Consider the following 226,639-nt stretch of genomic DNA (forward strand, 5'->3'; position numbering starts at 1 on the left):
CGCCGGGTCTCCTCGGCCACCGCCACACCCAGCACGGCGGCCTTGACGAACCGCTCGGACTCGACGATGTCGCCGTCCATGCCACCTCCACAGTCGGACATGTGTTCGATCCGAGAAGAAGCTACGGCACCGCACCGACAAAAACCGGCCGCCACGATCCACCCGCTCCGGCGGCCGGCCCCGCCCCGGCAGCCGATCCCGCCCCGCGACGAGCTCAGGCCGGCAACGGGATCAACCCCGCGCCGTGGAGCCGGCGGGTGGCCGGACCGACTGCTCGGACAACGAACCAGGCCACCCCCACACGGGACCAACATGGAACCCACACGGGACCCACCGGTGTCACCGACCCCGCACCCCGCGAGCCCCTGTTTCCGGAAGCACCGCGGACCTCTGCTTCCGGAAGACCGCGGACCTCTGCTTCCGGAAGCACCGGGCCCTGTTTCCGGAAGAACCGCAGGCCCTGTTTCCGAAACACCGCAGGCCCCTGCTCCCGGAAACACGACAGGGCCCGGTGCTCCAGCGGGGAGCTCCGGGCCCTGGTGCGGTGACTACCTCGGTGACGACTTCGGGTGGCTACTTCTTGGCCTTGTCCGCGCTCGACTCGGTGGACAGCGCGGCGACGAAGGCCTCCTGCGGCACCTCGACCCTGCCCACCATCTTCATGCGCTTCTTTCCTTCCTTCTGCTTCTCCAGCAGCTTGCGCTTACGCGAGATGTCACCGCCGTAGCACTTGGCGAGGACGTCCTTCCTGATCGCCCTGATGTTCTCGCGGGCGATCACGCGCGCGCCGATGGCCGCCTGGATCGGCACCTCGAACTGCTGCCGTGGGATCAGCTCGCGCAGCTTCTTGGCCATGTCGACGCCGTAGCCGTACGCCTTGTCCTTGTGGACGATCGCGCTGAAGGCGTCGACCGGCTCGCCCTGCAGCAAGATGTCGACCTTGACCAGGTCGGCCTCCTGCTCGCCGGCGGGCTCGTAGTCGAGCGAGGCGTAGCCGCGGGTACGCGACTTGAGCTGGTCGAAGAAGTCGAAGATGATCTCGCCGAGCGGAAGCGTGTAGCGGATCTCGACGCGGTCTTCCGACAGGTAGTCCATGCCCTGGAGCTGGCCGCGCCTGCCCTGGCAGATCTCCATGATCGCGCCGATGAACTCGGCGGGCGCCAGGATCGTGGACTTGGTGACCGGCTCGAAGACCTGCGCGATCTTGCCGCCGGTCGGGAACTCCGACGGGTTGGTGACCGTGATCTCCTTGCCGTCCTCCATGACGACCCGGTAGACCACGTTCGGCGCGGTGGAGATCAGCGACAGGCCGAACTCCCGCTCCAGCCGCTCGCGGATGATCTCCATGTGCAGCAGGCCGAGGAAGCCCACGCGGAAGCCGAAGCCGAGCGCGGCGGAGGTCTCCGGCTCGTAGACCAGGGAGGCGTCGTTGAGCTGCAGCTTGTCGAGCGCCTCGCGCAGCTCGGGATACTCGTCGCCGTCGATGGGGTAGAGCCCGGAGAACACCATCGGCCTGGGGTGGTCGTAGCCCGCCAGCATCTCGGTGGCACCACGCGCGGCCGAGGTGACGGTGTCGCCGACCCGCGACTGGCGCACGTCCTTCACGCCGGTGATGAGGTAGCCGACCTCGCCGACGCCCAGCCCCTTCTCGGCCACCTTCGGCTCGGGCGAGATCACCCCGATCTCGAGCGTCTCGTGGGTGGCCTGCGTGGACATCATGGTGATGCGCTCGCGCTTGCCCAGGTGGCCGTCGACGACCCGGACGTAGGTGACGACGCCCCTGTAGGTGTCGTAGACCGAGTCGAAAATCAGCGCGCGCGCCGCCGCGTCGGCGTCGCCCACGGGGGCCGGAACGGTCTCCACGACGTGGTCGAGCAGCTCCTTCACCCCGATGCCTGTCTTGCCCGAGACCCTCAGCACGTCGGAGGGGTCGCAGCCGATGAGCCCCGCGAGCTCCTCGGCGAACTTCTCCGGCTGCGCGGCGGGCAGGTCGATCTTGTTGAGCACCGGGATGATGTGCAGATCGTTGTTCATGGCCAGGTAGAGGTTGGCCAGCGTCTGCGCCTCGATGCCCTGTGCGGCGTCGACCAGGAGGATCGCGCCCTCGCACGCCTGCAGCGACCGCGAGACCTCGTAGGTGAAGTCGACGTGGCCCGGCGTGTCGATCATGTTGAGGACGTGGCCGTTCCACGGCAGCCGCACGGCCTGCGACTTGATCGTGATGCCGCGTTCGCGCTCGATGTCCATCCTGTCGAGGTACTGGGCGCGCATCGAGCGATCGTCGACCACGCCGGTGATCTGCAGCATCCGGTCGGCAAGCGTCGACTTGCCATGGTCGATGTGCGCGATGATGCAGAAGTTGCGGATCAACGCGGGGTCGGTCTGGCCAGGCTGATTGCGCACCGAAGTCCGTTTCGACAAGGGTTGAGGTCAAGCGTCTTTCATGGTGACATGCCCGGGTGGTTGCCCGAACCGTCATCCGCCACGGTCTGCGCGTACTGGCGCTGGCCCTGGCCGTCTTGGTCGCGCTCGCCGCCCTCCTGGCGACGGCACTTCGGCTCCAGTTTACCGGGGCACCGGAGGCCTGGGCGAAGAGCACGGGCAACGATGCGCTGTGGCTCGGGCACGCGTGGGTCGACGGCCGCCGCACGGAGCGCGACGTGGAGGCGATGGCGGCACGGCTGCGCGGCACCGGCATCAGGGACGTCTACGTTCATTCCGGCCCCTTCGAATGGGATGGCAGCCTTAACCCCGCCAAGCACCCCAATGCCGGAAATTTTCTGAAGTGGTGGCGGAAACATCTGCCTGATGTGCGGGTCTCGGCCTGGCTGGGGCAGGCCGTCAAGAACGGCCTCGACCTCGACGACCCCGCCGCCCGTGCCCGCGTCCTGGCGGGGGCGCAGCACATCATGGACCTCGGGTTCGACGGCATCCACTACAACTTCGAGCCGATCGGCGACGGCGACACCGACTTCCTCGACCTGCTGGACCGCACCAGGCCGCTGACCAGGCTGCTGTCGGTCTCGACGCCCCAGATCGAGCCCTATCCGCTCATGCGGCCGGCGACCCGGGCGATCCTCGGCCACGACAAGTACTGGTCGCAGGGCTACTACCAGGAGGTCGCCGGCCGTACGGACCAGGTGGCGATCATGACCTACGACTCCGGCCTTCCGCTGCAGTGGCTGTACGGCGGGTACGTCGTCCGGCAGGCGGGTCTCGCGCTCGACCTCACCCCCGCCGCCACGTCGATACTCGTCGGCGCGCCCGCCTACCACGACCACGGCGTGCCGTACGGCGACGCGGCGGAGAGCGTGGCACTCGCGGGCGAGGCGGCCCGCTTGGCGTTGTCGTCGTACGGCAGGCGGGAGGGCTTCGGGCTGGCGCTGTACGTTGACTTCGCGGCGACGGAGCAGGACTGGAAGGAGTACGCCGACCACTGGGCCCGGCCGACGCCCTCGCCGGGAGAGAACGGCGAGGTGGGCGCGCCGGGAGGCCGTGAGGAGTGAGGTCCTGTGAGTCAGCCCGTATGCTGGTGAGGCGCAGGTCGTCGATTTGAGCGGCGACCTGAATTATTGGTAACCTGTTCAACTGCGTGTGGCGCGCCCTCTCATCGAGCCCGCGCGCCCCATCCGATTCCTGACCTTCACCGAGGCTTCTTCGTGGCGAACATCAAGTCCCAGATCAAGCGCAACAAGCAGAACGAGAAGGCTCGTCTGCGCAACAAGGCTGTCAAGTCTTCCCTGAAGACGGCGATCCGCAAGTTCCGCGAGGCCGCCGAGCAGGGCAACGTCGACGAGGCCGTGGTGCTGCAGCGCGCCGCCGCCCGCCAGCTCGACAAGGCCGCCAGCAAGGGCGTCATCCACAAGAACCAGGCCGCCAACCGCAAGTCGGCGATCGCTCAGCGCGCCGCCGCGCTGCAGGCTGCCAAGTAGTCGCAGACGCTCCAGCGACGCCGCACTCCGGATGACGGGGTGCGGCGTTTTCGTGTGCCCGCGACCTGCCGCGGGCCCGCATACCCCCGGCCTGCCGCACGCCGGTGACCGCAGCTGCCGTAGGCCCCGCGCGCCTGCGGCCTGCCGCACGCGGGTGGCCCCGCGCCTGTACGCCTGCGGCGTCCCCCATGCCAGGAAATATCCGGACCGCATGGAGAATGTGTCACAGTTCGGACATCACCCCGGCGTTTCAGCTGTGTCACCATTGAGAAGATCCACTTGCCGTGACCCATGACCATCCCCGAGGGTTCAACAGAGCACCGTCCTCGCCGCTCTCATGGCCGTCCGGGAGATCTCCCCATGATTACGATCATCGCCCAGGCAGCCCTCGGCTCCGCCCCAGAGGGTGACCGGTGACCAGCACGCCCACCATCTCCGACCTCGAGGCGCGGGCCGCGCGGGAGCGCCCCGTCTTCGGCGCCGACGCGCACATCGTCTGCGACAACCTGGTCCGCATCTACAAGACCGAGGGCGTCGAGGTGGTCGCCCTGCAGGGCCTCGACCTGCTGATCCAGAAGGGCGAGCTGATCGCGATCGTCGGCGCGTCAGGCTCGGGCAAGTCGACGCTGCTGAACGTGCTGTCGGGCCTCGACGTGCCGACGGCCGGCGTGGCCAGGGTGGCGGGCATGGACCTGCTGTCGATGACGGCCAAGGACCGGCTGCGCTACCGGCGCGAGGTGGTCGGCTTCATCTGGCAGCAAACCGCGCGCAACCTGCTCCCCTACCTGACCGCGAGGGAGAACGTCGAGCTGCCCATGAAGCTCGCGGGCACCAAGGACAGGAACCGGGCGATGGAACTGCTGACCCTGCTGGGCGTCGGCGCCTGCGCGGGCAGGAAGCCGTCGGAGATGTCGGGCGGCGAGCAGCAGCGCGTCGCGATCGCCGTGGCGCTGGCCAACTCGCCGCAGCTCATCCTGGCCGACGAGCCGACCGGCGAACTCGACAGCGAGACCTCCGAGGAGGTGTTCGACGCGCTGCGCAGGGCCAACCGCGAGCTCGGCGTCACCGTGGTCATCGTGACGCACGACGCGCTGGTCTCCGAGCAGGTCGACCGGACGATCGGCATCCGCGACGGCCGTACCAGCAGCGAGACGCTGCGCCGCGAGGGCGCCGAGGGTCAGATCATCGCCGAGGAGTACGCCGTCCTCGACCGCGCGGGCAGGCTGCAGCTGCCGCGCGACTTCATGAGCGCCCTCGACATGGAGCGCAGGGTGCGCCTCGAGCTGGAGTCCGACCACATCGGGGTGTGGCCGTCGCGTGAGGAGCCCGCGGATGAGCGCTGAGCCGCTGGTGGTCGTGGAGGGTCTGCGCAAGGTCTACCGGACGGGGCCCAAGGAGGTCGTCGCGCTGCGCGAGGTCTCCTTCGCGGCCTTTCCCGGCGAGCTGGTGGCGATCACCGGCAGGTCGGGTTCGGGCAAGACCACGCTGCTGAACCAGATCGGCGGGCTGGACCGGCCCGACGCCGGACGCGTGGTGGTGGCGGGGCAGGAGGTCACCTCGCTTCCCGAGGACCGGCTGCTGGCGCTGCGCAGGGACGTGGTGGGTTTCGTCTTCCAGTCGTTCGGCCTGATCCCGGTGCTGTCGGCGGCCGAGAACGTCGGCGTGCCGATGCGCCTGGCCCGCACGCCCGTCGACGAGCGCGACAAGCGGGTGCGCGTGCTGCTGTCGCTGGTCGGGCTCGAGCAGCACGCCAACCAGCGCCCCTACGAGCTGTCGGGCGGCCAGCGCCAGCGGGTGGCGATCGCCAGGTCGCTGGCCAACCGGCCGCGCCTGCTGGTGGCCGACGAGCCGACAGGTCAGCTCGACTCGCAGACCGGGCGGCAGATCATGCAGCTGATCAGGGCGCTGGTGCGCAGCGAGGGCGTCACCGCGCTGGTGGCCACCCACGACCAGAGCCTGATCTCGCTGGCCGACAGGGTGCTGGAGATCAGCGACGGGGTGCTGCGAGAGGCCGCGGCGCAGGCGTCCTGACCTCCCGTACGGCCAGCACGCTCAGGCTCGCCGCGGCCACCGCGACCGCCGCGACCCACAGCGGCACCGCCGTACCGGCCCATCCGGCCAGCGGGGCGGCGACGGCCAGGCCGAGCGGACGGCTGGCGAACGAGATCAGCGAGTCGAAGGAGCGCACCCTGCCCAGCGCCTCCACCGGGATCCTGTCGGCGACCACGGTCTCCCACAGCGGCACGAGCACGCCGAGCCCGAACATCGCCACGCCGTAGGCCACCGCCACCGCCCACCCGTTCAGCGGCACGGCGAGCGCCGCGAGCGGCACGGCGTAGAGCGAGGCGCCCACCGCGCAGCCGACGAGCGGGCTGCGGACCGGCAGGCGGGGCGCGACGAACACGCCCGCGAGCATGCCCACCGTGCCGCACTGCACGATGATCACCCACATCGTCTCGCCACCGCGGACGGTGATCAGCGGGCCGAGCGTGAGGAACAGTCCCGCGCAGAAGTGCCACACGCCGTGGCCCAGGACGCTGACCAGGAACCACGGGCGGCGCCTGATCTCCTGCCAGCCCCTGGCCAGCGAGTGCTTGCCGGTGGGGGCGGCCGTGGCCGTACGGACGCCGCCCAGGGTGAAGGCGGAGGCCGCGAAGAGCGCGGCGGTGACCAGCGATGCCCAGCCGGGGCCCGCGCCCAGGACGAGCGCCCCGGCGAGGGCGGGCGCGCCCACGGCCGACAGGCTGGTGGCCAGGCTGATCCGCGCGTTGGCGCGCAGCCGCGCCGGTCCTTCCACGGTCGCGGCCACCAGCCTGGGTACGGCAGGCGTGCCGAACGCCACCGCCGCTCCCGTGATCGCGGCGAGCACTGCCAGGTCGGCGATCCTCTCGACACCGGCCAGCAGTTCCACCCCGATCGCCGCCTGGGCGGCGCACCTGGTCAGGTCCGCGAGCAGCGCGACCCGCTCGGGCGGGAAGCGGTCGGCGAGCACGCCGCCGAACGGCAGCAGCACCAGCATCGGCACCAGCTCGCACGCCAGCACGAGGCCCAGGTCCGCGGCGTCGCCGGTGACCCTGAGCACGACGAGGGTCAGCGTCGTCGGGATGAGCGCGGTCGCCAGCGCGGACAACGCCCGGCCGATCACTAGTCTGGTCAGCATGGGACGGGAGAATAGTTCGCCAGCGAATGTTTCGTCAACGTATGATTCTGTCGACAAGCACCTGGCGCGCTGGCACGGCAAGGCGCCCTACGACGAGCGAGCGGAGGCGATCATCACGCGGATGCAGCTGCTGGTGAAGCACGTCCGCCTCGCCAAGGAGGCGGCGCTGGCCGAGGTCGGGATGCAGGACTTCGAGTTCGAGACGCTGCACCGGCTGGCCTCCCGCGACTCCCGGCAGGCCACGCCGTCCGAGCTGGCGGGCGAGCTGATGCTGTCACCCGCGGGGATGACCGGACGCATCGACACACTGGAGAAGGCCGAGCTGGTGCGCCGGATCCGCAGCGAGGAGGACCGGCGCAGGGTCGACGTGGCGCTGACGGACAAGGGACACGCGCTGTGGTCGGCGGCGATGCAGGTCAGAGCGAGAGCGGAGAAGGCGATGGTCGCCGTCCTGGAGCCGGACGAACAGGAGGTCCTCGACGGGCTCCTCAAGCGCCTCCTGACCAGCGTGGAATCAGCCCGAGGCTGACACCGGGACACCCGCCCCCGGTCCGTGATCGTGACGGCACGAAACATCGACCCCGGCCAGCCGCCCTGACCACCGAACCTCGATTCAACCCCGGCCTACCGCCTGACGGACTCCAACCTCGACCCCAACCCACCGCCCCGCCAGACACCAACCCCGACCCCGACCCACCGCCCCGCCAGACACCAACCTCGACCCCGACCCACCGCTTTTGGCGACACAGGCCGAAAGCCTTGGACTCAGCGGCCCGCCCGCATGACACGAACCCGGCCCGGGTGACCCGGATCCGGACCGAATGATCCCGAATCCGGCGCGCGACGCCGACGACGCGCGGCCCGAGAGACCGCTCGCCTGGGCGGGACCCGCCCCACCGTCCGGCAGGACCTGGACAACCGCCGACCTTCAACGGCCGGACGCGCCGCTCAACGGCCGGGCGCGCCGTTCAGCGGCCGTTCCTGGCGGCGACGATCGTCTGGATGGCGTGCTCGAGCGCGTAGGCCGGGTCGGCACCCCCGCCCTTGACCTGCTCGTCGGCCGCGGCGACCGCCATCAGCGCCGCCGCCAGCCCCTCGGGACCCCACCCCCGGAGCTGCCGCTTGGCATTGTTGATCTGCCACGGGGCCATCCCGAGCTGCGCGGCCTGCACGTTGCGCCCCGCCCCGCCCACCTTGGCCAGCGACCGCAACGACCTGGCCAGCGCGCTGACCAGCAGCACCGGCGCGACCCCCGTGCTCAACGCCCAGCGCACCTGCTCCAACGCATCCGCCAGGCGGCCCTCGACCGCCGAGTCCGCCACCGTGAACCCGCTCACCTCGGCCCGGCCCTTGTGGTAGCGGGCGACGGCGTTCAGGTCGATGCTCTTGCCCTCGGTGTCGAACACCAGCTGGCTACAGGCCGCGGCCAGCTCGCGCAGATCGTTGCCCACCGCGTCGAGCAGCGCCTGGGCGGCGTCCCCGGTGATCGTCCGGCCCGCCCGCTTGATCTCGCTCTTGATGAAGTCGAGCCGCTCGGCGGGCTTGGTCAGCTTGCTGACGGTGACGACCTCGGCCTTGGTCTTCTTGATGCCGTCGACCAGCGCCTTGCCCTTGGCACCCCCCGGATGCACCAGCACCAGGACGGTGTCGTCGCCAGGGTTCTTGGCATAGCCGACGACCTCGGTGATCACTTCCTTGGACAGGTCCTGCGCGGACCTGATGACCACCACCGACCTGTCGCCGAACAGCGAGGGCGAGGTTAGGCGCGTCAGCTCACCGGGCTCGACCTTGCCGCCGACCAGATCGTGCACCTCCGCGCCCGCGCCCTGCGCCTTCACGGCGCCGACCACGGCGCCGACCGCCCGCTCGGCCAGCAGTTCCTCGTCCCCGACGACCAACGTCACCATGCGGTCAATTCTCCTGTACGGCAAGCACCCGATAGGCCACCGCGGTCACCGGTGACCGCCCGTCCATCACGCTACTGCGGGCCCACGGGGCCGGCCCCCGTAACGCCGACCCGCCAACACCACCCTCCCCATGGCCCGACCCCCTTGACCCGACCCCCTTGGCCCGACCCCCTTGGCCCGACCCCCTTGGCCCGACGCCTCGGCCTGCCAACCCGACCGACCGCCCGCCCCGCCGTTCCATCCCCACCCGCCCCTCCACCTGCGAACGACACCAGTCCAGGAGCCTCCAACACCCACTCCGCACCTCCCCGACCCACACCGCCGAACCACCGGTCCCCGACCGCCTTCGCCGTCGAGCCGACCCCAGCCCAACCGCGCCCGCCGCCGCACCCACTCCGCACCTCCCCGACCCACACCGCCGAACCACCAGTCGCCGACCGCCTCGCCGTCGAGCCGACCCGAGCCCGACCGCGCGTGCCACCGCCACGCAGGTCTCCGCCACCAGTCGCCGACCGCCTCCACCACCAAGCCGACCCGAGCCCAACCGCGCCCGCCACCGCCGCCACGCCCGCCTCCGCCACCGGACCGCCGCCGCCGGACCGCCGCCTGGCCACGGTCAGCGCGCGACCGGCGGCGCCCCTCCCGAACGCCTGTACTCCCCCGGCGTCTGCCCGCACCACTGACGAAAGGCCAGGTGGAAGCCCACTTCCGACCGATAGCCGACCCGCTCGGCGATCCGGCTCTGCGGCAACGCCGACTCCTTCAGCAGCCGGGAGGCCTCCTGCATCCGGCGCGCCATCAGATGCCGCATCGGCGCCTCCCCCACCAGCTCACGGAAGCTCGCCGCGAACGCCGATCGTGACAGCCCCGCCTCCCCCGCCAGCGACGCCAGAGTCCACGGTTCGGCGAACCTCGTCTGCACGGCCAGCAGCGCCCGGCTGATCCCCGGATGCCGCAGAGCATGGAGCACCGGCTTGTCGAGATCGCGCAACGCCACCCGCAGCGCCAGCACGAACACGAGCTCGAACGCCCGCAACGCCACCAGCACCCCGCCGGGCTCACCGCCCTGCCACTCCGCCGCCAGGAGGTCGAGTGTGCCCGACAGCAGCGGCTGGCTTTCGAGCAGCTTCCTGTCCAGGACGAGCACCGGTGGCAGCGCCTGGTACAGCGGCGCGGCGGCGGCCCCGTCGTAGTGCAGGCCGCCGCACAGCATCGTCGTGGCGGCGCCGGGACCGTCGATCTCCACCGTGCGGGCACCGCCGGGCTCCCGCTGGGGCAGCACCGCGGCGAGCGGCACGGTCGCGCTGCCCGGCCGATCAGTCAGGCGATGGGCGGCGCCATGCGGGAAGACGGCCAGGTCGCCCGCGCGCAGCCGTACCGGCTCGGGCAGTTCAGGCATCTCCACCGTGCACTCGCCCTCCTGGACGTAGTGGAGCAGCGCGCAGTGCTCGCGCTTGCCGGCGATCCCCCAGGGGGCGCGCGCCGACCACCGGCTGTGGAAGACGCCGTGCAGCCGCAGCGGCGTCAGCAGCTCGCTCAGCAGATCCTCATTCACGGACGATCCTTAAAGCTTTGAAGACTTGCCTTTATCGATCGTAGCCACAGTGATCAGCAGGCTGGACGGCATGAACATTCTCGTGATCGGTGCCAGCGGAGCCCAGGGCGGCGCGGTGGCTCGACGTCTCGTCGGTTCGGGACATTCGGTGATCGGACTTACCAGAACGGGCGCGGGCCTGCCCGACGGCGTGAAGCCGGTGATCGGCGACCTCGCCGACGCCTCCGCCGTACGGGCCGCGTTCGACGGGGTGACGCACGCCAGCGTGATGCTACCCATGGTGTACTCGGCCCCGGTCGTGGACTCGTACGTGCGCAACATCGCTACGGCGGCGGCCGAGGCGGGCGTGCGCCGGCTGGTCCTGAACACCGGCACCCGCATCCCTTCCGAGCCGACGACGGTGGCGGCCTTCGAGACGCGCCGGACGGCGGCGGCGACCCTGGCGGCGAGCGGGGTGCCCACCGTGGTGCTGCGCCCGCCGGTGTACCTGGACAACCTGTGCGCGCCGTGGGTGGCGGGGCCACTCGTCCACGAGGGCGAACTGCGCTACCCGCTGCCCGTCCATGCCCGAGTCGCCTGGCTCAGCCACGACGACCTCGCCACCGCCACCGTCGCCGCCCTCACCCAACCACTGACCACCCCATCCGCCCTCACCCTCGACGTCGGAGGCCCCGACGTGGTGACCGGGCCGATGCTCGCCGCCGCCTTCGCCACGGTCCTCGGCCGTCCCGTCCGGTTCGTCGCCCAGGACGTCGACGAGTTCGAGAAGGCCCTGACCCACGCGCTCGGAGCATCCACCGCGGAAGGCGTCGCCGGGACCTACCGCTGGGTCGCGGAGAACGACGGCGACGTCTACGGCCTCAACCCCGCCGAACTCGAAGCCGCCCTCGGCATCCGCCTCACCCGGCTCCACGACTGGATCGCCGCCCGCCCCTGGCACGACCTCGCCCCCTGACCGCCGCTCCCTCCGCTCTCTTCGACGGGTTGTCACCAGGTATGCGGAGGATGAGACCGCTGCGCTCCTTGTCACTGGGTCTGCGGAGGATGAGACCGCTGCACACTGCCACCCGCGGCTGCGGGAACGTCCGGCCGCCCCACTCCTGAGTACGACAGGCGCATGCAACCGCCCTGCGCGGAGACCAAGACGGGTGTGGAGGCGGCCGGGGACCCTGCGCTTCAGGACATCGCACTTCGAAACCCCACGTTTCGAGACGCCGCCCCAGGGACGCCCGCCGCCCTGCTGACCACGTCCCCGTCCTGTGGCCCCTGCCTGCTCCTTTTGCTGACCAACCTGCCCATCAGCGCCTCTACCGCGACGGGCGACCCGCTCATGAAGATCAACTGACCCACTACCGCGAAAGCCGAGACCAGCATGGAATCCGACACGACCCCGGACCTCACCTCCTCCGCACTCCGCCTGGAAGCGACCCTGGAGGCGGCCAGAGCCGAGGTCGAGCGCCATCACGAGGTCATCGAACGCTGGCTCACCGGACGTGGCCCGCGCACCGACCTCGACGCCTTCACCTCCGCCCACACACCCGACTTCACCTTCGTCACCCCGGACGGCGAGACGCTGACCATGCCTCACCTGCTGGCCATGATCGAACCCGCGCACGGCGCCGCGCCCGCCCTCACGATCGAGATCCGGAACGTCACGGTGGTGGCCGAGGCCGGGACCGTGGTGGTCGCCACCTACGACGAGCACCACCTCGGACCCGATCCGCGCGACCGCCGTGCCACGGTGGTCCTCGTCCGTGACGCCGCCGCTCCTCACGGCCTGCGCTGGCGGCACCTCCACGAGACCTGGATCCAGCAGAAGCCGCAGGTCATCCATCGGGCCGCCCCTTGGACACCACCGCGAGGCGGCCCGACTGGTCGATGACCGCCAGGGCGCCCGACTGGTCGGTCCGGTGCACGCGCATGCCGAGCCGATGCAGCAACCCCACCGTGCGCGGGGACGGATGCCCGTACCCGTTGTCCGACCCCACGCTGATCAACGCCGCCCTCGCCCCGATGGCCGCGAGGAAGCGAGGGTCCTGCCGTACCGAACCGTGGTGGGGGACCTTGATGAGGTCGGCGCGCGGCAGTCCCGCTCGCAGCAGCTGCACCTGCGCCTCCGTCTCGACGTCGCCGCTGAGCAGCATGGAGCCCGCCGCCCAGCGCACGAGGAGAACCACGCTCTCGTTGTTGATCACGCTCCCTTCGCCCGGCCCGCTGGGCAGGGAGCCCGGAGCGGGGCCGAGCACGTTCAGCTCGGAGGGGCCGAACCGCCAGCGGGCGCCCGGTGCCGCGACCCATTCGGGGATGCGGCGCCTGCTGAGGTCCCTCGAGATGCGGGCGGACTCGCCGACCGGAGCACGACCGGGGCTGACGATGACCGCGCCGACGCGCCGTCCCGACCTGAAGACGCCGTCGAGACCGCCGACGTGGTCGCGGTGCGGATGGGTGAGGATGAGGAGCGGTATCTCCCGGACCGCCAGGTCGCGCAGGCAGCGGTCGACCAGGGTGGGATCAGGTCCGGTGTCGACGACGACGGCTCGTCCCTGGCCCGCGGCGACCGCGAGAGCGTCGCCCTGCCCGACGTCGCATGCCACGAACAGCCAGCGCGGCGGCGGCCACGGGGCGATCACCGGCCCGGCCACGAGCACGGCGGCCAGGCCCGCCGTACCCATGACCAGGACGATGCTGCGAGTCCCCGCGCGCCGCAGCAGCGGTATGGCCACCGCGGCGGCCCCACCGAGCAGCAGCAGCCCGGCGAGGCCGCCCGGCCACGGCAGTTCGGCCAGTGGAAGCCGGGCGGCGTGCTCGGCCACGGCGATGATCCAGCCGACCGCGTAGCCCGCGGGGAGCACGAGGAGCCGCGCCAACTCCATCGAGACGGGCGCCACCAGCGTCGCCGCGAACCCGATCACGGTCGCCGGTGCCACCGCGGGCCCCGCCAGCAGGTTGGCCGGAACCGCGGCCAGCTGCACCTGCCCGGCCATGAGCACCAGCACGGGGGTCACCGCCGCCTGCGCCGCCGCCGGTACGGCCACGGCCTCGGCGGCCCAGCGCGGCATCCTTGCCGACAGCCGGTCTCGCCAGCGGGGGGCGAGCAGCAGGATGCCGCCCGTGGCGCAGACCGACAGCGCGAAGCCGTACTCGCGGGCCAGACCGGGATCGAACATGATCAACAGCAGCACGGTGCCCGCCAGTGCCGCGACGCCGTCCCGCGCGCGACCGGTGCCCAGGGCGACCGCGCCGACCAGCCCCATCAGCAGCGCCCGCAACACGCTCGGCGAAGGGCGGGCCACGACCGCGAACGCGAGCATGGCGACCGCCGCCAGCCCCGCCCGTACGGCGAGCGGCATCCCGGCGAGCCGGGACAGCGCCACCACCGCGCCCGACATGATCGCGAGATTGGCTCCGCTGACAGCGGTCAGGTGGCTGAGCCCGGCGTCCTTGAAGTCGGCGCTGACGTTCGGGTCCATGCGCGACTCGTCACCCACGACGAGTCCGGGAAGCAGGCCACGCTGGTCGGGCGGCAGCACGTCCGTCGCACGTCGCAGGCCCGCACGCAGGTCACCGGCCACTGTCTGCAGGGCCGATGGCGCGGACAGGACCACCGGCGGGCCCCGGACGAGCAGCACGGCGCCGACCAGCTCGCCCGGTTCGGCGGTGCCCAGCCTGCCCGTCACGCGCAGGCGCTGGCTGGGCAGAAGCGGCCGCCACGCGCCGCCCGATCCGAACACCACGACAGGGCTGTGGACGGCGAGCCGTCCTGCCGGGGTGTCGAGGGATTCGATCGTGGCCTCGACCACCACACTGTCGCCGTGGAAGGCGGCTTTGGCACGTCGCACGCGGGGATCACCGGTGAGCACGATGTCGGCGTGGACGGTCGCCTCCTTCGCGGCGAGCTCGGCCACCGGGCCGGTGGTGACGGCGTGCACCCGGAAGGCGACACCGGCACTGGTGGCGGCGACGCAGCCGAGGACGGCGATGGCGACATTCATCCAGATGCGCTGGGGGTCCTCCCTGTGGCGGTGGTTCGCCGGCTGGCGGGTCCGGCGCGTCCAGAGTTGCCGGGCGAGGGTGAAGAGGGTGTGTCGATCGCCGACATGGCGCTGAACTGGCGGACCAAGGCGTTGAGCGCCCTCTGACTGGCCAATGCGGGAGTGTTGTGCGTCCTCGATCCTGGCGACGTCGTTGAGGTGCGGACGCCGGTGGGTGCGCAGGAAGGCAACAGTGAGAGGAATCGCCGCGGCGCCCAGCGCGGCGGCCACCGCGCAGGCCCAGCCCACCGGTGCGGGGCAGCCCAAGAGGACCAGTGCGGTCGCCCAGGAGGCGAGCGCGGGCGGGACCAGGACCACCGAGAAGGTGGCTGACCATTCAGGACGGGGGTCCTCTGGCTGGAGGGCTGAATCTTCATGGGGCCTCCTTGCCGGCCGGCCGTTCTGAGCGCTCTGGACTGGCGACCACAGCGCGGTCCATTTCGATGGCGGCATGTCGTTTCGTCACCTCCGGGCCGCCCGAACGGCGTCAGACACGGACCTTGTCCTTCAAGTCGGCGTACTTTCTCTCGCCGATGCCGGTTACCTCCTGCAGCTGGTCGACGCTGCGGAATCCGCCGTGGGTCGCACGGAACTCGGCGATCCTGGCGGCGAGCACCTCGCCCACTCCTGGTAACTGCTCCAACTGGTCGGGGGTGGCGGTGTTCAGGTCGAGCAGGTCCGAGCCGGGTGGGGCGGCGACCGTGCCGCCCTGGCTGACGCCGCCCGGGGCGCCGACGACGATCTGTTCGCCGTCGACCAGGCGTCTGGCGAGGTTGACCGACGCGGTAGCGGTGTCGGTACGTGCGCCGCCCGCCGCCTCGACGGCGTCGGCGACACGCGAGCCGCCGGGGAGGGTGTAGACACCGGGCTTGCGTACCTTGCCCGTGACGTGGACCAGGACCGACGAGGTGGGCGTGGGGCTGACGACGGCGGCCGGGGGCGCGGCGGAGCCGCTGATCGGGGGTGGGGCGGCGAGGGGTTCCGGGGTGGGGCTGGACCGCCAGGCGTAGATCCCGCCGGCGACGGCGGCGATGAGACCGAGAACGAGGAGGACGCGCAGGCCCGGACGCCCGGGGTCGAGGGCGGGTGCCTGCGCGGTGACGGCGGCGCGGAAGGCGGCGAAAGAGGACGGGACGGGCGGGGAGATGCTGTCAGAGTTGGTCTGGCCCATTCGTGGGGCGGGATCCCAGTCGTTGTGGTGTCCGCGGTCGACGGTGGCGGGTGAGTGAAGGAACTCGTCGGTCTGCTCGGGGGCGGGGATGGTGAGGTCATCCGGTGTTCTGCCGCTCGGCCGGCGGACGACTCGGCGGTCGTAGGGGTGCGCCCGGGCATCGGCCGGCTTCTCCCGTGGATGCGGGTTGTCGTCCGGTGCCGAGAGACGGCCGTCCGGCGCTGAGAGACGGTCGTCCGGCGCTGAGAGGTGGCCGTCCGGTGCTGAGAGGTGGCCGTCCGGTGCTGAGAGGCGGTCGTCCGGTGCTGAGAGGTGGCCGTCCGGTGCTGAGAGGCGGTCGTCCGGTGCTGAGAGGTGGCCGTCCGGTGCTGAGAGGTGGCCGTCCGGTGCTGAGAGCGAGAAGACCGCGGGGTGCAAGTAGTGCCGGTCGTCGCCGCTCGCGTGGTGGAGACCAGGGGTGGCTGGGATGCCATGTGCGGCGAGTTGGGCATCAAACGGCTTCCGGTGGGAGGCGAAGGTGGCGGTTGACTCACCATCCCGGTCTGCCGCGCGCTGGTCGATGGAGACCCCGGCTAGATCAACATCGCCGGCTGTCCGCCGGCGGCCAAAGGGGACAGCGATTGACTCGACAACGCCGCCTGACTGGCGCGGGTTGACGGACACCGTGGTCAGATCGGCGACTCGCTGTGGCCGGTGGTGATCGACGTGGGCAGGAAGCGGCCCTGCATCACCACGCGCCCCGCGCGGATCGAAGGAGGCTGAGGCCAGACCGGCATCTCCCACCGGGCGATGGAGGCCAACGGCCGCCACGGGAGGCAACGCGTCACCCGCCCCCCGAGAGTGCCCACCGAGGGCAGGAAGCGGCCCTGCATCACCACGCGCCCCGCGCGCGTCGAAGGCGGCCGAGGCCAGACCGGCGTCTCTCACCGGGCGGTGGGGGCCGACGGCGGCCACGGGAGGCAACGCGTCACCCGCCCCCCGAGAGTGATCGACGTGGGCAGGAAGCGGCCCTGCATCACCACGCGCCCCGCGCGCGTCGAAGGCGGCCGAGGCCAGACCGGCATCTCCCACCGGGCGATGGAGGCCGACGGCGGCCACGGAGGGCAGCGCGTCACCCGCTGTCCTAGCGTGGCCACCGACGGCAGGAGCAGGCCCGGCGTCATTGCGTGCTCCGCCCGGCTCCGAGAACGCTGAGGCCAGATCGGCGCCTCTGGTTGCTCGGTGGCGGCCGAAGGGGGCAGCGATCGGCTCGGTGTCGTTCGTTGCTCGGTGAGGGGCAAGGGGGGCCGCTGAGGGCAGAGCGTCGCCAGGTGTCCGGCCTGGGACTGAGGCAGAGGCCAGGACATCGCCAGGCGCGGGTGGCGCGAAGGCACCCGGGTGTAGCAGGACATCGCCCCTGGGGCCGATGGGTTCGGTGGACGCCACAACGCCGGGGCTGGAGTCGGGAGTGGCAGAGGAAGGCAGGGCGAGGCCCGCCGCCCGACGAGAGCCCGAAGGGTCCGAAGGGGTGGGTGGGATGCTGGCTGAGGGTAGCGCGGTTCCCGCGCGGCTCTGAGGGACGCGCATGCCGGAGGAGGGCATCGAGGTGGCCCGCCGTAGCCGGCGTGCGGCCACTGCCCGCTCAACGTTCTCCTCCGAGTTCCGCACAACTCGAGAAGGTAGGCCCGGCACGCCCTCAAGCCGCTCACCGAACCTGGTTCTGTGGACAACAGGGTCAGTGAGTCGAGACGCCTGTGGACAACCAGGCCGAGAGGCCGAACGCCTGCGGGCGCTCCGGATCAGACGACAGGACGTCTGGAACCGCAGGCCGAGAGGCCGAACGCCCGCGGGTTCCGGATCAGACGGCGGGACGTCTGGAAACGCCGGTCGAGGAGACGAACGCCGCTGTGCGGCCGGGTCAGACGGCGGGACGTCTGGACACAACCCGGCCGAACCGCCCAACGCCGCCACACACCCGTGTCACAAAGCAGAAACCCCGGCGCAACCAGGCCGGGGACGGCCTCGGTCACGAGGTGGGCGACACCGTGATGCCCAGCGCGCCCGGCCCCACGTGGACCCCGATCACCGCTCCCACCTCGACCACGCTCATCCGTACCAGCCGCTGCAACCGCTTCGTCAGCCGCTCGGCCAGCGCCTCCGCGCGTCCCTGGGCCGACAGGTGCTGGACGGCCACGTCCACCGGCTCGGTCCCGGCCGTCTGCACCGCCAGGTCCTCCAGCCGGGCGATGGCGCGCCCCGCTGTCCGGACCTTCTCCAGCGGCACGATCCGGCCGCCCTGCAGGTGCAGCAGCGGTTTGATCGCCAGCGCCGAGCCGACCAGTGTGGCCGCGGCTCCGATGCGTCCGCCGCGGCGCAGGTACTCCAGCGTGTCGACGTAGAAGTACGTCTGGGTGCGCGCGGCCGACCTGGCGGCCACCTGCGCGACCTCGTCGAGGGGCCGCCCCGCCGCGGCGGCCCTGGCCGCGGCCAGGACGGGGAAGCCCAGCCCCATGGCGATGGACCTGCTGTCGACCACCTGGACCGGCCCTGCAGCCTCCTCGGCGGCGAGCCTGGCCGCCTCGGCCGTACCGGACAGGTCGCCGGACAGGTGCACGGAGACGACCCCGGGGGTGCCGGCGGCGAAGGCCGCCGCGTAGGCGGCGGCGAAGCGGTGGGGGGCGGGCCGGGAGGTGGTCACAGGGGTCCACTCGCCGATGCCGGTCTGCGTGCCCTCGTCGTACGGCCGGCCGCCCACGATCACCTGGAGCGGCACCACCGTCACCCCGGGCGGAACGGCGGGCAGGTAGGCCGTGGAGTCGGTCACGATCGCGACGGGGGGCGGCATACCCAGAGAGTAGCTACTGGACCGGCGTGCCGCCCCGCCAGACCCGGCGCGGCTTCAGCCCGAAGGACCAGGCGAAGGCGCCCTCGTGGTCGGCGTCCCACTGCACGATGTCGGCCAGCCGTCCGGGCGCCAGCACGCCCCTGTCGGGGGCGCCGAGCACGGTGGCGCCGCCGAGCGTGGCCGCCCGCAGCGCGTCGCCGACGCTCATGCCGAACGCCGCCACGGCCAGGCTGATGACCAGCGACATGGAGGTGATGCCGCAGTGGCCGGGGTTGTGGTCGCTGCCGAGCGCGATGGTGACGCCCTGGGAGATCATGCGGCGGACCGGCGGGAGGCTGCCGCGCTGCATCGCGGTGGCGGGGCAGAGCACGGCGGGCACGCCGTAGCGGGACAGGACCGCGATGTCCTCGTCGGAGGTGTGGTGGAGCAGGTCGGCGGAGGCGCAGCCGAGCTCGGCGGCCAGCTGGACGGCGCCGCGGCGGCTGAAGGCGCCGGCGTGGACGCGCGGCAGCAGCCCGACGTTGCGGCCCGAGGCCAGCACCCAGCGCGACTCCTCGGTGGTGAAGTGGCCCTCGTCGCAGTAGACGTCGACGCTGTCGGCGCCGGCCGCGGCCGCGTCGGCGCACCACGCGCCCACGGCCTCGACGTAGTCGCGCTGGCGGCCGAAGTATTCGGGCGGCACGACGTGCGCGGCCAGGAAGGTGACGTGCACGCGCGGCATCATCGGTTCCTTCTCCAGCTCGCGCAGGAGCCGCACGTCGGCCAGCTCGCCGTCGCGGGTGAGGTGGTAGCCGGTCTTGGCCTCGACGGTGGTGGTGCCGCTGAGCAGCCAGGAGCGCAGCCGCTCGCGCACGCCGTTGCACAGCGTCCACGGGTCGGTGCCGCGGGTCACGGTGACGGTGGAGCCGATGCCGCCGCCCGCCGCGTTGATCGCCGAGGCGGAGGAGCCGCTGGAGCGCATGGCCATCTCGGCGTAGCGGTTGCCGGCGTAGACGGGGTGGGTGTGCGCGTCGATCAGGCCGGGGGTGACGAGCGCGCCGCTGAGGTTCTCGACCTGGTCGACGTCGACGATGTCGTCGACGACGCCGGGGACGCTCTGCGGGAGGTCGGCCGCACGGCCCACCCAGGCGATGCGGTCGTTGTGAACGAGGAGGGCCGCATTGCTGATGACGTCGTTGCCCGTCCACATGCGGCCGATGTTGGTGAGCAGCCGAACGGTCATCGCACCACCCCGCACACAGGCAGCGGAGAGCGAGCGGCGGCTACCGCGCCCACTGAGTCCGCTCCGGGTCCGGCCGACATCGGGGGTCTCCTGCTCTCATCCGCAGCGATCGTGCGGTGACCGGTCGCCGGGCTCATGATCCGACGATTTCAGTTCAGTTACGTTATTTCACAGGTCGGCTTGCTGTACAGGGTTATTCGGAAGAAAGCCCGCGCATCACAACGGCGTCTGCGCCTCTTGGAGCAGCTCGGCCCCGTCCGTCCCTTTCGGCCCCCGCAGGTGACATCACTCGCAGCAGCCATCTCGATACCCGCGCCATCAGTGTCGGTAAGGCTTGACTTATGGTAGCAATCCAAACGTTCAAGGACCACCGTGGTTTTGCCCGAAAATGTGAGAATCGCGCGGGGAATCCCCGCGCGATTCTCGCAGCTCAGACCCGTTCGACGGGCTTGCCGACCTCCACCAGTTCGTGCAGGAGGCTCGACGGCACGCGAGCGTGGAGGACGGTGCCGTCGCCCACGTGCTCGACGGAGATCACCTCACCCTCCGTGTGCGCGCGGGAGATCAGGTCCCCCCTGCCGTACGGCACGAGCAGAAACACCTCGTGGTCGAGCACCGGCAGCTGACTCTCGATCATGGCCGTCAGCTCGCCGATCCCCTCGCCCGTGCGGGCGGAGACGACGACGCTGTTGCGCTCGGCCCTGACCAGCCTGTCGAGCACGTCCTGGTCGGCGGCGTCGGCCTTGTTGATCACCACGATCTCGGGCACGTCGAGCGCGCCGTCGATCTCGGAGAAGACCTGGCGGACCGCGCTGAGCTGGCCCTCCGGGTCGGGGTGCGAGCCGTCGACGACGTGGAGGATCAGGTCGGCGTCGGCGACCTCCTCCAGTGTGGAGCGGAACGCCTCGACCAGCTGGGTCGGCAGCAGCCGGACGAACCCGACGGTGTCGGCGATCGTGAACAGCCTGCCCTCCGGCGTGCGCGCCCTGCGCACGGTCGGGTCGAGGGTGGCGAACAGCGCGTCCTCGACCAGCACGCCCGCGCCGGTGACGCGGTTGAGCAGCGAGGACTTGCCCGCGTTGGTGTAGCCGGCGATGGCGACGGCCGGGACCTCGCGGCCCGAGCGGTGCGCGCGCATGGTCTCGCGCGCGGTGGACATGCCGGCGATCTGGCGGCGGAGCTTGGCCATGCGCTCGCGGATGCGGCGCCGGTCCAGCTCGATCTTGGTCTCACCGGGACCGCGACCGCCGATGCCCACGCCGCCGGCGGCGCGACCGCCGACCTGCCTGGACAGGTTGCCGCCCCAGCCGCGCAGGCGCGGCAGCAGGTACTGCAGCTGGGCCAGCTCGACCTGGGCCTTGCCCTCGCGGCTCTTGGCGTGCTGGGCGAAGATGTCGAGGATCAGCGCCGTGCGGTCGATGACCTTGACCTTCACCACTTCCTCGAGCTGGCGGAGCTGGCCGGGGCTCAGCTCGCCGTCGCAGATCACGGTGTCGGCGCCGGTCGCCTCGACCACGTCGCGCAGCTCGAGCGCCTTGCCCGAGCCGATGTAGGTGGCCGGGTCGGGGCTCTGCCGCCGCTGGATGAGGCCCTCGAGGACCTCCGAGCCGGCGGTCTCGGCCAGGAGCTTGAGCTCCAGGAGCGAGTTGTCCGCCTCGGCCGCCGTGCCTGAGGTCCACACGCCCACGAGGACGACCCGCTCCAGCCGTAGCTGGCGGTACTCGACCTCGGTGACGTCCTGGAGTTCGGTGGACAGGCCCGCCACACGGCGGAGCGCATGGCGCTCTTCCAGATCCAGCTCGCCGATCTCGACGTCGTCGGTGGCGAAGGTGGCGGCGGAGTCACGCGTGTAGCGAGTACGGGAGTCGTTGTGCATTCGTGTCATCTCTAGGAGGCAACGTTCGGATGTCTCAGAATCATCCCCGACGGCCGGCCGGTCAGTCACCTGGTTAATCAACGAGGCAGGCCGACGTCGACGAGACTGCGGAACCGGTCAACGAGGCAGGACGCGCGCGTCGCCCGAGCCCGTGCGGACGCTGACCTTGCGCGGCGAGTTCGAGTCGTCGGTCACCTTCACCTGGGCGTCGCCGGAACCGACCTCGGTGACGACGTCGTAGGGGACGTTGGGCAGGTAGAGCGTGACGTCGCCGGAGCCGGCCTGCGCCTCGACGCTGTCGGGCGGGTTGGTGAACCTCAGTTCGACGCCGCCCGAGCCGGTCTCCGCGAGGACGCGCTTGCCGCCGAGGTTGTTGGCGTCGATCGTGCCCGAGCCCGCCTTGGCCTCGACCTCGCCCGTCAGGGAACGCATCGTGACGTCGCCCGACCCGGCCTCGGCCGCGATCCGCAGGCCCTTCGGCACCTCGATCGTGTAGTCCACCCAGCAGCTGTCGCCGCGCGCGCAGTCGTAGCGCAGTTCAAGGGTGTCGCCCTTCACCTCGTGCGTGGTCTCGGGCTCGTGGTCTCGCCAGTGCTGCTTCTCGGTGACCTTGATCCCGGTCCTGCCGGTCTCGTTGATCACGATGTCGCCGGCGCCGCTCATCACGTCCAGAACCGCGACCTTGTCTTTCACCTCGTAGGTCTCGGTCTTCTCGTCGGCGGGCCCGCTCATCGCCATGAATCCACTGCCGCAGCCGGTCAACGCGGTCGTGGCCAACACCAGCGCACCCAGGGCCACCAGGCCTTTCGTCCTCATGTCTCCATGCTGCTCCGGCGATGGGAAAGGCAGCATCGGGGATCGCCCTTACCTTGTCCCGGACCAACCCTGTGAAGTAGCGTCACTTCCATAATCCAGAACTTATTTTCCACAATGCGGAAAGAGGCTCCTATGGAGATCACCGGCCCCATGCACGACCGGTTCGAGGAGATCCTCACGCCGGAGGCGCTGGCCTTCGTGGCGGAGCTCCACCGGAGGTTCGACGCGAGGCGCCTGGAGCTCCTCGAGGCGCGGCAGGCCAGGCAGGCCGAGCTGGCGGCCGGCGGCACGCTCGACTTCCTGCCCGAGACCAAGCAGGTCAGGGAGGGCGAGTGGCGGGTCGCGCCGCCCGCCCCCGGCCTGGAGGACCGCAGGGTCGAGATCACCGGGCCGGTCGACCGCAAGATGACCATCAACGCCCTCAACTCCGGCGCCAAGGTGTGGCTGGCCGACTTCGAGGACGCCAACTCCCCGCTCTGGGACAACTGCGTCAGCGGGCAGCTCAACCTGCGCGACGCGCTCGACCGCACGATCGACTTCGAGACCGGCGGCAAGAGCTACGCCCTCAAGCCCGACGCGGAGCTGGCCACGATCGTCGTGCGGCCGCGCGGCTGGCACCTCGACGAGAAGCACGCCCTGGTCGACGGTCAGCAGGTCTCGGCCTCGCTGTTCGACTTCGGCCTGTACTTCTTCCACTGCGCCTCCAGGCAACTGGCCAAGGGCAAGGGGCCGTACTTCTACCTGCCGAAGATGGAGTCACACCTGGAGGCCCGCCTCTGGAACGACGTCTTCGTGCACGCCCAGCGCGCCCTCGGCCTGGACAACGGCACCATCAGGGCGACCGTCCTGATCGAGACCTATCCGGCGGCCTTCGAGATGGAGGAGATCCTCTACGAGCTGCGCGACCACTCCGCCGGACTCAACGCCGGACGCTGGGACTACCTGTTCAGCGTCATCAAGAAGTTCCGCACCAGGGGCCGGGAGTTCCTGCTGCCCGAGCGCAACGCCGTGACGATGACCGCCCCGTTCATGCGCGCCTACACCGAACTGCTCGTGCGCACCTGCCACAAGCGCGGCGCCCACGCCATCGGCGGCATGGCGGCCTTCATCCCCAGCCGCAGGGATCCCGAGGTCAACGCCGTGGCGCTGGACAAGGTCAGGGCCGACAAGACACGGGAGTCCGGCGACGGCTTCGACGGCTCGTGGGTGGCCCACCCCGACCTGGTGCCGATCTGCCGCGAGGTCTTCACCGCGGTGCTCGGCGACCGCCCCAACCAGCTCGACAGGCTGCGCGAGGACGTCGAGGTCTCGGCCGCCGACCTGCTCAACGTCTCCGCCACTCCCGGCGACATCACCGAGAACGGCCTGCGCAACAACGTCGACGTCGCCCTGCGCTACCTGGCCGCCTGGATGGGCGGGCTCGGCGCGGTCGCGATCCACAACCTCATGGAGGACGCCGCCACCGCGGAGATCTCCCGCTCGCAGATCTGGCAGTGGATCCACAACGGCATCACGCTCGCCGACACCGGGCAGCCGGTGACCAAGGAGCTGGTCGAGCGGATCATCGCGGAGGAGCTCGCCAGGATCGCCGCCGAGCCCGGCTACGACGAGCACCTGTACGGCCAGGCGGAGGCGCTGTTCAAGGAGGTCGCGCTCGACGACGACTTCGCCGAGTTCCTCACTCTCCCCGCTTATGCCCGCATGCCGTAGCTTTCTGCACCGGGGCCGGCGTCGGCGACCGGTCCCGGGGAGGTGACCATGATCTCGACCGCGCTCACCGAGGACCTGCGCGCGCTGCTGCCCGCGGACTCGGTGATCACCGACCCGGTGCGGCTGCGCACCTACGAGTGCGACGGCCTCACCTATCACCGGGCCATGCCCGGCGTCGTCGTCCTGCCGGAGAGCGCCGAGCAGATCGCGGCGGTGGTCAGGCTGTGCAACGAGCACGGCGTGCCGTTCGTGGCGCGCGGCTCGGGCACCGGCCTGTCCGGCGGCGCGCTCCCCCGCACCGACGGCGTGCTGATCGTCACCTCGAGGATGCGCGCCGTCCTCGAGATCGACCTGCCCAACCGCCGGGCGGTCGTGGAGCCGGGCGTGACGAACCTGGCGATCACGGAGGCGGTCCGCGACCAGGGCTACTACTACGCGCCCGACCCCTCCAGCCAGCAGATCTGCTCGATCGGCGGCAACGTGGCGGAGAACTCCGGCGGCGCGCACTGCCTGAAGTACGGCTTCACCGTCAACCACGTCGAGGCCTGCGAGATCGTCACGCCCGACGGCGACATCGTGGTGCTGGACCGCCGCGACCCCGGCTACGACCTGCTCGGCGCGTTCATCGGCTCGGAGGGCACGCTGGGGATCACGACCAAGGTCACCGTACGGCTCAGCCGCGCCCCCGAGACCGTGACCACGGTGCTGGCCGCCTTCGACGGCATCGAGCGCGGCGGGGAGGCGGTCTCGGCGATCATCGCGGCGGGCATCGTGCCGGCCGCGATCGAGATGATGGACGCGCTGGCCATCGCCGCCGCCGAGGCCGCCGTGGCCTGCCGCTACCCGGAGGGCGCGGGCGCGGTGCTGATCGTGGAGCTGGACGGGCCGCAGGTGGAGGTCGACAGGCAGTTCGAGCAGCTGGAGAAGATCTGTTCGGGCGCCTTCGAGCTGCGGGTGGCCGCGGGGCCCGAGGAGCGGGCGGCCATCTGGAAGGGCCGCAGGTCGGCGTTCGCCGCCGTCGGGCGCATCAGCCCCGCCTACATCGTGCAGGACGGGGTGGTGCCGCGCACGGCGCTGCCCGAGGTGCTGGCCGGCATCGACAGGCTCTCCCGCGAGCACGGCATCAAGGTCGCCAACGTCTTCCACGCCGGAGATGGCAACCTGCACCCGCTGGTGCTGTTCGACGACGCCGAGCCCGGGGCGGGAGAGCGGGCCGAGATCGTCTCGGGCCGGATCCTCGACCTGTGCATCGAGCACGGCGGCTCGATCACCGGCGAGCACGGCGTCGGCGTCGACAAGGCCAGGTACATGCCGCGGATGTTCTCGCCGGAGGATCTCGACACCATGCAGCTGGTCAGGTGCGCCTTCGACCCGCGCGGGCTGTCGAACCCGGGCAAGGTGTTCCCCACGCCGCGCCTGTGCGGGGAGGTGCCGGGCGTGCGCAAGGGCGTGCACCCGCTGGTCGAGTCGGGAAAGGCGGAGCAGTGGTGATGCCGAGCGGGGTCACCGTCAGGCAGGCGGACCGCGGCGACGAGGTGGCGGGCGTACGCCCGCGCTGGGTCGCGCTGCCCGAGACGACCGAGGAGGTCGCCGCCGTCCTGAAGGCGGCCGCCGCGGACGACCTCGCGGTCGTGCCCGTCGGCGGGGGCTCCAAGCTGCACTGGGGGCCGCCGCCCGAGCGGTGCGACGTACTGCTCGACACCTGCTGCCTCAACCGGGTGGTCGAGCACGCCTCCGGCGACCTGGTGGCGAAGGCGCAGGCGGGCGTCACCATGGACGCGCTCGCCGACGTCCTCGCCGCGCGGGGTCAGGAGCTGGCGCTCGACGTCCCGGTGGCGGGCGCCACCGTGGGCGGCACCCTCGCCACCGCGACGGCCGGGCCCCGCGCCTTCCGGTACGGCACCGCCCGCGACCTGCTCATCGGCATCACCGTCGTGCTGGCCGACGGCACCGTCGCCCACTCGGGCGGCAAGGTGGTAAAGAACGTCGCCGGCTACGACCTCGGCAAGCTCTTCACCGGCTCCTACGGCACGCTCGGCGTGATCGCCGAGGCGACCTTCCGGCTCCACCCGGTCGCCGCCGAGCGGCGCTGGGTCCGCTTCCCCGCCCCGCGGGCCGGACAGGGCGCCGATCTCCTGCGGGCCCTGGCCGCCGCCCAGGCCGAGCCGGCGGCCATCGAGGTCGACCGGGCAGGCGACGAGGCGGCGGCCGAGCTGGCGGTCCTGGTGGAGGGCACCGCGGCCGAGCCCCGCGCGCGGGCCGTCGCGGCCCTGGTCGACGGCGCGACCTCCGGCGGCACGGCCGTGGTCGAGGACCGCGCCCCGTCGTGGTGGGGCGCGCTGCCCGACGACGAGGTGCTGCTGGAGGTGCGTTTCCCGGCCTCGCGCGCCGACGAGGTGCTGAGCGCGACGCTCGGTCTCGGCGCGACGGCCCGCGGCTCGCTGGCCTCGGGGGCCCTGTGGCTCGGTGGCGGCGAGCGGCTGGCCGCGGCCGTGGCGGCGCTGCGGGAGCGGCTGGGGACGTGCGGCGGCAGGGTCACGGTGCTGGCCGCGCCGCCGTACCAGGGCCAGGACCTGGACCGGTGGGGTGAGATCAGCGCGCTGCCGCTGATGCGCCGCGTGAAGGAACGTTTCGATCCCGGGCGCAGGATGTCTCCCGGCAGGTTCGTGGGAGGGATCTGAGCGGATGGACCCCGAGCTGATCAAGGACTGCGTGCACTGCGGGTTCTGCCTGCCGACGTGCCCGACCTACGTGCTGTGGGGCGAGGAGATGGACTCGCCCCGCGGCCGGATCCACCTGATGGGCCAGCACGTCGAGGGCACCGCCCTCACCCCGGCCATGGCGGGCCACTTCGACGCCTGCCTGGGCTGCATGGCGTGCGTGACCGCGTGCCCCTCCGGCGTCCAGTACGACAGGCTGATCGAGCGGACCCGCGCCGTGGTGGAGCGCGAGCACGTGCGCGACCCGCAGGAGCGGGCGGTGCGCGGGCTGGTGTTCGGCCTGTTCCCCTACCCCCGCAGGCTGCGCGCGCTGCGGCCGACGCTCGGCCTCGCCAGGCGGCTGCAGCCGCTGCTGGACAGGGCGCATCCGAGCCTGGGCGCGATGGTCGCCCTCACGCCGCCGCCGGTCAGGCGGCAGCGGCTGCCGCGCCGCGTCACGGCCACCGGGCCGCGCAGGGCGGTGGTCGGGATGCTGACCGGGTGCGTGCAGGGCGAGTTCTTCCCCCAGGTCAACGCGGCCACCGCGCGGGTGCTGGCGCTGGAGGGGTGCGACGTGGTGATCCCGCCGCGCCAGGGGTGCTGCGGGGCGCTGAGCGTGCACTCCGGGCGCCCGGACCAGGCCAGGCGCTTCGCCAGGCGGACGATCAGGATGTTCGAGCGGGCCGGGGTGGACACGGTGGTGGTGAACGCGGCGGGCTGCGGCTCGTCGATGAAGGAGTACGCGGAACTGCTCGGCGACCGGCCGGAGTGGGCCGCCAGGGCACGCGCGATCAGGACGGTCGACCTGGCCGAATGGCTGGCCGAGCTCGGGCCGGTGGCCGAGCGGCATCCGCTGCCGGTGACCGTGGCCTACCACGACGCCTGCCACCTGGCGCACGCCCAGGGGATCAGGAGGCAGCCGCGGGAACTGCTGCGCGGCATCCCCGAACTGTCGCTGCGGGAGATCCCCGAGTCGGACCTGTGCTGCGGGTCGGCGGGGACCTACAACATCTTCCAGCCCGCGGCGGCGCGCGACCTCGGCGACAGGAAGGCGGCCCGGGTGCGCTCGACGGGAGCCGAGCTGCTGGTGTCGGCCAACCCGGGCTGCACGATGCAGATCGCGGCGGCGATGCGGCGGCGCGGCGAGCAGATCAGGGTGGCGCACACGGCCGAGGTGCTGGACGCCTCCCTTCGCGGCGTGTCGCCCTCGGTCCTCGGCGCTCCCGCGGGGAGGCGCGCGTGAGCGTGCAGTCGGTCGACCGGGCGCTGGACGTCCTGGAGGCGCTGGCCGCGCACGGCGGCGAAGCGGGCCTGTCGGAGATCGCCGCCCGCACCGGCCTGCCGTACGGGACGATCCACCGGTTGCTGCAGACGCTGCTGGTCCGCGGGTACGTGCGGCAGGAGTCGGACCGCAGGTACGCGCTGGGCGGCGCGCTGGTACGGCTGGGCGGGGTGGCCGAGCGCATGGTGGGGGTGTGGGCGCAGCCGTACCTGACCAAGATGGTCGAGCTGTCGGGCGAGACCGCCAACCTCGCCGTCCTGGAGGGCGACTTCATCGTCTACGTCGCGCAGGTCCCCTCCCCGCGCCGGCTGCGCATGTTCGCCGAAGTGGGCAGGCGGGTGCTGCCGCACAGCACGGCCGTGGGCAAGGTGCTGCTGGCCGACCGCCCGGACGGCGAGGCCATGGCCGTCTTCGAGCGGACCGGCATGCCCAGGCGCACGGCGAACACCATCACCGACGCCGGGGCGATGCGCGCCGAGCTCGCCACGGTCAGGGACCGGGGCTACGCCATGGACCTCGGGGAGGAGGAGCTCGGCGTGCACTGCCTGGCGGTGCCGGTGAACGACGGGGCCCGCGTGGTGGCCGCCATGTCGGTCTCGGGCCCCGCCGAGCGCATCGATGCCCTCGACCGCGACGAGCTGGCCGAGGGCATGCGGAAGATCGCCCTCGACTTCGGCCGCGAGCTGGGCTCCTCCAACGGCTGGTGAGGTCCCTCCTCAGCGCTTCGGCGTGATGTTGATCGTGCCGTTCTGCGGCACGGGCACCACGTCGACCTTGCCGTCCTGGATGGCCTTCCACAGGATCGCGCCGTTCGGCCCGAGCACCCTGACCAGGTCCTGGATCGACTCCAGCTCGGTCTTCACCTTGGCGTTGATCTGCTGCTGGGCCAGGTTCTGCTGCTTGGCGGCCTGCTCGGCGGCCAGGGCGTTGATGAGGGTGTCCGGCGGCTGCGGCTTCTGGATGGTCAGCACCACGTCACCGCAGTCGCCGGCACCCGCGTAGTTGGGCTGGCAGAAGTACTCCGCGCCCGCGGTCTCCTTGATGAACTGCCGGGCCAGCTGGCCGACCCGCTGCTCCCACTGCTGCTTGACCGTGGGGTCGTTGAACAGCTTCTTCCACTCGAACTCCTGCGAGGCGGCGTCCATCGCCCGGTCGAGCGGCTGCTTGAAGTAGAAGTTGAGCATCTTGGTCCAGCCGCGCGACTCCCCGTCGTCGAAGTAGGCGCCGAACTTGCGGCCGATCTTCTCGTGGAACTGCTGGAGGACCTTGCAGTCGGTGTTGAGCGTGAAGGTCGCCGAGCCCGAGACCTTCATCTCGACGTTGTCCTTCGACACGATGCTGATCCCGCCGGACTCCGCCTCGTCCGATCCGGAGAAGTCGAAGGTCCGCTGGCCGAAGGGGTAGTGGTAGTCGGTGTCACCAGGGCCGAGCCAGGTGGCGCCGCTGGAGGGGTTGATGCAGCGCTCGAACTTGATCGCCTCGAAGGTGCCGCCCGCGTAGTGGAGCACGACCTCGTCGGGTTCGGTGCTGACACGGGAGAAGCCGGTGGCGACGACGATCAGGGCGACGAGCGCCGCGCCCACTGCCGCGATTAACAGTCCCTTTCTCACGCGGCGAGATACTAGCGGGCCGTGCTCACGATCCGGCCCCGAGAACGTCGGTCGGGGAAGGTAGCGTGCGAGTCATGTGTAGAAGCATCAAGACGCTGCGCCCGCCGTACACGGAGGACGTCACCGAGGAGGACGTGCGCGCCGCCGCGCTGCAGTACGTCAGGAAGATCTCCGGCTTCCGCGCGCCCGCCGCCCACAACGCCGCTGCCTTCGAGGCCGCCGTCGAGGCCGTCACCAAGGCCTCCGAGGAGCTGCTGGCGGGCCTGCGGGTGCGCGGCGCCCATTGACAGCCGCACCGGGCGGGGGAATGTTCCTCGTATGCCCCCCATCAGCGGCCTGTATCGCGGCCACGACCGCGAGTCCCAGCTCGACCTGAGGGTCGACGTCGACGGAGCGCGACCGACGGGACGGCTCAGCGGTGACCTGTTCACCACGACCGGCGCGACGACCGCCTACCAGGGCTCGTTCGTCGTGCACTCCACCACCCGGCAGGGTGACAGGATCGAGGGGCAGGGCGCCTTCACCTTCACCGCTCCCGACCGGCACGTGACGGTCACCGTCACCGCCGAGGCGGCCACCGCGACGGTCGCGGGCAGGACCTACCCGCTCGAGCGTGTCTCGCCGTACTTCAGGAGCGTGCTGCTGGAGCAGGACTCGGTGGCGGGGGCGGTACCGTTCGTGTCCTACGACACGGGCTCGCTGCCGACCCCCTCGGGCCGGCGGGTGCTGACCGTGGCGGAGGCGTACGCCGAGGCGGGCGTGGAGCTGCGCGTCGCCGAGCCGGGCGTCATCCCCGTGGACGGCGCCGGCGAGGATCTGGCGTGGGACGACGCCGAGCTGCACAACGCGATGACCCGGCAGTTCGCCTCGTTCGGCGACGAGGCCGCCTGGCGGGTGTGGTTACTGGTGGCGAGCAGGCACGTCGGCGGCTTCCGCGGCATCATGTTCGACTCCAACGACGCCTGCCAGCGCCAGGGCGCGGCCGTCTTCTACGACGCGATCAAGGGCGACTCTCCGCAGGCGCAGCGCGCCCAGCTGCGCACCTACGTGCACGAGCTCGGCCATGCCTTCAACCTGCTGCACTCCTGGCAGAAGAACCTGGCCCGCCCGCCCCAGCCGCTCGGCCCGCACGGCGGCTTCGGCGACCTGTCGTGGATGAACTACGTGCAGAACTACGTGCCCGGCGGCGAGCGCGCCTACTGGCAGGCCTTCCCGTTCCAGTTCACCGACGCCGAGCTGATCCACCTGCGCCACGGCTTCTTCCGCGACGTGGCCATGGGCGCCAACGCGTTCGGCACGGGCGCCGCCGAGATCGACCCGTTCGAGCAGCCGGTGGCCGACCGCTCGGGGTTGCGGCTGGAGGTGCGGGCGAAGGAGTCCTTCGGCTTCGGCGAGCCGGTCGTCGTCGAGCTCAAGCTGTCGGCCACGGACGCGCCGCGCACCACGCACGGCCACCTGCATCCCGACACCGAGTTCACCCAGATATCCATCACGCAGCCGTCGGGCAGGACGGTCCTGTACCACCCGATGATGCGCCACTGCGTGGACGACTCACCTCAGATCCGGCTGGACGCCGGCAACCCGGCGATGTACCGCAGCGCCTACATCGGCCATGGCCGCGACGGGCACTACTTCCAGCAGCCCGGCGACTACCAGGTGCGCGGGCAGTACATCGGCGCCGACGGCTCGCGCATCGTCTCGGCCGCCTGCCTGGTGCGGGTGCGGCATCCGGTCACGACCGACGACCACCAGGTGGGCGAGCTGATGCTGGGCGAGGAGCAGGGCAAGCTGTTCTCGCTGCTCGGCTCCGACTCCCCCGCGCTGCGCTCGGGCAACCAGGCGCTGGAGGAGGTCATCGACAGGTACGGCGACCACCCGCTGGCCGTCTACGCCCGGATGGTCAAGGGCCTGAACGCCGAACGCGAGTTCAAGGACGTCGGCGCGGACAAGAAGCTGCACGTGCGCCCGCCCGACACGGCCGAGAGCATCGCGTTGCTCGGCGCGGTGACCAGGGAGGCGACGATCGACAACATCACCCTCAACATGGTGACGCGCCGCCTGGCCCGCGCCGTGGCACGCAGGGGCGACCTCGATCGGGCGTTCGGGCTGATGGACGACATGGTGTCCAGGTTCGCGGCGAAGGGCGTCAACCCCGTCGTGCTGGGCCAGATCAGGCAGCAGGCGAGGCTGACCAAGCAGGCCCTCAGCGCCGAGACGGCATGACGGTCCGGCCCCTCCCGGCACGTCAGGTCCCAGCCGGCCCGGCGAGTCGGGTCCGGCCCCGCCCGGCGGTCAGCAGGCGGACAGGATGTCCTTCATCGCGGCCTTCTCCGCCGCGGTCGCCCACAGCGCGTACTTCGTCTTGACCTGGATCTGCCGGACGATGTACGCGCACCGGTAGGCCTTGCGCGGCGGCAGCCACGTCGCCGCGTCGGCGTCGCTCTTCTGGCCGTTGAGCGGACCGTCGACGGCCAGCAGGTTCAGCGGGTCGTTGGCGAACTCCTTGCGCTTGTCCTTCGACCACTGCTGCGCGCCCTTCTGCCAGGCGTCCGACAGCGGGATCAGGTGGTCGATCTGCACCTCGGAGCTGGTGTCCTGGCCGCGCCTGAACGTGATCTTCTTGCCCGAGTAGGGGTCGTCGAGGACGCCCGTCAGCACGATGCAGTCGTGCGTGCCCGGCTTGAACGTCTCCTCGCGCAGGTCCCGCTTGAGGATGTCGTTGCGGGTGTCGCACCCGTTGTGGTCGACGTCCGCCCACGCGGGACCGAACTTCTCCCGCTCGAATCCGGTCTTCGGCGCCCGTCCCTTGACCTCGAGCTTGTCGAGGTCCTTGCGCGCCTGGGCGACGTCGCCCGAGGCGGCCTTCTGGGGTTCGGTGTCGACGTCGGCCAACGTGCCGCACCCCGTCACCATCGCCGTCGAGGCCAGCACAACCGCCAACATCCGCTTCATTCGTAAAATTCTAGGATTAAAGCGGTCAAGACCTCGACTATCTGGTCAGCCAGGTATCAAACGCAGGGAGATCCCCGACGCGACTCCTCAGCGGACATGCTGCAGCACCTCCGGCACCGGGCAGCCGAGCAAGGCATCGCCACCACCGCGTTTCACCAGCGCATGGAGGCCCTGAACCTGCCCCGCCGCCGGCCTGACCGTGGCCGCGGTCACCGATCCGCACGGCGAGCCGACCCCCGCCGACGCCACCGACCTGCACGTCCGGCTCCAAGCCGCCCCCTGACCACTCCGCCCCGGCGCATGGTCAATTGAGCAGGCCCAGGGGCCGACCGGGCTGGGCGGGCAGCACCGGCGCGGTCAGGTGATGAGCAGACCCCCGTCGACCGGCAGCACCACGCCGGTGACGTAGGAGGCGGCGTCGCTGGCCAGGAAGACGGCCGCGGCGACCAGCTCGGCGGCCTCGCCCACCCGCTTCATCGGCACGCGTGCCTCCAGCATCGCCTCCACGTAGCCGGGCGGGTACGCCTCGGTCATCTCCGAGTGGAAGAAGCCGGGCTCCAGGCAGTTGACTCTGATGCCCTTGCGACCCGTCCACTGCTGGGCCAGGTCGCGGGTCAGCCCGACGACCGCCGCCTTCGAGGCGCTGTAGGCGGCCTGCGGCAGGCCCGCGGTCGTCTCGCCGAGGACGCTGCCGACATTGATGATCGACGAGCCGGGACGCATGACCCGGCCACAGGCCTGCGCCATCCAGTAGGTGCCGTGCAGGTTGATGTCGACGACCTGGCGGAACTGCTCGGGCGTCTCCCGCGTGGCGGGCACCGCCGTACCGATGCCGGCGTTGTTGACCAGGACGTCGACGGCGCCGAACGCGGACATGGCGGCCTCGACCAGCGCGTCGCAGTCGGCGACGACGGTCACGTCGGTCGGTACGGCCACGCACCGCCGCCCGGTCTGCTCGACCAGCCGTCGCGTCTCCTCCAGCCGGTCCTTGCGACGGGCACCGATCACGATGTCGGCGCCCGCCTCGGCCAGCCCCCGCGCGAAGGCCACGCCCAGCCCCGAGGAGGCACCGGTGACGATCGCGACCTTCCCGCGCAGGCTGAACCTGTCGAGCATCTAGAGTCCGTACTCCTTCACGATCCGCTCGTGGCGCTCCACCTCGACGTCGACCTCCCTGGCCAGGTCGAGCCAGGCCAGCGGGTGGACCCACCGCTCGGTGGCGTCGTCGAGCAGGGCGTCGACCTCGACCGCCGACACGTTGGGCGGCACCGCGACCCAGCCGAACACGCCGGGCAGCTGCTCGCCGGTCGTCGGGTGGGTGACCTGGTAGGTCTCGTCGCTGTAGACCCACATCGGCCAGCCGCGCTCGGCCATGACCTCGGTGAACTCGGCCCAGTCCTCCTCGCTCGGCGCGGCGCCGTCGAAGAAGTAGCTGGTGTAGCCGCCGGGACGGAGCATGCGGACCGCCGCGAACGGCGGCACGAAGTTCTGCTGCTCCTGCGGGTCGTCGGGAACCGGCTCGAGCAGCTGCGGGTCGAAGACGACCAGGTCGCCCGCATTGTACTCCATGCCGCGCGGCTGCGGCAGGGCGAGCCGCGCGGTGGCCGGACCGGTGCGGATGGACAGCACCTGGCGCTGGCCGCCGTCGGGCGCCGGCAGGATGATCCTGACCAGGCCCAGCTCCTCCTCGATCGGGCCCTCGGCCGACTTGACCGGCATGCCGATCTTCTTGGCGCCGACGCGGACGGTCTCCCAGTCTTCGGCCGAGGTCGCCATGACGATCATGCGCCAGACGTCCTCGTCGGTGATGTCGTCGGTGTCGAGAGCCTCGCGCAGCACCTGGGCGCCCTTGGCGTCCTGGTCGAGCTGCTGGCTGGCGCCCGCCAGCGCGCGCCGCGCCTCGATGCCGGCACCCGCGGCCAGCGCCTGCTCGGCCTCGGCGACGGCCGGCTCCCACCGCTCGCGGGCGATGTGGAGCCTGGCGAGCGCGAGGTGCTTGAGCTTGCCCGGCAGCAGCTCGGCCATCTGCTCCAGCCGCTCGTCCTGGCGGGCCTCGACGAGCAGGTTGGTCAGGAAGTCGACGTCCTGCGGGTCGGCGGTGGCCGTCCCGCCGGTGTCGACGAGCATCTTCCAGTAGATGTCGGCGCCGGTGGCGGGGTAGCCCAGGAAGCCGAGCGTGGTGGTGTGCCGGCGAGTGGCCTCGATGTCGGTGCCGGACAGCGGGGCCAGCCAGCCGACCCACTCCTCGGGGTTGGCGTTGATGCCGTCGGCGGCGTCGAAGTAGGCGACGCGCTCCTCCAGCGGGCTCGTGGCCTCGGGCGGCGTGGTGGCCGCGGCGGCGGCGCGCAGGGCGGCGACCCGCTCGGTCACGTCCTCGGCCGCGCGCAGCTCGGCCGAGGCCTGCTCGGCCAGGTCGGCCAGCAGCTCGGCCTGCCAGACGCCCTTCCTGTCGACGGCGAGGTCGCCGGCCACCAGGGCCAGCTCGACGCGGGCGCGGTAGCCGCCCATCATGCCGAAGTAGTCGATCCACTGGCGGAGCACGCGCCCGAGCTGCCAGGTGTTGGTGATCTGCGCCGAGCCGGCCAGCTTGGCGACGGCCTGCGCCCACTCGACGAAGTCGCGCGGGTGGTTGCCGACGACGTCGAGGTCGGGCAGCGCGTCGACGGCCTCGGTGGTGCGCCCCAGCGTGGCGAGGATCAGCGCACGGCGCACGCCCTCGCGGTGGGGCTTGGCGACCGGGTCGTCGGGCTTGAAGTCGGCGGCGGACTGGATGGCGGCCAGCGCGTCGTCGGCGCGGCCCGCGGCCAGCAGCGCGCGCGAGCTCTCGGCCCCGAGCTCCCAGCCGGCCTCGCGGCTGACCGCGCCGAGGCGCTGGATGGCGGCCTCGGCGTAGGCGACGGCCTCGTCGGCCCGGCCGGCGTCGGTCAGCGCCGCGACGTACTGCGTGATCAGGCCCGAGTAGGCGGGGTCGGTCGGCTCGACCGCCTCGATGGCCGGGCCGAGGGCGGCCAGGCGCTCGTCGGCGTAGCCGGGGCCGTCGGCGTTGGCGAGGGTGATCGCGTACGCCTCCACGGCCGCGGGAGCCGACGGGCAGTCACGCACGTCTTCGCGCTGGGCGAACGCCCGCAGCGCCTCGGCGTCGTCGATGGCGACCGCGCCCTGGGCCCTGTCGCCGATGCGGCCGACCAGATGCCAGTAACGGGCGTAGAACTCGAGCCACGGCAGGCCGAGGCTCTCCGCCTGCTGCGCGATGGCCGGGGCCATCACGTCGAGCTGCGGGTATCGACCCTCGTAGGCCTGAGCAGGCAGGTCGCCCAGCGCCATGGCGAACGGGGCGTTACCCGCCTCGGAAAGCTGCTGCTGGGTTTCGCCGACCCAGGCCCAGATGTCCACGTCCATGGGCAGCCAGTCTGCCAGGTCAACGGACGTGCCCCAAACGCATCAAGGTGACGAGCTCGTCGCGTTCCGCGTCGGTCAGGACGGCGAAGGCGGGCGCCATCAGCTCGTCCGTCAGCTCCTCCGCCTCCCGCCGCCGGGCGACGACCGGCTCGGCGACCGCGGGGTACGGCTCGGGCCAGGTGATGAAGCGGGCCATGTCCTGGCCGGACGACAGGCCCAGCGGCGTGCCCTCGTGGTCGGTGGCGAGCGCCGCGGTCAGCGGATCGAGCCCCATGGCCAGGACGGCGACGGCGTGCAGGCCGCCGCGCAGTTCCCTGACCACGTGCATGAGCTGGGTGGCCCTGGCGACCGGATCGTCGGGCAGCAGCACCGCCCGCCAGCCCGCGAACAGCGGGGATCCCAGGATGGAGGCGGCGCCGGCGACCTTCTCCAGGAGGTGGGCGATGCGGTCGCAGCCCTCGACCGCGCCGAGCTTGCGGCGGCCCCAGGCGTGGCAGGCGCCGGTGTAGAGCGCGACGGCCTCGTCGACGGGGAGCTTGCGGCCGCCCTCCCAGCTCTCACGCACGTGCTCCGGCGGGAAGAAGACCACGACGGAGGTGACGACGTCCGCGTCGACCTCGCCGAGGACCCCGCACCTACCCCTGAAGTAGAGCTCGCGTGGGCCGAGGCCGGTCCGCGCGCACAGCTCCTTGGCCTCGCGGGAGATCATGAAACCGCCGCCGAGCCTGCCGATGGTGCCCTTCACCGCCGCCGCGGCGCCCTTGGAGTCGACCATGCGGCAAGCATCACCCAACAGAACATCGTTCTGCAAGGGCCCTCCGGGGTGCGGGTCAGATCGTCAGTTCCCCCGACGCGATGATCACGGCGGGCCCGGCCAGGTAGCTGGTGTCCTCGTCGAGCGTGACCGTCAGGATCCCGCCGGGCACCTCGACCGTCCAGGTGCCGGTGCTCTCCCCGGCCAGATGCGCCGCGGCGACCGCCGTGGCGACCGCGCCGGTACCGCACGAGCGGGTCTCGCCCGAGCCGCGCTCGTACACCCGCATCAGCGCCCTGCGCGGGCCCACCGCGTTCAGCAGCTCGATGTTGACGCCGTTGGGGAAGACCGCGGGGTCGAAGGCGGGCTGGTAGGTGAGGTCGAGCTGCACGACCGGGTCGCCGATGGCGCATGCCAGGTGCGGGTTGCCCATGTCGACGTGCAGCCCCTGGTACTCCTGACCGTTCACGACGGTGACGCTCGAGCCCAGCACGACCGGCTTGCCCATGTCGACGGTCACATCGCCGTCGGCGGCCAGCCGGACGCGCTTGGTGCCGCCCCTCGTCGCCACGGCGAACTCGCCCGGCTCGGCCAGCCCCGCGTCGACCAGGTAGCGGGCGAAGACGCGCACGCCGTTGCCGCACATCTCGGCGAGGCTGCCGTCGGCGTTGCGGTAGTCCATGAACCATTCGGCGTGGTCGGCCTGGTCGGCGACCTCCGGGCTGAGCTTGGTCCTGACCGCGTGGAGCACGCCGTCCGCGCCGATGCCCGCCCTGCGGTCACACACCGCCGCCACCCTGGCCGGAGGCAGGTCGAGCGCTCCGTCGGGATCGGGGAGGATGACGAAGTCGTTGTCGGTGCCGTGCCCCTTGAGGAATCTCATGCCTCAACCCTATCCAGGGCCTGCTGGAGCAGGTCCGGCGCGTCGAAGGGCAGCCAGACCACCCTCGGGTCGCGGCGGAACCACGACTCCTGGCGCCTGGCGAACCTGCGCGTGGCCCTGACCGTCTCCTCGAAGGCCTGCTCCTCGCTCCACTCGCCGTCCAGGAAGCGCAGCACCTGCGCGTACCCCAGGGCCCTGCCGGCCGTACGGCCCAGCGCCAGGCCGAGCGGGAGCAGCCCGCGCACCTCGTCGACGAGCCCGGCCTCCCACATGCGCCGGACGCGCAGCTCGATGCGCTCGTCGAGCACCGGCCGCGGCACCTCGACGCCGAGCTGAACGCTCGGGTAGACGGCGTCGTAGGACGGCATGGTGGCCGAGAAGGGCCGCCCGGTCAGCTCGATGACCTCCAGGGCGCGCACGATCCGGCGGCCGTTGCTCGGCAGGATGGCCGCGGCCGCGGCGGGGTCCTTCTCCCGCAGCCGCGCGTGCAGCACCCCGGATCCGCGCTCGGCCAGCTCGGCCTCGAGGGCCGCCCTGATGCCGGCGTCCGTGCCGGGGAACTCCAGGTCGTCCAGCGCCGCCCTGACGTACAGGCCCGAGCCGCCCACCAGGATCGGCACGTCGATGCGGTCCATCAGCGGCCGCACCAGCCGCTGGTACTCCGCCACGCTCGCCGTCACCGTGACGTCCCAGATGTCCAGAAGATGATGCGGAACGCCGCGACGCTCGGATTCATCGAGCTTCGCGGTACCGATGTCCATCCCCCGGTACAGCTGCATGGAGTCGGTGTTGATGCACTCCCCGCCCAGCCGGAGCGCCAGATCCACGGCGAGATCGGACTTTCCGGCCGCGGTCGGTCCGACGACGGCGATCACAGGCTGCTTCCCCACACCGACAAGTGTGACAAGCCGCGGGGTGTGGACGGTCCACACGCGAGACCGCGCGGACCGCCCGGCTAGAGGTCGAGCAGCGTCGGCTGCAGGTAGCCCTCGTGGGTGAGCAGCCACCGCTTCGTCTCGACGCCCTCCCCGCCGCTGAACCCGCCGAGCCCGTTACCCGCCACCACACGGTGGCACGGCACCACGATCGGGATGGGGTTGGCCCCCATGATCGAACCGATCCCCCGGGCGGGCACCCTCGACTGCGCCCTGCGGGCCAGCTCCCCATAGGTGACGACGGTGCCGTAGGGCACCTGGTGCAGCGCCTGGAGCACCTGGCGCGGCGTCGGGGCGATGAACCGCCAGTCGACCGGCGTCTCGAACACGCGCCGCCGCCCCGCGAAATATTCGGTCAACTCCGACACGATGCCGGCCGTGCGATCCGGGTCATGAACCTCGACCAGGTCCTTCAGGCGCGGACGCGAACCCCAGCCGGCCGCGACCAGCCCCACCTCCGTGACGGCCAGCGTGAACCTGCCGACGGGCGTCGGGACATCGGCGTACGCGACCGTGACCGCCTCGGGACTCGGGTGGGAGGTCATCGTGTCCTCTCGCGAACTCGTGGTGCTCGGCTAATAAACACCGTAACCACAACGGATAGAAATTTCTTTCGAGTACCCCCAGACTACGAGCCGGTGATGAAGTGCAGGGCCGGGGAGAACCGGGCAGCCTGGAGGAGTGAATCCCCGGTTGCGATACGTCACCCACCGGCCGTACGTCGTGCCTGTCGGTCTCGAGGAACTGGCCGGGCCTACCACCGGCGTGGTCGAGCTGCCCACCCATCTCGACTGGTCGGAGCAGCGCGTCTACACGAACTCATTCGTCGGCCCGAACACCGACGCCCGCGCCGAACGCCTACTATCGCGCTTGTGTCAGAGCGCGAACTCGTGGTGCTGGGCACCGCCAGCGCGGTGCCTACCAGACACCGTAACCACAACGGCTACCTTCTGCGATGGGACGGCCAGGGCCTGCTGTTCGACCCCGGCGAGGGCACCCAGCGGCAGATGGTGCACGCGGGCCTCAGCGCGCACGACATCCACTGGATCTGCGTCACCCACTTCCACGGCGACCACTGCCTGGGCGTGCCCGGCGTGGTGCAGCGCATCGCCCGCGACAAGGTCAGGCACGAGGTGCGCGCGGTCTTCCCGGCCTCCGGCACCACCTACTGGCGCAGGCTCAGGCACGCCGCCGCCTTCGCCGACACCGACCGGATCACCGAGCATCCCGTCGCGGGCGAGACGGCCGTGGTGGGGCGGCTGACCGCGCGCCGCCTGTCCCATCCCATGGAGTCGTACGGCTACCGCCTGCAGGAGCCGGACGGCCGGCGCATGCTGCCCGAACGGCTCAAGGCGTTCGGCATCAAGGGGCCGGAGATCGGTGAGCTCCAGCGGACCGGCTCGCTACGCGGCGTCACGCTCGAGGAATGCAGCGTGCCCCGCCCAGGGCAGTCCGTGGCCTTCGTCATGGACACCCGGCTCTGCGACGCGGTCTTCGAGCTGGCCGAGGGCGTGGACCTGCTGGTGATCGAGTCGACGTTCCTGTCGGCGGAGGCGGCGCTGGCCAAGGAGTACGGTCACCTGACCGCCTTCGACGCCGGGATGGTCGCCGCCCGCGCGGGCGTCAGGCGGCTGGTGCTGACCCACTTTTCCGAGCGGTACAGCACGGCCGACGAGCCGGCCTTCCTGGAGGAGGTGCGGCGAAGCTACGCCGGCGAGGTGGTGCTCGCCCGCGACTTCACCACCGTCCCCGTGCCCCGGCGACGCTGAGCCCCTCACCACGTCGACGCCTCGGATGCCGCGGCGACCATGAGCGCCAACCGCGCAGGCGGCCCGGTGCTCCGGCGATGATGGACGGCCTACGCCCGGCACATCCGTCATACCGACGACGCCGAGCGCAGGCCCCAGCCGGCACATCCGTCACGCCGACGGCACCGAGCGCAGGCCCCGGCCGGCGCCTTCGTCAGGCCCAGGTCGCTACGAAGTAGCCCACCCCGTAGGGCGCGATGCTCTCCAGCAGCCGCGCCCCCCGGGGTGCGGTGCCCTCCGCCGCGCCCGCCAGCACCTGGAACGCGGCCCTGCCCGCCACCCACAGCCCGGCAGCCTCGTCGCGGTCGAGCGCGGCCAGCGTGCCGGCGTCACCCGCACCCAGCGCCGCCGCGATCGCGTCGTTGTACGGCTGCGCCGCGGGGTCGAGGTAGCCGGGCGCCTTCTCGGTGAGGCAGGCCGAGCCGTCGCCCATGACCAGCAGCGCCGTACGCCCCTCCGCGACGAGCCGCTCCCCCAGGCGCAGGCACTCGCCCGGCTCCGCGTCGAACGCGATCTCGTGGAAAGCCGCCCTCTCCGCCACTTCGTCGCCCAGCAGCCAGCGGCCGATGGTCAGCGACAGCGGCAGGACGGGGTCGCCCTCGCCCACCCTGACGTCGACACCCCAGGGGCGCAGCGTCCCCGCCGGCTGCCCGCCGTACGCCGTGGTGGTCTGGCCGCCGCCCACGACCATCAGCCTGTCGTGCTCGACGGCGAGCGTCGCCTCGACCGCGGCGGCGCAGGCCGCGCGCAGGCCGTCGAGCTCGGGGGCGGCGGCCCCGGCGAGCGCGGGCACGAGCAACGGCGGATGCGGGCACACCGCGGCGGCGACAAGCACCGGACCAGGCTAACCGAGCCGCCGCCACACCCGGATGTCGCGTGTGCCATCGACCACGGCAGGCGTCGCACCCGCGCGCAGTCCGCTGGTACAGGCCCCGAGCACGGGCCACCGGCCTGGACCCACGAGCACGGCCCCTCAAACTGGGGCCTGCTGGGATCACCTCACGCGGGCACAACCCCACAGGTGCAGCCGCCTCATAGGCGCGGCCGACAAGCGCGGCCCCACAAGCGCAGCCCTACAAGTACCGCCCCACACATGCGCGGCCCACAAGCGCAGCCCTACAAGTGCCGCCCCACACATGCGAACCGACAAGCGCGGCGCTACAGGTGCGCCCCCGCATGCGTGGCCCGGTAGGCGCCGAACCCACGGGTTCGGCCTGTAGGTACGGCCCGCGGGCACGGATCCGCGGGTGCCTCCCGCGAGTACGGGTCTACTGGTATGGGTCGCGGCCTTCGGCGACGGCCGCGAACAGGCTCGTGGCGTAGGCGTGGGCGGCCCGGTGCAGGCCGTGGCCGTAGCTCACCCTGGCGACGCCGAACGCGGCCAGTTCGGACAGCGAGGGGACGCCGGGACGGAAGTAGACGTTGATGGGCAGTTCGGCGGCCAGCGTCCTGATCTCCTCGGCGTCCGCGACGCCGATCGGGTAGACGCAGTCCACGCCCGCCTCCAGGTAGCGGCGGCCCCTGCGAAGGGCGTCCGCGGTGCTGCCGTCGCCCGCCACGTAGGTGTCGACGCGCGCGTTGACCACGAGATCGTCGCCGGCCGCCGCCTTCACCGCGGCGAGGAAGTCGGCCTGCTCCTCGGGGTCGATCAGCACGCCGTCGCGGGAGTCCTCCAGGTTGCAGCCGACCGCGCCCGACTCGGCCAGGCGCTCGGCCAGTTCGGCGGGCTTGAGCCCGTAGCCGCGCTCGACGTCGGCCGTCACCGGGACGCCGACCGCCCTGGCGATCCTGGCGATGGCAGCGAACATCTCCCCCGGCGGCGTCCGCTCGCCGTCCTCGTAACCGAGCACCGCCGCCACCGCCGCGCTGCCCGTGGCCACGACGGGGAAGCCGGCCTGCTCCACTGCTCCGGCCGACGCGGCGTCCCACGCGTTGGGCAGGATCAGCGGGCTCCCTTTCACGTGAAGGGAACGCAGGCGGGCGGCGGCAGTCACGATCGTCATGCCGCGGACCCTACGCACGCCTCCCGCGCGGCTGAAGGGCCACTCCGCGACGAAACACCTGAGCCACCCTGAGAGTCACGAGCCCGTCCACGCGCCGTGAAGCCCACGGCGCGTGACCGCGGGCTCCACGGTCCTGATGGCGAGCCGGGCCCGACTGTGGACACCTGGGCGCCACGGTCCCGATGGTGAAGCCGGATGCGACCGTGAACACCTGGGCGCCACGGTCCCGATGGCGAGCCGGGCCCGACCATGAACCGGTGGGCGCGACGGCCCTGGGGGTGAAGCCGGGCGCGACCGTGGAACACGCGGGCGTGACCGCAGGCGCGACGGCCCTTGAGGCCGGGCGCGACCGTGGAACCTGCGGCGACTGTGAATCCGCAGACATGACCTCGGAAGCTACGAAGACCGTAGGCGCGACCGTTGGGGCCGCGGGGCCGTACCCCCCGATCAGCAGCCGTTCTTCGCGCACTGCCCGGGGACGGCGCCCGGAGGGCCGTCGGCCGGGCCGGGCTCGGCGGGCTCGGACGGCCGGTCGGTGCCGCTCGAGGAGCCGGGATCGTCCTGCCGGTCGGTGCCGTTCTGGGAGCCGCCGGGCTCGTCCTTGGAGCCGTCGCCGCGGCTCGCGGGGCCCGCCGACCCGGAGTCGGAGTCGCCGGCGGGCCTGTCGGCGGGAGCGGGGTCGCCCCCGGCCGACTCGCCGCCCTCCTCGGGAAGCGTGGCGTCGCCCTCCGCGCTGTCGCCCGGATCGCCGAGGTCCTCTCCTGGCCCCTCGCTGTCCTCCTCGGCCGCGCCGGCGCCCGCCGGTCCCGATCCCTGCCGGGCCTCGTCGCCGGGCTGCGAGACCGACGTGCCCTTGCCGTCGCCGCCGGCGCCCAGCACCGCGAACCCGACCCCGCCCGCCGCGAGGAGGGCGACGAGGGCGGAGGCGGCGATGACGACGCCCTTCCTGCTCCTGCGCGGTCGTGGATCGTGTCCGGGCCCGGAGAGGATCTCCACTCCGTGGTCAGGCTGGCCCGTCGGGGAGGGGACGTGCCCGTGCATGAGAGAACTCCCTGCGGTCGTATCGGGGGAAACGCGATGGCTTCCGCGGGTGATGGACCACACTAACCGCAGGAGCCGAATGCCCGCACACCAATCACAAAGGAATCACGACTTGTCATCATTTGACGCCATATGCCCAGGTTGGCGGGCGAGAGCGGTTCCCATCGCGGGCGTGGCCGCCGTCCTCGGGACCGCCGGACTGGGGGTTTTCCTGGCGCTTCCTGCGGATATCGATGATCGTTCCGATGAGCGTCGGCCTGGGGCGATAAGGGCACTTACCGCAAATCCTGAAATATCAACTTCCACGGCGAAGACAGACTCCCCGTGGGTACGGCCGGTGCCCGCCCCGCCGTACCCAGCGGCCGGAGGGTGGTTCGGCGGCGGCCGCCCCGGGGAAGCGGTGCCGCCCATGGACGGTGCGGCGTTGCTCGACGGAATGCCACGCTCCGGCGGGCCAGCGGTGGTGGACGGGACGCCGTCCTCCGGTGGGCCGTCTCCGGCCGAGGGGGAACGCGTCGCTGGAGCGCCGCGTTCGGGTGGGACCGCGGGCGTCGACGGAGCGCGGGGTGCGGGTGGGACCGCGGGCGTCGACGGAGCGCGGGGTGCGGGTGGACCGGGGGAAGTCGGCGGAGCGCCTGGCTCCGGCCGGCCGACCGGTGACGAGGCCCCGGGCGGTCAAAACGGCGGCGCCCCGCCGCGGGCGAACGTGGCGGAGCGGACGCCGCGAAGCGAGCCCCGCACGCCCGCGGTCCAGCCGTCCGCGCCGGGCCCGGCGCCCGACCCCTGCGCCACGTTCCATGACCTGCGGCGCACTTACTGCTACGACGTGCTGGACCGCCTGTCCCCCTGAACGGCACGGCCGCCGCGAGGAGGCCTCCCCTGCCCGAACGGATACCGGTGCCCCGGACACCGCCCCGGGGCGCCGCCACCCAGGAGGTCCCAGTGCCGGCGCTCCGGCCGAGGATGCAGACGGCCACGCCTCCCTATGCTCCGGCCAGGGACGCGACGGCCAAGCCGACCGGGGACGCGACGGCCAAGCCGACCGGGGACGCGACGGCCAAGCCGACCGGGGACGCGACGGCCGAGCCGGCAGGGGACACGACAGCCAAGCTTCCGTCACCCGGGCTGACGCCGCCCAGGCGACCCTGGCTCGGGATGTCGACACATGAGGACGCCCCGGAATGACGCAGCCGCCGGCCGGGAGGCCGCGGCGCGGGATCACGAGGTTCCGGGGCGCGTCACCTCGAATGGCCCGCGGCCGGCACGGTTGCCTGGGGAAACCCGAAGGGCGGGGCCGCCCCACGTGCAGGAGCGCCCCGCCGTACGACGCGCGTCAGGAGGTGACGGCGCAGCCGGACGGTTCGACGGGCAGGGGCGCGGGCCTGCCGATGGTCGGCATGCCGAGCGCCACCCCCTTCGGCCTGGCAGCGGCGCCCTGGCGAGCCTCCCACGCGTCGCCCGCGCGGGTGCGGCGCAGCCCGAGCGGACGGTCGGCGACCAGGTGGTGCGGGGCGGCGTAGGTCACCTCGACCGTCACCATGTCGCCGGGCCGCGGCGCCTGCTCGCCCACCGCGAAGTGCACGAGCCGGTTGTCGGGCGCGCGGCCCGACAGGCGCCTGGTGGTCTCGTCCTTGCGGCCCTCACCCTCGGCGACCAGCACCTCGAGCGTGCGGCCGACCTGCTTCTTGTTCTCCTCCCAGGAGATCTCCTCCTGAAGGGCGATCAGGCGCTCGTAACGCTCCTGCACGACCTCCTTCGGCACCTGGTCGGGCATGGTGGCCGCGGGGGTGCCGGGGCGGATGGAGTACTGGAAGGTGAAGGCGTTGGCGAAGCGGCTCTGCCGTACGACGTCGAGGGTGCCCTGGAAGTCCTCCTCGGTCTCGCCGGGGAAGCCCACGATGATGTCGGTGGAGATGGCCGCGTCGGGCATGGCGGCGCGGACCCGGTCGATGATGCCGAGGAAACGCTCGGCCCGGTAGGAGCGGCGCATCGCCTTCAGGACCCGGTCGGAGCCCGACTGCAGCGGCATGTGGAGCTGGTGCATGACGTTCGGCGTCTCGGCCATGGCGGCGATGACGTCGTCGGTGAAGGCGGCCGGATGCGGCGAGGTGAAGCGGACCCGCTCCAGCCCCTCGATGTCGCCGCAGGCGCGCAGCAGCTTGCCGAAGGCGAGCCGGTCGCCGAACTCGACGCCGTAGGTGTTGACGTTCTGGCCGAGCAGCGTGACCTCGAGGACGCCCTGCTCCACCAGCGTCCTGACCTCGGCCAGGACGTCGCCGGGCCGCCTGTCCTTCTCCTTGCCGCGCAGCGAGGGCACGATGCAGAAGGTGCAGGTGTTGTTGCAGCCGACCGAGACCGACACCCATGCCGCGTACGGCGACTCGCGCTTGGTCGGCAGCGTCGAGGGGAAGACCTCGAGCGACTCCTTGAGCTCGACCTGCGCCTCCCCGGCGATGCGGGCGCGTTCGAGCAGCACGGGCAGCGACCCGATGTTGTGGGTGCCGAAGACCACGTCGACCCACGGGGCCTTGCGGACGATCTCGCCCTGGTCTTTCTGCGCCAGACAGCCGCCGACGGCGATCTGCATGTCGGGGTTCTTCAGCTTGGCCGGCCGTAGGTGGCCGAGATTGCCGTAAAGGCGGTTGTCAGCGTTCTCGCGAACGGCGCACGTGTTGAACACGACCACGTCGGCGTCCTGGCCCTCGGGGGCGGGAACGTAACCGGCGTCCTCCAGCAGGCCGGCAAGCCGCTCGGAGTCGTGCACGTTCATTTGGCACCCGTAGGTGCGCACCTGATAAGTCCGGGTCACAGTCATGGCACTTCCAAGCGTAGGCGTTCCGCCGCAACACTCGCGCCGGGGCCGAAAATGAGGATGCCGTGATCGGATCGGTACCACCCGGTTAGTGACCGTTGCGTCCGACCCCTCTACGTTGTCATCCATGACGGAGAACTCGACTCCGCTGGTCAAGCTGGAGAATGTCCAAAAGCACTTCGGGGCGCTGCACGTCCTGAAGGACATCAATCTGACCGTTTCCCGCGGTGAGGTCCTGGTCGTGATCGGCCCTTCGGGCGGTGGCAAGTCCACCCTCTGCAGGACGATCAACCGCCTGGAGACCATCGACGGCGGCCAGATCATCTTCGACGGCACTCCGCTTCCAGCCGAGGGCAAGGCGCTGGCGAGCCTCCGCTCCGAGGTCGGCATGGTCTTCCAGTCGTTCAACCTGTTCGCCCACAAGACGATTCGGGAGAACGTCACGCTCGGGCCGACCAAGGTGCGCGGCGTCGCCAAGGACAAGGCCGACAGGCGGGCGATGGAGCTGCTGGAGCGTGTCGGCATCGCCGCGCAGGCGGACAAGTATCCCGCCCAGCTGTCCGGCGGGCAGCAGCAGCGCGTGGCCATCGCCAGGGCGCTCGCGATGGACCCCAAGATGATCCTCTTCGACGAGCCCACCTCCGCACTGGACCCCGAGATGGTGCAGGAGGTTCTCGACGTCATGATCGGGCTCGCCCGCGACGGGATGACCATGGTGGTCGTCACGCACGAGATGGGCTTCGCCCGCCGGGCGGCCAACAGGGTGGTGTTCATGGCCGACGGCCAGATCGTCGAGGAGGCCACCCCCGAAGAGTTCTTCACCAACGCCCAGACCGATCGGGCCAAGGACTTCCTGTCCAAGATTCTTACGCACTAGAACTAGAAGAGGTGTCATACATGCGTGTTCAACGTGCGGGTGCCGCGATTGCGGCAGCGGGCGTCCTGGTCGGGAGCCTGGCGGCTTGTGGCGGCGACAAGACCTACTCCAGCGTGTCCGACAAGGTCCAGGACGGCGCCACCATCGTGGTCGGCACCAAGTGGGACCAGCCGAGCCTGGGCTTGAAGAAGGGCGCCGAGCCCGAGGGTTTCGACGTTGACGTCGCCAAGGCCGTGCTCAAGGAGATGAACGGCGGCAAGGATGTCAAGATCGAGTGGAAGGAGTCGGCCTCGTCCAACCGCGAGCCGTTCCTGGCCAACGGCACGGTCGACATCATCTTCGCCACCTACTCCATCACCGAGGCCCGCAAGCAGAAGGTCACCTTCGGCGGGCCGTACGTGGTCGCCCACCAGGACGTGATGGTCCGCGGCAACGACACCGCGATCACCAAGCCGCAGGACCTGACCGGCAAGCGCATCTGCAAGGCCTCGGGTTCCAACTCCTACAAGCGGATCACCGACCCGCCGCCGGACGGCCAGCTCGACCTCGACGCCACGACGGTCGACGCCGCCAACTACTCCGAGTGCGTCCAGAAGCTGCAGGGCAGCAACCTCGACGCCGTCACCACCGACGACCTGATCCTGGCCGGCTTCGCCAAGCAGGCGCAGGCCTCCGGTGGCAACTTCAAGGTGCTCGGCCAGCCGTTCACCGACGAGAAGTACGGCGTCGGCCTGAAGAAGGGCGACACCAAGACCTGCGAGGCCGTCAACACGGCCGTGGCCAAGCTGTGGCAGAACGGCACCATGAAGCAGCTGCTGGAGAAGTGGTTCGGCGGCATTCAGGGCCTGCAGCTGTCGTCGGAGGCCCCGAAGGCCGAGGGTTGCGCCTAGCCGGACGGCGAGCGACGGACCGGACGCGGCGGCCGGGTAGCCTCGGCCGCCGCTGTCATATCAACGGTGGAGCACTGTGGACGAACTGATTCAATACGCCCCTGAACTGGCGCGGGGGTTCATGGAGAACATCAAGCTCTCGCTCGTGGGCCTGGTGGTCTCCCTCACCCTCGGCACGGTGCTGGTGGCGATGCGGGTGTCTCCGATCCCCGTCATGCGCGTGGCCGGCACGGTCTACGTCAACATCGTGCGGAACACGCCGTTGACGCTGGTGCTGGCGTTCTCGGCGCTGGGCCTGAGCGACACGCTCGGCCTGGTCTTCTCCGACATACCGCGGACCAACTCCTTCTGGATCGTCGCGATGGGCCTGTCGTGCTACACGGCGGCGTTCGTCTGCGAGGCGCTGCGCGCGGGCATCAACACGGTGCCGCTCGGCCAGGCGGAGGCGGCGCGGGCGATCGGGCTGACGTTCTTCCAGTCGCTCAGGCTGATCATCCTGCCGCAGGCGTTCCGCGCGGTCGTGGCGCCGCTCGGCAGCGTGATCATCGCCATGGTGAAGAACACCACGGTGGCGACGGCGGGCGGCTTCCTCGGGGAGGTGGCGGCGACGATGAAGGAGATCTTCGACACCACCGGCGCCTCGATCCCGATCTTCGTGGGCATCGTGCTCGCGTTCATGGCCGTGACCCTGCCCATCGGCTACTTCACCGGATGGCTCTCCCGACGGTTGGCGGTGGCCCGATGAGCACCTCTGTCCTGTTCGACGCGCCGGGGCCGCGGGCCAAGATCCGCAACGGCATCCTGACGGTCGTCAGCGTGGTCGCGGTCGCGGCCGTGCTCTACGGCATCTACGCGGGCTTCGACGCCAAGAACCAGTGGGACGGCCGCATCTGGCGGCCGTTCCTGCAGGCCGAGACGTGGGAGATCTGGATCATCCCCGGCCTGATCGGCACGTTGCGGGCGGCGGCCGTGGCCGCTGTGCTCGCGCTGCTCTTCGGGGCGGTGTTCGGCCTGGCCAGGCTCTCCGACCACAAGTGGATCAGGGTCCCGGCGGGCGTGGTGGTCGAGGTCTTCCGCGCCATCCCGCTGCTGCTGCTGATCTTCTTCATCTTCTACCTGGCGCCCACGCTGTTCGGCGGCGGCGACTACGCCTTCATCTCGGTCGTCCTCGGCCTGATGCTCTACAACGGCTCGGTGCTGGCCGAAGTGGTCAGAGCCGGTGTGCTGGCCGTGCCCAAGGGCCAGTCGGAGGCGGCGTACGCGATCGGCATGCGCAAGAACCAGGTGATGCGGCTGGTCCTGCTGCCGCAGGCGGTCACCGCCATGATGCCGGCGATCGTCAGCCAGCTCGTGGTCCTGCTCAAGGACACCGCGCTCGGCTACATCATCGCCTACGTCGACCTGCTCAACACCGGCTTCAAGATCCTTCCCTCGGCGCTCTTCGGCTCGCTGATCCCGGCCGCGATCGTGATCGGCGTCATCTACGTCGGCCTGAACATGGCACTGAGCGCGCTTGCCACCTGGCTGGAGCGGCGCAGCAGGCGCAGCCGCAAGACCGCGGCGCCGCCGGTCGTCCCGCCCGCCGCGGGCATGCTCGGCGGCGGACCCGCTCCGGCGGCCCCCGGCGCGGCGGAAGCCGTGGCCACGATGGAGTAACGGCCACGAGAGGCATGGTTTTCCGGCAGGATGCGGCTATGCCTCTCTGGCTTTCTCCCATCTCCACCACCGACGTCGCGAGCTCGGGCCTGCGGCTGGCGTGGCCCACCGTCTCCGGCGAGGAGATCTGGTGGACCGAGGACCGGCCCGACGAGGGCGGCCGCACCACGATCGTCCACGGGGCGGCCGACGGCACGCGCACCGAGCTGCTGGCCGCCCCGTGGAACGCCCGCAGCAGGGTCCACGAGTACGGCGGGCAGCCGTACCTGGTGACGCCGCGCGGGGTCGTCTTCGTCAACTTCGCCGACCAGCGCCTCTACCTGGTGACCTCCGGCGAGCCGCGACCGCTCACCGCCGACGACGGCTCCCGCTACGCCGACCTGCACCTCGGCGACGGCCGATTGTGGTGCGTGCGCGAACGCCACGACGGCAAGGTCACCCGCGCCATCGTCTCGATCCCCCTCGACGGCGGCGACGCCGGCGAGCTGGTGACCGGCAACGACTTCTACGCCTCCCCCACCCTCTCCCCCGACGGCCGGCACCTGGCCTACATCTGCTGGAACCACCCGCGCATGCCGTGGAACGGCACCGAACTGCGCGTCGTCCGCCTGTCCGACGGCGACTCGTGGACCGTCAAGGGCGGATCCACCGAGTCGGTCCTGGCGCCGCAGTGGAAGGACGACAGCCACCTCTACCTCGTCTCCGACTCGTCGGGCTGGTGGAACCTCTACCTGATCGGCATCCACGGCACCTCCCTCCAGGCGCTCCACCCGGCCGAGGAGGAGTTCGCGGGGCCGCTGTGGTTTCTGGGCGGCCAGCCGTACCAGGTGATGGGCGACGGGCGGCTCGCCGTCCTGCACGGGCGGGGCGACCTGCGCCTCGGTCTCCTCGACCCGCGGACCGGCGTCCTAAACGACCTCGACGTGCCCTACTCGGGGTGGGATCCGGCCCTGTCCGCCGACGGCACGATGCTGGCCGGAGTCGCGTACGGCGGGGCGATCCCCCGCTCGGTGGCCAGGATCGACACGGTGACCGGCAGGGTCGAGGGCCTGCGCCGCGACATCACCGAACTGCCCGACGTGGCCTACCTGCCCACGCCCGAACCCGTCGAGTTCACCGGCCGGCTCGGACGGCAGGTGCACGCCTTCCTCTACCGGCCGATCCACGCCGACGGCGCGGCACCCTACGTGGTGTTCGTCCACGGCGGGCCGACCGCGCACAGCGGCTCGGCACTCGACCTGGAGAAGGCGTTCTTCACCTCGCGCGGCATCGGCGTGATCGACGTCAACTACGGCGGCTCCACCGGGTACGGCAGGGCCTACCGCGACCGGCTGCGCGGCCAGTGGGGCATCGTCGACGTCGAGGACACCGTCGCCGCCGCCGAATGGCTCGTCGCCGAGGGGATCGCCGACCCGGCGCGCATCGCCGTCCGCGGGGGAAGCGCGGGCGGCTGGACAGTGATGGCGGCCTGCTGCCGGTCGGACGTCTTCGCCGGCGGCGTGTCCTACTACGGGGTGAGCGCGCTCGCCCCGCTCAACGCCCACACGCACGACTTCGAGTCGCGCTACACCGAATGGCTGGTCGGACCGGAGGATCCCGCACTCTACGCCGGACGGGAGCCGCTGGCACTGGTCGGCGGGGTGTCGTGCCCGATGCTGCTGCTCCAGGGGCTGGACGATCCGGTGGTACCGCCCGCGCAGTCGTCGGCGTTCGCCGACGCGCTGTCGGAGCGAGGGGTGTCGTGCACGTATCTCGCGTTCGAGGGGGAGTCGCACGGCTTCCGCCGCACGGAGACGAGGACGGCGGCGCTGGCCGCCGAGCTGTCGTTCTACCAGCAGATCTTCACGTTGCCGTAGGGGCCGGGGCGGCGGCCCGCGCACCACGGGCGCGGGACCGGCCTCAGGCTTCGAGCCGGTGGTCGGCCTCAGGCTTCGAGCCGGGAGCGGTCGCGGCCTCGCGCCGGGGGACGGTCGCGGGACCTGCCTCAGGCCTCGCGCCCAGGGACGCGGCCTCGGGACCGACCTCGGCCGGTGGGCCGAAGGACCCGGCCGGCGTCCCCGACGTGACGGCGGGCACCGAAGTCCTGCTGGAGCACGCGTGGGAGGACGGACGGTCACCGGTGACCCCGGTGGCCTCGACCGTGGCGTGCCGTACGGGAAGGACCGGACGGCGTCAGCGGGCGAACTCGGTGGCCCGGGACTCGCGGACGACGGTGATGCGGATCTGGCCGGGGTAGGTGAGCTCCTCCTCCACCTGCTTGGCCACGTCGCGCGCGATCACCTGGGCCTGGATGTCGTCGACGGCGTCCGGCTTGACCATGACACGGATCTCGCGGCCCGCCTGCATGGCGAACACCTTGTCCACCCCGTCGAAGGAGGTGGCGATCTCCTCCAGGCGCTCCAGCCGCTTCACGTACGCCTCCAGCGACTCGCGCCGCGCCCCCGGCCGCGACCCGCTGATCGCGTCGGCCGCCTGGGTGAGCACCGCCTCCACCGTGCGCACCTCGACCTCGTTGTGGTGCGCCTCGATGGCGTGGACGACGTCCTCGTGCTCGCCGTAGCGGCGAGCGATCTCCGCGCCGATCAGCGCGTGGCTGCCCTCGACCTCGTGCGTGAGCGCCTTGCCGATGTCGTGCAGCAGCGCGCACCGCTTCAGCAGCTGATGGTCCATCTTGAGCTCGGCGGCCATGATCCCGGCGATGTGCGCGGACTCGATCAGGTGCTTGAGCACGTTCTGCCCGTAGCTGGTGCGATAGCGCAACTGGCCCAGCAGCAGCGTCAGCTCCGGGTGCATGTCGGTGATCCCGAGCTCGACCAGCGCGTCCTCGCCCGCCCGCGCGCACAGGTCCTGCACCTCCTGGCGGCTGCGGTCGTGGGCCTCCTCGATGCGCTGCGGGTGGATCCGCCCGTCGAGCACGAGCTTCTCCAACGTCAGCCGCGCCGTCTCCCGCCGCACCGGGTCGAAACAGGACAGCAGCACCGCCTCGGGCGTGTCGTCGATGATGAGGTTGACCCCCGTCGTCGACTCGAACGCCCTGATGTTGCGCCCCTCACGGCCGATGATCCGGCCCTTCATGTCGTCACCGGGCAGGTGCAGCACGCTGACCACGGACTCCGCCGTCTGCTCGGCCGCGATCCGCTGCACCGCCAGCGTCACGATCTTGGTGGCGCGCTTCTCGCCTTCCTTGCGGGCGTCGCTCTCGATCTCCCTGACGATCAGCGCGGCCTCGCGCTTGGCCTGGTTCTCGATCTCCTTGACCAGCTCGTTCTTGGCCTGATCGGACGTCAGCCCCGCCACACGCTCGAGAATGGCCCGGCGCTCGGTCTCGACCTGCAGCAGCTCCTCACGGCGGTCGGCCAGCTCCGTCTCGGTCTCGGCAAGCTTCCTGCCCCGCTCGGTCTGCCGTCGAGCCTCCTCGTCGAGCCGCTGCTCCCGCTCGCCCAGGCGGTTCTCCCTCCGCTCCAGGTCGGCCCGCAGCTCCTTCAGCTCGTTCTTGAGGATGCGGCTCTCCTCCTCGACCTGCTGCCGCATCTGCGCCGCCGTCTCTGCCGCCATCTCCGACCTGCGCAGGATCTCGACGGCGTCGGACTGCGCCTTGTCCCTGATCTGTACGGCTTCGCGGCGCGCCTCCTCCAGCTCCGACTGCACCGCGGCCAGCTCGTCCGGTGACGGTTTGACCGCCTGAGGCGGCGTCAGGGCGGCAGTACGGCGCAACAGCACGACAAACGCGACGATCATCACGCACGCCAGCAGGAGCACCGCCACCGCCAGCACCACGACAGGCGTCTCCATGTGCGCCCCGCCCTCCTCGCGTCACAGCTTCCAAACGCCCCAGGAGGGGTCACGTGCACGGCACGGATCGCCCCATCGGTGTCTCCACCAGGACAAATATCAAGCCAAGGCGGACCGGGCGTCGACGTGGACCGCCGACACCTTGTCGTTCATGGTCAATCGAGCTCGCTCGTCCGTAGTTCACCGGTATGGCAATCCGCACTGCGCGGAGTAACTCCTCACTGCCGTCGAGGTTATGCGTCGAAGAGGTAACGGGCAAGCAAAGACTCATTGTCAAGCGTGTCCTACCATCAAATCGAGCACATACCGCACGATCTTTCCCAAAATGGCCGACATGCCGTCATTTACCCAGCTAATCCTGACCTGACGCGCCCCGGAGACGCTGATCTCAGCACCTCTTACCGGTTCATGACCGGACCGCCGCACCACCCCTGATCATGATCGTCGGAGGGTCGGAGCGACCATGATCAGGCCTGCTCGAACCGGCGTTTCCACCGCGCCTGACGGGCTCCTCGCGGATCATCCCACCGGCCCCGGTGCGGGGCTCCTTAGTTTGGAGAACGGTCTAACGTCTCGGGGCGATCGCACGGTCCCCCGACTCCCCCGCACGACGGGTCGTGCAGCCCCATGACCAGCGCAACCACCCTCGACGGGCCCGCCCAGGCCCCAGCTCCCGGGCAAGGCCCGGTCGGCGAGGCCTCACGGCCGGGTCAAACACCCGCCGTCGCCAGGAAAACCCACCCTCCTCGGCTGAAGGAGACCGCCTACCGCTCGTCCGAGGGAGACCGCCTGCCGCTGTCTGGAGGGTGCCACCTACCGCCTCGGATGGTGGAGAAGCCCCTGCCGCGGCGGAGAATCCCCCGCCCGCCTCCGCGTCGCGGAGAAGCCGCGGACCACCCCTTCGCGACGCGGGGAGCCCACTCCCTCCGCGTCTAGGGGAAGTCGTCCTCCACCTCGACACCCTCGCTCTCCAGCGCCTCACGGACCACCCGGTAGGCCACCCCTGCCCCGTACCCCTTCCGCGCCAGCATCCCGGCCAGCCGCCGGGTGCGGGCCTGCGGATCAAGCCCACGGGTGGAGGCGAGCTTGCGTTCGACGAGCCTGCGGGCCGTCTCCACCTCCTGGTCGGAGTCGACACGCTCGACGGCCTCGTTGATCGTGTCGCTGTCGACGCCCCGGTGCCGCAACTCCGCCGCCAACGCCCGACGTGCGAGCCCCCGACCATGGTGCCGGGAGTCCACCCACGCGTCGGCGAACGCCTCGTCGTTGATCAGCCCCAGCTCGGTGAACCGATCCAGCACCGCCTCCGCGGCCTCCCTGGGCACATCGCGCTTCCGCAACGCCTCGGCGAGTTGCGCCCTCGTCTTCGGCGCCATCGTGAGCAGCCTCAGGCAGATGGCCCGCGCGACCGACTCCGGGTCCGCCTCGGGGCCCGAGGCCGCCTCGGACCCTTCCTGCGGCCCCTCCGCCCAGCCTGCGGAGCGAGCTCTGCCGCTTCCCTTCCGTGACCCGCCGCCGCGCCGCCTTCCCTGCCCCTGACGCCGCCCCTCACGGCGCCCATCTTCCGCCCCGGACCATCCTTCAACAGAACCGTCCTTCGACCCGAACAGGCCACCCTCGGGCCCGTCCCCGGCCCCCAACAGGCTGCCACCGGGCCCCTCTCCCGACCCGAACAGGCCATCACCGGGCCCTTCTCCGAACCCGAACAGGCCATCACGGGATCCCACCCGGGCGTCACCAGGCCGGTCTTCCGCCCCGGACCGCCCTTCACCAGGCGCCTCTCCGAACCCGAACAGGCCACCACGGGGCCGCTCTTCCGCTCCGGACCATCCTTCGGCAGGACCGACTTTCGCCCCGGACCGCGCTTCACCAGGCCCGTCTTCGGACCCGAACCGTCCTTCACCGGCACCCAGGTCCGGCGCCGACCTGTAAGGACCGACTCCGGCCGCGTCCGTCTGCCGCTCCTGGGGCTCGTCGTCCTGCTCCCGGTGTCCCTGCTCGTCGTGTGGCGGACGCTCGGCCGAGCCTCGCCTCCGGGGGATGGACTGTGGCCACCCCGTAGGGCCCTTGCCGCCGACCTCCCCGACGCCCCCGGAACCGGACGTTCCGGAAACGGCAGGACGGTAATCGCTGGATGGCCCAGCCGACCACGCGGCATCCGACGCTCTGTTCGGCGGGTCCTCTCCCCTGGCCCACTCGGGCGCCTCACCCTTGGAGTCGAAGTCGACGAAGCCGTCACCTGAGCCGAAGCCAGCACGCCCCCGTCCCGAGCCGGCACGATCCCGGCCTCGGCTGCTACCCCAGCCGCCCTCAGCGCGACCATCCGAACGGCGACCGCCCCGACTGCCATCGCTACGCCGGCCCGAGGAGCTTGCATCCCAGCCGCCCCCATCACGGCCGGCACCCCGGTCGCCATCAAGCTGTCGCCCCGAGTCGCTCGCCCCCCAACCACCATCACCGCGACCGCCTGAAACACCCCAACCACCGTCACCACGGCTGCCTGAAGCACCCCAACCACCGTCACCACGGCTGCCTGAAGCGCTTCCGCCCCGGCCGCTCTCACCACGGCCACGTGAAGCGCCAGCGCCCCGGCCGCCCTCGCCACGGCCACCCGAGGCACTCACACCCCGAGCGCCATCACCACGGCCGCCTGAAGCACCCCAACCACCGTCACCACGGCCACGTGAGGCGTTCCCGCCCCGGCCGCCATCGCCATGACCATCCGTGCTGCCGTCATCCCAGCCGCTGTCGGCGTGATCGGTCGAGAGGTCGTCACCCCAGCCGGTAGGGGTCGAGGAACGCCTTCCCGTAGACCCGGCGCCACCACGGGTCGACCGAGGGGCGCTGTCGTCACTGCCGGTCCAGCGGGACTCACCTCGGGCGCGGCGGGAGCCCTTACGCGAGCGTGATGCCCCGCGACTTCCCGACAGGCCGTCGTCGCCGGAAGCGAGCCCACGTTCCGAGTGGGTGCCGTCATCTCCTGACTCCAGCCACCCGTACGGCCGGCCGCCGTCATCGCCGGAGTCGAGCCACGCGTTCGACCCGCTGCCGTCGTCGCCCGAGCCGAGCCCTCCCTCGGGGACGGCCCACTGGTCCCTGGACGATCGGGCCCGAGACCGGCGCTTGGATCGTGGTTCCCGCTGCGGGATGTCAGGCCACGCGCCCCAGTCATGCGCCGCCCCCGGACGGTCATCCTCTTCCTCTCGGCGGGAGGGCGGTTTCAGTGCGGTGGTGTCTGCCACGGGGTCTTCTGTGCGCGCGCTGCTGGGCGATGGTTCCGGCGAGGCCGTGTTCTCGCCGGCCGTCGGAGCGACGGCCGGTTCTCTGACGACGGGGTCGCCACGATCGTCCGGAGAAGCGCCCCCTTCGCCCCCGCCGACCGCCTGAGCGGAGGACGAGCGTCCCTCCCCATGGGACGAGCGTCCCTCCGCGTGGGACAAACGCTCCGCCACGAGTGGAGTCGGTCCCTCGGTGTGGGAGCTGCCGCCCTCCACACGGGCAGTCCGTTCCCCGGCCCGGGAAGTGCCGCCCTCCACACGGGAGGCGCGTCCCTTGGCGCGGGGAGTGCCGCCCTCCACACGGGAGGCGCGTCCCTCGGTGCGGGGAGTGCCGCCCTCCACACGGGCAGTCCGTTCCTCGGCCCGGGAAGTGCGGTCTTCCACACGGGAGGCGCGTTCGTCTCGTGTCGAGGGACGCGCCTCTGCCTGGGGCGTCCGATCCCCACTATCGGAGGCGCGGTCGTCAGGGTGGTCGGTGGGTTCGGCGCTGCTGGTGGGTGACCAGGCCGGGCCTGTCGCGGCGAACGGCCAGGCGGGGGCGGGCTCGTCGGCCGAAGGCGGCCGTGCCCGGCCTCTTCCACGCGACGCGCGGGGTGAGGCGAGGTCGGCGACGCCGTCGGGGATGCTGCCCCAGGCGTCCGCGCCGGTGGTGTTCGTGTCCCACGAACCCGTGCTCCGGGATGCCGTGCCCCAACTGTCGGCGCCCGTGCTGTTCGTCTCCCACGAACCCGAGCCAGGGGATCCCGTGTCCCAGGTGTCCGCGCCCGTGCTGTCCCCGCCCCACGGACCTGAGCCAGTGGGCCCCGGGCTCCAGGCGTCCGAGCTGGCACTGTCCGTGCCCCACGACCCTGAATCCTGGGTCCCCGTGTCCCAGGATTCAGAGTCGGCGCTGTTCGTGTCCCGCGAGCCCGAGCCAGAGGGTCCCGGGCTCCAGGCGTCCGCGCCGGCACTTTCCGCGTCCCATGAACCCGAGCCCCGGGATTCCGAAAGTCGGGATGCTGTGCTCCAGATGCCCGAGTTCCACTGGTCAGCGTCATACCGCCGGCCGGGGCCCCAGCCGGTGAGGTTCCGTAGGTCCCAGGAACCAGAGCCGGGTGAGGTCAGCGAGTCGGGGTCTGCCGTGTGCCGGCCGTCCGGTCCGCGGTCATCGAGGCCCCAGCGGTCGCGGGGTCGGTCACCGGTGTCGCGGCCGTCATGGTCGCCACGGCCCAGGGGGTGGTGTGCGCCATCGTGAGGGTCACCGGCGAAGGTGCCGTCGTCGGCCGAGGGCTCACCGTGGGCGGGGGTGACGGCATCGCGGTCGCCGGAAGACGTGGGAGGGGTGGCTGAGCCGCCGTGCAGTTCGGAGGCGGTCGTGGGAGAACCCGCCACCTCCGAGGGAGTGCGCGCGTCAGGACCCTGGCCCGGCCGCTGGAAGGTCGCGGAGGCGGGCGGCTCCGGCGTGGAGCCGGAGGGCCGCTGGTCAGGGTCCGACGACGTGCTCATGGCTCAGCCCGGATCAGACGTCACCAGGCTTGGGCGCGGAAGCCTTGGAGCCGCGGCCCGAGGAGGCGGGAGCCGGAGGGGCGGCGGGAGCGGCGGCCTCGGCGGGCGCGTCGACGCGCGGGCCCACGCCCAGCTTCTCCTTGATCTTCTTCTCGATCTCGTTGGCCACGTCGGGGTGGTTGCGCAGGAAGTTACGCGCGTTCTCCTTGCCCTGGCCGAGCTGGTCGCCCTCGTAGGTGTACCAGGCGCCGGACTTGCGGACGAAGCCGTGCTCCACACCCATGTCGATGAGGCCGCCCTCACGGGAGATGCCCACGCCGTACAGGATGTCGAAGTCGGCGACGCGGAAGGGCGGCGCCATCTTGTTCTTGACGACCTTGACGCGGGTGCGGTTGCCGACCGCCTCCGTGCCGTCCTTGAGCGTCTCGATGCGCCGGATGTCGAGGCGGACCGAGGCGTAGAACTTCAGCGCCTTACCACCGGTCGTGGTCTCGGGCGAGCCGAACATGACACCGATCTTCTCGCGCAGCTGGTTGATGAAGATGGCGGTGGTGCCGGTGCTGTTGAGCGCGCCCGCGACCTTGCGCAGCGCCTGGGACATCAGACGGGCCTGGAGACCGACGTGGCTGTCGCCCATCTCGCCCTCGATCTCGGCCTTGGGCACCAGGGCGGCGACCGAGTCGATGACGATGATGTCGACGGCGCCCGAGCGGATCAGCATGTCGGCGATCTCGAGCGCCTGCTCACCCGTGTCGGGCTGGGAGACGAGCAGCGCGTCGGTGTCGACGCCGAGCTTCTTGGCGTATTCGGGGTCGAGGGCGTGCTCGGCGTCGATGAACGCGGCGATGCCGCCGGCCCGCTGGGCGTTGGCCACCGCGTGCAGCGCCACCGTGGTCTTACCGCTGGACTCGGGACCGTAGACCTCGATGATGCGGCCGCGGGGGAAACCACCGATGCCGAGCGCGACGTCGAGCGCGATCGAACCGGTCGGGACAACCTCGATGGGAGCCCTGGCGTCATCGCCGAGGCGCATGACGGAGCCCTTGCCGAACTGCCGCTCGATCTGTGCGAGGGCAGTCTCAAGGGCCTTCTCGCGGTCGTTGATAGCCATGGGAACTCCCCGGGAGGGTCGTGGTGTGGTCGGTCGAGTGAAAGCTACGCGGTGGGACCGACAATTTTCCGCCGGACGCGCGAGGCACCGTGGCCGGCGCTTCTCATGGTAGCCGAACGGCTGTTCGATCGCGCCTCGAACACGCCGACCACCCGCCGTGCCCGGCCGACATTCCCTGACAATCCGCCGGGCCGGTTGCCATGGCCGCTGACCTGGGGAGATCCTGTTGGAAAGGTCGAGAGGCGGCGACGTGACGAGCACGTACACCGGGCAGCGGCGCACCCACCTGGAGGCGCTCGCGGCGTTGCTCCCCGGCTGCGGGCTCGTGGGGCGCATGATCGGCGGCGACGACCCGGTGCTGTGGGTGTGGCATCCGCGCACGGGCCGCCAGACCATCATCTTCGCGACCCCGTCCGCCGCCGCGTGGGTCTTCCTGTGGTCGCCGGGCGGCCAGGGCCACGCCGACGATCCCGCCGGTACGGCGGAGGCGCTCCACACCTGCCTGACCGACGAGTGACCCGGACCGGTACGGCAAGCGCGAGCCGGAGAAGCGCCCCCGATCGGTACGACACACGCGGACCCCGCCGAGCGACCCGGACCTCTACGGCCCGCGCGACCCAGCCGAACGACCCCCGCCGCTACGGCACGCACGAGCAGCCCGGCGGACACCGCACGCGCCTGTCACCCGACGAACGAGGCCCGCAGGCCCGCCACGGTGTTCGCCAGGCCGTCGGCCGCGGCCCGGTCGAGCGCTCCCGTGAGCGTCTCCTCGTAGGCCGCTCTCGCCCCGTTCCTGCGTTCCCTGCCCGCCTCGGTGATCACCGTGTAGACGCCTCGCCGATCCTTGGCGCACAGGTCGCGGCGGGTCAGCCCGGACGCCTCGAGCCGTCCCACCAGGCGGGTGACCGAGCTCTGGTTGAGCCCGAGCAGGTCGGCCAGCTCCTGCATGCGCAGCTCGCCGTCGGCGGCCGCGGACAGGTGGCACAGCGCCCGATACTCCGACAGGCCGAGGCCGTGCCGCTGCAACGCGGTGGCGAGTGCGTGCTCCACCCTGGCGTGCAGCCGTACCACCCCGGCCCAGACGTCCTGGTCGAGCGTCGCCATCGGTTCCTCCTACGGTGTCGGCGCCCACTTTATGGACAGGCGACGAACTCAGGCGCGTCCGAGGTGCCCGAGCACGAAGGCGGCCCGTTCCGCAACGGGAGCGCGCGGCAGTTCCACCAGTTCGTAGCCGTAGTCGAGGTAGGCCGAGGACACGGAGGCGTAGGTCCGCTCGGCCTCGTCGGGCGTCTGCTTCCGCTCGGCGTCGTTCTCGTAGATCTCCGGCCACGGCGGCGCGACGAAGACCGTGCGGTGGTAGCGGAAGCGCCTGGCCGCGGCGTCGACGTGGGCGGGCACGGGACGCCCTTCGAGGCGCAGGTAGCCCACGACGTCGACCACTCCCCTGTCGAAGGCGACGGTGCCGTCCATGGCCTCGGCGAGACGGTAGGAGCGTAGTTCCCAGCTCAGCATCAGCTCGGCGAACAGGTCGACGTCCTTCCACGGCAGCGCCTGGCCGCCGATGGCCACCTGGTCCTGGATGATCGCCCGCCCCGCCTCCCGCGAGCCGGACAGGCCCAGGCGGTCGATCAGGGTGCTCTTGCCCGATCCGGGGCCTCCGGTGAAGACCACGAGCCGCGGCCCCGCCGTGCAGCACGAGCAGGTGTGCACCGTTCCTCCCCGGCGGTCAGCGCAGCTTGCCGTCGACGTTCTCCACCTGGCACACCGCGCGCCAGACGTCCTTGGCGCTCTCGCCCTGGGCCAGTGCCTGCTCGACCGTGCGCCCGCCCAGCGGGGCGAGCACGTAGTCCCTGGCCCACGACTCGGCGTAGACGTCGCCGAAGTGGGCCCGCATCCTTCTCCAGAACTCGGTCAGACGCATGCTCCCCAGTATGGAACCCGCCCCGCACTGGGTAGGACAGACCGTATGGCGAAATCCTCCAAAGCGGCTCCCAAGCCGTCAATCGATTCCAGGTCACATCGGGAGCGACGCCGCGCCCTGCTCCTGCAGCAGCGGCTCGCCGTACAGAAGGAGAAGGCCGAGCGCGCCGAGCGGCACGCCGGTCTGAGGGCCGAACCCCGTGAGGGTGCGCCGCGCACCCGCAGGGCGTCACGGAGGTAGCGGCTACAGCACGCGCGAGCCGTACATCTCCCCCAGATGGTCGGCGAGCAGCTCCAGTCGGGCGCCGTCGGGGTCCCTGAAATAGATGGAGGCGCCGCTCTCGATCTGGTGCGGCACGCCGGCCATCTCCAGCTTGCCGCGCAACCGTTCCCACGTCGCGGGGTCCACGGAGATCGCGATGTGGTGCAGCCCGCCCAGGACCTCCTGGTACGGCCCCAGGTCGAGCCCGGGGAAGTCGAAGAACGCCAGCAAATTGCCGTTGCCGATGTCGAAGAAGAAGTGGTTGGAACCCTTGTAGTCACGGTTCTCGAAGATCTCCGTGAGGGGGAACTCCAGGAGCTCCTGGTAGAACCGGACCGTCCGCTCCACGTCGGAGGACAGCAGTGCGAAGTGGTGCAGACCGCGCGCGCTGCTCGATGGACGGTGCGGGAGGAGGTACTGCCGCTTGATACGCTCGCGATCAGCCTCGATGGCTGCGTAATCGATGGTCACGTCGCTTCACCTCTCCCGCTCTATGTCCCCGGGATCGGCGCCTCAATCGCGCATCGTGGCCACAATCTCCTTCACGATCTCCATCGTGGTGCCGGGGTGCAGGAAAGCGAAACGCGCGACGGTCTCGCCCTCCCAGCCGGTGGGGGTGACGAATCCGATCTGCCCGGCCAGCAGCCGTTCTGACCACGTGTAGTAGTCCTGGGCGGTCCATCCCGGACGCCGGAAGAGCACGGCGGACAACTCGGGCTCGCGGATGAGCTCCAGGTGGTCGCTCTCCCTGATCAGCTCGGCGGTCTCCCTCGCCAGGGCGAGCCCGCGCTCGACGGCCTCGGTGTAGGCGTCGGTCCCGTTGACCGCGAGCGAGAACCACAGCGGCAGCCCGCGGGCGCGCCTGGTCAGGTGGTAGGCGTAGTCCGTGGGGTTCCACTCGCCGCCGTCGGTGTGCAGGACGTCCAGGTAGGAGGCGTCCTGCGTGTGTACGGCACGCGCCAGGTTGGGGTTGCGGTAGATGAGCGCGGCGCAGTCGAACGGGGCGAACAGCCACTTGTGCGGATCGACGACGAACGAGTCGGCGTGCTCGATGCCCTCGTAGCGGTGCCGGACGGAAGGGGCGAACAGCCCGGCGCCGCCGTACGCGCCGTCGACGTGGAACCACAGCCCGCGCTCGCGGGCCACCTCCGCGACGCCCTTGAGGTCGTCGACGATGCCCGCGTTCGTGGTGCCGGCGGTGGCGACCACGCCGATGACGTTCTCCTGGCCTTCGAGCGCCTTCCGCAGGGACGTGCCCGTGAGGCGGTGGTCCTCGGAGGGCACGACGAGCGCCTCGACGCCGATGATGCGCAGCGTGTTGGCGATCGAGGAGTGGGCCTGGTCGCTCACGGCGATCTTCGCGTTCGGCACGCCGGCCGTGTCCCTGGCCACGACGAGGGCCGACAGGTTGGCGGCGCTGCCGCCGGAGACGAAGCAGCCGCCCGCCGTGCCGGGCAGGCCCGCGTAGTCGGCGATCAACCGCAGGACCTGGTTCTCCGCCGCGATGGCGCCTGAGGCCTCCAGCCAGCTGATGCCCTGCAGCGAGGCGCAGGAGACCACCATGTCGAACAGCAGCGCCGCCTTGGTGGGGGCGGCGGGGATGAAGGACAGGAACCGGGTGCTGTCCGCGGAGATGACCGCGCGGGAGAGCTGCTGGTCGTAGACGTCCAGCACCTTGGCGGGGTCGGCGCCCTCCTTGGTGATCAGCCCGGCGAGCGCGGCGTCCAGCTTGTCCTTCTCACCCGGGTGGTCCAGGGGAACCGGGTCGAGGGCGAGGCGCTGCCTCATGTAGTCGAAGACCAGGGTGGTGAGGCGCTCGTCGTAGCTATGCACGCATGCAGTATGGGGATAAAACCGAAAAAAAGGGAAATAGCAGACGAAGATCTACCAAACCGGTTGGCCGGTACGGCCCGGCTCGTTTTGTCGGTGCCGGAAGGCACCATGGTGGAGTGAGCTTCCTCGACCACTTCAGCAGGGTGACCCGCGAATGGTTCACCGGGGCCTTCGCGGCTCCCACGCCTGCCCAGCTGGGGGCGTGGGAGTCCATCGCGCGCGGCGACAACACGCTGGTCGTCGCGCCCACCGGGTCCGGCAAGACGCTGGCGGCCTTCCTCTGGTCGCTCGACAGGCTCGCCGCCCGGCCGCCGGCCCAGGAGGGCAAGCGGACCTGCAGGGTGCTCTACGTGTCGCCGCTCAAGGCGCTGGCCGTCGACGTGGAGCGCAACCTGCGGGCGCCGCTCGCCGGGCTGCGGCAGACGGCGCGGCGCCTGGGCCTGGCCGTACCCGAGATCTCGGTGGCGATCCGCTCGGGCGACACCTCGGCGGAGGACCGCAGGCGGTTCGCCGCCAAGCCGTCCGACATCCTCATCACCACGCCCGAGTCGCTGTTCCTGCTGCTCACCAGCCAGGCCCGAGAGGCGCTGCGGGGTGTCGAGACGGTGATCGTCGACGAGGTGCACGCGGTCGCGGCCACCAAGCGCGGCGCGCACCTGGCGCTCAGCCTGGAGCGACTCGACTCCCTCCTCGAACGGCCCGCCCAGCGCGTCGGGCTGTCGGCCACCGTGCGGCCGGTCAGCGAGGTGGCCGCCTTCCTCGGCGGCGCCCGCCCCGCGGCCGTGGTGCAGCCGCCCTCGGACAAGCGCATCGAGGTGGAGGTCGTCGTCCCGATCGAGGACATGACCGAGCTCGACGCGCGGCCGGTGTCCGACCCCGACGCGTTCGTGCAGGAGCCCGCCCGCAGGTCGATCTGGCCGCACGTGGAGGATCGCCTGTTCGACCTGATCGAGGCCCACAGCTCGACGATCGTCTTCGCCAACTCCCGGCGGCTGGCCGAGCGCCTGTGCACGCGGCTCAACGAGCTGGCCTACGAGCGGGAGCGGGGCGGCGACGACGTGATCGACCTCTCGATCTGGGAGAGCGGGCCCGAGCCGCCCGGATCCACGCCGGCGGCCCTGCCGGCGCCCGCGGAGATGATGGCCCAGGCAGGCGCCAGCAAGGGCGCGGTGCCCGAGATCGTGCGGGCCCACCACGGGTCGGTGTCCAAGGAGGAACGCTCGCAGATCGAGGAGGCGCTCAAGTCGGGCCGGCTGCCCGCGGTGGTCGCCACCTCCAGCCTGGAACTCGGCATCGACATGGGCGCGGTCGACCTGGTGGCCTGCGTCGAGGCGCCGCCCAGCGTGGCCAGCGGCCTGCAGCGGATCGGCAGGGCGGGCCACCAGGTGGGCGCGGTCTCCAAGGGCGTGATCTTCCCCAAGTACCGCGGCGACCTGATCCAGACGGCCGTCGTGGCCGAACGGATGCGCAGCGGCCAGATCGAGGAGCTGCGCTACCCGCGCAACCCGCTCGACGTGCTGGCCCAGCAGATCGTGGCGATGACCGCGCTCGACGACTGGACCGTCGACGAGCTCGAGGAGGTGGTCAAGCGGGCCGCGCCGTACTCCACGCTGCCGCGGAGCGCGCTGGAGGCGACGCTCGACATGCTCGCGGGCCGCTACCCGAGCGAGGAGTTCGCCGAGCTGCGTCCACGGCTGGTGTGGGACAGGGTGACCGGCGTGCTGCAGGGCCGCCCCGGCGCGCAGCGGCTCGCGGTGACCAACGGCGGCACCATCCCCGACCGCGGGCTGTTCGGGGTGTTCCTGGTCGGCGAGAAGGGCTCCAGGGTCGGCGAGCTCGACGAGGAGATGGTCTACGAGTCACGGGCCGGTGACGTGTTCGTGCTGGGCGCGACCTCGTGGCGGATCGAGGACATCACGGCCGACAGGGTGCTGGTCTCGCCGGCGCCCGGCCAGCCGGGCAAGCTGCCGTTCTGGCACGGCGACACCCCCGGGCGTCCGGCCGAGCTGGGCAGGGCCATCGGGGCGTTCCTGCGGGAGCTGAACTCCAGCCTCGGTCCCTCCTCCGGTACGGCGGGCACGGGCGGCGCGGCCGACGCGCTGAACGACGGCCTGGCCGAGCGGATGCGGGCGGCGGGCCTCGACGAGTGGGCGGCGGGCAACCTGCTGGCCTACCTCCGGGAACAGCGCGAGGCGACGGGATACGTGCCCGACGACCGCACGCTGCTGGTCGAGCGCTTCCACGACGAGCTGGGCGACTGGCGCGTGGTGATCCACTCCCCGTACGGCGCGCGCGTCCACGCCCCCTGGGCATTGGCCGTCAACCGGCGGCTGCGCGAGCGCTACGGCGTCGACGTGCAGGCCGTCCACTCCGACGACGGCATCGTGCTGCGCATCCCCGACACGCTCGCCGAACCGCCGAGCGACGTGGCCGCCTTCGACGCCGACGAGATCGAGCAGATCGTCACCGAGGAGCTGGGCGGCTCGGCGCTGTTCGCCTCCCGGTTCAGGGAGTGCGCGGGGCGGTCGCTGCTGCTGCCCCGGCGCACGCCGGGAAAGCGCACCCCGCTGTGGCAGCAGCGCCAGCGGGCCGCCCACCTGCTGGGGGTGGCCGCGCAGTACGCGAGCTTCCCCGTGGTGCTGGAGACGATGCGGGAGTGCCTGCAGGACGTCTTCGACGTGCCGGGGCTGGTCCAGCTCATGCGCGACATCGCGGCACGGCGGGTGCGGGTGGTGGAGGTGGAGACCTCGCAGGCCTCGCCGTTCGCGGCCTCGTTGCTGTTCCACTACATCGGCGCGTTCATGTACGAGGGCGACGCGCCGCTGGCCGAGCGGAGGGCGCAGGCCCTCGCGCTCGACACCACGCTCCTGGCCGAACTGCTCGGCCAGGCCGACCTGCGCGAGCTGCTCGACCCCGACGTGATCGCCGACGCCGAGCGGGAGCTGGCCAGGCTCGACAGGCCGCTGCGCGACGCCGAGGACCTCGCCGACCTGCTGCGTTCACACGGTCCGCTGCTGGCGGCCGACGTGAGCGTGCGCGGCGGCGACCCAGCGTGGCTGGCCGAGCTCGAACGCGGACGGCGGGCGATCAGCGTCCGGATCGCCGGCGAGGAGCAGTGGGCGGCGATCGAGGACGCCGCCAGGCTGCGCGATGCGCTGGGCGCGCCCCTGCCGGTGGGCGTGCCGCACGCCTTCCTCGAGCCGGTCGCCGACCCGCTCGGCGACCTCGTGGCCAGGCACGCGCGCACCCGCACGCCGTTCCACGCCGGGGCGGCGGCGGCCAGGTTCGGGCTCGGCGTCGCGGTGATCAGCGACGCGCTGCGCAGGCTGGCGGCCCAGGGGCGGGTGGTGAGCGGCGAGTTCCGGCCGGGCGGACGCGGCGAGGAGTGGTGCGACGCCGGCGTGCTGCGGATGCTCAGGCGCAGGTCCCTGGCGCGGCTGCGCAAGGAGGTCGAACCGGTGCCGCCGGAGACGCTCGCGCTGTTCGCGCCGAGCTGGCACGGCGTCTCCGGCCGTCCCGCGGGGCGGGCCGCGGGCGGCGCCATCGGCGCGGCCAGATCGATGGACTCCCTGGTCAACGCGATCGAGCAGCTCCAGGGCGCGGCGGTGCCCGCCTCCTCGCTGGAGACACTGGTGCTGCCCTCGCGGGTGCCCGGCTACCATCCCGCGTTGCTCGACGAGCTCACCTCCTCGGGCGAGGTGATCTGGGCCGGGCAGGGGGCGCTGCCGGGCGGCGACGGCTGGGTGTCGCTCTACTTCGCCGACACCGCCCCGCTGCTGCTGCCCCCGCCTGCCGAGATCACCATGACGCCGTTGCACGAGAAGGTGCTCGAGGTGCTCGACGGCGGCGGGGCGCTGTTCTTCCGCGGGCTGTCCGATCGCGTGGGCTCGCTCGACGACCTCGCGCTCACCACCGCGCTGTGGGACCTGGTCTGGTCCGGCCGGGTGTCCGGTGACACGCTGGCTCCGCTCCGGGCGACGCTCGGCTCGGGACGGCCCGCCCACCGGCCCGCGACCACCCGGCGGCGGCGGGCGGTGCTGCCGTCGAGGAGCGGATCGCCGCTGGTGGGCGGCAGGTGGTGGCTGCTGCCCTCGCCGTCGCCGGACGCCACGCAGCGGGCGCACGCGCAGGCGGAGGCCCTGCTCGAACGCCACGGCGTGGTCACGCGCGGTGCGGTGATGGCCGAACGGCTGCCCGGCGGGTTCGCGGCGGTGTACCAGGTGTTGCGGGCGTTCGAGGAGAGCGGGCGCTGCCGTCGGGGTTACTTCGTCGAAGGGCTCGGCGGGGCGCAGTTCGCCCTGCCGGGGGCGGTCGACCGGATGCGCGCCCTGGCGCCTGACTCATCCGGCCGTGTCGCCGGTGACGCCTCTGGTGGCTTCTCGGGCGGGACCGGGCTCTCGGATGGCGCCTCCGGCCGGCGCGGCGCGGAGGCGGGACAGCGCGCGGTGGTGCTGGCGGCGGCCGACCCCGCCAACCCGTACGGCGCGGCGCTCCCCTGGCCCGCGCGTCCTGGTGACGTCGGGCACAAGCCGGGTCGCAAGGCGGGCGCGCTGGTGGTGCTCGTCGACGGGCACCTGGTGCTGTACGTCGAGCGGGGCGGCAAGACGCTGCTGTCGTTCGCCGACGACGGGCGGCTGCAGCCCGCGGTCGACGCGTTGGCGCTGGCCGTACGGGACGGGGCGCTGGGCAAGCTCACGGTGGAGCGGGCCGACGGCGAGTCGATCAACGATTCGCCGCTGGCGGCGGCCCTGGAGGCGGCGGGTTTCCACCCCACCCCCCGCGGCCTCCGCCTCCGCGCCTGACCCCCGGAGGAGCGACCCATCGACCACCGGAACTCGTCGATCGGCAGCCACTGTGCACGGGGGCTTGGCGGGCGCCGCACGCGCGCACGGCCCCCTTCCCCTTCCTGGGCGACGGCGGTCATGAGGCGAGGAAGTCGAAATGGAAGCCGATGATGAAGAGCACCGCGGCCACCACTCGCGCGGGATGAGCTGGTCGAGCCCGGTCCAGCAGGAAGGCGGTCCCGCGTAGGAGAGGCACGCACAAACCACAGATCAACGCCCACGGGAGCCAGAAGCACAGGGCCGTCAGCACGTACGCGAACGCTTCCGGGACGTGGACGAATCCGGCCGCGAGCGCCTCCGAGCCGGTGGCTCGTCCTGTCACCTGGAACGCCAGGGCGGCGGCTCCCCACAGCGCGAGGAACAGGCCCATGGCGATCAACGGCCAGTGACCGGGCACCCTGGGAAGATCCGGTACCGGCTGGCCCCGTTGTTCCATGAACGCCAACGAGACAGCCAGAAGGCCCGCCACGGGAAGGCTGAGGACGAGGATCGCCACGATGACGGCCAGCACCGACCTGCCTACCTGACGCGCCCGTGACCAGGAGATCCCCGTCAAGCGCCGGCCGAATCCGCGCAGCGCCTGCGGGCCCACAAGATCGAGGACGACCGTCAGCGCGGCGAGGAACTGTGACGCTTTTCCCACTCGTCCCCACAGGAACAGGGGCCAGCCCCACAGCGTCACCCCGGTGAGATGCCGACCGTCGAGCCAGCGCATCCATAACTCCCAGAGTTCCGCCATGAACGCATCATGCGGCGTCGGCTCGGTCGCGTCACGCGACCGCTTCTCCTCGACGAGTTGGGCGCGGCGCCGATCCCGCCCGACCAGGCGCTCAACCGGGGCAAGAGCCTCGACCGGAGGGCCAGGCCCCGAGGCTCGTCGACGGGTAGGCGGCGGCCTCTGGGGCTCGCCGTTCGCGGAGATCCGGTCCTGCTCTCTCCGGCGGAGCGGCTACGGTGATCTTCATGGTGTGGACAGCGGCGGAGATTCCCGATCTGTCGGGTAAGACGGCGATCGTGACGGGTGCCAGCAGCGGCCTCGGCATGATCACGGCGGGCGAGCTGGCGAGGCGTGGTGCCACCACCGTGCTGGCCTGCAGGGACACGGCGAAGGGCGAGAGCGCGCGCAAACGGATGCTCCGGGCCGCTCCCAGGGGTTCGATCGAGGTCCGGCGGCTGGACCTGGCCGACCTGTCGTCGGTGCGGGAGTTCGCGGCGGGCATCACCAGCGGCGTCGACATCCTGGTGAACAACGCGGGCGTGATGGCGCTGCCGTACCGGAAGACAGCCGACGGTTTCGAGATGCAGTTCGGCACCAACCATCTCGGGCACTTCGCGCTGACCGGGCTGCTGCTGCCCCGGCTGCGCGGCGCCAGGGTGGTGACGGTCAGCAGCCTGGCGCACGTGGCGGCGCGCATGAGGTTCGACGACCTCAACGGCGAGCTGGGCTACCACAAGTGGCTGGCGTACGGGCAGTCGAAGCTGGCCAACCTGCTGTTCGCCCACGAGCTGCAGCGCCGCGCGAACGGCCACCTGACCAGCGTGGCGGCGCATCCGGGTTACGCGTCCACGAACCTCCAGACGGCGGGTCCGCGCATGGCCGGCAACCGCGTCATGGAGCTGGGCCAGACGGTCACCAACGCGGTCTTCGCGCAGAGCGCGGGGCGGGGAGCGCTGCCGCTGCTCTTCGCGGCGACGGTGGCGGACCTGCCCGGTGGGAGCTTCGTGGGGCCTGGCGGTCCGTTCGAGGTGTGGGGCTATCCCACGATCGTGGACTCCTCGCCGGCGTCGAAGGACCGGAAGGCCGCGGCGAGGTTGTGGGAGATCTCGGAAGAGTTGACGGATGTTCACTTCGCGATGAACGGGTAGGGCACACCGCCCGCGTGGGCGAGCTTGCGGTGGTGTGCGGCAGGCTCGAGCTCGGGCATGCCGGCCACAACGAGGTCCGGCGGGTCGGCATGATCAGCGGCGCCTACGCGGTGAAGCGGCTGGCGTGCACGCCGTCCACCGGCACGATCGGGATCGAACGGGCGGCGCCGGCCGCGAGGGTTCTGATGCCGGTCCCTGTGCCCGAGCCTGGCGGGTGGGTTCAGGCGTCGTGGGGGGCAGCGCGCGCCGCACTTCCGGCGAGGTCAGGCGCGGGAGCGGGTTCAGGCGTCGCAGGGCGGCGCGCGCCGCACGCCCGGCGAGGTCAGGCGCGGGAGCGGGTTCAGGCGTCGCAGGGCAGCGCGCGCCGCACTTCCGGCGGGGTCAGGCGCGGGAGCGGGCTCAGGCGTCGTGGGGCAGCGCGCGCCGCACGCCCGCCGCGAGCCAGATCGTGGCCAGCGCCGCGTACACGGCCAGCAACGCCGTCGTCGCCGAGGCGAACACCACCGCCGCGACGACGGCCAGGACGAGCAGCGCCGTCCAGCCGTACAGCAGCCCCCTGCCGGCGGCGGAGCCGGTGTGCACGGCCTCCTGCACGGGAGTGGCCAGGGCCATGACCGCCACCCCCGCGGTGCCCACCGCGCCGAGGCCGGCCACCACCCCCAGTGCGAGCAGCGCCGCACCAGCCGCGACCAGGCCGCAGCAGGCCACCGCCACCCGTGCCTCGACCCCCTCGAACAGCAGGCTGGTGGCCTTGGCGCGGGCCAGGCGCAGCGTCGTCCACGACTCGGCCACCCACGCCGCCCAGTGCAGCACCGCGATGAGGATGAACACCACGATCAGCGGCGGCACGGCGGGCAGCAGGAACGCCAGCCGCCCGCCCCGGAAGTTACCTCGCAGCCCGGCGAGCAGCCGGTAGAGCGGATTGCGCTCCTTCAACGCCTGCACCAGCAGCTCTCGCGCCTGGCCGAAGCCCGGGTCGAGCCGCAGCACCTCGCGGAAGGCGGTGGCGGCCGTCCCCGGATCCTTGAAGGCCAGCGCCATCCTGCCGTAGGCGAGGTGCGCGGTGGCGCTCTCCGGATCCAGCTGTACGGCACGCGCCGCCGCCGCCCTGGCCGGCTCGGCCTGCCCGAGCATGGTGAGCGCGACGGCCAGCAGGCTGGCCAGGTCGGCGTCGTCGGGGTCGATCGCCATCCCCCGGCTCGCCGCCTCCGCCGTCCCCTGCCACTCGCCCCGCAGCAGATGCGTCCTGGCCAGCAGCTCCCAGGTCGGCGCGTGCTGCGGCTCCAGCGCCAGCGACGCGTTGACCGCCGCGAACGCCTCGTCGGGACGGCCGGCGCGCTGGTGCACCTGGCCGGCCACGTAATGGGGGAACCAGTGGTCCGGCGCCAGCCGTACCGCCTCGTGCGCCTCCGCCACCGCCTCGGCCACGCCGCCCTGCTGGATGAGCGCGAGCGCCAGGAAGGCGTGCGCGGTCGTGTCGTGCGGCTCCCGCGCGAGCACGCCGCGCAGCTCCCGTTCGGCGTCGGCGGGCCGGCGCAGCTCCAGCAGCGTCCGTGCCCGGTCGAGCGAACCGGTGACCGTCACCACTTCCCCTTGACCCACGGCATCAGCTCGTCCCATGCGCCCGAGTCGTTGGCGTGCATCACGTAGTTGCGCGCGGTCGCCATCCACTCGCGGACCGCCGTCGGCCGCACGCTCCCCGCGGCGGCCAGCAGGTCCGGCGTCGACAGCGGCAGCGGGCGGCCCGCGCTGATCGACTGCTGGAGCTTGGCCTCGACCGCCCGGTCGACGACACCCTTCAGGTCCGCGCCGACGCAATGCTCGGTCGCCCGCGCCACCGCGTCGAAGTCCATCTCGGCCAGCGGCTTGTCGCGGCACAGGATGCGCAGGATGGCCGCCCGTGCCGCCGCGTCGGGCGGCGGCACGAACACCGGCTGGTCGAGCCGGCCCGGACGGCGGAAGGCCACGTCCACGTACCAGGGGGCGTTCGTCGCCGCCAGCACCAGGACACCCTCGTTGGCGTGCTGGTCCACGCCGTCCAGCTCCGCCAGGAACTGGTTGACCAGCTGCCGCGCGTGCGCCTGCCGCATGTCGGAGCGGCGGGCCGCCAGCGCGTCCACCTCGTCGAAGAACAGCACGCACGGCCGGTTACGGCGGGCCAGGTCGAAGGTGGCGCGCAGGTTGCGCTCGCTCGACCCCACGTACATGTCGAGGATGTCGGCCAGGCCCACGTTGACGAACGAGGCGCCGAGCTCTCCGGCGGCGGCCCTGGCCAGGTGGGTCTTGCCGGCTCCCGGCGGGCCGTACAGCAGGACACCGCCGCCGGCGCGCTTGCCGTACGCGGCGAACAGCTCGGGCTGCTGGATCGGCAGCAGCAGCTTGATCCGCAGCGCCTCCTTGACCGACTCCATGCCGGCCACGTCCGCGAAGGACGTGGCGGAGCGCTCCACCTCGGCACTGGTCTCCGGCGCCTGCTGGTAGCCCTGGCCCTGCGGGTAGGCAGGGGGTTGTTCCTGGTAGGCCGGGCTCTGCTGGTAGGTGGGGGCCTGCTGGTAGGCCGGTTGCTGGTGCTGGTAGCCCTGGCCGGGCGCCGGGTACGACGGGTGCCCCTGGTACGGCGGGTACGGCTGCGGCTGCGGCGCCGGGTACGACGGGGCCGGCGCGGCGGGGACCGCGAGCTTGGCGGCGAGTTCGGGGTCGCCGACGGACGGGTCGCGGGAGACCGCCTCGTGGTAGCGCCTGGCCGCCGCGGGCACATCGCCCTCGCCGAGCAGCGCCCGCGCGGCCAGCACCCCCAGCCGGGGCGGATAGCCGGGTACGGCGAGCAGCTGGTCGAGCGCCGCCAGCGCGGGACCGTGGTTGCTCTGCCTGACGAACGCCTCCGCCAGTCCGGCGATGATGTCCGGGTTGCCGGGCGCGAGCACGAGCGCGGCACGGAATTCGGCTTCGGCCTCGGCGAGGTACCCCTTGTCGAGCAGCTGGGCGGCCAGGTGCTGGCGCAGCGGGAGGTTGTCGGGTGACAGACGCGCCGCCTCACGGAGCGCCTGGAGGCCGGCGTCGCGCACGAGCCATTCCCTTCTGTCGCAGGAGTATCAATCCACCACAAATACGCAACATACCGAAATGGAGCGACATGGCGGCCCGGAAAGCGGCCGGGCGCGGAGCAGAAGGAGGCCCTCGTGGCACCCGTCGGCAGCGCGGGCGGCAGTCGCCTTCTACGTGGCGACCGGCTCGGGGGCGCTGTGGCGGCTGCCGTTCGGCTCGGCCACCTGGGAGGACGACGGGTCGTCGGCGGGGGCGGTGTCGCTGGCCGGGATGAACGGCAGGCTGTTCGCCCTGGACGCCTCGGGGGTGCTGCGGACGCGGATTCCCGGGGCGGCGTGGGCGGAGCACGCCGTGGCCGTCCCCGGACGGGTGCTGACCGCCCACGCGGGGCTGCTGGTCACCGCGGGGCCCGGTGACCCGTTGCGCTGGCGTCCCGTCCGCTGACCTCGCTGACCCGGCCCCGCGTCCGTCCGGGCTCCCGCCGGGGAGCCCGGGGCTCAGGACAGGTTCGTCGGCCCGTACAGCGCGTGCGGGGCGCCCGTCGCCATCGCCCAGTACCGGTCCCCGTACGACCAGTGCCACCACTCGGTCGGATAGTTCACCAGGCCGATCTCCTCCAGCGCCGCCACCAGGATCTCCCTGTTCCCGCGCGCCTCGGCGGAGATGTTCGGCGCCCCCGTGTAGCACGCCCCGTCGCTCTGCTCGGGGTTGTCGTTGACGGCCGTGCCCATGTCGTACTCCTCCCCGTCGGGTGAGCACAACGTCAGATCCACCGCCGCCCCGGCCGTGTGAGGGGCGACGGACACCGGCGAGACGTACCGGCTCGCCGCCACATGCGCCTCGTCGGGCGACATGTCAGGGAAGTCGGTGAGCAGTTGGTCCCGGTACTCCTCGAAGTACCTCCGCTGTGTCTCGATCGGCCGGTATCCCTCGACGACCAGCAACTCGTACCCCGAAGGCAGCGGCGCCTTCTCCAGCCTGGCCAGCAGGCCCGCGCGCAGGTGCGCGTAGGCGCCCTCCGCGTCCGCCAGGCGTGAGTCGACCCGCAACCTCCCCCGCACGTCCTCGAGCGGCTCGCCGCACTCCTGCACGGGAATGGCCGCCACCCGGGGATCGGAGATCAACACGATGTCGCGCATAGTCGAGAATTCTCACACAGTGTCGGAGAAGACCTGCTCGCGGGCCTGCTCGAGGGCGGCGACCAGCGCGCCGCGCAGCACCGGGTTGCCGGCCACCGCGGTCGCGGCGACGCGCGGCTGGCTCGGGCAGACCTTGGCCACGGCCTGCTCCACCCGCTCGGCCAGCGCCGGTCCGCCCGCCCTGCCGAGGTCGCCGCTCAGCACGATGAGGCCCGGGTCGAGGACGACGGCGACGGCGGCGACGCCGACCGCCAGCCGTCCCGCGACCTCCTGCAGGTAGGCGTCGTGGCCCTGCGCGGTCGCCGCGCGGACCTGGTCGGCGACGCCGGCGCCCGCGATGCCGTACGTCTGGGCGAGGCCCTCCAGCGCCTCCTTGCCGACCAGGCGCTGGAAGGAGCCGGACTGCGGGTGGGAGACGTCGACCGGCAGCGGCTCGCCCGGCACCGGCAGCCAGCCGATCTCGCCCGCGCCCCCGGTGATGCCCCGGTGCAGCCGCCCGCCGAGCATGACGCCGAGCCCCTGCCCGACGCCCGCCCAGATCACGGCGAAGTCGTCGTGCCCGGCCGCGGCGCCGTGGCGGTGCTCGGCGAGGGCGACCAGGTTGACGTCGTTCTCGATGGTGACGGAGGCGCCGAGCCGTTCGCGCAGGCTGGCCAGCACGCCGACGTGCCAGGACGGCAGGTCGTAGGAGAAACGCACGTCGCCGGTGCGCGGGTCGACGACGCCTCTGGTGCCGATGACGAAGGAGCGCAGCTGGGACAGGCTGATCAGGGCGGAGTCGCAGGCCCGCTGGACGGCGCCGTGGACGGCCCTGACCGGGTCGCGGCCGTCGCACGGGTCGACGGTGACCTCGACCACGACTTTGCCTGTGATGTCGGCCACACCCACCGCGATGCTGTCGGGCAGCACTTCGAGCCCCGCGACGTAGGCGCTGGAGGGAACCACGGCATAGAGGGCGGCGTGCGGCCCCCTGCCGCCGGCGCGCTGGCCCGCGACCTCGACCAGGCCTCTCTCCTCGAGGCGGGACAACAGCTGGCCCGCGGTTACCTTGGAAAGCCCCGTGCGTTCTCCCAGCTCAGCCCGGGTGAGCGGGCCTTCCGACAGAAGGAGTTCCAGCGCCGTGCGGTCGTTCAACCTGCGCAACAACTGCGGGGTTCCCGGGTTCCGTGCCATGGACGGCCCCTCCTCTCGTCACGATCCGCTAACGCATGTTTTTTTTAAGAAAGTTTCTTGTTAGTTTAGCAGCAGTCAACCGAGGCCGGCGATCAAGGCTTCGGTGATCTCTACGGCATGACATGAGCGCAACCCCCGACGCGTTAGCCGGGAAGGGAGAACCCTAGTGAAGATCGCGAAGATCACGGCCGCCACGGCGACCACCGCCGCGCTTGCGCTGGGCCTGGCAGCCTGTGGCTCCGGCCAGCCCACCCAGTCCGCCGCGCCCGCCGCCTCCGGCTCCGCCTCCGCCGCCGCCTCCGAGGCCGGGCCCAAGTACGCGGGCAAGACGCTCAGCGTCTGGCGCCTGGGCGACAGCAACCCCGCCGCCGCCAAGTACATGGAAGAGCTGAACGCCGAGTTCAAGAAGCAGACCGGCGCCGACGTGAAGCTCGAGTGGATCCCGTGGCCGCAGGTGAACGACAAGTTCGCCGCCGCCGCCACCGGCTCGGGCGGCCCCGACGTCACCGAGATCGGCAACGACCAGGTCCCGCTGTGGCAGAGCCAGGACGCGCTGACCCCGGTCACCGACGTCGCGCAGGTCGGCGACCAGGCGGCCATCCCGAAGAACCTGTTCGGCCTGGAGACCATCGACAACGAGATCTACGGCGTGCCGTGGGGTGCCGGCGCCCGCGCCGTCCTCTACCGCGCCGACTGGTTCAAGGAGCTCAAGATCGAGGTCCCCAAGAGCTGGGACGAGCTCGTCGCCGCGGCCAAGAAGATCCAGAAGGAGAAGGGCGCGGACATCGACGGCTTCGCCTTCAACGGCGGCTCCGACGCCAACCACCTGCTGGGCGCGCTGGCCTGGTCCGAGGGCGCCGAGTACGCGGTCAAGGAGGGCGACAAGTGGGTCGGCAAGCTGACCGACCCGGCCTTCGCCAAGGGCTTCGCGACCTACACGGGCCTGGTGCAGGACGGCCTGTCCGGCAAGTCCCGCCTCACCCAGAACACGGTGGACATCCGCAAGCGCTTCGCCAACGACAAGGTCGGCATGTACCTGACCGCCGGTTGGGACCTGCCCGGCATCCAGGAGGACAGCAAGGGCAAGCTGAAGGGCGACAAGCTCGCCTTCTTCCCGCTGCCCGCCAAGTCCGGCGGTGAGGCCCCCTCCTTCTTCGGCGGCAACGACATCGCGCTGTGGGGCAGCACCCAGCAGGCCGACCTGGGCAAGGAGTACATCAAGCTGGCCACCAGCAAGACCTGGGCCGACCGGTACGCCATGGAGCAGGGCCTGCTGCCGATCTACCCCGACTCGCTGGCCAAGCTGAACGAGGACCCGGCCCAGGGCCCGTTCGCCCGCGCCTTCGCCAAGGCCAAGGCCTTCCCCGCCGACCCCAACTGGACCGAGGCCAACGAGACCAAGGCCGTGCTCCAGAACGCGGCCAGGTCGGTCATCGAGGGCAAGAAGGACGCGGCGGCGGCCCTGGCCGACGCCAACAAGGAACTCGAAGAGATCCTGAACCAGTAGTAATGGCGAACACGTCTACGATCGCCCGGGACGGGGGCCAGTCCCCCGCCCCGGGTCGGCGCCGCAAGAGCCCCGACCGCCCCAACCGGGCCGGCGGGCTCCCCACCTGGGCGGTCCCGTACGTCCTGCTCGTGCCCGGCCTGCTGGTGATCGCTGGACTCCTGCTCTACCCCATGGTCCAGCTGACCGTCATGGCCTTCCAGAAGGTGGGCCTGGCCCAGATCAGGGGTACCAGGCCGGCCGAATGGGTCGGCTGGGACAACTTCCAGAGAGTCCTGGACAACGAGATCTTCTGGTCCGCGCTGCGCAACACCATCATCTTCGCGGCCGTGACGGTGACCCTCACCCTCGTCGTGGGCACCGCCGTCGGGGTGCTCCTGCACAAGCTCGGCAAGAAGATGTCGCTGTTCGTCGTCATCGGCTGCATGTTCGCGTGGGCCGTGCCGCCCGTCGCGCAGGGCGTCATCTGGCGCTGGCTGTTCGACGCCGACGCGGGCGCCATCAACTGGGTGCTCAACCTGCTGCCCGACGGGCTGTCCTCCCTGCTGTTCGGCAGGGCCGACTGGACCGGCGAGCCCTGGCTGAACGACGCGTTCACCCTCTACGTGGTCCTGATCTTCTGTCTGGTGTGGGCGGGTTTCCCGTTCATCGCGGTCTCGGTGCTCGCCGGCCTCAAGGGCATCCCCGCCGAGCTCTACGAGGCGGCCAAGGTGGACGGCTCGGGCGCGTGGCGGACCTTCGGGAAGATCACCCTGCCGCTGCTCAGGCCGGTCTTCGCCGTCCTGACGATCCTGTCGATCATCTGGGACTTCAAGGTCTTCAGCCAGCTCTACGTGCTGATGAACGGCCCGACCAACCGTGAGGCGTTCAACCTGTCGATGTACGCAGTGGCCGAGGCGTTCAAGCCGCCGCAGAAGCTCGGCAGCGGCGCGGCCATCTCCGTGATCCTGACGATCATCCTGCTGATCATCACGGTGGTGTACGTCCGTCAGATCGTGAAGCAGGAGGAGATGTCATGACTCCGCTGGCCCGCAAGAGGCTCGGCAAGATCCTCCTCAACGGAGCAGGGGTCCTGGTCTTCCTCTACGCGACCTTCCCCGTGTACTGGATGGTCTCCACCGGCTTCAAGGCCAACGACCAGATCTTCACCACCGACTTCATCCTCTTCCCCACGCACTTCACCTTCGACCACTTCGCGCGGGTGCTCACCGAGGGCGTGGCGAACAACTCGATCTGGCTCTACATGCGCAACAGCGCGATCGTCGCGCTCGGCACCGTGCTGATCGGCTCGACGTTCGCGCTGCTGTCGGCCACGGCCATCGCCAGGTTCAGGTTCAAGGGGCGCGCGCCCTTCCTCATCGTGCTGCTGATCGTGCAGATGCTGCCCTCCGAGGGCCTGCTGATCCCGCTGTACATGATGGTCAAGCGCGTCGGCCTGGGCGACCAGCTGCTCGGCCTGATCGTCACGCAGGTGGCGCTCACCCTGCCCTTCGGCATCTGGATGCTGCGGACCTTCGTCGCCGCCGTGCCCAAGACCCTCGAGGAGGCGGCCTGGATCGACGGCGCCAGCCGGTTCACGACCTTCTGGAAGGTCCTGTTCCCGCTGGTGGCGCCCGGCCTGGTGGCGACGAGCATCTTCTCGTTCATCACCGCGTGGAACGACCTGGTCTTCGCGCTCTACCTGATGTCCGGCTCGGAGGGCTACACCATGCCCGTCGCCCTCCAGTTCTTCTTCGGGCAGAAGGGCGTCGACTGGGGCGCGATCATGGCCGGTTCGACGCTGATGACGATCCCTGTCGTCATCTTCTTCCTTCTGGTGCAGCGCCGCATGGTCTCCGGCCTGGTGGCCGGCGCCGTGAAGGGCTGACCGAAACCCAGGTGCTCGTACGGCGCCGCACACCCACGCGGCCGCCGTACCTCACCCTGCCCACCGGCAGGGGGTACGGCTCGCGCGCCCGACAGCGGACGTGCGGGCCGTACCGGCTCCCTGCCCGTCAGAACCACCACGCCCACGCCCCCGCACCGCCCGGCCACCGCACGGGCGCGGAGGGCTCGACCGCCGAAAAGGGGAGTTTGTCAGATGAGCCGGAGAGATCGGGGGCTGCGCCGCCTTGCGGCCGGCACGCTGCTCGTCGCCTTCCAGGGCACCACCGCCCCGGACTGGATCCTGCGCGAGCTCGAGGACGGCCTCGGCGGCGTCACGCTCTTCGGTTTCAACGTCGCCGACCCCGCGCGGCTGAGCGAGCTCACCGCGACGCTGAAGGCCGCCGGCGAGCCGGTCATCTCGCTGGACGAGGAGGGCGGCGACGTCACCCGCCTGGCCTACCACGTCGGCAGCCCCTACCCGGGCAACGCCGCTCTCGGCGCCGTGGACGACGTCGAGCTGACCCACCGCGTCTACCGGGCGATCGGCGCGGAGCTGGCCGCCTGCGGCGTGAACCTCGACATGGCGCCGGACGCCGACGTCAACACCGCCGACGACAACCCGGTGATCGGCACCCGCTCGTTCGGCAACGACACCGCGCTGGTCGCCAGGCACACCGTCGCCGCCGTCCAGGGCCTGCAGTCGGTGAACGTGGCCGCCTGCGTCAAGCACTTCCCCGGCCACGGCGCCACCCGCGTCGACTCCCACCTGGCCGTCCCCGTGGTCGACGTCTCGCTGGACGTGCTGCGCGAGCGGGAGCTCGTGCCGTTCCAGGCCGCGATCAAGGCGGGCGCCAGGTCGGTCATGACCGCGCACGTCGCCGTACCGGTGATCACCGGCGACGAGCCCGCGACGCTGTCGGCCGCCGCGCTGACCGAGCTGCTCAGGGGCGAGCTCGGCTACGAGGGCGTCGTGATCACCGACGCCCTGGACATGCACGCGATCACCGACACCGTGGGCCTGGCCGGAGGCGCGTTGCGCACGCTGGCCGCCGGCTCCGACCTGCTGTGCCTCGGCCCCGTGCCGACCTACGACGACGTCCGGCAGGTCATCGCCGCGATCGTCGACGCGGTGGACGAGGGACGGCTGCCGCTGTCGCGCCTGGAGGAGGCGGCCGGGCGCGTGGCCGAGCTGCGGGCCTGGTTCGGCTCCGCCACCGGCGCCGCCGTCGAGGAGGGCGGCATCGGCCTGGACGCGGCGCGGCGGGCGGTCACCGTCACCGGCGCCACCAACCCGCTGCGCGACCCGCTGGTGATCGAGATCGACACCCCGCCCACCATCGCGGTCGGCGACGTCCCGTGGGGCCTGAAGCTGCCCACCGCGGAGACCGTCAGGGTCAAGCCCGCCGACGCCGACCTCGACACGCTGCTGCGCAGGGCCGCCGGCCGCTCGCTCGTCGTGGTGGTCAAGGACGCGCACCGCTACACCGACAGCAGGGACCTGGTCACCGCCCTGGTGAGCGCCCGTCCCGACGCCACCGTGATCGAGATGGGCCTGCCGATCTGGCGCCCCGACAGCGCCGCCTACATCGCGACGTACGGCGCGGCGCGGGCGAACGCGCAGGCGGCCGTCGAGCTGCTGACCGCCTGATCAGGACGCGAAGAGCTCCTCGCGGGCCTGGTCGAGGGCAGCGAGGACCGCGCCGCGCAGGACGGGGTTGTCGGCCACCGCGGTGGTGACGACCTCCGGCCTGATCGGGCAGATCCTGGCCACGGCCTCCTCCACCCGCGCGGTGAGCGCCGAGCCGCCCGCCTTGCCGACCTCGCCGCCGAGCACGACCAGCCCGGGGTCGAGCACCACGCACACCGACGCGACGCCGAGCGCGATCCGGTGGGCGATCTCGTCGAGCAGCGGCTCGCCGCGCTCTCCCGCCGCGACCGCCTCGGCGATGCCGGCGAAGCCGTAACTCTGCGCCAGCTCCTGCACCGCGACCGCGCTGACCAGCGACTGCAGGCCGCCGGCCAGGGACGGCAGCCGCCCGGGCTCCGCCCTGATGTCCTCGGCGAGCGGCACGCCGGGCACCGGCAGGTAGCCGATCTCGCCCGCGCTGCCCGAGCGCCCCCGGTGGAGCCTGCCGCCGAGCATCACCGCGAGGCCGAGGCCGCGCCCCGCCCACAGCAGCACGAAGTCGTCGACCCCCTTGGCCGCTCCGGCGGCGCGCTCGGCCAGGGCGGCGAGGTTGACGTCGTTCTCGATCGTGACCTCGCGCTTGAGGTCGCCCGCCAGCGCCTCGTGGATGCCCTCGTGCCAGCCCGGCAGGTCGAAGGAGAAGCGCACGTCGCCGCTGCGCGGATCGACCACGCCCGGCGTGCCGATCACCACGCCGCGCAGCTTGGCCAGGCCGACCTTGGCGCTGCGGCAGGCCTTGACGACCGCGCTGTGGACGACGGAGACCGGGTCGTCGTGGCCGTTGGGGGCGACGGTGACCTCGGCGATCGTGCGCCCGTGGATGTCGGCGATCGCGGTGGAGACGAACTCGGGACCGACGTCGAGCCCGGCGACGTAGGCGCTTGAGGAGACGACGGAGTAGAGGGCGGCGTTGGGGCCGCGCCCGCCCGCCTGCTCGCCGACCACCTCGACCAGGCCGCGCTCCTCCAGGCGCGCGAGCGTCTGGGAGGCGGTCACCTTCGACAGGCCGGTGTGGTCGCCGATCTGGCCGCGGGTCATGGGCCCGGTGGCGAGCAGCAACTCCAATGCGGCCCGGTCGTTGATCTCCCTCAGCAACCTGGGCACACCAGGACGTCGCTCCACGCCCCAAAGCTTAGCCCCGTTGCCCGGTGGCGCGCATGACGTGAGGAAGGCTCACGCTCTCCCCCAGGGCCGCGTACGGCGCGCGCCTGCCGGGGCTGGTCGGGCGCATCCGCCGAGGTACCGCGCCTGCCGTACGCGGATCATCGGCCCATGCGGGTCCCCGCGCGTCTAACCAGTGTTGACCAGGAGGGATAATCGACAACATGCGCCTTTCCGCTCGTGTCGACTACGCCCTTCGTGCCGCCGCCGAACTCGCCGCAGCTGGAGCGGGTCCGACCACCGTGGGCGAACTCGCCAAAGAGCAGGACATGCCACCCAAGTACCTGGAGAACATCCTGCTCCAGATGCGCCGCGCGGGGCTCGTCCGCGGCCAGCGAGGCCCCGAGGGCGGCTACGTGCTGGCCAGGCCCGCGGCGGAGATCTCCCTGGCCGACGTGATCCGCGCGGTCGACGGCCCGCTGGCCAACGTGCGGGGCGAGCGCCCCGAGCACGTCGGCTACCGCGGCCCCGCCGAGTCGCTGCAGCAGGTGTGGATCGCCCTGCGCGCCACCGAACGGGCCATCCTCGAGGAGGTCACGCTCGATCACGTCGCCACCGGCGCGTTGCCGGAGAGCGTCCGGTCGCTCGCCGCCGACCCCGCCGCCTGGGACTGACCTCCCGCCACCACAGCAGGGCGAGCGCGGCGCGCGCCAGGGCCGTGGACCGTCATGAGGAGGTCGCCGGTGGCGAAGGTGAACGTGGTCAGGACCAGCGCGGGCAGCCTGACCGCCCTGCCGGACGAGTGGGTGGGCGCCCGTGCCCGAGGGTGACGCCGTCTACCGGACCGCCGCGCGCCTGCGCCAGGCGCTCGACGGCCGCGTGCTGACCAGGTCGGACTTCAGGGTGCCGCGCCACGCCACCGCCGACCTGACCGGGCGCGCCGTCACCGGGACCGTGTCGTACGGCAAGCACCTGCTCACCAGGGTCGAGGGCGGCCTGACCGTGCACACGCACCTGCGCATGGAGGGCAGCTGGGTCGTCATGCCGGCGGGACGCGGGCTGCCGCGCGGCGACACGGTACGGCTCGTCCTGGCCAACGCCACATGGCAGGCGGTCGGCCTCAGACTGGGGACGGTGGACCTGCTCAGGACCGAGCACGAGCACACTGTGATCGGCCACCTCGGCCCCGACCTGCTCGGCACGGACTGGGATCAACGGGAAGCGGTCGCCAGGCTGCGCGGGAACCCGGACACGACGATCGGGGAGGCGCTGCTCGACCAGCGCAATCTCGCGGGAATTGGCACGATCTACCGCGCCGAGACACTGTTTCTCAAGGGCGTGTCACCCTGGCGTCCCGTCGGCTCCATCGCCGATCTCGACGGCCTGGTCTCGCTCGCCCAGCGGTTGCTGGCGGCGAACAAGGATCACGCGGCCACCGTCACCACAGGTGATCGCCGTCGCGGCTTCGAGACGTGGGTCTATGGCAGGGCTGGAAGACCCTGCCGCCGATGCGGATCTCGCATCAGGCGCGGGGAGATGGGGGCACAGCCACAGGAACGCCTGATCCTGTGGTGCGACCGCTGCCAACCGGGCTGAGCCCTGCTGTCAGGCGGCCACCATGTCCTTGACTTCGGGGAACACCGAGTCGCCGATCGACCCGGGCACGGTCTCGGACAGCGGTAGACGCTCCCGCTCCGGCACATCGGCGAGCACAGGGGCAGCCTGGAGCTCCGCCAGCGCGAACTGGTCGGAAACCTCACGCAACACCTGCGAGAGCGGCACGCCGAGGGCACCGCAGATCGAGGCCAACAGCTCGGAGGATGCCTCTTTCTGACCACGCTCGACCTCGGACAGGTAGCCCAGAGACACGCGCGCCAGCGTCGACACCTCACGCAGGGTGCGTCCCTGCCGCACCCTCAGCCGCCTCAGAACATCTCCAAGTAGCTGACGCAGCAGAATCATCTGTCGCTCCCTCCCCGGCGCGGTGGTCTTCACCGTGCCATGCGCGATCGGATCGTGCCGCCCGTTCTTTCGCTTCGCTTCGTACATACTCCTCGCCGTCATCATCGGACGCCTGCGCGGATCGTTGGGCCCGCCAGCCTGGCTCGCGGGGCTTGCAGATGGCTCACGGACCTCACTCACAGCTCCACCGTACCCGTATCCACCGACACCGCGTCAGACCGTGGTTCGCATGTTCGCTGGGGACGTAACACGGTAATCACCCGGAATGTTCCCCCACGTTGGCCTTCAGCACACCTGCGAGGAGATCAACGGCCTCGTCGACTGTCCGGTCCCTGATCCGGTCGCGAGAGCGCCCGCCCATGAGATCGCGATGCCAGATCCTGCCCTCAGGGCCGCTCAGCGCCACGTGAACAGTGCCGACGGCCTTGCCGTCCTGCGGGTCGGGGCCCGCCACCCCGGTGACCGCCAGGCCGTACGTGGCGCCGCAGAGCCGGGCCACCCCGCGGGCCATGGCCGCGGCGACCTCCGGATGGACCGCGCCCTCCCGCGCGAGCAGCTCCCCCGGTACGGCCAGCAGCTCCCGCTTCAGATCGGTGGCGTAGGAGATGACGCCGCCCCTGAAGGCCGCGGAGGCGCCGCCGGTCGCGGTGAAGGTCGCCCCCAGCAGCCCCCCGGTGAGCGACTCGGCCACGGCCAGCGTCGCCCCCTGCCGGATCAGCAGCTCGATCACGCCCGCGGCGCCCGGCACGTCCGTCCGCATCAGCTCACTCCGCTCTGGCCCGCTTGGCCACCTGTCTCAGCCTGATGGCGCGGATCACGTAGTCGGCGCCCGTGACGAGAGTCACCACCAGCGCGGCGCCCATGGCCACCCAGCGGATCACGTCGGGCACGTTGGGCAGCAGGTAGAGCACGATCGCCGTGATCTGCAGCACGGTCTTGACCTTGCCGCCGTAGCTGGCCGGGATGACACCGTGCCTGATCACGACGAACCGCAGGATCGTGATGCCGAACTCGCGGCCGAGGATCGCGATCGTGACCCACCAGGGCAGCTCGTCGAGTATCGACAGGCTCACCAGGGCCGCCCCGGTGAGCGCCTTGTCGGCGATCGGGTCGGCGATCTTCCCGAAGTCGGTGACCAGGTGGTAGCGCCTGGCCAGCTCCCCGTCGAGGTGGTCGGTGATCGAGGCCAGCCCGAACACCCCCAGGGCCGCGTATCTCCAGCCGGTGCCCGGCACGAAGAGGAAGACGACGAACAAGGGGACGAGCGCCAACCTGAGCACCGTGAGGACGTTGGCGATGTTCCACGGGCTCACCACCCGGCGCTCGTCTCGGGTCATGGACCGGCCTTGATTCGCGCGATCAGATCGACCCCCTCGGCATCGACCACGACCGCCCTGACGATCTGCCCTGGGACCAGGCCGATGCCCTGCACCGTGACGGAACCGTCGACCTCCGGGCCCTGGTGTGCCGCCCTGCCTTCGTAGCCGCCGTCGCCCAGGTCCTCCTCGATGAGCACGTCGACCTCGGTGCCGATGCGCTCCTCGGCCCGCTGCGAGGTCAGCTCCTCGGCCAGCTCGGTGAGGATCCGCACCCGCTCGTCGACGATCTCCTGCTCGACCTTCGAGTCGAAGGTCGCCGCCTCGGTGCCGTCCTCGTCGGAGTAGCCGAACACGCCGATGACGTCGAGCCTGGCCTCCTCGAGGAAGCCGACCAGCTCGCCGAACTCCTCCTCGGTCTCGCCGGGGAAGCCCACGATGAAGTTGGAGCGGACGCCCGCCTCGGGCGCCTTGGCCCTGATCTGCTCCAGCAGGCCCAGGAAGCGCTCAGGGTCACCGAAACGGCGCATCCTGCGCAGGACGGTGCCGCTGGCGTGCTGGAAGGACAGGTCGAAGTAGGGGGCGATGCCCTCGGTCGCCGCGATCACGTCGAGCAACCCGGGGCGCAGCTCGGCCGGCTGCAGGTAGCTGACCCGCACCCGCTCGACGCCCTCGACCGCGGCCAGCTGCGGCAGCAGCTTCTCCAGCGCGCGCAGGTCGCCCAGGTCCTTGCCGTAGGAGGTGGAGTTCTCGCTCACCAGGACCAGCTCGCGGACCCCGCGGTGGGCCAGCCAGTCGGCCTCGGCCAGCAGCTCCTCGGGCGCGCGCGAGACGTAGGCGCCGCGGAAGGCGGGGATGGCGCAGAAGGAGCAGCGGCGGTCGCAGCCAGAGGCGAGCTTCAGCGAGGCGACGGGACTCTCGTCCAGACGCTTGCGCAGCACGCGGGGCCCGCTGGCGGGCGCCAGGCCCGCCGGCAGGTCGCCGTGCCCGGGGATGCTCGCCTTGGCGGCCGAGCGCTCCACCGGCGAGATCGGCAGCAGCGTGCGGCGGTCGCGCGGCGTGTGCGGCTTGAGCGGCCTGCCCTCCAGCACGTCGTCGAGGCGGGCACCGATCTCGGCGTAGTCGTCGAAGGAGATCACCGCGCTGGCCTCGGGCAGCGCCTCGGCCAGCTCGTTGCCGTAGCGCTCGGCCATGCAGCCCGCGGCCACGACCTTGGCCCCGGAGTCCGCGGCCGCCAGCAGCGTGTCGATGGAGTCTTTCTTCGCCGAGTCGATGAAGCCGCAGGTGTTGACGACGACGACGTCGGCATCGTCGTCGTCGCCCAGCTGCCAGCCGGCAGCATCAAGTCGCGCGGCGAGCTCCTCGGAGTCGACCTCGTTGCGCGCGCAGCCCAGAGTGATCAGCGATACGGTTCGGCGGGATGACATGGTGGACACTACGGTATCGGCACTTGGCCACTACCCGTCGCACCTCCCCCGCACTCGTCAGCGCGGACGCGGCGCCGAGACGCTGTAGGTGCGCCTGACCAGCTCGCCCCGCGCGCCCGGCGACCCCAGCTCCTTGCCGTTGACCTGCAGCGACACCGCACCCGCGTCGTGGATGGTCATCCGCACCGTCTTCTTGGCCGTCCACGTGGACGTCTTGCCCGCCGGCAAGGTGCCCGCGAAGAGCTTGCGCCCGTCAGCGTCGCGCACGTTGAGGTACGACGACCGCTTGGCCCGCACCTTGACGGTCACCATGTCGGACTTCTTCTGGGTGGACAGCGCCGCCGCACGGCGGGCCGGACCCGCGTTGGGCACGTTCGGCGGCACGCTCGGCCGCGAGGAGACCGGCTGGATGTCGGCCGTCGGCACGTCGCCCGACCCGCCCATCGCCCTGACGACGCCGAAGATCACGACGATGGTCAGCGCGACGCCCAGGGCCATCGTCCAGTTGGGGCCCCTGCGCTCGCGCAGCTTGAGCCCCTTGAAGTTCTGGAAGACGGCGGCGGCGCGCAGCGGCTGCGACACCCCGGCGTGCTGGGCGTCGTAGCGCTGGACCATCGCCTCGGGGTCGACACCGACCGCCTTGGCGATCGCCCTGACGTGGCCTCTGGCGTAGAAGTCGCCGCCGCACATGGAGAAGTCGTCCCGCTCGATGGCGTACAGGAGCGCCTCACGAATCCGGGTGGTCGCGCTCAGCTGGCCCACCGTCAGCCCCGCCGCCTGCCTCGCCTGGGCCAGTACAGCCCCCATGCTCTGATCGTTCACAACGACGCCTCCCCGCCCCCGACGTTGCGTAGTTACTCCTATTCAATCAGTTATCGTCGGCAACGGTGCGCAGGGGTCACTCTCCCCGCAAGTCGGCCAGCAGACCGGGCAGATCGTCGGGCTTCAGCAGCACCTCGCGCGCCTTGGAACCCTCGCTCGGGCCGACGACGCCGCGCGACTCCAGCAGGTCCATGAGACGGCCCGCCTTCGCGAACCCGACCCTGAGCTTGCGCTGGAGCATCGACGTCGAGCCGAACTGGGTGGTGACGATCAGCTCGGCGGCCTGGATCAGCACGTCGAGGTCGTCGCCGATGTCCTCGTCGATCTCCTTCTTGACCGCCACGGCGGCCACGTCGTCGCGGTACTCGGCCTGCATCTGCTGCTTGCAGTGGGAGACGATCCCGGCGATCTCCTTCTCGGAGACGAACGCGTTCTGGATGCGGATCGGCTTGCTCGCGCCCATCGGCAGGAAGAGCGCGTCACCCTGGCCGACCAGCTTGTCGGCGCCCGGCTGGTCGAGGATGACGCGGGAGTCGGTGAGCGAGGAGACCGCGAAGGCCAGCCGGGACGGCACGTTGGCCTTGATGAGGCCGGTGACGACGTCCACGCTCGGCCGCTGGGTGGCGATGACCAGGTGGATGCCCGCCGCGCGCGCCAGCTGCGTGATGCGGACGATGGAGTCCTCGACGTCGCGCGGGGCGACCATCATGAGGTCGGCCAGCTCGTCGACGATCACCAGCAGGTAGGGGTAGGGCTGGTAGACGCGCTCGCTGCCGGGCGGCGGCACCAGCTTGCCCGCCTTGACGGCCTTGTTGAACTCGTCGACGTGCCGGAAGCCGCTGGCGGCCAGGTCGTCGTAGCGGCGGTCCATCTCGCCCACCACCCATTCGAGGGCCTCGGCGGCCTTCTTCGGATTGGTGATGATCGGCGTGATCAGGTGGGGGATGCCCTCGTAGACCGACAGCTCCACGCGCTTGGGGTCGACGAGCACCATGCGCACCTCGTCAGGGGTGGCGCGCATGAGGATCGAGGTGATGAGGCCGTTGACGCAGACGGACTTGCCCGCGCCGGTGGCGCCCGCGATGAGCAGGTGCGGCATCTTGGCCAGGTTCGCCACGATGGTGCGGCCCTCGACGTCCTTGCCGAGCCCCACGATCATCGGGTGGTGGTCGGCCTGGGCGACTTGCGAGCGCAGCACGTCGCCGAGCGCGACCAGGTCCTTGTCGGCGTTGGGGATCTCCACCCCGATCGCCGACTTGCCGGGGATCGGGGACAGGATCCGCACGTCCGCCGACTTCACCGCGTAGGCGATGTTCTTGGTGAGCGCGGTGACCTTCTCCACCTTCACGGCCGGGCCGAGCTCGATCTCGTAGCGTGTGACCGTCGGTCCGCGGGTGAAGCCGATCACCTGCGCGTCGATGCCGAACTGCTCCAGCACGCTGGTCAGCGCGTTGACGACGGTGGTGTTCGCCTTGGTCTGCGGCTTGGGCAGGGTGCCGGGGCTGAGCGCCTGCAGGTCGGGCAGCACGTACGGGCCCGCCTGCGGCGACAGCACCAGCTGCTCCACCTTGCGCGGCGCCGGCGTCGGCTCGGGCGGCGCGGCGACCGGCCGCGGCGGCTCGGGCGCCTCCTGCGGCTCGTCCTCGACCAGCCCGGGGACGATCTCCGGAGAGTGCCGCTCCTTCTCCGACAGGACCGGGCTGTCGTACGGCTTGGCCCCGTCGGGCGGCTCCGGCTTCTTGGTCCTGACCCGCTTCTTCACCGGCTCGCTCGGCCTGGGCGCGGCGCCGCCCTTGTCGAAGAGCATGTGGCGCAGCTCGGCCAGCCGTTCGGGGATCCGGTGCACCGGCGTGGCGGTGATCACCAGCACGCCGAAGCCCGACAGGAGCAGCAGCAGCGGGATCGTCACCCACGCGGGCAGGATGCTCGCCGGCGGCGCCGAGACGATGAACCCCACCATGCCGCCGGCCGCCGAGATCTTGTCCATGCCGTCGGTGGCGTCGCCCGCCGGGTACGGCACGTCGTTGACCACGTGGACGACCCCGAGCACGCCGGTGAGCAGCGCGCTCCAGCCGATCACCATGCGCCCGGTGTCGGCGTTCTGGTCGGGATGGCGCAGGAAGCGCCAGGCCAGCAGACCGAGCAGCAGCGGGATCGCCCACGCCAGCGAGCCGAAGACGCCGTGCATGACGGCGCTGACCACCTCGGAGACCGTGCCGCGCGACTGGCGCCACGTCATGGCGGCCAGCACGATCGCGCCCGCCAGCACCGCCAGGCCGACCCCGTCACGCCGGTGGGCGGGATCGAGCTCGCGCGCCTGGTTGCCCAGGGCTCTGGCGGCGCTGCCGATGCCGTTGGCCACCAGCATCCACAGGCCGACGATCAACTTGCCGATCATGGTGAAGACCCAGCTGATCGGGTCCTGGTGGGTGGCGGGGGGTCTGCGGGCGGGCGCCGACGTCTTCTTCGAGCGCGTGGCTGACGGGGATGTCGTCCGCTTGGCCGGAGTCGAGCGTGACGAGGTCGGTCGCTTCGCCGGCCCCTTCGATGCGCCTTTCGGCGTACGGGTGGCCATGATGCCAAAGGTACGTCGGAGACAGTGTCGATGGGGTGGAGGCTCGCCGATATCCCCGACGTCGAGATTGCGAGCTCTTTCGGGTTTGGTGCGCGGTGGGCGGCGGGCCGGCCCCCTCAGGCGGCTTGTCGCGGTCAGGCGGCTCGCCGCGGTCAGGCGGCTTGCCGCGGTCAGGCGGGGAAGGGGAAGCGGTAGATCGTCGTCGAGGTGTAGGTCTCGCCCGGCCGCAGCACCGTCGAGGGGAAGTGCGGCTGGTTGGGCGAGTCGGGGAAGTGCTGCGTCTCCAGGCAGAACCCGGCGTGCCTGCCGTACGGCGTGGCCACCCCGTCGAGCATCCCGCCCGCGTAGAACTGCACGCCCGGCTCGGTGGTGGAGACCTCCATCACCCGCCCGCTGACCGGCTCGACCACCCTGATCCCGCCGTCGAGGACGAAGCAGTGGTCCTCCCAGCCGCCGATGCGCCGGGGCCCGGTGAAGTCGAAGTCCGTGCCCTTCACGGGGGCCGTCTCGCCCGTGGGGATCTTCTGCTCGTCCACCGGGAGGTAGTGCGGGGCCGCCATCCGCAGCACGTGACCCAGCACGTCGCCGCCACCCGCGAGGTTGAAGTAGCTGTGGTTGGTCAGGTTGACCACGGTGGGCGCGTCGGTGCGGGCCCGGTAGTCGAGCCGCAGGGCGCGCCCGTCCAGGGTGTAGGTGATCGAGGCGGTCAGCGTCCCCGGGTAGCCTTGGTCGCCGTCGGGGCTGACCAGTTCGAGGGTGACGGCCGAGGCGGAGGCGGCGGTCACGCGCCAGATCCGCTTGTCGAACCCGTCGACGCCGCCGTGCAGGCTGTTGGGCCCGTTGTTGACCGGTAGCTGGTGGGTGGTGCCGTCGAGCGTGAAGCGGCCACGGGCGATGCGGTTGCCGTACCGGCCGACGACGGCGCCGAAGTAGCGGCTGCGGGTGCGGTACTCCTCAGGGTCCTCCAGGCCGAGGACCACGTTCACGCCGTCCACCTCCAGCGACTGCAGGGCCGCGCCGTAGGTCAGGACGGCCGCGCGCATCCCCTCGCAGGACAGTTCGTGACGCTCGATGCTCATCCGCGTGCCTCCTCCGCCGACCCGACGCCCACCCGGGCATCTCCCCGACCCGACCCGACGCTCACCTGCGCTGACGACCCGCACCTCGCTGCGCGACCCGGCACGACCCGACGCTCACCAGGACACGACCCCGGCACGACTCAACGCTGACCGGGACACGACCCGGCACGACCCAACGCGCTCCAGGACACCCCGGCACGACCCGACGCTCACCTGCGCGCCTCGGCTGTCGACTCGCGGACGACCAGGCTGGTCTCCAGCGTCGTCACCGCCGGGGCGCCCGCGGCGTCGACGGGGTTCAGCAGCATGTCGACGGCCATGCGTCCCGCCGCCGCCGTCGGCATCGCGATCGTGGTCAGCCTGGGGCTGCCGAACCTGCCGGGCAGGATGTCGTCCACCCCGATGACGCTGATGTCGCGCGGCACCTGCGTGTCGCGTTCGGCCAGACCCTCCATCAGCCCGATGGCCACCAGGTCGTTGTAGGCGAGCACGCCCGTGGCGCCGGAGGCGATCACGTCGGTCACGGCCGACCTGCCGCCGAGCTCGGTGGGCGGGTTGGGGCCGAGGAAGACCACGTCCGCCTCACCTGCCGTGGCGGCCGCCTGCATCTCCTTGCTCGTCCACGACCCGCTGGGACCGGTCACCAGCGCGATCCTGCGGTGCCCCAGCGCGACCAGGTGCTCGATCGCCTGCCGGGCGCCCCTGCCGACGTCCATCAGCACCGTCGGCATGCCCTTCACCCTGCGGTTGACGACCACGAGCGGCACCTGCTCGCCCAGCCGCTCGATCGTGCTGTTCGCCAGGCGCGGGCCGCACAGCAGCACGCCGTCGACCTGCTTGGCGAAGGCCTGGATCAGTTCCTCCTCCACCTGCGGGTCCTCGTCGGTGTCGGCCACGAACACGTGGTAGTCGCGCAGCCTGGCCTGCGCCTGGGCCGCCTTGATCAGCGACGAGAAGAACGGGTTGGCGATGTCGGCCACGATCAACCCGAGGTTGTGGGTCCTGCCGGTGGTGAGCGCCCTCGCCGCCCGGTTCGGCCGGTAGCCGAGGTCGTCGGCCACGGCGAGCACCCTGGTGCGCGTCTCGGCGTTCACCAGATGGGGCGCGGAGAAGGTGCGCGACACCGTCGACACGTGCACGCCTGACGCCCGCGCGACGTCCCTGATCGTCACCGCCACAGCAGGCCTCCCTCGACCACTGGCCGCACTCTAGTGCAATCGGTTGTAGCGGCGTCAATCAGCCGGACCAGGACTTACTCGTTGTCACCGCGTCCCGTCAGCGCTGCTCCAACCATCGCTTGACGGCTCCCCGCCGTACCCGAATACTCCGGTGCAACCGGTTGCTACGTCGAGCCTCGGGAGTGGGGTAGCCGATGACACGAACACTGGTGACGGGCAGCGCGGGACGGCTCGGCCGCAGCGTCGTCGTCGCATTGGCGCAGGCGGGTCACGAGGTGATCGGCGTCGACACCGCACCGGGCACTCCCCCGCAGGCCGCCGCCACCCTGCCCGCCGACCTGACCGACCTCGGCCAGGCCTACGAGGTCATGACCCGGTTCCGGCCGGACAACGTGGTCCACCTGGCCGCGATCGCCACCCCCTTCAGCAGGACGGAAGGGGTGACCTTCCGCACCAACACCCAGCTGGCCTTCAACGTGTGCGAGGCGTCCGCCGCCACCGGCGTCGCCGGCGTCGTGGTGGCCGGCAGCCCCACCGTCATCGGGTACGGCACGCCCGCCTGGCGGCCCCGGTACCTGCCGATCGACGAGGAGCACCCCACCGAGCCGTGGAACGCCTACAGCCTGTCCAAGCAGGTCGCCGAGCAAGTGACGGCCACCTTCGCGCGCGCCTCCCGCACCAGGTTCGCGGCCGTCCGGCCGTGCTACGTCGTCGCGCCCGAGGAATGGGCGGGAGCCCCCACCCAGCAGGGCCACACCATGGCCGAGCGGCTGGACCGGCCGGAGCTCGCGGCGGTCTCGCTGTTCAACTACATCGACGCCAGGGACGCCGCCGATCTCGTCACCGCCCTGCTCGACCGGCTGCCCGGCGTCCCCAGCGGCGAGGTGTTCTTCGCGGGCGCCGCCGACGCGCTGGCCCGCGCGCCGCTGGCCGAGCTCCTGCCCGAGATCCTCCCCGGTACGGCGGCCGCCGCGCACACCCTCACCGACGCCGCCCCCGCCTTCACCTCGGCCAAGGCCGAGCGGCTGCTCGGCTGGACGGCCAAGCGGAGCTGGCGCACCGAGCTGGCCGGGGCATGATCACCGGGCTGCGCGTCAGCGCCCGCACCGCCGAGCTCCTCCGCCCGTGGGGGCCGGACGTGCCGCACAACCACGTCGTGGTCGTGCGGATCACGCTGGACGAGCCTCCTTCGCCGTGCTGGGGCTGCTGGCCGAGCCGTACCCGGTGAGCTTCGCGGGCGCGAAGGTGACGGTCGGCGATCACCGGGGGTTGGGTCTGCTGTTCCGCTGATCCACCCGGCCCGGCAGAAGGCCGACCTGACACCGACCCACATCACCCCTGCCGAGCCGCCCGGATCCGACCCGAGCCAGAGCCGACGTGACACCGACCCACATCACGCCGGCCCAGTCGCCTGGGTCCGACGCGGGACGCCCTGCCGGGGACCTCGTCGTGTGGGCGCTACAGGGGCTGCAACCGTTTGGTGCTGGCCTTGCTCGGCCGGGACCAGTGACTGATGCAACCGGTTGCATTAGTGATGGAGGTGATCATGTTACGTGGCCTGCTCGCCGTCACCCTGCTGGCCCTCGGGCTCACCGCCCTGCCCGCCGACGCCGCCCCGCGCCCCGAAACCGCCTCGTCCGCGCAAGCCCTGCCTCCGGAAGCCGTCCCGCCCGCGGAAAGCGCCGCGCCTGCCCTCCCGCGCGTGGAAGCCGCACCGCCCTCCCGCCCGGTTGCCGGCGCCCCCGCCACGGGACACGCCACGCTCACGTTCACCGTCCCCGAGCAGGGCGCCTACCGGCTTCACGCCAGAGTGATCGCCGCCACCGACGGCGACGACTCCTTCTGGGTCAGGTCGGACGGCGGCGCGTGGACGCAGTGGAACGGGATCCCGCTCGGCACCTCCTGGCACTGGGCCGAGGTCCCGGTCGCCTACACCCTGTCGCCCGGCACCCACACGATCGCCTTCGCCTACCGGGAGGACGGTGCCAGGCTCGACCGGGTGGCCCTGACCAGCGACCCCGCCTTCACCCCGGAGGCCGGATGACCGATCCGGGCGCGGGCGCGGTCACCAGCGTCCGCCCAGCTCGCGCAGCGTGAACAGCCCGCCGGCCCGGTCATGGAGGGGTTCGGTCAGGTCGGGTTCGCCCTGCGCGGCGACGAGCGGAGCCGCGTGCCCCTCGGAGTCGTCCCGCGGCTCGTAGCCGATCGCCCTGGCCTCCTCCAGCGACCACCACCGTCGCGCGTTGTCGGACACTCCCCACACCACGTGGTACCCGGTGGCGCGCATCGCCGCCTCCAGCAGCCGGGCGCAGTCGCCCGGCGAGATCCAGGTGGCCAGCCCTCTGGTGTCGCCGGAGCCCTCGTTGCAGGTGCCGAGCCTGACGACCGTCACGTTGATGCCGAACCTGTCGTGGTAGAGGCTGCCCAGCGCCTCCATCACGACCTTGCTCACGCCGTAGAGGGTGTCGGGCCGGGGGAAGGCGTAGTCGGGCAGGTCGGCCCCGCCGGCGGGGCGGGTGTGGAAGCCGGCCGCGTGGTGGCTGCCCATGAGGACGACGTGCCGTACCCGTTCCTGGCGGGCGGCCTCCAGCAGCACGTACGTGCCGTTCATGTTGGCGTCGACGATGTCGGCCCACGGGTGTTCGCGGCTCTGGCCGCCGAGATGGATGACGGCGTCGACGCCTTTCATGGCCGAGGCCATGGCGTCGGCGTCGGTCAGGTCGGCGGTCACGACCTCCTCCCCGGGTCCGGCCTGCAGGGGGAGCACGTCGGACAGGCGGAGGATCCGTCCCTCACGGGCGAGGAGAGGGCGGAGCAGGGTGCCGACTTTCCCGGCAGCGCCGGTGACAAGGATGCGCATGGTGACTGTTGTACACGCCTCTGGCGTGAATTCACATACATGGAATGTTGACGCGATGCAGGCCAGTCGTTACGTTCACATGAACGAATGACACATTCGCGAAGCCTGTCCACGTATGTGAACGAGGAGGCGGTCTGATGCCACGCCATCTGCTCGGGGCCGCGTTAGTCACGGCGCTCGCCGTCACCCTGTCCGGCTGCGGTTCCGGCGGGGGTTCGGGTGACCAGGCGCTGGAGATCTGGATCCGGCAGGCACCGGACTCCGACTCCGCCAAGACCGCCGTCAAGCTGGCCGACGCCTTCACCAAGGCCAGCGGCGTCAAGACCAAGGTCGTCGCCCTCTTCGACGACTTCGAGACCAAGCTGCAGCAGCAGGCGGCGCAGAAGAACCTGCCCGACATCGTCATCAACGACACCGCCCAGCTCGGCAACATGCAGACGCAGGGCTGGCTGCGGGAGGTCGACAAGGCCAGGATCAAGGGCGGCGACCAGCTGTCGGACCGGGCGTGGCAGGCCGCGCAGGCCGGCAACGGCAAGTACTACGCGGCGCCGTTCTCCGCGCAGGCGTTCGCGCTGATCATCCGCAAGGACTGGAGGGAGAAGGTCGGCCTCCAGCCTCCGCAGAGCTGGGACGACCTGGCGAAGCTGGCCAAGGCGTTCACCGAGCAGGACCCCGACGGCAACGGCCAGAAGGACACCTACGGCTTCGTCGCTCCCGCCGGCACCAAGCGCGGCTACGCCTCCTGGTACGCCTCCTCGATGATCTACGCCAACGGCGGCACGTTCCTCACCGACAACGGCGGCGGCCGGTTCGCCCCCGCGGTCGCCGACCCCAGGACGGTCGAGGCGGTCACGTGGCTGCAGAACCAGTTCTGCGTCGCCAGGACGGTCAACCCCGGCGCGGTCAGCAACGACACCACCATCACCCACGAGGTCTTCGAGAAGGGCCAGGGCGGCATCTACCTGGTCGGGCCGTACGTGCTGGCCCGGTTCGTCAAGAGCATCGGCACCGACAGGCTCGAGGTCGTCAAGGTGCCGAAGGGCCCCTCCGGCGGTCCCGGCACGCTGGGCGAGGGCGAGAACGTCTACCTGATGACCGGCTCGGCCGACGAGGAGGGCCAGCAGAAGTTCGCCGAGTTCGCCGTCTCGCCCGAGGGCCAGAGGATCGGCATGAACAAGGACGCCAACGGCGCGATCGTCAGGCTGCCGGTCAACAGGACTGTGGACATGTCCGCCGAGCGGACCGATCCGCGGTGGAAGGTGTTCCAGGACGCCTACGCCGACGCCGTCTACAGCTCCCCCGTCCCCAACTGGGCGCCCATCAGGCAGACCTCGGCCGACGCCATCAACGCGGTGTGGGCCGACTGCGGCGCCGACGTGAAGACGGCCATGGACGGCCTGGCCACCAGGCTGAGCGCGGAACTGCGGGCCCAGAAGGCATCGTGACCACGACGCTCGCGCGGCCCGAGCAGCGCACGGCTTCGCGTCACCGTCCCGGGCAGGGGCGGTGGCGCGGCACCGCCGTCGCGTGGCTGTTCCTCGCCCCCGCGCTGATCCTGTTCCTGTACTTCAAGTTCATCCCCATGTTCGAGGGCCTGCGGATGAGCTTCTTCAAGGTCCAGCCCTTCCTGGGCGACGAGTGGGTCGGGCTCGGCAACTACCGGACGATCATGTCGGACGACGCGTTCGTCAGCGCGGTCTCGCACAGCGTCGCCCTGGCCGTGGGCACGACGGTCGGCTCGTTGGTCCTCGGCCTGGTGCTCGCCCTGCTCGTCGAGGGGCCCGCCCGCTACCTGTGGTTCGTCAGGACGGCGGCGTTCCTGCCGGTGGTCACCACGATGGCGGCGGTGGCCGAGGTGTGGCGGATCATGTACCACCCTGACGCCAGCGGCCTGCTCAACAGCGTGCTGGGCTGGGTCGCCGTCGACCCCCAGCCGTTCCTGGCCAGCGAGGACTCCTCGCTCTGGTCGATCATGGGGATGAGCGTCTGGCGCGGCACGCCGTACGACATGATGATCTTCCTGGCGGGTCTGGTCGGCATCGACAGGACCCTGTACGAGGCGGCGGCCGTGGACGGCGCCGGCACGTGGTCGAGGCTGCGCCACATCACGCTGCCCGCGCTGCGGCCGGTCTTCTGGATCCTCTTCACGCTGGCCGCCATCCGCGGGCTGCGGGTGTTCGTCGAGGTGTACGTGCTCACCAACGGCGGGCCGAACGGCTCGTCCGAGGTACTCATGACCCTCATCTACAAGCTCGGCTTCCAGCGCAGCGAGCTGGGCGTCGCCGCGGCCGGAGGCGTCGTGCTGTTCGCCGCCACGCTCGCGCTCACCGTGCTGGTCCAGCTGATGCGCAGGAGGCGGCCAGCATGAGATTCGACAGCGCGCTGGGCCTGGAGGCGCGCGGGGGGCCGCTGGCGACGGGGGGCAAGGTCCTGGTCTACTCCGTGATGGTGCTGGTCTTCACCGGGCCGCTGGTCGGCCTGCTGGTCAGCGCCTTCAGCAGGACGCTCGACCCGACCGGCTTCACGCTGTGGCCCGACGAGTTCACGCTGGAGAACTTCGCCCAGGCCGCGGACAAGAACGTCTACCTCTACCTGGTCAACTCCTTCGTCGTCGTCGGGTTCGGTCTCGCGCTGCAGATGACGGTGAGCGTCTTCGCCGCCTACTCGCTGGCCCGCAAGCGGTTCAGGGGCATGTCGTTCGTGCTGCTGATCATGCTGGCCACGATGATGCTGCCCGAGGAGATCATCGCGATTCCCCTCTCGCTGGTGCTGGCCGACATGCCGCTCCTCCACGCGAACCTGATCGACTCCTACGCGGGGATGATCCTGCCGGTCGGCGCGTGGGGCTTCTCGATCCTCGTCATGACCGAGTTCATGAAGGAGGTGCCCGTCGAGCTGGAGGAGGCGGCGAAGATCGACGGCGCGGGCGAGCTGCGCACGTTCTTCACGATCATCCTGCCGCTGTGCAAGCCCGCGCTGGGCGTGATCGGCGTCTTCGGGTTCACCATGATCTGGGACCAGTACCTGCTGCCGCTGATCGTGGCCAACGAGTCGAGCCACTGGACGCTGCCGATCGCGCTGCGCTCGCTCCGCTCGGACGAGGAGGTCGGCATCGGGGTGCTGCTGGCCGCGTCGCTGCTGGCGCTGCTGCCTTCGGTGATCGCCTTCCTGGCCTTCCAGCGGCAGTTCATGCGTGGTCTGACCAGCGGCGCCGTCAAAGGGTAGATGTCCATGTACATGGATGGCATCCATTATTCTGTCAGGCATGGAGCCCTCGATGGTCAAGTCAGCCGAGCGAACGGTCCGCATCCTGGAAACCCTGGCGGCCTCGCCCGAACGGTTGACCCTGTCGGAGCTTCAGCAGCGCACCGGCTTCCCGCGCAGCAGCCTGCACGCCCTCATGCGCACCCTCGCCGGGCTCAGGTGGGTCGAGACGGAGCCCGGCGCCTCGGCCTTCGGGATCGGGCCGCACGCCCTGCTGACCGGCACCGCCTACCTCGACAAGGATCCGGCCCTGCCGCTGGCGCACGACACGCTGGAGGACCTGCGGGAGGAGATCGGGCACACGGTCCACTTCGCCCGGCGCGACGACGCGCACGTGCTCTACCTGGCCACCCGGGAGTCGCGCGACCGGCATGCGGTCTCCAGGGTGGGCCGCCGGCTGCCCGCGAGCGTGACCGCGCTCGGGCAGGCACTGCTGGCGCAGCTGACCGACGACGAGGTGGCCGCGCTGCTGCCCGACCCGCTGCCCGCGCTCACCGAGCACTCGATCACCGATCTGGCCAAGCTCACCGACGAGCTCGATCAGGTACGCGCCCGCGGCTACGCGCTCGAGCGAGAGCAGGGCACACCTGGCGTGGCCTGCGTGGCCGTTGCCGTGGACTACCGCATCCCCGCCACCGACGCCATCAGCTGCTCGATGCCCGCGGACCTGGCCCGCGAGGAGATCGAGCGGATCGCCGAGGCGGTCATCAGCCACACCCGCAGGTTGGCTGCCACTCTGCGCCGGGAGGGCATCCGATAACACATCATCCGGCGCGTTCTCTGGAGGAAAGAAATGCGTCTTGATGGTGTTCTGTTCTTCCCCGTGACCCCTTTCGGGGCCGACGGCTCCGTGAACGGCCAGGCGCTGGCCGCGCACGTGGCCAAGGGGGTCACGGCGGGGGCCGGAGGGGTGTTCGCCGCCTGCGGCACCGGCGAGTTCAACGCCCTGGCGCTGGACGAGTACTCCGCCGTGGTGGCCACCTCCGTGTCCGCCGCCTCCGGGCGGGTGCCCGTGCTGTCCGGAGCGGGCGGGTCGTTGCCGTTCGCCCAGGCCTGCGCGCGGGCCGCGGCGGAGGCGGGCGCCGACGGGCTGCTGCTGATGCCGCCCTATCTGGTGACCGCCCCCGCCGCGGGCCTGGTCTCCTACGTCCGGCAGGTCGCGGCCGCCACCGGCCTGCCGATCATCGTCTACCAGCGCGGCACGGCCCGCTTCACGCCCTCGGCGGTGGCCGAGCTGACCGGACTGCCCAACGTCATCGGCTTCAAGGACGGCCTGGGCGACTTCGACCTGCTGCAGCGGATCATCCTTCGCGTACGGCAGGCGACGGACCGCCCGTTCACGTTCTTCAACGGGCTGCCGACGGCCGAGCTGACGGTTCCGGCGTATCGGGGCCTCGGGGTGCCGCTGTACTCCAGCGCGGTCTTCGCCTTCGCCCCGGAGATCGCGCTGACCTTCCACAAGGCGGTCACGGGCGGGGACGAGGTGATGGTGCAGCGCCTGCTCACGCGCTTCTACCTGCCGCTGGTGGAGCTGCGGGACCAGGTGCCCGGCTACGCGGTGTCGCTGGTCAAGGCGGGCGTACGGCTGCGCGGGCTGGACGTCGGCGGCGTGCGGGCGCCGCTGGTGGACCCGTCGCCCGGCCACGTCGCCGAGCTGGAGCGGATCATCGCGGCGGGGCTGGAGCTGGCGGGGTAACCCCACGGCCCGTCCTGCCCCGTCCCGGCCACCGCGGCGGCCGGGACGGGGCAGGACCTTCGGACAGACCTCGCGGTCGCCGACGGCCCTCGCCCCGCCCGCCAGACGGTCAGCCGTCGACGCGCCGCGGGACGCCCAGCGGGTTGTCGTCGCGCAGCTCCGCCGGCAGCAGCTCCTGCGGCCAGCCCTGGTAGGCCGTCGGCCGCAGCCACCTGCGGATGGCCATCGCCCCCACCGAGGTGTGCTCGGGGGCGGTGCTGGCCGGCCACGGACCGCCGTGGTGCATCGCCCAGCACACCGCCACGCCGGTCGGCCAGCCGTTCCAGATGAGCCGGCCCGCCTTCCGCGCCAGCACCTCGGCGACCGGCGCGGCCTCGGCGGTGTCGGTGGCGTGGACGGTGGCGGTCAGGGAGCCGTCGAGCCGTTGCAGCACCTCGATCAGCTCGGCCGCGTCGGAGTAGGTGACCACGATCGACGAAGGGCCGAAGCACTCCTCGGCGACCTCGGGCAGCCGGGCGGCGAAGGCGGCCAGGTCGATGGTGAAGACCTTGGGCGCGACCGCCCACTCCCCCTCGCCCTGGCCGCCCTCCGCCAGCAGGGTGAGCTTGGACAGGCGCTCGAGCCCCTGAAGGTAGCCCTCCCTGATGCGATCGCTGAGCATCGGCGAGCCGTTCGTGTCGGCGACCGCCGTACCGAGGGAGGCGATCAGGTCCGCGTCGTCGGGCGCGAAGACCAGGCCGGGGTTGGTGCAGAACTGCCCGGTGCCGAGCGTGAGGGACGCGGCGAAGCCCTCGGCCAGCCCTTCGCGCGCGGCGGAGGGCAGGACCACGACCGGGTTCACGCTGCCCAGCTCGCCGTAGAACGGGATCGGGTCGGGGCGCTCGTCGATGAGCGCCTGGATGGCCTTGCCGCCGGGGATCGACCCGGTGAAGCCCACCGCGACCACGTCGGGGTGCTGGACCAGCCGCTTGCCCGCCGCCAGGCCGTGGACCAGGCCGAGCAGCGCGGGGTCGGGCAGCGCCGACCTGATGACGCGCGCCGTCAGCTCGGAGGTCAGCGGGTGCCCCGGGTGCGCCTTGACGACGACGGGACAGCCCGCCGCGAGCGCCGAGGCGGTGTCGCCGCCCGCCACGGAGAAGGCGAACGGGAAGTTCGAGGCGGAGAAGACGCCGACGACGCCGGGCAGCGGGTGGTTCATCCGGCGCACGTCGGGCTGCACCGAGATGACCGCCTCCAGGTGACCGCCGTCGCGCAGCACGCCGGCGAAGAGCCGGAACTGGCTGGCCGCGCGGGCCACCTCGCCGCGCAACCTGGTCTCGCCGAGCGCGGTCTCCCTGTCGGCGACGGCCCAGAGCTCGTCGACGTTGGCCTCCAGCGCCTCGGCGACGGCCTCCAGCACCTCGGGTCTGCGCGCCGCGCGCCAGGCAGGTCCCGCCGCGTGCGCGGCCGCGACGGCGGCGACGACGTCGGCGTCGGTGGCCTCGGGGACGCCTTCGCCGAAGGTGCCGCCGGTGCGCGGGTCGTATGCGTGGATCATCGCCTCACCCCTATGCAATATCACACTTCACTCTACCTTGCCTTGACACTGGCTCCGCCAGATTCTTACAGTACTGACATTCGTCCACAATTCTGGCGGTTGTTCACATATATGAACATTAGAGAGATCACGGTCACCCCGGTCGCCTTCCGCGACCCGCCTCTGCTCAACGCCGCCGGAGTCCACGAGCCGTGGGCGCTGCGCACGATCGTCGAGGTCGTCACCGACGAAGGACTGTCCGGGCTCGGCGAGACCTACGGCGACCTGGCCCACCTGGAAAAGGTGCGCACCGCGGCCAATGCCCTCGTCGGCCTGGACGTACACGCCCAGAACGAGATCTACGCCCGCGTCTCCACCCTGGTCGGCGACGTGGTGAGCGACCTGCACGGGCTGACGGGAGCGGCCACCAAGGAGAAGAGCATCGACCGGGTCTACTCGCCGTTCGAGGTCGCCTGCCTGGACATCCGGGGCAAGGCCGCCGGGCGCCCGGTGAGCGATCTGCTCGGCGGCGCCGTACGGCAGGCCGTGCCGTACAGCGCCTATCTCTTCTACAAGTGGGCCGGTCACCCAGGAGAGCCCGACGACAGGTTCGGCGCGGCGCTCGATCCCGAAGGGATCGTGGCGCAGGCGCGGCTGCTGATCGAGGAGTACGGCTTCCGCTCCATCAAGCTCAAGGGCGGGGTGTTCGAACCCGCCCAGGAGGTCGCGGCGATCCAGGCGCTGCGCGCCGCCTTCCCCGACCACCCGCTCCGCCTGGACCCGAACGCCGTCTGGTCGGTCGAGACCTCGATCGAAGTCGCCCGCGCGCTGGCCGGGACGCTGGAGTACCTGGAGGACCCCACCGCCGGCATCTCCGGCATGGCCGCCGTCGCGGCGCAGGCGCCGATGCCGCTGGCCACCAACATGTGCGTGGTGACCTTCGAGCACCTGCCGCCCGCGATCAGGGAGGGCGCCATCGGGGTGCTGCTGTCCGACCACCACTACTGGGGAGGGCTGGCGCGTTCGGTGCAGCTGGCCAGGCTGTGCGAGACGTTCGGGATCTCGCTGTCCATGCACTCCAACTCCCACCTCGGGATCAGCCTGGCCGCGATGACGCACCTGGCGGCCGCGGTCCCGAACGTCGCCACCGCCTGCGACACGCACACGCCCTGGCAGGACGGGCAGGACGTGGTGGCCCCCGGAGCGCTCCGGTTCGTGGACGGGGCGGTGCCCGTGCCCACCGGGCCGGGGCTCGGCGTCGAACTGGACAGGGACGCGCTGGCAGTGATGCACGAGCAGTACCTCAAGTGCGGGCTCACCTCCCGCGACGACACCGGCTACATGAGGAGGGTGAACCCCTCCTTCGTCACCAGCCGCCCCCGCTGGTAGCCCGATGCGCATCGCCTACGCCTACCCCTGGGACATCGTCGGCGACCCCGACGCGCCGGCCAGGCTCGCCGAGCTGGGCGTCGACGCGGTCGCGCTGGCCGCCTCCTACCACGCCACCCGCGCCGCCACCCCGTTCCACCCCGAGCACCGGGTGCTCGACGTGCCGTACTCCGCCTTCTACCTCCCGGTACGGCAGGCGGCGTGGGGCCGCCTCGTCCCGCCGAACCCGACCTGGACCGCGCCCGACGCCTTCCTCAGGGCCCGCGACGCGCTCAGGGCGGCCGGCCTGCCGGTGCACGCCTGGACCGTCCTCACCCACAGCAGCCGTCTCGGCGCCGCGCACCCCGACCTGGTGGTCCGCAACGCCTTCGGCGACCCCTACCCGTACGCGCTGTGCCCCGCGCACGAGGACGTCGTGGACTACTGCGAGCGCCTGGTGCGGGAGATCGTCACGGTGGGAGCGCCCGACGGGATCATCCTGGAGGCGTGCGGGCCGATGGGGTTCGGGCACCAGAGCGTCCACGAGAAGACCGCCGGCGCCGACTGGACCCCCGTGCAGGCCGCGCTGCTGTCGCTGTGCTTCTGCACGGCCTGCGAGAGCGGCTACCAGGACGCCGGCCGGCTGCGCGCGCTGGTGCGCGCGGCCATCGACGGCGCCGCACCCGGCTCGGCGGCCTCCGGCTCGGCAGCCCTCGGTTCGACGGATCCCGGCTCGACAGGGCCCGGCTCGACAGGGCCCGGCTCGGTGGCGGACGCGCTCGGTGAGCAGGCCGCGCACGTGCGGGAGCGGCGGACCGGGCTGGCGGGGGCGCTCAGGGCCAGGCTCGTCGCGGCCGCCCGGGAGGCGGCGCCGGGCCTGCCGATCAGGATCCACGCCGCCCCCGACCCGTGGGCGGCGGGGCCCTTCGCCCCCCTTCCCGACGGGGATCCCGCGCTCGACGGGCTGGTGGCGATGTGCTGGGGCACGCCCGAGGAGGCCACCGCCAACCTGGAGCGGCTGTCCGCCATCGCCGCCCCAGGCCAGCGGCTCGGCGCCTACGCGCTGTTCCTGCCGCCCAAGCCGGCCGACCCCGACCACCTGGCCGCTTCGTTCGCCGCGTTCGCCAAGGCGGGGGCGGACGAGCTGCATCTGTACCACGTGGGGCTCGCCTCGCCCGCCCGCCTGACCGCCCTCACCGTGGCGCTGCGGCTCTCCCGGTCCGTGTAGGCGAGCCGCCATTCCCTCCGGACGGAATGCGGCGTTGATTCGTGAGTCAGTGCCGAGTGGCACAACCGATGCAGCGTCCACCCGTCGCGTGCTTCGAGCTCGGCCGAGTCGGTGATCCCCGGATGGACGAGCGACCGGGTGAGGGTCTCGAAGAGCTCGGTGGCTCGCCGGTAGGGCAGAGGGGCTCGCCCGTCAACCGATTGTGAGGTCGAACAGCGCGGCGATCTGCTCGCGGGACAGCGCCCGGGTCCGGAACGGAAGCGTGGGCCGGCGCTCGATGCCGACGATCGGATTGCCGGCCGGCCAGCCGTGGGCCCGCCACCAGATGACGGCGGTTTTCATCACCGACATGTGACGGTCGACGGTGTCGGCCTCGATCAGCGGGCCCGCTGCGCGAACATCTCGGCGAGCACGTCGACCGGCCCTTCGTCGAGCGCGGCGAGTGGCTCGACGCCCCGCCGGTCGCGACCCGAGGCAGGCACTTATGATCCTTTTAACACGTAGGGGTCTAAAGTACTAGCAGGCTAGATAAATGGAGATTCGGTGATCGAGTTCCATCTGGACGGCAGGTCGGGTGTTTCGCCGTACCTGCAGCTGGTCCAGCAAGTACGGCACGCGCTACGGCTAGGCATGCTGCGCAAGGGCGACCAGCTGCCGACTGTCAAGGAGGTCGTGGCGCAATTGGCGATCAACGCCAACACCGTCCTCAAGGCTTACCGGGAACTCGAGCACGAGGGCCTGGTCGCCGCCCGGCCAGGGGTGGGGACGTTCGTGACGGCGACGCTCACCGACACCTCGCTGGCCGCGCACGGCCCGCTGCGGCTGGAGCTGCGGCGCTGGCTGGCCAAGGCACGGCGCGCCGGCCTCGACGACGAAAGCATCGAGGCTCTCTTCATGACGACCTTCCGGACCACCGCTCAGGAGGACATCGCGTGACCTCTGTCGTGCAGGCCCAGGGACTGGGCAAGAGATACGGCAAGCGCTGGGCGCTGCGCGAGTGCGCCATCGACATACCGGCGGGCCACGTCGTCGGGCTGGTCGGCCCCAACGGCGCCGGCAAGACCACGCTGCTGAAGCTGGCCGGCGGCCAGCTCGAACCGACGGCGGGCGGCATCACCGTGCTCGGCGGCCGTCCCGCCGGCGGACCCGCGCAGCTGGCCAGGGTCGGGTTCGTCGCCCAGGACACCCCCGTCTACGCCGGTCTGACCGTCGCCGATCACCTGCGGCTGGGAGCACGGCTCAACCCCCGCTGGGACGCCGCCATGGCGCGGGAACGGATCAAGCGGCTCAACCTCGATCCCGCCCACCGGACGGGCAGGCTGTCCGGCGGCCAGCGCGCCCAGCTCGCCCTCACCCTGGGTCTGGCCAAGCGGCCCGAACTCCTGATCCTGGACGAGCCGGTCGCCTCGCTCGACCCGCTCGCCCGCCGCGAGTTCATGCAGAGCCTGATGGAGGCCACGGTCGAGCACCAGTTCAGCGTGGTGCTCTCCTCCCACCTGGTCTCCGACCTGGAACGAGTCTGCGACTTCCTGGTCGTGCTCGTCGAATCCCGCGTGCAGGTGGCGGGAGAGGTCGACAAGCTGCTGGCCACCCATCACCGGCTCACCGGCCCGCGCCGCGATCCCGACCGGCTGCCCGCCGACCAGCACGTGGTCGCCGCACGCCATACCGACCGGCAGAGCACGTTCGTGATCCGTACCGAGGCCCCGATCCACGACCCCACCTGGGCGGTCACCCAGCTCAGCCTGGAGGACCTGGTCCTGGCCTACATGGACGACCGCCGCGCCGAGAACCGGCGAGTCGGGCTGGAGGTGCAGCGGTGATCTGGCTGACCTGGCGCCAGTTCCGCGGCTCTGCCGCGATGATGGCCGCCTTACTCGTCATTCTCGCCGTCGTCCTGGCCCTGACCGGCCCGGACCTGGCCACCCGCTACTCCGCCGGGATCGCCGGCTGCGCGCAGGACAACACCTGCGACCGCTTCTACGACCAATTCTTCGACGCGTACGAGATGCCCTTCATGGCCGTCAGCCTCGTCGTGCTGCTCCTGCCCGCTCTCGTCGGGCTCTTCTGGGGAGCACCGCTGATCACCCGCGAACTGGAGGCGAGCACGCACCTGCTGGTGTGGAACCAGAGCATCACCCGCGGCCGCTGGTTGGCGGTCAAGTTCGGTTTCGTCGGCCTGGTCGCCATGGCCGCCGCCGGCCTGTGCGGCTTCGTGGTGACCTGGTGGTCCGATCCCCTGGACAAGTCAGCCTCGGAGAGCCTCGCCCTGATGGCGCCCCTGGTGTTCGGCGCTCGCGGCATCGCCCCGGTAGGGTATGCGGCCTTCGCCTTCGTCCTCGGCGTAACCGTGGGCATGCTCGTGCGCCGCACCCTGCCCGCCATGGCCCTCACCCTGGCCGTGTTCGCCGCGATCCAGCTCGCGATGCCGCTGGCGGTCCGCGCCCACCTGATGCCCCCGGCCACCGGGACCTTCGAGCTCAGCCAGGCGAACGTGGAGAACGTCGGCCTGTCGCAGGAGGGAGGCGGACCCGTGCGGATTCTCCTGAGGTCGGCCGTTCCCGGCCACGCCGGCGCCTGGGTCCTCCACAGCGGCCTGGTCGATCCGTCCGGACGCACGATCTCCGATGGCGACGGCGGAGCCGCCATCCAGGTCTCCACGACGTCGGGGCCCTGCTCACCGTCGGGGGCGGCGGGCCGCGGGGACCGCTGCATGGTCGAGATCAACCGGCTCGGCTACCGGCAGCAGGCGACCTACCAGCCCCTCGACCGCTTCTGGACCTTCCAGTGGATCGAGACCGGGATCTATGCCCTCCTCACCCTCGGCCTCGCATGGTTGTCCTTCTGGTGGATCCGGAGGCGCCTGTCATGACCGTCAGGACCGTGACAGCCGGGCTCGCCCTCCTCTTGGCGGCGGCCTGCACGGCACCGACGCCGCCGCGGAGCCAGGCGAGCGCGGCAGCCAGTACGGTCTGCGCGCCACCCCACGGACCTCCCGGGGCGGAGACGGCCACCACGATCGACGTCATCGAGCAGGCGTACTTCTGCATCCTCGGCAACTACTACAGCGGCGCCACGCTGGACGCCCGCTCGCTGACCGCCGGATTCGTCGCCCTGACGCAGGAGCTCAACCGCAACGGGCGCGACGTGCCCGAGGCCACCATGCCGGCGCTGACCGGTGACCGGAAAGCCGACTGGGCCGCTTTCGAGGCCGTCTACCGGAAGGTCACCGATCAGGTGCCGGACCTGCGCGAGCGGCTGGCCGTCGTCACCCTCGAGGGCATCGTGGCCGGCCTCGGCGACAACCACGCCTCCTGGGCGCACGACGTCGAGCAACCGCCCGACTACTACGACGGTGACGGCTACGGCCTGGGCCTCCAGGCGAACGTCAATGGTGCACAGGTGAACGGCAACCCCGGCGTCGCCCTCCCTCCGTTGTTCGTCACCACCGTGCAGGGTGGCGCGGCGCGGGCCGCCGGACTACGCACGGGCGACATCATCGAATCGATCAACGGATCGGCCCCCTTCATCGACGGGAAGGCCACCCCGGCGATCGCCGCTCTCTACCCGCGATACCCGGAAGCGCGCCCGGTCCGGCTGCGGCTCCTGCGGCAGACCACCGGCCGCCGTTGGATCGTGACGCTCAAGCCCGGCCTCCACCAGCGGGATCTGTCCGCCCTGCAAGTGGTGCAGTCGAAGCTGCTTCAGGACGGCATCGCCTACGTACGGCTGCGCGGGTTCTCCCCCGACTCCGCGGACAGGGCTCTCAAAGCGATCGCCAGGCTGCGTACCGGCCGGACGCTCACCGGCGTCGTGCTGGACCTGCGCGGCAACGGCGGCGGCAGTCCCCTGGAGGCGATCCGGCTGGTGAGCGCGTTCGTCCACGGGAAGGCCACGGCCTACCTGTGCACTGTGGACGGCACGTGCGAGACCTTGCGGACCGACGACACCGTCGAGCTGCTCGACCTGCCGCTGATGGTGCTCACCGACCGCAGCTGCGCCTCGGCGTGCGAGCACTTCAGCTCCGCGGTCAAGGACCTGGGCGCGGGCCGGTTGGTCGGCACCAGAACCGCCGGCGTCATCTCCGGCCCGGCGCAGCCGTACCTGCTCGGCAACAACACCGTTCTGAGATTCCCCGTCAGGCACCACCTCGGGCCCGATCGCGAGGTGATCGACCGGATCGGCGTGCCCCCCGACCACTACGTGCCCCTGACCCCGGAGGACGCGGCCGCCGGGCGCGACCCCGCGCTGGCCAAGGCCCTGGACTTGCTGCACAAGTGAATGGACCTCTCGATGAGACAGATCCTGGCAGTCGCCGCAGGACTGGTCGTCCTCACCGCGTCCGCCTGCTCCCCGCCCACGCCGCCCCGGTCCGCTGTCCCGTCGGCCACGCCGACCGGGCCGGCCGCCCTGCCCACCCCCACCGGCGCCCATCCGGTCGGCACCACCGCCCTGTACCTGACGGACACCTCCCGCCCCGATCCCTGGGATCTCGACGTCGACGCCAGGCAGCTCAAGGTCACCCTGTGGTATCCGACCGAGCAGAGGGACGGCGAGCGCGCACCGTACATGACGCCTGAGGAATCCGAGCTCATGCTGGAAGGCTTGGGGATCACGGGCGTGCCGTCCGACAGGCTGAGCAAGACGCGGACGAACGCCGTCAAGGACGCGCGACCCGCGGGGCGGAAGCTTCCGCTTGTGGTGCTCTCCCCCGGCTTCACCAAGCCGGTGAGCACGCTCACGTCCCTGGCCGAGGAGCTGGCCAGCCGAGGGTACGTCGTGGCCGGGATCGACCACACCTACGAGAGCTACGCCACGACCCACCCCGACGGGCGGGTCGCGGAGTGCCTCGCGTGCGACAGCGACAGCGACCCGGGCTTCGGCACAGGGCTGGTCCAGGGCCGGGCGACCGACGTCTCCTTCGTGCTCGACCGGTTGCCGTCGGCGTGGGACGGCGCCGACCTGATCGACCGCTCCAGGATCGCGATGGTCGGCCAGTCGATCGGCGGGGCCAGCGCCATGGCGGCCATGGTGAAGGACTCCCGGGTACGCGCCGGGATCGACATGGACGGCACCACCTACGCCCGGATCCCCAAGAGCGGGTTCTCCCGGCCGTTCATGTTCCTGGGCTCGGCGCAGCACGTCCCCGGAGGCCCTGCCCCCACGTGGGACCGCGACTGGAAGCTGCTGACCGGGTGGAAGCGCTGGCTCGTGCTGTCGGGCACGGAACACCAGTCCTTCACCGACGGCCCACTGGTGGAGGGCGCCCTCGGCGTCAAGCCCGCCTACGGCGTTCTGCCCGCGGCGCGCGCCGCCGAGCTCACCCGCACGTACGTGGCGGCCTTCCTCGACCAGCACCTGAAGTCGCGGCGGCAGCCCCTCCTGGACAAGACGTTATCACGGTACCCCGAGGTCAAGTTCTGCCCCACGGCCTGCGGTCAGTCCTGATTCCCGGCGCGCTCTCCACACTATCGGGGGATGCTGACCGCAGCTCGCCCAGGCGTTCGGAAACAGCGTGATCCACCGGACGGTCGTGCCGGCGGCCGAAGGGGTCGTGGAACCGAAGTCTCGCGATCCCGACCGCCCGAGCGACGGCCCCGCCTGCCGTACGGGCTGCCGTAGGGGGCGCCGGGAGGGCCGGTCAGCGCACCTGGGCGAGGTAGGGGAGGTGGGTGGCGCCGTCGAACGGGGCGAGACGGTCGGTCACCGCCGTGGTGAGCGCCGCCGCCGCGCGCTCCGCCTGGGCGACCACCTCGGGCGGGTAGCCCAGCAGCACCTGGTGGTCGGCGAACTCGTCCTCGTCGTCGACGTACACCTTCCCCTCCCTGGTGCGCACCACGTCGAGGTCGAGGTCGACCATCGTCACCTCGCCGTCGCTCCACTCGGGAACGGTGGTGACGTCGATGTAGAGGTCGGTCTTGTGACCCTCGTCGTTGAACAGCGCGACCCACCACTCGTTCCTCGGGAAGAGCATCACGAACGCCTTGTCCCACACCACCGGCGGCCCGTCACCCTTCGCCCCCGTCGTGCCGGCCTCGCAACCCACCCACACCCCGTGGGCGTCCTCCCCGAGTAACCTGGCCGGGTGGTGCCAGTGGAGGGAACCGCCGTACTTGCGGAAAACGACCTTCATGCACCCGACCGTACAACGAGCCCGCTCTCGTAGGCCGCGATGACCAGCTGGGCCCGGTCGCGGGCGGCGAGCTTGGTCAGCAGGCGGCCGATGTGCGTCTTGACGGTCGCCATGCTGAGGTGCAGGTGCTCGGTGATCTCGGTGTTGGACAGTCCCCGCGCGATCAGCGTCAGCACCTCGCGCTCCCTGTCGGTGATCCCCTCCAGGCCGCGCACCGCGGGCCTGGCGAACTCCTCGATGAGCCTGCGCGTCACCGTCGGCGCCAGCAGCGCCTCCCCCGCCGCGACCACCCTGATCGCGGCCAGCAGGTCGGCGGGCGGGGTGTCCTTCAGCAGGAAGCCCGACGCTCCCGCCCGCAGCGCCGCGTAGACGTAGGCGTCGAGGTCGAACATGGTCACGATCAGCACCCTGGCCGCGCCGCCGATCCTGCGGGTGGCCTCGATGCCGTCCATCTGCGGCATCCTGACGTCCATCAGCACCACGTCCGGTCGCGTGGCCATGGCCAGCTCGACCGCCTGCGCGCCCGTGCCGGCCTCACCGGCCACGCTCATGCCGGGCTCGTTCTCCACCAGCACCCGGAAGCTGCCGCGCAGCAGGGCCTGGTCGTCGGCGACGAGGACGCGGATCATGCGTAGGGAATGGTCGCGGCCACCCGGAACCCGCCCTCCGGACGCGGCCCCGCCGAGAACGCTCCGCCGTACATCGCGACCCTCTCTCTCATCCCCACCAGCCCGTGACCCTCGCCGTCGCGCCGGCCGTTCCGCGTCGCGGCCCCGTGTCCTGGGCCGTCGTCCGTCACCTCGACCCGCGCCCGGCCGCCGTCGGCGGCCACCGTCACCGTGCAACGGGCCGGGCCCGCGTGCTTGACGACGTTCGTGAGCGCCTCCTGCACGATACGGTGTACGGCCAGCCGCACCCCGCCGGGAAGCCCGTCCAGCCCCGAGGCCGCCAGCTCCACCCGCACCCCCGCGAGCCTGGCGTGCTCGGCCAGCTCGTCCAGCTCGGGCACGGGACGCAGCTCCGGAGGTTCGGTGCGCAGCACGCCGAGCAGGTGGCGCATCTCCACCAGCGCGTCGCGGCTCGCCGTCTCGATCACCCGCAACGCGTCGTGGGCCTCCTCTGGCCTGCTGCGCAACACGTGGTTGGCGACACCCGCCTTCACCGCGATGAGTCCCATGCTGTGGGCGACGACGTCGTGCAGTTCGCGGGCGATGCGCAACCGCTCCGCGGTGACCAGCCGTTCGGCCGCGCGTGCCGCGTACTCGCGCCGCTCGCGCACGGCGCGGCCGACGGTCCACGAGCCGCCCAGCGCGGCGATCCCCAGCACGACGTCACCCGCCGCGCGCGACCAGTCCGCCGGCGCCCCCGCCACGGTCAGCATGAGGACCGCCACCCCGGTCACCACCGCGATCGCCGTGGTCGGCGCCCGGTTCGCGCGGGACAGCGCCACCGTGTACAGGGCGTAGGCGGGCGCGACACAGGCGGCGCCCACCCCTAAGACCAGGCCCGCCGCCGGCGCCACCGCGAACACCACGACGAAGACGCCCACCGGCCACCGCCTGCGCGCCCCCAGCGGCAGACCCAGGCCCAGCGCCAGCACGATCGCGACCCAGGCGGGCACCGGCGCGGTGGCCGCCGACGTCATGGCGGCCAGCGCGACGACCCATCCGGCCGCGCAGTCGAGCGCGATGAGCTGGCCCCGGGTGAGCCGCCTGGTGAAGTCCACGCCCCGCACGCTATCCGGCCGTCCCGGGCTCCGGCGTCATACCCGGGTCCGATGCGCGGTACGCGGGCCGTACCCGACCGTGAAGGGGTGATCGACGTGAGAGAGCTGACCAAGACGTACGGCGCGACCCGCGCCGTCGACCGCCTGTCCTTCACCGTCGAGCCGGGCCACGTCACCGGCTTCCTCGGTCCGAACGGCGCCGGCAAGTCCACCACGATGCGGGTGATCCTCGGTCTCGACGCGCCCACCTCCGGCCAGGCCCTGGTCAACGGCCGCCGCTACGCGAGCCTGCGCAGGCCGCTGCGCGAGGTGGGCGCGCTGCTCGACGCCAACGCCCTCCACCCGGGCCGCAGCGCCCACGACCACCTGCTCAGTCTGGCACTCACCAACGGCATCGGCGCCGCCCGCGTCGCCGAGGTCCTCGACCGTGTCGGCCTGACCGGGGTGGCCCGCAGGAAGGCGGGCGCGTTCTCGCTCGGCATGAAGCAGCGGCTCGGCATCGCCGCCGCGCTCCTCGGCGACCCTGGCGTGCTGATGTTCGACGAGCCGGTCAACGGGCTCGACCCCGACGGGGTGCGCTGGATCCGCGAGCTGATGCGCGCGCTGGCCGCCGAGGGCAGGACGGTGCTGCTGTCCAGCCACCTCATGAGCGAGATGGCCGTGACGGCCGACAGGATCGTCGTCATCGGCGGGGGCCGCCTGATCGTGGCGGCCGCCACGCGGGAGCTGACCGACCGCTACGACTCCCTGGAGTCGGCCTACCTGGCGCTCACCGCCGGCAGCGTCGAGTACGGAGCCGCCCGGTGATCGCCGGCGAACGGCTGAGCCTGCGCCCGGTCCCCTCCACCGCCTGCGCGCCTCGCTCGTCGCCGTCCCGCCGCGCAGGGCCCTGCTGCCGGCCAAGACGGCCGTGGTGACGGCCCGCGGTGATGCCGCCGAACCTGGTGCCGCGGATCGCGGGGAACGGATCTCCGCCCGGATCAGACGCCCGTGAACAGGCCCGCCGTCGAAGGGAAGAACGCATGAACGTGCTCGCCGCCGAATGGGTGAAGGCCCGCTCGGTCAGGTCCAGCTGGTTGCTCGTCGGCCTGAGTCTCGGCGCGGTGCCGCTGGCGGCGGCGATCGCCTGGGCGGCGATCGGCATGTACGACGCCGCGTCCCCGCCGATGCGGCGCACCGCCCGCATCGCCGAACTCGAGGAGGTGGTGCTGATCGTCCCCCAGCTGTGCATGGGGGTCATGGGAGTCCTGGCGATCACCTCCGAATACGCCACCGGACTCATCAGGACCAGCCTGGCCCTCGTCCCCCGCCGGTGGCCGGTGCTGGTGGCCAAGTCGGCGGTCGTGGGCGGGCTCGGGCTGGTCGTGGGACCCGTCGTGGTGTTCGTGACGTACGCGGTCACCGCGGCGATGCTGGCGGGACGCTTTCCCGTGGCGTCGTTCGGCGAGCGGCTTCCGACGCTGGTGGCATCGGCCGTGACGGTGGCGGTGTTCGCGCTGCTCGGCCTGGGGCTAGGCGCGCTGCTGCGATCCGCGGCGGCGGCGATCGCGGTGCTGGTGGGCTTGGTGTACGTGATCCCGATCGTGGTCGGGAACCTGCCCGAGCCGTGGAGCGAACCGCTCGGGTCCGTGATGATCGGCGCGCTGCCGCGGGAGATCGCGGGGGCGGACCTGACGTCCTCGGTGTACGGGGCGCTGCTGCCGCCACCGGTCGCGGGGGTGGTGCTGGTGCTCTACGCGGTGGTGCCGCTGGCGGCGGGCCTGGCGGCCGTCCACCGCCGCGACGCCTGACCCGGCGGGCCTGGCGGCCGTCCACCACCGTGACGCCTGACCGGCGGGCCTGGCGGCCGTCCACCGCCGCGACACCTGACCGGCGTCCCCGGCACGGCCGTGCTTCATGACGCGGCGAACACCCCGCCCCGTGGCCGCCCTCCGTGTGCACGACAGACGGGGGCCGGAACCCCAGCAGCCCGGACACCGCCGCCCGCGGGAGACGCGGCCGGGCCGCTCAGCAACCCGGAGAGGAACCCCACCCCCTGATCGCAGGGATCGGGAGCGGGGTTCCTCGGGCGGCGGGGTCAGACCTCGACGATCACCGGAATGATCATCGGGCGGCGGCGGAAGGTGTCGCTCACCCAGCGTCCGACCGTCCTTCGCACCACGCGGCGGATCTGCGCCATGTCGACCACACCGTCGGCCGCGTTCTGCTCGATCGCCTTCTCGATCATCGGGATGATCTCGCCGAAGCGCTCGATCTCGATGCCCGACCCACGCGCGTGGATCTCAGGACCGGCGACGAGCTTGCCGCTGGTGGAGTCGACGACCACCACGACCGACACGAAGCCCTCGTCCCCGAGGATCCTGCGGTCCTTGAGCGACAGGTCGGTGATCTCGCCGACCGAGAGGCCGTCCACGTAGACGTACCCGGCCTGCACGGCACCGGTGATCTTCGCCCGGCCGTCGACCAGGTCGACGACGACACCGTCCTCGGCGATCACGATGTGGTCGTCCGGCACGCCGGTCAGCTCCGCCAGCTTGGCGTGCGCCCGCAGGTGGCGCCACTCGCCGTGCACGGGCATGAAGTTCGACGGGCGCGTCAGGTTCAGCACGTACAGCAGCTCGCCGGCCGCCGCGTGCCCCGACACGTGGACCTTCGCGTTGCCCTTGTGGACGACGCGCGCTCCCCACCTGGTCAGCCCGTTGATGACCTTGTTGACCGCCGTCTCGTTGCCCGGCACCAGCGAGGAGGCCAGCAGCACGGTGTCACCGCTCGCGATGCGGATCGCGTGGTCGCGGTCGGCCATGCGCGACAGCGCCGCCATCGGCTCGCCCTGCGAACCCGTGCAGATCAGCACGATGTCCTCCGGCCGCCACTCCTCGAGGTCACGGGAGTCGACGATCAGGCCGGGCGGCACGCTCAGGTAGCCGAGGTCGCGAGCCACGCCCATGTTGCGCACCATCGACCGGCCGACCAGCGCGATCTTGCGGCCGTGCTTGGCGGCGGCGTCGATCACCTGCTGGACCCGGTGGACGTGGGAGGCGAAGCTCGCCACGATCACCCGCTTGGCCGAGGTGCGGATCACCTCGTCGATGACCGGACCGATCTCCCGCTCGGAGGTGACGAACCCCGGCACCTCGGCGTTGGTCGAGTCGGACATCAGCAGGTCGACGCCCTCGGCACCGAGCCTGGCGAATCCGCCCAGGTCGGTCAGCCGCCCGTCGCTGGGCAGCTGGTCCATCTTGAAGTCGCCGGTGTGCAGGACGATGCCGGCCGGCGTGCGGACGGCCACCGCGAGCGCGTCGGGAATAGAGTGGTTGACCGCGAGGAACTCGCACTCGAACGGCCCGAACCGGCGCCGCTCCCCCTCCATGACCTGCACCTTCTCCGGCTGGATCCGGTGCTCGGTCAGCTTGGCCTCGATGAAGGCCAGCGTCAGCTTCGACCCGACGAGCGGGATGTCGCGCCGCTCCCGCAGCAGGTACGGCACGGCGCCGATGTGGTCCTCGTGGCCGTGCGTCAGGATCAGCGCCTCGACGTCGTCGAGACGGTCCCTGATGTACTCGAAGTCGGGCAGGATCAGGTCGACTCCCGGCTGCTCGGGATCGGGGAACAGGACCCCGCAGTCGACGATCAGCAGCCGGCCTTCGTACTCGAAGACCGCCATGTTCCGGCCGATCTCCCCGAGACCGCCGAGCGCCACGATGCGCAGGCCGCCCTCAGGCAGCGGCGGCGGGGGGCCGAGTTCCGGATGCGGGTGGCTCATACGCTGCCCCCAGGCCGGTCAAATCGTGAACTCAATATCTCCGTTCCTCCCCGTTTTCATCAGTCAGCCAACTTCACTCCGCCGGCCACGAGGCACGCCCGCAGCTCGGCGATCTGCGCAGAGGTGGCCTCCACCAGCGGAGGCCGCATCGGGCCGACAGGCCGGCCCGTCAAGCTGAGTGCCGCCTTGACCATGATCGCGCCCCCCGCGCGGTTCATGATCCCGTCGATCACGGGCAGCAGCTGCCGGTGGACGGCGGTCGCCTCCGCGACCTCGCCCGCCCGGTGGAGCTCGATCATCCTGGCCAGCTCGGCGCCCACCACGTGGCCCACCACGCTCACGAACCCCGCCGCGCCCACCGAGAGCCACGGCAGGTTCAGCGCGTCGTCGCCCGAGTAGAAGACCAGGTCGGTGGCGGTCATCACGGTGGAGCCCGCGAACAGGTCGCCCTTGGCGTCCTTCACGGCCACGATCCGCTCGTGCTGCGACAGCCTGATCAGCGTATCGGTGTGGATGGGCACGCCCGCACGGCCCGGAATGTCGTAGAGCATCACCGGCAGCGCGGTCGCGTCCGCGACGGCGGCGAAATGCCGGTACAGGCCTTCTTGCGGCGGCTTGTTGTAGTACGGCGTCACCACGAGCAGGCCGTGGGCGCCGGCCCGTTCGGCCTGCCTGGCCAGCTCGATGGTGTGGTGCGTGTCGTTCGTGCCTACACCGGCGACGACGGTCGCCCTGTCACCCACGGCCTCCAGCACGACCCGCAGCAGGCGCTCTTTCTCGGCGTCGCTGGTGGTCGGCGACTCCCCGGTGGTCCCGCTGACGATCAGACCGTCGTTGCGCTGCTCGTCGACCAGGTAGGCGGCCAGGCTGCGCGCGGCGTCGTAGTCGACGGCGCCGTCCCCGGTGAACGGCGTGACCATGGCGGTCAGCATGCGGCCGAACGGAGCTTCGGCGGTGCGAGAGGGCGATGCCATAGTGCGAACGGTACCCGGATTCCCGCACGTCCCTAACCCCGCCACCCCCATAAGGCCATTTCCGAGCCCTTGTCCGGCTCCTCCCCCACCCGCCTCCGGCCCCATACCCGGCTGCTCCCGCGACCGCCTCCGGCCCCGTACCCGGCTCCTCCCGCCACCGCCGGGCCGCTCGCGGAGTTCCCCGCCGCCGACCCGTCTCACACCCTCCCGCCACCGCCTCCCGCACCAGCCGATCGCCGCTCCCCCGCCGATGTCGCGCCAGTCCTCCGCTGCTGTCGCCCGCACCTCGCGTCGTCCCCGCGCTCCGCGCCCCGCCGCTCGCTCCGGCCCCTACGGCAAGCGGGCTCGAGGCCACCGTGGTCACCGCTGACCGCCCGTCCATCACGCGTACTCCAGCGGGACTCCGGCGGGCCGCCGTCACGTCGTCCCGTCGCTGAGCGTCACCGGTTCCCAGGAGTGCCGTCCGTAACGGCGGCCGGCCACGCGCGCTCGGTGAGGCGTATCCCTCGACAGACGCCGGCCCCGGGACCAGGGTGGCGGCGGGGCGGCTTGCCGTACGGGATGGGGGTTGGCCGGAAAGGCCCGCACGCTGGGGGGTTGGCCGGAAACGCCGGCACGTGGAAGAGGTCGCCGATATGTGCTCGGGGGTACACACATCGACGACCTCTACCGGAGAATCGCCGCACCTTACGCGGGCGTTACAGAGTTCTCAGAATATTTTTCCGAACCGCCCAAAGTTGGAACTCCAAGTGCATTCGATGACGGTGGGTTACCTGCCGAATACGGCAACATGGGGCAACGCCTCACAGCAACCTCAGGGATGGACTAGTGGCAAGTTCCGATCCGGTCTACCTGCGCGTCGTCGAAGACATTCGGCGGCAGATCAACGACGGCACCCTTCCCCCCGGCGCGCCCATCCCCTCACGGGCGCAGCTGACCCGCAAATATCAGGTCGGCGAGACCGCCGCCCGCCACGCGCTTCGCGTCCTGGCCGGCGAGGGCCTCATCTTCGGTCGGGTGGGTTCGGGACACTACGTCAGGGAGCGCCCGGACCTCGCTCCCCTGCATCGCTGGCGCTTCCACGACCACCAGGCGCCGTTCGCGGCCGACCTGCAGAGCCAGGGCAGGCGCGTCACCTGGGACTGGCACAGCGAGCCCGTGGCCGCCACCCCCGAGATCGCCCAGCGCCTCCGCGTCGAGGAGTCGACCACCCTCACCAGGACCCATTACGTGTTCCGCGGCGACGGCAAACCCCTCCAGCTCGCCACGTCGTACGAACCGCTCGAGTTCGCGCCCCACTCCGACGAGGAACGCCGCGGCCTGATCGGCAGGCTCTCCTCCTACGGGATCAAGGTGACCGAGATCGTCGAGAGCGTGCACACCCGGGTGCCGCGCCCCACCGAGATCGACGCCCTCGACCTGTCGGCGGGCGTCCACGTCCTGCACCTCAAACGGACGCACTGGGCGAGCGAACGTCCCGTGGAGACGAGCGACATCGTCGTTCCCGGCGACCGCTTCGAAGTCGTCTACAGCATGGCCGTGCACCTGTGACCCCTCCCCACGCACCACCGGGCGGCGCCTTCCCCCGCGCCGCCCGGTCCCCCCTCCTTCAACGCCGGCCCCGCACTCCCTCCTGCGGCGGCCACGCGAGACGGCCGACCCACCCTCCCGGCCCCTGATTTGTCGGTGCCCGTTGATACAACCGGCAGGGTGCCGATCCGGAGGTGTCGATTGCGCGTCAAGGACCTGCCCGCCGCCGACCGCCCGCGCGAGCGCCTGCTCGCCAGCGGTGCCGCAGCCCTGGCCGACCGGGAGCTGCTCGCTCTCCTCATCGGTCACGGCACCAGGGAGAGCGACGCCGTCGACCTCGCCGCCCAGCTCATCGCCCACTGCGGCGACCTCGGCGAGCTGGCCCGCTCCGACGCCCACCGCCTGCTCGCCGTCCGCGGCGTCGGCCCCGCCAAGGCGGCCCGCATCGCCGCGGCCTTCCATCTCGTACGGCGTGCGCAGGAGGGCCCGGCCCGCGCCCGCATCACCTCGTCGAGCGACCTGGCCGCGCAGGCGGCGCCGTACCTTCGCGGACACCCCCGCGAACGCCTCGTTGTCGTGATCTGCGATCCACGCGGCTCGGTCCTGCGCCGCGCCCTGATGACGGAGGGCGGCGCCGACCACACGCCCGCCCCGATCCGGGAGATCATCACCACCGTGCTGACCTCGGGCGGCGCTGCCTTCGGGGTGGCGCACAACCACCCGAGCGGTTCTCTCGACCCGAGCGAGTCCGACCTGGCCACCACCCAGCGCCTGGCCGACGCCGCCGACACCGTGGGGCTGCGCTTCCTCGACCACGTGATCGTCACCGACACCGCCTGGCGCCGCATCCCCGTCCCGCAGACCCCGGAAACCGGCTAGCCGCCACCGTTCCGAGCACCTGACAGGCATCCTGAACCTCGTCCAATCCCCGCAAGCCCATTGGCCTCTTCCTGCCTCGCGCTGCCCGGCCGGCGATGGGAACGCTCGGTGGGCCCCTGGCCGGCAGCCGCGACCGCTGCCGCCGAAGCCCACCGAGCGTTCTCCGCGCGGCCCCGCTCCCACCCGACTGGACGAGGGGCCGCGCCACCCGAGAAGGCTCCACACTGCGCCTGTACCGCTCGGGCGGCCCCGCGACGCAGTACGGGGCCACCACACTCGATGTCACTCACCTCCGTCGGGCCGCGCCGGCGCGGGCGCGGTCCGACGGAGCGGGCCTCCACGGGCAAGCGCTCCATCGGGGAACGACGCCCGGCCGGAGACCGCGCACCTCGGGCAGGAGCGTGCGGGAGAGACCCGCCCGGGGTACGGCCACGAGCTCGAATGTCCCGGTGAGGTCGCTGCACGACACGTCGGACATCCGCACGCTCACACGGTGAGAGGCCTCTGTGGGGTCGGTGAGTGAGGGTTACCGGTGACGATGCCCCACAGAGGCCACGTGCCCCGGACGAGCGAGCGAAGATCGCCCAGGGCACGCTTCCCGGCGCTCCCACGCCGCACAGCGTGGGGCACCTGCATCGACTCCGGCGGGTCCGCGCCAGACCCGCCGGAGACGACCACTCGCAGGGACGGCTGATCCAAGGGGATGCCCCCACGAGCGGCCACGCACCCCGGACGGCCGAGAGGACCACCCGCCCGGGGCACACCTACAAGCTCACAACAACGCCCTGCTCCGGCGGGCCGGGCCCGGCCCGCCGGAGTGGCCTCGCACAAGGACACGGAACCTGGGATGACCCCTGTGCGAGGCCGTGCACCCCGGGCCGGCCGGGCAAGAGCCGAGCCCGCGGTACGACCAGTGAGGGACGAAGGACGCCGGTCAGTCCCACCGGCCGCGGTGGACGCCGCCTTCGGACAGGCCGAGCATCGGCATCCACCAACCCCACGACTGCTTCCCCGACCGATGCCGCCCGAGCCGAGGAGGTCGTCTCGCCCCGGCCAGACACGTCCGCCAGGCGATGACCTTCCACAACATGATCAACGCGCCTCCCCGCGAAGGAGCCGCTGCCAGAGATCTTCCACCTCGGCGCAACGCAGCCACGGCGACTCATGAACCAGGGTCACCTCTCCTCCTTGGCTCAGGCGCCGGATGAACATCAGCCCAGCCGCCTGGCAGAGCTCGTAGAACACCGGCACGCAGTTACACGTGTACGACTTCACCCGCACCCGATCGGCACGCGGCACCTCCAACGACCAGTCGATGGCGATAGCGCCTTCGCGCAACGGTTCGGGATGCTGGGAGTGCCATTCGCCCAGCTCCGCCTCGACCACGCTTTGACTATAAGGCAGCCGTATCTCTAGGTCTACTTGCTCCTCTCTATAGGTTCATGTGAGCGTCTGCTTTGTACGCTCATGTACCTTTTCGTCTATAGTTCGACTGTGCTTGACCGCGAGGGACCCGTACCCATCTACAAACAGGTCGCCGATCTGATCCGCGCCCGGATCGAAAGCGGCGAGCTCAGGCCCGGCGAGCCAGTACCCAGCGAAGCTCAGCTGGAGGCCGACTACGACATCGCGCGCACGACGGCCAGGCGGGTCGCTCGCGAGCTGCGCGAGCAGGGCGTCGTCTACACGATCCAGGGCGAGGGGACATTCGTCGGAGAGCCGGGGATTCCGCGCGCTCCGCGAAAGACGCCGATGTACCAGAAGATCGCCGAGGAGCTCGCGGAACGGATCCGCCTCGGCCAGATCCTCCCGAACCGCGCCATCCCGAGCGAGAAGGCACTGATGAAGGAGTACGGCGTCGCGAAGGTGACGGCACGGCAGGCGGTGGCGCATCTCCGCGAGAAGGGCTGGGCCTTCACCGTGCCGTATCGCGGCACCTATGTGGCCGCCAAGGAGAACTGGCCCGAGGACGGCTCCCGCTAGTTCCATCGCCCGTATATGCTGATTCCATGCTCGATCCTGATGGTGACACCCATCTCTATCTGCAGATCAGTGAGATCATCCGGTCGCGCATCGTCAACCGTCTCTCCCCCGGCGACGCCGTCGCCAGTGAGGCGGAGTTGCAGCGGGAGTTCGGCGTCGCCCGCACCACGGCGCGTCGCGCGATCCGGGTGCTCCGCGACGAGGGCCTCATCTACACCGCCCAGGGGCAGGGCAGTTACGTCGGCGGGCCCGAGCTCGCCCCTCGCTCCCCGGACAAGACGCCGCTGTTCCGCCGGATCGCGGGCGACATCGAGCAGCAGATCAGGTCGGGCGCGCTGCTGCCGCGCCGCTCGATCCCGGGTGAGTCGACGCTGGTGCGGCAGTACGGCGTGGCGCGCGAGACGGTGCGCAAGGCCATGGCGCTGCTGCGCGAGCAGGGCTGGATCTACACGGTGCCGGCCCGGGGCAGTTACGTCACCTCGCGCGATTCGTGGCCTGAGGCGGCAGGTGAGGGCTCCGGCTGCTGAGTCCGCCGGAGGCCGTCACGCACCGCGTTCGGTGCCGTCCACCAGCCGGAAGGACATGCAGACGACCTCGGTGGTGTCGTCGACCTCGTATCCGGCATCGTTCCAGAAGCGGCGGTGCACCTCGCCCCAGTGCTCGACCGACCGGTAGCCCTCGCCCTCCGACTGGGCGAAGTCCCAGGTCACCTGGCGGAACGGCACGACCTTCACCCCGGTGACCTCCACCTCGGCGAGCCGGTGGTCGTCGTCGTCGACCAGGGCCAGGCGCTCGCCGACGTGCTCGAGCTCTTCGTTCTCCGCGCGGTAGTCGTGGGCGAGCAGGCCGGCCGTGCCGGTCTTGGCGCCGGACAGGACCAGGTCGTTCAGCCGGGCGCGCAGGTCACCCGGTGTGCCGAGGCCCAGGATCCTGAGCCCGTCGATTCTGCCCCACACGGCCGGCAGCCTACCGGGGCTCGCCTGAAGGCCGTTGCGCCGCCGCCACGACCGGTCGTCCGGCCATCCCCGGAACGCCGCCGCAGGTCGCACGTCACAGCCGCTCCAAGGCGCATCGGCGCTCCGCGGTCCTCGGCCAGGCAACGCGCCCGGGGTCGGGCGCCCGGCCGCCCGGCCGTGACTCAGAAGACCGGGATGATCTCCTCCGGGTCGATGAAGTCGACCTGCACGCCGTCGATGTCCAGTTCCGGGATGGCAGGGAACTCGATCCCCCACCGTTCCACGATCGCCCGCACCCTGGCCATCGCCACGCGCCAGTTCTCGGCCTGCTCCTCGTACGACAGCACGCCCAGCCCCGCCGTCCGGGCATGGTCCATCAGCACCCGGTGATTGGGCAGGAAGTACGGCGGCAGGTCCCAGAACCCCTCGGGCGGCTCCCACAGGATCATCGACAGGAAGACGAACCCGGCCCGCAGCTGCCGGGTGATCAGCGAGCGGACGTCGTCGGTGAGGCCTGGCCACTCGTTCTCCAGGATCGTCATGCAGATCTGGAGGTGCCGCGACTCGTCGCGGCCGATGCGTTGGAACATCTCGCTGAAGACCGGGTGCCTGGTGCCCGACGCCATTCCTCTGAACAGCGTCGACGCGGCCATCTCGCCCATCATGAACGAGGTGAACAGCACCGGCAGGGAGTACTTGCCGACCGCCGCGGTGTAGCCGTTCCAGTAGCGCCCGCCGTTGTGGTACAGCCAGCCGATGTTGTTGTGCGCCGCCTTCTCCAGGTCGGTGACGGGGGTCCAGTCGAGGGGTCCGCCGGGCCAGAGCCTGGCGATGGTGCGCTGGCAGCACTCCTCGTGGTTCATCTCGTCCCTGGTGATCGAGAAGAAGCACTTGCGGACGGGGTCCTCCTCGTGCTTCTCGAACGCCTGGATGGTCGCGCGGGCGAACACCGCGGGCCCTGAGGCGTCGAAGTTGGCGAGGACGGCGAACCAGTACATGATCCCCAGCCGCTGCTCGACGGTGAAGTCGTCGGGGGAGAGCCCGTCCCAGGGCAGGTCGGCGGGGTTCCAGACCATGCGCTTGGACTTCTCGTAGATCGCCGCCAGCTTCTCGGTCTCGACCCGCCACTCCATCGGATAGATGTTCGGCTGGGGGATCTCGGGCGCTGGCCAGAATCCGCCTTCGGGGATCGTGAGGTCGGCCATGATTTGTGACACCTCCTGCGCTCATCCTGCGCTGAGTTGTCACATCTTTCAAGGACTACGTACGGCTGCGCTGCGTCACCGCCACGCAGACCAGGACGGCCAGCGCGCCGAGCACCGTGGCCATGCCGTACCGCTCGCCCAGGAACAGCCACGCCCACACCAGGGTGAGCAGCGGCTGGGTGAGCTGGGTCTGCCCGGCGCGGGCGATGCCGCCCTGGGCCAGGCCCGCGTACCAGGGGACGAAGCCGAGGAACATCGAGATGAGCCCGACGTAGAGGAACCCGCTCACGGACGCCACCGAGAACGACACCGGCGTGGTCAGCGCCAGCGCGGCGGTCACGGGCAGCGTCACGGGGATGGACACCACCAGGGCGTAGGAGATGACCTGCCAGCCGGGCGTGGTGCGGGCGAGGCGGCCACCCTCGGTGTAGCCGAGCGCGGCCGACAGGAGGGCGGCGACCAGCAGGAGGTCGGCGAGGGAGACGCTGCCGCCGCCCTGGGAGACGGTGAAGACGGTGATCGCGACGGCTCCGGCCGCGCAGGCGACCCAGAACAGCGGCCGGGGGCGTTCGCCCGCGCGCCAGACGGCGAAGGCGGCCGTGGCGGCCGGCAGCAGGCCGATCACGACGGCGGAGTGGGCGGTGCCGGCGCCCAGGTGCAGGGCGAGGCCGCTGAAGACGGGGAAGCCGAAGACCACGCCCAGGGAGATGAACGCGTAGGGGCGCCACTGGGCGCGCGGCGGCACCAGCGGCAGCCGGGCGGCCTTGAGGCAGGCCAGCGCGACGAGGCCGGCCAGCAGCGCCCGCCCGATCGCCACCAGCCACGGGTCGAAGCCGCGCATCGCGAACACGGTGGCCGGAAAGGAGCCGGAGAAGGCCAGCACGCCCAGGAAGGCGAGGAGGGTGCCACGCCTGGCGTGATCGGCCCGTACGGGAACCGTTACTCCACCGGACACGATAGCGCTATTGTTACTTCTCATGAAAGACGATAGCAGTATCGCCCAGATCGCCGCGATGCTGCGCGAGGAGATCGGGACGAAGCGGCCGGGCGACCGGTTGCCGTCCAGTCGCGAGCTGATGCGGCGCCACGGGGTCAGCCCGGTGACCGTCTCGAGGGCGATCGGGCAGCTCGCCGCCGAGGGCAGGGTGGTCACCAGGCCCGGCGTCGGCGCCTTCGTGGCCCCTCGCCCCGCGCGGCTCACGGAGATCTCCGACATGTCGTGGCAGACGGTCGCGCTCGGCGACCGGGTGATCGACGACTCGGGCGTCACGGCGCTGCTCACGACGCCGCCCGAAGACGTGATCCCGCTGACCGGCGGCTACCTGAACGCGGCCATGCGGCCCGACCGCCAACTGTCGGCGGCCGCCTCACGGGCGGTCAAGCGCCTGAACGCCTGGGCCACTCCCCCGCTGACCGGCGTCCCCGAGCTGCGGGGGTGGTTCGCCCGGCAGGCGGGCGGCGAGCTGACCGCCGGTGACGCGCTGGTCGTCAGCGGCGGTCAGGCCGCGCTCAGCCACGCCTTCCGCGCCCTGGCCGCCCCTGGCACGACCGTGCTGATGGAGACGCCCACCTACCCCGGCGCCATGGCCGCGGCCAGGGCGGCGGGCCTGCGGACGGCCGCGGTGCCGATGGACGCCGACGGCGTGCTGCCCGACCTGCTGGCCGAGGCGTTCGCGGTGACGGGCGCGCGGGTCTTCTACTCGCAGCCGACGCTGCACAACCCCACCGGCGCGACGCTCACCGACGTACGAAGGGAGCAGGTGCTCCAGGTGGCCAGGGCGCACAACGCGTTCGTGGTGGAGGACGACTACGCCCGCTACCTGACCGAGCACGCGCCCACCCCGATGATCGCCCTCGACCGCTACGGCACCGTCGTCCACATCAGCTCGCTCACCAAGATCCTCGCCCCCAGCCTGCGCCTGGCCGCGGTGATCGCCCGGGGCCCGGCCGCCCACCGGTTGCGGGCCGGCCAGCTCGTGGAGTCGTTCTTCGTGGCCAGGCCGCTGCAGGAGACGGCGCTGGAGTTCGTGAGCTCGCCCGCCTGGCCCCGTCACCTGACCGCCGTCCACGCCGAGCTGGCGACACGCCGTGCGACGCTCGCCGCCGCCCTCGCCGCCGCGCTGCCGGAGGCCGAGCCGCACCTGGTCCCCCACGGCGGACTGCACCTGTGGGTACGGCTGCCGCCGCACGTCGACGAGGCCGCGCTGGTCGAGGAGGCCCGCAGGAACGGGGTTCAGGTGAGCCCGGGCCGCATCTACTACCCCACCGAACCGCCGGGGCCGCGCCTGCGCCTGACGCACAGCGCCGCCGTCCATGTGGCCGAGCTGACCGACGGGGTGCGGCGGCTCGCCTCCGCGTACGCGCGCCTGAGCTGATCAAGCCCTTACGATGGGATGTCGTAACCGGACGAACACCCGCGTTTATCGAGTCAGGCGTCATCGCGAGCCCCGAATCACCGATACGGTGTAACACGTGCCCTCGAGATCCTCCGGTCGCGGGCACAACGGCAGGCGAAGGAGCGGGCCGAGATGGCAGACGTAGGCGTCCGGGCGGCCCGGCGCGGAGATGTGCTCCAGGTGGCGAACACTCAGATCCGCGCCTGGCGCTACGGTTATCGGGAGTTCCTCCCCGAAGGGCCGCTCGAGCAGATGACGGGCCCCGCAGCGGAGAAGATGTGGCTGCGCCAGTGGGACGAGGCGATCGCCTCGCCGCCCACGCGCATGCATCGCGTGCTCGTGGCCGTGGAGACCATCCTCGACACCGAGGGCTTTCCCGCGCTCGGCCTGGGCGGCGCCAACGCGCCCGCCACGCCGCGCGGCGGCGAGCGCGTGGTCGGCCTGGTCTCCCACGCGCCCGCCGAAGACCCCGACCTCGACCCGACGGTGACGGCCGAGATGCTGACGCTGCTGGTCGACCCCGACTTCGTCCGGCGCGGCCACGGCAGCAGGCTGCTCAACGCGACCGTCGACTACATGCGCGAGGACGGCTTCCGGCAGATCGTCACCTGGGTGTTCGCGGAGAACTACGCGATGCTCGGCTTCCTCGAGTCCGCCGGATGGGGCGAGGACATGGCCGAACGCGTGCTCGACATGGGCCGTCCGATCCGGATGGTCAGGCTCACGACGGACATCAGCTGATGGCCACGCTCAGCCAGTGGGTGCAGGGCGCCCGCCCGCGCACCCTTCCCAACGCGGTCGTACCCGTCGTCGTCGGCACCGGCCTGGCGGTCGGCGAGGGCGGCCCGATCTGGTGGCGTGCCGTGGTGGCCCTGCTGGTGGCGTTGTTACTGCAGATCGGCGTCAACTACGCCAACGACTACAGCGACGGCATCAGAGGCACCGACGACCGGCGCGTGGGCCCGATGCGCCTGGTGGGCTCAGGTGTGGCCGCCCCTCGCGAGGTGCTGACCGCCGCGCTCGGCTGCTTCGCCGCCGCCGCCGTCGCCGGCCTGACGCTGGTGGTGGCCACGCAGGCCTGGTGGATCCTGCTGGTCGGCGCCGCCGCGATCGCGGCCGCGTGGTTCTACACCGGCGGCAAGCGCCCCTACGGCTACCGCGCGCTCGGCGAGGCGGCGGTCTTCGTCTTCTTCGGCCCCGTCCCCGTGATGGGCACCACCTTCGTCCAGACGGGCCACCTGTCGTGGGTCGCGCTGGCCGCCTCCGTCCCGATCGGCCTGCTGTCGTGCTCGATGCTCGTCATCAACAATCTGCGCGACGTCGTCACCGACGGCCCGGCGGGCAAGCGCACGCTGGCCGTGGTGCTGGGCGCCGAGCGCACGCGGGTGATGTACACGGTGTGCCTGGTCGCCCCGCTGGTGATCCCGCTGCTGCTGATCCCGTTCACGCCGTTCGCCGCGCTGCCGGTGCTCGCGGCGCCGCTGGCGATCGGCCCGGTGAAGACCGTCCTGTCGGGCGCCACCGGCCCCGCGCTCATCGGCGTGCTGCAGGCCACGGGCAAGCTGCAGATGGCCTACGGCCTGCTCTTCGCCGTCGGCCTGGCGATCACCTTGTAGGCGGCTACAAACCGGCGGGCCGATCTCGTAGCCGCCGATAACCGTCCTGGTCAGACCCTCCTGGTTCACTGAATCCGGTATTCAGCGACTCCGGAAGGAACCGTCCATGGAGCAACGCGGGATCGAGCTGGTTCCTGCGGCCGAGCGGTACGGCCGCCCTCGCGACCTGCTCTTCCTCTGGGCAGGCACGACGACGACCGTCTTCACCGTGGTCTACGGCACCATCGTCGTCGCGATGGGGCTGAGCTTCTGGCAGGCCGTGGCGGCCATCGTCATCGGCAACCTGCTCGCCTTCCCCCTGGTGGGGTTCAGCAGCATCCAGGGGATGCAGCAGGGCACCTCGACGATGGCGATCTCCCGCGCCGCCTACGGCAACAAGGGCGCCCGCGTGCTCGGCTTCTTCGGCTGGCTCAACATGGTCGGCTTCGAGGCCGGCGGGATGGTGATGATCACCCTGGCCGGGCTCACGCTGCTGGAGCAGGCCGGCGTCTCGAGCGACGGTCTCGGGCTGAAGGTGGCGATCGTGCTGGTCGCCGCGGTCATCCAGCTCATCCTGCCGCTGATCGGGCACTCCGCGGTCATGAAGGCGCAGAAGTACCTCACCTGGGTGTTCCTGGTGATGTTCGTGATCATGGCGATCCTGGTCGCGCCCAAGGCGAACCTGTCGGCGGCGGGATCGGCGGACTTCTCCACCTTCACGCTGGCGGTCATGCTGGTGATGTCGGGCGGCGGCCTGTCGTGGGCGCCGCTGGGCGGTGACTACTCGCGCTACCTGCCGGTCGACTCCTCCAGGAAGGCCGTGTTCGGTTACGCCTTCCTGGGCGGCTTCGTGCCGTACCTGCTGCTGATGGTCCTCGGCGCGGCCGTCGCCACCGTGGTGACCAACGCCAGCGACCCGATCTCCGGGCTGCCCGGTGCGCTGCCGTCCTGGTTCGTCGTGCCGTACCTGCTGCTGACCGTGGTCACGCTCTTCGCCGCCAACACCACCGACCTGTACTCCTCGGGCCTGAACCTGCAGGCGGCGGGCATCAACGTCAAGCGGTGGCTGGCGGTCGTCCTCGACCTGATCCTCTGCGTGATCATCACCTTCGTCGCGATCACCTCCGACTCGTTCAACACGATGCTGAACGCCTTCCTCGGCCTGCTGGTGATCTGGCTGGCGCCGTGGGCGGGCGTGTACGTCACTGACTGGCTGCGCCGCAGGGGCCGCTACGACGCCGCCGCGCTGTTCGACGACCACGCCCCCGACCAGGTCCGCTGGCCGGGCCTCATCGCCCAGGCCGCCGGCATGGTGGCCGCCGCGCTCTGGCTGAACTCCAGCGTGTTCGTCGGCTGGATCTCCGGCGCGACCGGCGGCTCCGACTTCAGCATCTTCGCCGGCTTCGTCGTCGCCGGAATCGTCTACGCCGCCCTGGACCGCCGACCGGTCCCCATCAAGGAGCTCGCCCATGCATGACCTGCTCGATGTCGCCTACGGCCGCCGGCCCGCGGACACGATCATCACCAACGGCACGCTCGTCAACGTGCTGACCGGCGAGCTGTACCCGGCCGAGATCGGCATCAGCGGCGACCGGATCGCGGCCGTCGGCCCCGCCCTCGACCGCGGCCCGGACACCGAGATCATCGACGCTCGCGGCGGCTTCCTGGTGCCCGGACTCATCGACGGCCACCTGCACATCGAGTGCAGCAAGCTGTCGGTGACCAGCTTCGCCAACCTGGTCGTCCCCTTCGGCACCACCAGCGTGGTCTCCGGCCTCGACCAGATCCTCGTGGCGCAGGGCCTCGACGGCGTACGGCAGGCGCTCAACGAGGCGGCCGCCACCAGCATGCGGATCTGGTGGGGCGCCCCCGCCAAGGCCCCCTACACCGTGCCGCAGTCGACCGTCGGGCACACCTTCGGCCCCGCCGAGCACCGCGTCGCGCACGAGTGGCCCGAGTGCGTCGGCGTCTGGGAGACCGTCCAGGAGATGGTCGAGCACGGCGACCCCGCCGTGATGGCGGCGCTCGAGCTCGCCCACCAGCGGCGGCTGCCGATCTTCGGGTGCGCGCCCCTGTCGGACGCCCGCCGCATCGCCGGCCTGGCCGCCGCGGGCATCAGGCTCGACCACGAGTCCTACTCCCACGAGGAGATGCTCGAGAAGCTGCGCCAGGGCATCTACGCGATCGTCCGCGAGTCGTCCGTCGCGCACTTCCTCGAGGAGAACATCCAGGTCGTCGCCAAGGTGGGCGCGCGGCGCGTCGCGTTCTGCACCGACGACGTGCACGCCGCCGACGTGCTGGCCGGCGGGCACATGGACAAGCTCGTCAGGATGGCGATCAAGGCCGGCGTCGACCCGGTCACCGCGATCCAGATGGCGACCGTCAACTGCGCGGAGATGTACCGCATCGACGACCTGGTCGGCAGCATCGCGCCCGGGCGCTTCGCCGACGTGCTGATCGTCGACTCGCTGGAGGAGTTCAAGGTCAGGGAGGTCGTCGCCGGAGGCCGTCTGGTGGCCAGGGACGGGGCCATGGTCGTGCCCGCCGTACCGCCGGCCAGGGGCGAGGTGCGGCCCTTCCCCGTGCGCCAGGTGACCGCCGACGACCTGGCCCTGCGCTCGGCGGCCGACGAGGTCACGGTGCTCACCCTGAACTTCACCGAGCAGGTCTTCGTGCGCAGGCGGCGCGACGTCACCCTGCCCGTCGTCGACGGCGTCGTCGAGCCGTCGGTCGAGCACGACGCGCTCCTGGTCACCGTCGTCGAGCGGTACGGCAAGACGGGCAACATGCCCGTCGCCATGGTCAGCGGCATGGGCCTGCGCAAGGGCGCCATCGCCACCAGCGCCGCCCCCGACGACAACAACATCATCTGCGTGGGCGCCTCCCGCGCCGACATGGCGCTCGCCGTCAACACCGTCTCGGCGATGGGCGGCGGCCAGGTCATCGTGGTCGACGGCACGGTCGTCGAGTCGCTGCCGCTGCCCGTCGCGGGCATCGTGTCCGACATCCCCGCCGCCGAGATGGCGGTGCTCGAACAGCGGCTCGACGACGTGGCACGCTCGTTGGGGTGCGGCCTGCCCGCGCCGCTGATGTACCTGTTCTTCCTGTCCATCACCGCCATCCCTGATTACGCGGTCACCGACCTCGGCCTGGTCGACTGCGTCAACCTCGAGATCGTGGAGGTCATCCAATGAACGACTTCATCGCCGGGCTGCCCAAGTGCGAGCTCCACCTGCACATCGAGGGCACGCTCGAGCCGGAGCTCAAGTTCGAGCTGGCCCAGCGCAACGGCATCGCCCTGCCGTACGCGTCGGTGGAGGAGATGCGGGCCGCCTACTCCTTCGACGACCTGCCGTCGTTCCTGGCCGTCTACTACGAGGGCATGGGCGTGCTGCGCACCGAGCCCGACTTCTACGACCTGGCCATGGCCTACCTGCGCAAGGCCGCCTCGCAGAACGTCCGCTACGCCGAGATCTTCTTCGACCCGCAGGCGCACACCTCCCGCGGCGTCCCCTTCGACGTGATCATCCGCGGGCTGCGCCGCGCGCTCATGGACGCCGACGCCCGGCTCGGCATCCGCGCCCAGCTCATCATGTGCTTCCTGCGCGACTTCCAGGCCGAGTACGCCATGGCGACGCTGCTGGAGTCGCTGCCGTACAAGGAGTGGATCGTCGGCGTCGGCCTCGACTCCGACGAGAAGGGCAACCCGCCGGCCAAGTTCGCCGCCGTCTACGAGCGGGCCAGGCAGGAGGGCTACCTGCTGACCATGCACTGCGACGTCGACCAGGAGAACTCCGTCGAGCACATCCGCCAGTGCCTGGACGACATCCAGGTCGACCGGATCGACCACGGCGTCAACATCCTCGAGGACCCCGCGCTGGTGCAGCGGGTCCTCGACAGGGGGATCGGGCTGACCTGCTGCCCGATCTCCAACTCCATCGTCACCGACTCGATGAAGGCCGAGGGGATCAGGAAGCTGCTCGACCTGGGCGTGCGGGTGACGATCAACTCCGACGACCCGGCGTACTTCCCCGGGTACGTGCAGGAGAACCTGGCGGCGCTGGAGCTGTCCAGGGAGGAACTGCTACAGGTGCAGCGCAACGCCTTCGAGATCGCGTGGCTGCCGCGGCAGGTGAAGGACGGGTACCTGGCCGAACTGGAGGCGTACGCGGCCGGGGCCTGAAAGCACGGTCCCAGCCGAGCATCGCCGACGCGGGTCCGGCCGGGCGTCATCCTGCGGTGGGCTCCCGCCGTACACGTGAGGATTCCGTCGTGTGTTCCGCGTACTCCCCGGGGCGCATCACCTCAGGGGGACGCGGGGGAACGTCGCGGCCACCACCCAGGTGCCGTCCTCCCTCGGGCCGTACGCCAGGGTGCCGCCGTAGGTCTCGACGTCGGCGGTGAGGCTGCGTAGCCCGTAGCCCGTCCCCTCCGCCCCGCGTGTGGCGTGGCGGGGCGGGTGGCTGGTGGCGGTGATCGTGACGCCGTCCCCGTCCCGGTCCGCGGCGAGGTCCAGGCGCGTGCCGGGCCCGCCGTACCTGAGCGCGTTGGTGGCCGCCTCGCCGACGAGCCGGTGCGCCACCGCGCGCACGGCGGCGGGCAGCTCGGCCACGAGCTGGGGCGGCGCCGCCGGAACGTCGAGACCTGCGGCGCGCAGCTGGTCCAGCCGCTCGGTGAGGTCGTCGGCCGCGGTCGCCACCTCCAGGGCGTCGAGGTCCCTGATGGCGTCGCGGACCTCGGCCAGCGCCTCCCGTCCCGCGCCGAGCACCCGGTCGACGCGCTCGCCGTCCGCGGGCGTCAACCGTGCGGCGGAGCGCAGCGCCTCCGTCTGGACCAGCATGACGGTGATCGTGCGGGCCAGGGTGTCGTGCAGACGCCGGGCCAGCAGCTCCCGGCCCTCGGCGGCGGCCAGCTGCTCCTCCACGACGCGGCGCTCCAGCCGCAGCCGGGCGCTCTCCGCCGCGAACGCGCTGCGCTCCCGCACGTTCCGGCGGCGTTCGACGCCCAGCATCCAGGCGGCGGCGAAGATGGCCACGACCTCCCCCAGGCCGCGCTGCGTGCTCGCGGCGACGGCCGCGGCGGTCACGCCGCACACGCCCCACCGGACCAGACGCGCCTCGCTGGTCGCCGCCGTGTACATCGCCACCAACGCCGGCAGGTAGCCCAGCGCGCGCGTCATCCCCGCCGCCATGTGCGCGGCCGTGAACACACCGACCACGCACAGCACGGCCCCGGGCGCGCGGCGGCGCCACGCCAGCGGCAGGATCTGGCCCACCGACAGCGGCACCGAGGCCGGTCCCCCAGCCGCGAACAGCGCGGCGGCCACGGCCGTGAGCGCGACGTCCACCACGACCTGCCACCTGACGCGCAACCGGCCGGCGAGCACCTGCCTCACACCGCCTCGCTTCCCCCGAGCCCCTACCATCGGGCACATGATCCGGCTTGTCATAGTCGACGACCAGGCACTGGTACGGGAAGGCCTCGCCCTCATCCTGGGCGCCCAGCCGGACGTGGACGTGGTCGGCGAGCTGGCGGACGGCCAGGCGCTGCTCGACCTCTTCGCCGCCGATCAGGACCCCGCGGACGTCGTGCTGCTCGACCTGTACCTGCCCGGCATGGACGGCGTGCGGGCGCTGTCCCTGCTGCGCGGCGCGCACCCGGAGACACGCGCACGCGTCCTGATGCTCACCGCCGTCGGGCGCGCCGCCGACATCCAGCGCGCCCTCGCCGCCGGTGCCGACGGCTTCGTGCTCAAGGACGCCAGCGGCGGCGAGCTGGCCGCCGCCGTACGCGCCGCGCATGGCGGGGTGACGGCGCTCAGCTCGTCAGCGGTCGACATGCTGTGGCCCAAGCAGCGCCCGGCGACCGTTCCACCCGCGGGAGCCGGGGTCGGCACGCTGACCAGGCGGGAACGCGAGATCCTCGGCCTGATCGCGCAGGGGATGGCCAACCAGGACATCGCCGGCGCGCTGACGCTGGCGGAGCGCACGGTGAAGACGCACGTCAGCAACATCCTGGCGAAGCTGCAGGTGAGCAGCCGCACCCAGGCCGCGCTGCTCGCGCGCGACCTGCTGCGCCAGTCCTGAAAGCCGCACGGCCGCGACCAGCCGAGCCCTGAAAGCCGCACGGCCACGACCGGCCGAGCCCTGAAAGCCGCACGGCCACGACCGGCCGAGCCCTGAAAGCCGCACGGCCACGAACCGCCGAGGGAGTCCTACGAGGCAGTCCTAAAGGCATAGTGCGGCTACGTCCTTCGCCGGTTCTCCTCGGCTGCCGCGGCGGCGATCCTGGTGCCGCCGTCTACCTCCAGGAGCCTGCCACCATGCGTTTCCGACGCCGCACCGTCGTGCTCGTCGCCCTGCTCGCACTCGCCGCCTTCGTGTACGTGAACAACGCCTCGTGGCGGGCCGCCGACGGAGGCCCGCCCCTGCTGCTGGCCCACCGCGGGCTCGCCCAGACCTTCCGCTTCGACGGCATCACCAACGACACCTGTACGGCGGAGCGCATCCACCAGCCGGAGCACCCGTATCTGGAGAACACCCTCGACTCGATGCGCGCCGGCTTCGCGGCGGGCGCCGACATGGTGGAGTTCGACGTCCAGGTGACCAGGGACGACCGCATCGCCGTCTTCCACGACGCCACGCTCGACTGCCGCACCGACGGCACGGGCGCCGTGCGGGACCACACGCTCGCCGAGCTGAAGAGGCTCGACATCGGCCACGGCTACACCGCCGACGACGGCGCCACCCACCCGTTCCGCGGCAAGGGCGTGGGCGGGATGCCGGTCATCGAGGAGGTCATGGCCGCCTTCCCCGGCCGGGAACTGCTCATCCACGTCAAGAGCGACGAACCCGCCGACGGCGAGCGGCTCGCCGGCTACCTCGCCACGCTGCCCGCCGACCGGCTGCGCACGGTCGCCGCCTATGGGGGCGACCAGCCGGTGGCGGCGCTGAGGAGGAGGCTGCCCGGCCTGCACGTCATGTCGCGGCAGACGATGCAGGACTGCCTGCTGCGCTACGCCGCCGTCGGCTGGACGGGATACGTGCCGGACTCGTGCGAGAACACGCAGCTGCACCTTCCCGAGCAGTACGCCCGGTGGATGTGGGGCTGGCCGCACACCTTCGTCGCCCGGATGCGCGAGCACGGCACCCGGGTGATCGTCGTGGCGGGATCGGGGGACTTCTCCGAAGGCTTCGACACCCCCGCCGATGTCGCCAGGATCCCCGAGGGGTACTCCGGCGGCGTCTGGACCAACCGCGTCGACCGCGTGGCCTCCCTGCTGCGCCACCGGCCGAGCCTGCGCCACCGGCCGAGCTGACGGTCTCCGCCGGGCACCGGTGGCTCAGCGCTCCCGCCCGCACCGGTACCGGCCCCGGTGCGGGCGGCCGTCACGGGCGCCAGTACAGTGCGGGGTCGGGGTGCTCGACGAAGCCGAGCGACCGGTAGAGCGGTTCACCGTCGCGGGAGGCGTGCAGGTCGACGCGGGCGACGTCCTGTTCGCGGAACCAGTCGAGCAGCCCGTGCATGATCGCGCGGCTGTGGCCGCGGCGCCGGTAGGCGGGGTCGGTGACCACGCCGATCACGTGCCCGACCCGGCCGTTGTGCGAGTGCGGGCCGGGGAACCACTGCTCGATGGTGCCGATGCCGCAGGCGGCGAGACCGTTGTCGCCGTCCACGACCAGGATGCACGCGTCGTCGGCGGTCAGCTTGTGCTTCAGAACCGTGGTGAGCGCGTGCCGCCACTCGTCGCCCGCCGAGGAGGGGTTGAAGAAGTCGCCGCCGAGGGTCGCGAACAGCAACGCCCGCAGGCGCACGAGTTCCGCGACGTCATCCTCGACCGCCTGCCGTACATCGCTGTGGTACCTCATACCCAACAGCCTGATGTAATGAGCTTATGCATCTCAACCCTTACGGCGAGGGCGCCGTGAAGCTGGCCGCGAGCCTGGCCAACCGGCGCCCGGCGACCGCGGACGAGCTCGCGGACCGCTGCCGCGCCGCCGGGCTGGTGCTGGAGCGCCCGGTCACGCCGCAGGACCTCGGCCACACCCTGGACACGCTGGACGCGTGGGAGAAGATCGTCGACGCCCCCGACGAGCACGAGCGCGCCGCACTGCTCAACCGCATGCTGGCGGCGGCCGCGGCCTACCCGCGGCTGACCGACCACTCCGGATCCGGCTGGCACCTGCACTACCGCGACGACCGGCAGCCGCTCGGCCCCGTGCTGTTCGCGCTGATCTCCGTCGGCACCGCGCTGCACCTGGCGGGGCGGGGGATGCACCGGCTGCAGCGGTGCGCCGTGGACGGGTGCACCCTGGTCTTCGCCGACACCTCCCGCACCGGACGGCAGCGCTACTGCTCCCACCGGTGCGCCAACCGCGACGCGGTTCGCCGCCACCGCGCCCGAGTCACACCCATGACCTCGCCGTGAGCCCTTTCCAGCAGGCCCCTCAGCCCGGCGGAGCGGCGCGCCGCAGCCGGACGGCCGGGAGCAGGCCGCCCGCCGTGGCCGGGGCGCCGGGAACCGCCGTGACCAGCAGCCCCTCGATCGGGACGGCGATGCCGGTGCCCGTGCGAAACCGGCCCAGTTCCTCCCGGGCGTCCGCGATGATCCTGCCGTACACCTCGTCGCTGATCCGTTCGCGGAGCGGCGTGCTCTCGACCTCGATCCGCACCAGCTCGTCGACGGAGCCGAGCCGTACCGTCCCGGTGCGGGCGGTGATGGCGGTGACCCGCAGCCCGGCGGCGGCGAACAGCCCCGCCAGCGCGTCGGTGTCGCCCAGCTTCCAGTAGGCGCTCAGCAGGCTGACCGCTTCGGGCCCCGCGTGGCGGGCGGCCACCTGGACGAGCGGGCCGTAACCCGGCTGCCGCTCCAGCCGCGCCCACACCTGGACGGCCACGCGGCCGTCCGTGGCCACGACGCGCGCCATCTCGCGCAGGGCGCGGACGGGGTCGGGGAAGAACATCAGCGCCGACTGGCACAGCACGGCGTCGAACGACCCGTCGGCGAACGGCAGATCCGCCGCGTCGCCCTGCCGCCATTCGAGGTCGGGGCGCAGCCGCCGGGCGACGGCCAGCATGGCCGCGTTGAGGTCGAGGCCGGTCACCCGTCCCCGCTCCCCGGCGCGCCGGGCGGCGGCGCGGGCGACGACACCCGTGCCGCAGGCGACGTCGAGGACCCGCTGGCCGGCCGCGACGCCGGCCGCCTCGACCAGCCGCGGCGCCCATTCGCCGAAGATCGCGGGAACCAAACTCGACTCGTAGCTCTCCGCCTGGTCGACCGAGAGCTGGAACGTCTCCATCGGGCTGCTCATCGCGCACGCTCCGTGTCAGGTGGCCGGGTTCCCGGCCAGCATGCGCCGCGACCAGGCACGGGAGCATGGGGCGACTGCCCTATTCGCGGGCGCGTTCGCGGCGGGATAATCGTGACGTGGGGGTCGATGAGGCCGTTGCCGCCGGGAGGGCCGCCCTCGCGGCAGGTCACTGGAAGGACGCCCGCGCCGCCTTCGAGACCGCCCTCGCGCGGGAGGAGACTCCTGAGGCGCTCGACGGGCTGGGGCAGGCGCTGTGCTGGCTGGGCGAGTACGGCACGGCGGTCGCACTACGCGAGCGGGCCTTCGCAGGCTTCCGCGCCAGAGGTGAGACGCGGTATCCGGCGGTGATCGCGGCCTACTGGCTGGCGTTCGAGTACGTCGCGCTGTACGGGAACTACGCGGTCGCCGGCGGATGGCTGGAACGCGGGAAGCACCTCGCCGAGGCGGCGGGCGACTGCCCCGAGCGGGGCTGGGTCGAGCTGGCCTGCGCGATGGCGAGTGACGACCAGGCCGTCAGGCTGCGGCACATCGAGGCCGCGCGGCGCCTCGCCGTACGTTTCGGCGACACGGACCTGGAGTTCGACGCCCTGGCCTACAGCGGCGTGTGCCTGGTGGAGCGGGGCCGTACCGATGAGGGCATGCGCCGGCTCGACGAGGCCGCGGCGGCCGCTGTGGGCGGCGAGGTGCGGAACGTGGCGGTGGTCGGCGAGATCTACTGCAAGATGCTGCTGGCCTGCGAGATGGTTCTCGACGTACGGCGGGCCGAGCAGTGGACGGCCGTGGTCGAGGCGTTCGTGCGGCGCACCGACGTCGTGTGGGCCGCGGCCATCTGCCGGATGTACTACGGCGGGATCCTCACCGCCGCGGGCCGGTGGGCCGAGGCCGAGCACGAGCTGACCACGTCCGTCCGCCTGTACGACGCCAGCTACCGGGCCCTCCGTTCCGGCTCGGTGGCACGCCTGGCCGACCTGCGCGTACGGCAGGGCCGGCTGGAGGAGGCGGAGCGGCTCCTCGACGGCCACGAGCACGACGGGTACGCCGTACGGCCGCTGGCCGGTCTGCACCTGGCTCGTGGCGAGGCGGAACGCGCCGCGACGGTACTCCGCCGCGGGCTGGCGGTGGACGGCCGGAGCGCCGAGAACCAGGGAGACCACGAGGACGGGGACCAAGGGGACCAGGGGGACCAGGAGGGCACAGACCAGGACGCGGACCAGGGGGACCACGAGGACGGCGGCCCCGAGGGCGAGACGTTGCGGGCGCCGCTGCTGGCGCTGCTGGTGGAGGCCGAGGCGGCGGCCGGGCACCTGGCGGCCGCCCGGCTGGTGTGCGCCCGGCTGCGCGCCCTGCCGGAAGCCGCCCGCACCCCGCTGACCAGGGCATTCACCGAGTATGCCGCCGCGCTCGCCGGCGAGGGCGAGGTCCGCGGCCATCTCGAGGCGGCTCTGGCGGGCTTCGTCGCGGCCGGCCTCCCGCTGGAGGAGGCCCGAGCCAGGCGGGCGCTGGCCGAGGCCCTGCGCCCGTCCGCGCCCGAGGCGGCGATCGCCGAGGCCCGGACGGCGCTGGCCGTCTCCGAACGGCTCGGCGCCCGCGCCGACGCCGACGCGGCGGCCGCGCTGCTGCGCTCGCTGGGGGTGCGCGGCAGGACCGGGCCCAAGCAGGTCGGCGTCCTGTCGAAGCGGGAGCGGGAAGTGCTCCACCTGATGGGGCTCGGGCTGTCCAATCCCGAGATCGCCGAGCGGCTGTTCATCAGCCGCAAGACCGCCTCCCACCATGTCAGCAACGTGCTGGCCAAGCTGGGCCTGCGCAACCGCGCCGAGGCCGCCGCCTACGCGACGGCCCGGGCGCGGGGCGAGGATCTCGACAGACCCACTTCAGGTAAGTAGCTTCTTCTCAGTAAGGGCGCCGCCCTCGCGTCCGGAGGGCACACTCCACCGGGAGACGACCATGAACCACAGCCCCGCGGCGTGCCGGGCCCGCGAGATCCTCGACCGCGTGGGCGGGAAGTGGTCGCTGTCGGTGATCCATCAGCTCGGCTCGGGCACCAAGCGCTTCACCGAGCTCAACCGCGGCATCGACGGCATCAGCCACCGCATGCTGGCCGTCACGCTGCGGGAGCTGGAGCGTGACGGCATCGTCTCCCGCACCGTCCGCGCGGTCATGCCGCCGCATGTCGAGTACGCGCTCACCACCATGGGCCGCGCCCTGCTCGACACCATGGGCGGCCTGGTCGTGTGGGCGGAGGACCACCTCGGCGAGATCGACGCCGCCCGCGCCGCCTTCGACGCCCGGACGGCGACCGGGGGTGACCGTCCCTGAGCCAGGGGCCGGCGGACGCCGTCCACGAAGGTGATCCCGTTCGGTGCGTTCGTCGAGGTGGCGGATGGGGTCGAGGGGCTGGTCCATGCCTCGGAGTTCCCTCTCGACGTAATGACATCAGAACAAGAAGGATCTTGCGGAGAGAACTGCGCTACTGCGCGACGCTCAGGACGCCGGCCTGTCCGCCTCCTGGAAGGGGCAGCCGACACATTGTCGATCAACAGGAGCCCTCAATACACTGCTGGTCATTTGGGGCTGCGGCCGAGAGAAGGCGGAGCCTGGGCGGACCCACCCTGGTCGTAGGAGGGGCGTTGAAGCTGGGCTATTGGATGCTGGGCATCGGGGCAGTGGTGCTACTGGTCTGGCTTGTGGTGTCGAAGGACGCGCAGGAGCCCAGGTGCGGCGGCGAGAGGATGAGCAGCGGCGATTATTGCTCGAGCCGCCGGACGGGGCCCGACAGCTATGAGGAGAAGAAGGAGGATGCCGCGGCGGTCGCCTTCGGGATGGGGCTGATCGGCGGGACCCTCGTGGTGGGCGGCGCGCTCCTGGTGGTCGGCGAACGCGCGACGCGTAGCTTCCGAGACGGCAGCAGACAATGGGCCAGGATCCAAAGGCGGCGGGCTCAACTGGTGTTGGACATTCGCGCCACTGAACTCCCGCTCGTATCGGGGCGGGGCTACAACCAGCGAGAAGTCGATGCCTACATCGAACGGATCATTGCGGGCCTCGAAGGAAGGGATCCCGCCGTTCGCAGGGAGAAGAACCATCCGAGCGGGATCTCGATCCTCCATGGCTTCTCGATGGCCTCACCCGGATACGACATACGTCACGTCGACGCCTTTCTAGACCATCTCTACGGCCTGCTGGACCGGGTTGACGGCAATTGACCTGGGCCAGCCAACCCCTCGCGTTCGAGGAACGTCGTCACGGCCGCGACCTAGTTGTCGTTGACGACAGCAACAGCCAACCCCCTCCCCTGGGCACGCTCCATGACGTCAGCCGCGCCGTACCGGGCCCCTTCGTCTCCATCTCGACGAGCGTGCTCAGGGCAAGCCGCCGTACGTCCGCCCTCCTGTGCCACGAGGTGCAGGAAGTCTGCCGCCCGCACGTCGACCAGCTGGACCGCAGCCCCGCCCACCGCGCCGGCCGCCGGCGTGGCACGCCGCCTCCGGCCGCGCACCGAACCGGGTCCCCATCCCGCCCATATCACTCCGCTAGCCAGGAAGAGCAGTGAGCGATCGCGACCACGGGTACCGGGGGAGCACAGCCGACCGGGAACCGGCGGAAGACAGGCCCCAGGCCCTCAGACTGCCCGACGACGTGGATGACGACGCCGGGCCAAGGGCGATGGCTGAGGGCGGCGGCCGAGATCAGGGCGTACGGCGGGAAAGGGCTACGGCCAGGGCGCCGATGAGGCAGCAGAGGGCGGCTGTCAGGTAGGCCAGGTGGTAGCCGTGCAGGCGATCGTGTTGCCCGCCGGTGGCGGTCGCGACCATGACGAGGACGGCGACGCCGACGCTTACATACGGCTCGAACAAGGGCAGAGCAGGAACGCCTCCGACGGCGTGCTCGACGCGCTCGCCCGCGCGCTGCGGCTGGACGAGACCGCGCGCCTCTACAGCCTGGCGAGGCCGACCAAGGCGCGGCGCAAGAAGATCCGCCCCGAGCGGCTCCGCCCCGGTCTCGCGGTCATGATCGAGTCGTTCGGGATGGTGCCGGCGTACGTCATCGGGCGCAGGAGCGATGTGCTCGGCTGGAACCGGATGGCGCACGCCCTCCTCGCGGGGCATCTCGACTTCGACGCGCCGCGGCTCGCGGAGGACAGGCCGAACATCCCCGCCGACGCGGGCCGGCGGCTGGTCGTGATCAATGCGAGGCCGGGCTCCTCTTCGGCCGCCGCCCTTCGTCTGCTGGCCGACCTGCACCCCCCTACCTCCGGAACGCTCTTCCTGGTCTCCGAAGCCCGGCATGCCCCGGTCTGCTCCGGACGAAGCCTCGGGGAGAACCCCGCCCGGGGTAGACGGCCGCCGCCTGCCCCGGGGTCGAGGAACGCAGGAACAGCCATGAGCGGTGAGAAAGATCTTGCAAGTCAACGACGAAGGGCGTCGCTTCCGCGGAGGACGCCCTTGAGGCGGGTCAGGGGCCGTCCACGTAGGCGCGGAAGTCGAGGATGGACAGCGGTGGCACCGGCTCGTCCTCCGTGCCCGGCGCGGGGCTGCGTTCCAGCAGTTGGGTGCCGACCACAGAGCCGCCGAACACCGCGTGCAGCCGTACCGTGCCGCCCGACAGGTTACGGAAACCGTGGGACACGCCGGGCGGCACGAGGATGACCGACCCGGGCCCCACCGGCTGCCATTCCCCGTCGTAGAACGCCTCCGCCTCGCCGTCGTCGATGATGAGGACCTCCTCGCTGGTGTGGAAGTGCACGGGGATGATCTCGTCCGGCGCGAGCTTCTCGAAGTTCAACACCAGGTTCTTCACGTAACGACCGTCAGGACGGGCCGGGTCGAGCACCAGGGAGTGGCGCGAGTTCGGCTTGTGGTTGTGCGGGTCCGGAGGGAAGGGCTGGTAGTCCATGCGAGTCACGATGCTCATGGCAGCAGTCTGGTTCCGCGTGCCCGGCGCAGGAAGATCGCACTTTTCGGGAACCCGGTGACCCCGAGGTAACCGCCGAGCCCGCGCGGCTATCGCATCCGCAACGCGAGCAGGAAGTCCACCCGCTGGTCCCAGGAGTTCAGCGACCGCCCGGTCAGCTCCTCGATCCGCTTCAACCGGTAGCGCAGCGTGTTGACGTGCACGTGCAGCCGGTCCGCCGTCGCCGACCACGACCCCGACTCCTCCAGGAACGTCTCCAGCGTCTCCAGCAGGTCCGTCTGGTTCGTGGCGTCGTAGGACTCCAGCCGTCCCAGGAGGCGCGCCCTGAACGAGCGCCGCAGCGGGTCGGGGATCGCCGCCAGCAGCGTCCGGTGCGAGCTGACGTCGTCGCCGGTCACCACGCTGACCCGCTCGGCGCCGAGGGAGGCGAGCGAGCGGGCGTGCCTGGCCTCCTCGATCAGCCCGCTCAACCCGGCGGGCCCGGTGGTCACGCTGCTGACGCCGAGCGCGATCCGCTCGTCGCCCAGCCCCGCCTCGAGGATGCGGGCGCCCTTCACCAGATGGCCGGTCAGTTCCGCCGCGCTGTTGCCCGCCAGCGGGACCAGCGCGATGGCCTCCTCCCCCGCCGCGGTCACGATGCCGGGCGCGAGCGGGCGCAGCAGCTCGTCGAGGACGGCGACGCCGACCTCGGGCCCCGCGGCCGTCAGGGCGACGACCAGCAGACCGTGCTCGGTCTCCACGTGGAGGGTGTGCAGGCGGGAGACGAGCCCCGGCAGGGACGCGTCGCCCGACTCCAGCAGGCGCAGCAACTGGTCGAGGACGCGGCGTTCGATGCGCTGGGCGGCCTCCAGGCGCGAGCGTTCGAGCGCGACGAGAGCGGCCAGCTCGACCAGGACGTCCTCGCTGTCGCCCTGAGCGCCCTCCCCCTGGTAGGCGAGGAACCAGTTGGCGATCCGGTGCGGGGCGCCCTTGCTGATCGGGAAGACCGACAGGCGGTCGACCATGCCGGGCAGGAAGCGCGCGGTGAGGAAGGTGTGGGCGAGGCGCGCCCTGGAGTCCTCGTCGAGCGGTTGCGAGCCGACGATCACCCGTCCGGTCGCCGACATCACCCAGCACGGCACGTCGAGCTCGCCCGCGACCGTGTCGACCAGCTTGGTGAGGCTGCCGCCGTCCACCAGGGTGCTGGCCAGGCGCCGGCGTCCGCCGGGCGGCCGGCGGGGCGCGGCGCCCAGCTCGGCGATCAGCGCCCGCAGCACCTGCTCGGTGACCTGGCTGAACGGCACGTCCACCGGCAGCGTGAGCAGCGGCAGCCCCGCGGCGGCGCAGGCGTCGATGAGGTCGGACGGCGGGACCTTGAGCGCGGTGCCGCACACGAGCGCCGCCACGTCGCCCAGGCCGCGCACGAAGGCGGTCGCGGACTCGGCGCCGGTGTGCCAGGTCAGCTCGGTCAGCACCAGCTCGCCCGGCTTGACGAAACGGGACGGGTCCGGCAGGTCGGTGGTGGCGACGCCGCGCACCCTGCGGTCGAGCAGGTCGTGGCCGGTCAGCACCTTCAGCGCGAGGTGGTCGTCGTGGACGAGGTCCCTCAGCCGCATGGCCAGCTCTCCTGGCGCCAGGCCGCGTCCCAGTACATCCACTCGAACCGGGCGGTGGTGATCGCCCGCTCCACCAGCCGCTCCCGCTCGTCGGCGGTCAGCGTCAGGCCGTCGAGCAGGTCGAGCACGCCCGCGACGGTGTCCTGGTAGTCCTCGCCGCCGTAGGTCTCGATCCACCACGCGTAGAGCGGGTCGGGCGACGACTCGGCCAGCAGCTTCTCCCCGACGCGGGCGTAGATCCAGTAGCAGGGCACGATCGCGCCCAGCGCCTCCGGGAAGGTGCCCAGCGAGCAGGTCCGCACCAGGTACGACGCGTAACCCACTGTGGTCGGTCCGGCGGGCGACTTCAGCGCCTCCGCCTCGTCGAGCCCGAACGCCGCCAGCAGCTCCAGGACGAGACTGTGCTCGACCTCGACGGTCCTGGCGGCGTCGGCGGCGAACCTGTGCACGGCCGACGGCTGCGGCGACCTGGCGGCGCAGGCGGCCAACGCCCTGGCGTAGTCGGGCAGGAAGTGCGCCTCCTGCATGACGTAGTGGCGGAAGGCCTCGCGCGGGAGCGAGCCGTCGGTGAGCCCTTCGAGGAAGGGATGCCGCAGGATCTGGCGATAGACGCCGTCCATCGCCCGCCACAGTTCGTCGCGAAACCTCACACTACGGGACGGTACATCACTATCCGTGGCGCGAGTTCGATGCCGAGCTCCCGCTCGTGCCGGACGATGGCGCGCAGCTCCGGCCCCGGGTCGTCCATGACGGCGAAACCGTGCCGCTCGTACCACGGCCCGTTCCACGGCACGTCGCGGAACGTGGTCAAGGTCACCCCCGGCGCGCCCACGGCCAGCGCGTGGTCGGCCACGGCCGCCACGAGCCTGCCGCCGATGCCCTGCCGCATGCTGTCAGGATGGACGGCCAGCTGGTCGAGATGGACGTTGCCGTCGACCATGCTGATCATGGCGAAGCCCCTGCCCTCCACCAGCACCCTGCCCGGGTCGTCACACTCCTCGACCATCGTGGTGCCCGGCGGGAAAACGATTCCGACCTGCGCGAACAGGCCATCGGCCGCACGCTCGACATCGGCCAGCCCCGCCAGCTCGTCCTTGTCCGCCCAACGCACCATCGACACGCACGCACCTTTCCCTGGATGGTGTGCACTGGCATTAGTGTGATGATCGTGTGCCGGCTGTGCGGAGCCGGAACCCCTCCACAGAATGTGCCCATGCTTCGGCATGGGCACATTCATTTTCACGGGTCGAGCCGGATGGAGCCGGATGGAGCCGGTTGGCGCCGGCGGTTCGCGCCGGTTGGCGCCGGCGGGTCGAGGCGGTTGGCGCCGGTGGCTCGGGCCGGCTACAGGTCGAGCAGGGCCTCCAGGCCCACCGTGAGCCCCGGCAGCTCGCCCACCCTGCGCACGCCGAGCAGCACGCCCGGCGTGAACGAGGCGCGGTTCATCGTGTCGTGCCTGATCGTCAGGATCTCGCCGGCGCCGCCGAGCAGCACCTCCTGGTGGGCGATCAGCCCGGCCAGCCGTACGGAGTGGACATGGACGCCGCCGACGTCGGCGCCGCGCGCCCCGTCGAGCGCTGAGCTGGTCGCGTCGGGCATCGCCGCCATGCCCGCCTTGGCCCGCGCCTCCGCCACCAGCTCCGCCGTCCGGCGGGCGGTGCCCGAAGGGGCGTCGGCCTTGTTCGGGTGGTGCAGCTCCACGATCTCGACCGAGTCGAAGTATCGGGCGGCCTGCTGGGCGAAGTGCATCATCAGCACCGCGCCGATGCCGAAGTTCGGGGCGATCAGGCAGTTGGTGCCGGGAAAGCGCTCCAGCCAGCCACGCACCGTGGCCAGCCGCTCCTCGTCGAACCCCGTGGTGCCCACCACCGGGTGGACCCCGTGGGAGATGGCCCACTCGAGGTTGCCCATGACCACGTCGGGATGGGTGAAGTCGACGACCACCTGCGCGCCCTCGAGCGACTCGATCGGATCGTCCTTGTCGACGGCCGCCACGAGCTCCATGTCGGTCGCCGCCTCGACGGCCCTGCACACTTCGACGCCGACCTTGCCGCGCGCCCCGAGCACACCCACTCTCATCACGCCCCCACCCTATCGGGCCGCCTCCGCCCGTACGGCGCCGGCGCGTCCTTCTCCCCGTACGGCAAGCGGGCCCACGCCCACCCCAGGCACGGGGCCGGTCCCTGTCCAGGGTGACGCCACTCCAGCGCACGGGGCCGGCCGCCGTTACGCGACACCCCCGACCGACCCACGGGGCCGGAGTCATGGGCCTCACGGGCCCCGAGGGTCCGCCGTCACAGCATCCACGGGCCCCGCAGCCATGGCGGCACGCCCCACGGGTCCCTCAGGCACGGCCACCGCATCACGGCATCGCCCCACGGGCCCCATGGTCACGGCGTCATGTGCAGGCCCCACGCGCCCCACAGGCACCGCGGCGCGGCGGGCAGTGCCGGCCCGCTGGAGTGGCCAGGCAAGCGAAAAGGCCACCGAGTGACCCCGGTGGCCTTGATCCCGCTGTGCCGTCAGGAGATCGCCGAGGAGAAGTCCTTGTCCGCGTACGGGCCGATGACCGCCAGGGTCAGCGGGCGGTTCAGCACGTCCTTGGCGACCGCCGCGATCTCCTCGGGGGTGACCGCGTCGATACGTCCCAGCACTTCGTCCACCGACATCAACTCGTCGTAGACCAGCTCGTTCTTGCCGATCCGCGACATCCGCGAGCCGGTGTCCTCCAGACCCAGCACCAGCCCACCGCGCATCTGGCCCTTGCCGCGCAGGATCTCCTCCTCGGTGATCCCGTCGGAGACCACCCTGGCCACCTCGTCGCGGCAGATCCGCAGCACGTCGTCGATCTTCGAGGGCAGGCAGCCCACGTAGATCCCGAACTGCCCCGTGTCGGCGTAGGCGGAGGTGTAGCTGTAGGCGGAGTAGGCCAGGCCGCGCTTCTCCCTGATCTCCTGGAACAACCGGGACGACATGCCGCCGCCCAGCGCCGCGTTGAGCACGCCGAGGGCGAAGCGCCGGTCGTCGGTGCGCGACATGCCGGTGGTGCCCAGGACGAGGTTGGCCTGCTCGGTGGGCCGGTCGAGCACCCTGACCTCCGACCGGCTCGGCGCACCGGGTCCGCTGGTGCGCGGCGGCGCGCACTCGCGGGGTCCCTCCAGCGCGCCCGCCCGCTCGTAGGCCCGCGCCACCAGCTCCACCACGTGCTCGTGCTGGATGTTGCCGGCGACGGAGACGACGGTGCGCGGCGGCCGGTAGTAGGTGCGGTAGTACTCGACGATCCGGTCACGCCCGAGGGCGTTGATGGACTCGACCGTGCCGAGGATCGGCCGCCCGATCGGCGAGTCGCCGTACAGGGCGGCCGAGAACTGCTCGTGCACCACGTCGGAGGGGTCGTCGTCGTGCATGGCGATCTCTTCGAGGATCACGCCACGCTCGGACTCGACGTCCTCCTCGGTGACGAGCGAGGAGGTGACGACGTCGGCCAGCACGTCGACGGCCAGCGGCAGGTCCTCGTCGAGCACCCGCGCGTAGTAGCAGGTGTACTCCTTGGCGGTGAAGGCGTTGATCTCGCCGCCGATGCCCTCGATGGACGCGGAGATCTGCATGGCGTCACGCGTCGGCGTGCCCTTGAACAGCAGGTGCTCGAGGAAGTGCGTGGCCCCCATGTGCTCGGGGGCCTCGTCACGCGAGCCGATGCCGACCCACATGCCGACCGCGACGGAGCGCACGGTCGGCATGGTCTCGGTCACCACACGCAGCCCACCGGGGAGGACGGTGCGCCTGACCACCCCGGCACCGTCCCTACCAGGATGCAACGTGACAGTGGTCACGAGGCCTCCTTCGTCGGCCCCGTGACCACGGTGCCGTGTCTACTGGTGCCCTCGCTTCGCTCGGTCACGAGTTCCGGTCTTCTCCGTCGGTCGCGGCGGGCTTGCGGACCCTGGTGCGGGTACGGCGGGGCTTGTCCTCGCGCGGCTTGTCCTCGGCGGGGGCGGCGGCGGCCGGAGCGGCCTCCTCCTCCGGCGCGGCGGCAGCGGTGGCCTCCTTGGCGGCGGCCTCCTTCTCGATGACCTCGACCGGCACCAGCGACAGCTTGCCCCGCGAGTCGATCTCGGCGATCTCCACCTGGATCTTCTCGCCGACGCCCATGACGTCCTCGACGTTCTCGATGCGCTTGCCGCCGTGCAGCTTGCGGATCTGCGAGACGTGGAGCAGGCCGTCCTTGCCCGGCATCAGCGAGATGAAGGCGCCGAAGGCGGCGATCTTCACGACCGTGCCCAGGTAGCGCTCGCCCACCTCGGGCATGTGCGGGTTGGCGATGGCGTTGATCGCACTGCGGGCGGCCTCGGCCGAGGGGCCGTCGGTCGCGCCGATGTAGATCGTGCCGTCGTCCTCGATGGTGATCTCGGCGCCCGAGTCGTCCTGGATCTGGTTGATCATCTTGCCCTTGGGGCCGATGACCTCGCCGATCTTGTCGACCGGGACCTTGATGGTGATGATGCGCGGCGCGGTCGGGTTCATCTCCGCCGGGGAGTCGATCGCCTCCTGCATCACGTCGAGGATCGCCAGGCGGGCGCCCTTGGCCTGCTTCAGCGCGGCGGCCAGCACGGAGGCCGGGATGCCGTCGAGCTTGGTGTCGAGCTGGAGGGCCGTGATGAGGTCCTTGGTGCCGGCGACCTTGAAGTCCATGTCGCCCATGGCGTCCTCGGCGCCCAGGATGTCGGTCAGGGTGACGTAGGTGTCGCCCTCGCCGATCAGGCCCATGGCGATGCCCGCGACCATCTCCTTGAGCGGGACACCGGCGTCCAGCAGCGCCATCGTGCTGGCGCAGACCGAACCCATCGAGGTGGAGCCGTTGGAGCCGAGCGCCTCGGAGACCTGGCGGATGGCGTAGGGGAACTCCTCGCGCGACGGCAGGACCGGGATCAGCGCCCGCTCGGCCAGCGCACCGTGGCCGATCTCGCGGCGCTTGGGCGAGCCGACGCGGCCCGTCTCACCCGTGCTGTAGGGCGGGAAGTTGTAGTTGTGCATGTAGCGCTTGGTCCGCTCGGGGTTGAGCGTGTCGACGACCTGCTCCATGCGCAGCATGTTCAGCGTGGTGATGCCCAGGATCTGGGTCTCGCCGCGCTCGAACAGCGCCGAGCCGTGCACCCGCGGGACCACGTGGACCTCGGCGTTGAGCGCGCGGATGTCCTTCGGACCACGCCCGTCGATGCGGACGCCCTCCTTGATGACCCGCTCGCGCATGAGCTTCTTGGTCAGGCTGCGGAAGGCGGCGCTCAGCTCCTTCTCGCGACCCTCGAAGTCGGGCAGCAGCTTCTCGGCCACCAGGCCCTTGACCCTGTCGAGCTCGGCCTCGCGCTCCTGCTTGCCGGCGATCGTCAGCGCCGCGGCGAGCTCGGACTTGACCGCGCCCTCGACGGCCTCGAGCGCGTCGTCCTGGTAGTCGAGGAAGACGGGGAACTCGGCCGTCTCCTTGGCCGCGACCTTGGCGACCTTGGACTGCGCCTCGCACAGCACCTTGATGAACGGCTTGGCCGCCTCGAGGCCCTGCGCGACGCTCTCCTCGGTCGGGGCGGCGGCGCCCTCGCCGACCAGCTTGAGCGTGTGGTTGGTCGACTCGGCCTCGACCATCATGATCGCGACGTCGCCGTCGTCGAGGACGCGACCGGCCACGACCATGTCGAAGGTCGCGCGCTCCAGCTCGGGGTGGGTCGGGAAGGCGACCCACTGGCCGTCGATCAGCGCGACGCGGACGCCGCCGATCGGGCCGGAGAAGGGCAGCCCCGCCAGCTGGGTCGACAGCGAGGCGGCGTTGATCGCGATCACGTCGTAGAGGTGGTCGGGGTGCAGCGCCATGACGGTCGCCACGACCTGGACCTCGTTGCGCAGGCCCTTGACGAAGGACGGGCGCAGCGGCCGGTCGATCAGGCGGCAGGTGAGGATGGCGTCCTCGGAGGGACGGCCCTCACGGCGGAAGAACGAGCCGGGGATGCGGCCCGCGGCGTACATGCGCTCCTCGACGTCGACCGTCAGCGGGAAGAAGTCGAGGTTGTCCTTGGGACTCTTGGACGCGGTGGTGGCCGACAGGACCATCGTCTCGCCGTCGAGGTAGGCGACGGCGGAGCCGGCCGCCTGCCGGGCGAGCCGGCCGGTCTCGAACCTGATCGTGCGCGTGCCGAACGAGCCGTTGTCTATGACGGCTTCGGCGGTGTGGACACCCTCCACGGGGGACCTCCTTGATGGTTGGTCACCCGCGCCCTCTTTCACCGGCACCCTTCGTAAGGTGCAGCGCCGGTCTTCGATCGAAGCGCCCGGTCACGATGACCGGAAGCCACTACCGAGGACCGGCCCGCAGGCGTCGCGGGTCGCATGGTGCTGTAGCGGACGCGGGGGCTTTCAGTGTGTCTCGGATATTCAGTTGTCCGACACTAGGCGCGCCGGATGCCATATGCGAAGGGAGCGGCGCCGAGCGCCGCTCCCTTCCTACTCTATCGGCGCAGGCCCAGCCGCTCGATGAGCGAACGGTAACGCGCGATGTCGTTGTTCTGCAGGTACTTCAGCAGGCGACGCCGGCGACCGACGAGCAGCAGCAGGCCACGACGGCTGTGGTGGTCGTGCTTGTGCGTCTTGAGGTGCTCGGTGAGCTCGCTGATGCGCTTGCTGAGCAGCGCGATCTGCACCTCGGGCGACCCGGTGTCGCCCTCGGCCGTCGCGTACTCGGCGATGATTGCCTTCTTGGCAGCGGTGTCGAGGGACACGGCTCTCCTTCGATCTACGGACACGCGTCGATGAGATGAGATTGCGAGCGACCGTGCGTGCCTACAGTCGCCGCGAGAAGGCACTTCAGGGCAGCGCACAGCGCCACCGTTACAGAGCCGACATGCAAGGTTACCATTGCGGTCCGCTCCCTGACACATCGTTCTTGCCGGGCCGCGGCCGAACCGTCCGTACGCCGCCCGTGGCGGTCACCCCCGTCGCCAGTGTCCCGGGCGGCTGAGCGACGGCGGGATGCGCGTGGCCGCGTCTCCCCTGGCGGCGTCGAGCTGCGACTGGGTGAGGAACAGGCAGCCGCGCAGGTCGGCGCCGCTCAGGTCGGCGTTCCTGAAGTCGGCGCCGATCACGTCGGCTCCGCGCAGGTCCGCGCCCCGCAGGTCGGCGCCGATCAGGTAGCCGCCCCGCAGGCTCGCGCGGCGCAGGTCGGCCCCCTTGAGCCTGGCGCCCATGAGATCCGGCTTCATCGTGCGCCCGAGCCGCTGCCCGCCGTGGCCGCGCACCAGCTCGCCGGCCTGCCGCAGCAGGGGCGCGACCGCCGCGCGCAGCGCCCCCGTGTCGGCCTTCACCAGGACGTCGGCGTCACCGCCGATGAGCTCCTCGATCTCGTCGGCGGCCCGGCCCAGCTCCCCGTGGACGGCCTCGGCCGCCGGCCAGCCCAGCGCCTCGGTGACGTAGTAGAGCAGCTCGTGCAGGTCGCGCATGACGGGGAAGACCTCGCCTGCCCGGCCCGCCAGACCCGTCTGGGTGACCTGCTGGCCGGCGCCGAAGCAGTCGTAGACGGTGCAGCCGGGGAAGCCCTTGTCCCGCAGCTGGGCGTGGATGCCGCAGCGGTGGTCGGCGCGCAGGTTCGGGCACGCCGTTCCGGCCGGCTTGTCGATCGCGAAGTCGGCCGAGGCCGCGAACGCCGGCACGACGCAGCACAGGCCGGCGCAGCTCGCGCAGTCGGCACGCAACGACGCCAGGGCCCGGCGGCCGCCGGCTCCCTCGTCCACATGGTGTCCCACAGATGTTCCTCAGGTGCTCAGGCGGGGTGCGGCCGTCCGCCGGTCAGGCGGCGGACCTCGGCCACGTCGGCATGGATCTGGTCGATGAGCGCCTCGATGGAGTCGAACCTGGTGTTGCCGCGCAGGCGCGCGCCGAAGTCGACGGCCACGTGCATGCCGTACAGGTCGAGGTCGTCCCGGTCGAGCGCGTAGGCCTCCACCGTCCGCGGCACGCCCTCGAAGGTGGGGTTGGTGCCGACCGAGATGGCGGCGGGCCAGACGCAGCCGTCGTAGCCGGCCGGCAGGTTGCCGACCGCGACGCACCGCAGCCAGCCCGCGTAGACGCCGTCGGCGGGGATGGCGGTGTTGGGCGCGGTCTCGACGTTGGCCGTGGGGAAGCCGAGCTGGCGACCGCGCTGGTAGCCGCGCACGACGACGCCCTCCACCCGGTGCGGGCGGCCCAGCGCCTCGGCCGCGGACTCGACGTCGCCCGCGGCAACGAGCTCGCGGACCAGAGTGGATGAAACACCGGACACCAGGGGGATCTCCTCGACCGTGAAGTCGTACTTGTCGCCCAGCTCGCGCAGGGTCGCGGGGTCGCCGGCGGCCTTGTGGCCGAAGGCGAAGTTCGCGCCGACCACGACCGCCGCAGCGCGCAACCGTTCGGCGAGCACGCTCTGGGCGAAGTCGGCGGGGCTGAGGCGCGACAGCTCCATCGTGAACGGCACCACAAGCACCTCGTCGACGCCCAGCGCGGCCAGCAGCTCGGCCCGCTGCCGCGCGGTGGTCAGCCGGGGCGGCTGGGTGCCGGGCCTGACGACCTCGGCGGGATGCGGCTCGAACGTCAGCGCCACGCACGGCAGGCCGAGCGAGCGGGCGACGGCCACGGCGCGCTCGACCACCCGCCGGTGACCGAGGTGCACGCCGTCGAACACGCCGACCGTGACGACGGATCTTCCCGACTCCTGCACGCCCGCGCCCCATTCGCTCTCGTGGCGGATCAACCACCCTCAAGCGTGCCATGCCTCGCGGGGTGTTTCGCAACGGGGTGACGGCGGGTGCCGGTGTTCCGACCGGGAGCAGGCGAAACAGCCCAGGCGGTACCATCCGCTGCATGTCCCGATACGCCTTGCTGATCCTGCCCGCCTTCAACCGGGTCTACGGCGAGAGTGCCGTCCGCCTGACACGCAGCGAGCTGGAGGTCTTCGCGGCCGTCTCCGACGTGGAGGAGACGCGGATCGGCGGCGTGCCGTACGTGACGTTCGAGGCCGACGAGCCCGACCTCGGGCTGCTGTCGAACCTGTCGTCCGTCTACGCGATCTTCGGTATCGAGGGCGACCTGCTGCGGCCCCTGCAGATGCGCCCGCTCGACCGGCTCTCCAGCGACCTCATCACCATCCAGAAGTACGCGGGCAAGACCAACGAGCACTTCACCAAGCTGCTGCTCAACGTCACCGTGCTGGCCTCCGACTTCCCGTTGGACGGCCATCTGTCGGTGTTCGACCCGATGTGCGGCCGCGGCACCACGCTCAACCAGGCCCTCATGTACGGCTACGACGCCTACGGCATCGACGTCGACGGCAAGGACTTCGACGCCTACAGCGGCTTCCTCAAGACGTGGCTGAAGAACAAGCGGCTCAAGCACACCGCCGAGACCGTGCCGGTCAGGCGGGAGCGGGCGCTGATCGGCCGGCGGCTCAACGTGTCGTTCGGGCTGTCGAAGGAGGCGTTCAAGGCGGGCGAGACGCAGCAGGTGGCCGTGGTCAACGCCGACACCCTGCGCGGCCGCGAGTTCTTCAGGCCACGCTCGTTCGACGTCGTCGTGACCGACGCGCCGTACGGCGTGCAGCACGGCAGCAAGGGCGCGACGGGCCTGTCCCGCAGCCCGCTCCAGCTCATCGCCAAGGCGGTGCCGGTGTGGGCAGAGCTGCTACGGCCGGGCGGCGCGATCGGCATCGCCTGGAACACCTACGGCGGGTCGCGCGACGACCTCGCCGCCATCCTGGCCGCGCACGGGCTCGAGGTGTGCGACTACCCCGACTTCGCCCACTGGGTGGACCAGGCGATCGTCCGCGACATCATGGTCGCCCGCAAGCCGTAGCCCCGCCGGGGTCGCCCGCCCGCCGGAGAGCGGGCCAGCCGAGGTACAGGCCCAAGCCGGGCAGTTGGTCAGCCGGCTGCCGGGGAGCCGGTCAGCCGGCGAAGACCGCCAGGGGGCGAGCGGTGCGCCCCTGCTCCTCCACCAGCGCCAGCAGCTCCCCGTCCGGCCCGAACACCCCGATCGGCCCCTTGCCGAGCCCGGCCGACGGCAGCCGCCCGCCGTGCGAGATCACCCGCGCCTCCTCGGCGGTCACGTCCCGCCGGGGGAAGGCCGCCGACACGGCCGCGCCGATCGGCAGCACCACGCATTCACCGGCCAGCTCCTCGATCGTCCTGGCGAGGGACAGGTCGTACGGCCCCACCCTGGTGCGCCGCAGCGACGTCAGGTGACCGCCGACCCCGAGCGCCGCCCCCAGGTCCCTGGCCAGGGCCCTGATGTAGGTCCCGCTGGAACACCTGATCGTCGCCCTGATGTCGGGCCCGTCGATGGACTCGACGGCGAAGTCGTACACGGTGACCGGCCGGGCGGCCAGCTCGACCTCCTCGCCGGCCCGCGCCCGCTTGTAGGCGCGCTCGCCGTTCACCTTGATCGCCGACACCTGCGGAGGCACCTGCATGATCCGCCCGGTCAGCGCCTCGATGCCCTTGCGCACGGCCTCGGCCGTCACACCGTCCGTCGCCGCGGTGGCGATGACCTCGCCCTCGGCGTCGTCGGTGTTGGTGGTGACGCCCAGCCTGATCGTCGCCTCGTAGACCTTCTCGGTCAGCGCGAGGTGTCCCAGCAGCCGGGTCGCCTTCTCCACGCCGATCACCAGCACGCCGGTGGCCATCGGGTCGAGCGTGCCGGCGTGCCCGACCCGCCGGGTGCCCGCGATGCGCCGCATCTTGCCGACCACGTCGTGGGAGGTCCAGTCGGCGGGCTTGTCCACGATGATCAGACCGCTCTCGGCCATCTACTCTTCCTCAGCAGTTCTCGAAACCGGTCCATCGTCACGTCAACGCCGTCGTGGGAGGTGAATCCCGCCGCGTACCGGTGGCCGCCGCCGCCGAGCGCCGTGCAGATCGCGCCGACGTCGACCCCGCCCTTGGAACGGGTGGACACCTGCCACACGCCGTCGTCGTCCTGTTTCAGCACCACCGCGACGTCGGCCTCGTCGGTGCGGCGGATCACGTCGATGATCGCCTCCACCTCGGAGTACGGCAGGCCGTAGGCGGCCCTGTCGGTGTGGGTGACGTACGTCCACACCAGGTCGTCGTCCAGCACCACGCGGTCGAGGGCCGCGCCGAGCACCTTCAGGTACCCGAACGGGGAACGGTCCCACAGCTCGCGGGCGATCTCGTCGGTGCGCAGCCCGGCCGCCACGAGCCTGGCCGCCATCAGGTGCGCGGCAGGCGTCGTCGAGGAGTGGCGGAACGAGCCGGTGTCGGTCACCAGCCCGACGTACAGCAGCGTCGCCATGTCGCGGTCGAGCGGCTGCCCGAGGCGCCGGATCAGCTCCTCGGTGAGGACGGCCGTCGCCGCCACACCGGGATCGATGAGGCTCACGGTGCCGAAGCCGTGGTTGGAGGCGTGGTGGTCGACGACGATCACCTCCCGCGCCTTGCCCGCGTTGGCCGCCAGCAGCCCGAGCCGGTCGAGCGTCGAGGAGTCGAAGGTGATCATCACCTCGGGCTCGGCGGGGAAGGCGGAGGGGACCGTGAGCAGATCCTGCGCGGGCAGGAACCGCAGCAGCCTGGGAACCGCGAACCTGCGCTCGCCGAAGGAGGCGACCACCCGCTTGCCCATCGCGACCAGCGCCTTGGCCGCGGCCAGCATCGAGCCGAGCGCGTCGCCGTCGGGCGAGATGTGGCAGGCCAGCGCCACCTCGTCGGCGTCGCGGATCAGCTCGAGCGCCCGGTCCCACACCGCTTCGGGGATCGCCTGCGGTGCTCCCGCGACCGGACCGCCCGCCTGCGTGCTCAGGCCCGCACGTTCGGGGGCGCCGGCTGACGCGGGGCGCGCCGAACCGCCGCCCGCCGTACCCGGAGGAGGTCCGGCGGACCGGCGGCGGGTCTCGTCACGCACGTCCGGCGTCACGTCGCGGAGTATCCCGCGCGATCGGAGACTTCGTCCTCGTCCTCGTCCTCGTCGAGCTCCGGCTTCTTGTACGGGTCGGCCTCACCCGCGTAGGCGGCGCCCTCGGCCCGCCTGGCCACCTCCGCGTCACGCTCCTTCGCCGCCGCGAACAGTTCGTCCATCTGGCGGGCGCTGTCGGGCAGCGGGTCGTGCTTGAACGTCAGCGTCGGAGTGAAGCGGACGCCGGTCTGCCTGCCCACCTCCGAGCGGATGATCCCCTTCGCGCTCTCCAGCGCCGCGGCGCTGTCGGCGCGCTCGGCCTCGGAGCCGAACACCGTGTAGAAGACCGTCGCCTCCCGCAGGTCAGCGGTGATACGTGTGTCGGTCACGGTCACGAAGCCCAGGCGCGGGTCCTTGATCCGGCGCTCCAGCATCTCGGCGACGACCTGCTGGATGCGGTCGGCGAGCTTGCGTGCCCGTGCGGCGTCCACCATCTTGATCCCCCTAGTGTTCGGTCAGTCTTCGTCGTTGTAGAGCCGCTGCCTGGCCGACAGCAACTCGATATCGGGGCGGTAGGCCACCAGCCGCTCGCAGGCGTCCATCACCTCGCCGCAGTTGCCCGCGGTGGCGGAGACGACGGCGATGCCGATCTCCGCCCTGCGGTGCAGGTCGAGATGGCCGGTCTCGGCGACGGCGACGCTGGGGAAGCGCCGCTGCACCTCGGCGACGATGGGACGCACCACGGATCGCTTCTGCTTCAGCGAGTGCACGTCGCCGAGCAGGATGTCCAGGGTCAGGGCACCGACATACATCGTTGGCAACCACCGCAGGTCCGATGTCCGGTCGCGGGCGAGGCCGTCCGGGCGGGCCGCGGTGGAGAGCCCTGTCCGGTTCCTCGCACGCTCCGCGCGCCCGGGCCGTCCCCTGGCGTGCGGCGGTGCCGTCCGTGCGGACACGATCGGCACCAGTATCGACAACGTACCCGTACGAGCGGTTAGTCCGGTTCGTAGGGGTGAGACTGCACACCTCGCCGGCTCGTCCGGCTTCCGCCCTCGGGCGACGCCCGCCGCGGAGCGCGGCGGCCGCGTCGGGTCCGCCTGCGGCCCGGCGGCACCGGGCACGGCGGCCCGAACCCGGGCCGCACCCTGCCGGCGGGCAAGCCCCGCGGCCGGCCCCGGAGGGGACCGCCGCGCGGCCCCGGGACACGCTCGTCCACGACGGCCGCTCAGGGCCGTGGCGCCCGGGAACAGGTCCCGGGGCCAGGGTGGGAGAGCCGCAAGAACGCCGGCGTGCGAGGGGCGCCCGGCGAAGGCCTCGCCGGGCGCCCTACCGTGCGTCACACGCGCGGCTTCTCCCGCATCTCGTACGTCTCGATGACGTCGTCGAGCTTGATGTCGTTGTACCCGACACCGATACCGCACTCGAAGCCCTCGCGGACCTCGGTCGCGTCGTCCTTGAAGCGACGCAGCGACGACACGGTGAGGTTGTCGGCGATGACGACACCGTCCCGGATGAGCCGGGCCTTGCTGTTGCGCACGATCGTGCCCGTGCGGACCAGCGAACCGGCGACGTTGCCGATCTTCGGCACCTTGAAGACCTCGCGGACTTCGGCGGTGCCCATCTGGACCTCTTCGAACTCGGGCTTGAGCATGCCCTTGAGCGCCGCTTCGATCTCCTCGATCGCCTGGTAGATGACCGAGTAGTAGCGGATGTCGACGCCCTCGCGCTCGGCCAGGTCGCGGGCCCGGGGCTCGGGCCTGACGTTGAAGCCGATGATGACCGCGTTGTCGTCGGCGACGGCCAGGTTGACGTCGTACTCGGTGATCGCACCGACGGCGCGGTGCAGGACACGGAGCCTGACCTCGTCGCCGACGTCGATCTTGAGCAGGGCGTCTTCCAGGGCCTCGACCGAACCGGACACGTCACCCTTGATGATGAGCTTGAGCTCGTCGACGCGGCCCTTCTCGAGGTCGCTGAACAGCTCCTCGAGGGTGCGGCGACGGCTCGACTTCGCCATGTCGGCGCTGCGCTTGCGCGCCGCGCGCTGCTGGGCGATCTGCCTGGCCATCCGGTCGTCGGAGACGACGATGAAGTTGTCTCCGGCGCTCGGCACGGCCGTCAGACCCATCACCAGGACGGGGAAGGACGGCGTGGCCTCGTCCACCGGGTCGCCGTTGTCGTCGAGCATCGCCCGGACGCGGCCGAAGGCCTCGCCACAGACGATCGAGTCGCCGACGCGCAGCGTGCCGCGCTGGACCAGGACGGTCGCGACGGGGCCGCGGCCCTTGTCCAGGCGCGCCTCGATGGTGATGCCCTGGGCGTCCATCGACGGGTTGGCCCGCAGGTCGAGCTCGGCGTCCGCGGTGAGCAGGATGGCCTCGAGCAGGTTCTCGATGCCGGTCCCGTTCTTGGCGGAGATGTCGACGAACAGGGTCGAGCCGCCGTACTCCTCGGCCACCAGGCCGTACTCGGTGAGCTGGGCCCTGACCTTGTTGGGGTCGGCGCCCTCCTTGTCGACCTTGTTGACCGCGACCACGACGGGCACGTCGGCCGCCTGGGCGTGGTTGAGCGCCTCGATGGTCTGCGGCTTCACACCGTCGTCGGCCGCGACCACCAGGACAGCGATGTCGGTGGCCTTGGCACCACGGGCACGCATGGCGGTGAACGCCTCGTGACCGGGGGTGTCGATGAAGGTGATGCGCCGGTCTTCGCCCTCGTGCTCGGTGGCGACCTGGTAGGCACCGATGTGCTGGGTGATGCCACCGGCCTCGCGCGCCACCACGTTGGTGTTGCGGATGGCGTCGAGCAGCTTGGTCTTACCGTGGTCGACGTGACCCATGACGGTCACCACCGGCGGACGCGCCGCGAGGTCGCCCTCGTCGCCCTCGTCCTCGCCGAACTCGATGTCGAAGGCCTCGAGAAGCTCGCGGTCCTCCTCCTCCGGGCTGACGACCTGGATGTTGTAGTCGAGCTCGGCGCCCAGCAGCTGCAGGGTCTCCTCGTTGACCGACTGCGTGGCGGTCACCATCTCGCCGAGGTGCAGCATGATCTGCACCAGCGACGCGGGGTTGGCGCCGATGCGGTCGGCGAAGTCGGACAGCGACGCACCACGCGGAAGCCTGATCGTCGCGCCGTTGCCGCGCGGAACCTGCACGCCGCCGATCGACGGCGCCGACATGTTGTCGAACTCCTGGCGCCTCTGGCGCTTGGACTTGCGACCACGCGCCGGACGGCCGCCGGGACGGCCGAACGCGCCTGCGGTACCGCCGCCGCGACCGCGACCGCCACCACCGGGACGGCCGGCGAAACCACCGCCGCCACCGCCACCACCGGTGCCGGTGCGCGGGCCTGCGCCGCCGCCACCACCGGGACGACCGGCGAAACCGCCGCCGCCACCGCCGCCGGGACGACCACCGCCGCCACCGGGACGGCCGGCGAAGCCGCCGCCACCACCGGGACGCCCGCCACCGCCGCCGGGACGGCCCGCGCCGCCACCGGGAGCGGCAGGACGGCCCTGCGGCATCATCATCGGGTTGGGACGCGGACCACCGGGACGGGGACCACCCGCACCGGGACCGGGACGCGGACCACCGGCACCAGGACCGGGACGCGGTCCGCCGGCGCCGGGAGCGCCCTGGCCACGACCGGCGGGCGGACGCGGCATCGCGCCGTCGCGCGGACCGCCGTCACGCGGGCCACCGGGACGCGGGCCGCCCTCGCGGGGACCGCCGTCACGCGGGCCACCCGGACGCGGCGGGCGCTGGCCCATGCCGGTCGCGTTGGACGAGAACGGGTTGTTGCCGGGACGGGGGCCGGGACGCGGACCGGGCTTGGGACCGGGACGCGGGCCACCGTCACGCTGGCCGCCGGGACCGGACTGACCGCCCGGACGCGGCGCGCCCTGCTGCTGGCCACCAGGACCGGCGGGACGGCCGCCCTGCTGGCCGGGACGCGGACCGGGACGCGCGGCGGGGCCGGGACGAGGACCGGGCGTGGGGCGCGGACCCTCGAAGCGAGGCGCCTGCGGGGCCTCGCGCGGCTGCTCGGTGCGCGCGGCCTCCGGCTGCGTCTGGTGAGGCATCGGAACCGGCGGACGCGGGGTGCCGCCGGCGGGACCGGGGCGCGGCCCCGGCTTCGGAATCGGGCCCGGACGCGGGCTCGACGAGACAGGCGCCTCAGGGGCGCCACTGCCGGCCTGGGCGTCGCCCGGCCGGGGGGCAGCCCTCGGCGGCTGCGGCTTGGACGGCGAACCGCCGCCCTTCGTGGGCTTGGATACGCCCAAAGCTTCGGTGAGCCTGCGGACTACCGGCGCTTCTATGGTCGAGGACGCCGAACGGACGAACTCTCCCATCTCCTGGAGCTTGGCCATCACGACCTTGCTCTCGACGCCGAACTCCTTAGCGAGCTCGTATACCCGGACCTTCGCCACTGCACTCCCTTACTCGGCCCGGGAGGCTGGCAGTGCCGTCCGGACCGTCGTTACCTTGACGTCTTCATCGCCGCGTGCTCATCAGGCGCTCATAGCAATCTGACTCCGCCCATCAACTCGGCGTCCTACATGACATGTGGTTCTCCCTCCAGGTGCGCTCGCAGTCGCGAGACGTCAAGCGGCCCCGGCACGCGAAAAGCGCGCGGAAACGCTCGGCGACGCTCGGCGAGCTCCAGACAGCTCAGGTCAGGATGCAGCGATGCACCCCGGCCAGGGAGCTGTCCGCGCAGGTCAGGGACCACATGGCCCTTGACCAGCACCAGACGGAGCAGCTCGGACTTAGCCGTGCGAACCCTGCAGCCCACGCACGTTCTCAGCGGGGCCGCCTGGCCACCATATTCCAGCTTACCGCTTGGACGCATCTACGGAACCGGCGGGATCATCCGCCTGGGTGTCCGGACGGATGTCGATCCGCCATCCCGTCAGCCGTGCGGCGAGCCGGGCGTTCTGCCCTTCCTTGCCGATGGCCAGGGAGAGCTGGTAGTCGGGCACGGTGACCCGCGCCACCCTGCCGTCCAGGTCGAGAACCTCGACATGAGAAACGCGCGCCGGCGACAGGGCATTCCCGACGAAGTCCGCGGGGTCCTCCGACCAGTCGATGATGTCGATCTTCTCGCCGTGCAGCTCGGTCATCACGTTGCGCACGCGTGAGCCCATCGGACCGATGCACGCGCCCTTGGCGTTGACGCCCGACTTGCGGGAACGCACCGCGATCTTGGTGCGGTGTCCCGCCTCGCGGGCGACCGCCGCGATCTCGACGGTGCCGTCGGCGATCTCGGGCACCTCCAGCGCGAAGAGCTTCTTCACCAGGCCGGGGTGGGTGCGCGACAGCGTCACCGAGGGGCCCTTGTGACCCTTCTTCACCTGCACCACGTAGGCCCGGATGCGCTCGCCGTGGACGTAGTCCTCCCCTGGCACCTGCTCGTTGTGGGGCAGCACGGCCTCGATCTTGCCGAGGTCGACGAGCACCACGCGCGGGTCCTGGCCCTGCTGGATCACGCCGGAGACCAGCTCGCCCTCGCGGCTGGCGAACTCGCCGAAGTTGATCTCGTCTTCGGCGTCGCGCAGCTGCTGCAGGATGACCTGCTTGGCGGTGGTGGCCGCGATGCGGCTGAAGTTGCCGGGGGTGTCGTCGTACTCCCTGACGATGTCGCCGTCGTCGTCGAGCTCGGCGGCGTAGATCGTGACGTGCCCGGTGGCACGGTCGAGCTCGGCCCTGGCCTTCGCCGCGGCGCCCTCCGTGCGGAAGTAGGCGATCAGCAGCGCGTCCTCGATCGCCTTCACGACCAGGTCGAAGGAGATGTCCTTCTCCCGCTCAAGGCTGCGCAGGACGCTCATGTCGATGTCCACGAGGCTCCCCCTTAGCCCTCGTCGCCGTCGTCGTCGAGGTCGTCTTCCTCGTCCTCGAACCGGCGGAATTCCACCTGCACCCGTCCTCGGGCCAGGTCCTGATAGTCGATCCTGCGCAGCGCGCCCGCGACGTCGATCTCCACACCGTCGTCGTCGGCGCCGAGGACGCGGCCCTCGACCAGGCCGCCGTCACGCAGCTCCGCCTTGACCAGGCGTTTGGCCGCGCGGCGCCAGTGGCGCGGCTCGGTGAGCGGGCGGTCGACGCCCGGCGAGGAGACCTCGAGCGTGTAGGGCGCCTGGCCCATCGTGTCGTCGCCGTCGAGCGTGTCGGACACGGCCTGGCTGACCTCGGCGATGTCGTCGAGCGTCACCCCGCCGTCCTTGTCGACGACCACGCGCAGCACGCTTCGCCTGCCCGCGCGGGTGACCGTCACGTCCTCCAGGTCGAGACCTGCGGTGGCGACGACGGGCTCCAGGAGCTTCATCAGGTGGTCGCGGGATGATGCGCTGCCCATATCGACCTCCCTATTGTGTTGCGATCCATGACCGCCCGTGGTGGCGGCCGCTCAGTCGACGACTGCTCATACCCTATCCGCACCAGGGCACGGAAAGAGCGCCACTCGACACGCTCGAGCGGCGCGGGCTCACGAGAGCGAGACCCTACCGCACCTCGGCATCACACCTCGGCATCGCATCACGGCACGACAGGCGGAACGCGCCAACGGCCCGCCCCACCCCTTACGATGCACTGTGCCTTCCTCATCCGACCGGAGGTCGTCCTCACCTCCCCTGTCCCGGCGCGCCGTGCTCGCCGGGAGCGCGGCGATGGCGGCGCTCTCCGGCTGTACGGCCGGCACCCCCGAGCCGGCCGCCCCGAAGGCGCCCGACCCTGAGCATCTCCTGCTGCGCGAGCTGATCGCCGGCAAGGAGCGCACGATCGATCTCTACACCGTCCTGGTGAAGGCCGGCGAGACGAAGCTGGCGCCGTTCCTGGCCCGGCACGAGGAGCACCTGGCCGAGCTGCGCAGGCGACTGCCCGCCGAGCCGGCGCCCACCGCCTCGGCCACCCCTTCGGCGCCGCCGTCGCCGTCGAAGAAACCGGCCAGGGCGTCGCTGAGCAGGCTGCGCGAGGCCGAGCGGAAGGCGGCCGCCACGCGCGCCCGCCAGCTCGGCACCGCCTCCCCCGCCCTGGCCCAGCTGATCGCCAGCATCGGCGCCTGCGAGGCGCTGCACGCGCAGGCGCTGCCGAGGTCGCTGTGAGCGCCGCCGGATCCCCCGGAGGCCCCGTCCCCGGCGCGGCGGGGCGCATGCGGGCTCCGCAGGCGGGGCGCACGGGGCCTTTTCCGGCTAGGCACACGAGGGCTCCGCAGGCGAGGCGCACGGAGGCTCTTCAGGTGGGGCTCATGGAGACGGCAGGCGAGGCCGGAGGGAGTCCGCGGTGACAGACGTGCAGGCCGTGAACAAGGCGCTGGCCGCCGAGCACGCGGCCGTCTACGCCTATGGCCTGATGGGCGCGCGCACGACGGGCGACCTGCGTGACAAGGTGACGGCCGCCTTCGACGCCCACCGGGCCAGGCGCGACCAGTTGCGCGCGCTCGTCTCGGCCGCGGGTGGCAAGCCCGCCGAGCCGGAGGCGGCCTACACGCTGCCCTCCGTGCCCGGCTCCGCGGCGGCGGCCGTCCGGCTGGCCGTCCAGGTGGAGGCGGGGATCACGGCGGCCTACCTGGAGCTGGCCGCCGCGAGCGAGCCGGCGACGCGCCGCCTGGCGGCGCTGGCCATGCAGGAGTCGGCCGTCAGGTCGTACGGCTTCCGCCCCGCGGTCAGCACGGCCTTCCCCGGCATGCCCCCGCGCGCCGGTGCGCCGCAGGCGACCCCGGCGCCGGCGCCGAGCCGCTGACACCCCGCTCGCCCCGGGCGGGCGGGTGGCCCTCTCACCCTCGGGACAGGTTGGAAACGATCGTCATGGGTAGCCGAGGCGGGTCATATTCCCCCCGATGGAGGCATTCATGGGCTGGAGCTTCAAGAAGTCCATCAACATAGGCCCGTTCCGACTCAACCTGTCCCGTGGCGGGGTCGGCCACAGCTGGGGCACCAGGGCCTTCCGCGTGACGAGGACCGCCGACGGGCGGCGGACCCTGTCGGTGAACCTGCCGGGCGGCTTCCACTGGCGCAAGACCCTGGGGCGCAGTGGTCACCGCTGACCTGGGAACTCTGCCGTGGTGCCGGTCGTTTTCCCGGCACCACGGACTTTTCCCCTAGGAGGATCGATGGGCTGGCACTACCGCAAGTCGATCAAGGTGGGACCGTTCAGGATCCACCTGTCTCGGCACGGGGTCGGGCACAGCTTCGGCAACCACAGGTTCCACGTGAGCACCACTCCTGACGGCCGCCGCCACCTCACGCTCCGGCTGCCGGGCGGCTTCCACCTCAGCAAGTCCCTCGGCGGTCGCCGGCACCGCCACTACCGCTACTAGCGCGGCAGGCGGGCCAGGAAGTCGCGGGAGAGGGCGACGATCTCCGTCAGGTTCGTCTCCAGCGCCCAGTGCCCGCCTTCCAGCAGGTGCAGCTCGGCGTCGGGCAGGTCGCGCAGGTAGGCGCGGGCCGCGCCCTCGGGCATGTAGCCGTCCTGCGGCCCCCAGACGATCAGCGTCGGGGGCCGGTGCTCCCCGAGATAGGCCTGGTAGCGGGGGAACCATTCGAGGTTCTCCTTCAGCCCCTCCATGAGCCCCACGGCGATCTCGCGCCGTGTGGGCGTGTCCATCAGCGGCCACGACAGCCGCCACAGGTCGGGGCTGATCCGCTCGACCAGGTGGTCGGCCACCTCGCCGACGAACTCGTCCATGAACCCCTCCTGGCTGACCGCCTGGCTGAGGCGGGCGCGGCCGGCTGGGGTGGGGTTGGCCCAGTGGTCCTGGAGCGGCTTGTACTTGGGGCCGAACTCGTCCTCGTAGATGTCGCCGTTCTGGATGATCAGACCGGTGACGCGCCCGGGCGCCGTCATGGCCAGCCGCAGGCCGATCTGCGAGCCGTAGTCGTGCAGGTAGAGGGCGTAGCGCCGGAGGTCCAGGAGGGTGGCGAACCGGTCGAGGAACGTCGTGTAGCCGTCGAAGGTGTACGGGAAGTCCGCGGGCGTGGCGCTGTAGCCGAAGCCGGGATAGTCGGGCGCGACCAGCCGCCACCGGTCGGCCAGCGCGGGCATGAAGTGCCGGTACTGGAACGAGGACGACGGGTAGCCGTGCGGGAGGAGCACGACAGGGGCGTCCTCGGGGCCGTCCTCGCGGTAGAAGGTCCGCACCCCGTCCACGTCGATGTGTCGATGCTTCACGGGGACACAGCTGCCCGTGAGGCGGTGATGTAACGGCGGACGCCGAACTCGCGCCAGGGCGGGCGAGCCGGACAGGCGGCCACCGGTGGTACGGCGGGCGGCCGCCCGCCGTACCGTCAGGGGCGGCTCAGCCGCGGCAGGCGGCGAGCACGCGCTCGGCGGCCTCGGCCAGCGGGATCTCCTCCTTGGTCCCCGACGCGCGGTCGCGCAGCTCGACGACGCCCTGGGACAGGCCGCGGCCGATGACCAGGATGGTGGGCAGGCCGAGCAGTTCGGCGTCCTTGAACTTGACGCCGGGCGAGACCGAGGGCCGGTCGTCGACCAGGACGCGCAGCCCCCGCGACTCGAGCTCCTCGGCGAGCTGGACGGCCACCTCGACCTGGTTCTCCTTGCCCGTGCCGACGATGTGGACGTCGGCGGGGGCCACCTCGCGCGGCCAGACCAGGCCGAGCTCGTCGTACTTCTGCTCGGCGATCACGGCCACGGCGCGCGAGACGCCGATGCCGTAGGAGCCCATCGTGATCCTGATCGGCTTGCCGTCGGGGCCGAGGGCGTCGAGCCCGGCGGCGTCGGCGTACTTGCGGCCCAGCTGGAAGATGTGGCCGATCTCGATGCCGCGGTCGATGGACAGCTCGTTGCCGCAGCGGGGGCAGGCGTCGCCCGCGCGGACCTCGGCGGCCTCGATGGTGCCGTCGGGGAAGAAGTCACGGCCGGCCACGACGTTGGCGGCGTGCCTGCCCTGCTCGTTGGCGCCGGTCACCCAGGAGGTGCCGGTGACCACGCGCGGGTCGACGAGGTAGCGGATGCCGAGGTCCTTGAGCACCTGCGGGCCGATGTAGCCGCGCACCAGGCCGGGGTGCCTGGCGAAGTCGTCGGCCTCGAAGATGGCGGGCTCGCCGGGGGCCAGGGCGGCCTCCAGGCGCTTGAAGTCGACCTCGCGGTCGCCGGGCACGCCGATGATCAGCGTCTCGGCCTTGTCGGAGCCGGGGGTGGTGACCTTGACGACGACGTTCTTGAGGGTGTCGGCCGCGGTGATGCCGAGGCCGTGCTCGGCGTTGACGAACGACACCAGCGTCTCGATGGTCGGGGTGTCGGGGGTGTCGAGCACCTGCAGCGCGGGCTGTCCCTCGAGCGGCCTGACGGCGGGCGCGGGCGTGACGACGGCCTCGGCGTTGGCCGCGTAGCCGCAGTGGTGGCAGTTGACGAAGGTGTCCTCGCCGGTGGGCGTGGGCGCCAGGAACTCCTCCGACGCCGAGCCGCCCATCGCACCCGAGGTGGCGAAGCAGATCTTGTAGTCGATGCCGAGGCGGTCGAAGGTGCGGATGTAGGTCTCGCGGTGCTGCTCGTAGGAGCGCTTGAGGCCGTCGTCGTCGAGGTCGAAGGAGTAGGAGTCCTTCATGAGGAACTCGCGGCCGCGCAGGATGCCCGCCCTGGGCCTGGCCTCGTCGCGGTACTTCGTCTGGATCTGGTAGAGCGTGACGGGGTAGTCCTTGTAGGAGGAGTACTCGCCCTTCACCATGTCGGTGAACAGCTCCTCGTGGGTGGGCCCGAGCAGGTAGTCGCCGCCCTTGCGGTCCTTGAGGCGGAAGAGCGTGTCGCCGTACTCGGTCCAGCGGCCCGTCGACTCGTAGAACTCGCGGGGCAGCAGGGCGGGGAAGAGCACCTCCTGGCCGCCCATGCGGTTCATCTCCTCGCGGACGACGCGGGTGACGTTCTCCAGGACGATCTTGCCCAGCGGGAGCCAGGAGTAGATCCCGGGCGCCACGCGGCGGACGTAGCCGGCACGGACGAGGAGCTTGTGGCTCGGGACCTCCGCGTCTGCCGGGTCGTCCCGCAGGGTGCGAAGCAACAACGACGACATGCGCAGCAACACGGCTACTCCTCGTTAGGGACTGGAGGTGAAGACCTACAGGCTACCGACTTTCCCCCGCTACAGGGCCAGGAGCGCGCCCGCCAAGGCTCCCGTGACCACGCAGGCGACCACGGCGGCGCGCAGCCTGCCGGCAGTGGTGCGCCGGAGCGCGATGAGGCTGAGGAGGGCGAGGCCGGCGAGGCCGAGGGCGGGAGCGGGCCAGAAGCCGGCGTGCCAGTCGAGCCCGCCGGGGGTGGCGCGGTCGATGATGTCGCCGAGCATCAGTCCCGAGATGATGCCGGTGGCCAGGTCGCCCCACAGGTCGCGCCTGCGGGTGACGTAGGCGAGCAGGCCGAGCACCACCAGGTGGGCGACCAGGATGTTGAGCCCCACGGCGGTGTCGCCGATGGCGTCGAAGCCCAGGTCGCCGCGCAGCGCGCTGCCTCCCATGGCCGCCACCAGGGTGGTGACGACGGCGAGGAAGGTGGCCAGCAGAGCCCACCCGAACCCGCTCGCGGTCGCGCCCACCAGGATGGGCAGCGCGAAGTAGACGTAGGGGTCGTAGATCCCTGGGTCGATGGGCGCGACGAGCGCGCCGATGAAGCCGACCACCACTCCCCCGAGGAAGGCGGCCAGCACGTGGCGCTGAATGGCGCGCTGTCGCCGGTCATATTCGGCGAAATCAGCGTAATCAAGAACAAACTTCTCCATAGTGCACTAATCAGACTATGCGGACTTACAGCCAAAGTAAATTTCGGTCAACCAGAGGTCACTGGCATAGCAAGCAATTGCTTGGTTAGCATCGGCTTTCGTGAGCCTTTCCGAGCTGCGGGCGACCGTCCGGTCCTTTCTCGCCGCCCATCCGCACGCGCCGTGGGCGCGTTTCGCGGGCGAACTCGGGACAGCGGGGCTCGCCGTCCCCGAGGCGTACGGCGGAGCGGGATGCGGCATCCGCGAGTTGGCCGTCGTGGCCGAGGAGATCGGCAGAGCGCTGTCGCCGCACCCCTTCCTCCAGACGGCCGTCATGGCCGCCGCCGCAACCGACGATCCGGCGCTGCTCGGGGCGATCGCGGAGGGGACGCGCACGGCCACCGTCGTGCTGCCCGGCGAGCACTCCTGCGTCCTTGAGGGCGAGCGGCTCACCGGCCGGGCGCCCTACGTGCTCGACGCCGAGACCGTGCTCGTCTACGCGGGAGGGCGGCTGGTCGAGGCCGAGCCGTCGGAGCGCGTGCCGTACGCGACGATGGACGAGAGCCGCCCGCTCACCGCACTGTCCTTCGACCACGTCCCCGTACGGCGGGCAGGCGACGGCGCGAGCTGGGAGCGGGTCCGCGACCTGGGGGTGGTCGCGCTGGCCGCCGAGCAGGTGGGCGGAGCGAGCAGGTGCCTGGAGGAGGCCACCGCCTACGCCAAGCTGCGCCACCAGTTCGGCCGCCCCATCGGCTCCTTCCAGGCGATCAAGCACCGGCTGGCCGACCTGCTGCTGGTGGTGGAGTCGGCGCGGTCGGCGGCGTGGGCGGCGGCGCGGGAGCCGACGAGGGAGAACGCGGCGATCGCGGGCTCCTACTGTTCAGAGGCCTACCTGAAGGCGGCCGGCGACAGCATCCAGATCCACGGCGGGATCGGCATCACGTGGGAGCACGCGGCCCACCGCTACTTCAAGCGCGCCACCTCCGACGCCCAGCTGTTCGGCCCGCCCCGCGCGCACCGGGCGCGCCTGGAGATCGGCTAGATGATTGATTCCAAGGGCTGAGGATTCCGAGTCTGGCTGCGAACATGCAGCGAGGGTGTCCAAGATCCGTGTGTGACGACAGAACTGAACACCCTCGCCACCGCACTGTACGTTAAGATCGACGATCAACTGATCGCTTTCCCGGACCTCGCCCCCGAACGCCCCCAGATCGGTATCCAGCCCATCCTGAGCGACGCCGAACTGGTGACACTGGCGGTGATGTCGGCGCTGCTCGGCTTCACCTCCGAGCGGCGCTGGCTGCGCTACGCCCGCGCTCACCTGACCGGGATGTTCCCCTACCTACCCGGCCAAAGCGGCTACAACAAACGGCTGCGCGCCGCCACCGGCCTGGTCCTGCACATGATCCGCATCCTCGGCCGGGACACCTCGCTGTGGAGCGATGACGTCTGGGTGGCCGACTCCACCCCCGTCGAGTGCGGCCGCTCACGCCAGACCGCCCAGCGCAGCGACCTGGCCGGCTGGGCCGAGTACGGCTACTGCCCCTCCCACTCCCGCTGGTTTTGGGGCCTGCGCCTGCACCTGCTGTGCACGCTGGGCGGGTTGCCGGTCGCTTTCGCCCTGACCGGCGCCAAGGCCGACGAACGCACCACCCTGCTCGGCATGCTCCACGCCGACCCCGACCTGCCGGCCCGCCACCACGGCCAACACCTGATCGCGGACATGCAGTACTACGGCCGCGACTTCGAACACACCCTGGCCGGTGCGGGCATAAGCCTGCTCCGCAAGGCCCGCAAGGGCGAGGCCCCGCGAGCCGGAGCGCACCTGTTCAAGCCATTACGCCAGACCATCGAATCGATCAACCAGACCTTCAAGGGCCAACTCAACCTGGAACGCCACGGCGCACGCACCCCAGCCGGCGTCACCATCCGAGTGATCATCCGGATCCTGGCTCTGACGACCGCGATCTGGCACACCGACAAGACCGGCCGGCCCACCGCCCGATCCCTCACCGCCTACGACCATTGACGCTCAGCCGTACGGCTTGGAATCAGTCATCTAGCCGCCGAGCAGCTCCTCCCACGGCCGCCTGGCGTTGCCGCTGCGGGTGGTGTCGAGCGCCTCGGTCAGCCGCCAGAACTGCGGCCGCGCACCGGCCCTCGACCTGCCGAGCGGATCGACGGCGCGCAGCTCGAAGCGCACCCCCATCACCTCGAGCACGGCCGAGGAGCGGGCGCCGGTACCGGCCGGGCCGACCAGGTCTCCGGCGCGGCCGTAGGCACCCAGATGCTCGGCCACGTCCTCGCCCACGTCCTCACCCACATGCTCGGCCAGGAGCGCGGCGACCTCGCCGGCGTAGGGGCCGTCGCGCCAGGAGATGTGCCAGCTGTGGTCGGCGCCGCGCCACCAGGTGAGGTCGCGGCACGACTCGATGAACTCCGCCTCGCTCGCCAGCGCCGCCATCACCCTGCCGAACGCCTCGAACCTGCGGGCCTCGACGAAGGCCGGCTCGTCGGAAGCCTCTCGGGCGCGACGCGTTCTCATCTCCGGGTGCGTGCCGTCCTTCGACCGCCTCAGCCCCTGCTTTCGCCGCTTCTCCGCGCTCACGGACACTCACTCTGATCTCCCCGCGCCCTTCCCGCAAGTCCGGGTCGGCTGCTACGCTCAACCAAGCGAGCGCTTGGTTATCAATCGGGAGGCGTGGATGCGGATCAGCCTGGGATACGAGCTGGAGGTCCGCGGGCGGACCCGCGAGGTCGAACAGCAGGCGTTCGAGAACGTGATCGAGCAGGTCGTCCTGGGTGACCGCCTGGGCTTCGACACCGCGTGGTTCGTCGAGCACCACTTCACCCGCGGCTTCTCCCACTCCTCGGCGCCCGACCTGGTCCTGGCGGCGATCTCCCAGCGCACCACCCGCATCCATCTGGGACTCGGCGTGGTGCTGCTGCCGTTCCAGTCGCCGATCAGGACGGCCGAGCGCGTGGCCACCCTCGACGTGCTGAGCGGCGGCAGGGTGGAGTTCGGCACCGGACGCGGGGCCTCGCCGCTGGAGTACCAGGCCTTCCAGCGACCGTTCGAGAAGTCGCGCCAGATCTGGGAGGACAGCCTGGCCGCGACGCTGGACATCTGGCGGGCCGACGGCGAGCCGATCAGCAGGTCGAACGAGTACTTCGAGATCCCCGACGTAGCGGTCTACCCGCGCCCCGCCCAGGTGCCGCACCCGCCGGTGTGGGTGGCGTCCACCTCGCTCGACGGCTATCTGGCCGCGGCCAGGCACGGCTACAACCTGCTCGGCATGACCATGCTCAAGGGCGTCGACGACGTGGCCGCCGACATCGCCCGCTACAAGGAGTGCCTGGCCGACAACGGCTTCGACCCCGCCACGCGGCGCGTGGCGCTGATGATCCCGTGGTACGTCGGCACCGCGCGCGAGGAGGCCGCCGACGCGGTCCTGTGGTACATCCGCCGGCAGGTCAACCTGGTCACCCCGCCCGACTACTACGACGCCCGGCACGCCACCCACCGCGTGCTCGGCCAGCTGGCGGCCGGGATGCCACCCGAGGAGGCCATGGCGACGCTGCGCGAGCACCTGATGGTCGTGGTCGACGACGTGGAGGGCTCACGCAAGGCCGTGGCCCGCATCGCCGAGGCGGGCGCGACCGACCTGATCCTGCAGTGCCAGGTGGGCGGGCTGGCCCACGAGCTGGTCTGCGACTCGATGAACGTCTTCATGACCGAGGTGATGCAGTGACCCGGTGGCTGACCCGCGACGACCTGGCGCCGCGGAGCGCCACAGGGCTGCTCCACCTCGCGCCCGACGCCTCCTTCGCCTTCCCGCTGCGGCCCGAGCTGACCGCGCAGGCGCTCAGGGCGGCGGGCGTGGGAGAGCGCGACAGGGTGGTGGTGGCGCTGGCCGAGCCCGCGGGCGGGCTGTGGGCCGCGGCCGCCGCCGGCGTGGCCGAGGCCGCCGCCTCGGTGGGGCCGCGCGGCAGGATGCGGCTGCACCACGCGCTGCAGGCGCTCGGGGCCACGGCGCTGGTGGCCACCCCCACGGGCGCGATGGACTTCCTGGCCAGGCTGCACCTGGAGTTCCTGCTGGACCCGCTCGACCTGGGCCTGCGGACCATCGTCCTGACCGGCGAGATCGCCGGCCGCCGGACGCTCGGCCACCTGGCCGCCGAGTTCGCCGCCGAGGTGAGCGAGGTCTACTCCAGCCCCTTCTCCGGCGGCGCGCTGGCCTGGCGGGCCGGCGAGGCCGAGCCGCTGGTCCCGCTCGCCGACGGCGTGCTGGCGTTCGGCGCGCTGGACAAGGACGCCACGGTGACCGACGGCCGTGCCGAACTGGTCGTCCCGTACGGCGAGACCGCGGTCCGCACCGGGCACGTCACCGTCGAGGGACGGCTCGCCCACACCGTCGGCGACCACGTGCTGGTGCGCGGCGTCTGGGTCTCGCTGCCGCGCGTCGAGAAGGCGCTGTCGAAGGTCGACGGGGTGTCGGGCTGGGAGCTGGCCGTCAGCAGGCAGGGCACGCTCGACTCCGCCACGCTCACCGTGACCTTCGCGCGGCAGAGCCTCGTCGCCAACCCGATGTGGCGCGCCCGCATCCAGCAGGCCCTGGCGGCGCTCACCCCCGTCTCCATCGCCGTCGAGGTCTCGCCCGAGGCGGTGGAGACCGCGACGCCCGGGATCCTCACCGACCACCGCGGCCACCACCTCGGCAGGGACCGCGCCCTCGTGTAGCAGCACTCATGTAGCAGGACTCGTGTAGCAGCACTCGTGTAGGAGCACGTCATGCAGTGGGAAACCATCCCCCGGATGCTGCGCGAGCGGGCGAGGGAGCGTCCCGACGCGCCCGTCACCCTCGAGTTCGGCATGGCCGCGCTGCGCGAGCGCGCCCGGACGGTGGCCCGCGCGCTCATCGCCCAGGGCGTGCGGGCAGGCGACAGGGTGGCCGTCTGGGGGCCGAACGACCTGTCGTGGGCGGTCCACGCCTTCGGCGTGTGGGACGCCGGGGCAGTCCTGGTGCCGATCTCGGCCCGCGCGAAACGGCTGGAGGCGGCCGAGCTGGCCCGCAGGACCGGGGTGTCGATGCTGATCGGCGAGGACCGTCTGCCCGACGTACGGCCCTTCGAGGGTGTCCGGGGCGCGCTGGCGAGCGTGGCGGAGGCGGAGGCCAGGGCGCTGGCCGTCCGGGGGGACGACCTGTGCGAGATCATGTCCACGTCGGGCACGACGGGAACCCCCAAGGGCGTCATGCTCGACCACGCCCAGGTCCTGCGCGGCTACTGGGACTGGTCGGAGATCGTCACGCTGCGCGAAGGCGACCGCTACCCGGTGATCGCCCCCTTCGCCCACGGCTTCGGTCTCAACGCGGGGCTGCTGGCGTGCGTGATGCGCGGGGCGACGATGATGCCCGTCGCGGCCTTCAGCCCCGACGCCCTGATGACGCTCGTCGAGAGTGGCGGTATCACCATCCTGGCGGGGCCGCCGACGCTCTTCGCCCGCCTCCTGGAGGAGCTCGACCGGCGGCCGTGCGACGTGAAGTCGCTGCGGGTGGCCATCTGCGGGGCGGCGGCCGTGCCCGCCTCGCTCGTCACCCGGCTGGTCGAGCGCGTCGGTCTCGAACGCATGATCAACGCCTACGGCCTCATGGAGGGCACCGTCGTCTCGATGACCAGGCACGACGACCCCGTCGAGGTGATCGCGGGCTCGGCGGGACGGCCGGTGCCCGGCATCGAGGTGAAGATCGTGGACGCCATGGGCAAGGAGGTGCCGCAGGGCGAGCGCGGCGAGATCCTGCAGCGGGGCTACGGCGTGATGCGCGGCTACTGGGGCGAGCCCGACAAGACCGCCGAGGTGATCGACGCCGGAGGATGGCTGCACACCGGCGACATCGGGGTGCTCGACGCGGCGGGCAACCTGACGATCGTGGACAGGAAGAAGGAGCTCTACATCGTCAACGGGTTCAACGTCTCGCCCGCGGAGGTCGAGTCGCTGCTGCTGCACGAGGGGTCGCTGGCCCAGGCCGCGGTGATCGGCGTGCCGGACGACAGGTCGGGCGAGGCGGGGTGGGCCTACGTGGTGCCGAGGGCGGGCGCCGAGGTGAGCGAGGAGCAGTTACGCGCGTGGGCCAAGGCCAACATGGCCGACTACAAGGTGCCCCGCCGCGTGTTCGTCCTCGACGAGCTGCCGGTGAACGCCACCGGCAAGCTGGACAAGATCGCCCTGCGTGAGGCGGCACGGGGCGGGTAGGAATCTCGTGCGCCTTTTCGTCAGGAGTCGCCATGTTGCGCCTGCTGGCCGGGGAGGCCGCGCGCAGGTTCGGGGGGCGTGTGGCGGTCGACTCCGGCATCTCCCGACTGTCCTTCTCCGATCTCGACCGCCTCTCCGACCAGGTGGCCGCGGGCCTGGCCCACCGCGGGACACGCATCGGCGACGTGGTCGCCCTCGTGCTGCCCGACGGTCCCGAGTACGTCGTCTGTTACGTGGCCGCCGTCAAGATCGGCGCGGTCGCCGCGGGCGTCGACCCGCACCATCCCCTGAGGGTGCGCCTGCTCGCCCGGCTCGATCCGCTGATCGTCGTCACCGTTCCCGGCCTGCTGCCGGCCCTGCCGGGGCTCGACGTCGTGACGCTGGCCGGCACCGGGTTCGGCGGGCTGGCCAGGGACGAGGCGCCGCCGCCCCCGCTGCCGCCCGACCCCGGGCGGCCCGTCGTGATCACCCACACCTCGGGCAGGACCGGCCCGCCCAAGGCGGCGGTCTTCGGGGAGCGGCAACTGGAGGCGATCAGAGCCCACGGGGCGGGTGCCCGCTGGGGCCAGGGCGACTCCCGCCTGCTGTGGCACCCGATGGGCCACATGGCCTTCGCCACCCGGCTGCCGGCGTTCCTGCAGACCGGCAGGACGACGCACGTGCTGCCGCGCTGGGACCCCGAGGCGGCGCTGCGCCTGATGTGCGAGCGGCGGCTGCGGGTGCTGCACGGCACGCCCGAGCAGCTGGCCGCCATCCTGGAGGTGCCGGGCGAGCCGCCCTCGCTCGACCTGGTCCTGTCCAGCGGGGGACCCGCCGAGCCCGAGCTGATCAGGCGGTTGCGGACGCGCTTCGGCGTGCCCGTCTGCAACCGCTACCTGTGCACGGAGGCGGGGCTCGGGCTCGGCACCCGCCCCGACGACCCGCCGCAGGACGCCGAGCTGACCGTCGGCAGGCCGCGCCCCGGCGTGGACGTGTCCGTCCGCGACCCCGCGGGCCACCCGCTTCCCGCCGGGGAGAAGGGCGAGGTGCTGCTGCGGTCGCAGGCGGTCATGAGCGGGTACGTCGGAGACGGGGACGCGAGGGTGTTCGCCAAGGACGGGTTCGTCAGGACGGGCGATACGGGATTCCTGGACGAGCTTGGCCGCCTGCGTCTGGTCGGTACACAATCACGAACATAGCGTCGCCACCGAGGAGGCAGCGTGTCGTTGCGCGTGGCAGTCGTCGGATCGGGCCCCGCCGGCATCTACACGGCTGAGGCGCTGGTGAAGCAGTCGAGGGAACCGGTCGAGGTCGACGTGCTCGAGCGGCTGCCCACGCCGTTCGGGTTGGTGAGATACGGCGTCGCGCCCGACCACACCTCGATCAAGTCGATCGCCAACTACCTCAGGCGGGTCCTCGAGGACCCGCGTATCCGGTTTCTCGGCGGGCTGACGCTCGGCGCCGAGGTCTCCGTCGAGGACCTGCTGGCCTGCTACGACGCCGTCGTCTACTGCACGGGCGCGATGGTCGACAGGAAGATGGGCATCCCGGGCGAGCACCTGCGCGGCAGCGTCGCCGCCACCGACTTCGTGAACTGGTACTGCGGCCACCCCGACGTCTCGCCCGACATGTTCGAGCTCGACAGCCCCGAGGTCGCCGTGATCGGCGTGGGCAACGTGGCCGTGGACGTGGTGCGTGTCCTGGCCAAGACGGCCGACGAGCTCAGCAGTACCGACGTGCCCGACGAGGTGCTGGCCCGGCTGGCCGACAGCCAGGTCAAGGCGATCCACATGATCGGACGGCGCGGGCCCGAGCACGCCAAGTTCACCCTGAAGGAGCTGCGGGAGCTGGGCGAGGTCGGCAACGCCGACGTGTGCGTGCGGCCGGACGAGGCGGTGGTGCTGGGCGCCGACTTCCCTCGCCAGATCAGGGGCAACATCGAGGTGCTGCGGTCGTGGTCGGAGCGCCCGCCGGTGGGCCGCCCCCGCAGGCTGGACGTGCGCTTCTGGCTGCGTCCCGTCGAGATCCTGGGCACCAGCCGGGTGGAGGGCCTGCGCCTGGAGCGCACGCGCCTGTCCGAGGAGGGCAGAGTGGTGGGCACGGGCGAGTTCGAGACGCTGCCGGTCGGGATGGTGCTGCGCTCGGTCGGCTACCAGAGCGTGCCGCTGCCGGGCGTGCCGTTCTCCACCGAGACGATGACCGTGCCGAACGTCGCCGGCCGGGTGCACGAGCGCGAGTACGTGGCGGGCTGGCTCAAGCGCGGGCCGACCGGCGTCATCGGCACCAACAAGTCCGACGCCGCCGAGACCGTCCGTACGCTGCTGGCCGACGCCCCGTCGGGCGCGGTCGCCCGCATCGACGACCTGCTGGCCGAGCGCGGCGTCAGGCCCGTCACCTACGAGGACTGGCTGGCCATCGAGGCGGCCGAGGTCGCCCTCGCCAGGACGCTCGGCAGGGGGGAACGGGTCAAGCTGGTCGGCCTGGAGGCGATGCTGGCCGCCTGCGGCCGGTCGGCCCCCGTACCGCCGTGACCATGACGCTCGGCGCTCGGTAGCGTGTGACGATGCGCATCACCGTCGCCGGTTTCGCGGACGTCCACCGGGTCCAGCAGGCCCGCTATCCCGCGCCGAAGCCGGGCTGGCAGCCCGTGCACACGGTCTACGTCCCCGCCGACCTGTTCTCCTCCTCGACGCCCTCCTCGTGGGGCGGCCAGGCGCTCGACCTGATGAAGGACCACCTGCCCGACGCCGCCGCCATGGCCGAGGTGTTCGGGCTGCCCCCGGCGCTGGCGGCCGACGTGCACGCGCGGGTGGCCGCCAAGCTGGCCGCCGAGCCCGTCGAGGACCTGCGCGTCGACTTCGAGGACGGCTACGGCGTGCGGCCGGGGGCCGAGGACGGCGACGCGGTCGCGGCCGCGGCGGCGCTGGCCCGCCTGCACGCCGAGGGCGGCCTGCCGCGCCGGTGGGGGCTGCGGGTCAAGTCGTTCGCCGACGGCGACCCCGACCGCTCGATCCGCACGCTGGAGCTGTTCCTCGTCGAGCTGCTCGACCGGGCCGGCGAGCTGCCGCCCGGCTTCACGGTCACCTTCCCCAAGGTGCTGATGGAGGAGTACTTGCGCCAGTTCGCGCAGGTGCTGGCCGCCCTGGAGAGCGAGCTCGGGCTCGCCGCCCCCCTGCGCTTCGAGATCCAGGTGGAGGCCCCGCAGACCGTGCTGTTCCTGCGCTCCGACCTGGCCGAGTCGCTCGGCGGACGGCTCGCGGCGGCCCACTTCGGCGTCTTCGACTACACCGCCGCGCTCGGTCTGCCGCCGCACGAGCAGCGCCTGGACCATCCCGCCTGCGACCACGCCCGCCACGTCATGCAGACCGCGTTCGCGGGGACGGGGGTCGAGCTGTCGGACGGCTCGCTGGCCGCCTCGCCCGCCTCGGCCGCGACGGCGGACGTGCACGCGCTGTGGCGCAGGCACGCGGCCCTGGTCAGGCACTCGCTGGCGCACGGCTACTACCAGGGGTGGGACATGCACCCCTCGCACCTGGTGTCCCGGTTCGCCACCGTCCATGCCTTCCACCTGGCGCACTACGACGCGTACGCCGCCCGGGTGCGGGCCTGGGAGGAGCGCAGCGCGGCCGGCGGCGGCGTGATGGACGAGCCGGCCACGATCAAGACCCTGGTGGCCGCCCTGCACCGGGCGGACTCGGCGCTCGGCTGACCGGCGCCGCCGTCAGCGGTCCCTGTCGAGTCAGCGGGTCCTGTGGGTTCAGAGGTCCCTGTCGATGTGGGAGCGCCACTGGGCGACGCGGCGGGCCTCGACGGGGGCGGTCCACGAGGGGCGCACCGCGCTGCCTACGTGGAAGGCGCGCACGCCGTAGTCGAGCAGCGTGGGGATGTGGGGCAGCTTGAGCCCGCCGCCGGCGAGGATCAGGCCGGCGTCGCCGGCCTCCGCGCGCGCCTTGAGCACGGGCAGCCCCTCGGCGACGCCGGCGGGCACGCCCGAGGTCAGCACGGTCGCCAGGTTCGGCAGCAGCCGTACGGCCCGCCAGGCGGCCTGCACGTCGGCGGCGTGGTCGACGGCCCGGTGGAAGGTCCACGGCAGCGGTGAGACCGCGTGGATGAGCGCCTCGGTCGCCTCCAGGTCCACGGCGCCCTTGGCGGTCAGGAAGCCGAAGACGAACCCGGCCGCGCCCGCTTCGGCCAGTTCCTTCACCTTGGGGACGAGCTTGTCGAGCGACTCGGAGGTGAAGTTCGGGTCGGTGCGCAGCATGACCATCTGGGGCAGCGAGCACGCTCTGGCGATCGCCGCGACCGTCTCCGTCGCGGGGGTGAGACCGTCGGCCGCCATGTCGGCGACGACCTCGACACGGTCGGCGCCACCTTCTTCCGCGGCCACGGCGTCGCGCGCGTCGAGCGCGATCACCTCGAGCAAGGATCCGGTCATGAAAGAGAGGTTATCGCCTAATCTGCCCTCCTCTTGGCACAGAGGAGGGCAGCGGTCATATCTGACAAATCATGTCAGGCATCGACAAGATCCAAGGTCCGGAACAGGTCGTCGGCGACGCTGGTGCGCATGCCGGCGGGACGCTGGAACAGCGCGCCCGATGCACGGTGCGGCAGGTCCACCGTGCGGAGGTGGCGGAAGCCGCGCCGCCGGTAGTACTGCTGGAGCCGCGGGTTGCCCTTCGCGCAGTCGAGCCTCAGCCAGTGGCGCCCCGACGCCGCGACGGCGCTTCCCGCCCAGTCGAGGAGCGCGTCGCCGAGACCCGTTCCCGCGGCGGCGCGGGAGACGGCGAGCTTGTGGACGTAGAGGGCCGAGCCGGGATCGTCGGCCGGGGTCCAGAACTCCTCGTCCGCGTGACCGTCGAGGGCGATGGTCGCGACGGTCTCCCCGAAGTGGCCTTCTAGCAGGTAGAGGACCTCTTCCTCGATCAGCGGCACGATCCGCTCGGGGCCGAAGCCGCCGCGCGGCCACTGCCGTACGCCCTGCGCGTGGAGCCACTCGGCGGTGTCGGCGAGGAGGGAGAGGACGCCGGGAAGGTCGTCGGGTACGGCACGCCGGAGGGTCAGCGGGGGAAGCAGGGTGTTGGAGTGCATGTTTCTGCCCTTCGTTCCGATGGGTGACGGAGTGAACACGGAGCGTGTTCGCCCGGTGGCGCACGGCTTTCATGGCGATATTTCAGGGAAAAATGCAATTTGGGGGAGTATGCACAACTCCACCGTGCCCAGCGCGGAACGACGACCCGCGCCGCACGGACGGGATCACCCCCAAGCGAGCGTGGTCCTAGCGGAGGCCCAGCTCGTAGCGAATCAGGTGCTTGTCGGCCGGGAGCACCGAGACGGCCACGCGCACCGGCGTGTCGGCGCCGTCGTAGCCGACCCTGATGTAGACGACGACCGGGGTCCCCAGCTCCAGCTGGAGGCGCTCGGCCTCCTCCTGGTTCGGCATCCGCGCCATGATGTCGTCGACCACCCGCACCTGCTTGTGGCCGAGCTCCTCGAGCACCCTGTTGGCCCCGCGGGCGATGTCTCCCGGCCTGGCGATCTCGGAGTCCTGCACCAGCGTCCGCGGGAAGTAGGAGTCGTTGGTGTTGTACGGCTGGCCGTCGACGAAGCGCAGCCGGCGCCTGACGACCGCCAGGTCGCGATCGCCCAGCTGCAGCCGGCTGGCGATCTCCTCGACCGGGCTCACGATCTGCACCTCGATCGTCTGGCTCGGCTCGCGGCCCTCCTGGGAGACGGCGTAGGCGAAGGCCTCGCGCACCTCGCCGCGCGGCTGCGCGGCGAGCTCCCGCTGCGGATACATCAGCAGCGGACGGCGGTCGCGGACGATCGTGCCGCGCCGGGGCGCGCGCGTGACGAGGCCCTCGTTCACCAGCTCGCCGAGGGCCAGCCTGACGGTGTTGCGGCTTACGCCGTACTGGTCCTGAAGGTGGGCTTCTGTGGGCAATTGCGCCCCGGGGCCGAGGTCGCCGGAGTAGATGGCCCTTCGCAGATCCGAAGCCACCTGCTGATACAGCGACGACCGAGCCACTTTCACCCCTTTTGTTCCAACAATTTAGACGATCTGGTTCTATCTAGCTACAACCCCTTGACCGGACGGCATTGACAGCCGCATCATCCATTCGTTGGTACAAATCCATCGAAAGGTCGGGCGAGGGGGTGACGGCCGGTGCTGCCGGTCCGCGCGGGTACGCCGTACCTGCCCTGGCACGACCCCCGCGAGGCAACACGTTTACTGCGTTACGCGTTGCACCGCCAGGGGTTCACCCACACCTACCAGAGCAATGGGAATGGCATGTCCGTGCTGTCCGTACTGACCGAGTTGACCGTGTGGTGCAGGGACGGCTCGTTCGAATGGCACGAGGAGGGATCGACCGTCACGCACCCCATCGACGACCCGGTAGGCGCGGCACTCCGCATCGCCGAGCGCTACCGGCACCCCACGACAGACGGTCACTCCCCCACCGGCTCCGTGCGCGAGCACTCGGCGTAGGACCCCATCCCTCGCCGGGGTCCTGGGTCGACGCGCACGGTACGGAGGCGCGTCCTGGCGGGTCCCCCACGCCCGCCAGGGCGCGCTCTCTTGGTAAGAGCGCGCTCTCGTCGTCAGGCGGGGTCCGCCTCCCCCCACGCCGCCCACGCGGTCGGCGTCCCCTCAGGCGGTCCACTCGATCAGCGGCCCGTCCGCGAACAGCGCCCGCACCCGCTGTCCCCGCCGCGGCTCTCCCTCGCCCCGCCAGGTCCCGTACAGCACGCACCGCGGCGCCTCGGCCAGCCGTACGCGCACGACCGTGAAGGGCGCCGCGGCCCGCCAGTGGCTCACGATCCAGCTCTCCACCAGCCCCTCGGGCGCCACGGCCGTCCACGACCACCCCTCGGTACGGCACGCCGCGCAGAACGCCCTGGCCGGGAACCTGGCCAGGCCGCACGAGGAGCAGCGCTGCACCGCCAGAACGCCCTTGGCCACCAGGTCCCACCACTCGGCCGAGTCCCTGTCCACGCTCATCCCTTCCGCAGGATCAGTGCCGACGTGGCGGCCAGGATGTGCCCCGGCTGGGCGGTCGACAGCGCCACCTCGGCGCCCGGAACCTGCCGCTCCCCCGCCTCGCCGCGCAGCTGGGAGACGGCCTCGGCGACGTGGTTGAGCCCGTGGACGTACCCCTCGGACAGGAAACCGCCGTGGGTGTTGACCGGCGGCCCCTCGCCCGAGGCCGCGAAGGGCCCGCCCTCTCCCTTGGCGCAGAAGCCGTAGTCCTCCAGCTGGACGATCACCGAGTAGGTGAAGCAGTCGTAGAGCTCGGCCACGTCGATGTCGGCGGGGCCGACGCCGGCCATGCCGTACAGGCGGGGGGCGAGGGCGGCGGCGGCGGTCACGGTCGGCTCGCCGGGCGCCAGGAAGGAGTCGCCGCCGCCCCAGGCGGCGCCCGAGATCAGCACGGGCGGCCTGCGCAGGTCGCGGGCGCGTTCGGCGGTGGTGACGACCACCGCGCAGGCGCCGTCGGTCTCCAGGCAGCAGTCGAGCAGCCGCAGCGGCTCGGCGATCGGGCGGCTGCCCAAGTAGTCGTCGAGGGTGATGGGGGTGCGCATCAGCGCGCGCGGGTTGGCCGCCGCGTAGGAGCGCTGCCGGACCGCCACCTGCCCGAAGTGCTCGGGCAGGGTGCCGTATTTCAGCATGTGGGTCCTGGCGTACATGGCGAACTGCTGGACCGGGGCGCCGTAGCCGTACGGGGCCAGGTACTGGGTCTCGGGGCTCGGGTTCGGCGCGGTCCCCATGCGGAACTCGGACCTGGCGTTGATCGCGCGGTAGCACACCACCGTCTCGGCCAGGCCCGCCGCGACCGCGAGGGCCGCCTGCCCGACGACCGCGTGCGAGACGCTGCCGCCGCCGAAGTGGTCGAGGTACCAGGTGGGCGCGGCGATCCCGAGCGCGGGGCCGACCACGGAGGGCGCGGCCGAGTCGCCCACCCGGTGGGTGGCCAGGCCGTCCACGTCGTCGGCGGTGAGGCCCGCGTCCTCGAGCGCGGCCAGTACGGCCCTGCACGCCAGGGTCAGCGTGCTGACGCCCGAGTCCTTGGAGAACGGCGTGTAGCCGACGCCCGCGACGGCCGCGGCGTCCCTGAAATCAAGCAAGCGCTTGGCCACACAACCGACGCTATGCCGGGCCGGAAACGGCTGTCAACGCGTTGACAGCCTTCCGGGGAGACGCCTACCGTCCAAGCAAGCGCTTGGTAAGATAGAGTGGTGGACGAGGAGGCGCCCATGAGCACACACGCTGCCCGGCTGATCGCGCCGGACGGCTGTGACGGCAGGCCGCATGTCGCGCCGTACCAGCCCGGCACCGCCAACGGCACCCGCGAGCACCCCGCCGACCACGGGGCCGACCGCCCCGCCGGCAACGCCGCCAAGCACTTCAGGTCGGTCCTGAGCAGGTTCGCCACGGGCGTCGTGGCCATCACCGCCCTGGACCCCGACAGCGGCGCGCCGAGCGGCCTGGCGGCCAACTCCTTCACCTCCGTCTCGCTCGACCCGCCGCTCGTGGCCTTCTGCGTCGCGCACACCAGCACCAGCTGGCCCCGGCTCCGGGCGGCCGAAACGCTGACCGTCAACGTACTGGCCGAGCACCAGCAGCAGGTCTGCGCGCAACTCGCGGCCAGGGGCGGCGACAAGTTCGCGGGCCTGACCTGGAGCCGTTCCCCCGGCGGCAACCCGTTACTCGAGGGCGCGCTGGCCTGGCTCGAGTGCTCGATCGAGGCCGAGCACCCCGCGGGCGACCACGTGATCGTCGTGGCGCGGGTGCACCAGCTCGACGCCCACGCCGACGGCGGGCCGCTGCTCTTCTTCCGCGGCGGCTACGGGCGATTCGCCTCATGACGCTCAGGCACGAGATCAGGGACTGGCTGGAGTCGGCGCTGTCGGGCGAGTTCGCGCACGCCCGCGGGCTGGGCGGCCCCGGCCGCGAGCACGAGGGCCACGACGTACGGCACGCGTGGGAGCGCCACCTCGGCAGGGCGGGCTGGACGTGCCTGGCCTGGCCGAAGGAGTACGGAGGCCGCGACGCCTCCCTCGAAGACCAGATCGCCTTCCACGAGGAGTACGCGAAGGCGGACGCCCCCGCCCGGGTCGGCCACATCGGCGAGGGGCTGATCGGTCCCACGATCCTCGACTTCGGGACGCGGGAGCAGAAGGACCGCTTCCTTCCGCCCATCCGGCGCGGCGACGAGCTGTGGTGCCAGGGCTACTCCGAGCCCGAGGCCGGCTCCGATCTGGCCAACGTCCAGACCAGGGCCGTGCTCGACGGCGACGCGTGGGTCGTCACGGGGCAGAAGGTGTGGACGTCGCTGGCCCACGTGGCCGACTGGTGTTTCGTGCTGTGCCGTACCGAGGAGGGCTCCCAGCGGCACCGGGGCCTGTCCTACCTGCTGGTGCCGATGCGGCAGGCCGGCGTGGAGGTGCGCCCGATCCGGCAGCTCACCGGCACCGCCGAGTTCAACGAGGTGTTCTTCGACGGCGCGAGGACCGCGAAGGACAACATCCTCGGCGCGCCGGGCGAGGGCTGGAAGGTGGCGATGGCGACGCTCGGCCACGAGCGCGGCGCCTCCACACTCGGCCAGCAGATCGGTTTCCAGCGCGAGCTGGCCAAGGTCGTCGCGGCCGCGCGGCGGACGGGCGCGCTCGACGACCCGCTGATCAGGGACGAGCTGGCACGGTCGTGGCTGGAGCTGCGGATCATGCGGTTCAACGCGCTGCGGCCCGGCGCCGAGCCCTCCGTCGCCAAGCTCTACTGGTCGCAGTGGCACCAGCGGCTGGGCGAGCTGGCCCAGGCGGTGCTGGGCAAGGAGGGGCTGGTGGGCGAGCTCGGCGACCTGCAACGGCTCTACCTGTTCAGCCGCGCCGACACCATCTACGCGGGATCGAGCGAGATCCAGCGCACCATCATCGCCGAACGCACCCTGGGGCTGCCCAAGTGAAGTCACACGGCCTGCTCGAAGGAAAGGTCACGCTGGTCACCGCCGCCGCGGGCACCGGCATCGGCTACGCGACCGCCCGGCGGTGCGCCGAGGAGGGCGCGACCGTGGTCGTCTCCGACCGGCACGAGCGGCGGCTGCGGGAGGCGGCCGAGGCGCTGGCCGCGCTGACCGGGGTCGAGCCGCTGGCCGTACCGTGCGACGTCACCTCGGAGGACCAGGTGCGCGCGCTGGTCGAGGCGACGGTGGCCGCGCACGGGCGGCTCGACGTGCTGGTCAACAACGCGGGCCTGGGCGGCACCGCGGAGCTGGCCGAGATGACCGACGAGCAGTGGCACGCGGTGCTCGACGTGACGCTGACCGGCACGATGCGCTGCACGCGCGCGGCGCTGCGGCACATGATCCCGCGTGGCGCGGGCGTGGTGGTCAACAACGCCTCGGTGGTGGGCTGGCGGGCTCAGCGCGGGCAGTCGCACTACGCCGCGGCCAAGGCCGGAGTGATGGCGCTGACCAGGTGCGCCGCCGTCGAGGCCGCCGAGCACGGGATCAGGGTCAACGCCGTCGCGCCCTCGCTGGCCATGCACCCGTTCCTGTCCAAGGTCACCACCGAGCAGGTGCTGGCCGAGCTGGTGGAGCGGGAGGCGTTCGGCAGGGCGGCGGAGCCGTGGGAGGTGGCCAACGTGATCGTCTTCCTGGCCAGCGAGTACTCCGGCTACATGACGGGAGAGGTCGTCTCGGTCTCGAGCCAGCGCGCCTGATATCTTGTCAGGCATGTTATGTTGAGTTCATGAATATGACGGAGCCCATGTTCCTGGCTCTGACGGCACTTCTCGACGAGCCGCGCCACGGCTACGGCATCGTCCAGGAAGTGGAGCGCCTGTCCGAGGGCAAGGTGCAGCTGAAGATCGGCACGCTGTACGGCGTGCTCGACCGGCTCGCCGCCGAGGACCTGGTCGAGCTCGACCACGAGGAGGTGCAGTCGGGGCGGCTGCGCCGCTACTACCGCCTCACCGACGCCGGCGAGGGCGCGCTCCAGACAGAGGTCGCCAGGCTGTCCGGCACCCTCCAGGCCGCCACCGCACGGCTCGACGCCCGCAGGCGCGCCTTCACCCCCCGACCGTCGGCCGCCGGAGGTCTCGCATGACCCTGCTGGAGCAGCGCTACCGCTTCGTGCTCAGGATGCTGCCCGCCTCCTACCGGGCCGAGCGCGAGGAGGAGATGGTCGACGCCTATCTCGACAGCGCCGGCCAGGTCCCGGACGAGGACAACCCGCGGCCGAGCTGGCGCGAGGTCGCCTCCGTGGCCGCGCTGGCGGTCAGGGCCAGGGCCGGCGGGCTGGGCGCCGCTCCCCGCTACCGGGCCATGGGCGACGCGGTCCGGCTGGTCGCCCTGCTCGGCCTGGGCTTCCACGCCGTGCTGGGCTGGTACGGCCTCGTCGGCACGCTGTTCTCCCTCGGTGTCGTCGGCTCCCTCCCCGCCGAGTTCCTGATCACCGATCCGGCCGGTCAGGCGTGGCAGCTCGTGTCCGCGGCGGCGGATCTCGTCGGGATCGCGGGCTTCGCCACGCTCGCGCTCGGCCGGGTGCGGGCGGCGAGGATCCTCACCTACGCCGGCCTGCTGTTCCTCGGGGTCACGCTCGCGCAGGAGCTGTTCGTCTGGGAGCGGCCGGCCGTCGACGAGCTGTCCTACCTGCTGGTGACGGCGGTCCCCGCCGTGGCGCTCCTGCTCGGCCAGCACCGGGACGCGCCGGTGCGCCGCTCGTCGCTGCTCGCGGTCCTGCCGCTGGGGCTGGTCGTCCTGTACGTCGCCGCCGGATTCGGTATCACCCGGGACCTGGCCTTCTACACCGGCGCCGGTCTGGACTGGATGGCCGGGTGGATCGACCCGCACGGCCTGAGCGCGGTCGCGACCGTGGTGGCGGGCGTGGTCTGCCTCGCCCGGAAGGCCCCGCCGGCCTGGAGCCTGGCCCTGGCCGTCGTCGCGGCGCTGCTGGGCGTGCTGCGGGCGCCTGTCCGCTACGACGTCGAGGGCGTCTTCACGCAGCCCCTGGTAGCCACCTGGGCCGGTCAGGCCGCGGGGCTGCTGCTGCTGGCCGCCGCGCTCGCCGTCGTCAGCGTGCGGGCGCTGCCGCGCGCGACCTAGCCTGGAGGGGCGCGCGGGACTACGGTGAACTATGGCGACACAGAGCCGCGCGTCACACCTCCTCGAGGTGCTGACCACCGAGTTCGGCCCCTCCATCGAGCGTGACCCCGCCGCGTTCCTGCGCAAGTTCAGGAAGATGGCGGGGTCGGCGTTCGCCTTCTACCGCGGCAGCGCGGCCGTCTTCTACGCCGACATGACCGGCGACTTCGCCGACGACTCCTACCTCGACGGGCCCACCCGCCGGGTCTGGATCCACGGCGACCTGCACGCCGAGAACTTCGGCACCTACATGAACGCCTCCGGCGCCCTCGTCTTCAACGTCAACGACTTCGACGAGGCCTACGTCGGGCCCTACACCTGGGACCTGAAGCGCTTCGCGGCCAGCGTCGCCCTCATCGGGTACGGCAAGGCCCTGTCCGACGAGGCGATCTCCCGCCTGGTGAGCGACTTCGGCACCGCCTACCTGACCGAGCTGACCGCCATCGCCAAGGGCGGCGACGACGCGATCGGCTCGCTGACGCTGGGCACCACCACGGGCGTGCTCCACCGGGTGTTGCAGTCGGCGCGGTTGCACACGCGCGTGGCCCTGCTCGACGTCGAGACCGTGATCGACGACTACGACCGGCGCTTCGCGCTCATCGACGGACGCGAGCCGGTCTCGGAAGGGACCAGGGCGGCGGTGGTGGCCGCCTTCGACGACTACCTCACCACGCTGCCCGGCCTCACCGGCCCCGTGGAGCACGTCATCAAGGACGTGGCGCTGCGCAAGGGCGTCGGCATCGGCTCGGCGGGGCTGCCGTCCTACAACCTCCTGCTGGAGGGCCGCACCCAGGCGCTGGAGAACGACGTCATCCTCTACATGAAGCAGGCCCAGGTGCCCGCCGTGGCCAGGCACATCCACGACGAGAAGATCGCCGCCTACTTCAGGCACCAGGGGCACAGGACCGCCGAGTCGCAGCGCGCCCTGCAGGCCTACGCCGATCCGTGGCTCGGCTACACCACGCTCGACGGGATAGGGCAGCTGGTGGCGGAGGTCTCGCCGTACTCGGCCGACCTCGACTGGGACGACGTCAACGAGCCCGGCGAACTGCGCTCGATCGTGCGCGATCTCGGGCGGGCGGTGGCCAGGATGCACTCGGTCGCCGACGACGAGTCCGCGCACGACCTGGTCGACTTCTCCACCGAGGAGGCGATCGTGTCGGCCATCGACGGTGACACGACCGGGTTCGTCAGGATGCTGGTGGACTTCGCCCACGCCTACGGCGCGCAGGCCCGCCAGGACCACCAGACGTTCGTCGACCTGTTCAGGAACGGCCGCATCCCCGGCCTGTGACCACCCTGGAAACCGACCGGTCGGTATGGCATGCTTCCTCACCATGACGCTGTTCTCGGTGGAAGGCAAGAAGGTCGTCGTCACGGGCGGCTCCAGGGGCATCGGGCGGATGATCGCGGCGGGGTTCGTCGCGGCCGGAGCCACGGTCCACATCTCCGCGCGCAAGACGGCCGAGGTCGCCAAGGCCGCCGACGAGCTGGGCTGCGTGGCCGTGCCGGCCGACCTGTCGACGCCCGAGGGCGTCGACAGGCTGGTCGAGGCGGTCGAGGGGCCGCTGCACGTGCTGGTCAACAACGCGGGGGCGACCTGGGGCGCCCCGCTGGAGGAGTATCCCGAGCACGCCTTCGACAAGCTCTGGGGCATCAACGTGAAGGGCGCCTTCTTCCTCACTCAGCGCTTCCTCCCCCAGTTGCGCGCGGCGGCGGACGCCGACGACCCGGCCCGGGTGATCAACATCGGCTCCGTCGACGGCATCAGGGTTCCGGCGATGGAGAACTACGCCTACTCCGCGGCGAAGGCGGGAGTCCACATGCTGACCAGGCACCTGGCCAGGCAGCTCGCCCCCCAGCACATCACGGTCAACGCGATCGCCCCAGGCCCGTTCGACTCCAGGATGATGGCCTTCGCCCTCGACGATCCCGCCACCCGCGAGCTGGTCGCCGCCGGCGTGCCGCTGGGCCGGATCGGCCGCCCCGACGACATGGCCGGGGCGGCGATCTTCCTGTCCTCGCGGGCGGGCGCCTACCTGACGGGCGCGGTGATCCCGGTGGACGGGGGCATCACCGCCTGAGGCTCAGAGGCGGGCGAACCAGTCGAGCGGGAAGGGCGGCTGCGCGAGCGGGGCGACGGCCAGGCGCATCAGCGTGAGCGGGTTGTCGTCACCCGCGATGCGGTTGGCGTCGAGCTCGCCGCAGAAGGTGCAGCGGTGGATGATCTGCCACTCGCCGCCCTGGCGGACGTGGATGGCGATGGGCGCCATCCCCGCCGCGCAGTCGGCGGCGCGGTCGCCGGGGGTCCTGTCGACGTGGCGGGACCACAGGCAGGTCGGGCAGTGGTTGCGGTGACGGGTGCCGGGCGCGTCCATGGGGACGTCGAGCCGGCAGTTGACGCAGCGGAACGAACTCTTACGAGGCAACGGAGTAGCACTTTCGAGGCGTTGCGGACGGGACACCTGTGCCGCCGTCACGCCAGGCGGGATCAGCCCCGCGGGCCGCTCCGGCCAGGGGATGAGTCCGCTCGAGGGCGCGCGACGGCGACCTCGGTGGCCGCGGGCATCAACATTCCCCCTCGCGTCGCTCGTGTTCCTGCTCGTCGTGCGCAGTCAACCAACCCGCCGCCGCACCGCGCAACGGGTTTTCCGCCCCTCAGAGCAGCTCGGTGAGCGCTTGGGCGAGCCGGTCGGCCGCGCCGTCCATGTGGCTCAGATAGAGGTAGGGCTCGGTGAGCTCCAGCTCCATCAGGGCGGGGCTGCCGTCCGGGAGCCTGATCAGGTCGACCCTGGCGTAGAGCAGGTCGCCCGGCACCGCCGCGAGCACCTTCTCGGCCAGCTCGACCAGGTCGGGGGCCGGCGTGCGCGGGTCCGCGCGGCCGTTGTCGGCGAGGGTCTGCCCGCCGGCGAGCATCGCGTTGCGCCGGATGGCGTGGCTGAAGGTCCTGTTGAAATAGAGCAGCGACGTCTCGCCCTCGGCCTCGACCATGTCGAGGTACGGCTGGACCATCGGCGTACGGCCCGCGTCCACCAGCGCCTGCGCGTGCGCCCTCGCCACCGCCCTGTCGGTGGTCCTGATCGTGTCGCGCGCTCCCGCCGAGACCGCCGGCTTGACGACGTACTCGGCCCAGTCCGGCAGGTCGTCGGCCGACCAGTGCGTCGGCACGGCCGGCAGGCCCAGCTCGCGCAGGTAGGTCTTGTCGGTGTTGGCGTCGAGGATCGGCGCCGGGTTGAGCAGCCGGGTCACGCCGGCGGTCGCCTTCGCCCACGCCAGGAACTCCGGGCGCCTGTCGACGTAGTCCCATACGGAACGGACCACGGCGGCGTCGAACACGCTCCAGTCGACACCGGGATCGTCCCACCGGACCGCCCTGCCCTCGATGCCTGCCGCGCGCCAGGCGGCCAGCACCGGATCACGCTCGTCGTCGCGGGACTCAGCGCTATCACATGTCACATATGCACAGATCGTCACCCGACGAATGTTACGCAACAGGCGCGAGCCGGGTCGTCGCCGACCCGGCTCGCACGCTGATGAGGCCGACTAGTCGACCCAGAACCTGACGCCGACGCCGCTGCGGTTGGTGGCGGTGATGGCGTTGCCGTTGATGTTGTTGACGTTGGTCGCGCCACGGGTGCCGAAGTTGCCCGCGAACACGTTGCCGAAGTTGTTGCCCGACTGGACGGCCCCGTGGTTGTGGCTGCTGTTGCGGATGTAGGTGTCGGCGCTGGCGGGGGCGCTCATGAGGGTGGCGCCCGCGGCGGCGACGACGATTCCGGTGACGCAGAGCTTCTTGAGCATGTCGGCTACCTTCCAGGTCAGGTTGTTGTGGAACGTTCCATCCGTGGGGGAGGACGTGGTGGCTAGTAGAAGATGTACGTCACCACGATGCTGCCGTTGGAGGCCGTGTTCGCGATGCCGTTGATGTTGTTGACGTTCGTGGACCGACCGGCGCCGACGTTGGCGGCCCGCACGTTCCCGAAGGTGTTGCCCGACAGCCAGGCGTCGCTGTTGTGGCTCCAGTTGCTCGTCCACGTGTCGGCGTGTGCGGGGGGCGCCAGCAGCGTGGCGCCCGCGGCCGCTGCCACGAGGGCACCGGTTGCGCACAGCTTCTTGATCACTTCAGCTCCTTCGCCAGTTGGGGTCGCGGACGGCGGCACGCATGGGCCCGTAGCGCGCGGCCATCCCGTTGACTCCGCTTGACCGGGTGGGTCAAAGCCAAAGCGATCATATAGCTGAGTGCAGTTGATGGGTAGCTCTTAGTAATCAGAAGATTGTTCTGCTCACGAGCCGTAGACCGGCTCGGGTTCGGGCGCCTGGGCCAGCAGAGCGTCGACCGCCGGGCCCACCTCGGCGGGATCCCACCGGCCGCCCTTCTCGACCGCGGGCCCGTGCCGCCAGCCGGTGGCCAGTCCGATCCGCCCGCCCTCCACCTCGAAGACCCGGCCGGTCACGTGGCCGGAGGCGACCGAGCCGAGCCAGGCCACCAGCGGGGCCACGTTGGCCGGGTCCATGGGGTCGAATCCGTGCTCCGGCCTGGCCATCGTGGCCGTGAACACCTCCTCGGTCATCCTGGTCCTGGCGGCGGGCGCGATGGCGTTGACCGTCACCCCGTAGCGGGCCAGTTCCGCTGCCGCAACCTGGGTGAGGGTGGCGATGCCGCCCTTGGCCGCCGCGTAGTTGCCCTGCCCGACGCTGCCGAGCAGGCCCGCCCCCGACGAGGTGTGCACGACGCGGGCCGCGACCCGATCGCCGGCCTTCGACCGCTCCCGCCAGTGGGCGGCGGCGTGCCGTAAGGGGAGGAAGTGGCCCTTGAGGTGGACCCTGATCACCTCGTCCCACTCGTGCTCGGTCATCGAGACGAGCATCCGGTCGCGCAGGAAACCCGCGTTGCTGACCAGCACGTCCAGCCTGCCGAAGGCGCTGACCGCCATCTTGACCAGCCTGGCCGCGCCGTCCCAGTCGGCCACGTCGTCACAGTTGGCCACGGCCTGGCCGCCCAGGTCGCGGATCTCCTCGACCACCTCGAGGGCGGGGGCGCCCGACCTGCCGCCGCCGTCGCGCCCCGTGCCGAGGTCGTTGACGACGACCTTGGCACCCTGCCGGGCGAACTCCAGCGCGTGCGCCCTGCCGATGCCGCGCCCGGCACCCGTCACGATCACGACCCGGCCTTCACAGATCCTCGCCACGCGACCTCCTTGGGTTATCGGGAGATTTCATCAGATGCCAGCCACTTCCAGGCAGGGGTCTCGCCGCCCCCGTGCACGAGAACCTGCGCCCCCGTGACGTAACGGGCACCCGCCAGCCAGAGGCACACCTCGCCGACGTCGTCCGGCTCGGCCATCCGCCCGGCCGGGATGGTCGCGCTGAGGAGCTCGATCCTGTCCCTGTAGTGCTCGCCGGCGTTCTCGGTCCTGGCCAGGCCGACCACGATCGTGTTCACCCTGACCTCGGGGGCCCACTCGGCGGCCAGGCAGGCGGCCAGATGGTGCAGGCCCGCCTTGGCCGCGCCGTACGCGGAGGTTCCAGGGGACGGGCGGGTGCCGCTCGTGCTGCCGATCATGATCACCGCGCCGCTCGTGGCGGCGAGCAGCGCGTGCGCCCGCTGGGACACCAGGAGCGGCGCGGTCAGGTTGAGCTCGATGACGCGGGCGTGCAGGCGGGGCGAGGTGCCGGCGACCATCGCGTACGGCGCGCCGCCGGCGTTGTTGACCACCACGTCCAGCCGGTCGAGCCCGCCGAACAGCCGTTCCAGGTCCTCGGGGTCGCGCACGTCCGCCCGGACGAACCGGACACCGGCCCCGTCGACGGGTTCGTCCGGCGGAGTCCTGGCACAGACGACCACCTCGGCGCCCGCCGACCGGAAGGCGCGGGCGATCCCCCGCCCGAGCCCCTTGGTGCCGCCCGTCACCAGGACCACCTTGCCGGTGTAGTCGTAGGAGATCACGGATGCTACGGTACCAAGCAAGCGTTAGGTAACAACAGGAGCGTCATGGGAATCACGCTGCGGGCGGGACCGATCGCCGAGGTGGTCGTCGACGTCCCCCCGGTCAACGCGCTGCGAGTGCGGGACTGGCACGACCTGGCGCGGGCCGTCCACGCCGCGGGGCAGGACCCCGGGACCAGGGTCGTGGTGCTGAGAGCCGAGGGCCGCGGGTTCAACGCGGGCGTGGACATCAAGGAGATGCAGCGGAGCGCGGGCCACTCCGCGCTCGTCGGCGCCAACAGGGGCTGCTACGAGGCGTTCGCCGCCGTGTACGACTGCGCGGTGCCGGTGGTCGCCGCGGTGCACGGCTTCTGCCTCGGCGGCGGCGTCGGCCTGGCCGGCAACGCCGACATCGTGGTCGCCAGCGACGATGCCTACTTCGGCCTGCCCGAGGTCGACAGGGGCGCGCTCGGCGCGGCCACCCACCTGGCCCGGCTGGTGCCGCAGCACCTCGTGCGCGCCATGGTCTACACGTGCAGGAACGTCACCGCGCAGGAGCTGCACGCCTTCGGCTCCGTGCTGCGCGTGACGGCCCGCGACAAGCTGCTCGAGGCCGCCATGGAGGTGGCCGACGTGATCGCCGGCAAGGATCCCTACGTCATCAGGCGCGCCAAGGAGTCGCTCAACGGCATCGACCCGGTGGACGTCAAGCACAGCTACCGCTTCGAGCAGGGCTTCACCTTCGAGCTGAATCTGATGGGCACGGGCGACGAACACAGGGAGAGGTTCCTGCGGTGAGCAAGGTGATGACGGCCGACGAGGTCGCGGCCAGGATCGAGAGCGGCATGACGGTCGGCGTCGGCGGATGGGGGTCGCGCCGCAAGCCGATGGCGCTGGTCGGCGCCCTGCTCAGAGCGCCCGCCACCGACCTGACGATCATCTCGTACGGCGGCGCCGACGTCGGCATGCTGTGCGCCGCCGGCAAGGTGCGCAAGGTCGTGGCCCCCTTCGTGACGCTCGACACCATCCCCCTCGAACCGCACTTCAGGACCGCCCGCCAGCAGGGCGCGATCGAGTTCACCGAGTACGACGAGGGCATGTTCATGTTCGGCCTGCTCGCCGCCGCGCACCGGCTGCCCTTCCTGCCGACCAGGGCGGGGCTCGGCTCCGACGTCATGCGCGTCAACCCCGAGCTGCGGACCGTGCGCTCGCCGTACACGGAGGAGGACCTGGTCGCGGCGCCCGCGCTGACCATGGACGTCGCGCTGCTGCACCTCAACAGGGCCGACAGGCGCGGCAACGCGCAGTATCTCGGCCCCGACCCCTACTTCGACGACCTCTACGCCAAGGCCGCCACGAGCTGCTACGTCTCCTGCGAGCGGCTCGTCGACAGCGCCGACCTGCTGAAGGAGGGGCCGGTGCAGTCGCTGCTGATCAGCAGGTCGTTCGTGACCGGCGTGGTCGAGGCGCCAGGAGGCGCGGGATTCACCTCGTGCGAGCCCGACTACGGCAGGGACGAGACCGAGCAGCGCCGATACGCGACGACCCCGTGGCAGGAGTATCACCATGAGCAGGGCTGATGTGTGCGTGGTCGCCTGCGCCGAGGCGTTCAGGGGCGACGGCGAGATCGTGGCTGCCGGGATCGGCGGGCCGATCACGATGTTGGCCGCGCGCCTGGCCAGGATGACGTTCGAGCCCGACCTGATCACGACCGACGGCGTGTGCCTGCTGACCGGCGACGCGCCCGGCGTGGTGGAGGGCTGGCTGCCCGTCCGCGACCACCTGTGGCTGGTGCTGAACGGCAGGCGGCACGTGTTCCTCGGCGCCTCGCAGATCGACAGGCACGGCAACACCAACATCTCCTGCATCGGCCCGTGGGAGCGGCCGAAGGCCCAGCTCCTGGGCGTGCGGGGGGCGCCCGGCAACACCATCTGCTGCCCCACCAGCTACTGGATCCCCCGGCACGGCCCGCGGGTGTTCGTCGAGAAGGTCGACATGGTCTCCGGCGTGGGCGGCCCGATGGTCCGCAGAGTGGTGACGAACCTGGCGGTGCTCGACCTGGGCGCCCCCGACGGGTCGATGCGGCTGGTCTCGGTCCATCCGGGAGTCAGCGTGGCCGAGGTGGTGGCGGCGACGGGCTTCGAGCTGGCCGTTCCGCCTGACGTGCCGACGACCCGCCTGCCGACCGACGAGGAGCGCCGCATCCTGGAGACGCTCGACCCCGGCGGCCTGCGCGGCGAGTCGCTGTGAGAACCGCGCTCACCGACCTGGTCGGCTGCCGGTACCCGATCGTGCAGACCGGCATGGGCTACGTGGCGGGTGCCCGGCTGGCCGCGGCCACCTCGGCGGCGGGCGGCCTCGGCGTCATCGCCGCCTCCACCATGTCCCTGGGCCAGATGACGACCGCGATCCGCGAGGTGAAGGAGCGCACCGACGCGCCCTTCGGCGTCAACATCCGCTCCGACGCCGCCGACGCGGACGAACGCGTCGAGGTCATGATCCGCGAGGGTGTCAGGGTCGCCTCCTTCGCCCTCGCCCCGCGCCGGGAGCTGATCGCCAGACTGAAGGAGGCGGGCGTCGTCACCGTCCCGTCCGTCGGCGCGCGCCGCCACGCCGAGAAGGTCGCCGCGTGGGGGGTGGACGCGGTGATCGTCCAGGGTGGCGAGGGCGGCGGGCACACCGGGCCGATCCCCACCACCCTGCTCCTGCCCCAGGTCGTCGACTCCGTCGACATCCCCGTCGTCGCCGCGGGCGGCTTCTTCGACGGCCGCGGCCTGGTGGCGGCCATGGCGTACGGCGCGGCGGGCATCGCCATGGGCACCCGCTTCCTGCTCACCTCCGACTCCCCGGTACCCGACCAGGTGAAGCGGCTCTACCTGGAGGCCACCGACACGCTCGTGACCCGCAAGGTCGACGGGGTGCCGCACCGGGTGCTCGCCACGCCGTTCGTCGCCTCGCTCGAACGCGCCCGCCTGCTGCGCGCGGTCGTCAACGCCGCCCGCTTCAAGCGGCTGTCGGGGCTGTCCTGGCCGCACCTGCTGGCCGAGGGCCGCGGGATGCGGAAGGGCAGGGACCTGACCTGGTCCCAGGTGCTGCAGGCGGCCAACACCCCGATGCTGTTGCGGGCGGCCATGGTCGACGGCCGTACCGATCTCGGCGTCATGGCGGCGGGGCAGGTGGTCGGCGTGCTCGACGACCTGCCCTCGTGCGAGGAGCTGATCGGGCGGATCATGGCCGAGGCGGACGAGACGCTGCGCCGGCTCACACCGCGCTGAGCCGGCACGGGCTCACGCCGTCCGGTGCCGGGGGCGGGATCACACCACGGTGAGCTCGCACGGGCGCACGCCATCCGGTGCCGGGGGCGGGCTCACACCACGGTGAGGCCGCGTGCGGCGAGGATCGCGTTGGCCTGCGCCTGGTTGATGATCGCCCCGGACAGGGCGCGCAGCTTGGCGTCGTCGGGCTGGCCGAGGTCGGCGCCGCGCAGGTCGGCCTTGGCGAAGACGGTCTGGAGCACCCTCGTGCCGACCAGGCGGCAGTCGCTGAGGACGGCCTCGGTGAAGTCGCACCCCGACAGGTCGGCGTCGTCGAACCTGATGCCGTCGAGCCGCTGACCGCGCAGTGAGCAGCCACCCAGGTTGGCCATGGTCAGGTTCGAGCGGGCGAGGGTGAACCCGGTGCCCCTCGAGCCGGTGAGCGACGCGCCGATCATCCGGCAGCCGGTGAAGGCGGCGTCGGTGAGCAGCGCGCCGCCGAAGTGCGCCGAGGACAGGTCGACGTCGGTGAAGACGGCGTCGAGCAGGTCGGCGTCGGCGAACCTGGTCCGCAGCCCTCCCCCACCGGTGAACACCGCGCCGTCGAGGTCGGCCTTGCGGAAGTCGGTCTGCTCCAGCACGCACGACTCGAACCTGGCCCCGGCCAGCGACGCGCCCCAGAAGTCGGTCGCGGTGAGGTCGCAGTCACGGAAGACGTGCGGCTCGTCCGCGGGGAGGCGGTCGGTCATCGAGAGGTGGGAGAGGTCCTCGCCGTCGAAGTCCACGACGTCAGAGGGTACCGGTGATCACCTCCGCGGCGGCCTGGCCGCAGACCCTGGCCGAGCCGTACGTCGCGATGTGGACCGCGCCGAGGTCGGCGCGTTCGGGCAGGCCCATCTCCACCACCACCGCGTCGGCGCGGGCGGTGAGCAGGTGGCTGATCGCCTCGGCCTGCCACGGGTGGCGGTGGGCGTCGCGGGCGACGATCACCAGCGGGCGGTCCGTGGCGGCCCTGATCAGGTTCTCGAGGACGGCGGCGCGCGACTCCTCGGCGGTGAGCCTGGTGACGGTGGTGCCGGGCAGGAGCTTGCTCAGCGGCTCGCCCACACCCCACGGCGTGCCCTTGTCGATGGCCAGGTTCATCTCCGGGGAGAACTCGACGACCTGCGGCGCGACGGTCAGCGGCAGGACCCGCGCGGCCGTCCTGCGGGTGACCCTGACGGCGCGGCGGGCGGCGATGAGGCCGATCTCGCCCTCGACCGCGTGCCCTTCCTCGGCCCCGCCGCGGGCGCGCTGCGCCGCCCTGGTCGCGGCCGACCACGCGCCGAGGCCCGTGACCCTGCGCGCGGCCTCGGCGAGGCGCTCCTCGGGCAGCCTGCCCTCCAGGACGGCGTGGGCGATCGCGTCGCGCACCTCGACGGCCGTCGCCTCGTCCGACCGTTCCCCGCCGACGCAGATGGCGTCGGCGCCCGCGGCGATCGCCATGGCCGACGCGCCGCCGACGCCGTACGCGCCGGAGACGGCCGCCATCTCGATCCCGTCGGTGATGACCACGCCGTCGAAGCCGAGTTCCTCGCGCAGGAGAGCGGTCAGCACGTGGGGGCTGAGCGTGGCGGGCCGCTGGTCGTCGTAGCGGGGGACGAGCAGGTGGCCCGTCATGATCGCCCGCACGCCCTCGTCGATGGCGGCGCGGAAGGGCGACAGGTGCTCCTCGATCTCTCCGGCCACGACCGGCACGCCGTAATGGGAGTCGACGGCGGTGTCGCCGTGGCCGGGGAAGTGCTTGGCGCAGGCGGCCACGCCGGTGGCCTGCAGCCCTCTGACGAAGGCCCGGGTGTGCCTGGCCACCAGCTCGGGGTCGGCGCCGAAGGCGCGCAGGCCGATGACGGGGTTGCCGGGGTTGGAGTTCACGTCGGCCGAGGGGGCGAAATCGATCGTGATCCCCGCCGCGGCGAGGTCACGCCCGAGGTCGCGGGCCAGTTCCTCGGTGAGCGCGACGTCGTCGACCACGCCGAGCGCGTAGCTGCCAGGCCGGCTGCTCCCCTGGGCGACCTCGAGCCTGGTCACCTCGCCGGACTCCTCGTCCACGCCCACCAGCGCCGCGGGGTTCTCGGCGTGCAGCGCCGACGTCAGCGCCGCCACCTGGGCGGGGTCGGCGATGTTGCGGGAGAAGAGCACGACCCCGGCCAGGCCGCCGGACAGCCGGCGGCGGAGCCAGTCGGGGGGCGTCGTCCCCACGAATCCGGGGAGGATGACGGAGTCGGCAAGGCGAAGCAAGTCGCGGCCAGGGTTGGGCATGACTCGAAATCTAATAGGAAAGTTTCCTATTTTCTAGAGTCATTTTCGGACGTCAGCACGCCCGGCCCCACGACCCTCGGTAACGAACCCGGCAAGTGTACGGACCACTTCCGGCCGGCGGGATCCGCCCCTGTCGAACGCGGCAACCCTGCGCGCAGGCCTCACGCCGCGACGGTCTCCTTCCGGCGCTGCCACAGGCCGTCGGCCGCGAGCACTCCCCCGCCGGTGAACGCCAGCGCGAGGCAGGCCGCGCCGAGGACGAGCGGGAGCTCGATGCCGCCCTTGTCGGCGAAGAAGCCGTTGGGCAGGTGGACGAAGACGATCGCGCCGACCATGTCGAGGGCCAGCAGGACCCCCACCACCGGCAGCGCGGCGCCGGCGATGAGCGCGACGCCGCCCGCCACCTCCAGCAGGGCCACGGCCGGGGCGGCCAGGGCCGGCAGCGGGACACCGGCCTGTTCGAACATGGCGCTGACACCCGAGATGCCGATGGAGGTGAACTTCGCCCAGCCGTGCAGCAGGAAGGTGACCCCGATGGCCAGCCTGGCGAGGAGCAGCGTGATCGATCGGGCCATGGTGGATGCCTCCGTCATTGTTGTTCGGATTTGAACAATCCCATCCTAAGCAGTCGTTCAAATCCGAACAACTCATAGACTGGCGAACGTGAGCGAAACACGATGGCTGAAGGCGAAGGAGATGGCCGCCTGGAAGGCCTTCCTGGTCGCCTCGCACCTGCTGGAGAGGCGCATCGAGGAGCAGCTGAAGAGCGCGGCGGGCCTCACGCATCCGCAGTACGAGATCCTCACCCTGCTGGCGGCCACCCCCGAGCGGCGGATGCGGATGACGGAGCTGGCGCGCGGGGTGGTGGTGTCGAAGAGCGGGCTGACCTACCAGATCGCCCAGCTGGAGAAGCGCGGCCTGGTGGAGCGCACCACCTGCCCCGCCGACGAGAGGGGCGTGCTCGCGGTGCTCACCGAGGCGGGCGCGGGGCTGCTCGAGGAGATCGCGCCAGGACACGTCGAGGTGGTGCGCAGGTTCCTCATCGACCTGCTCACCCCCGAGGAGCTGGAGGCGATGACGGCGGCCATGGGCAAGGCCCGCCACGCGATGCGCGGCCCCTCCCTGCCCTCCTAGAGGCGCTCGACGATGGCGACGTTGGCCTGGCCGCCGCCCTCGCACATGGTCTGCAGGCCGTAGCGTCCGCCGGTGCGCTCCAGCTCGTGCAGCAGCTTCACCGCCAGCACCGCGCCCGTGGCGCCCAGCGGGTGACCGAGGGCGATGGCGCCGCCGTTGGGGTTGACGATCGCGGGGTCGGCCCCGGTCGCCTTCAGCCAGGCCAGCACCACGGAGGCGAACGCCTCGTTGATCTCGACCGCGTCGAAGTCGCCGATGGACATGCCCGCCCTGGCCAGCGCGTGCTCGGTGGCGGGGATGGGCGCGTCGAGCATGACGACGGGGTTGGCGCCGCGTACCGACAGGTGGTGGACGCGGGCGCGCGGCCGCAACCCGTGCTCGCGTACGGCCCGCTCGGAGGCGACCAGCAGCGCGGCGGCCCCGTCGGAGATCTGCGAGGACAGCGCGGCCGTCAGTGACCCGTCGGGCAGCAGCGGGCGCAGCGCCGCCATCTTCTCGGGCGAGGTGTCCCTGCGCGGGCCCTCGTCCACAGCGACGCCCTCGTACGGGACGATCTGCCCGGCGAACCGTCCGGTGTCGATGGCGCGCAGGGCCCGCTCGTGCGAGGTGAGGGCGAAGGCCTCCATCTCCTGGCGGGTGATGCCCCACGAGGCGGCGATCCGCTCGGCGCCGGCGAACTGGGAGATCTCCTGCGAGCCGTACCGCGCCGCCCAGCCCTTCGAGCCGGAGAACGGCGTGTCGAATCCGGGGAAGGTCATGGCCGACGAGATCGGGACCATGCTCATGTTCTGCACGCCGCCCGCCACCACCAGGTCGGCCGTGCCCGAGAGCACCGCCTGGGCCGCGAAGTGCAGCGCCTGCTGCGAGGAACCGCACTGCCGGTCGACGGTCACCCCCGGCACCTCCTCCGGCAGACCGGCCGCGAGCCAGCAGGTGCGGGCGATGTCGCCGGCCTGGGGGCCGACCGTGTCGACGCAGCCGAAGATCACGTCGTCGACCGCCGCGGGGTCGACGCCGGACAGGACCGCGGTGATGACGTGGGCGCCGAGGTCGGCGGGATGCGCCCCGGCCAGGCCGCCGTTCTTGCGCCCCACGGGGGTCCTGACCGCGCCGACGATGTAGGCCTCGCTCATGGCAGAATCCTAGCAAGCGCTTGGTTCGCATAGGAACCGCCGGTGAGCTGCGGGTGTTCGGTGAACAAGCGATTGCGCAAAGGCCCATAATGGAGGCGTGACAACGCGAAAGAACCCGACCGCCGCGCCGCCGAAGACCAAGCGCGCCGCCGCGTCGGGATCGGCCTCCGAGCGCCGTGACCACCTCGTGAAGCTCGCCGCGGAGATCTTCGCACGCAAGGGCTTCCAGGCGACGACCGTTCGCGAGATCGCCAACGAGGCCGGCATCCTCTCAGGAAGTCTCTACCACCACTTCGACTCCAAGGAGACGATCGTCGACGAGGTGCTGTCCACCTTCCTCGACGACCTGATCGCCCGCTACCGGGCGGCCCAGGAGAGCGGCGGCGACCCACGCACGGTGCTGTCGGAGATGGTCCGCATCGGGTTCGGCACGCTGGAGCCGCACCGGGCCGCGATCACCGTGATGCAGAACGACTGGAACTACCTGCGCCAGTTCCCCCGCTTCAACTACCTCGTCAAGGCCGAGGACGACGTGGAGCAGATGTGGGTGCGGCAGATCAAGGCGGGGCAGGCGGCCGGGCAGTTCCGCGCCGACGTCGACCCGAAGCTGACCTACCGCATGATCCGCGACACGATCTGGGTGGCGGTGCGCTGGTTCCGGCCTGGGGGCAGGCTCAACACCACGGGCCTGGCCGAGCACTACATCACCGTGCTCTTCGACGGCCTGGCCACCGGCGAGCGGACCACCCAGTCCCAGGCATGAGCCTCGCCAAGGCGGTACGGCTGGCGCTGCGGGAGATCGCCGAGCCGGACAAGGCTCCGGCCATGCAGGCGTACATGAAGTCGGAGATGCCCTTCCTCGGCGTGCAGTCCGTGCCGAGGAAGGCGGCGCTGAAGCGGGTCTTCGCCGAGCACCGCGTCGAGAGCGCGCCCGAGTGGCGGCGCGCGGTGCTGGAGCTGTGGCGGGAGGCGGAGTTCCGCGAGGAGCGCTACGCGGCGATCGAGCTGTCGGGCTCCCGCCACTACCGGGATTACCAGACCCTCTACACCGTCCCGATGTACGAGGAGATGGTCGTCTCGGGGGCGTGGTGGGACCTGGTCGACGAGATCGCCACCCACCGGGTGGGCGGGCTGCTGGCCGCCTACCCCGGCGCGATGCGGCCGCTGCTGCTGGAGTGGGCGCACACGGAGAACCTGTGGAAGCGCCGAACCGCGATCCTGGCCCAGAACAGGTTCAAGGAACGCACCGACACGGCGCTGCTCTACGCCTGCATCGAGCCGAGCCTGTCCGACATCGACTTCTTCGCCCGCAAGGCGATCGGCTGGGCGCTGCGCGAGTACGCCAAGACCAACCCCCGTGAGGTCGTCCGTTACGTCGAGGCCAAGGGCATCAGCGGCCTGAGCCGGCGCGAGGCGTTGAAGAACGTCACCGCGTCCACAACGCCTGCTGCACCGCCTGGACGAGGGCCATCAGCTCCGGCGTGACCGCCTCCCCCGCCCACGCCAGCGTGTAGGTCAGGCGCAGCTCCCCCGCCTCCAGCGGGACGAACCTGATGTCGTCGCGGCGCACGGTCCTGGCGACCAGTTGCGGGATGGGCAGCAGCCCCGCTCCCGCGGCGACCAGGTCGAGCGCCGCGGCGAAGTCGTCGTCGGCCACCTGCCGGTGCCTGCCCGGCAGTCCCGTCCAGCGCCCGCCGGGGATCAGCACGTCACGGCCGCCCAGCTCGGCGGCCGTGACCCTGGACCGCCACGCGTGGTCCACCGGTACGGCCAGCCGGTCGACGCTGACGTGGAACCGGGCGCCCGTGACGAACCTCGGCGGCGCGGGAACGGCCACGATGGCCGCCGACGCCTCGCCCGCGTCCAGCGCCTTCGCCGCCGCGCCGCGCCCGGCCGCCAGGAGCTCGACCGCGATCCCGCGTCCCGCGAGCCTCCGGGCGATGCGCGCCACGAGCGGCCCCGCCAGCGGTGGATAAGCCAGATGGATGACCGGCCTGGCCAGCCGGGCCGCCTCATGGCCGAACGACCGCACGCTGTCGAGCACCTGGTGCGCGGGGCCGAGCAGCGCCGTGCCCTCGGGAGTCAGCCGCACCGCGCGGGCCGACCGGTCGAACAGCCGCATGTTCAGCGCCTTCTCCAGGCGGGTGACGGCCTGGCTGACCGCGGGCTGCGACATCCCCAGTTCGGCGCCCGCACGGGAGAAGCTCCGCAGCGCGGCGACGCGCTCGAAACACTGGATCTCCCGAAGCATAAGCAGCATCAATTCATGATGCACCCGGGCCGGCCGCCCGTGTTCGGTGAGCCCATGACTTCTTTTCCTTCGTCCACCGTCCTGGGCTATCCGCGGATCGGGCCGAACCGCGAGCTGAAGCGGGCCCTCGAGGCGTACTGGGACGGGCGCACCGGCCGCGCGGAGCTGGAGCGGGTGGGCGCCGACCTGCGCGAGCGGACATGGCGGCGGCTGGCCGAGCTCGGGCTGGAAGGGCTGCCCTCCAACACCTTCTCGCTGTACGACCAGGTGCTCGACACGGCGGTGCTGCTCGGCGCGGTGCCCGAGCGCTACAGGGACGCCGAGGACCCCTATTTCGCGATGGCCCGCGGCACCCAGGACCTGGCGCCGCTGCGGATGACCAAGTGGTTCGACACCAACTACCACTACATCGTGCCGGAGATCGGGCCCGACACCGTCTTCAAGCTGGACGCCGCCAAGCCGCTCGGCGAGGTACGGCAGGCCAGGGCGCTCGGGTTCGAGACGCGGCCCGTGGTGGTCGGCCCGGTGACCTTCCTGCTGCTGGCCGGCGCGCTAGACCGGCTCGGCGAGGTGCTGGACTGCTACGAGGAGCTGCTGTCGGCGCTGGCCGCCGAAGGGGTGGCGTGGGCGCAGCTCGACGAGCCGGCGCTGGTCGGCGACCGGACTCCGGCCGAGCTGGCGGCGGTGCGGGCCGCCTACGACCGCCTCGGGTCGACGGCGGCCAGGCCTGGCCTGCTGGTGGCGAGCTACTTCGGCGACCTCGGCGAGGCGCTGCCCGTGCTGGCGGCCACGCCCGTCGAGGCGATCGGGGTGGACCTGGTACGCGGCGGCCGGGTGCCCGCGCTGCCGGGCAAGACGGTCGTGGCCGGCGTGGTGTCGGGGCGTGACGTGTGGCGGACCGCTCCGGCCGGGGCGCTGGAGGCGCTGCGTGCCGTACGGGCGGAGCGGGTGGTGGTGAGCACCTCGTGCTCGCTGCAGCACGTGCCGTACACGGTGGCGGTGGAGGACGAGCTGGCGCCCGAGCTGCGCGAGCGGCTGGCGTTCGCCGAGGAGAAGGTGGCCGAGGTGGCCACGCTGGCGCGGCTGTTCGCCGAGGGCGCCACCCCGGCGGCCGAGGAGAAGGCGGCCCCGCCGCGCCGGGAGAGCGCCGCGCCACCCGCCCGCAGCCCCTACCCGGTGCGGGCCAGGGCACAGGCCGAGCATCTCGGCCTGCCGCCGCTGCCGGTCACCACGATCGGCTCCTTCCCCCAGACCGGCGAGCTGCGGGCGGCCCGCGCCGACCGGACGCTGCCGGTGGCCGACTACGAGGCACTGGTGGAGAAGGAGATCGAGCGCGCGATCAGGCTCCAGGAACGGCTCGGCCTCGACGTGCTCGTCCACGGCGAGCCCGAGCGCAACGACATGGTGCAGTTCTTCGCCGAGCACCTCGACGGGTTCGCCGTCACCAGGCACGGGTGGGTCCAGTCGTACGGCTCGCGCTGCACCAGGCCGCCGTTGCTGCACGGCGACGTGCGCCGGCCCGCCCCCATCACCGTGCGGTGGGCGGGCTACGCGCAGTCGCTGACCGGCAAGCCGGTCAAGGGCATGCTGACCGGGCCGGTCACGATCGTGGCGTGGTCGTTCGTCCGCGACGACCTGCCGCTGCGCGAGGTGACCTGGCAGGTCGCCGACGCCATCGCCGAGGAGGTGCGCGACCTGGAGGCGGCGGGCATCTCCGTCATCCAGGTGGACGAGCCGGCGCTGCGCGAGCTGCTGCCGCTGCGCGCGAGCGGCCAGGCGGACTACCTGGAGTGGGCGGTGGCCGCCTACCGCAGGGCCACCTGTGTGGCCGCCGACCGCACCCAGATCCACACCCACCTGTGCTACTCGGACGCCGACCAGATCCTGGCCGCGATCGACGGCCTGGACGCCGACGTGACCACGATCGAGTCGGCCAGGTCGGGAGCGCGCATCCTGGGCGGCGTGGGCGGCTACTCCCGCGGCCTGGGGCCGGGCGTGTACGACATCCACTCCCCTCGCGTGCCGGCCGAGGACGAGGTGGCCGCGCTGCTCAGGGCCGCGCTCGAGGTGCTGCCCGCCGAGCGGCTGTGGGTGAACCCGGACTGCGGCCTGAAGACCCGCACCTACGAGCAGGTCGAGGCGTCGCTGGCCAACGTGGTCAGCGCGGCCCGCGCGCTGCGCCGGACCGGGTGACCGGCAGCGGCCCGACCACGTCGAGCCGCGAGACCGCCCGGGTGAGGGCCACGTAGAGGCGGTTCAGGCCGCGCGGCTCCGCGGCGACGATGGCCTCGGGGCCGACGACCACCACGTGGTCGTACTCCAGCCCCTTGGCCATGCTCGCCGGCACCGCCGTGACCCTCGCGCCGGGCTCGTCGACCGGCGCGAGGTCCACGCCCGCCGCGCGCAGCCGCGTCACCAGGCCGGGCAGGTCTCGGTCGGCCGCGATCACCCCGATCGAGCCCTCGTGCGCCATGGCCGCGGTGACGGCCGCCGCCGCCTGGCCGGCCGGCCGCAGCAGGAGCTGTCCCTCCGTCCGGAAGGAGCGGGTGCGCGGCACGTCGGCGCCCAGGTCGTCGAGCAGCCCGTTGGCCAGCTCGACGACCGCGGCGGGCACCCGGAACCCGGTCGTCAGCGCGATCACCGTGGCGTCCGGCTTGCCCAGGTTCTTCAGCTGGTCGGCCCAGTCGGCCGCGGCCCACGGCGTGGTGCCCTGGGCCAGGTCGCCGAGCACGGTCAGCGAGCCGTACTCGCTCCTGCGGGCGATGGCGCGGCACTGCATCGGCGACAGGTCCTGCGCCTCGTCCACGATCACGTGCCCGTAGCCCTTCGGACGGTCGAGCAATCCGTCGAGCTCGTCGATCAGCACCGCGTCCGCCGCCGTCCAGCGCGTGCGCGCGCGGGTGATGACCTGCTGCTCCCCGGCGGTGAGGATGCCGTCGGCGGGGCCGCTCGGGTCGGCGAGCAGCCCGGCCAGCACCTCCTCCGCCTTCACGTTCGGCCACACGGCGTCGATCGCGGCCGTCACCCCTCTGGTCATCGCGCGCGTCCAGGCCGCGGTCGCGGTGCGGCCGCGCAGCTCGGCCTGGCGTCTGACCAGCGCGACCGTCTGCGACAGCACCCGCTCCCGCCCCGTCCGGTACGGCAGCGCCGCCCGCCGCGCGTCGTCGACGATCCGCCGCAGGTCCTCCTGCTGGACCCGCCACACGAAGGCCCCGTCGCGCACCGCCACCGGCTCGGCCGGCTTGGCGATCCGCCCGTACAGCGCCTTCCTGAGCACCGCCGCCATGCGCTCGTCGTGCTTGACGGTCGCGGCCTCGACGGAGTCCGTGCCCGTCACGCGGACCCGCTGGAGCAGGTCGTCCACCGTCGTCTGCTCGACGTCGACCTCGCCGAGGGCGGGCAGCACCGCGCCGATGTAGCCGAGAAAGGCCCTGTTGGGGCCGAGGACGAGCACGCCGTGCCGGTCGAGCCGCTGCCGGTGGGCGTAGAGCAGGTAGGCGGCCCGGTGCAGGCCGACGGCCGTCTTGCCGGTGCCAGGGGCGCCCTGCACGCAGATCGACCGGTCCAGCTCGGCCCTGACCAGCTCGTCCTGCTCGGGCTGGATGGTGGCGACGATGTCACGCATCGGCCCGACCCTGGGCCGCTCGATCTCGGCGGCGAGGATCGCGCTGGCGGCCTGGGGGCGGCCGTCGAGGTGCTCGTCCTCGAAGCCGGTGAGGGTCAGGTCGGCCCAGCCGTACCTGCGGCGCATGCGGACGCCGCGCCTGTCGCCCGCGTGCGCGCGGTAGAAGGCGGTGGAGACCGGCGCCCGCCAGTCGATCACGAGCGGCGGGTGGCCGGTCTCCCCCGAGATGTGGCGGCGGCCGATGTGGTGGCGGCGGCCGTCCTCGAGGTCGAGGCGGCCGAAGAAGGGAGGTCCGTCGGGGGCCTCGCTCAGCTCCTTGGCCAGGCTCTTGAGGTGGCGGCCCAGCCGCTCGGCGCTGTAGCGGTCGCCCGCGACGGTCTCTCCCACGATGACGGTGTCGCGGGCGCCCTCGAGCATCCGCTGGAGCCCTTTCCTGCAGTCGCCGACGTAGGCGCGCTCGGTCTCGAGTTCGGTCATCCCATAAGTGTAACTCAGTTACGTTTTTAACTCGGCCACGGAAGCCAAAGGCCGCCCTGCGGAAGCGAGAGGAGCGTGAAGGCCTGTGCCGGGGCGAGCCCGAAGGAGCGGAAGAAACGGAGAACCATGCCCTCCAGGCTTCCGCCGAACCGCACAGGGCGTCCAACACCTTTGCCGTCCGGATTAACGCCTTTCTGTGGTTAATCTTGGGCGGTGGACATCAACCCCCGGCTCCTGCGGGTGTTCGTCGCGGTCGCCGAGGAGCTCCATTTCGGCCGTGCCGCGGCCCGGCTCTACCTGGCGCAGCAGGCGCTCAGCCGCGACGTCCGCCGCCTGGAGGAGCACCTGGGCGTGGTGCTGTTCACCCGGTCGACCCGGCAGGTCCAGCTGACCGAGGCGGGCGTCAGGCTGACGCCGCTGGCCAGGCGGCTGCTGGCCGTCCACGACGAGCTGGTCAGCGCGATGCGCGGGGCCGCGGGGCCGCTGCTCGTCGACCTCAACAGCCCCGGCGCGGCGCTGCCTCGCTACCTGGTCAGGGCGCGCGAGCTGGCTCCCGAGGCGGAGATCGTGGCGCGCTTCCACGGCGGGCTGTCCGCCGGGGCGGCGGCGATCCTGGCTGGCGCCGCCGACGTGTCGTTCGGCCGCTTCGCGGGGCTGGCGGCCGAGACGCGGGCGCGCCTGGTCCAGGTGCCCGTCAGGCTGCACCCGATGGCGGTGATCCTGCCCGAGGGGCACCCGCTGGCGCGGCTGGAGCAGGTGCCGCTCGGCGTGCTGGCCGGCTACCCGCTCGACGTCATGGGCGGCAACCCCAACACCACCGAGTGGACCGACCTGGGCACGCTGCTGGCCGAGGAGTTCGGCCTGACGGTCGCCGAGCCGCACGCGCCCCCGATCGGGCTCGAAGAACTGCTGGTCTACATGCGGCGGCACGGCGAGGCGGTGCTGACCAGCATGGGATGGGGCGAGATCGACGGCGTCACGGTCCGGCCGCTGGTCGACCCCGTGCCGCTGTCGCTGGTCAGCCTGGTGCACCGGCCTGGGCTGCGGCATCCGGGGCTGACCGCGCTCTTCCGGGCGGTCGCCGAGGAGGAGGGGTGGATGCACCGCCCGGCGGGCTCCTGGCTGCCCGCCGCCGACGAGGCGCTGCTCGGCGCGGGGCGGAGCGGCGCGGGGCGGTGAGCGGCGCGGGGCGGTGAGCGGCGCGCTCTCTGGATCGCGCCGAACGCCTGTCAAGGCGGCGCGAAGGCGATCACACTGGGGAGCGGCTCCCGGCGGGGAGCCTTCCCCTGCCAGGACCGTCAGGAGCGCACATGGACCTCAAGCTCGAACTGATCCCCGTCCCCGTCTCGGACGTCGACCGCGCCAAGGCGTTCTACGTGGAGAAGGCCGGGTTCGTCTGCGACCTCGACTTCTCGCCGAGCGATGAGTTCAGGGTCGTGCAACTCACGCCGCCGGGTTCGGCCTGCTCCATCGCGATCGGGACCGGCCTGGTCGACACCGCGCCCGGCGTGGTGCGCGGGCTGCACCTGGTGGTCTCCGACATCCACGCCGCGCGGGCCGCGCTGGTGTCCAGAGGGCTGGAGATCGGCGAGGTGGAGGACATGACCGCGCCGGGCAAGCCGACGGTCTCCTACGCCTGGTTCAGCGACCCCGACGGCAACACCTGGACACTGCAGCAACTACCGTCCTGAATCCGCGTCGGGGTGATGGTGTTTCATCCGGTTGGTGGGTAGCTGCACCGTCATGAGCGAGACACCTGATCCCAGGTACACGGGGGAAGAGGCGGCCGAGCGTGTGGACCGGGCGCTGAACGACGACGACTACCCGGACGAGGTGGACCAGCGCGACGCCCAGGTCGTGGCCGAGGCCGAGGCGGCGCCCGTCCGCCCCGGTCACGGCGAGGGGGCCGCCGAGGGCGACCCCGAGCAGGCCGCGCACCGGGAACGGCTGTGGGACGGATCGACCGCGCAGTCACGCGTGGACGAGCAGATCGAGCCGCCGGACTGAGCGCGGCGCGGCACCGCTACTTGAGCGCGCCCGCGGTCAGGCCGGTCTGGATCTGCCGTTGGAAGACGGTGTAGACGACGAGCATGGGGAGGATGGCGAGGGTCAGCGCGGCGAACAGCGCCGACCAGTCCTGGTCGTAGCCGGCGGCCGTGGAGATGTCGGCGATGCCCTGGGTGAGGACCCACTTGTCGCGCTCCTGCAGCAGGACCAGCGGGAGCTGGTACTGGTTCCACTGGCCGAGCACGTTGAAGATCGTGACGCTCACGATTCCCGGCCTGGCCATCGGCAGCATGATCTGGAAGAAGACCCGCGTGTGCGAGGCGCCGTCCACCAGCGCCGCCTCCGCGACCGCGGTCGGCAGGGTGCGGAAGAAGGCGGCCAGGAAGAACACGGTGAACGGCAGCGAGTAGGCGATGTACACCAGCGCCAGGCCCGCGTGCGTGTTCAGGCCGACGAAGGGGATGACCCGGCCCATGTTCTGCACCACGAAGAACAGCGGGGTCAGCGCCAGGTAGACCGGAAAGGCCAGGCCGGAGACGAACAGCAGGTAGAAGGCGCGGTTGCCGCGGAAGGGATAGCGGGCCAGCACGTAGGCCGCCATGGACCCCAGCAGCATCGTGCCGAAGGTGCTGAACGACACCACGATGACGCTGTTGAGCATGTACTGGCCGATGTGGGCCTGCTCCCACGCCCTGGCGAAGTTGTCCCACCGGACGGCGGCCGGAAGCGACCACGCGTCGCCGAAGATCTCGTCCTCGCTCTTGACCGACGCCAGGAAGGTCCACAGGATCGGCACCACCACCAGGACCGTCCAGACCAGCAGGGCCACGTGCGTGAGCACCGACAGCGGCCCGAGCCTGCGGCGCCGCTCGACCGCGAGACGCTTGCGCGAGAGGTACATCAGTACTCGATTCGTTCCCGACGCGAGAGGCGCAGGGCCAGGATCGCGAAGCCGATGGTGAAGAAGAACATGACGACGCCGAGCGCGGAGGCGTAGCCGAAGCGGAAGTACTGGAAGGCGTTGCGGTAGATCTCGGCGGCCATGACGGTGGTCGAGAAGTCGGGACCGCCGTGCTGGTCGGTCATCACCCAGACGATGGCGAAGACGTCGAGGGCCAGGATGCCGAGGTACACCCACGCGACCTGGACGGTGTCCCACAGCAGCGGCAGCGTGATGCGGAAGAAGAGCGAGAGGCGTCCCGCGCCGTCGATCTGGGCGGCCTCGAACATGTCGCCGGGGATCGAGGCCAGCCCGGCGGAGAAGAGCACCACGTAGAAGCCGACCGCCTGCCAGACCATGACGCCCAGCACCGACCAGAACGCGATCGACGGGTCGGACAGGAAGCCCACCGGCGGCAGGCCGAGCGCCATCAGCGGGCCGTTCAGCATGCCGCTGCCGTCCGGCCGGAAGACCTGCTGGAACAGCACCGCGACCACGGCCACGGCCAGCACCTGCGGGAAGAAGAACACCACGCGGTAGACCTTCGACCCGGCCACTCCTGTGATCCCCTTGCCGCCCACGTTCAGCAGGAAGGCGAAGAACAGCGCCACGACGATCGTGATGAGCGGCAGCAGCACCAGCAGCAGCGCGTTGTGCGACACGGCCTTCCAGAAGATCCCGTCGTCGAGCAGCCGCCGGAAGTTGTCGAGGCCGACGAACCGCGGCGCGGCGGACACGCCGCGCCAGTCGGTCATCGCGATGTAGAAGGCCTGCAGGTACGGCGCGATCACGTAGACGAGGTAGAGCGTGACCGGCGCCGCGAGGAAGGAGGCGATGAAGAGGCGACGGCGCAGCATGTCAGCGCGAGTACTTCTTGATCGAGGAGTCCTTCTTGATCTCGTCGGCCTTCTTCTGGATGCGCTCCAGGTACTTGTCGGCGGTCAGCCCGCCGCTCATCAGCTGCCCCGTGGCGGCGATGGCCTCGTCCTTGAGCTGGGCGTACCAGCGCTCCCAGCGCCAGTAGACGGTGTTGGCGCCCGCGGCGGCCACGGCGTCGGAGGCGCTCCTGACGCCCGGCGACAGCGCCCGGCCTTCGCCGGCGCCCTTGACCACCGAGACGGTCCTGACCAGCTCGCTGAAGTCGCCGGCGGCCTTCTTCGACAGCATGGCCCTCAGGTATTCCATGCCGCCCTGCGGGTTGGCCCCCTTGGCGGGCACGATGAAGTTCTCGCCCGGCTGGGAGTGCAGCGTGCCGTACGGCATCTTGTCGGAGCCCGTGACGTCGGGGATGGCGAACATCTGGTAGGCGAAGTCGGCCGGTGTGGTGTCCTTCTGCTCGTTCTCCAGCCAGGAGCCGGAGGGCAGCATGGCGACCTCGTACTTGTTCTGCGCGGTCTGCGTCTGCACGTGGTCGAGGCCCGCGGTGCCCTCCATGAGGTACTTGGCGCCCACCTCGGCCCACCGGGTGGCCGACTGCTTCATGGCGTCGGTGGTCCACGCGCCGTCCTCGAGGTTGTCGATGTTGACCAGGACCTCGTTGCCGCCGATCTTGGCCGCCATGGTCAGCAACGCCTCGTACAGGTACTGGGGGAACTTGCCCGCGTAGGTGAAGGGCGCCATCTTGCCGGACTTCTTGACGGCCTCGCAGAGCGCGACGAACTCCTCCCACGTCTTCGGCGCCTGCCAGCCGTTCTCGTCGAAGGCCTTCTTGGAGTACCAGATGCCGAAGATGTAGTTCACATAGCCGAGCACACTGAACTTGCCGTCATAGGTGCCGATGTCGATCACGGCGGGGTCGATGGCGTCGCGCACCTTGACCGCGGGGTCGTCCCATGTTGGCGCGTCGAGCAGCGGGGTCAGGTCGAGGAGCTGGCCGTCCTGGGCGAGGGCGCCGAAGTCCATGGCGTTCGCGCCCGAGTTGTCGATGACGTCGGGCGGGTTGCCGCCGGCGAAACGGGGCTGGAGGACCTTGGTGATCTCTTTGGTGGTGTTGTGCTTGATCTGCGCCTTGGGGTACTTGGCGGCGAACAGCGGCTGGTGGATGTCCTTGGCGTACGCGCTGCCGAAACCGCCGTCGAAGATCCAGACTTCCAGCGGCTTGTCGGCCGCGACCCCGAACGGGTTGGCGGCGCTGGTGGGCACGGCCGCGGCGGGGGCCGAGGTGGCGGCCGGCGGGGCGGGCGTGGCGCAGGCGGCCAGCGCGCCCGCGGCGGGGACGAGGACGGCACTGCGGAGAAGCTGACGGCGAGTGATCTGGGGGGTGTTCTGGGAGGTGAACTGGGGGGTGTTCGGCATGGGCTACTCCAGTCGATGACTCTCCACGGCCTTGATGGTCAGTTCGAAGGCCTGATTGGTGCGTTCGTAGGTCTGCTGGGCGACCGCCACGTAGACGGCGTCCAGCACGAACAGCTGCGAGTGCACGGCGGCCAGGCCGCCGAGACGGAACGTGGTCTCCCTGCTGGCCGTGGTGAGCACCAGGTCGGCCAGCTCGGCCAGGGGTGAGCGGGCGAAGGAGGTGACCGCGACGCAGATCGCGCCGTGGGTACGGGCCTCGGCCAGGGCCTCCATGACCTCGCGGGTGCGGCCCCGGTGCGAGATGCCGATCGCGACGTCGCCCTGCCCGAGCAGCGCCGCGTCCGACAGGGAGACGTGCGCGTCGCCCGAGCTCCAGCACGGAACGCCGATGCGGCGCAGCCGTCCCTCGAACATCGTGGCCACCGCGCCGCTGGTGGAGACGCCCACGAGCAGCACCCGGCGGGCGGCGACGATCGCGTCGGCGACCTGGCCGACGACGGCCAGGTCGAGCTGGGCGGCGGTGTCCTGGATCAGGCGTGCGTCGGCGGCGGCCATCACCTCGACGGCGGCGTCGAGCGGATCGTCGGGGCCGATGTCCTGGCCGACCCCGGCACCCCAGCCGGCCTGGGCGGCCCTGCCCGTCTCGGTCGCGAGCACGACGCGGAGCTCGGCGTAGCCGGAGAAGCCGAACGCCCGGCAGAACCTGGTCACGGTGGCGGGTGAGCTGCCCGCCCGCTCGGCCAGCTCGACGATCGTGGACCTGGCGGCCTCGGCGGGATCGTCCAGAATCACCTCGCCCACCCTGCGCAGGGCTTCCGGCAGACCGGGCAGTTCCGTCTCGACGCGGCCGAGGGCACCAGATGGCACGAATATTCCTTCCGAATACCGGACCTTGCGGCGAAAATTATTCTTGCAATGAGGTCGCGTCAAGACCCAGGATGTGACACGTGCGTAACGGCTTCCTGTGACGAAGTCCTGACCGGTGCCCGATGGCGGCGAGAGCGAGTAGGTGGGTGGGCCGTGAAACACGGTGACGTGGTGGTCGGTGTCGACGCGGGCGCGACGTCCTCCCGGGTGGCCGTGCACACGCTCGACGGCACCAGGCTGGGCTACGGCAAGGCGGGCGGCGGCAACCCCAGCGCCCACGGCGTCGAGGCCGCGGCGGCCGCGATCGGGGCGGCGCTCGCCGAGGCCCTGGAAGGCGTCGACCCCGCGCGGGTGTCGCGCTCGCTGGCGGGCGTGGCGGGCAACGTCACCGACTTCGGCGCCGCCCTCGGCAAGCTGTGGGCCGGCCACGGGATCACCGCGGGTCCCCGGCTCGTGAACGACGTGCCGATCGCCTACGCGGCGGGCTCGGCGGCGCCGTCCGGCACGCTGCTGCTGTCCGGCACCGGAGCGGTCGCCGCGCGCGTGACCGGGCACGAGCTCGACGCGCTGTCCGACGGGCTCGGCTGGCTGCTCGGTGACGCGGGCTCCGGCTTCTGGATCGGCAGGCAGGCGGCCAAGGCCGTCGTCCACGCGCTCGACCGCGGCGACCGGGGCGGGCTGCTGTCCGAACTGGTCGTGGCCCGCTTCCTCGGCGACGACCGCGGGCCCACCCCTCGCAGGGAGGCCGAGCGCGTCGTCAGGCTCGCCCAGGCCGACCGCACCTCGCTCGGCCCGCTGTCGGCCCTGGTCAGCCAGGCCGCGAGCGCGGGCGACCCGATGGCCGTCGAGATCGCCGAGCGGGCCGCCGCGCACCTCGCCGAGACCGTGGCCAGGGTCTACGACGGCGGGCCCATCGTGCTGGCGGGCTCGGTGCTGACCAGCGAAGGCCCGGTACGGCACGCGGTACGGGCGGAGCTGGAGCGGCGGTGGGACGCCGAGATCAGCACGGCCCGCGACGGGGCGGGAGCCGCCGCATGGCTGGCCGCCCTGCCGCTGCTGCCGGCCGCCGAGGCCGCCGACCGGCACGCCGCCTTCACCGGCTGAACCTCCCCACGCCCTGTTCCGCCCCGTACCCTGGTCCGCCCCGCCCTGCCTTGGTCCGTGCCCGGTTTCCGGCCCGGACACCCCCGTCCGTGTCGGGAGACCGCCCGGCATTTCAGCCGGCCCGTGCGGGGCCGGTCAGGCGGTGAGGAGGGCGGCGCTGCCGTACGAGCCGCCGAACCCGGTCACCAGCGCGACCTCCGCGCCCGCCCGCACCTCCCGGACGGCCTGGGCCACGTTGTTGAGCCCGTGGACGTACCCCTCCGACAGCAGCCCGCCGTGCGGGTTGACCCACGCGTGCCGCCCGGCCAGCAGGTAGGCGCCGAGGTCAGGCCGTCCCACCAGGCCGAAGTCCTCCAGCTGGCGCGGCACCAGCCACGAGTAGGCGTCGTAGAGCAACGCCGCCCGCACATCGGCGGGCCGCATGCCGGACGCGGCCCAGAGCATGGGGGCCACGTACGCGGAGAAGACGGCCGTGACGTCCGGCGAGCGGTCCATCGCCGAGCAGCCGGGCCCGCCGCCCCGCACCACGGCGTGGACGCGCGGCCCCGGCAGCGCCGCGCTGACGACCAGCGCGCAGGCGCCGTCGGTCTCCTGGCAGCAGTCGACCGTCCGCAGCGGGCTGCAGACGAGCGGCGCGTCCAGGTAGGCCTCGAACGTGAGCGGGTCGCGGCGCAGCGCCCGCTCGTTGGCGGCGGCGTTCACGCGGGACTGGGCGACGACGGCGTGCAGGTGCTCCGCCGCGAGACCCGTGTCGTGCAGGTAGCGGGTGGCGGCCATGGCGAACATGGGGATGGGGCCGGCCATGCCGTAGGGGATGGTGAAGCGCTCCTGCGGGCCGGTCGAGACGGTGTTCATGCGCCTGCCCGAGCGGCCGTTGAGCGCGCGGTAGACCAGCACGTGGCGTGCCAGCCCCGACTCGATGAGCATCGCCGCGTCGCCGAGGACGGAGGCGGCCTGGGTACCGCCGCCGGAGATGTCGTTGTGCCAGCCGAGGCGGTCGATCCTGAGCGCCCTGGCGACCTGCACCACGGGCGCGGAGTCGTTGAGGTGGTAGCTCAGGAGGGCGTCGATCTCGCGGGGGTCGAGTCCCGCGTCGGCGCAGGCCAGCTCGGCCGCCTCGACCGCCAGCGCCAGCTCCGTCCGGCCGGAGGCCCGGCTGAGGGACGTCATCCCGATCCCGGCGATCCTGCCGCGCATGCTCCTCCCGATCTGCCGTGGCCCGTCGCGTGACCCGCCGCCGTGACCCGTCGCCTTGGCCCGCCGCCGCGTCCTCCCGCCGTGCTCCGCGCCCGCCGTGCTCCGCGCCCACCGCGCCCCGCCGCCGGCGCCCCGGTCGGCGGGGAATGCCGCCCGCCGGCGGGGCGCGATCCGGACGGCGGGCGGCGGTCCCGTGGTCCGGTCGCGGGTGGCGTCGCGACGGGAGATCGCCCCGCCCGTCACGCTAGTGCGGCCCACCATGTTAGGCAAGCGCTTGTTAGGTTCACCGGACAGGAGGTGAGACGCCGCCCCGATCCGGGCATGATGGGGAACGGATGTGGCCATGTTGGGTAGTAGTACTATCCAAGTATGCGGATGTCCCAGCTGAGCGCCGAGTCGGGCGTGCCCATCGCCACCATCAAGTACTACCTGCGGGAAGGCCTCCTCCACCCGGGCGAGCAGGTGGCGGCCACCCGCGCCGAGTACGACGAGTCGCACCTGCGCAGGCTGCGGCTGATCAGAGCGCTGCTGGAGGTGGGCCGCCTGCCGATCACCTCGATCAAGAAGGTGATCGACGCGGTCGACGACGAGAGCCTGCCCGTGCACTACATGCTCGGCACCGCGCACTACGCGATCAGCCCCACCGTCGAGGCGGGCGAGGGCGAGGAGTGGACCGCCGCCCGCGAGCAGGCCGACCGCATGATCGACGACCTCGGCTGGCAGGTGTCCATGACCGCCCCCGGCCGCGACGAGCTGGCCCAGACCCTCGTCAAGCTCCGCCAGCTCGGCCTCAGCACCGACCTGAGCCCTTACGCCCGCGCCGCGCACCAGCTGGTCACCGAGGTCGAGCTCGACACCATCCCGCTGGACGGCCCGCGCGACGCGGCCGTGGAGGCCCTGGTCCTCGGCACCGTGCTGTACGGCAAGGCCTTCGACGTGCTGCGCCGCCTGGCACAGGAGTCGGAGTCGGCCCGCCGGCTGAAGGTCAGTCCCCCAGCACCAAAGGGCGCTTGAGCAGCCACAGCGCCGCCCGCTTGAGCAGCGTGCGGTGCACCTCGTTGTCGTAGGAGCGGGTGTCGTGGCCGAGGGCGTCGTAGACGACCCGGCCGCGCCGTACCGGGCGGGCCCAGACCATCGGCTGGCCCAGCGCGGAGGCCAGCGGGTGGACGTCGGGCAGCACCTCCAGGTCGCTGTAGACCTCGTCCACCAGGTCGAAGTCGCGCAGCCCCTCGACGATCGGGTGACCGCCGAGGACCCGGACGCTCTGCCAGCCGAGCGGCGGGTGGTGCGAGGCGCCCCAGACCCACCGGGCGCCGAGCACGCGCGGCCAGCCCTGCCAGTCGTCGAAGCAGACGGAGGCGGCGTGCATGCACAGCAGGCCGCCGCCCCGCTCCAGGTGGTCGAGCAGCGTGGTGCGGGCCTCGGCGGGCAGCGTGAAGCCCTTCTGCCGCCAGCGCAGGGCGTTGACCGTGATGAGCTGGTACTCCGACGGCTCGCCCAGCGCCCCCGCGATGTCGTCGGTGATGTCGGACTCCACCCCGACGTCGGCCAGCACTCCGGCGAGCGCGGCCGACGTGGCGTCGAAGTCGTGGAACAGGCCTCCTGAGAGAATCAGATTTCTCGCCACATCACGACTTCATCACGGATCGCCGAGGGAAATCCATGGCCGTTCGCTGGCCGGGGGAAAACTCGATCTTGGGCACCATCCCGGCATGAGATTCGTCAAGATCGCGGCACTCGCCACCGCCGCCCTGATCGCCACCTCCGCGACCGCCTCGGCCGCGCCCGCCTCGTCCTCGCGAGCGCTCTTCATCGTCCAGGTCACCGTCCCCAACGGATGGACCCGCGTGGTGAGCCTGACCTGCGCCCCGGAGGGCGGCGCCCATCCGCAGGCCGCCACCTCCTGCGCCCTGCTGGAGACCGTCGAGGGCGACCTGGCCCACCATCCCGCCGAGCAGGGCATGTGCACCAGGGAGTACGACCCGCGCGTGGCCGAGCTGACCGGGTGGTGGGAGGGCTCGTCGGTCCACTTCGAGCGGACCTTCGGCAACCGCTGCGAGATGCTCCTGGCCACGGGGTCGGTGTTCGACCTGTAGCCGAGGGCCTGCCTTCGCGCGCAGGATCGGCGCCCCCGTCGCCCGCGCCTCCGGGCACCTCCGGGGAGACGATCCGCGTAGGGACGGCCCGTGATGGCCGGACGGCCGCGGAGAGACGACCCGGCATGATTCGAACCGTGGATTTCGCGACATACCGCCCGATGCTGCTGGGGCTCGCCTACCGCCTGCTCGGCAGCATGTGGGACGCCGAGGACATCGTCCAGGAAGCCTGGCTGCGCTGGAGCGGCACCGACCAGAGCAGGGTCGAGGAGCCGCGCGCCTTCCTCGTGACCATCGTGTCCCGGCTGGCGCTCGACCAGCTCAGGTCCGCGCGGGTCAGACGGGAGGCCTACACCGGTCCATGGCTGCCGGAGCCCGCGCCGACCGCCGAGGTGGGCCCGCTGGACACGGCCGAGCTGCGCGACACCCTCTCGTACGCCACCATGCACCTGATGGAGCGCCTGTCCCCGCCGGAGCGGGCGGTGTTCGTGCTCAGGGAGGCGTTCGACCTGCCGTACGAGGAGATCGCGGAGATCGTCGGCGCCAGCCGGGCCAACTGCCGTCAGATGCACCACCGCGCCTCCGTACGGCTGGCCGAGGGCCGCGGACGCTTCCAGCCGAGCACCGAGGAGCACGCCAGGCTGCTGCGCCGCTTCCTCGACGCCGCGCAGGGCGGCGACCTGTCCGCGCTCACCTCGATGCTCAGCGACGACGTGGCGATCTGGACCGACGGCGGCGGCAGGGTCCGCGCCGCGCTCAGGCCGATCCACGGCCGCGACAAGGTGCTGGCCTTCCTCACCGGGCTCACCGACCGGTACGCCTTCGAGGGCGGGATCGTCGAGGCCAACGGCGCTCCCGCGCTCCGGCTCACGGTCGGGGGACGGGACCAGGTGGCCTTCGTCGACGTCCGCGACGGCCTGGTCCACGGCATCTACACCGTGATGAACCCCGACAAGCTCCGCGGTTTCCCGCAGGGCGACCAGGAGGAAAACCGCATTATCGGGGCACCACCTCCTTCCCTACCGTCTTCCACATGATCTCTTTGATGAACCTGCTGATGGCGGCTGTGGTGACCCTCCCTGGTGCGGCGGTGCAGGAGCGGCTGGAGGCGTTGCCGAAGACGGCCGCCCTCGTGCGGCTGAGCGACGAGCGCACCGCGTGGGCGGGCGCCGCCGGAGTGCGCGACCTCAGGTCCGGACGGCCCGCCGCCCCCGAGGGCCACTTCAGGATCGGCAGCGTCACCAAGACCTTCGTGGCCACGGTGGTCCTGCAGCTGGTGGACGAGGGGAAGGTCGCGCTGGACGACCCGATCGACCGGTACCTGCCGGGTCAGGTGCCTGACGGCGGGCGGATCACCGTGCGGCAGATCCTCGACCACACCAGCCACCTCCACGACTACATGAGCGAGCCCGGGTACTCCACCAACCGCTGGCGCGGGAAGGACCGCTTCCGCCACTACTCCCCCGCCGCGCTGCTGAAGGTGGCCTTCGCCAGGAAGCTGCCCGACGACGGCAGATGGCACTACTCCAACACCAACTACGTCGTGGCCGGGCTGCTGGTGGAGAAGGTGACCGGCCGGCCGTACGGGGAGGAGGTCGCGCGCAGGATCCTGCGGCCGCTCAGGCTGCGGCAGACCAGCGTGCCAGGCGACCGGCCGGGCCTGCCGGAGCCGCACGCCCGCGGCTACGAGCCGCTGCCGGGCGGCGACCTGGTCGACGCCACGCTCATGAACCCCTCGCTCGACTGGGCGGCCGGCGAGATGATCTCCACGGCGCGTGACCTGGACCGCTTCTTCGACGCGCTGCTCACCGGCAAGCTCACCAGCGCCGCCTCCCTGGCCGCGATGCGCACCGCGGTGCCCACGGGCGCCGGCTTCGACTACGGCCTCGGCCTGCAGGCCTACCGGCTGCCGTGCGGCACGAAAGTCTGGGGGCACAGCGGCGAGCTGATCGGCTACCTCACCTTCGCCTTCCGCTCGGACGACGGCCGCTCGCTCACGCTGTCGATCAACCCGGCGGCCCGCAACCCGTCGACCGAGCAGGTGATGGAGATCGCGGCGACCCAGTTCTGCGATCGGTAGTCTCGCTGTCATGGATCTCGGCATCTCGGGCAAGGTCGCACTGGTCACCGGTGGTAGCGCGGGCATCGGGCTGGCCGCCGCCAAGGCGCTGGCGCGGGAGGGCTGCGACGTGTGCGTCTGCGCGCGCAGCCCCGAACGGCTCGCCGACGCGGTGGTGGAGCTGCAGGAGTTCGGCCACGTGGTGCACGCCGTCCTCGCCGACGTCGAGGACCCCGCCGCGGCCGAGCGGGTGGTGGCCGAGACGCGCGAGGTGCTGGGGCCGATCGACATCCTGGTCGCCAACGCGGGCGGGCCGCCCGCGGGCACCTTCGTCGAGGTGAGCCTGGCCGACTGGGAGGTGGCCGTGCAGCGCAACCTGCTGGGCACGGTGCGCCTGATGCGGGCGGTGCTGCCCGACATGCGCTCGCGCGGCTGGGGCCGCATCGTCGCCGTGACGAGCAGGTCGGTGCGCGAGGTGATCGACGGGCTGGCGCTGTCCAACGCCACCCGCACGGCGGTCGCCGGCGTGGTGCGGTCCCTGGCCAGGGAGGTCGGCGAGGACGGCGTCCTGGTGAACAACGTGTGCCCGGGCCCGATCGACACCGAGCGGCTGCGCTCGCTCGGCCACACCGGCAGCACGCCCCTCGGCCGCATCGGCCGCCCCGAGGAGGTCGGCGACGTGATCGCGTTCCTGGCCAGCGACAGGGCGTCCTTCGTCAACGGCGTGTCCCTGCTGGTCGACGGCGGGGAGAGCAGGGTGGTGGCCTGACGGCAGATCCAGCACCCGCCAACCCATGACATCCTTCGTGTAGAAGCGAAAGGGAAGGACGGGGGCATGGACAAGCCGGTCATCGTGACGGTCGACGACGACCCGGGCGTGTCGAGGGCGGTCGCCCGCGACCTTCGGAAGAAGTACGGCCAGCAGTACCGCATCGTGCGCGCAGAGACGGCCGAGCAGGGCATCGAGGCGGTCCGCGAGATGCGCCTGCGCGGCGACGAAGTGGCCGCGATCCTCGCCGACTACCGGATGCCGCAGATGAACGGCGTGCAGTTCCTCGAGGCGGCGATGGACATGTTCCCGTTCGCGCGCCGGGTGCTGCTGACCGCCTACGCCGACACCGACGCCGCCATCCAGGCGATCAACGTGGTCGACCTCGACCACTACCTGCTCAAGCCGTGGGATCCGCCGGAGGAGAAGTTCTACCCGGTGATCGACGGCCAGCTCGACGCGTGGCAGCGCACCGACCGGCAGGTCAAGGCCGAGCTGCAGGTCGTGGGCGACCGCTGGTCGGCCCACTCCTACCGGGTGCGTGACTTCCTGTCCCGCAACCACGTCCCCTACCAGTGGATGCTCGCCGAAGACCCCGAGGGGCAGCAGCTGGTGGCGGCCGTCGGCGGCGACTGCCACCTGCCGCTGGTGATCACCGCGGAGGGCGAGCAGCTGCAGGCGCCCGACCAGTCGACGCTGGCCTCGGCCGTGGGCCTGTCCACGACGCCGTCCACCGACTTCTACGACCTCATCGTGATCGGCGGCGGGCCCGCGGGCCTCGGCGCCGCCGTCTACGGCGCGTCGGAGGGGTTGCGCACGGTGCTGGTCGAGGCGCACGCCTCGGGCGGCCAGGCGGGGCAGAGCTCGCGCATCGAGAACTACCTGGGCTTCCCCGACGGCGTCTCCGGCGCCCAGCTGGCCGACCGGGCCCGCAGGCAGGCGCTGAAGTTCGGCGCGGAGCTGCTGACCGCGCGCAAGGTCATGAGCCTGGAGGCCAAGGGCCAGGCCAGGGTCGTCGGCTTCAGGGACGGCGGCCAGATCGCGGCGCACGCGGTCATCCTCGCCACCGGCGTCACCTACCGCAGGCTGGAGGCGCCGGGGCTCGACGACTTCGTCGGCAGGGGCGTCTACTACGGCGCCGCGCTCACCGAGGCGCCCTCCTGCCGCGACAGCGAGGTCTTCATCGTCGGCGCGGCCAACTCGGCCGGGCAGGCGGCCGTCTACCTGGCGGGATTCGCCAGCAAGGTCCACTTGTTGGTGAGGGGTGACGGTTTGGAGAAGTCCATGTCCCACTACCTCATCGAGCAGATCGCCGCGATCCCCACCATCGAGGTCCACTACGAGACCGAGGTGACCGCCGGCTCCGGAGACGACCACCTCGAACGGCTGACGCTGACCACCAGGGGCGAGGAGTGGTCGGCCGACGCGCAGTGGCTGTTCGTCTTCATCGGTGCCGAGCCGTACACGACCTGGCTGGGCGACGGCATCGAGCGCGACGCCAAGGGGTTCGTCATCACCGGGCCCGATCTGGTGGCGTCCGGCGAGCGGCCGCGCAACTGGCCGCTGCGGCGCCAGCCGTACTTCCTGGAGACCAACGTCCCCGGCGTGTTCGCCGCGGGAGACGTGCGCGCGGACTCGATCAAGCGGGTCGCCTCCGCCGTGGGCGAGGGCGCGATGGCCGTCGCTCTGGTGCACCGCTACATGGAGAAGCAATGATCGACATAGACGAACTGCGCAAGCTCTTCCTCTTCGAGCGGCTGACCGACGAGCAGCTGACCCTGCTGGCCACCAAGGGCGAGGTCCGCTCCTACGACAGGGACTCCTTCGTCCTGCGGCAGGGCGAGCCGTCCGAGCACTTCTTCGTCCTCATCGAGGGCGAGGTGCAGATGCTGACCGACACCAGCGCGGGGCCGGTCGCCCAGCCGCGCACCTCCCAGCCCGGCGTCTACGCCGGTGCCGTCCAGGCCTACCTGGGCAACCGCGCGCCCGACGTCTACCAGCACTCGCTGCGCGCCACCGCGCCGTCTCGCCTGTTCGTGCTGCCGGCCAAGAAGTTCGGCCACATCGTCACCGAGTGGTTCCCCATGGCCTTCCACCTGCTGGAGGGCATGACGTACGGCGGGCGGGCGGCGCGCGAGATCATCGACAGGCGCCAGCGGCTCACCGCGCTCGGCACGATCACCGCGGGCCTCACGCACGAGCTGAACAACCCCGCGGCGGCCGCCGTGCGCGCCGTGAGCGAGCTGCGGACCAGCATCAGGGCCTCCCGCGTCCAGCTGGCCGAGCTGGCGGCCCACGGGATACCGCCGCAGAAGCTGCTGCACCTGGTCGAGCTGTCCGACGCCTGCGCGCAGGCGGTCGGCACGCTGCCCCCTCGGTCCCCGCTGGAGATCTCCGACGCCGAGGACACCGTGGGTGAGGCGCTGGAGGAGATGGGCGTCGACGACGCGTGGGAGCTGGCTCCCTCGCTGGTGAACGCCGGGTTCACGCTCGACACGCTGGACAGGATCCGCACCAAGGTGGGCGACGAGCACGCCGGCGTGGCGCTGCGCTGGCTGTCGCAGGCCACGGAGATCTCGCAGATGCTGAGCGAGGTGACCGAGGCCACCGAGCGGATCACATCGCTGCTCGACTCCGCCAAGCAGTACTCCCAGATGGACCGCGCGCCGTACAGCGTGCTGAACGTGCACGACCTGCTCGACAGCACGCTGGCGATCTTCAGGGGGAAGATCCCGCCCGGCGTGTCCGTGGTCACCGACTACGACCGGACCCTGCCGGACATCCCCGCCTACGGCGGCGAGCTCAACCAGGTGTGGACGAACCTGATCCACAACGCGCTCGACGCCATGGGCGAGGAGGGCACGCTCACGATCCGCACCGCCCACGACGAGGACGAGGCGATCATCGAGATCGGCGACACCGGTCCCGGCGTGCCCGACGAGATCAAGGAGCGCATCTTCGAGCCGTTCTTCACCACCAAGACGGTGGGCAAGGGCACCGGGCTCGGGCTGGACATCTCCTACCGGATCGTGGCGGGCCGCCACAACGGCGAGCTGAAGGTGCGATCGGTGCCCGGCGACACCTGGTTCGAGGTACGGCTACCGCTCCGCGAGACCCCCGCCTAGCCCTGGCACCGACCGGCGATCATGTCCGTCAGCCGCGGCACCACGCGGTCGGCGGCGACCCTGAAGCCGTCGTGCTCGAACTCGTTGGTCACCCACGCGCGCGTGTTGCCGACCCGGCTTGCCGTCTCCAGCGACAGGCCGGCGTCGACGTACATGTCGTCGTGGTAGACGACGGCGGCGACGGGCACCTGGTTGCCGGCCAGCCGCTCCGGGTCGTAGAGGGCGGGCCAGTCGGTGTAGGACGCGAGCCGCTCGGCCGCCTCCTTGAACGGCCGCAGCGAGCGGATCTCGTCGAACATCCAGGGGTAGATCATCTCGCCGGTGAACATCTCGGGGGCGGCGAAGTCCTCCGGCATCACCCTGGCCGCGGCCCACGAGGTGGCGGCGCCCTGGGCGTAGATCGGCTCGTGCAGGACCGCGTACAGCGGGTTGCCCACGAAGCCCGTCGCGGTCATGACCTCGTACAGGAAGGCGTCGGACAGCCGGCCGCCGGCCCAGGCGTCGTCGAGCAGCCAGTGCAGCGAGGCGGCGCCGTCGCCGGTGCCGAGGCGCAGGCCGAGCGTCCTGAAGCGCCTGGAGGTGAGGCGGTCGCCGTCCGGCAGCAGCACCTCGGACTCGTCGAGGTGGGCGACGATCCGCCGCACCTTCTCGGCGTCCTCGGGGAAGCTCCGGTAGTAGCGGGTGACCTTGTCGCGCACCCGCGCGTAGGTGCGGGTGTAGACCTCGTCGGCGGTCGCCTCCAGCCCCGGCAGGCCCCCGGTGATGTGGCAGGCCCTGAGCGCGGCGGGCGCCTGCGACAGGTAGGTGAGGGTCACGAAGCCGCCGTAGCTCTGCCCCCACGTCTCCCACTGCTCGATGCCGAGCTTCGCGCGGATGTGCTCGCAGTCGGCGACGATGGCGTCGGCGCGGAAGTGCCTGAGATAGGCGGCCAGGTCGTCGGGCTTCTCGGGTGAGGAGGCGTCGGCGGGGGTGCTGCGGCCGGTGCCGCGCTGGTCGAGGAGGAGCACCCGGTGGGTCTTCAGGATGTGCGCGAAGTGCGCGGGCCCGGTGGGCCTGGGCGACCGGCCGCCGGGCCCGCCCTGCAGGAACAGCGCCCACGGCAGACCCGAGCGGGCCGGATCGGCGATCTCGCGGGCGAAGACCGTGATGGTGGGGCCGTCCGGGTCCGCGTGGTCGAGCGGGACGGTGAACTCGTGATCGGTGGCTCGCAGGCCCGGCAGAGTGACATTCACTCCCCTATGATCACATTTCATGGATGAGGCTCCCCCTGGCATCAACCCTCACATTCCCAGCGTGGCCCGCATGTACGACTACTACCTCGGCGGCAAGGACAACTTCCGGGCCGACCGGGAGGCCGCCGAGAAGGTGCTCGCCGTCGTCCCGGAGACGCGGCAGGCCGCCAGGGAGAACCGCGCGTTCATGCAGCGCGCCGTCCGGTTCCTGGCCGGGCGGGGCATCAGGCAGTTCCTGGACATCGGCACCGGCCTGCCGACCCAGGGCAACGTGCACGAGGTGGCAGGGCCGGACGCTCGCGTGGTCTACGTGGACAACGACCCCATCGTGCTGACCCATGCCAGGGCCATCCTGTCGGGCGCCGAGGGGGTCGACGTCGTGCAGGGCGACCTGCGCCTGCCCGAGGCCGTCCTCGACAGCCCCGAGGCGCGCCGGCTGCTCGACTTCGACGAGCCGGTCGCGATCCTGGTCGTGGCCGTGCTCCATTTCGTGCAGGACACCGACGACCCCGAGCGCATCATCGGCAGGTTGAAGGAGCGGATGGCGCCCGGCAGCTACCTGGTGCTCTCGCATGCCTGCCCCAACCGTCCGGTGGAGTCGGAGGACATCGCCTCGGTCTACGACCTGGCCACCGCGGGCATCAGGCTGCGCGACCGCGCCGAGGTCACGCCGTTCTTCGACGGCCTGGAGCTGGTCGAGCCCGGACTGGTCAACGTGGCCGAATGGCGGCCGGAGGTGGCCGAGCTGGCGCCGCTGCAGGGCGTGGGCGACTACCTGCTCGGCGGGGTGGGCCGCAAGGGCTGACCACCCGCCGGCGAGCGCCGAGGCGCCCGCCGGCGGAGACGGCCGGCGGAGACGTCAGCCGTCCAGGGCCGTCAGGTCGAGCCGCTGGAGCCGCTCGGGGTCGGACAGCACGTCGATAGCCACGATCCGCCCGCCCGTGACGGTGAAGCCCATGACGGACAGCGGCCGGCCGTTGGCGGCGACCACGACGCCGGCCGTCCCGTTGACCAGCGCCGGGCGGGCGAACGGCGACAGCTTCCCGAACGTGACCGCCTGCTCGGCGACGGTCCGCGCGCCGGTGAACACGACGGTGTGGCGGGCCCGCGCGAGGCCGCCGTCGGAGCGCAGCACGACGTCGGGGTGGAGCACGGCGACGAGCGCCTCGAAGTCGCCGTCGCGGGCGGCGGCGAAGAAGGCGTCGACGACGTCACGCTGGCGGCCGAGGTCGGGGTCGGGAGCCGGGGCCTGCCCCTGGACGCGGCGGCGGGCGCGGCTCGCGAGCTGCCGTGCCGCCGCCGGCGACCGTTCGATCATCGGGGCGATCTCCTCGAACGGCACGGCGAACATGTCGTGCAGCACGAACGCCAGCCGCTCGGCCGGTGACAGCGTCTCCAGGACCACCAGCAGCGCCAGCCCGACCGAGTCGGCCAGCATCGCCTGCCGCTCCGGGTCGATCACGGACGCGGAGCCGATGATCGGGTCGGGCATGGACACGTCGAGGGGGTCCTCACGGCGCTGCTCACGCGAGCGCAGCACGTTCAGGCACACGCGCGCCGCCACCGTCGTCAGCCACGCGCCGAGGTTCTCCACATCGCCGGTGTCGGCGCGGCTGAACCGCAGCCAGGTGTCCTGGACGGCGTCGTCGGCCTCGCTCACCGAGCCGAGCATCCGGTAGGCCACCGCTCGCAGCCGAGGCCGGTGCTCCTCGAACCGCTCGCTCAGCCGTTCGCGCTCGTCCACCGTGTCACGTTCCTTCCATGCGGGGTGTCGTAACGGTAGACCCCTGGAACCCGGTGGATGTGACCGGGGCTCGTCGCGCGCCTTCCTATCGGGCGGGGCGGGAAGCTGGTACGCTCCCAAGCGAGCGCTTGGTTTATCAGCCGAAGGGCGGACGCATGAGGTTCTCCACCTTCCATCTCTTCCACCGGTTCGACGGGCAGAGCTTCAAGGACGTCTACGACTACCACCTTGAGCTCATCGAGCTGGCCGAGGAGCTGGGCTTCCACGGAGTACGGCTGGCCGAGCACCACTTCCGCGACTACGGCGTGGTCCCGAACCTGTTCACGCTGCTCGCCCACGCCGCCGCCCGCACCGAGCGGATCCGCCTGGGCACCGGCATCGTCGTGCTGCCGCTGCACAACCCGGTCCACGTCGCCGAGGAGGCGGCCCTCGTCGACGTGCTGTCGGGCGGCAGGCTCGACCTGGGCATCGGCCGCGGCTACCAGAGCTTCGAGTTCGAGGGCTTCGGCATCGACCTGGCCGAGGCGCGCGATCGCTTCAACGAGGCGCTGGAGGTGATCCTGGGCCTGTGGACCCAGGAGTCCTTCCAGCACGAGGGCAAGTTCTACCGGACGGGCGAGGTCTCGCTGACGCCCAGGCCGCTGCAGACGCCGCACCCGCCGATCCACGTCGCCGCCGTCTCCCCCGAGACCGTCACCATGTACGGCGAGCGCGGCCTGCCGATCCTGGCCGACCCCGCCGCGCCGTTCCGCAAGGTCGTGAAGGCGGCCGAGACCTGGCGCGAGTCGGCCGGAACGGCGACGGCCGACCTGGTCGTCGCCCGCAGCGTCTACGTGGCGCCGACCGTCGAGCAGGCGCGCGAGGACCAGGCGAGGTTCGAGGCCGCCTTCGACCGCTCGCGGATCTTCAACGAGCGCAGCGCGCCCATCGACCCGAAGACCGGCAAGGCCGCCCAGGGCTTCGAGTACTACCAGGACCGCTACCTCAAGGGCGGCTCGGTCTCCAACGACTTCCGCTGGGAGCAGCTGGAGGTCATCGGCGATCCCGCGCGGGTGATCGAGCAGATCGGCGTGCTGAAGGCGGCCGGGTTCTCCACCCTGCTGTGCGACTTCGGCAGCACGCGCCCGATGCCGCTGGAGGAGATGAAGAAGGTCATGCGGTTCTTCGCGACCGAGGTGATACCCGCGTTCCAGGAGGCGTGATGATCCACTCGCTGACACTCTCCGACGTCCTGGCCGAGCACGCCCGCAGCCGCCCGCAGGTGACGGCGGTGGTCGACGGCGAGGTCCGGCTCACCTATCCCGAGCTCGACGCGCGGGTCTCCCGCCTGGCCGGCGCGCTGGCGGGCAGGGGTGTGACGGCGGGCGAGCGGGTGCTGTGGCTCGGCCAGAACTCGCACGCCGTCCTGGAACTGCTGCTGGCCTGTTCCCGCCTCGGAGCGGTCTTCTGCCCCGCCAACTGGCGCCAGTCCACCGACGAGCTGCGGTTCGTCGTCGAGGACCTCGCGCCCGCCGTGGTGGTGTGGGAACGATCGGAGGCCGCCGCGCCGCTGGCCACCGAGGCGTGGGTCGAGGACTACGCCGCGCTCGTCGAGGAGGGCGCCGCCCTCGACGGGCTCCCGCCGGTCGACGACACGGTCCCCGCCCTGGCCCTCTACACCGCCGCCTTCGCCGGCCGTCCCAGCGCGGCCCTGCTCAGCAGCGCCGCGCTGCTCGCGCACGGCACCTCCCTGCTGGTGGTCAGGCAGATGGAACCGGGCTTCACCTTCCTCAACAGCGGGCCGCTCTTCCACGTCGGCACGATGATGTTCTGCCTGGCGACGCTGCAGATCGGCGGCACCAACGTCTTCACGCCCTCCTTCGAGGCCGAGGAGGTCTGCCGCCTGGTCGACGCCGAGAAGGTGACGCAGGCGTTCCTGTTCGGCCAGATGATCGACGCGGTGGTGGCGGCGAACGCGGAGCGCAAGTACGACCTGTCGTCGCTGCGGTTCGTCTCGCACTCGGCGGAGTGGGACGAGATGACCACGCCCGACGACTCGCCGTGGTGCAGGTCGAAGATGGGCGGCTACGGGCAGACCGAGGTCGGTGGCATGCTCACCTTCCTGGGCCTCGCGCCCGGCGCGGCCGGGTTCGCCGGCCGGCCCTCGC

The 226,639-nt window shown here is 71.6% G+C and carries 213 protein-coding genes and 2 pseudogenes (2 of these 215 only partly in view); 108 read left to right on the plus strand and 107 right to left on the minus strand.

The window, feature by feature from the left end:
* Positions 1-80 carry the start of a hypothetical protein gene (locus ACWDLG_RS06705; RefSeq protein WP_354906597.1) on the minus strand. 229 nt of this gene lie to the left of the window's left edge, so only the first 80 of its 309 coding nucleotides appear in the window; it begins with the start codon at positions 78-80; its stop codon lies beyond the left edge, outside the window.
* A 493-nt stretch (positions 81-573) separates the two neighbouring features.
* A complete protein-coding gene (gene lepA, locus ACWDLG_RS06710; RefSeq protein WP_354906598.1) occupies positions 574-2,403 on the minus strand; it encodes a translation elongation factor 4 in 1,830 nt (609 codons plus the stop codon).
* Positions 2,404-2,459: 56 nt separating this feature from the next.
* Here lepA and ACWDLG_RS06715 point away from each other — a divergent pair, with 56 nt between their 5' ends.
* The 4 genes from ACWDLG_RS06715 (at position 2,460) to ACWDLG_RS06730 (ending at position 5,963) form a co-directional block, all read left to right on the plus strand.
* Positions 2,460-3,506 (plus strand): hypothetical protein, encoded by a 1,047-nt coding sequence (locus ACWDLG_RS06715; protein WP_449916734.1) that lies wholly within the window; start codon positions 2,460-2,462, stop codon positions 3,504-3,506.
* Positions 3,507-3,659: 153 nt separating this feature from the next.
* Positions 3,660-3,932 (plus strand): 30S ribosomal protein S20, encoded by a 273-nt coding sequence (gene rpsT, locus ACWDLG_RS06720; RefSeq protein ID WP_449916737.1) that lies wholly within the window; start codon positions 3,660-3,662, stop codon positions 3,930-3,932.
* Between the two features lie 413 nt (positions 3,933-4,345).
* The gene (locus ACWDLG_RS06725; RefSeq protein WP_449916740.1) at positions 4,346-5,275 is read left to right on the plus strand and encodes an ABC transporter ATP-binding protein; all 930 of its coding nucleotides are present in this window, start codon (positions 4,346-4,348) and stop codon (positions 5,273-5,275) included.
* Positions 5,265-5,963, plus strand: coding sequence for an ABC transporter ATP-binding protein (locus tag ACWDLG_RS06730; RefSeq protein ID WP_354906602.1), 699 nt, complete (start codon positions 5,265-5,267; stop codon positions 5,961-5,963). The genes ACWDLG_RS06725 and ACWDLG_RS06730 overlap by 11 nt, the downstream gene beginning before the upstream one ends.
* Here the strand turns inward: ACWDLG_RS06730 and ACWDLG_RS06735 are convergent.
* Positions 5,920-7,092 (minus strand): MFS transporter, encoded by a 1,173-nt coding sequence (locus tag ACWDLG_RS06735; protein ID WP_449916743.1) that lies wholly within the window; start codon positions 7,090-7,092, stop codon positions 5,920-5,922. The two genes, ACWDLG_RS06730 and ACWDLG_RS06735, sit on opposite strands and share 44 nt — an antisense overlap.
* A 121-nt stretch (positions 7,093-7,213) precedes the next feature.
* Between ACWDLG_RS06735 and ACWDLG_RS06740 the strand changes: the two genes are divergently transcribed.
* On the plus strand, positions 7,214-7,621 hold the full coding sequence (locus ACWDLG_RS06740; protein ID WP_449916745.1) for a MarR family winged helix-turn-helix transcriptional regulator: 408 nt from the start codon (positions 7,214-7,216) through the stop codon (positions 7,619-7,621).
* Between the two features lie 439 nt (positions 7,622-8,060).
* On the opposite strand, the gene holA is transcribed toward ACWDLG_RS06740, so the two are convergent.
* Positions 8,061-8,999 carry a DNA polymerase III subunit delta gene (gene holA / locus ACWDLG_RS06745; protein ID WP_449916748.1) on the minus strand — a complete coding sequence of 313 codons (939 nt, stop codon included), beginning with the start codon at positions 8,997-8,999 and terminating at the stop codon, positions 8,061-8,063.
* 616 nt (positions 9,000-9,615) lie between these two features.
* Positions 9,616-10,554 carry an AraC family transcriptional regulator gene (locus ACWDLG_RS06750; protein WP_449916751.1) on the minus strand — a complete coding sequence of 313 codons (939 nt, stop codon included), beginning with the start codon at positions 10,552-10,554 and terminating at the stop codon, positions 9,616-9,618.
* Positions 10,555-10,624: 70 nt separating this feature from the next.
* Between ACWDLG_RS06750 and ACWDLG_RS06755 the strand changes: the two genes are divergently transcribed.
* Both ACWDLG_RS06755 and ACWDLG_RS06760 read left to right on the plus strand, forming a co-directional pair.
* Positions 10,625-11,509 (plus strand): SDR family oxidoreductase, encoded by an 885-nt coding sequence (locus ACWDLG_RS06755; protein ID WP_449916753.1) that lies wholly within the window; start codon positions 10,625-10,627, stop codon positions 11,507-11,509.
* Positions 11,510-11,926: 417 nt separating this feature from the next.
* Positions 11,927-12,436 (plus strand): nuclear transport factor 2 family protein, encoded by a 510-nt coding sequence (locus ACWDLG_RS06760; RefSeq protein ID WP_449916754.1) that lies wholly within the window; start codon positions 11,927-11,929, stop codon positions 12,434-12,436.
* Here ACWDLG_RS06760 and ACWDLG_RS06765 read toward each other — a convergent pair.
* The 6 genes from ACWDLG_RS06765 to ACWDLG_RS06790 all read right to left on the minus strand — a co-directional run bounded on the left by ACWDLG_RS06765 (position 12,381) and on the right by ACWDLG_RS06790 (position 22,494).
* On the minus strand, positions 12,381-14,546 hold the full coding sequence (locus tag ACWDLG_RS06765) for a ComEC/Rec2 family competence protein (protein WP_449916755.1): 2,166 nt from the start codon (positions 14,544-14,546) through the stop codon (positions 12,381-12,383). The two genes, ACWDLG_RS06760 and ACWDLG_RS06765, sit on opposite strands and share 56 nt — an antisense overlap.
* 526 nt (positions 14,547-15,072) lie before the next feature.
* Positions 15,073-15,756: a helix-hairpin-helix domain-containing protein gene (locus ACWDLG_RS06770; protein ID WP_449916758.1), complete on the minus strand. Its 684-nt coding sequence runs from the start codon at positions 15,754-15,756 to the stop codon at positions 15,073-15,075.
* A 2,005-nt stretch (positions 15,757-17,761) separates the two neighbouring features.
* A complete protein-coding gene (locus ACWDLG_RS06775; RefSeq protein WP_449916761.1) occupies positions 17,762-18,580 on the minus strand; it encodes a DegV family protein in 819 nt (272 codons plus the stop codon).
* A gap of 13 nt (positions 18,581-18,593) precedes the next feature.
* Positions 18,594-19,802 carry an imidazolonepropionase gene (gene hutI, locus ACWDLG_RS06780; protein ID WP_354906614.1) on the minus strand — a complete coding sequence of 403 codons (1,209 nt, stop codon included), beginning with the start codon at positions 19,800-19,802 and terminating at the stop codon, positions 18,594-18,596.
* Between the two features lie 430 nt (positions 19,803-20,232).
* Positions 20,233-21,678 (minus strand): GTPase HflX, encoded by a 1,446-nt coding sequence (gene hflX / locus ACWDLG_RS06785; RefSeq protein WP_449917565.1) that lies wholly within the window; start codon positions 21,676-21,678, stop codon positions 20,233-20,235.
* A gap of 117 nt (positions 21,679-21,795) precedes the next feature.
* A complete protein-coding gene (locus ACWDLG_RS06790; RefSeq protein ID WP_449916764.1) occupies positions 21,796-22,494 on the minus strand; it encodes a DUF4097 family beta strand repeat-containing protein in 699 nt (232 codons plus the stop codon).
* A gap of 132 nt (positions 22,495-22,626) precedes the next feature.
* Here ACWDLG_RS06790 and aceB point away from each other — a divergent pair, with 132 nt between their 5' ends.
* The 5 genes from aceB to ACWDLG_RS06815 are packed head-to-tail and all read left to right on the plus strand — an operon-like array spanning position 22,627 to position 28,892.
* On the plus strand, positions 22,627-24,204 hold the full coding sequence (gene aceB, locus ACWDLG_RS06795) for a malate synthase A (protein WP_449916766.1): 1,578 nt from the start codon (positions 22,627-22,629) through the stop codon (positions 24,202-24,204).
* A 48-nt stretch (positions 24,205-24,252) separates the two neighbouring features.
* Positions 24,253-25,695, plus strand: a complete 1,443-nt coding sequence (locus ACWDLG_RS06800) for an FAD-binding oxidoreductase (RefSeq protein WP_449916767.1) — start codon at positions 24,253-24,255, stop codon at positions 25,693-25,695.
* Positions 25,695-26,885 carry an FAD-binding oxidoreductase gene (locus tag ACWDLG_RS06805; protein ID WP_449916770.1) on the plus strand — a complete coding sequence of 397 codons (1,191 nt, stop codon included), beginning with the start codon at positions 25,695-25,697 and terminating at the stop codon, positions 26,883-26,885. Before ACWDLG_RS06800 ends, ACWDLG_RS06805 begins: the two co-directional genes overlap by 1 nt.
* Before the next feature lie 4 nt (positions 26,886-26,889).
* Positions 26,890-28,146 (plus strand): (Fe-S)-binding protein, encoded by a 1,257-nt coding sequence (locus ACWDLG_RS06810; protein ID WP_449916773.1) that lies wholly within the window; start codon positions 26,890-26,892, stop codon positions 28,144-28,146.
* Between the two features lie 2 nt (positions 28,147-28,148).
* Positions 28,149-28,892, plus strand: a complete 744-nt coding sequence (locus ACWDLG_RS06815) for an IclR family transcriptional regulator (RefSeq protein ID WP_449917567.1) — start codon at positions 28,149-28,151, stop codon at positions 28,890-28,892.
* A 9-nt stretch (positions 28,893-28,901) separates the two neighbouring features.
* Here the strand turns inward: ACWDLG_RS06815 and ACWDLG_RS06820 are convergent, their stop codons facing one another.
* Positions 28,902-29,795 (minus strand): SPFH domain-containing protein, encoded by an 894-nt coding sequence (locus tag ACWDLG_RS06820; RefSeq protein ID WP_354906621.1) that lies wholly within the window; start codon positions 29,793-29,795, stop codon positions 28,902-28,904.
* Between the two features lie 74 nt (positions 29,796-29,869).
* Between ACWDLG_RS06820 and ACWDLG_RS06825 the strand changes: the two genes are divergently transcribed.
* Together ACWDLG_RS06825 and ACWDLG_RS06830 are read left to right on the plus strand one after the other, a co-directional pair.
* Entirely contained in the window at positions 29,870-30,082 is a 213-nt protein-coding gene (locus ACWDLG_RS06825; RefSeq protein WP_449916775.1) for a DUF2277 family protein, read from the plus strand.
* Positions 30,083-30,113: 31 nt separating this feature from the next.
* Positions 30,114-32,018, plus strand: a complete 1,905-nt coding sequence (locus ACWDLG_RS06830) for a hypothetical protein (RefSeq protein WP_449916778.1) — start codon at positions 30,114-30,116, stop codon at positions 32,016-32,018.
* 69 nt (positions 32,019-32,087) lie between these two features.
* Here ACWDLG_RS06830 and ACWDLG_RS06835 read toward each other — a convergent pair whose 3' ends face one another.
* The 7 genes from ACWDLG_RS06835 to ACWDLG_RS06865 form a co-directional block, all read right to left on the minus strand.
* Positions 32,088-32,747: an HNH endonuclease family protein gene (locus ACWDLG_RS06835; protein WP_449916781.1), complete on the minus strand. Its 660-nt coding sequence runs from the start codon at positions 32,745-32,747 to the stop codon at positions 32,088-32,090.
* Between the two features lie 357 nt (positions 32,748-33,104).
* Positions 33,105-33,863, minus strand: a complete 759-nt coding sequence (locus ACWDLG_RS06840) for an SDR family NAD(P)-dependent oxidoreductase (protein ID WP_449916782.1) — start codon at positions 33,861-33,863, stop codon at positions 33,105-33,107.
* Positions 33,864-36,146: a tetratricopeptide repeat protein gene (locus ACWDLG_RS06845; protein ID WP_449916784.1), complete on the minus strand. Its 2,283-nt coding sequence runs from the start codon at positions 36,144-36,146 to the stop codon at positions 33,864-33,866. It lies immediately after the preceding gene.
* A 19-nt stretch (positions 36,147-36,165) separates the two neighbouring features.
* Positions 36,166-36,921, minus strand: coding sequence for an SCO6745 family protein (locus ACWDLG_RS06850; RefSeq protein ID WP_449916787.1), 756 nt, complete (start codon positions 36,919-36,921; stop codon positions 36,166-36,168).
* 55 nt (positions 36,922-36,976) lie between these two features.
* Positions 36,977-37,783, minus strand: a complete 807-nt coding sequence (gene dapF / locus ACWDLG_RS06855; protein ID WP_354906628.1) for a diaminopimelate epimerase — start codon at positions 37,781-37,783, stop codon at positions 36,977-36,979.
* Positions 37,780-38,673: a tRNA (adenosine(37)-N6)-dimethylallyltransferase MiaA gene (gene miaA, locus ACWDLG_RS06860; protein ID WP_449916791.1), complete on the minus strand. Its 894-nt coding sequence runs from the start codon at positions 38,671-38,673 to the stop codon at positions 37,780-37,782. Before miaA ends, dapF begins: the two co-directional genes overlap by 4 nt.
* Positions 38,674-38,738: 65 nt before the next feature.
* On the minus strand, positions 38,739-39,263 hold the full coding sequence (locus tag ACWDLG_RS06865; protein WP_449916794.1) for a methylated-DNA--[protein]-cysteine S-methyltransferase: 525 nt from the start codon (positions 39,261-39,263) through the stop codon (positions 38,739-38,741).
* A 327-nt stretch (positions 39,264-39,590) separates the two neighbouring features.
* On the opposite strand from ACWDLG_RS06865, the gene ACWDLG_RS06870 reads away from it, so the two are divergent.
* Complete coding sequence (locus ACWDLG_RS06870; RefSeq protein WP_449916796.1) at positions 39,591-40,487, plus strand: ribonuclease Z; 897 nt, start codon at positions 39,591-39,593, stop codon at positions 40,485-40,487.
* 193 nt (positions 40,488-40,680) lie between these two features.
* On the opposite strand, the gene ACWDLG_RS06875 is transcribed toward ACWDLG_RS06870, so the two are convergent.
* The 4 genes from ACWDLG_RS06875 to miaB all read right to left on the minus strand — a co-directional run bounded on the left by ACWDLG_RS06875 (position 40,681) and on the right by miaB (position 46,385).
* Positions 40,681-41,361, minus strand: coding sequence for a hypothetical protein (locus ACWDLG_RS06875; protein WP_449916799.1), 681 nt, complete (start codon positions 41,359-41,361; stop codon positions 40,681-40,683).
* Positions 41,362-41,794: 433 nt separating this feature from the next.
* Complete coding sequence (locus ACWDLG_RS06880) at positions 41,795-42,529, minus strand: isocitrate lyase/PEP mutase family protein (protein WP_449916802.1); 735 nt, start codon at positions 42,527-42,529, stop codon at positions 41,795-41,797.
* 447 nt (positions 42,530-42,976) lie between these two features.
* Entirely contained in the window at positions 42,977-43,570 is a 594-nt protein-coding gene (locus ACWDLG_RS06885) for a hypothetical protein (RefSeq protein WP_449916804.1), read from the minus strand.
* Positions 43,571-44,903: 1,333 nt separating this feature from the next.
* Positions 44,904-46,385 (minus strand): tRNA (N6-isopentenyl adenosine(37)-C2)-methylthiotransferase MiaB, encoded by a 1,482-nt coding sequence (miaB, locus tag ACWDLG_RS06890; protein WP_449916807.1) that lies wholly within the window; start codon positions 46,383-46,385, stop codon positions 44,904-44,906.
* A 124-nt stretch (positions 46,386-46,509) separates the two neighbouring features.
* Here miaB and ACWDLG_RS06895 point away from each other — a divergent pair, with 124 nt between their 5' ends.
* From ACWDLG_RS06895 to ACWDLG_RS06915, 5 genes are all read left to right on the plus strand, one after another.
* A complete protein-coding gene (locus ACWDLG_RS06895; protein WP_354906638.1) occupies positions 46,510-47,259 on the plus strand; it encodes an amino acid ABC transporter ATP-binding protein in 750 nt (249 codons plus the stop codon).
* Positions 47,260-47,279: 20 nt separating this feature from the next.
* Positions 47,280-48,149 (plus strand): glutamate ABC transporter substrate-binding protein, encoded by an 870-nt coding sequence (locus ACWDLG_RS06900; RefSeq protein ID WP_449916810.1) that lies wholly within the window; start codon positions 47,280-47,282, stop codon positions 48,147-48,149.
* Positions 48,150-48,225: 76 nt separating this feature from the next.
* Positions 48,226-48,894, plus strand: coding sequence for an amino acid ABC transporter permease (locus tag ACWDLG_RS06905; protein ID WP_449916813.1), 669 nt, complete (start codon positions 48,226-48,228; stop codon positions 48,892-48,894).
* Complete coding sequence (locus ACWDLG_RS06910) at positions 48,891-49,805, plus strand: amino acid ABC transporter permease (protein ID WP_449916815.1); 915 nt, start codon at positions 48,891-48,893, stop codon at positions 49,803-49,805. The genes ACWDLG_RS06905 and ACWDLG_RS06910 overlap by 4 nt, the downstream gene beginning before the upstream one ends.
* A gap of 38 nt (positions 49,806-49,843) precedes the next feature.
* Positions 49,844-51,661: a S9 family peptidase gene (locus ACWDLG_RS06915; protein WP_449916817.1), complete on the plus strand. Its 1,818-nt coding sequence runs from the start codon at positions 49,844-49,846 to the stop codon at positions 51,659-51,661.
* A 316-nt stretch (positions 51,662-51,977) separates the two neighbouring features.
* On the opposite strand, the gene rny is transcribed toward ACWDLG_RS06915, so the two are convergent.
* The 3 genes from rny to recA all read right to left on the minus strand — a co-directional run bounded on the left by rny (position 51,978) and on the right by recA (position 59,471).
* A complete protein-coding gene (gene rny / locus ACWDLG_RS06920) occupies positions 51,978-53,597 on the minus strand; it encodes a ribonuclease Y (RefSeq protein WP_354906643.1) in 1,620 nt (539 codons plus the stop codon).
* A 932-nt stretch (positions 53,598-54,529) separates the two neighbouring features.
* The gene (locus ACWDLG_RS06925; RefSeq protein WP_449917569.1) at positions 54,530-54,994 is read right to left on the minus strand and encodes a regulatory protein RecX; all 465 of its coding nucleotides are present in this window, start codon (positions 54,992-54,994) and stop codon (positions 54,530-54,532) included.
* Between the two features lie 3,379 nt (positions 54,995-58,373).
* Positions 58,374-59,471, minus strand: coding sequence for a recombinase RecA (recA, locus tag ACWDLG_RS06930; RefSeq protein ID WP_354906645.1), 1,098 nt, complete (start codon positions 59,469-59,471; stop codon positions 58,374-58,376).
* A gap of 250 nt (positions 59,472-59,721) precedes the next feature.
* On the opposite strand from recA, the gene ACWDLG_RS06935 reads away from it, so the two are divergent.
* Positions 59,722-59,988 (plus strand): hypothetical protein, encoded by a 267-nt coding sequence (locus tag ACWDLG_RS06935; RefSeq protein WP_449916820.1) that lies wholly within the window; start codon positions 59,722-59,724, stop codon positions 59,986-59,988.
* Between the two features lie 164 nt (positions 59,989-60,152).
* On the opposite strand, the gene ACWDLG_RS06940 is transcribed toward ACWDLG_RS06935, so the two are convergent.
* The 5 genes from ACWDLG_RS06940 to ACWDLG_RS06960 form a co-directional block, all read right to left on the minus strand.
* Positions 60,153-60,575 carry a MarR family winged helix-turn-helix transcriptional regulator gene (locus tag ACWDLG_RS06940; protein ID WP_449916823.1) on the minus strand — a complete coding sequence of 141 codons (423 nt, stop codon included), beginning with the start codon at positions 60,573-60,575 and terminating at the stop codon, positions 60,153-60,155.
* 48 nt (positions 60,576-60,623) lie between these two features.
* Positions 60,624-61,181: an AAA family ATPase gene (locus ACWDLG_RS06945; protein WP_449916825.1), complete on the minus strand. Its 558-nt coding sequence runs from the start codon at positions 61,179-61,181 to the stop codon at positions 60,624-60,626.
* Between the two features lie 16 nt (positions 61,182-61,197).
* Positions 61,198-61,392, minus strand: coding sequence for a DUF3046 domain-containing protein (locus ACWDLG_RS06950; protein WP_354906647.1), 195 nt, complete (start codon positions 61,390-61,392; stop codon positions 61,198-61,200).
* 243 nt (positions 61,393-61,635) lie between these two features.
* A complete protein-coding gene (locus tag ACWDLG_RS06955; protein ID WP_354906648.1) occupies positions 61,636-62,124 on the minus strand; it encodes a VOC family protein in 489 nt (162 codons plus the stop codon).
* Between the two features lie 42 nt (positions 62,125-62,166).
* The gene (locus tag ACWDLG_RS06960; protein ID WP_449916829.1) at positions 62,167-63,486 is read right to left on the minus strand and encodes a pyridoxal phosphate-dependent decarboxylase family protein; all 1,320 of its coding nucleotides are present in this window, start codon (positions 63,484-63,486) and stop codon (positions 62,167-62,169) included.
* A gap of 116 nt (positions 63,487-63,602) precedes the next feature.
* Between ACWDLG_RS06960 and ACWDLG_RS06965 the strand changes: the two genes are divergently transcribed.
* Positions 63,603-68,288, plus strand: a complete 4,686-nt coding sequence (locus ACWDLG_RS06965; RefSeq protein ID WP_449916831.1) for an ATP-dependent helicase — start codon at positions 63,603-63,605, stop codon at positions 68,286-68,288.
* A gap of 118 nt (positions 68,289-68,406) precedes the next feature.
* Here ACWDLG_RS06965 and ACWDLG_RS06970 read toward each other — a convergent pair whose 3' ends face one another.
* Positions 68,407-69,045: a hypothetical protein gene (locus tag ACWDLG_RS06970; protein ID WP_449916832.1), complete on the minus strand. Its 639-nt coding sequence runs from the start codon at positions 69,043-69,045 to the stop codon at positions 68,407-68,409.
* A gap of 248 nt (positions 69,046-69,293) precedes the next feature.
* On the opposite strand from ACWDLG_RS06970, the gene ACWDLG_RS06975 reads away from it, so the two are divergent.
* Entirely contained in the window at positions 69,294-70,196 is a 903-nt protein-coding gene (locus tag ACWDLG_RS06975) for an oxidoreductase (protein WP_449916834.1), read from the plus strand.
* A 399-nt stretch (positions 70,197-70,595) separates the two neighbouring features.
* Here the strand turns inward: ACWDLG_RS06975 and ACWDLG_RS06980 are convergent, their stop codons facing one another.
* Together ACWDLG_RS06980 and ACWDLG_RS06985 are read right to left on the minus strand one after the other, a co-directional pair.
* Complete coding sequence (locus tag ACWDLG_RS06980; RefSeq protein ID WP_449916837.1) at positions 70,596-71,780, minus strand: tetratricopeptide repeat protein; 1,185 nt, start codon at positions 71,778-71,780, stop codon at positions 70,596-70,598.
* A complete protein-coding gene (locus ACWDLG_RS06985) occupies positions 71,777-73,261 on the minus strand; it encodes an ATP-binding protein (protein ID WP_449916840.1) in 1,485 nt (494 codons plus the stop codon). The genes ACWDLG_RS06980 and ACWDLG_RS06985 overlap by 4 nt, the downstream gene beginning before the upstream one ends.
* A 58-nt stretch (positions 73,262-73,319) precedes the next feature.
* Here ACWDLG_RS06985 and ACWDLG_RS06990 point away from each other — a divergent pair, with 58 nt between their 5' ends.
* Positions 73,320-73,685, plus strand: coding sequence for a hypothetical protein (locus ACWDLG_RS06990; protein WP_449916843.1), 366 nt, complete (start codon positions 73,320-73,322; stop codon positions 73,683-73,685).
* A 53-nt stretch (positions 73,686-73,738) separates the two neighbouring features.
* On the opposite strand, the gene ACWDLG_RS06995 is transcribed toward ACWDLG_RS06990, so the two are convergent.
* Together ACWDLG_RS06995 and ACWDLG_RS07000 are read right to left on the minus strand one after the other, a co-directional pair.
* Positions 73,739-74,380 carry a M15 family metallopeptidase gene (locus tag ACWDLG_RS06995; RefSeq protein WP_354906666.1) on the minus strand — a complete coding sequence of 214 codons (642 nt, stop codon included), beginning with the start codon at positions 74,378-74,380 and terminating at the stop codon, positions 73,739-73,741.
* Between the two features lie 12 nt (positions 74,381-74,392).
* Complete coding sequence (locus tag ACWDLG_RS07000) at positions 74,393-75,553, minus strand: ROK family transcriptional regulator (protein WP_354906667.1); 1,161 nt, start codon at positions 75,551-75,553, stop codon at positions 74,393-74,395.
* A 166-nt stretch (positions 75,554-75,719) separates the two neighbouring features.
* Between ACWDLG_RS07000 and ACWDLG_RS07005 the strand changes: the two genes are divergently transcribed.
* The 4 genes from ACWDLG_RS07005 (at position 75,720) to ACWDLG_RS07020 (ending at position 80,574) form a co-directional block, all read left to right on the plus strand.
* The gene (locus ACWDLG_RS07005; RefSeq protein WP_354906668.1) at positions 75,720-77,060 is read left to right on the plus strand and encodes an extracellular solute-binding protein; all 1,341 of its coding nucleotides are present in this window, start codon (positions 75,720-75,722) and stop codon (positions 77,058-77,060) included.
* 2 nt (positions 77,061-77,062) lie between these two features.
* Positions 77,063-78,079: a carbohydrate ABC transporter permease gene (locus tag ACWDLG_RS07010; RefSeq protein WP_449916848.1), complete on the plus strand. Its 1,017-nt coding sequence runs from the start codon at positions 77,063-77,065 to the stop codon at positions 78,077-78,079.
* Positions 78,076-78,927: a carbohydrate ABC transporter permease gene (locus ACWDLG_RS07015; RefSeq protein ID WP_354906670.1), complete on the plus strand. Its 852-nt coding sequence runs from the start codon at positions 78,076-78,078 to the stop codon at positions 78,925-78,927. Before ACWDLG_RS07010 ends, ACWDLG_RS07015 begins: the two co-directional genes overlap by 4 nt.
* Positions 78,928-79,140: 213 nt before the next feature.
* Positions 79,141-80,574, plus strand: coding sequence for a glycoside hydrolase family 3 protein (locus ACWDLG_RS07020; protein ID WP_449916851.1), 1,434 nt, complete (start codon positions 79,141-79,143; stop codon positions 80,572-80,574).
* On the opposite strand, the gene ACWDLG_RS07025 is transcribed toward ACWDLG_RS07020, so the two are convergent.
* Positions 80,575-81,735, minus strand: a complete 1,161-nt coding sequence (locus tag ACWDLG_RS07025; protein WP_449916854.1) for an ROK family transcriptional regulator — start codon at positions 81,733-81,735, stop codon at positions 80,575-80,577. It lies immediately after the preceding gene.
* A gap of 203 nt (positions 81,736-81,938) precedes the next feature.
* On the opposite strand from ACWDLG_RS07025, the gene ACWDLG_RS07030 reads away from it, so the two are divergent.
* Positions 81,939-82,388 (plus strand): RrF2 family transcriptional regulator, encoded by a 450-nt coding sequence (locus ACWDLG_RS07030; RefSeq protein WP_354906673.1) that lies wholly within the window; start codon positions 81,939-81,941, stop codon positions 82,386-82,388.
* A gap of 142 nt (positions 82,389-82,530) precedes the next feature.
* On the plus strand, positions 82,531-83,310 hold the full coding sequence (locus tag ACWDLG_RS07035) for a DNA-formamidopyrimidine glycosylase family protein (protein WP_449916858.1): 780 nt from the start codon (positions 82,531-82,533) through the stop codon (positions 83,308-83,310).
* Between the two features lie 9 nt (positions 83,311-83,319).
* Here the strand turns inward: ACWDLG_RS07035 and ACWDLG_RS07040 are convergent, their stop codons facing one another.
* The 8 genes from ACWDLG_RS07040 to ACWDLG_RS07075 all read right to left on the minus strand — a co-directional run bounded on the left by ACWDLG_RS07040 (position 83,320) and on the right by ACWDLG_RS07075 (position 92,073).
* A complete protein-coding gene (locus tag ACWDLG_RS07040) occupies positions 83,320-83,676 on the minus strand; it encodes a helix-turn-helix domain-containing protein (RefSeq protein WP_354906842.1) in 357 nt (118 codons plus the stop codon).
* Between the two features lie 256 nt (positions 83,677-83,932).
* On the minus strand, positions 83,933-84,436 hold the full coding sequence (locus ACWDLG_RS07045; protein ID WP_449916861.1) for a CinA family protein: 504 nt from the start codon (positions 84,434-84,436) through the stop codon (positions 83,933-83,935).
* Between the two features lie 4 nt (positions 84,437-84,440).
* Positions 84,441-85,013, minus strand: coding sequence for a CDP-diacylglycerol--glycerol-3-phosphate 3-phosphatidyltransferase (pgsA, locus tag ACWDLG_RS07050; protein WP_354906676.1), 573 nt, complete (start codon positions 85,011-85,013; stop codon positions 84,441-84,443).
* Positions 85,010-86,419, minus strand: a complete 1,410-nt coding sequence (rimO, locus tag ACWDLG_RS07055; RefSeq protein WP_354906677.1) for a 30S ribosomal protein S12 methylthiotransferase RimO — start codon at positions 86,417-86,419, stop codon at positions 85,010-85,012. The genes pgsA and rimO overlap by 4 nt, the downstream gene beginning before the upstream one ends.
* 57 nt (positions 86,420-86,476) lie before the next feature.
* Positions 86,477-87,226: a helix-turn-helix domain-containing protein gene (locus tag ACWDLG_RS07060; protein WP_449916864.1), complete on the minus strand. Its 750-nt coding sequence runs from the start codon at positions 87,224-87,226 to the stop codon at positions 86,477-86,479.
* 91 nt (positions 87,227-87,317) lie between these two features.
* Complete coding sequence (locus tag ACWDLG_RS07065) at positions 87,318-89,639, minus strand: DNA translocase FtsK 4TM domain-containing protein (protein WP_449916867.1); 2,322 nt, start codon at positions 89,637-89,639, stop codon at positions 87,318-87,320.
* A 347-nt stretch (positions 89,640-89,986) separates the two neighbouring features.
* The gene (locus ACWDLG_RS07070) at positions 89,987-90,895 is read right to left on the minus strand and encodes an aldose epimerase family protein (protein ID WP_449916869.1); all 909 of its coding nucleotides are present in this window, start codon (positions 90,893-90,895) and stop codon (positions 89,987-89,989) included.
* Between the two features lie 209 nt (positions 90,896-91,104).
* Positions 91,105-92,073 carry a LacI family DNA-binding transcriptional regulator gene (locus tag ACWDLG_RS07075; RefSeq protein WP_449916872.1) on the minus strand — a complete coding sequence of 323 codons (969 nt, stop codon included), beginning with the start codon at positions 92,071-92,073 and terminating at the stop codon, positions 91,105-91,107.
* Positions 92,074-92,267: 194 nt separating this feature from the next.
* On the opposite strand from ACWDLG_RS07075, the gene ACWDLG_RS07080 reads away from it, so the two are divergent.
* From ACWDLG_RS07080 to ACWDLG_RS07090, 3 genes are all read left to right on the plus strand, one after another.
* Positions 92,268-93,152, plus strand: coding sequence for an NAD-dependent epimerase/dehydratase family protein (locus ACWDLG_RS07080; RefSeq protein ID WP_449916874.1), 885 nt, complete (start codon positions 92,268-92,270; stop codon positions 93,150-93,152).
* Positions 93,149-93,301 carry a hypothetical protein gene (locus ACWDLG_RS07085; protein ID WP_449916876.1) on the plus strand — a complete coding sequence of 51 codons (153 nt, stop codon included), beginning with the start codon at positions 93,149-93,151 and terminating at the stop codon, positions 93,299-93,301. Before ACWDLG_RS07080 ends, ACWDLG_RS07085 begins: the two co-directional genes overlap by 4 nt.
* Before the next feature lie 318 nt (positions 93,302-93,619).
* Entirely contained in the window at positions 93,620-94,117 is a 498-nt protein-coding gene (locus tag ACWDLG_RS07090; protein WP_449916877.1) for a hypothetical protein, read from the plus strand.
* Positions 94,118-94,138: 21 nt separating this feature from the next.
* Here the strand turns inward: ACWDLG_RS07090 and ACWDLG_RS07095 are convergent, their stop codons facing one another.
* Positions 94,139-94,933: an NAD-dependent epimerase/dehydratase family protein gene (locus ACWDLG_RS07095; protein ID WP_449916879.1), complete on the minus strand. Its 795-nt coding sequence runs from the start codon at positions 94,931-94,933 to the stop codon at positions 94,139-94,141.
* Between the two features lie 137 nt (positions 94,934-95,070).
* On the opposite strand from ACWDLG_RS07095, the gene ACWDLG_RS07100 reads away from it, so the two are divergent.
* The 5 genes from ACWDLG_RS07100 to ACWDLG_RS07120 are packed head-to-tail and all read left to right on the plus strand — an operon-like array spanning position 95,071 to position 99,893.
* On the plus strand, positions 95,071-96,378 hold the full coding sequence (locus tag ACWDLG_RS07100; RefSeq protein WP_449916881.1) for a sugar ABC transporter substrate-binding protein: 1,308 nt from the start codon (positions 95,071-95,073) through the stop codon (positions 96,376-96,378).
* Positions 96,375-97,301: a carbohydrate ABC transporter permease gene (locus tag ACWDLG_RS07105; protein ID WP_449916884.1), complete on the plus strand. Its 927-nt coding sequence runs from the start codon at positions 96,375-96,377 to the stop codon at positions 97,299-97,301. The genes ACWDLG_RS07100 and ACWDLG_RS07105 overlap by 4 nt, the downstream gene beginning before the upstream one ends.
* Positions 97,298-98,158, plus strand: a complete 861-nt coding sequence (locus ACWDLG_RS07110; RefSeq protein WP_449916887.1) for a carbohydrate ABC transporter permease — start codon at positions 97,298-97,300, stop codon at positions 98,156-98,158. Before ACWDLG_RS07105 ends, ACWDLG_RS07110 begins: the two co-directional genes overlap by 4 nt.
* A 40-nt stretch (positions 98,159-98,198) precedes the next feature.
* On the plus strand, positions 98,199-98,957 hold the full coding sequence (locus ACWDLG_RS07115) for an IclR family transcriptional regulator (protein WP_354906689.1): 759 nt from the start codon (positions 98,199-98,201) through the stop codon (positions 98,955-98,957).
* Between the two features lie 33 nt (positions 98,958-98,990).
* Entirely contained in the window at positions 98,991-99,893 is a 903-nt protein-coding gene (locus ACWDLG_RS07120) for a 5-dehydro-4-deoxyglucarate dehydratase (RefSeq protein WP_449916888.1), read from the plus strand.
* Between the two features lie 109 nt (positions 99,894-100,002).
* Here the strand turns inward: ACWDLG_RS07120 and ACWDLG_RS07125 are convergent, their stop codons facing one another.
* Positions 100,003-101,430 carry an aldehyde dehydrogenase (NADP(+)) gene (locus ACWDLG_RS07125; RefSeq protein WP_449916891.1) on the minus strand — a complete coding sequence of 476 codons (1,428 nt, stop codon included), beginning with the start codon at positions 101,428-101,430 and terminating at the stop codon, positions 100,003-100,005.
* 111 nt (positions 101,431-101,541) lie between these two features.
* Here ACWDLG_RS07125 and ACWDLG_RS07130 point away from each other — a divergent pair, with 111 nt between their 5' ends.
* Positions 101,542-102,798 (plus strand): glucarate dehydratase family protein, encoded by a 1,257-nt coding sequence (locus ACWDLG_RS07130; RefSeq protein WP_449916893.1) that lies wholly within the window; start codon positions 101,542-101,544, stop codon positions 102,796-102,798.
* 4 nt (positions 102,799-102,802) lie between these two features.
* Complete coding sequence (locus tag ACWDLG_RS07135) at positions 102,803-104,005, plus strand: hypothetical protein (protein WP_449916895.1); 1,203 nt, start codon at positions 102,803-102,805, stop codon at positions 104,003-104,005.
* 192 nt (positions 104,006-104,197) lie between these two features.
* Here the strand turns inward: ACWDLG_RS07135 and ACWDLG_RS07140 are convergent, their stop codons facing one another.
* Positions 104,198-104,347, minus strand: a complete 150-nt coding sequence (locus ACWDLG_RS07140) for a hypothetical protein (RefSeq protein ID WP_449916898.1) — start codon at positions 104,345-104,347, stop codon at positions 104,198-104,200.
* 201 nt (positions 104,348-104,548) lie between these two features.
* Between ACWDLG_RS07140 and ACWDLG_RS07145 the strand changes: the two genes are divergently transcribed.
* The 5 genes from ACWDLG_RS07145 to ACWDLG_RS07165 are packed head-to-tail and all read left to right on the plus strand — an operon-like array spanning position 104,549 to position 109,453.
* A complete protein-coding gene (locus tag ACWDLG_RS07145; protein WP_354906694.1) occupies positions 104,549-104,941 on the plus strand; it encodes a GntR family transcriptional regulator in 393 nt (130 codons plus the stop codon).
* On the plus strand, positions 104,938-105,828 hold the full coding sequence (locus ACWDLG_RS07150; protein WP_449916900.1) for an ABC transporter ATP-binding protein: 891 nt from the start codon (positions 104,938-104,940) through the stop codon (positions 105,826-105,828). The genes ACWDLG_RS07145 and ACWDLG_RS07150 overlap by 4 nt, the downstream gene beginning before the upstream one ends.
* Positions 105,825-106,877, plus strand: a complete 1,053-nt coding sequence (locus tag ACWDLG_RS07155; protein WP_449916902.1) for an ABC transporter permease — start codon at positions 105,825-105,827, stop codon at positions 106,875-106,877. Before ACWDLG_RS07150 ends, ACWDLG_RS07155 begins: the two co-directional genes overlap by 4 nt.
* The gene (locus ACWDLG_RS07160; RefSeq protein WP_449916904.1) at positions 106,874-108,286 is read left to right on the plus strand and encodes a S41 family peptidase; all 1,413 of its coding nucleotides are present in this window, start codon (positions 106,874-106,876) and stop codon (positions 108,284-108,286) included. The genes ACWDLG_RS07155 and ACWDLG_RS07160 overlap by 4 nt, the downstream gene beginning before the upstream one ends.
* A 12-nt stretch (positions 108,287-108,298) precedes the next feature.
* Positions 108,299-109,453 (plus strand): alpha/beta hydrolase family protein, encoded by a 1,155-nt coding sequence (locus ACWDLG_RS07165; protein WP_449916905.1) that lies wholly within the window; start codon positions 108,299-108,301, stop codon positions 109,451-109,453.
* 193 nt (positions 109,454-109,646) lie between these two features.
* Here the strand turns inward: ACWDLG_RS07165 and ACWDLG_RS07170 are convergent, their stop codons facing one another.
* The 3 genes from ACWDLG_RS07170 to ACWDLG_RS07180 are packed head-to-tail and all read right to left on the minus strand — an operon-like array spanning position 109,647 to position 111,864.
* Complete coding sequence (locus ACWDLG_RS07170) at positions 109,647-110,138, minus strand: DUF402 domain-containing protein (RefSeq protein ID WP_449916908.1); 492 nt, start codon at positions 110,136-110,138, stop codon at positions 109,647-109,649.
* Complete coding sequence (locus ACWDLG_RS07175; RefSeq protein WP_449916909.1) at positions 110,135-110,767, minus strand: response regulator; 633 nt, start codon at positions 110,765-110,767, stop codon at positions 110,135-110,137. The genes ACWDLG_RS07170 and ACWDLG_RS07175 overlap by 4 nt, the downstream gene beginning before the upstream one ends.
* Positions 110,764-111,864, minus strand: a complete 1,101-nt coding sequence (locus tag ACWDLG_RS07180) for a sensor histidine kinase (RefSeq protein ID WP_449916911.1) — start codon at positions 111,862-111,864, stop codon at positions 110,764-110,766. The genes ACWDLG_RS07175 and ACWDLG_RS07180 overlap by 4 nt, the downstream gene beginning before the upstream one ends.
* An 87-nt stretch (positions 111,865-111,951) precedes the next feature.
* On the opposite strand from ACWDLG_RS07180, the pseudogene ACWDLG_RS07185 reads away from it, so the two are divergent.
* Together ACWDLG_RS07185 and ACWDLG_RS07190 are read left to right on the plus strand one after the other, a co-directional pair.
* Positions 111,952-112,593 (plus strand): annotated as a pseudogene (locus ACWDLG_RS07185) (ATP-binding cassette domain-containing protein); the annotation flags it as partial.
* Between the two features lie 293 nt (positions 112,594-112,886).
* Positions 112,887-113,654: an ABC transporter permease subunit gene (locus tag ACWDLG_RS07190; RefSeq protein ID WP_449916913.1), complete on the plus strand. Its 768-nt coding sequence runs from the start codon at positions 112,887-112,889 to the stop codon at positions 113,652-113,654.
* 287 nt (positions 113,655-113,941) lie between these two features.
* On the opposite strand, the gene ACWDLG_RS07195 is transcribed toward ACWDLG_RS07190, so the two are convergent.
* Entirely contained in the window at positions 113,942-115,627 is a 1,686-nt protein-coding gene (locus ACWDLG_RS07195; protein WP_354906703.1) for a ribonuclease J, read from the minus strand.
* 59 nt (positions 115,628-115,686) lie between these two features.
* Entirely contained in the window at positions 115,687-116,601 is a 915-nt protein-coding gene (gene dapA, locus ACWDLG_RS07200; RefSeq protein ID WP_449916917.1) for a 4-hydroxy-tetrahydrodipicolinate synthase, read from the minus strand.
* An 828-nt stretch (positions 116,602-117,429) separates the two neighbouring features.
* Here dapA and ACWDLG_RS07205 point away from each other — a divergent pair.
* Positions 117,430-118,152 (plus strand): GntR family transcriptional regulator, encoded by a 723-nt coding sequence (locus tag ACWDLG_RS07205; RefSeq protein WP_354906705.1) that lies wholly within the window; start codon positions 117,430-117,432, stop codon positions 118,150-118,152.
* Positions 118,153-118,332: 180 nt separating this feature from the next.
* The gene (locus tag ACWDLG_RS07210) at positions 118,333-119,010 is read left to right on the plus strand and encodes a JAB domain-containing protein (RefSeq protein WP_449916920.1); all 678 of its coding nucleotides are present in this window, start codon (positions 118,333-118,335) and stop codon (positions 119,008-119,010) included.
* 1,092 nt (positions 119,011-120,102) lie between these two features.
* On the opposite strand, the gene ACWDLG_RS07215 is transcribed toward ACWDLG_RS07210, so the two are convergent.
* Entirely contained in the window at positions 120,103-120,396 is a 294-nt protein-coding gene (locus ACWDLG_RS07215) for a hypothetical protein (protein WP_449916922.1), read from the minus strand.
* 108 nt (positions 120,397-120,504) lie between these two features.
* Between ACWDLG_RS07215 and ACWDLG_RS07220 the strand changes: the two genes are divergently transcribed.
* Both ACWDLG_RS07220 and ACWDLG_RS07225 read left to right on the plus strand, forming a co-directional pair.
* Entirely contained in the window at positions 120,505-120,993 is a 489-nt protein-coding gene (locus ACWDLG_RS07220; RefSeq protein ID WP_449916924.1) for a GntR family transcriptional regulator, read from the plus strand.
* A 26-nt stretch (positions 120,994-121,019) separates the two neighbouring features.
* Positions 121,020-121,520, plus strand: a complete 501-nt coding sequence (locus ACWDLG_RS07225) for a GntR family transcriptional regulator (RefSeq protein WP_449916927.1) — start codon at positions 121,020-121,022, stop codon at positions 121,518-121,520.
* A 15-nt stretch (positions 121,521-121,535) separates the two neighbouring features.
* Here the strand turns inward: ACWDLG_RS07225 and ACWDLG_RS07230 are convergent, their stop codons facing one another.
* From ACWDLG_RS07230 to ACWDLG_RS07240, 3 genes are all read right to left on the minus strand, one after another.
* On the minus strand, positions 121,536-121,949 hold the full coding sequence (locus ACWDLG_RS07230; RefSeq protein ID WP_449916928.1) for an ASCH domain-containing protein: 414 nt from the start codon (positions 121,947-121,949) through the stop codon (positions 121,536-121,538).
* Between the two features lie 182 nt (positions 121,950-122,131).
* Positions 122,132-123,154, minus strand: a complete 1,023-nt coding sequence (locus ACWDLG_RS07235) for a hypothetical protein (RefSeq protein ID WP_449916930.1) — start codon at positions 123,152-123,154, stop codon at positions 122,132-122,134.
* Positions 123,155-123,209: 55 nt separating this feature from the next.
* On the minus strand, positions 123,210-124,109 hold the full coding sequence (locus ACWDLG_RS07240) for a DMT family transporter (RefSeq protein WP_354906712.1): 900 nt from the start codon (positions 124,107-124,109) through the stop codon (positions 123,210-123,212).
* A gap of 22 nt (positions 124,110-124,131) precedes the next feature.
* Here ACWDLG_RS07240 and ACWDLG_RS07245 point away from each other — a divergent pair, with 22 nt between their 5' ends.
* From ACWDLG_RS07245 to ACWDLG_RS07270, 6 genes are all read left to right on the plus strand, one after another.
* Entirely contained in the window at positions 124,132-125,529 is a 1,398-nt protein-coding gene (locus ACWDLG_RS07245; RefSeq protein WP_449916932.1) for an aminotransferase-like domain-containing protein, read from the plus strand.
* Positions 125,530-125,682: 153 nt separating this feature from the next.
* Positions 125,683-126,291 (plus strand): GNAT family N-acetyltransferase, encoded by a 609-nt coding sequence (locus tag ACWDLG_RS07250; protein ID WP_354906714.1) that lies wholly within the window; start codon positions 125,683-125,685, stop codon positions 126,289-126,291.
* Complete coding sequence (locus tag ACWDLG_RS07255; RefSeq protein WP_449916935.1) at positions 126,291-127,166, plus strand: 1,4-dihydroxy-2-naphthoate polyprenyltransferase; 876 nt, start codon at positions 126,291-126,293, stop codon at positions 127,164-127,166. The genes ACWDLG_RS07250 and ACWDLG_RS07255 overlap by 1 nt, the downstream gene beginning before the upstream one ends.
* 106 nt (positions 127,167-127,272) lie before the next feature.
* Entirely contained in the window at positions 127,273-128,622 is a 1,350-nt protein-coding gene (locus tag ACWDLG_RS07260; protein WP_449916937.1) for a purine-cytosine permease family protein, read from the plus strand.
* Positions 128,615-130,339: an adenine deaminase gene (locus ACWDLG_RS07265; RefSeq protein ID WP_449916940.1), complete on the plus strand. Its 1,725-nt coding sequence runs from the start codon at positions 128,615-128,617 to the stop codon at positions 130,337-130,339. Before ACWDLG_RS07260 ends, ACWDLG_RS07265 begins: the two co-directional genes overlap by 8 nt.
* On the plus strand, positions 130,336-131,328 hold the full coding sequence (locus tag ACWDLG_RS07270; protein ID WP_354906718.1) for an adenosine deaminase: 993 nt from the start codon (positions 130,336-130,338) through the stop codon (positions 131,326-131,328). The genes ACWDLG_RS07265 and ACWDLG_RS07270 overlap by 4 nt, the downstream gene beginning before the upstream one ends.
* A 117-nt stretch (positions 131,329-131,445) precedes the next feature.
* Here the strand turns inward: ACWDLG_RS07270 and ACWDLG_RS07275 are convergent, their stop codons facing one another.
* A complete protein-coding gene (locus ACWDLG_RS07275; protein ID WP_449916943.1) occupies positions 131,446-132,540 on the minus strand; it encodes a sensor histidine kinase in 1,095 nt (364 codons plus the stop codon).
* Positions 132,541-132,577: 37 nt separating this feature from the next.
* Here ACWDLG_RS07275 and ACWDLG_RS07280 point away from each other — a divergent pair, with 37 nt between their 5' ends.
* Both ACWDLG_RS07280 and ACWDLG_RS07285 read left to right on the plus strand, forming a co-directional pair.
* Positions 132,578-133,231 carry a response regulator gene (locus ACWDLG_RS07280; protein WP_449916945.1) on the plus strand — a complete coding sequence of 218 codons (654 nt, stop codon included), beginning with the start codon at positions 132,578-132,580 and terminating at the stop codon, positions 133,229-133,231.
* Between the two features lie 236 nt (positions 133,232-133,467).
* Complete coding sequence (locus ACWDLG_RS07285; protein WP_449916947.1) at positions 133,468-134,463, plus strand: glycerophosphodiester phosphodiesterase family protein; 996 nt, start codon at positions 133,468-133,470, stop codon at positions 134,461-134,463.
* Positions 134,464-134,533: 70 nt separating this feature from the next.
* On the opposite strand, the gene ACWDLG_RS07290 is transcribed toward ACWDLG_RS07285, so the two are convergent.
* Positions 134,534-135,013 (minus strand): GNAT family N-acetyltransferase, encoded by a 480-nt coding sequence (locus ACWDLG_RS07290; RefSeq protein ID WP_449916949.1) that lies wholly within the window; start codon positions 135,011-135,013, stop codon positions 134,534-134,536.
* A 26-nt stretch (positions 135,014-135,039) separates the two neighbouring features.
* Here ACWDLG_RS07290 and ACWDLG_RS07295 point away from each other — a divergent pair, with 26 nt between their 5' ends.
* Positions 135,040-135,573: a CGNR zinc finger domain-containing protein gene (locus tag ACWDLG_RS07295; RefSeq protein ID WP_449916951.1), complete on the plus strand. Its 534-nt coding sequence runs from the start codon at positions 135,040-135,042 to the stop codon at positions 135,571-135,573.
* 19 nt (positions 135,574-135,592) lie between these two features.
* On the opposite strand, the gene ACWDLG_RS07300 is transcribed toward ACWDLG_RS07295, so the two are convergent.
* Positions 135,593-136,456, minus strand: a complete 864-nt coding sequence (locus ACWDLG_RS07300; RefSeq protein WP_449916953.1) for a class I SAM-dependent methyltransferase — start codon at positions 136,454-136,456, stop codon at positions 135,593-135,595.
* Positions 136,457-136,572: 116 nt separating this feature from the next.
* Between ACWDLG_RS07300 and ACWDLG_RS07305 the strand changes: the two genes are divergently transcribed.
* The 5 genes and pseudogenes from ACWDLG_RS07305 to ACWDLG_RS07325 form a co-directional block, all read left to right on the plus strand.
* Positions 136,573-138,339 carry a LuxR C-terminal-related transcriptional regulator gene (locus ACWDLG_RS07305; RefSeq protein ID WP_449916956.1) on the plus strand — a complete coding sequence of 589 codons (1,767 nt, stop codon included), beginning with the start codon at positions 136,573-136,575 and terminating at the stop codon, positions 138,337-138,339.
* Positions 138,340-138,400: 61 nt separating this feature from the next.
* Positions 138,401-138,772 (plus strand): winged helix-turn-helix transcriptional regulator, encoded by a 372-nt coding sequence (locus ACWDLG_RS07310; protein WP_354906724.1) that lies wholly within the window; start codon positions 138,401-138,403, stop codon positions 138,770-138,772.
* A gap of 30 nt (positions 138,773-138,802) precedes the next feature.
* Positions 138,803-139,075: a hypothetical protein gene (locus tag ACWDLG_RS07315; protein ID WP_449916960.1), complete on the plus strand. Its 273-nt coding sequence runs from the start codon at positions 138,803-138,805 to the stop codon at positions 139,073-139,075.
* Positions 139,076-139,083: 8 nt separating this feature from the next.
* Positions 139,084-139,659: a DivIVA domain-containing protein gene (locus ACWDLG_RS07320; protein ID WP_449916961.1), complete on the plus strand. Its 576-nt coding sequence runs from the start codon at positions 139,084-139,086 to the stop codon at positions 139,657-139,659.
* Positions 139,660-140,481: 822 nt separating this feature from the next.
* A pseudogene (locus ACWDLG_RS07325) lies at positions 140,482-140,532 on the plus strand (hypothetical protein); the annotation flags it as partial.
* A gap of 376 nt (positions 140,533-140,908) precedes the next feature.
* Here ACWDLG_RS07325 and ACWDLG_RS07330 read toward each other — a convergent pair.
* The 10 genes from ACWDLG_RS07330 to ACWDLG_RS07375 all read right to left on the minus strand — a co-directional run bounded on the left by ACWDLG_RS07330 (position 140,909) and on the right by ACWDLG_RS07375 (position 151,726).
* Positions 140,909-141,367, minus strand: a complete 459-nt coding sequence (locus ACWDLG_RS07330; protein ID WP_449916964.1) for a cupin domain-containing protein — start codon at positions 141,365-141,367, stop codon at positions 140,909-140,911.
* Between the two features lie 89 nt (positions 141,368-141,456).
* A complete protein-coding gene (locus ACWDLG_RS07335) occupies positions 141,457-142,962 on the minus strand; it encodes a PucR family transcriptional regulator (RefSeq protein ID WP_449916967.1) in 1,506 nt (501 codons plus the stop codon).
* Positions 142,953-143,612, minus strand: a complete 660-nt coding sequence (locus ACWDLG_RS07340; RefSeq protein ID WP_354906728.1) for a TenA family protein — start codon at positions 143,610-143,612, stop codon at positions 142,953-142,955. The genes ACWDLG_RS07335 and ACWDLG_RS07340 overlap by 10 nt, the downstream gene beginning before the upstream one ends.
* Positions 143,609-144,076, minus strand: coding sequence for a GNAT family N-acetyltransferase (locus tag ACWDLG_RS07345; RefSeq protein ID WP_354906843.1), 468 nt, complete (start codon positions 144,074-144,076; stop codon positions 143,609-143,611). The genes ACWDLG_RS07340 and ACWDLG_RS07345 overlap by 4 nt, the downstream gene beginning before the upstream one ends.
* 230 nt (positions 144,077-144,306) lie before the next feature.
* Positions 144,307-145,044, minus strand: a complete 738-nt coding sequence (dapB, locus tag ACWDLG_RS07350) for a 4-hydroxy-tetrahydrodipicolinate reductase (RefSeq protein ID WP_449916969.1) — start codon at positions 145,042-145,044, stop codon at positions 144,307-144,309.
* Between the two features lie 440 nt (positions 145,045-145,484).
* Positions 145,485-146,795, minus strand: coding sequence for a M16 family metallopeptidase (locus ACWDLG_RS07355; protein ID WP_354906729.1), 1,311 nt, complete (start codon positions 146,793-146,795; stop codon positions 145,485-145,487).
* Between the two features lie 64 nt (positions 146,796-146,859).
* Positions 146,860-149,193, minus strand: coding sequence for a polyribonucleotide nucleotidyltransferase (locus tag ACWDLG_RS07360; protein ID WP_449916972.1), 2,334 nt, complete (start codon positions 149,191-149,193; stop codon positions 146,860-146,862).
* A 263-nt stretch (positions 149,194-149,456) separates the two neighbouring features.
* Positions 149,457-149,726: a 30S ribosomal protein S15 gene (gene rpsO, locus ACWDLG_RS07365; RefSeq protein WP_354906731.1), complete on the minus strand. Its 270-nt coding sequence runs from the start codon at positions 149,724-149,726 to the stop codon at positions 149,457-149,459.
* 207 nt (positions 149,727-149,933) lie between these two features.
* Entirely contained in the window at positions 149,934-150,746 is an 813-nt protein-coding gene (locus ACWDLG_RS07370; protein WP_449916976.1) for a pentapeptide repeat-containing protein, read from the minus strand.
* 17 nt (positions 150,747-150,763) lie between these two features.
* Positions 150,764-151,726 (minus strand): bifunctional riboflavin kinase/FAD synthetase, encoded by a 963-nt coding sequence (locus ACWDLG_RS07375; RefSeq protein ID WP_354906845.1) that lies wholly within the window; start codon positions 151,724-151,726, stop codon positions 150,764-150,766.
* A 113-nt stretch (positions 151,727-151,839) separates the two neighbouring features.
* Here ACWDLG_RS07375 and ACWDLG_RS07380 point away from each other — a divergent pair, with 113 nt between their 5' ends.
* Entirely contained in the window at positions 151,840-152,826 is a 987-nt protein-coding gene (locus ACWDLG_RS07380) for a TRM11 family SAM-dependent methyltransferase (protein ID WP_449916979.1), read from the plus strand.
* 91 nt (positions 152,827-152,917) lie between these two features.
* Here the strand turns inward: ACWDLG_RS07380 and truB are convergent, their stop codons facing one another.
* From truB to rimP, 8 genes are all read right to left on the minus strand, one after another.
* Positions 152,918-153,778, minus strand: coding sequence for a tRNA pseudouridine(55) synthase TruB (truB, locus tag ACWDLG_RS07385; RefSeq protein ID WP_449916982.1), 861 nt, complete (start codon positions 153,776-153,778; stop codon positions 152,918-152,920).
* On the minus strand, positions 153,760-154,902 hold the full coding sequence (locus tag ACWDLG_RS07390; RefSeq protein ID WP_449916984.1) for a DHH family phosphoesterase: 1,143 nt from the start codon (positions 154,900-154,902) through the stop codon (positions 153,760-153,762). The genes truB and ACWDLG_RS07390 overlap by 19 nt, the downstream gene beginning before the upstream one ends.
* Positions 154,899-155,375, minus strand: a complete 477-nt coding sequence (gene rbfA / locus ACWDLG_RS07395; RefSeq protein ID WP_354906736.1) for a 30S ribosome-binding factor RbfA — start codon at positions 155,373-155,375, stop codon at positions 154,899-154,901. Before rbfA ends, ACWDLG_RS07390 begins: the two co-directional genes overlap by 4 nt.
* 21 nt (positions 155,376-155,396) lie before the next feature.
* A complete protein-coding gene (locus tag ACWDLG_RS07400; RefSeq protein WP_354906737.1) occupies positions 155,397-155,693 on the minus strand; it encodes a DUF503 domain-containing protein in 297 nt (98 codons plus the stop codon).
* Between the two features lie 524 nt (positions 155,694-156,217).
* Positions 156,218-159,310 (minus strand): translation initiation factor IF-2, encoded by a 3,093-nt coding sequence (gene infB, locus ACWDLG_RS07405; RefSeq protein ID WP_449916987.1) that lies wholly within the window; start codon positions 159,308-159,310, stop codon positions 156,218-156,220.
* A 125-nt stretch (positions 159,311-159,435) separates the two neighbouring features.
* Complete coding sequence (locus ACWDLG_RS07410) at positions 159,436-159,732, minus strand: YlxR family protein (protein ID WP_449916990.1); 297 nt, start codon at positions 159,730-159,732, stop codon at positions 159,436-159,438.
* Positions 159,716-160,720 carry a transcription termination factor NusA gene (gene nusA, locus ACWDLG_RS07415; RefSeq protein ID WP_354906740.1) on the minus strand — a complete coding sequence of 335 codons (1,005 nt, stop codon included), beginning with the start codon at positions 160,718-160,720 and terminating at the stop codon, positions 159,716-159,718. Before nusA ends, ACWDLG_RS07410 begins: the two co-directional genes overlap by 17 nt.
* A gap of 11 nt (positions 160,721-160,731) precedes the next feature.
* A complete protein-coding gene (rimP, locus tag ACWDLG_RS07420) occupies positions 160,732-161,235 on the minus strand; it encodes a ribosome maturation factor RimP (RefSeq protein ID WP_449916993.1) in 504 nt (167 codons plus the stop codon).
* Between the two features lie 310 nt (positions 161,236-161,545).
* Here rimP and ACWDLG_RS07425 point away from each other — a divergent pair, with 310 nt between their 5' ends.
* The 4 genes from ACWDLG_RS07425 to ACWDLG_RS07440 all read left to right on the plus strand — a co-directional run bounded on the left by ACWDLG_RS07425 (position 161,546) and on the right by ACWDLG_RS07440 (position 163,194).
* Positions 161,546-161,980, plus strand: a complete 435-nt coding sequence (locus ACWDLG_RS07425; protein WP_449916995.1) for a hypothetical protein — start codon at positions 161,546-161,548, stop codon at positions 161,978-161,980.
* A gap of 178 nt (positions 161,981-162,158) precedes the next feature.
* Complete coding sequence (locus ACWDLG_RS07430; RefSeq protein ID WP_449916998.1) at positions 162,159-162,617, plus strand: ferritin-like domain-containing protein; 459 nt, start codon at positions 162,159-162,161, stop codon at positions 162,615-162,617.
* A 97-nt stretch (positions 162,618-162,714) separates the two neighbouring features.
* Positions 162,715-162,921: a DUF4236 domain-containing protein gene (locus ACWDLG_RS07435; protein WP_449917001.1), complete on the plus strand. Its 207-nt coding sequence runs from the start codon at positions 162,715-162,717 to the stop codon at positions 162,919-162,921.
* Between the two features lie 66 nt (positions 162,922-162,987).
* Positions 162,988-163,194 carry a DUF4236 domain-containing protein gene (locus ACWDLG_RS07440; RefSeq protein WP_354906745.1) on the plus strand — a complete coding sequence of 69 codons (207 nt, stop codon included), beginning with the start codon at positions 162,988-162,990 and terminating at the stop codon, positions 163,192-163,194.
* Here ACWDLG_RS07440 and ACWDLG_RS07445 read toward each other — a convergent pair.
* The 3 genes from ACWDLG_RS07445 to ACWDLG_RS07455 all read right to left on the minus strand — a co-directional run bounded on the left by ACWDLG_RS07445 (position 163,191) and on the right by ACWDLG_RS07455 (position 166,608).
* Positions 163,191-164,045 (minus strand): alpha/beta fold hydrolase, encoded by an 855-nt coding sequence (locus ACWDLG_RS07445; protein WP_449917004.1) that lies wholly within the window; start codon positions 164,043-164,045, stop codon positions 163,191-163,193. The genes ACWDLG_RS07440 and ACWDLG_RS07445 overlap by 4 nt on opposite strands.
* Before the next feature lie 127 nt (positions 164,046-164,172).
* Complete coding sequence (locus ACWDLG_RS07450) at positions 164,173-165,918, minus strand: proline--tRNA ligase (protein ID WP_354906747.1); 1,746 nt, start codon at positions 165,916-165,918, stop codon at positions 164,173-164,175.
* A 57-nt stretch (positions 165,919-165,975) separates the two neighbouring features.
* Positions 165,976-166,608: a hypothetical protein gene (locus ACWDLG_RS07455; RefSeq protein WP_449917005.1), complete on the minus strand. Its 633-nt coding sequence runs from the start codon at positions 166,606-166,608 to the stop codon at positions 165,976-165,978.
* Between the two features lie 100 nt (positions 166,609-166,708).
* Between ACWDLG_RS07455 and ACWDLG_RS07460 the strand changes: the two genes are divergently transcribed.
* Positions 166,709-167,629 carry an acyl-CoA dehydrogenase family protein gene (locus tag ACWDLG_RS07460; RefSeq protein ID WP_449917007.1) on the plus strand — a complete coding sequence of 307 codons (921 nt, stop codon included), beginning with the start codon at positions 166,709-166,711 and terminating at the stop codon, positions 167,627-167,629.
* A 72-nt stretch (positions 167,630-167,701) separates the two neighbouring features.
* Positions 167,702-168,616 carry an IS982 family transposase gene (locus ACWDLG_RS07465; protein WP_449917010.1) on the plus strand — a complete coding sequence of 305 codons (915 nt, stop codon included), beginning with the start codon at positions 167,702-167,704 and terminating at the stop codon, positions 168,614-168,616.
* A gap of 30 nt (positions 168,617-168,646) precedes the next feature.
* Here the strand turns inward: ACWDLG_RS07465 and ACWDLG_RS07470 are convergent, their stop codons facing one another.
* Positions 168,647-169,132 carry a hypothetical protein gene (locus ACWDLG_RS07470; protein ID WP_449917012.1) on the minus strand — a complete coding sequence of 162 codons (486 nt, stop codon included), beginning with the start codon at positions 169,130-169,132 and terminating at the stop codon, positions 168,647-168,649.
* A gap of 160 nt (positions 169,133-169,292) precedes the next feature.
* On the opposite strand from ACWDLG_RS07470, the gene ACWDLG_RS07475 reads away from it, so the two are divergent.
* Genes ACWDLG_RS07475 through ACWDLG_RS07500 form a run of 6 tightly spaced genes read left to right on the plus strand, consistent with a single transcriptional unit; the run spans position 169,293 to position 176,528 of the window.
* Positions 169,293-170,339: an LLM class flavin-dependent oxidoreductase gene (locus ACWDLG_RS07475; protein ID WP_449917014.1), complete on the plus strand. Its 1,047-nt coding sequence runs from the start codon at positions 169,293-169,295 to the stop codon at positions 170,337-170,339.
* Entirely contained in the window at positions 170,336-171,328 is a 993-nt protein-coding gene (locus tag ACWDLG_RS07480; protein WP_449917016.1) for a hypothetical protein, read from the plus strand. Before ACWDLG_RS07475 ends, ACWDLG_RS07480 begins: the two co-directional genes overlap by 4 nt.
* A gap of 51 nt (positions 171,329-171,379) precedes the next feature.
* Positions 171,380-172,840, plus strand: coding sequence for an AMP-binding protein (locus ACWDLG_RS07485; RefSeq protein WP_449917018.1), 1,461 nt, complete (start codon positions 171,380-171,382; stop codon positions 172,838-172,840).
* Positions 172,841-172,872: 32 nt separating this feature from the next.
* Positions 172,873-174,018, plus strand: coding sequence for a class I adenylate-forming enzyme family protein (locus ACWDLG_RS07490; RefSeq protein ID WP_449917020.1), 1,146 nt, complete (start codon positions 172,873-172,875; stop codon positions 174,016-174,018).
* A 21-nt stretch (positions 174,019-174,039) separates the two neighbouring features.
* The gene (locus ACWDLG_RS07495) at positions 174,040-175,350 is read left to right on the plus strand and encodes an FAD-dependent oxidoreductase (protein WP_449917023.1); all 1,311 of its coding nucleotides are present in this window, start codon (positions 174,040-174,042) and stop codon (positions 175,348-175,350) included.
* Positions 175,351-175,382: 32 nt separating this feature from the next.
* Positions 175,383-176,528, plus strand: coding sequence for a DUF6986 family protein (locus ACWDLG_RS07500; RefSeq protein WP_449917026.1), 1,146 nt, complete (start codon positions 175,383-175,385; stop codon positions 176,526-176,528).
* 48 nt (positions 176,529-176,576) lie between these two features.
* Here the strand turns inward: ACWDLG_RS07500 and ACWDLG_RS07505 are convergent, their stop codons facing one another.
* The 3 genes from ACWDLG_RS07505 to ACWDLG_RS07515 all read right to left on the minus strand — a co-directional run bounded on the left by ACWDLG_RS07505 (position 176,577) and on the right by ACWDLG_RS07515 (position 178,817).
* Positions 176,577-177,254 (minus strand): copper homeostasis protein CutC, encoded by a 678-nt coding sequence (locus ACWDLG_RS07505; RefSeq protein ID WP_354906757.1) that lies wholly within the window; start codon positions 177,252-177,254, stop codon positions 176,577-176,579.
* A gap of 74 nt (positions 177,255-177,328) precedes the next feature.
* Complete coding sequence (locus ACWDLG_RS07510; protein WP_449917030.1) at positions 177,329-177,907, minus strand: GNAT family N-acetyltransferase; 579 nt, start codon at positions 177,905-177,907, stop codon at positions 177,329-177,331.
* Between the two features lie 187 nt (positions 177,908-178,094).
* Positions 178,095-178,817 (minus strand): GntR family transcriptional regulator, encoded by a 723-nt coding sequence (locus ACWDLG_RS07515; protein ID WP_449917033.1) that lies wholly within the window; start codon positions 178,815-178,817, stop codon positions 178,095-178,097.
* Positions 178,818-179,108: 291 nt separating this feature from the next.
* On the opposite strand from ACWDLG_RS07515, the gene ACWDLG_RS07520 reads away from it, so the two are divergent.
* On the plus strand, positions 179,109-179,306 hold the full coding sequence (locus ACWDLG_RS07520; protein ID WP_449917036.1) for a hypothetical protein: 198 nt from the start codon (positions 179,109-179,111) through the stop codon (positions 179,304-179,306).
* A 162-nt stretch (positions 179,307-179,468) separates the two neighbouring features.
* On the opposite strand, the gene ACWDLG_RS07525 is transcribed toward ACWDLG_RS07520, so the two are convergent.
* Both ACWDLG_RS07525 and ACWDLG_RS07530 read right to left on the minus strand, forming a co-directional pair.
* Positions 179,469-179,819, minus strand: coding sequence for a Zn-ribbon domain-containing OB-fold protein (locus ACWDLG_RS07525; RefSeq protein ID WP_449917039.1), 351 nt, complete (start codon positions 179,817-179,819; stop codon positions 179,469-179,471).
* Positions 179,816-180,955 carry a thiolase C-terminal domain-containing protein gene (locus ACWDLG_RS07530; RefSeq protein WP_449917041.1) on the minus strand — a complete coding sequence of 380 codons (1,140 nt, stop codon included), beginning with the start codon at positions 180,953-180,955 and terminating at the stop codon, positions 179,816-179,818. The genes ACWDLG_RS07525 and ACWDLG_RS07530 overlap by 4 nt, the downstream gene beginning before the upstream one ends.
* 117 nt (positions 180,956-181,072) lie before the next feature.
* Between ACWDLG_RS07530 and ACWDLG_RS07535 the strand changes: the two genes are divergently transcribed.
* Genes ACWDLG_RS07535 through ACWDLG_RS07565 form a run of 7 tightly spaced genes read left to right on the plus strand, consistent with a single transcriptional unit; the run spans position 181,073 to position 187,043 of the window.
* Entirely contained in the window at positions 181,073-181,684 is a 612-nt protein-coding gene (locus ACWDLG_RS07535) for a flavin reductase family protein (protein WP_449917044.1), read from the plus strand.
* The gene (locus ACWDLG_RS07540; protein WP_354906764.1) at positions 181,681-182,781 is read left to right on the plus strand and encodes an acyl-CoA dehydrogenase family protein; all 1,101 of its coding nucleotides are present in this window, start codon (positions 181,681-181,683) and stop codon (positions 182,779-182,781) included. The genes ACWDLG_RS07535 and ACWDLG_RS07540 overlap by 4 nt, the downstream gene beginning before the upstream one ends.
* Entirely contained in the window at positions 182,778-183,536 is a 759-nt protein-coding gene (locus ACWDLG_RS07545; protein ID WP_449917046.1) for an SDR family oxidoreductase, read from the plus strand. Before ACWDLG_RS07540 ends, ACWDLG_RS07545 begins: the two co-directional genes overlap by 4 nt.
* Before the next feature lie 29 nt (positions 183,537-183,565).
* The gene (locus ACWDLG_RS07550) at positions 183,566-183,922 is read left to right on the plus strand and encodes a PadR family transcriptional regulator (protein ID WP_354906766.1); all 357 of its coding nucleotides are present in this window, start codon (positions 183,566-183,568) and stop codon (positions 183,920-183,922) included.
* Positions 183,919-184,920 (plus strand): hypothetical protein, encoded by a 1,002-nt coding sequence (locus ACWDLG_RS07555; protein ID WP_449917048.1) that lies wholly within the window; start codon positions 183,919-183,921, stop codon positions 184,918-184,920. The genes ACWDLG_RS07550 and ACWDLG_RS07555 overlap by 4 nt, the downstream gene beginning before the upstream one ends.
* A gap of 31 nt (positions 184,921-184,951) precedes the next feature.
* Positions 184,952-186,253, plus strand: a complete 1,302-nt coding sequence (locus tag ACWDLG_RS07560) for a DUF2252 domain-containing protein (RefSeq protein ID WP_449917051.1) — start codon at positions 184,952-184,954, stop codon at positions 186,251-186,253.
* A 43-nt stretch (positions 186,254-186,296) separates the two neighbouring features.
* Positions 186,297-187,043: an SDR family oxidoreductase gene (locus tag ACWDLG_RS07565; protein ID WP_449917053.1), complete on the plus strand. Its 747-nt coding sequence runs from the start codon at positions 186,297-186,299 to the stop codon at positions 187,041-187,043.
* Between the two features lie 3 nt (positions 187,044-187,046).
* On the opposite strand, the gene ACWDLG_RS07570 is transcribed toward ACWDLG_RS07565, so the two are convergent.
* The 6 genes from ACWDLG_RS07570 to ACWDLG_RS07595 all read right to left on the minus strand — a co-directional run bounded on the left by ACWDLG_RS07570 (position 187,047) and on the right by ACWDLG_RS07595 (position 190,906).
* Positions 187,047-187,388 carry an RNHCP domain-containing protein gene (locus ACWDLG_RS07570; RefSeq protein ID WP_354906770.1) on the minus strand — a complete coding sequence of 114 codons (342 nt, stop codon included), beginning with the start codon at positions 187,386-187,388 and terminating at the stop codon, positions 187,047-187,049.
* A gap of 229 nt (positions 187,389-187,617) precedes the next feature.
* Positions 187,618-188,415, minus strand: coding sequence for an ATP-grasp domain-containing protein (locus ACWDLG_RS07575; RefSeq protein ID WP_449917056.1), 798 nt, complete (start codon positions 188,413-188,415; stop codon positions 187,618-187,620).
* A gap of 87 nt (positions 188,416-188,502) precedes the next feature.
* Entirely contained in the window at positions 188,503-188,760 is a 258-nt protein-coding gene (locus tag ACWDLG_RS07580; protein ID WP_354906772.1) for a hypothetical protein, read from the minus strand.
* Between the two features lie 62 nt (positions 188,761-188,822).
* Positions 188,823-189,080, minus strand: a complete 258-nt coding sequence (locus ACWDLG_RS07585; RefSeq protein ID WP_354906773.1) for a hypothetical protein — start codon at positions 189,078-189,080, stop codon at positions 188,823-188,825.
* A gap of 162 nt (positions 189,081-189,242) precedes the next feature.
* Complete coding sequence (locus ACWDLG_RS07590; RefSeq protein WP_449917059.1) at positions 189,243-190,148, minus strand: SDR family oxidoreductase; 906 nt, start codon at positions 190,146-190,148, stop codon at positions 189,243-189,245.
* Between the two features lie 14 nt (positions 190,149-190,162).
* The gene (locus tag ACWDLG_RS07595) at positions 190,163-190,906 is read right to left on the minus strand and encodes an SDR family oxidoreductase (RefSeq protein WP_449917062.1); all 744 of its coding nucleotides are present in this window, start codon (positions 190,904-190,906) and stop codon (positions 190,163-190,165) included.
* 45 nt (positions 190,907-190,951) lie between these two features.
* On the opposite strand from ACWDLG_RS07595, the gene ACWDLG_RS07600 reads away from it, so the two are divergent.
* From ACWDLG_RS07600 to ACWDLG_RS07615, 4 genes are read left to right on the plus strand one after another with little or no spacing between them, the layout of a single operon-like run.
* A complete protein-coding gene (locus ACWDLG_RS07600) occupies positions 190,952-191,683 on the plus strand; it encodes an enoyl-CoA hydratase family protein (protein WP_449917064.1) in 732 nt (243 codons plus the stop codon).
* Between the two features lie 8 nt (positions 191,684-191,691).
* Positions 191,692-192,465 carry a CoA transferase subunit A gene (locus ACWDLG_RS07605; protein ID WP_449917573.1) on the plus strand — a complete coding sequence of 258 codons (774 nt, stop codon included), beginning with the start codon at positions 191,692-191,694 and terminating at the stop codon, positions 192,463-192,465.
* Positions 192,452-193,135, plus strand: a complete 684-nt coding sequence (locus ACWDLG_RS07610; protein ID WP_449917067.1) for a CoA-transferase subunit beta — start codon at positions 192,452-192,454, stop codon at positions 193,133-193,135. Before ACWDLG_RS07605 ends, ACWDLG_RS07610 begins: the two co-directional genes overlap by 14 nt.
* Positions 193,132-194,160, plus strand: coding sequence for an NAD(P)H-dependent flavin oxidoreductase (locus tag ACWDLG_RS07615; RefSeq protein ID WP_449917069.1), 1,029 nt, complete (start codon positions 193,132-193,134; stop codon positions 194,158-194,160). Before ACWDLG_RS07610 ends, ACWDLG_RS07615 begins: the two co-directional genes overlap by 4 nt.
* 92 nt (positions 194,161-194,252) lie before the next feature.
* Here ACWDLG_RS07615 and ACWDLG_RS07620 read toward each other — a convergent pair whose 3' ends face one another.
* The 3 genes from ACWDLG_RS07620 to ACWDLG_RS07630 form a co-directional block, all read right to left on the minus strand.
* Complete coding sequence (locus ACWDLG_RS07620) at positions 194,253-194,924, minus strand: pentapeptide repeat-containing protein (RefSeq protein WP_449917072.1); 672 nt, start codon at positions 194,922-194,924, stop codon at positions 194,253-194,255.
* A gap of 4 nt (positions 194,925-194,928) precedes the next feature.
* Entirely contained in the window at positions 194,929-196,437 is a 1,509-nt protein-coding gene (locus ACWDLG_RS07625) for a glycoside hydrolase family 3 protein (RefSeq protein ID WP_449917074.1), read from the minus strand.
* A 161-nt stretch (positions 196,438-196,598) separates the two neighbouring features.
* Entirely contained in the window at positions 196,599-197,012 is a 414-nt protein-coding gene (locus tag ACWDLG_RS07630; RefSeq protein ID WP_449917076.1) for a DoxX family protein, read from the minus strand.
* Positions 197,013-197,100: 88 nt separating this feature from the next.
* Between ACWDLG_RS07630 and ACWDLG_RS07635 the strand changes: the two genes are divergently transcribed.
* Positions 197,101-197,571, plus strand: coding sequence for a MarR family winged helix-turn-helix transcriptional regulator (locus tag ACWDLG_RS07635; protein ID WP_449917079.1), 471 nt, complete (start codon positions 197,101-197,103; stop codon positions 197,569-197,571).
* On the opposite strand, the gene ACWDLG_RS07640 is transcribed toward ACWDLG_RS07635, so the two are convergent.
* Positions 197,568-198,704 carry an acetyl-CoA C-acetyltransferase gene (locus ACWDLG_RS07640; protein ID WP_449917082.1) on the minus strand — a complete coding sequence of 379 codons (1,137 nt, stop codon included), beginning with the start codon at positions 198,702-198,704 and terminating at the stop codon, positions 197,568-197,570. The genes ACWDLG_RS07635 and ACWDLG_RS07640 overlap by 4 nt on opposite strands.
* 97 nt (positions 198,705-198,801) lie before the next feature.
* Between ACWDLG_RS07640 and ACWDLG_RS07645 the strand changes: the two genes are divergently transcribed.
* The gene (locus tag ACWDLG_RS07645) at positions 198,802-199,467 is read left to right on the plus strand and encodes a TetR/AcrR family transcriptional regulator (protein ID WP_354906784.1); all 666 of its coding nucleotides are present in this window, start codon (positions 198,802-198,804) and stop codon (positions 199,465-199,467) included.
* A complete protein-coding gene (locus tag ACWDLG_RS07650; RefSeq protein WP_449917085.1) occupies positions 199,464-200,189 on the plus strand; it encodes a DNA alkylation repair protein in 726 nt (241 codons plus the stop codon). The genes ACWDLG_RS07645 and ACWDLG_RS07650 overlap by 4 nt, the downstream gene beginning before the upstream one ends.
* On the opposite strand, the gene ACWDLG_RS07655 is transcribed toward ACWDLG_RS07650, so the two are convergent.
* The gene (locus ACWDLG_RS07655) at positions 200,131-200,964 is read right to left on the minus strand and encodes a LysR family transcriptional regulator (RefSeq protein ID WP_354906786.1); all 834 of its coding nucleotides are present in this window, start codon (positions 200,962-200,964) and stop codon (positions 200,131-200,133) included. The two genes, ACWDLG_RS07650 and ACWDLG_RS07655, sit on opposite strands and share 59 nt — an antisense overlap.
* Positions 200,965-201,009: 45 nt before the next feature.
* On the opposite strand from ACWDLG_RS07655, the gene metE reads away from it, so the two are divergent.
* Complete coding sequence (metE, locus tag ACWDLG_RS07660; protein WP_449917088.1) at positions 201,010-203,148, plus strand: 5-methyltetrahydropteroyltriglutamate--homocysteine S-methyltransferase; 2,139 nt, start codon at positions 201,010-201,012, stop codon at positions 203,146-203,148.
* Here the strand turns inward: metE and ACWDLG_RS07665 are convergent.
* Positions 203,114-205,057 carry a HelD family protein gene (locus ACWDLG_RS07665; RefSeq protein WP_449917091.1) on the minus strand — a complete coding sequence of 648 codons (1,944 nt, stop codon included), beginning with the start codon at positions 205,055-205,057 and terminating at the stop codon, positions 203,114-203,116. The two genes, metE and ACWDLG_RS07665, sit on opposite strands and share 35 nt — an antisense overlap.
* Before the next feature lie 213 nt (positions 205,058-205,270).
* On the opposite strand from ACWDLG_RS07665, the gene ACWDLG_RS07670 reads away from it, so the two are divergent.
* The 3 genes from ACWDLG_RS07670 to ACWDLG_RS07680 all read left to right on the plus strand — a co-directional run bounded on the left by ACWDLG_RS07670 (position 205,271) and on the right by ACWDLG_RS07680 (position 207,064).
* Positions 205,271-206,236 (plus strand): LysR family transcriptional regulator, encoded by a 966-nt coding sequence (locus ACWDLG_RS07670; protein WP_449917094.1) that lies wholly within the window; start codon positions 205,271-205,273, stop codon positions 206,234-206,236.
* A 131-nt stretch (positions 206,237-206,367) separates the two neighbouring features.
* Positions 206,368-206,748, plus strand: a complete 381-nt coding sequence (locus ACWDLG_RS07675; RefSeq protein WP_354906790.1) for a VOC family protein — start codon at positions 206,368-206,370, stop codon at positions 206,746-206,748.
* 52 nt (positions 206,749-206,800) lie between these two features.
* Entirely contained in the window at positions 206,801-207,064 is a 264-nt protein-coding gene (locus ACWDLG_RS07680) for a hypothetical protein (RefSeq protein WP_354906791.1), read from the plus strand.
* Between the two features lie 16 nt (positions 207,065-207,080).
* Here ACWDLG_RS07680 and ACWDLG_RS07685 read toward each other — a convergent pair whose 3' ends face one another.
* From ACWDLG_RS07685 to ACWDLG_RS07700, 4 genes are read right to left on the minus strand one after another with little or no spacing between them, the layout of a single operon-like run.
* Positions 207,081-207,965, minus strand: a complete 885-nt coding sequence (locus ACWDLG_RS07685) for a carbohydrate ABC transporter permease (protein WP_354906792.1) — start codon at positions 207,963-207,965, stop codon at positions 207,081-207,083.
* Positions 207,965-208,861, minus strand: a complete 897-nt coding sequence (locus ACWDLG_RS07690) for a carbohydrate ABC transporter permease (protein ID WP_354906793.1) — start codon at positions 208,859-208,861, stop codon at positions 207,965-207,967. Before ACWDLG_RS07690 ends, ACWDLG_RS07685 begins: the two co-directional genes overlap by 1 nt.
* A 1-nt stretch (position 208,862) precedes the next feature.
* Entirely contained in the window at positions 208,863-210,299 is a 1,437-nt protein-coding gene (ngcE, locus tag ACWDLG_RS07695; RefSeq protein WP_449917097.1) for an N-acetylglucosamine/diacetylchitobiose ABC transporter substrate-binding protein, read from the minus strand.
* A gap of 3 nt (positions 210,300-210,302) precedes the next feature.
* The gene (locus ACWDLG_RS07700) at positions 210,303-211,166 is read right to left on the minus strand and encodes a MurR/RpiR family transcriptional regulator (RefSeq protein ID WP_354906795.1); all 864 of its coding nucleotides are present in this window, start codon (positions 211,164-211,166) and stop codon (positions 210,303-210,305) included.
* A gap of 153 nt (positions 211,167-211,319) precedes the next feature.
* On the opposite strand from ACWDLG_RS07700, the gene ACWDLG_RS07705 reads away from it, so the two are divergent.
* Positions 211,320-212,270, plus strand: coding sequence for an N-acetylglucosamine kinase (locus tag ACWDLG_RS07705; RefSeq protein ID WP_449917101.1), 951 nt, complete (start codon positions 211,320-211,322; stop codon positions 212,268-212,270).
* A 135-nt stretch (positions 212,271-212,405) separates the two neighbouring features.
* Here the strand turns inward: ACWDLG_RS07705 and ACWDLG_RS07710 are convergent, their stop codons facing one another.
* Complete coding sequence (locus ACWDLG_RS07710) at positions 212,406-213,467, minus strand: thiolase C-terminal domain-containing protein (protein WP_449917575.1); 1,062 nt, start codon at positions 213,465-213,467, stop codon at positions 212,406-212,408.
* 369 nt (positions 213,468-213,836) lie between these two features.
* On the opposite strand from ACWDLG_RS07710, the gene ACWDLG_RS07715 reads away from it, so the two are divergent.
* A complete protein-coding gene (locus tag ACWDLG_RS07715) occupies positions 213,837-214,481 on the plus strand; it encodes a MerR family transcriptional regulator (RefSeq protein ID WP_449917104.1) in 645 nt (214 codons plus the stop codon).
* On the opposite strand, the gene ACWDLG_RS07720 is transcribed toward ACWDLG_RS07715, so the two are convergent.
* On the minus strand, positions 214,453-215,094 hold the full coding sequence (locus tag ACWDLG_RS07720) for a ThuA domain-containing protein (protein ID WP_354906799.1): 642 nt from the start codon (positions 215,092-215,094) through the stop codon (positions 214,453-214,455). The genes ACWDLG_RS07715 and ACWDLG_RS07720 overlap by 29 nt on opposite strands.
* Before the next feature lie 85 nt (positions 215,095-215,179).
* Between ACWDLG_RS07720 and ACWDLG_RS07725 the strand changes: the two genes are divergently transcribed.
* The 6 genes from ACWDLG_RS07725 (at position 215,180) to ACWDLG_RS07750 (ending at position 221,516) form a co-directional block, all read left to right on the plus strand.
* A complete protein-coding gene (locus tag ACWDLG_RS07725) occupies positions 215,180-215,563 on the plus strand; it encodes an SSI family serine proteinase inhibitor (RefSeq protein ID WP_449917107.1) in 384 nt (127 codons plus the stop codon).
* Positions 215,564-215,700: 137 nt separating this feature from the next.
* A complete protein-coding gene (locus ACWDLG_RS07730; RefSeq protein WP_449917110.1) occupies positions 215,701-216,600 on the plus strand; it encodes an RNA polymerase sigma-70 factor in 900 nt (299 codons plus the stop codon).
* Positions 216,597-217,643, plus strand: a complete 1,047-nt coding sequence (locus ACWDLG_RS07735) for a serine hydrolase domain-containing protein (RefSeq protein WP_449917113.1) — start codon at positions 216,597-216,599, stop codon at positions 217,641-217,643. Before ACWDLG_RS07730 ends, ACWDLG_RS07735 begins: the two co-directional genes overlap by 4 nt.
* A gap of 10 nt (positions 217,644-217,653) precedes the next feature.
* Complete coding sequence (locus ACWDLG_RS07740) at positions 217,654-218,391, plus strand: SDR family oxidoreductase (RefSeq protein ID WP_449917115.1); 738 nt, start codon at positions 217,654-217,656, stop codon at positions 218,389-218,391.
* 66 nt (positions 218,392-218,457) lie between these two features.
* Entirely contained in the window at positions 218,458-220,107 is a 1,650-nt protein-coding gene (locus ACWDLG_RS07745) for an FAD-dependent oxidoreductase (protein WP_449917116.1), read from the plus strand.
* The gene (locus ACWDLG_RS07750) at positions 220,104-221,516 is read left to right on the plus strand and encodes an ATP-binding protein (RefSeq protein WP_449917118.1); all 1,413 of its coding nucleotides are present in this window, start codon (positions 220,104-220,106) and stop codon (positions 221,514-221,516) included. Before ACWDLG_RS07745 ends, ACWDLG_RS07750 begins: the two co-directional genes overlap by 4 nt.
* On the opposite strand, the gene ACWDLG_RS07755 is transcribed toward ACWDLG_RS07750, so the two are convergent.
* On the minus strand, positions 221,513-222,748 hold the full coding sequence (locus ACWDLG_RS07755; RefSeq protein ID WP_449917121.1) for an alpha/beta fold hydrolase: 1,236 nt from the start codon (positions 222,746-222,748) through the stop codon (positions 221,513-221,515). The two genes, ACWDLG_RS07750 and ACWDLG_RS07755, sit on opposite strands and share 4 nt — an antisense overlap.
* A 19-nt stretch (positions 222,749-222,767) precedes the next feature.
* Between ACWDLG_RS07755 and ACWDLG_RS07760 the strand changes: the two genes are divergently transcribed.
* On the plus strand, positions 222,768-223,553 hold the full coding sequence (locus ACWDLG_RS07760) for an SAM-dependent methyltransferase (protein ID WP_449917123.1): 786 nt from the start codon (positions 222,768-222,770) through the stop codon (positions 223,551-223,553).
* Between the two features lie 54 nt (positions 223,554-223,607).
* Here the strand turns inward: ACWDLG_RS07760 and sigJ are convergent, their stop codons facing one another.
* On the minus strand, positions 223,608-224,492 hold the full coding sequence (gene sigJ / locus ACWDLG_RS07765) for an RNA polymerase sigma factor SigJ (RefSeq protein WP_449917124.1): 885 nt from the start codon (positions 224,490-224,492) through the stop codon (positions 223,608-223,610).
* A 155-nt stretch (positions 224,493-224,647) separates the two neighbouring features.
* Here sigJ and ACWDLG_RS07770 point away from each other — a divergent pair, with 155 nt between their 5' ends.
* Together ACWDLG_RS07770 and ACWDLG_RS07775 are read left to right on the plus strand one after the other, a co-directional pair.
* Positions 224,648-225,694, plus strand: coding sequence for an LLM class flavin-dependent oxidoreductase (locus ACWDLG_RS07770; RefSeq protein ID WP_449917126.1), 1,047 nt, complete (start codon positions 224,648-224,650; stop codon positions 225,692-225,694).
* On the plus strand, positions 225,694-226,639 hold the 5' portion of the coding sequence (locus tag ACWDLG_RS07775; RefSeq protein WP_449917129.1) for an AMP-binding protein. It continues 527 nt past the right edge of the window; the window shows 946 of its 1,473 coding nt (coding positions 1-946); the start codon lies at positions 225,694-225,696; its stop codon lies off the right edge, out of view. Before ACWDLG_RS07770 ends, ACWDLG_RS07775 begins: the two co-directional genes overlap by 1 nt.

The sequence above is a fragment of the Nonomuraea sp. NPDC003727 genome (assembly GCF_053586935.1).

Coding starts and splice junctions, on each gene's coding strand:
- rbfA (WP_354906736.1), bottom strand. CDS start 155,375: ATGGTGGACGCCGCACGGGCACGCAAGCTCGCCGACCGCATCCAGCAG.
- ACWDLG_RS07510 (WP_449917030.1), bottom strand. CDS start 177,907: ATGCACTCCAACACCCTGCTTCCCCCGCTGACCCTCCGGCGTGCCGTA.
- ACWDLG_RS06830 (WP_449916778.1), top strand. CDS start 30,114: ATGCCCCCCATCAGCGGCCTGTATCGCGGCCACGACCGCGAGTCCCAG.
- ACWDLG_RS07630 (WP_449917076.1), bottom strand. CDS start 197,012: ATGGCCCGATCGATCACGCTGCTCCTCGCCAGGCTGGCCATCGGGGTC.
- ACWDLG_RS07455 (WP_449917005.1), bottom strand. CDS start 166,608: ATGGAGAAGTTTGTTCTTGATTACGCTGATTTCGCCGAATATGACCGG.
- rimP (WP_449916993.1), bottom strand. CDS start 161,235: ATGGGCAGCGCATCATCCCGCGACCACCTGATGAAGCTCCTGGAGCCC.
- ACWDLG_RS06800 (WP_449916767.1), top strand. CDS start 24,253: ATGATCTCGACCGCGCTCACCGAGGACCTGCGCGCGCTGCTGCCCGCG.
- ACWDLG_RS06810 (WP_449916773.1), top strand. CDS start 26,890: ATGGACCCCGAGCTGATCAAGGACTGCGTGCACTGCGGGTTCTGCCTG.
- pgsA (WP_354906676.1), bottom strand. CDS start 85,013: ATGACCCGAGACGAGCGCCGGGTGGTGAGCCCGTGGAACATCGCCAAC.
- ACWDLG_RS07085 (WP_449916876.1), top strand. CDS start 93,149: ATGATCACCGGGCTGCGCGTCAGCGCCCGCACCGCCGAGCTCCTCCGC.
- ACWDLG_RS06900 (WP_449916810.1), top strand. CDS start 47,280: ATGCGTGTTCAACGTGCGGGTGCCGCGATTGCGGCAGCGGGCGTCCTG.
- ACWDLG_RS07400 (WP_354906737.1), bottom strand. CDS start 155,693: ATGTATGTCGGTGCCCTGACCCTGGACATCCTGCTCGGCGACGTGCAC.
- ACWDLG_RS07610 (WP_449917067.1), top strand. CDS start 192,452: ATGAGCAGGGCTGATGTGTGCGTGGTCGCCTGCGCCGAGGCGTTCAGG.
- ACWDLG_RS07685 (WP_354906792.1), bottom strand. CDS start 207,965: ATGTACCTCTCGCGCAAGCGTCTCGCGGTCGAGCGGCGCCGCAGGCTC.
- ACWDLG_RS07715 (WP_449917104.1), top strand. CDS start 213,837: ATGCGGATGTCCCAGCTGAGCGCCGAGTCGGGCGTGCCCATCGCCACC.
- ACWDLG_RS06895 (WP_354906638.1), top strand. CDS start 46,510: ATGACGGAGAACTCGACTCCGCTGGTCAAGCTGGAGAATGTCCAAAAG.
- ACWDLG_RS06995 (WP_354906666.1), bottom strand. CDS start 74,380: ATGCGCGACATCGTGTTGATCTCCGATCCCCGGGTGGCGGCCATTCCC.
- ACWDLG_RS06970 (WP_449916832.1), bottom strand. CDS start 69,045: ATGCGCTGGCTCGACGGTCGGCATCTCACCGGGGTGACGCTGTGGGGC.
- ACWDLG_RS07020 (WP_449916851.1), top strand. CDS start 79,141: ATGAGCCGGAGAGATCGGGGGCTGCGCCGCCTTGCGGCCGGCACGCTG.
- ACWDLG_RS07505 (WP_354906757.1), bottom strand. CDS start 177,254: ATGACCGGATCCTTGCTCGAGGTGATCGCGCTCGACGCGCGCGACGCC.
- rimO (WP_354906677.1), bottom strand. CDS start 86,419: ATGTCATCCCGCCGAACCGTATCGCTGATCACTCTGGGCTGCGCGCGC.
- hutI (WP_354906614.1), bottom strand. CDS start 19,802: ATGACCGTTCGGCTGCTCACCAACATCGGCCGCATGTGGACGGGCAAC.
- ACWDLG_RS07675 (WP_354906790.1), top strand. CDS start 206,368: ATGGACCTCAAGCTCGAACTGATCCCCGTCCCCGTCTCGGACGTCGAC.
- ACWDLG_RS07490 (WP_449917020.1), top strand. CDS start 172,873: ATGTTGCGCCTGCTGGCCGGGGAGGCCGCGCGCAGGTTCGGGGGGCGT.
- ACWDLG_RS06845 (WP_449916784.1), bottom strand. CDS start 36,146: ATGGACGTGGACATCTGGGCCTGGGTCGGCGAAACCCAGCAGCAGCTT.
- ACWDLG_RS07625 (WP_449917074.1), bottom strand. CDS start 196,437: ATGCCCAACCCTGGCCGCGACTTGCTTCGCCTTGCCGACTCCGTCATC.
- ACWDLG_RS07485 (WP_449917018.1), top strand. CDS start 171,380: ATGCAGTGGGAAACCATCCCCCGGATGCTGCGCGAGCGGGCGAGGGAG.
- ACWDLG_RS07165 (WP_449916905.1), top strand. CDS start 108,299: ATGAGACAGATCCTGGCAGTCGCCGCAGGACTGGTCGTCCTCACCGCG.
- ACWDLG_RS07115 (WP_354906689.1), top strand. CDS start 98,199: ATGGAGCCCTCGATGGTCAAGTCAGCCGAGCGAACGGTCCGCATCCTG.
- ACWDLG_RS07540 (WP_354906764.1), top strand. CDS start 181,681: ATGACGCTCAGGCACGAGATCAGGGACTGGCTGGAGTCGGCGCTGTCG.
- ACWDLG_RS07640 (WP_449917082.1), bottom strand. CDS start 198,704: ATGAGCGAGGCCTACATCGTCGGCGCGGTCAGGACCCCCGTGGGGCGC.
- ACWDLG_RS07760 (WP_449917123.1), top strand. CDS start 222,768: ATGGATGAGGCTCCCCCTGGCATCAACCCTCACATTCCCAGCGTGGCC.
- ACWDLG_RS07060 (WP_449916864.1), bottom strand. CDS start 87,226: ATGGGGGCTGTACTGGCCCAGGCGAGGCAGGCGGCGGGGCTGACGGTG.
- ACWDLG_RS06940 (WP_449916823.1), bottom strand. CDS start 60,575: ATGGCGACGCTCGACCAGGACGTCTGGGCCGGGGTGGTACGGCTGCAC.
- ngcE (WP_449917097.1), bottom strand. CDS start 210,299: ATGCCGAACACCCCCCAGTTCACCTCCCAGAACACCCCCCAGATCACT.
- ACWDLG_RS07175 (WP_449916909.1), bottom strand. CDS start 110,767: ATGATCCGCGTCCTCGTCGCCGACGACCAGGCCCTGCTGCGCGGCAGC.
- ACWDLG_RS07065 (WP_449916867.1), bottom strand. CDS start 89,639: ATGATCGGCAAGTTGATCGTCGGCCTGTGGATGCTGGTGGCCAACGGC.
- ACWDLG_RS06740 (WP_449916745.1), top strand. CDS start 7,214: ATGCAGCTGCTGGTGAAGCACGTCCGCCTCGCCAAGGAGGCGGCGCTG.
- ACWDLG_RS07120 (WP_449916888.1), top strand. CDS start 98,991: ATGCGTCTTGATGGTGTTCTGTTCTTCCCCGTGACCCCTTTCGGGGCC.
- ACWDLG_RS06755 (WP_449916753.1), top strand. CDS start 10,625: ATGAACATTCTCGTGATCGGTGCCAGCGGAGCCCAGGGCGGCGCGGTG.
- ACWDLG_RS07265 (WP_449916940.1), top strand. CDS start 128,615: ATGCATGACCTGCTCGATGTCGCCTACGGCCGCCGGCCCGCGGACACG.
- ACWDLG_RS07070 (WP_449916869.1), bottom strand. CDS start 90,895: ATGAGCATCGAGCGTCACGAACTGTCCTGCGAGGGGATGCGCGCGGCC.
- ACWDLG_RS06850 (WP_449916787.1), bottom strand. CDS start 36,921: ATGGTCGACTCCAAGGGCGCCGCGGCGGCGGTGAAGGGCACCATCGGC.
- ACWDLG_RS07100 (WP_449916881.1), top strand. CDS start 95,071: ATGCCACGCCATCTGCTCGGGGCCGCGTTAGTCACGGCGCTCGCCGTC.
- ACWDLG_RS07475 (WP_449917014.1), top strand. CDS start 169,293: ATGCGGATCAGCCTGGGATACGAGCTGGAGGTCCGCGGGCGGACCCGC.
- hflX (WP_449917565.1), bottom strand. CDS start 21,678: ATGCACAACGACTCCCGTACTCGCTACACGCGTGACTCCGCCGCCACC.
- ACWDLG_RS07110 (WP_449916887.1), top strand. CDS start 97,298: ATGAGATTCGACAGCGCGCTGGGCCTGGAGGCGCGCGGGGGGCCGCTG.
- ACWDLG_RS07260 (WP_449916937.1), top strand. CDS start 127,273: ATGGAGCAACGCGGGATCGAGCTGGTTCCTGCGGCCGAGCGGTACGGC.
- ACWDLG_RS07655 (WP_354906786.1), bottom strand. CDS start 200,964: ATGCTGCTTATGCTTCGGGAGATCCAGTGTTTCGAGCGCGTCGCCGCG.
- dapA (WP_449916917.1), bottom strand. CDS start 116,601: ATGGCATCGCCCTCTCGCACCGCCGAAGCTCCGTTCGGCCGCATGCTG.
- ACWDLG_RS07690 (WP_354906793.1), bottom strand. CDS start 208,861: ATGCTGCGCCGTCGCCTCTTCATCGCCTCCTTCCTCGCGGCGCCGGTC.
- ACWDLG_RS07735 (WP_449917113.1), top strand. CDS start 216,597: ATGATCTCTTTGATGAACCTGCTGATGGCGGCTGTGGTGACCCTCCCT.
- ACWDLG_RS07680 (WP_354906791.1), top strand. CDS start 206,801: ATGAGCGAGACACCTGATCCCAGGTACACGGGGGAAGAGGCGGCCGAG.
- ACWDLG_RS07130 (WP_449916893.1), top strand. CDS start 101,542: ATGAACATTAGAGAGATCACGGTCACCCCGGTCGCCTTCCGCGACCCG.
- ACWDLG_RS06840 (WP_449916782.1), bottom strand. CDS start 33,863: ATGCTCGACAGGTTCAGCCTGCGCGGGAAGGTCGCGATCGTCACCGGT.
- ACWDLG_RS06885 (WP_449916804.1), bottom strand. CDS start 43,570: ATGCACGGGCACGTCCCCTCCCCGACGGGCCAGCCTGACCACGGAGTG.
- ACWDLG_RS07010 (WP_449916848.1), top strand. CDS start 77,063: ATGGCGAACACGTCTACGATCGCCCGGGACGGGGGCCAGTCCCCCGCC.
- recA (WP_354906645.1), bottom strand. CDS start 59,471: ATGGCTATCAACGACCGCGAGAAGGCCCTTGAGACTGCCCTCGCACAG.
- ACWDLG_RS07015 (WP_354906670.1), top strand. CDS start 78,076: ATGACTCCGCTGGCCCGCAAGAGGCTCGGCAAGATCCTCCTCAACGGA.
- ACWDLG_RS07470 (WP_449917012.1), bottom strand. CDS start 169,132: ATGAGAACGCGTCGCGCCCGAGAGGCTTCCGACGAGCCGGCCTTCGTC.
- ACWDLG_RS07770 (WP_449917126.1), top strand. CDS start 224,648: ATGAGGTTCTCCACCTTCCATCTCTTCCACCGGTTCGACGGGCAGAGC.
- ACWDLG_RS07045 (WP_449916861.1), bottom strand. CDS start 84,436: ATGCGGACGGACGTGCCGGGCGCCGCGGGCGTGATCGAGCTGCTGATC.
- ACWDLG_RS07605 (WP_449917573.1), top strand. CDS start 191,692: ATGACGGCCGACGAGGTCGCGGCCAGGATCGAGAGCGGCATGACGGTC.
- ACWDLG_RS07160 (WP_449916904.1), top strand. CDS start 106,874: ATGACCGTCAGGACCGTGACAGCCGGGCTCGCCCTCCTCTTGGCGGCG.
- ACWDLG_RS06770 (WP_449916758.1), bottom strand. CDS start 15,756: ATGGGCCAGACCAACTCTGACAGCATCTCCCCGCCCGTCCCGTCCTCT.
- ACWDLG_RS07380 (WP_449916979.1), top strand. CDS start 151,840: ATGTCCCGATACGCCTTGCTGATCCTGCCCGCCTTCAACCGGGTCTAC.
- ACWDLG_RS07335 (WP_449916967.1), bottom strand. CDS start 142,962: ATGCGGCTGAGGGACCTCGTCCACGACGACCACCTCGCGCTGAAGGTG.
- ACWDLG_RS07520 (WP_449917036.1), top strand. CDS start 179,109: ATGTCCGTGCTGTCCGTACTGACCGAGTTGACCGTGTGGTGCAGGGAC.
- ACWDLG_RS07190 (WP_449916913.1), top strand. CDS start 112,887: ATGAACGTGCTCGCCGCCGAATGGGTGAAGGCCCGCTCGGTCAGGTCC.
- ACWDLG_RS06915 (WP_449916817.1), top strand. CDS start 49,844: ATGCCTCTCTGGCTTTCTCCCATCTCCACCACCGACGTCGCGAGCTCG.
- ACWDLG_RS06865 (WP_449916794.1), bottom strand. CDS start 39,263: ATGACCTCCCACCCGAGTCCCGAGGCGGTCACGGTCGCGTACGCCGAT.
- ACWDLG_RS06760 (WP_449916754.1), top strand. CDS start 11,927: ATGGAATCCGACACGACCCCGGACCTCACCTCCTCCGCACTCCGCCTG.
- ACWDLG_RS07090 (WP_449916877.1), top strand. CDS start 93,620: ATGTTACGTGGCCTGCTCGCCGTCACCCTGCTGGCCCTCGGGCTCACC.
- ACWDLG_RS07330 (WP_449916964.1), bottom strand. CDS start 141,367: ATGAGCATCGTGACTCGCATGGACTACCAGCCCTTCCCTCCGGACCCG.
- ACWDLG_RS07345 (WP_354906843.1), bottom strand. CDS start 144,076: ATGGTGCGTTGGGCGGACAAGGACGAGCTGGCGGGGCTGGCCGATGTC.
- ACWDLG_RS06835 (WP_449916781.1), bottom strand. CDS start 32,747: ATGAAGCGGATGTTGGCGGTTGTGCTGGCCTCGACGGCGATGGTGACG.
- ACWDLG_RS07410 (WP_449916990.1), bottom strand. CDS start 159,732: ATGCGTCCAAGCGGTAAGCTGGAATATGGTGGCCAGGCGGCCCCGCTG.
- ACWDLG_RS06825 (WP_449916775.1), top strand. CDS start 29,870: ATGTGTAGAAGCATCAAGACGCTGCGCCCGCCGTACACGGAGGACGTC.
- ACWDLG_RS07235 (WP_449916930.1), bottom strand. CDS start 123,154: ATGGCCGACCTCACGATCCCCGAAGGCGGATTCTGGCCAGCGCCCGAG.
- ACWDLG_RS07500 (WP_449917026.1), top strand. CDS start 175,383: ATGCGCATCACCGTCGCCGGTTTCGCGGACGTCCACCGGGTCCAGCAG.
- ACWDLG_RS07030 (WP_354906673.1), top strand. CDS start 81,939: ATGCGCCTTTCCGCTCGTGTCGACTACGCCCTTCGTGCCGCCGCCGAA.
- ACWDLG_RS06975 (WP_449916834.1), top strand. CDS start 69,294: ATGGTGTGGACAGCGGCGGAGATTCCCGATCTGTCGGGTAAGACGGCG.
- ACWDLG_RS07535 (WP_449917044.1), top strand. CDS start 181,073: ATGAGCACACACGCTGCCCGGCTGATCGCGCCGGACGGCTGTGACGGC.
- ACWDLG_RS07710 (WP_449917575.1), bottom strand. CDS start 213,467: ATGCGCGGCAGGATCGCCGGGATCGGGATGACGTCCCTCAGCCGGGCC.
- ACWDLG_RS07745 (WP_449917116.1), top strand. CDS start 218,458: ATGGACAAGCCGGTCATCGTGACGGTCGACGACGACCCGGGCGTGTCG.
- holA (WP_449916748.1), bottom strand. CDS start 8,999: ATGGTGACGTTGGTCGTCGGGGACGAGGAACTGCTGGCCGAGCGGGCG.
- ACWDLG_RS07125 (WP_449916891.1), bottom strand. CDS start 101,430: ATGATCCACGCATACGACCCGCGCACCGGCGGCACCTTCGGCGAAGGC.
- ACWDLG_RS06765 (WP_449916755.1), bottom strand. CDS start 14,546: ATGAATGTCGCCATCGCCGTCCTCGGCTGCGTCGCCGCCACCAGTGCC.
- ACWDLG_RS07665 (WP_449917091.1), bottom strand. CDS start 205,057: ATGACCGAACTCGAGACCGAGCGCGCCTACGTCGGCGACTGCAGGAAA.
- ACWDLG_RS07245 (WP_449916932.1), top strand. CDS start 124,132: ATGAAAGACGATAGCAGTATCGCCCAGATCGCCGCGATGCTGCGCGAG.
- ACWDLG_RS07550 (WP_354906766.1), top strand. CDS start 183,566: ATGAATATGACGGAGCCCATGTTCCTGGCTCTGACGGCACTTCTCGAC.
- ACWDLG_RS07740 (WP_449917115.1), top strand. CDS start 217,654: ATGGATCTCGGCATCTCGGGCAAGGTCGCACTGGTCACCGGTGGTAGC.
- aceB (WP_449916766.1), top strand. CDS start 22,627: ATGGAGATCACCGGCCCCATGCACGACCGGTTCGAGGAGATCCTCACG.
- ACWDLG_RS07600 (WP_449917064.1), top strand. CDS start 190,952: ATGGGAATCACGCTGCGGGCGGGACCGATCGCCGAGGTGGTCGTCGAC.
- ACWDLG_RS07440 (WP_354906745.1), top strand. CDS start 162,988: ATGGGCTGGCACTACCGCAAGTCGATCAAGGTGGGACCGTTCAGGATC.
- ACWDLG_RS07565 (WP_449917053.1), top strand. CDS start 186,297: ATGACGCTGTTCTCGGTGGAAGGCAAGAAGGTCGTCGTCACGGGCGGC.
- ACWDLG_RS06790 (WP_449916764.1), bottom strand. CDS start 22,494: ATGAGGACGAAAGGCCTGGTGGCCCTGGGTGCGCTGGTGTTGGCCACG.
- miaB (WP_449916807.1), bottom strand. CDS start 46,385: ATGACTGTGACCCGGACTTATCAGGTGCGCACCTACGGGTGCCAAATG.
- ACWDLG_RS07195 (WP_354906703.1), bottom strand. CDS start 115,627: ATGAGCCACCCGCATCCGGAACTCGGCCCCCCGCCGCCGCTGCCTGAG.
- ACWDLG_RS07310 (WP_354906724.1), top strand. CDS start 138,401: ATGAACCACAGCCCCGCGGCGTGCCGGGCCCGCGAGATCCTCGACCGC.
- ACWDLG_RS07095 (WP_449916879.1), bottom strand. CDS start 94,933: ATGCGCATCCTTGTCACCGGCGCTGCCGGGAAAGTCGGCACCCTGCTC.
- ACWDLG_RS07280 (WP_449916945.1), top strand. CDS start 132,578: ATGATCCGGCTTGTCATAGTCGACGACCAGGCACTGGTACGGGAAGGC.
- ACWDLG_RS07300 (WP_449916953.1), bottom strand. CDS start 136,456: ATGAGCAGCCCGATGGAGACGTTCCAGCTCTCGGTCGACCAGGCGGAG.
- ACWDLG_RS06730 (WP_354906602.1), top strand. CDS start 5,265: ATGAGCGCTGAGCCGCTGGTGGTCGTGGAGGGTCTGCGCAAGGTCTAC.
- ACWDLG_RS07525 (WP_449917039.1), bottom strand. CDS start 179,819: ATGAGCGTGGACAGGGACTCGGCCGAGTGGTGGGACCTGGTGGCCAAG.
- ACWDLG_RS07255 (WP_449916935.1), top strand. CDS start 126,291: ATGGCCACGCTCAGCCAGTGGGTGCAGGGCGCCCGCCCGCGCACCCTT.
- ACWDLG_RS06880 (WP_449916802.1), bottom strand. CDS start 42,529: ATGACGATCGTGACTGCCGCCGCCCGCCTGCGTTCCCTTCACGTGAAA.
- ACWDLG_RS07250 (WP_354906714.1), top strand. CDS start 125,683: ATGGCAGACGTAGGCGTCCGGGCGGCCCGGCGCGGAGATGTGCTCCAG.
- rny (WP_354906643.1), bottom strand. CDS start 53,597: ATGGAGACGCCTGTCGTGGTGCTGGCGGTGGCGGTGCTCCTGCTGGCG.
- ACWDLG_RS07650 (WP_449917085.1), top strand. CDS start 199,464: ATGAGCCTCGCCAAGGCGGTACGGCTGGCGCTGCGGGAGATCGCCGAG.
- ACWDLG_RS07000 (WP_354906667.1), bottom strand. CDS start 75,553: ATGGCACGGAACCCGGGAACCCCGCAGTTGTTGCGCAGGTTGAACGAC.
- ACWDLG_RS06775 (WP_449916761.1), bottom strand. CDS start 18,580: ATGCCGCCCCCCGTCGCGATCGTGACCGACTCCACGGCCTACCTGCCC.
- ACWDLG_RS06735 (WP_449916743.1), bottom strand. CDS start 7,092: ATGCTGACCAGACTAGTGATCGGCCGGGCGTTGTCCGCGCTGGCGACC.
- ACWDLG_RS07425 (WP_449916995.1), top strand. CDS start 161,546: ATGGCGGCGCTCTCCGGCTGTACGGCCGGCACCCCCGAGCCGGCCGCC.
- ACWDLG_RS07225 (WP_449916927.1), top strand. CDS start 121,020: ATGCTCGATCCTGATGGTGACACCCATCTCTATCTGCAGATCAGTGAG.
- ACWDLG_RS07580 (WP_354906772.1), bottom strand. CDS start 188,760: ATGCTCAAGAAGCTCTGCGTCACCGGAATCGTCGTCGCCGCCGCGGGC.
- ACWDLG_RS07270 (WP_354906718.1), top strand. CDS start 130,336: ATGAACGACTTCATCGCCGGGCTGCCCAAGTGCGAGCTCCACCTGCAC.
- ACWDLG_RS07285 (WP_449916947.1), top strand. CDS start 133,468: ATGCGTTTCCGACGCCGCACCGTCGTGCTCGTCGCCCTGCTCGCACTC.
- ACWDLG_RS07170 (WP_449916908.1), bottom strand. CDS start 110,138: ATGAAGGTCGTTTTCCGCAAGTACGGCGGTTCCCTCCACTGGCACCAC.
- ACWDLG_RS07295 (WP_449916951.1), top strand. CDS start 135,040: ATGCATCTCAACCCTTACGGCGAGGGCGCCGTGAAGCTGGCCGCGAGC.
- ACWDLG_RS07080 (WP_449916874.1), top strand. CDS start 92,268: ATGACACGAACACTGGTGACGGGCAGCGCGGGACGGCTCGGCCGCAGC.
- dapF (WP_354906628.1), bottom strand. CDS start 37,783: ATGAGATTCCTCAAGGGGCACGGCACCGACAACGACTTCGTCATCCTC.
- ACWDLG_RS06990 (WP_449916843.1), top strand. CDS start 73,320: ATGGAGCGACATGGCGGCCCGGAAAGCGGCCGGGCGCGGAGCAGAAGG.
- ACWDLG_RS07555 (WP_449917048.1), top strand. CDS start 183,919: ATGACCCTGCTGGAGCAGCGCTACCGCTTCGTGCTCAGGATGCTGCCC.
- truB (WP_449916982.1), bottom strand. CDS start 153,778: ATGGCCGAGAGCGGTCTGATCATCGTGGACAAGCCCGCCGACTGGACC.
- ACWDLG_RS07290 (WP_449916949.1), bottom strand. CDS start 135,013: ATGAGGTACCACAGCGATGTACGGCAGGCGGTCGAGGATGACGTCGCG.
- ACWDLG_RS06805 (WP_449916770.1), top strand. CDS start 25,695: ATGCCGAGCGGGGTCACCGTCAGGCAGGCGGACCGCGGCGACGAGGTG.
- ACWDLG_RS07040 (WP_354906842.1), bottom strand. CDS start 83,676: ATGATTCTGCTGCGTCAGCTACTTGGAGATGTTCTGAGGCGGCTGAGG.
- ACWDLG_RS07725 (WP_449917107.1), top strand. CDS start 215,180: ATGAGATTCGTCAAGATCGCGGCACTCGCCACCGCCGCCCTGATCGCC.
- ACWDLG_RS07750 (WP_449917118.1), top strand. CDS start 220,104: ATGATCGACATAGACGAACTGCGCAAGCTCTTCCTCTTCGAGCGGCTG.
- ACWDLG_RS07135 (WP_449916895.1), top strand. CDS start 102,803: ATGCGCATCGCCTACGCCTACCCCTGGGACATCGTCGGCGACCCCGAC.
- ACWDLG_RS06910 (WP_449916815.1), top strand. CDS start 48,891: ATGAGCACCTCTGTCCTGTTCGACGCGCCGGGGCCGCGGGCCAAGATC.
- ACWDLG_RS07435 (WP_449917001.1), top strand. CDS start 162,715: ATGGAGGCATTCATGGGCTGGAGCTTCAAGAAGTCCATCAACATAGGC.
- ACWDLG_RS07140 (WP_449916898.1), bottom strand. CDS start 104,347: ATGAAAACCGCCGTCATCTGGTGGCGGGCCCACGGCTGGCCGGCCGGC.
- ACWDLG_RS07560 (WP_449917051.1), top strand. CDS start 184,952: ATGGCGACACAGAGCCGCGCGTCACACCTCCTCGAGGTGCTGACCACC.
- metE (WP_449917088.1), top strand. CDS start 201,010: ATGACTTCTTTTCCTTCGTCCACCGTCCTGGGCTATCCGCGGATCGGG.
- ACWDLG_RS06950 (WP_354906647.1), bottom strand. CDS start 61,392: ATGCGTCTGACCGAGTTCTGGAGAAGGATGCGGGCCCACTTCGGCGAC.